The sequence below is a fragment of the Haloarcula terrestris genome (assembly GCF_031624315.1).
Lineage (GTDB): Archaea > Halobacteriota > Halobacteria > Halobacteriales > Haloarculaceae > Haloarcula > Haloarcula terrestris.
Genome location: NZ_JAMQOM010000007.1, coordinates 1 through 173,999, shown reverse-complemented (window position 1 = coordinate 173,999; position 173,999 = coordinate 1). Strand labels below are relative to the sequence as shown.

General features: G+C 59.5%; 152 protein-coding genes and 1 pseudogene. 73 read left to right on the top strand and 80 right to left on the bottom strand.

Annotated features, from left to right (window positions below):
* Positions 1 to 169: 169 nt before the first annotated feature.
* From NDI54_RS16090 to NDI54_RS16070, 5 genes are all read right to left on the bottom strand, one after another.
* Positions 170 to 1,468 carry a DUF6498-containing protein gene (locus NDI54_RS16090; RefSeq protein ID WP_310897456.1) on the bottom strand — a complete coding sequence of 433 codons (1,299 nt, stop codon included), beginning with the start codon at positions 1,466 to 1,468 and terminating at the stop codon, positions 170 to 172.
* Between the two features lie 673 nt (positions 1,469 to 2,141).
* Positions 2,142 to 3,374 carry an ABC transporter substrate-binding protein gene (locus tag NDI54_RS16085; protein ID WP_310897455.1) on the bottom strand — a complete coding sequence of 411 codons (1,233 nt, stop codon included), beginning with the start codon at positions 3,372 to 3,374 and terminating at the stop codon, positions 2,142 to 2,144.
* Between the two features lie 51 nt (positions 3,375 to 3,425).
* Positions 3,426 to 3,740, bottom strand: a complete 315-nt coding sequence (locus NDI54_RS16080) for an AzlD family protein (RefSeq protein WP_310897454.1) — start codon at positions 3,738 to 3,740, stop codon at positions 3,426 to 3,428.
* The gene (locus NDI54_RS16075) at positions 3,733 to 4,506 is read right to left on the bottom strand and encodes an AzlC family ABC transporter permease (RefSeq protein ID WP_310897453.1); all 774 of its coding nucleotides are present in this window, start codon (positions 4,504 to 4,506) and stop codon (positions 3,733 to 3,735) included. Before NDI54_RS16075 ends, NDI54_RS16080 begins: the two co-directional genes overlap by 8 nt.
* Before the next feature lie 107 nt (positions 4,507 to 4,613).
* Entirely contained in the window at positions 4,614 to 5,252 is a 639-nt protein-coding gene (locus NDI54_RS16070) for an NAD(P)-dependent oxidoreductase (RefSeq protein WP_406600195.1), read from the bottom strand.
* 136 nt (positions 5,253 to 5,388) lie between these two features.
* On the opposite strand from NDI54_RS16070, the gene NDI54_RS16065 reads away from it, so the two are divergent.
* Positions 5,389 to 5,724, top strand: coding sequence for a winged helix-turn-helix transcriptional regulator (locus tag NDI54_RS16065; protein ID WP_310897451.1), 336 nt, complete (start codon positions 5,389 to 5,391; stop codon positions 5,722 to 5,724).
* Between the two features lie 940 nt (positions 5,725 to 6,664).
* Here the strand turns inward: NDI54_RS16065 and gfo6 are convergent.
* The gene (gene gfo6, locus NDI54_RS16060; RefSeq protein WP_310897450.1) at positions 6,665 to 7,735 is read right to left on the bottom strand and encodes a D-xylose 1-dehydrogenase Gfo6; all 1,071 of its coding nucleotides are present in this window, start codon (positions 7,733 to 7,735) and stop codon (positions 6,665 to 6,667) included.
* Positions 7,736 to 8,776: 1,041 nt separating this feature from the next.
* Positions 8,777 to 9,409: a DUF7344 domain-containing protein gene (locus NDI54_RS16055; RefSeq protein ID WP_310897449.1), complete on the bottom strand. Its 633-nt coding sequence runs from the start codon at positions 9,407 to 9,409 to the stop codon at positions 8,777 to 8,779.
* Positions 9,410 to 10,199: 790 nt separating this feature from the next.
* Between NDI54_RS16055 and NDI54_RS16050 the strand changes: the two genes are divergently transcribed.
* The 4 genes from NDI54_RS16050 (at position 10,200) to NDI54_RS16035 (ending at position 13,439) form a co-directional block, all read left to right on the top strand.
* On the top strand, positions 10,200 to 10,481 hold the full coding sequence (locus tag NDI54_RS16050; RefSeq protein WP_053968835.1) for a winged helix-turn-helix domain-containing protein: 282 nt from the start codon (positions 10,200 to 10,202) through the stop codon (positions 10,479 to 10,481).
* A 319-nt stretch (positions 10,482 to 10,800) separates the two neighbouring features.
* Positions 10,801 to 11,016: a hypothetical protein gene (locus NDI54_RS16045; protein ID WP_310897448.1), complete on the top strand. Its 216-nt coding sequence runs from the start codon at positions 10,801 to 10,803 to the stop codon at positions 11,014 to 11,016.
* Between the two features lie 501 nt (positions 11,017 to 11,517).
* Entirely contained in the window at positions 11,518 to 12,351 is an 834-nt protein-coding gene (locus tag NDI54_RS16040; protein ID WP_310897447.1) for a glycosyltransferase family 2 protein, read from the top strand.
* Positions 12,352 to 12,503: 152 nt separating this feature from the next.
* Positions 12,504 to 13,439 carry a DUF1616 domain-containing protein gene (locus NDI54_RS16035; protein WP_310897446.1) on the top strand — a complete coding sequence of 312 codons (936 nt, stop codon included), beginning with the start codon at positions 12,504 to 12,506 and terminating at the stop codon, positions 13,437 to 13,439.
* A 25-nt stretch (positions 13,440 to 13,464) separates the two neighbouring features.
* Here the strand turns inward: NDI54_RS16035 and NDI54_RS16030 are convergent, their stop codons facing one another.
* Positions 13,465 to 14,634 carry a glycosyltransferase gene (locus NDI54_RS16030; protein WP_310897445.1) on the bottom strand — a complete coding sequence of 390 codons (1,170 nt, stop codon included), beginning with the start codon at positions 14,632 to 14,634 and terminating at the stop codon, positions 13,465 to 13,467.
* Positions 14,635 to 14,982: 348 nt separating this feature from the next.
* On the opposite strand from NDI54_RS16030, the gene NDI54_RS16025 reads away from it, so the two are divergent.
* The 6 genes from NDI54_RS16025 to NDI54_RS16000 all read left to right on the top strand — a co-directional run bounded on the left by NDI54_RS16025 (position 14,983) and on the right by NDI54_RS16000 (position 22,932).
* The gene (locus NDI54_RS16025) at positions 14,983 to 16,182 is read left to right on the top strand and encodes a glycosyltransferase family 4 protein (RefSeq protein ID WP_310897444.1); all 1,200 of its coding nucleotides are present in this window, start codon (positions 14,983 to 14,985) and stop codon (positions 16,180 to 16,182) included.
* A gap of 194 nt (positions 16,183 to 16,376) precedes the next feature.
* Positions 16,377 to 18,167: a hypothetical protein gene (locus tag NDI54_RS16020; RefSeq protein ID WP_310897443.1), complete on the top strand. Its 1,791-nt coding sequence runs from the start codon at positions 16,377 to 16,379 to the stop codon at positions 18,165 to 18,167.
* A gap of 73 nt (positions 18,168 to 18,240) precedes the next feature.
* Positions 18,241 to 19,197, top strand: coding sequence for a glycosyltransferase family 2 protein (locus NDI54_RS16015; protein ID WP_310897442.1), 957 nt, complete (start codon positions 18,241 to 18,243; stop codon positions 19,195 to 19,197).
* Positions 19,198 to 19,317: 120 nt separating this feature from the next.
* On the top strand, positions 19,318 to 20,559 hold the full coding sequence (locus NDI54_RS16010; RefSeq protein ID WP_310897441.1) for a glycosyltransferase: 1,242 nt from the start codon (positions 19,318 to 19,320) through the stop codon (positions 20,557 to 20,559).
* Positions 20,560 to 20,627: 68 nt separating this feature from the next.
* Positions 20,628 to 21,920, top strand: a complete 1,293-nt coding sequence (locus NDI54_RS16005; RefSeq protein WP_310897440.1) for a hypothetical protein — start codon at positions 20,628 to 20,630, stop codon at positions 21,918 to 21,920.
* 379 nt (positions 21,921 to 22,299) lie between these two features.
* A complete protein-coding gene (locus NDI54_RS16000) occupies positions 22,300 to 22,932 on the top strand; it encodes a class I SAM-dependent methyltransferase (protein ID WP_310897439.1) in 633 nt (210 codons plus the stop codon).
* Positions 22,933 to 23,026: 94 nt separating this feature from the next.
* Here the strand turns inward: NDI54_RS16000 and NDI54_RS15995 are convergent, their stop codons facing one another.
* The 5 genes from NDI54_RS15995 to NDI54_RS15975 all read right to left on the bottom strand — a co-directional run bounded on the left by NDI54_RS15995 (position 23,027) and on the right by NDI54_RS15975 (position 30,380).
* Positions 23,027 to 24,286, bottom strand: a complete 1,260-nt coding sequence (locus NDI54_RS15995) for a hypothetical protein (RefSeq protein WP_310897438.1) — start codon at positions 24,284 to 24,286, stop codon at positions 23,027 to 23,029.
* Between the two features lie 9 nt (positions 24,287 to 24,295).
* Positions 24,296 to 26,497 carry a carbohydrate-binding domain-containing protein gene (locus NDI54_RS15990; RefSeq protein ID WP_310897437.1) on the bottom strand — a complete coding sequence of 734 codons (2,202 nt, stop codon included), beginning with the start codon at positions 26,495 to 26,497 and terminating at the stop codon, positions 24,296 to 24,298.
* Between the two features lie 474 nt (positions 26,498 to 26,971).
* On the bottom strand, positions 26,972 to 27,532 hold the full coding sequence (locus NDI54_RS15985; protein ID WP_310897436.1) for a hypothetical protein: 561 nt from the start codon (positions 27,530 to 27,532) through the stop codon (positions 26,972 to 26,974).
* Positions 27,519 to 29,024 (bottom strand): lipopolysaccharide biosynthesis protein, encoded by a 1,506-nt coding sequence (locus NDI54_RS15980; RefSeq protein WP_310897435.1) that lies wholly within the window; start codon positions 29,022 to 29,024, stop codon positions 27,519 to 27,521. Before NDI54_RS15980 ends, NDI54_RS15985 begins: the two co-directional genes overlap by 14 nt.
* A gap of 219 nt (positions 29,025 to 29,243) precedes the next feature.
* Positions 29,244 to 30,380 (bottom strand): Gfo/Idh/MocA family protein, encoded by a 1,137-nt coding sequence (locus NDI54_RS15975; protein WP_310897434.1) that lies wholly within the window; start codon positions 30,378 to 30,380, stop codon positions 29,244 to 29,246.
* A gap of 511 nt (positions 30,381 to 30,891) precedes the next feature.
* Here NDI54_RS15975 and NDI54_RS15970 point away from each other — a divergent pair.
* Positions 30,892 to 31,065: a hypothetical protein gene (locus NDI54_RS15970; protein WP_310897433.1), complete on the top strand. Its 174-nt coding sequence runs from the start codon at positions 30,892 to 30,894 to the stop codon at positions 31,063 to 31,065.
* A 94-nt stretch (positions 31,066 to 31,159) separates the two neighbouring features.
* Here the strand turns inward: NDI54_RS15970 and NDI54_RS15965 are convergent, their stop codons facing one another.
* The 6 genes from NDI54_RS15965 to NDI54_RS15940 all read right to left on the bottom strand — a co-directional run bounded on the left by NDI54_RS15965 (position 31,160) and on the right by NDI54_RS15940 (position 39,885).
* Positions 31,160 to 31,969 carry a glycosyltransferase family 2 protein gene (locus NDI54_RS15965; RefSeq protein ID WP_310897432.1) on the bottom strand — a complete coding sequence of 270 codons (810 nt, stop codon included), beginning with the start codon at positions 31,967 to 31,969 and terminating at the stop codon, positions 31,160 to 31,162.
* A gap of 631 nt (positions 31,970 to 32,600) precedes the next feature.
* Positions 32,601 to 33,380, bottom strand: a complete 780-nt coding sequence (aglF, locus tag NDI54_RS15960; protein WP_310897459.1) for a UTP--glucose-1-phosphate uridylyltransferase AglF — start codon at positions 33,378 to 33,380, stop codon at positions 32,601 to 32,603.
* 112 nt (positions 33,381 to 33,492) lie between these two features.
* Positions 33,493 to 33,693 (bottom strand): hypothetical protein, encoded by a 201-nt coding sequence (locus tag NDI54_RS15955; RefSeq protein ID WP_137684618.1) that lies wholly within the window; start codon positions 33,691 to 33,693, stop codon positions 33,493 to 33,495.
* A gap of 1,365 nt (positions 33,694 to 35,058) precedes the next feature.
* Positions 35,059 to 35,601: a DUF7344 domain-containing protein gene (locus NDI54_RS15950; protein WP_310897431.1), complete on the bottom strand. Its 543-nt coding sequence runs from the start codon at positions 35,599 to 35,601 to the stop codon at positions 35,059 to 35,061.
* A gap of 785 nt (positions 35,602 to 36,386) precedes the next feature.
* Entirely contained in the window at positions 36,387 to 36,650 is a 264-nt protein-coding gene (locus NDI54_RS15945) for a HalOD1 output domain-containing protein (protein ID WP_310897430.1), read from the bottom strand.
* A gap of 70 nt (positions 36,651 to 36,720) precedes the next feature.
* Positions 36,721 to 39,885, bottom strand: a complete 3,165-nt coding sequence (locus tag NDI54_RS15940; RefSeq protein WP_310897429.1) for a GAF domain-containing protein — start codon at positions 39,883 to 39,885, stop codon at positions 36,721 to 36,723.
* Positions 39,886 to 40,532: 647 nt separating this feature from the next.
* On the opposite strand from NDI54_RS15940, the gene rdfA (NDI54_RS15935) reads away from it, so the two are divergent.
* The 6 genes from rdfA (NDI54_RS15935) to NDI54_RS15910 all read left to right on the top strand — a co-directional run bounded on the left by rdfA (NDI54_RS15935) (position 40,533) and on the right by NDI54_RS15910 (position 46,857).
* Positions 40,533 to 41,180 (top strand): rod-determining factor RdfA, encoded by a 648-nt coding sequence (gene rdfA, locus NDI54_RS15935; RefSeq protein WP_310897428.1) that lies wholly within the window; start codon positions 40,533 to 40,535, stop codon positions 41,178 to 41,180.
* Positions 41,177 to 42,967, top strand: a complete 1,791-nt coding sequence (locus NDI54_RS15930) for an archaea-specific SMC-related protein (protein ID WP_310897427.1) — start codon at positions 41,177 to 41,179, stop codon at positions 42,965 to 42,967. Before rdfA (NDI54_RS15935) ends, NDI54_RS15930 begins: the two co-directional genes overlap by 4 nt.
* 104 nt (positions 42,968 to 43,071) lie before the next feature.
* Positions 43,072 to 43,896: a hypothetical protein gene (locus NDI54_RS15925; protein ID WP_310897426.1), complete on the top strand. Its 825-nt coding sequence runs from the start codon at positions 43,072 to 43,074 to the stop codon at positions 43,894 to 43,896.
* Positions 43,897 to 44,306: 410 nt separating this feature from the next.
* Entirely contained in the window at positions 44,307 to 45,155 is an 849-nt protein-coding gene (nadE, locus tag NDI54_RS15920; RefSeq protein WP_310897425.1) for an NAD(+) synthase, read from the top strand.
* Between the two features lie 53 nt (positions 45,156 to 45,208).
* On the top strand, positions 45,209 to 45,406 hold the full coding sequence (locus NDI54_RS15915; RefSeq protein ID WP_310897424.1) for a 30S ribosomal protein S17: 198 nt from the start codon (positions 45,209 to 45,211) through the stop codon (positions 45,404 to 45,406).
* A gap of 116 nt (positions 45,407 to 45,522) precedes the next feature.
* A complete protein-coding gene (locus NDI54_RS15910; protein ID WP_310897423.1) occupies positions 45,523 to 46,857 on the top strand; it encodes a 5'-deoxyadenosine deaminase in 1,335 nt (444 codons plus the stop codon).
* Between the two features lie 44 nt (positions 46,858 to 46,901).
* On the opposite strand, the gene phnE is transcribed toward NDI54_RS15910, so the two are convergent.
* The 6 genes and pseudogenes from phnE to yqeC form a co-directional block, all read right to left on the bottom strand.
* A complete protein-coding gene (gene phnE, locus NDI54_RS15905; RefSeq protein ID WP_310897422.1) occupies positions 46,902 to 47,777 on the bottom strand; it encodes a phosphonate ABC transporter, permease protein PhnE in 876 nt (291 codons plus the stop codon).
* A complete protein-coding gene (locus tag NDI54_RS15900; RefSeq protein ID WP_310897421.1) occupies positions 47,770 to 48,591 on the bottom strand; it encodes a phosphonate ABC transporter ATP-binding protein in 822 nt (273 codons plus the stop codon). The genes phnE and NDI54_RS15900 overlap by 8 nt, the downstream gene beginning before the upstream one ends.
* Complete coding sequence (gene phnD / locus NDI54_RS15895; RefSeq protein ID WP_310897420.1) at positions 48,588 to 49,463, bottom strand: phosphate/phosphite/phosphonate ABC transporter substrate-binding protein; 876 nt, start codon at positions 49,461 to 49,463, stop codon at positions 48,588 to 48,590. The genes NDI54_RS15900 and phnD overlap by 4 nt, the downstream gene beginning before the upstream one ends.
* A 90-nt stretch (positions 49,464 to 49,553) precedes the next feature.
* A pseudogene (locus tag NDI54_RS15890) lies at positions 49,554 to 49,655 on the bottom strand (RidA family protein); the annotation flags it as partial.
* A gap of 74 nt (positions 49,656 to 49,729) precedes the next feature.
* Positions 49,730 to 50,347 carry a nucleotidyltransferase family protein gene (locus tag NDI54_RS15885; RefSeq protein ID WP_310897419.1) on the bottom strand — a complete coding sequence of 206 codons (618 nt, stop codon included), beginning with the start codon at positions 50,345 to 50,347 and terminating at the stop codon, positions 49,730 to 49,732.
* Positions 50,348 to 50,393: 46 nt separating this feature from the next.
* Positions 50,394 to 51,173, bottom strand: a complete 780-nt coding sequence (yqeC, locus tag NDI54_RS15880; protein WP_310897418.1) for a selenium cofactor biosynthesis protein YqeC — start codon at positions 51,171 to 51,173, stop codon at positions 50,394 to 50,396.
* Positions 51,174 to 51,266: 93 nt separating this feature from the next.
* Here yqeC and NDI54_RS15875 point away from each other — a divergent pair, with 93 nt between their 5' ends.
* On the top strand, positions 51,267 to 51,515 hold the full coding sequence (locus NDI54_RS15875) for a sulfurtransferase TusA family protein (RefSeq protein WP_310897417.1): 249 nt from the start codon (positions 51,267 to 51,269) through the stop codon (positions 51,513 to 51,515).
* 2 nt (positions 51,516 to 51,517) lie between these two features.
* The gene (gene selD, locus NDI54_RS15870) at positions 51,518 to 52,552 is read left to right on the top strand and encodes a selenide, water dikinase SelD (RefSeq protein ID WP_310897416.1); all 1,035 of its coding nucleotides are present in this window, start codon (positions 51,518 to 51,520) and stop codon (positions 52,550 to 52,552) included.
* 17 nt (positions 52,553 to 52,569) lie between these two features.
* Here selD and yqeB read toward each other — a convergent pair whose 3' ends face one another.
* The 9 genes from yqeB to NDI54_RS15825 all read right to left on the bottom strand — a co-directional run bounded on the left by yqeB (position 52,570) and on the right by NDI54_RS15825 (position 62,937).
* The gene (gene yqeB, locus NDI54_RS15865; RefSeq protein ID WP_310897415.1) at positions 52,570 to 54,150 is read right to left on the bottom strand and encodes a selenium-dependent molybdenum cofactor biosynthesis protein YqeB; all 1,581 of its coding nucleotides are present in this window, start codon (positions 54,148 to 54,150) and stop codon (positions 52,570 to 52,572) included.
* Positions 54,147 to 54,392 carry a DsrH/TusB family sulfur metabolism protein gene (locus NDI54_RS15860; RefSeq protein ID WP_310897414.1) on the bottom strand — a complete coding sequence of 82 codons (246 nt, stop codon included), beginning with the start codon at positions 54,390 to 54,392 and terminating at the stop codon, positions 54,147 to 54,149. Before NDI54_RS15860 ends, yqeB begins: the two co-directional genes overlap by 4 nt.
* A gap of 2 nt (positions 54,393 to 54,394) precedes the next feature.
* Positions 54,395 to 54,748 carry a DsrE family protein gene (locus NDI54_RS15855; protein ID WP_310897413.1) on the bottom strand — a complete coding sequence of 118 codons (354 nt, stop codon included), beginning with the start codon at positions 54,746 to 54,748 and terminating at the stop codon, positions 54,395 to 54,397.
* Positions 54,745 to 55,116: a DsrE/DsrF/TusD sulfur relay family protein gene (locus NDI54_RS15850; RefSeq protein ID WP_310897412.1), complete on the bottom strand. Its 372-nt coding sequence runs from the start codon at positions 55,114 to 55,116 to the stop codon at positions 54,745 to 54,747. The genes NDI54_RS15855 and NDI54_RS15850 overlap by 4 nt, the downstream gene beginning before the upstream one ends.
* A 101-nt stretch (positions 55,117 to 55,217) precedes the next feature.
* Positions 55,218 to 57,692: a xanthine dehydrogenase family protein molybdopterin-binding subunit gene (locus NDI54_RS15845; RefSeq protein ID WP_310897411.1), complete on the bottom strand. Its 2,475-nt coding sequence runs from the start codon at positions 57,690 to 57,692 to the stop codon at positions 55,218 to 55,220.
* Positions 57,689 to 58,258, bottom strand: coding sequence for a (2Fe-2S)-binding protein (locus NDI54_RS15840; RefSeq protein ID WP_310897410.1), 570 nt, complete (start codon positions 58,256 to 58,258; stop codon positions 57,689 to 57,691). Before NDI54_RS15840 ends, NDI54_RS15845 begins: the two co-directional genes overlap by 4 nt.
* A gap of 126 nt (positions 58,259 to 58,384) precedes the next feature.
* Positions 58,385 to 60,835 (bottom strand): xanthine dehydrogenase family protein molybdopterin-binding subunit, encoded by a 2,451-nt coding sequence (locus NDI54_RS15835; RefSeq protein ID WP_310897409.1) that lies wholly within the window; start codon positions 60,833 to 60,835, stop codon positions 58,385 to 58,387.
* Positions 60,828 to 61,406, bottom strand: a complete 579-nt coding sequence (locus NDI54_RS15830; protein ID WP_310897408.1) for a (2Fe-2S)-binding protein — start codon at positions 61,404 to 61,406, stop codon at positions 60,828 to 60,830. The genes NDI54_RS15835 and NDI54_RS15830 overlap by 8 nt, the downstream gene beginning before the upstream one ends.
* Before the next feature lie 298 nt (positions 61,407 to 61,704).
* Positions 61,705 to 62,937, bottom strand: a complete 1,233-nt coding sequence (locus NDI54_RS15825; RefSeq protein ID WP_310897407.1) for a Zn-dependent hydrolase — start codon at positions 62,935 to 62,937, stop codon at positions 61,705 to 61,707.
* A 145-nt stretch (positions 62,938 to 63,082) separates the two neighbouring features.
* Here NDI54_RS15825 and NDI54_RS15820 point away from each other — a divergent pair, with 145 nt between their 5' ends.
* Positions 63,083 to 64,798, top strand: coding sequence for an N-acyl-D-amino-acid deacylase family protein (locus NDI54_RS15820; protein ID WP_310897406.1), 1,716 nt, complete (start codon positions 63,083 to 63,085; stop codon positions 64,796 to 64,798).
* Positions 64,799 to 64,897: 99 nt separating this feature from the next.
* On the opposite strand, the gene NDI54_RS15815 is transcribed toward NDI54_RS15820, so the two are convergent.
* Both NDI54_RS15815 and NDI54_RS15810 read right to left on the bottom strand, forming a co-directional pair.
* Positions 64,898 to 66,025 (bottom strand): BMP family ABC transporter substrate-binding protein, encoded by a 1,128-nt coding sequence (locus NDI54_RS15815; protein ID WP_310897405.1) that lies wholly within the window; start codon positions 66,023 to 66,025, stop codon positions 64,898 to 64,900.
* Positions 66,026 to 66,219: 194 nt separating this feature from the next.
* The gene (locus NDI54_RS15810) at positions 66,220 to 67,368 is read right to left on the bottom strand and encodes a BMP family ABC transporter substrate-binding protein (protein ID WP_310897404.1); all 1,149 of its coding nucleotides are present in this window, start codon (positions 67,366 to 67,368) and stop codon (positions 66,220 to 66,222) included.
* 307 nt (positions 67,369 to 67,675) lie between these two features.
* On the opposite strand from NDI54_RS15810, the gene NDI54_RS15805 reads away from it, so the two are divergent.
* From NDI54_RS15805 to NDI54_RS15790, 4 genes are all read left to right on the top strand, one after another.
* Positions 67,676 to 69,340, top strand: a complete 1,665-nt coding sequence (locus NDI54_RS15805; RefSeq protein WP_310897403.1) for an ABC transporter ATP-binding protein — start codon at positions 67,676 to 67,678, stop codon at positions 69,338 to 69,340.
* The gene (locus NDI54_RS15800; RefSeq protein ID WP_310897402.1) at positions 69,340 to 70,440 is read left to right on the top strand and encodes an ABC transporter permease; all 1,101 of its coding nucleotides are present in this window, start codon (positions 69,340 to 69,342) and stop codon (positions 70,438 to 70,440) included. Before NDI54_RS15805 ends, NDI54_RS15800 begins: the two co-directional genes overlap by 1 nt.
* Entirely contained in the window at positions 70,440 to 71,432 is a 993-nt protein-coding gene (locus tag NDI54_RS15795; RefSeq protein WP_310897401.1) for an ABC transporter permease, read from the top strand. Before NDI54_RS15800 ends, NDI54_RS15795 begins: the two co-directional genes overlap by 1 nt.
* Positions 71,433 to 71,525: 93 nt before the next feature.
* Positions 71,526 to 72,560 (top strand): LLM class flavin-dependent oxidoreductase, encoded by a 1,035-nt coding sequence (locus NDI54_RS15790; protein WP_310897400.1) that lies wholly within the window; start codon positions 71,526 to 71,528, stop codon positions 72,558 to 72,560.
* Positions 72,561 to 72,598: 38 nt separating this feature from the next.
* Here NDI54_RS15790 and NDI54_RS15785 read toward each other — a convergent pair whose 3' ends face one another.
* The 3 genes from NDI54_RS15785 to NDI54_RS15775 all read right to left on the bottom strand — a co-directional run bounded on the left by NDI54_RS15785 (position 72,599) and on the right by NDI54_RS15775 (position 77,007).
* Positions 72,599 to 74,014, bottom strand: a complete 1,416-nt coding sequence (locus NDI54_RS15785) for a uracil-xanthine permease family protein (RefSeq protein ID WP_310897399.1) — start codon at positions 74,012 to 74,014, stop codon at positions 72,599 to 72,601.
* 225 nt (positions 74,015 to 74,239) lie between these two features.
* A complete protein-coding gene (gene thrC, locus NDI54_RS15780) occupies positions 74,240 to 75,499 on the bottom strand; it encodes a threonine synthase (RefSeq protein ID WP_310897398.1) in 1,260 nt (419 codons plus the stop codon).
* 164 nt (positions 75,500 to 75,663) lie between these two features.
* Complete coding sequence (locus NDI54_RS15775; protein WP_310897397.1) at positions 75,664 to 77,007, bottom strand: dihydroorotase; 1,344 nt, start codon at positions 77,005 to 77,007, stop codon at positions 75,664 to 75,666.
* Between the two features lie 142 nt (positions 77,008 to 77,149).
* Here NDI54_RS15775 and NDI54_RS15770 point away from each other — a divergent pair, with 142 nt between their 5' ends.
* From NDI54_RS15770 to NDI54_RS15760, 3 genes are all read left to right on the top strand, one after another.
* Positions 77,150 to 78,448, top strand: coding sequence for an amidohydrolase family protein (locus NDI54_RS15770; protein WP_310897396.1), 1,299 nt, complete (start codon positions 77,150 to 77,152; stop codon positions 78,446 to 78,448).
* Positions 78,449 to 78,765: 317 nt separating this feature from the next.
* Entirely contained in the window at positions 78,766 to 79,692 is a 927-nt protein-coding gene (locus NDI54_RS15765; protein WP_310897395.1) for a hypothetical protein, read from the top strand.
* 90 nt (positions 79,693 to 79,782) lie between these two features.
* Positions 79,783 to 80,631 carry a hypothetical protein gene (locus tag NDI54_RS15760; protein ID WP_310897394.1) on the top strand — a complete coding sequence of 283 codons (849 nt, stop codon included), beginning with the start codon at positions 79,783 to 79,785 and terminating at the stop codon, positions 80,629 to 80,631.
* Between the two features lie 211 nt (positions 80,632 to 80,842).
* Here NDI54_RS15760 and NDI54_RS15755 read toward each other — a convergent pair whose 3' ends face one another.
* Positions 80,843 to 81,613 carry a hypothetical protein gene (locus tag NDI54_RS15755; protein WP_310897393.1) on the bottom strand — a complete coding sequence of 257 codons (771 nt, stop codon included), beginning with the start codon at positions 81,611 to 81,613 and terminating at the stop codon, positions 80,843 to 80,845.
* A gap of 106 nt (positions 81,614 to 81,719) precedes the next feature.
* Here NDI54_RS15755 and NDI54_RS15750 point away from each other — a divergent pair, with 106 nt between their 5' ends.
* Positions 81,720 to 82,193, top strand: a complete 474-nt coding sequence (locus tag NDI54_RS15750; protein ID WP_310897392.1) for a hypothetical protein — start codon at positions 81,720 to 81,722, stop codon at positions 82,191 to 82,193.
* Positions 82,194 to 82,258: 65 nt separating this feature from the next.
* Here the strand turns inward: NDI54_RS15750 and NDI54_RS15745 are convergent, their stop codons facing one another.
* Complete coding sequence (locus NDI54_RS15745) at positions 82,259 to 84,094, bottom strand: bacteriohemerythrin (RefSeq protein WP_310897391.1); 1,836 nt, start codon at positions 84,092 to 84,094, stop codon at positions 82,259 to 82,261.
* A 102-nt stretch (positions 84,095 to 84,196) separates the two neighbouring features.
* Between NDI54_RS15745 and NDI54_RS15740 the strand changes: the two genes are divergently transcribed.
* The 10 genes from NDI54_RS15740 (at position 84,197) to NDI54_RS15695 (ending at position 94,015) form a co-directional block, all read left to right on the top strand.
* Entirely contained in the window at positions 84,197 to 84,631 is a 435-nt protein-coding gene (locus NDI54_RS15740; RefSeq protein ID WP_310897390.1) for a pyridoxamine 5'-phosphate oxidase family protein, read from the top strand.
* 229 nt (positions 84,632 to 84,860) lie between these two features.
* Entirely contained in the window at positions 84,861 to 85,073 is a 213-nt protein-coding gene (locus NDI54_RS15735; protein WP_310897389.1) for an SHOCT domain-containing protein, read from the top strand.
* A gap of 58 nt (positions 85,074 to 85,131) precedes the next feature.
* The gene (locus NDI54_RS15730; RefSeq protein WP_310897388.1) at positions 85,132 to 85,749 is read left to right on the top strand and encodes a class I SAM-dependent methyltransferase; all 618 of its coding nucleotides are present in this window, start codon (positions 85,132 to 85,134) and stop codon (positions 85,747 to 85,749) included.
* Between the two features lie 124 nt (positions 85,750 to 85,873).
* Positions 85,874 to 86,143, top strand: a complete 270-nt coding sequence (locus tag NDI54_RS15725; protein ID WP_137684660.1) for a DUF7571 family protein — start codon at positions 85,874 to 85,876, stop codon at positions 86,141 to 86,143.
* A 301-nt stretch (positions 86,144 to 86,444) separates the two neighbouring features.
* Positions 86,445 to 87,434, top strand: a complete 990-nt coding sequence (locus NDI54_RS15720; RefSeq protein WP_310897387.1) for a DMT family transporter — start codon at positions 86,445 to 86,447, stop codon at positions 87,432 to 87,434.
* Between the two features lie 258 nt (positions 87,435 to 87,692).
* Entirely contained in the window at positions 87,693 to 88,676 is a 984-nt protein-coding gene (locus NDI54_RS15715; protein ID WP_310897386.1) for a thioredoxin reductase, read from the top strand.
* Positions 88,677 to 88,678: 2 nt separating this feature from the next.
* A complete protein-coding gene (locus NDI54_RS15710; RefSeq protein WP_310897385.1) occupies positions 88,679 to 89,854 on the top strand; it encodes a FecCD family ABC transporter permease in 1,176 nt (391 codons plus the stop codon).
* Positions 89,854 to 90,792: an ABC transporter ATP-binding protein gene (locus tag NDI54_RS15705; protein ID WP_310897384.1), complete on the top strand. Its 939-nt coding sequence runs from the start codon at positions 89,854 to 89,856 to the stop codon at positions 90,790 to 90,792. Before NDI54_RS15710 ends, NDI54_RS15705 begins: the two co-directional genes overlap by 1 nt.
* A complete protein-coding gene (locus NDI54_RS15700) occupies positions 90,792 to 92,741 on the top strand; it encodes an ABC transporter ATP-binding protein (protein WP_310897383.1) in 1,950 nt (649 codons plus the stop codon). Before NDI54_RS15705 ends, NDI54_RS15700 begins: the two co-directional genes overlap by 1 nt.
* Before the next feature lie 56 nt (positions 92,742 to 92,797).
* Positions 92,798 to 94,015 (top strand): ABC transporter substrate-binding protein, encoded by a 1,218-nt coding sequence (locus NDI54_RS15695; RefSeq protein ID WP_310897382.1) that lies wholly within the window; start codon positions 92,798 to 92,800, stop codon positions 94,013 to 94,015.
* A 473-nt stretch (positions 94,016 to 94,488) separates the two neighbouring features.
* On the opposite strand, the gene NDI54_RS15690 is transcribed toward NDI54_RS15695, so the two are convergent.
* Entirely contained in the window at positions 94,489 to 95,529 is a 1,041-nt protein-coding gene (locus NDI54_RS15690; protein WP_310897381.1) for a zinc-dependent alcohol dehydrogenase family protein, read from the bottom strand.
* Between the two features lie 108 nt (positions 95,530 to 95,637).
* Between NDI54_RS15690 and NDI54_RS15685 the strand changes: the two genes are divergently transcribed.
* A complete protein-coding gene (locus tag NDI54_RS15685; RefSeq protein WP_310897380.1) occupies positions 95,638 to 96,216 on the top strand; it encodes an NAD(P)/FAD-dependent oxidoreductase in 579 nt (192 codons plus the stop codon).
* A gap of 166 nt (positions 96,217 to 96,382) precedes the next feature.
* Positions 96,383 to 96,925 (top strand): hypothetical protein, encoded by a 543-nt coding sequence (locus NDI54_RS15680; RefSeq protein WP_310897379.1) that lies wholly within the window; start codon positions 96,383 to 96,385, stop codon positions 96,923 to 96,925.
* Between the two features lie 141 nt (positions 96,926 to 97,066).
* On the opposite strand, the gene NDI54_RS15675 is transcribed toward NDI54_RS15680, so the two are convergent.
* Positions 97,067 to 97,876 carry an aldo/keto reductase gene (locus NDI54_RS15675; protein ID WP_310897378.1) on the bottom strand — a complete coding sequence of 270 codons (810 nt, stop codon included), beginning with the start codon at positions 97,874 to 97,876 and terminating at the stop codon, positions 97,067 to 97,069.
* A gap of 67 nt (positions 97,877 to 97,943) precedes the next feature.
* Positions 97,944 to 98,684: a ThuA domain-containing protein gene (locus NDI54_RS15670; RefSeq protein ID WP_310897377.1), complete on the bottom strand. Its 741-nt coding sequence runs from the start codon at positions 98,682 to 98,684 to the stop codon at positions 97,944 to 97,946.
* A 668-nt stretch (positions 98,685 to 99,352) separates the two neighbouring features.
* Here NDI54_RS15670 and NDI54_RS15665 point away from each other — a divergent pair.
* A complete protein-coding gene (locus NDI54_RS15665; RefSeq protein ID WP_310897376.1) occupies positions 99,353 to 101,131 on the top strand; it encodes an L-lactate permease in 1,779 nt (592 codons plus the stop codon).
* Positions 101,132 to 101,155: 24 nt separating this feature from the next.
* Entirely contained in the window at positions 101,156 to 104,200 is a 3,045-nt protein-coding gene (locus NDI54_RS15660; protein ID WP_310897375.1) for an FAD-binding and (Fe-S)-binding domain-containing protein, read from the top strand.
* A gap of 37 nt (positions 104,201 to 104,237) precedes the next feature.
* On the opposite strand, the gene NDI54_RS15655 is transcribed toward NDI54_RS15660, so the two are convergent.
* The 8 genes from NDI54_RS15655 to NDI54_RS15620 form a co-directional block, all read right to left on the bottom strand.
* Complete coding sequence (locus NDI54_RS15655) at positions 104,238 to 104,684, bottom strand: hypothetical protein (RefSeq protein WP_310897374.1); 447 nt, start codon at positions 104,682 to 104,684, stop codon at positions 104,238 to 104,240.
* Positions 104,672 to 106,432: an Nramp family divalent metal transporter gene (locus NDI54_RS15650; protein ID WP_310897373.1), complete on the bottom strand. Its 1,761-nt coding sequence runs from the start codon at positions 106,430 to 106,432 to the stop codon at positions 104,672 to 104,674. The genes NDI54_RS15655 and NDI54_RS15650 overlap by 13 nt, the downstream gene beginning before the upstream one ends.
* Positions 106,433 to 106,440: 8 nt before the next feature.
* Complete coding sequence (locus NDI54_RS15645; protein ID WP_310897372.1) at positions 106,441 to 107,013, bottom strand: ArsR family transcriptional regulator; 573 nt, start codon at positions 107,011 to 107,013, stop codon at positions 106,441 to 106,443.
* A gap of 120 nt (positions 107,014 to 107,133) precedes the next feature.
* On the bottom strand, positions 107,134 to 108,468 hold the full coding sequence (locus tag NDI54_RS15640) for a metallophosphoesterase (protein ID WP_310897371.1): 1,335 nt from the start codon (positions 108,466 to 108,468) through the stop codon (positions 107,134 to 107,136).
* A 122-nt stretch (positions 108,469 to 108,590) separates the two neighbouring features.
* Entirely contained in the window at positions 108,591 to 109,595 is a 1,005-nt protein-coding gene (locus tag NDI54_RS15635) for an alcohol dehydrogenase (RefSeq protein ID WP_310897370.1), read from the bottom strand.
* Positions 109,596 to 109,712: 117 nt separating this feature from the next.
* A complete protein-coding gene (locus NDI54_RS15630; protein WP_310897369.1) occupies positions 109,713 to 110,576 on the bottom strand; it encodes an SMP-30/gluconolactonase/LRE family protein in 864 nt (287 codons plus the stop codon).
* 75 nt (positions 110,577 to 110,651) lie between these two features.
* Positions 110,652 to 111,476 (bottom strand): M48 family metallopeptidase, encoded by an 825-nt coding sequence (locus NDI54_RS15625; RefSeq protein ID WP_310897368.1) that lies wholly within the window; start codon positions 111,474 to 111,476, stop codon positions 110,652 to 110,654.
* 124 nt (positions 111,477 to 111,600) lie between these two features.
* Positions 111,601 to 112,275 carry a class I SAM-dependent methyltransferase gene (locus NDI54_RS15620; RefSeq protein WP_310897367.1) on the bottom strand — a complete coding sequence of 225 codons (675 nt, stop codon included), beginning with the start codon at positions 112,273 to 112,275 and terminating at the stop codon, positions 111,601 to 111,603.
* 98 nt (positions 112,276 to 112,373) lie between these two features.
* Between NDI54_RS15620 and NDI54_RS15615 the strand changes: the two genes are divergently transcribed.
* The 7 genes from NDI54_RS15615 (at position 112,374) to NDI54_RS15585 (ending at position 119,500) form a co-directional block, all read left to right on the top strand.
* On the top strand, positions 112,374 to 112,970 hold the full coding sequence (locus tag NDI54_RS15615) for a hypothetical protein (protein ID WP_310897366.1): 597 nt from the start codon (positions 112,374 to 112,376) through the stop codon (positions 112,968 to 112,970).
* A 146-nt stretch (positions 112,971 to 113,116) separates the two neighbouring features.
* A complete protein-coding gene (locus NDI54_RS15610) occupies positions 113,117 to 113,908 on the top strand; it encodes an aldo/keto reductase (protein ID WP_310897458.1) in 792 nt (263 codons plus the stop codon).
* Between the two features lie 147 nt (positions 113,909 to 114,055).
* Positions 114,056 to 116,158 carry a PAS domain S-box protein gene (locus tag NDI54_RS15605; protein WP_310897365.1) on the top strand — a complete coding sequence of 701 codons (2,103 nt, stop codon included), beginning with the start codon at positions 114,056 to 114,058 and terminating at the stop codon, positions 116,156 to 116,158.
* A 57-nt stretch (positions 116,159 to 116,215) separates the two neighbouring features.
* Complete coding sequence (locus NDI54_RS15600; RefSeq protein WP_310897364.1) at positions 116,216 to 116,977, top strand: response regulator receiver protein; 762 nt, start codon at positions 116,216 to 116,218, stop codon at positions 116,975 to 116,977.
* A 142-nt stretch (positions 116,978 to 117,119) separates the two neighbouring features.
* Complete coding sequence (locus NDI54_RS15595; RefSeq protein ID WP_310897363.1) at positions 117,120 to 118,118, top strand: DMT family transporter; 999 nt, start codon at positions 117,120 to 117,122, stop codon at positions 118,116 to 118,118.
* Between the two features lie 94 nt (positions 118,119 to 118,212).
* Positions 118,213 to 119,136 (top strand): LLM class oxidoreductase, encoded by a 924-nt coding sequence (locus tag NDI54_RS15590; RefSeq protein WP_310897362.1) that lies wholly within the window; start codon positions 118,213 to 118,215, stop codon positions 119,134 to 119,136.
* 58 nt (positions 119,137 to 119,194) lie between these two features.
* Positions 119,195 to 119,500: a hypothetical protein gene (locus tag NDI54_RS15585; RefSeq protein WP_310897361.1), complete on the top strand. Its 306-nt coding sequence runs from the start codon at positions 119,195 to 119,197 to the stop codon at positions 119,498 to 119,500.
* A 20-nt stretch (positions 119,501 to 119,520) separates the two neighbouring features.
* Here the strand turns inward: NDI54_RS15585 and NDI54_RS15580 are convergent, their stop codons facing one another.
* Entirely contained in the window at positions 119,521 to 119,892 is a 372-nt protein-coding gene (locus tag NDI54_RS15580; protein ID WP_310897360.1) for a cupin domain-containing protein, read from the bottom strand.
* A 313-nt stretch (positions 119,893 to 120,205) separates the two neighbouring features.
* On the opposite strand from NDI54_RS15580, the gene NDI54_RS15575 reads away from it, so the two are divergent.
* Positions 120,206 to 121,912, top strand: coding sequence for a cbb3-type cytochrome c oxidase subunit I (locus NDI54_RS15575; protein WP_310897359.1), 1,707 nt, complete (start codon positions 120,206 to 120,208; stop codon positions 121,910 to 121,912).
* Positions 121,913 to 122,031: 119 nt separating this feature from the next.
* On the opposite strand, the gene NDI54_RS15570 is transcribed toward NDI54_RS15575, so the two are convergent.
* The 3 genes from NDI54_RS15570 to NDI54_RS15560 form a co-directional block, all read right to left on the bottom strand.
* Entirely contained in the window at positions 122,032 to 122,370 is a 339-nt protein-coding gene (locus NDI54_RS15570; protein ID WP_310897358.1) for a hypothetical protein, read from the bottom strand.
* Positions 122,367 to 122,690 (bottom strand): MarR family transcriptional regulator, encoded by a 324-nt coding sequence (locus tag NDI54_RS15565; RefSeq protein ID WP_310897357.1) that lies wholly within the window; start codon positions 122,688 to 122,690, stop codon positions 122,367 to 122,369. The genes NDI54_RS15570 and NDI54_RS15565 overlap by 4 nt, the downstream gene beginning before the upstream one ends.
* Before the next feature lie 139 nt (positions 122,691 to 122,829).
* The gene (locus NDI54_RS15560) at positions 122,830 to 123,432 is read right to left on the bottom strand and encodes a class I SAM-dependent methyltransferase (protein ID WP_310897356.1); all 603 of its coding nucleotides are present in this window, start codon (positions 123,430 to 123,432) and stop codon (positions 122,830 to 122,832) included.
* Between the two features lie 178 nt (positions 123,433 to 123,610).
* Here NDI54_RS15560 and NDI54_RS15555 point away from each other — a divergent pair, with 178 nt between their 5' ends.
* The 3 genes from NDI54_RS15555 to NDI54_RS15545 all read left to right on the top strand — a co-directional run bounded on the left by NDI54_RS15555 (position 123,611) and on the right by NDI54_RS15545 (position 125,321).
* Positions 123,611 to 123,994, top strand: coding sequence for a gamma-glutamylcyclotransferase family protein (locus NDI54_RS15555; RefSeq protein WP_310897355.1), 384 nt, complete (start codon positions 123,611 to 123,613; stop codon positions 123,992 to 123,994).
* 138 nt (positions 123,995 to 124,132) lie between these two features.
* Positions 124,133 to 124,978: a DUF726 domain-containing protein gene (locus tag NDI54_RS15550; RefSeq protein ID WP_310897354.1), complete on the top strand. Its 846-nt coding sequence runs from the start codon at positions 124,133 to 124,135 to the stop codon at positions 124,976 to 124,978.
* A 97-nt stretch (positions 124,979 to 125,075) separates the two neighbouring features.
* Positions 125,076 to 125,321 carry a hypothetical protein gene (locus NDI54_RS15545; protein WP_310897353.1) on the top strand — a complete coding sequence of 82 codons (246 nt, stop codon included), beginning with the start codon at positions 125,076 to 125,078 and terminating at the stop codon, positions 125,319 to 125,321.
* An 87-nt stretch (positions 125,322 to 125,408) separates the two neighbouring features.
* Here NDI54_RS15545 and NDI54_RS15540 read toward each other — a convergent pair whose 3' ends face one another.
* On the bottom strand, positions 125,409 to 126,047 hold the full coding sequence (locus tag NDI54_RS15540; RefSeq protein WP_310897352.1) for a DUF3267 domain-containing protein: 639 nt from the start codon (positions 126,045 to 126,047) through the stop codon (positions 125,409 to 125,411).
* 353 nt (positions 126,048 to 126,400) lie between these two features.
* On the opposite strand from NDI54_RS15540, the gene NDI54_RS15535 reads away from it, so the two are divergent.
* A complete protein-coding gene (locus NDI54_RS15535; protein ID WP_310897351.1) occupies positions 126,401 to 127,072 on the top strand; it encodes an AIM24 family protein in 672 nt (223 codons plus the stop codon).
* Here NDI54_RS15535 and NDI54_RS15530 read toward each other — a convergent pair.
* The 3 genes from NDI54_RS15530 to NDI54_RS15520 all read right to left on the bottom strand — a co-directional run bounded on the left by NDI54_RS15530 (position 127,069) and on the right by NDI54_RS15520 (position 129,983).
* Positions 127,069 to 127,749 (bottom strand): class I SAM-dependent methyltransferase, encoded by a 681-nt coding sequence (locus tag NDI54_RS15530; protein ID WP_310897350.1) that lies wholly within the window; start codon positions 127,747 to 127,749, stop codon positions 127,069 to 127,071. The genes NDI54_RS15535 and NDI54_RS15530 overlap by 4 nt on opposite strands.
* Positions 127,750 to 127,914: 165 nt before the next feature.
* Positions 127,915 to 129,384 carry an MATE family efflux transporter gene (locus NDI54_RS15525; RefSeq protein WP_310897349.1) on the bottom strand — a complete coding sequence of 490 codons (1,470 nt, stop codon included), beginning with the start codon at positions 129,382 to 129,384 and terminating at the stop codon, positions 127,915 to 127,917.
* Positions 129,384 to 129,983, bottom strand: a complete 600-nt coding sequence (locus tag NDI54_RS15520) for a TetR/AcrR family transcriptional regulator (RefSeq protein ID WP_310897348.1) — start codon at positions 129,981 to 129,983, stop codon at positions 129,384 to 129,386. Before NDI54_RS15520 ends, NDI54_RS15525 begins: the two co-directional genes overlap by 1 nt.
* A 177-nt stretch (positions 129,984 to 130,160) precedes the next feature.
* Here NDI54_RS15520 and NDI54_RS15515 point away from each other — a divergent pair, with 177 nt between their 5' ends.
* Positions 130,161 to 130,751 (top strand): TetR/AcrR family transcriptional regulator, encoded by a 591-nt coding sequence (locus tag NDI54_RS15515; RefSeq protein WP_310897347.1) that lies wholly within the window; start codon positions 130,161 to 130,163, stop codon positions 130,749 to 130,751.
* Between the two features lie 296 nt (positions 130,752 to 131,047).
* A complete protein-coding gene (locus NDI54_RS15510) occupies positions 131,048 to 132,538 on the top strand; it encodes an aldehyde dehydrogenase family protein (RefSeq protein ID WP_310897346.1) in 1,491 nt (496 codons plus the stop codon).
* Between the two features lie 63 nt (positions 132,539 to 132,601).
* On the opposite strand, the gene NDI54_RS15505 is transcribed toward NDI54_RS15510, so the two are convergent.
* On the bottom strand, positions 132,602 to 132,994 hold the full coding sequence (locus tag NDI54_RS15505; protein WP_310897345.1) for a DUF5684 domain-containing protein: 393 nt from the start codon (positions 132,992 to 132,994) through the stop codon (positions 132,602 to 132,604).
* Between the two features lie 169 nt (positions 132,995 to 133,163).
* The gene (locus NDI54_RS15500) at positions 133,164 to 133,442 is read right to left on the bottom strand and encodes a PRC-barrel domain-containing protein (RefSeq protein WP_310897344.1); all 279 of its coding nucleotides are present in this window, start codon (positions 133,440 to 133,442) and stop codon (positions 133,164 to 133,166) included.
* 362 nt (positions 133,443 to 133,804) lie between these two features.
* On the opposite strand from NDI54_RS15500, the gene NDI54_RS15495 reads away from it, so the two are divergent.
* Positions 133,805 to 135,160: a DUF7827 domain-containing protein gene (locus NDI54_RS15495; protein ID WP_310897343.1), complete on the top strand. Its 1,356-nt coding sequence runs from the start codon at positions 133,805 to 133,807 to the stop codon at positions 135,158 to 135,160.
* Between the two features lie 97 nt (positions 135,161 to 135,257).
* On the opposite strand, the gene NDI54_RS15490 is transcribed toward NDI54_RS15495, so the two are convergent.
* Positions 135,258 to 135,869: an ArsR/SmtB family transcription factor gene (locus NDI54_RS15490; protein ID WP_310897342.1), complete on the bottom strand. Its 612-nt coding sequence runs from the start codon at positions 135,867 to 135,869 to the stop codon at positions 135,258 to 135,260.
* Between the two features lie 64 nt (positions 135,870 to 135,933).
* Positions 135,934 to 137,235: a S8 family serine peptidase gene (locus NDI54_RS15485; protein ID WP_310897341.1), complete on the bottom strand. Its 1,302-nt coding sequence runs from the start codon at positions 137,233 to 137,235 to the stop codon at positions 135,934 to 135,936.
* Positions 137,236 to 137,742: 507 nt separating this feature from the next.
* Here NDI54_RS15485 and NDI54_RS15480 point away from each other — a divergent pair.
* On the top strand, positions 137,743 to 138,900 hold the full coding sequence (locus NDI54_RS15480; protein ID WP_310897457.1) for a glutathione-independent formaldehyde dehydrogenase: 1,158 nt from the start codon (positions 137,743 to 137,745) through the stop codon (positions 138,898 to 138,900).
* Between the two features lie 69 nt (positions 138,901 to 138,969).
* Entirely contained in the window at positions 138,970 to 139,131 is a 162-nt protein-coding gene (locus NDI54_RS15475; RefSeq protein WP_310897340.1) for a hypothetical protein, read from the top strand.
* Between the two features lie 16 nt (positions 139,132 to 139,147).
* Here the strand turns inward: NDI54_RS15475 and NDI54_RS15470 are convergent, their stop codons facing one another.
* Positions 139,148 to 140,281, bottom strand: a complete 1,134-nt coding sequence (locus NDI54_RS15470) for a CobW family GTP-binding protein (protein WP_310897339.1) — start codon at positions 140,279 to 140,281, stop codon at positions 139,148 to 139,150.
* A 133-nt stretch (positions 140,282 to 140,414) separates the two neighbouring features.
* On the opposite strand from NDI54_RS15470, the gene NDI54_RS15465 reads away from it, so the two are divergent.
* The gene (locus NDI54_RS15465) at positions 140,415 to 141,155 is read left to right on the top strand and encodes a creatininase family protein (RefSeq protein ID WP_310897338.1); all 741 of its coding nucleotides are present in this window, start codon (positions 140,415 to 140,417) and stop codon (positions 141,153 to 141,155) included.
* A gap of 519 nt (positions 141,156 to 141,674) precedes the next feature.
* Here NDI54_RS15465 and NDI54_RS15460 read toward each other — a convergent pair.
* The 3 genes from NDI54_RS15460 to NDI54_RS15450 all read right to left on the bottom strand — a co-directional run bounded on the left by NDI54_RS15460 (position 141,675) and on the right by NDI54_RS15450 (position 145,491).
* Positions 141,675 to 142,976, bottom strand: coding sequence for a dicarboxylate/amino acid:cation symporter (locus NDI54_RS15460; RefSeq protein WP_310897337.1), 1,302 nt, complete (start codon positions 142,974 to 142,976; stop codon positions 141,675 to 141,677).
* Positions 142,977 to 143,473: 497 nt separating this feature from the next.
* Positions 143,474 to 144,784, bottom strand: coding sequence for a hypothetical protein (locus NDI54_RS15455; RefSeq protein WP_310897336.1), 1,311 nt, complete (start codon positions 144,782 to 144,784; stop codon positions 143,474 to 143,476).
* Positions 144,781 to 145,491 (bottom strand): hypothetical protein, encoded by a 711-nt coding sequence (locus NDI54_RS15450; protein WP_310897335.1) that lies wholly within the window; start codon positions 145,489 to 145,491, stop codon positions 144,781 to 144,783. The genes NDI54_RS15455 and NDI54_RS15450 overlap by 4 nt, the downstream gene beginning before the upstream one ends.
* Positions 145,492 to 145,610: 119 nt before the next feature.
* Here NDI54_RS15450 and rdfA (NDI54_RS15445) point away from each other — a divergent pair, with 119 nt between their 5' ends.
* Positions 145,611 to 146,207 (top strand): rod-determining factor RdfA, encoded by a 597-nt coding sequence (gene rdfA, locus NDI54_RS15445; RefSeq protein WP_310897334.1) that lies wholly within the window; start codon positions 145,611 to 145,613, stop codon positions 146,205 to 146,207.
* 50 nt (positions 146,208 to 146,257) lie between these two features.
* Here rdfA (NDI54_RS15445) and NDI54_RS15440 read toward each other — a convergent pair whose 3' ends face one another.
* Positions 146,258 to 148,216 carry an archaea-specific SMC-related protein gene (locus NDI54_RS15440; protein WP_310897333.1) on the bottom strand — a complete coding sequence of 653 codons (1,959 nt, stop codon included), beginning with the start codon at positions 148,214 to 148,216 and terminating at the stop codon, positions 146,258 to 146,260.
* Positions 148,217 to 148,460: 244 nt separating this feature from the next.
* Here NDI54_RS15440 and NDI54_RS15435 point away from each other — a divergent pair, with 244 nt between their 5' ends.
* Genes NDI54_RS15435 through NDI54_RS15415 form a run of 5 tightly spaced genes read left to right on the top strand, consistent with a single transcriptional unit; the run spans position 148,461 to position 152,484 of the window.
* A complete protein-coding gene (locus NDI54_RS15435) occupies positions 148,461 to 149,600 on the top strand; it encodes a PTS fructose transporter subunit IIC (protein ID WP_310897332.1) in 1,140 nt (379 codons plus the stop codon).
* A gap of 14 nt (positions 149,601 to 149,614) precedes the next feature.
* The gene (locus tag NDI54_RS15430) at positions 149,615 to 150,091 is read left to right on the top strand and encodes a PTS sugar transporter subunit IIA (RefSeq protein WP_310897331.1); all 477 of its coding nucleotides are present in this window, start codon (positions 149,615 to 149,617) and stop codon (positions 150,089 to 150,091) included.
* A complete protein-coding gene (locus NDI54_RS15425; RefSeq protein ID WP_310897330.1) occupies positions 150,088 to 150,375 on the top strand; it encodes an HPr family phosphocarrier protein in 288 nt (95 codons plus the stop codon). The genes NDI54_RS15430 and NDI54_RS15425 overlap by 4 nt, the downstream gene beginning before the upstream one ends.
* Positions 150,368 to 152,053 (top strand): phosphoenolpyruvate--protein phosphotransferase, encoded by a 1,686-nt coding sequence (gene ptsP, locus NDI54_RS15420; RefSeq protein ID WP_310897329.1) that lies wholly within the window; start codon positions 150,368 to 150,370, stop codon positions 152,051 to 152,053. Before NDI54_RS15425 ends, ptsP begins: the two co-directional genes overlap by 8 nt.
* Positions 152,050 to 152,484: a PTS fructose transporter subunit IIB gene (locus NDI54_RS15415; RefSeq protein ID WP_310897328.1), complete on the top strand. Its 435-nt coding sequence runs from the start codon at positions 152,050 to 152,052 to the stop codon at positions 152,482 to 152,484. The genes ptsP and NDI54_RS15415 overlap by 4 nt, the downstream gene beginning before the upstream one ends.
* 238 nt (positions 152,485 to 152,722) lie before the next feature.
* Here NDI54_RS15415 and NDI54_RS15410 read toward each other — a convergent pair whose 3' ends face one another.
* The 8 genes from NDI54_RS15410 to NDI54_RS15375 form a co-directional block, all read right to left on the bottom strand.
* On the bottom strand, positions 152,723 to 153,940 hold the full coding sequence (locus NDI54_RS15410) for a glycosyltransferase family 2 protein (RefSeq protein ID WP_310897327.1): 1,218 nt from the start codon (positions 153,938 to 153,940) through the stop codon (positions 152,723 to 152,725).
* 8 nt (positions 153,941 to 153,948) lie between these two features.
* Positions 153,949 to 155,301, bottom strand: a complete 1,353-nt coding sequence (locus NDI54_RS15405; protein ID WP_310897326.1) for a sulfatase — start codon at positions 155,299 to 155,301, stop codon at positions 153,949 to 153,951.
* Positions 155,301 to 156,566, bottom strand: a complete 1,266-nt coding sequence (locus NDI54_RS15400; RefSeq protein ID WP_310897325.1) for a glycosyltransferase family 4 protein — start codon at positions 156,564 to 156,566, stop codon at positions 155,301 to 155,303. The genes NDI54_RS15405 and NDI54_RS15400 overlap by 1 nt, the downstream gene beginning before the upstream one ends.
* Positions 156,566 to 157,585, bottom strand: coding sequence for an NAD-dependent epimerase/dehydratase family protein (locus NDI54_RS15395; protein WP_310897324.1), 1,020 nt, complete (start codon positions 157,583 to 157,585; stop codon positions 156,566 to 156,568). The genes NDI54_RS15400 and NDI54_RS15395 overlap by 1 nt, the downstream gene beginning before the upstream one ends.
* Positions 157,582 to 158,601, bottom strand: coding sequence for an NAD-dependent epimerase/dehydratase family protein (locus NDI54_RS15390; protein WP_310897323.1), 1,020 nt, complete (start codon positions 158,599 to 158,601; stop codon positions 157,582 to 157,584). Before NDI54_RS15390 ends, NDI54_RS15395 begins: the two co-directional genes overlap by 4 nt.
* A gap of 375 nt (positions 158,602 to 158,976) precedes the next feature.
* Positions 158,977 to 159,759, bottom strand: coding sequence for an alkaline phosphatase family protein (locus NDI54_RS15385; RefSeq protein ID WP_310897322.1), 783 nt, complete (start codon positions 159,757 to 159,759; stop codon positions 158,977 to 158,979).
* Between the two features lie 262 nt (positions 159,760 to 160,021).
* Positions 160,022 to 161,173 (bottom strand): hypothetical protein, encoded by a 1,152-nt coding sequence (locus NDI54_RS15380; protein WP_310897321.1) that lies wholly within the window; start codon positions 161,171 to 161,173, stop codon positions 160,022 to 160,024.
* A 295-nt stretch (positions 161,174 to 161,468) separates the two neighbouring features.
* Positions 161,469 to 162,455 carry a DUF1616 domain-containing protein gene (locus NDI54_RS15375; protein WP_310897320.1) on the bottom strand — a complete coding sequence of 329 codons (987 nt, stop codon included), beginning with the start codon at positions 162,453 to 162,455 and terminating at the stop codon, positions 161,469 to 161,471.
* A 324-nt stretch (positions 162,456 to 162,779) separates the two neighbouring features.
* Between NDI54_RS15375 and NDI54_RS15370 the strand changes: the two genes are divergently transcribed.
* Entirely contained in the window at positions 162,780 to 164,237 is a 1,458-nt protein-coding gene (locus NDI54_RS15370; RefSeq protein WP_310897319.1) for an oligosaccharide flippase family protein, read from the top strand.
* Here the strand turns inward: NDI54_RS15370 and NDI54_RS21460 are convergent.
* Positions 164,212 to 164,820, bottom strand: a complete 609-nt coding sequence (locus NDI54_RS21460; protein ID WP_406600194.1) for a metal-dependent hydrolase — start codon at positions 164,818 to 164,820, stop codon at positions 164,212 to 164,214. The genes NDI54_RS15370 and NDI54_RS21460 overlap by 26 nt on opposite strands.
* 232 nt (positions 164,821 to 165,052) lie before the next feature.
* Here NDI54_RS21460 and NDI54_RS15365 point away from each other — a divergent pair, with 232 nt between their 5' ends.
* A complete protein-coding gene (locus NDI54_RS15365) occupies positions 165,053 to 165,595 on the top strand; it encodes an NUDIX hydrolase (RefSeq protein ID WP_310897318.1) in 543 nt (180 codons plus the stop codon).
* Positions 165,596 to 165,609: 14 nt separating this feature from the next.
* Here the strand turns inward: NDI54_RS15365 and NDI54_RS15360 are convergent, their stop codons facing one another.
* Entirely contained in the window at positions 165,610 to 166,749 is a 1,140-nt protein-coding gene (locus tag NDI54_RS15360) for a glycosyl hydrolase (protein WP_310897317.1), read from the bottom strand.
* A gap of 163 nt (positions 166,750 to 166,912) precedes the next feature.
* Here NDI54_RS15360 and NDI54_RS15355 point away from each other — a divergent pair, with 163 nt between their 5' ends.
* From NDI54_RS15355 to NDI54_RS15345, 3 genes are all read left to right on the top strand, one after another.
* Entirely contained in the window at positions 166,913 to 167,884 is a 972-nt protein-coding gene (locus NDI54_RS15355) for a glycosyltransferase family 2 protein (RefSeq protein ID WP_310897316.1), read from the top strand.
* A gap of 379 nt (positions 167,885 to 168,263) precedes the next feature.
* Positions 168,264 to 168,845 (top strand): acyltransferase, encoded by a 582-nt coding sequence (locus tag NDI54_RS15350; RefSeq protein WP_310897315.1) that lies wholly within the window; start codon positions 168,264 to 168,266, stop codon positions 168,843 to 168,845.
* 92 nt (positions 168,846 to 168,937) lie between these two features.
* Positions 168,938 to 170,914 carry a hypothetical protein gene (locus NDI54_RS15345; RefSeq protein ID WP_310897314.1) on the top strand — a complete coding sequence of 659 codons (1,977 nt, stop codon included), beginning with the start codon at positions 168,938 to 168,940 and terminating at the stop codon, positions 170,912 to 170,914.
* On the opposite strand, the gene NDI54_RS15340 is transcribed toward NDI54_RS15345, so the two are convergent.
* Complete coding sequence (locus tag NDI54_RS15340; protein ID WP_310897313.1) at positions 170,892 to 172,040, bottom strand: glycosyltransferase family 4 protein; 1,149 nt, start codon at positions 172,038 to 172,040, stop codon at positions 170,892 to 170,894. The genes NDI54_RS15345 and NDI54_RS15340 overlap by 23 nt on opposite strands.
* A gap of 323 nt (positions 172,041 to 172,363) precedes the next feature.
* Here NDI54_RS15340 and NDI54_RS15335 point away from each other — a divergent pair, with 323 nt between their 5' ends.
* Positions 172,364 to 173,827 carry a lipopolysaccharide biosynthesis protein gene (locus NDI54_RS15335; protein WP_310897312.1) on the top strand — a complete coding sequence of 488 codons (1,464 nt, stop codon included), beginning with the start codon at positions 172,364 to 172,366 and terminating at the stop codon, positions 173,825 to 173,827.
* Positions 173,828 to 173,999 lie beyond the last annotated feature (172 nt).

Here is a 173,999-nt window from a genome sequence, read left to right as displayed (position 1 = left end):
AGACTGCGACCGCACCGCCTGAAGATATCGACCGCCTGCCGGACGGGAGAACAGCAGAGTACAGGACGGCGCAACTATTTTGTCGAAAACGGTGGTTTGTGTAAGTAGCAGCGTTTCCATAGGTGAAATAGTGGTTTCACCGGGGGCCGTACTGAAATACCCGGCTCACTCAGTCCAACAGCCCGTCCCCGCCAGGCCTGACTTGCTTTGCCCGCTCGGGCTGTCGGTCAAACACGGCGACAACTGGGCTGGGATCGGGCACGTGTGGCAGTGTGTATTCCCCCTCAGCGTGTTCAATAGTCACTGTCTCGGTACCGAGAAGCGAGTCAACCGACGTTCGCTCAACACGAAGACCATTTTCGTCCCACGGTTCAATGCGCCATAGAGCTTTGCCGAAGAGGCGGTCGTACGCGACAATAGCACGCTCATCCGGATCAACTCGGTATTCGACTGTCCCGTAGCGGAGGAACTGATCGAGACACAGCAGGAGGACTGGGATACCGACACTCCCGACCAGAATTGCGGTAACGATACCCCACGCTCCGCCAATTGCGAACAGCGCTGCACCGAGCAATCCGAAACCGCCGACATACAGCAGTCCCGTGTGTTGGCAGAGGCGAACTGGGCCACCGATGATCCGGCCCCAGCGAACCGGCCGGACCCGCTCGGGCGCACTGGTGAGCGTCCCGTCAATCGATTTGGCCTGTGATGGCGGCTCTTGCCAGCCGTACTTCTCGTTGTATGACTTGAAATAGACGGCCAGGCGGTCACTGTAGACGCCCAGGTAGTCCGATGTGAATTTGAAACAGATGACCATGAGCAACAGCGGCAGCCCAACGGCAGTCGGATCGAGAGCCCCGAGTTCCGCCTCAGGCCCTTCTGTGGCCGCCGTAATCAATACTAGCGTGATTATGCCACCAAACACGACAGTAACCATTCTGAATAACAGCCCTCGAAAGGCCGTCCGAGAACTGTGTTTCCGATACTCTCCGTTATAAAAGTACTTCCGGATATTCGTCGCTCCCGTCGAAATAAAAATCCCAGTGGCAGCCGCTGTCACGCCGGCTATCGTGTCCGGACTGGGCTCTGGCAGTGGGCCGACAAGCAGTGCGCCGGCGAAAAGCCAGGCCATGCCGACGATGAGCACAGTAACTGGGAGGACAACCACCGATGTGAGGTATACTCGCAGGCCGGTTCGCGGGACTGTGAGGCTATATTGTCGTGCCGCCAGCGCACCCACGAGTAAACTGTCGGTTTCAATTTCCGGTGGCCGACCAGCGAACAGTGACCGGACGAGCGCCCACACCGAGTCGATACCGAGTTCGAGCCAGTAGAGGAGCAACAGGCGGGCCGCACTCCAGTCGAGTAGAACGACACCGATAACGGGGAGCGAATTCGCAACGCTGATGCTGAGTAGCTCTGTCCGACGGTCGTTCTCTGTACTGAGAACCCGTCTGGCCAGGGGCATTACTACGTGGTGGTTGCCAGTGATACATGAATGAACTGATCGCAAAGCCAGGTGGTTACGGACAGGGGGTGTAACGCCCTCGAAACAGTCTACTGGCCGACACCGCACCCGGACCGCTCCTGTGTTTCGAGTGCCCACACGTTGGGATTTTCCTGGAGTTCGTACTCAGAGAGGAGGCAGTACCTGTAGGCGATGTCAAGCGATTGCAGAACGTGATCGGTGTGGTCTCACATCGATGAAGTATCCGTCTACTAATACTCAGAGAAATTCTATGCTCGGCCAATTAATTAGGACACAACCCATCAATAACCCTCTGAAAACTCAAAAAGGGGAAATATTTAAAATACTTCGGTGACACACACAGACTATGAACGAACGGCTGCGAAAAGCACTGGAGTCGCTCCCCGTCTCGCGTGATAATCGCAGTACGGCTCCCGATACGTGTACTGAATGTGGTGGTCCGTCATTACCGGGGGCCGGTCGTTGTACTGACTGTTTAGAAGCATGAGGGCCCCGTGGCGGCGAATATCCTGAAATACCTACAGCCGACAGTACGGGCTTGCTAGTAGCCATTGCAAATCAATGCATACCTGATCGCACAATCGCAGTGCGACCAGTGTGTCACTCGTTTCAATTGTTATTATAGCTGTTTTACACGCCGAACGTGGTCGAACTAGCTGCCCGCTTCAGGATTATTGCCTTCGGTAATTATCCCGGCAACACGGTCGCGATCGAAGAGGTGCTCATCGGACGGAATCTCCGGATAGTGATCGCCGTTTCGGTAGGTCGGCCACTCGCCGAAGATATCCGGATACAGCTGTTTGGCAGTCATTTCGAGCTGGAAGAGGTTCATGATCGGGCCGTGGTATCGCATTCCGTGTGCGTACACACGGTCGTTTTTGACCGCAGAGAGTTCGCTCCCGACGTTGTGCTCGGTGAGTTGGTCGCGGACGTTTGCCATGTCATACCGGGGTGTCATTCCCCAGAGGTGGAGGATCACGTCGGGATCGGCCTCCGCCATCGTTTCGTAGCCGACAGAGCCCCAGAGGCCGTCCCACGTTTCGTCCCCGAAGGCGTCGTTGGCCGCGAGCGGTCGCGTGTCGGCGAGCCAGAACCCGGGTCGGTTCAGGTGGTACGTCCAGAACTGACCGTCTCCCAGTGTGACTCGAACGGCGGTCGGTCGCTCTTCTTCCGGCGGAAGCTTTGTCTGGATAGTACTGATGAGGTCTTCGTGGACAGCCCTGAGCTGTTCGTGCCGCTCTCGCTCCTGGAAGACTGTGGCAACACGGCCGAAGAGGTCCCACAGCGTGTAATACTGGTAGCTCTCGGCGTAGGGTGCCTGTGGCTCACTGTGGGTTCCGCTGTAGAAATTACCGAAGAACGGACCGACGTTGTCAGCGATCTCCTCGATATCGGTCACGTCCCAGTTGTCCTGGGTAATCGCCCAGGCGGGGTCGAGGAGGTGAACGTCGCTGTCGAGACTGTAGAAGAACTCCTTGCTGAAGTTGTTGTAGGGATTCGGAAGTTCCGCCCATTCGAAGGAGACGCCATCGAGTCGCTCGTAGTAATGGTTCATCGACGGGCCGGCCATGTCCGGCACGAACATCGAGTTGACCGCATCACCGTGGTTAAGCGCAACCAGCATGTCCGCGTACTGATTGTACATCGTGAAGACGTTCTGTGGGACCGAGTCAAACTCAACATCCCCCACAGGTGCAATCGACGCGGTGTAGGAGCCGTTGTCTGTCGGTGTCGATGTATCTGTTTCGCCGGTGTTCCCTGTCCCGGCCGCGGTGCTGGTCGGTTCGCTACTGTCACCGGAGCAGCCGGCAATGAGAGACGAACCGAGTACCGTACTCCCGGCGGTGAGGTAGTGCCGTCGCGTGAGATCCTCCGTCTCGTCCATGCTTTTAGGTTTGCCTAATATACTGTATATGACTTTCGGATCGCCTGAGACTCACAAGACAGCACGGAATGCGACGACCGCCCCGACGCCCGTGACGAGTGCGAGAAAAATATTTCCGGTCCGCCAGGCGACAGCGGCAACAACGCTGCCGGCGAGCCACTCTGGGGGGCCACCGCCGGCCAGTTCCGGTCCGAGAACGGCAACGACAATTGCGCCCGGAAGCACTTCCAATGCTGCTTCGACCCGGTCGCTGACACCAACGCGGGTCAGAAGCCACAGACCACCTGATTTCGTGAGATACGTGGCTACAGCCATCGCAGCGATAATAGCGACGACCGTCGGATCGAGCGCAAGCGGATCAGCCACGCCGGACCACCTCGGCGACAGCAGCCGCCACCCCGCCGGCGATGACGTGCCACTGACCGGCCAGTACCTCTGCGGTGAGCAGCGCCGTGACCAGTGCGACTGCCCACGGGATGGCTGTCGACGCACCGTCCCAGAGTTCGACCGCGAGCGCGACGAAGGTCGCAACGAGGACGAAATCCAGTCCGAACGTGGTCGGATCGTCGATCACGCCGCCGAATGCGACGCCGACGACCGACGAAGCGACCCAGAACACCCAGATGGCGAGCCCGCTCCCGAGCAGGAACGCACCCCGGTTACTGCCGGACGTGAGGTCACGCATCGTCAGCGCCCAGTTCTCGTCGGCCATGAAAAACAGGCTGCCGTAGGTCTGTGGTGCCGACAGGTGCTTGAACCACGGCCGGAGAGCTGCGCCCATCAGTGAGTACCGGAGATTTACCGCGAAGACCGCGAGCACGACCGCTGCTGCTGGAATCGGGTCGGCCCACAACTCGACGGCGATAATCTGGGACGCACCGGCCAGGACGGTGGCGCTCATTACCGCGACTTCTGCGGCGCTCAGACCGGCCTGGTCGGCGAGCACACCGAACGCAATCCCGTAGCCGGCGACGCCGAGTGCCACCGGGACGCAGGTCACGAACCCGGCACGTATCCCGGCCCAGTCGAACGTCACCGCATCCGGTGTGGGGTTGTCTGTCGATACCCCCGCCTCGTCGGGCGTGCTATCCGTCGACTGCTCCGTTTCGGGAGGCGCATCGGTGGTGGGCATTTCGCTACTGACACTCCAAGTATACCGGCGGTGTGACACCGTCGTCCCGGGACCGTTGTCCGAGCCGAAGCGAGTCTTGGACTAAACGGTGTTGAAAACGAGCCTTGTCAGTAACCGGTTCCGAGATACGTGTGGACGGCGTTTTCCGCTTCGAGTTCGTCGACGAGGGCGATTGCGAAGTCTTCCATCGAGATGTAGCTGTCTCCCTCTTCGTCGGCCACGAGTTCGTGCTCGGCGGTCCGGTACTCTCCGGTCCGCTCTCCAGGTTCGATAAGCGCTGCCGGCGCGACGTACGACCACCTCAGATCGTCGGTCTCGCCGAGGATGTCGTACGCATCGATGGCCGCACGGGCGACTGGCTCCCACTCTTCGGGGAAGTCCTCCGTTTCGATGAGCATCGTGTCCGGACCGACCTTGAGTCCGCCAGCCCCGCCGGTCCAGACGAGTCGGTCGACAGCAGCACGGCTGAGGCCGTCGATAACGGCCTCTATCATTTCCACAAGTACTTCCGGCGACTCGTCATCGCTGGGTCCCAGCGCCGATACTACGGCATCGTGGCCTGTCGCCAGTTTCGTGATGTCGTCGGCGTTGGTTGCATCCCCTGCCACGGCGACGAACTCGTCAGCTTCGACCCCGTCTCCTGTCCCACCGCGGGAGACGCCTGTCACGCTGTGACCGCGGTCTGTGAGTTCTGTCGCTGTTCGCTGCCCGATTCGTCCGCTCGCACCGAGTAGTAGTACGTCCATGTATTGTGTATAGCCGCTGATAGTTGCGATACGGTACAGAGCCATGTGTCCGATATTGCGGTCACATGATCTCACTTGGTTTTAGAGCATGACCTTAATATAGTTCAGCAAACGTACGCTTGACCAGGTCACACCGATGTCATCTCATGACTCCCTGGAAGCAAAATACAGGGACTGCCCGGTTATCCAAACCCTCGAAGAGATCGGCTCGCGTTGGCGAATGACGGTGATTCACGTTCTTCGAGAGGGCGAACTCCGATTCAACGAACTCAAACGGGCGACGAACGCGAACTCGCAAACGCTGTCCCGCGTACTCGATGACCTAGAGGAAACCGGATACGTGCAACGCCGTGTCGAGGAGGGAAGCCCGGTTGCGGTCTACTACTCGTTGACGCCGAAGGGCAACGAACTGCTTTCGGCGTTCGATGAGATCTACGAATGGGGGGAGAAGTGGATCTCCGATAGTGACTGAATACCTGTTCCTTGCTACCGATTTCGAACGACTGCGAGCGCAAATACATAGATAGAATAGCCAATTTCACATAAAGAACGTCGGTTCTACGAACAGAAAACAGATATAGCATTATATATGTCGTGGTATATCTGATAAATACCCGGAGATAGAGATAACTGTCTCGCGGCCAAGTAAAGTGGGCTACAGAAATAAATATCTTATCAATAGATACAATATCAAAACATATAGTATCTGTATATTATTCTGACTTCTGCAGGCTACATCATGTTTGTGCTGTAGCGTCCATCTGTCCCGCTTACATAACATCAGTACAGATGTTATTGTATTTGATCGTTTAGTCTCAACTCACAATTCACGTGCCTGATACTTGATGCGATGTACCGAGCGCCCCGTCATAGACCGAACGCTATAGTAACAATTGAAACGATGTACACACTGATTACACTGCTATCGTGCGATCAGGTGTGCATTGATTTTCAATGGCTACTATAACACCCGACCGGACTTCCCATTCCGTATGAGTGAATAGCACCGGATACTCTATTCGGGACCCATTTGAGACCTTCTGGACCCACCTGAGCCCTTCTAGTGCTCGTTCTGTGGCTTCGACCGGTGGGTCACAGGGGAGCATGTATATCGACCAATGCGGCTCCGCAGTCATGTCTCACCGACTCAGCTTTCGCGCTCACCTGAGTGTAAGTACCGACAGCAGGCTGCCAGTGCCGAACTGACGATTCAGGCATAAACATAGCACCGACATTGCACGCCCGATTCTATGAGGTGGAAAGAGAACCCAGCGGCACCACCGATTTCGTTCGATTATTTTGAACACACCTCGGCACTGGCGAACGTATCGCTTTGAATAACATGGACAAGCCATTGTCTGTACGGTAGCGACCTCAAAACATCAAACAAACGAGAGTCTCACGAACCCGAGTTATAATTCGACGATATCGTTGCTCTCAGCGGCTTCGTGAATGGCCCGGATGATCCGCATGTCTTGGAGCCCATGGCGACCGTCCGGGAATATCTCTCCGTCAGTCAATACGCGATCAGCGAAGTAGTCGAACTCCTCCCGCATCTCGGCTTGCGCGTCAAACTCCTCGTGTTCAACGGTGATGGTGGTCTCGTTTCGGGAGAGGTGGAGCTTTGCCTTGCCGTGGAACGCCGGATTGAGTTCGATCTGTCCGTCTGTCCCGGTTATCTTCAGTTGTGTGTCCTCGTGCGCGTTCTGGCTGTCGGTCGTAACCATCTTCACACCGTCTTCCAGCGCGAGCAGTGCCCCGGACCGTTCGTCGGGCACGTCTTCGAAGGCGTCCGCATGGGAACTCATCTGCGATTGAACCGCCTGTGGTTCCCGGTCAAGTAGGAACCGGGTCGTGTTAATCGAGTAGATCCCCAGGTCCATCACTGACGTACCATAGCCTGACAGGTCGGGATTGAGCCGCCACTGGTCAGTGTTGGGATTCATTTCGAGTAACGGCTGGCTGTTGTTGCCGTGTACGGACACCGGTTCACCGATGAATCCGTCCTCGATGAGTTCCTTGGCGCGCCTGACGGCTGGATCAGTCTGCATTCGATACGCGATCATAAGCGGCACGTCGGCGTCGTCACACACCTCAACCATCTCCCGAGCGCGCTCGACTGTCGACTCCATTGGTTTCTCACAGAGGATGGCCTTGTCCAGATCCGCAGCTGTCTCGGCATACTCTAGATGGAAGGTGTTCGGTGTCCCGATGTAGATCGCATCGTATGCGCCGGCCGCTTCGCCCTCGTGGAACTCATCGTAGCTAATCCCGTGATCGACGCCGTTCTCGTCGGCGAGTCGTTCGGCCTTCTCCGAGGAACTGCTGACGAACGTCGTGACTTCGCCGAGATCGGAGTCCCGAATGGCGGGGAGCGCCAGGTCGATTGTCCACCAGCCAAGGCCTAACAGTGCGTACCGAACCGTTCCGTCAGTGGTTGTTTGCCAGTCGCGCTCCTCATACGCCTCAATCCATTCTTTCATAGGATTCAGATTCAACCGCTGGCGCTAAAAACTTCGGATTCCGGACACGCACCCCACGTGTCGGTTGTAGTGGCCGAGAGTGTTTTGCTACTGTCATCAACCGACTAGCGCAGTCTTGACAATAGGTCTCGATAAACATGAAATAATAAAAAACTCACAAAAACGATCTGGTAATGCACTACTACTATCCTGCTCACATTTGACCGGTTGACGGCAGCAATACTATTCCGAGGACAGAACAAATAATTGGTTTTTCGATAATCAGCCAATTATAACCAGGACTGAGATGGAGAAATTATCCCGGAATTTCTATCGGGTATTTGTTTTTAGCCTGTTAACACATGATTATACGGGTAAGTTAATCCTTATAGACATGAATCTGGCACAACCATTCATAAAAATGTCTATCATATGGAGATACTATCCCAGGCTCAACTTGGAGTACGTAATAATTGCCACTACTCACGATCTCCTGAGTCCGCCATCAAAACCATCAAGAAACCTGTATAACATGATCTCTCCCCCGATGTAAGTTGAGAGTAGACGGTTCATACCTTTGATTCAAAAGAACTGACTGGGGTCCTTCGGTAAATTATATCATTAGTTGAAGCCTCATACAATAGAATAATCACGCAGTGAGCCGGTAGCAACCGATGTGCCGCGTGCTGCAGAAATCTGGGCTTAACGTATATGTTCCCCGACCATTGAGGTCTTCTATGTGTAGACTCGAATAACGTGATCCGATAAGACAGTGAAGTCATCTATACTCTATCCGATATTACACTGTCAGTCTGTTTTAGCAAAATTGTCAACGGTCGATAGTCCTTCTGATGCATGGGGATACCCAGCCTACTATATGAATGTCTCTACGACAGCACGCGATTAGAACAGACTATATTGCTGTTGTATGATTGTCAGCTCGGACCTGATTCGACCGATATCATAGACGGTCTATCTTTTGTCGAAGTCTCCCCGTACGTTCGTGTATCTGTTCGGACAGCGGCATAAAAAACGCAAATGGAATCGAACAGTTCTTACCGGCTACTCGTCGTTCGTCTCTTCCCGCTCGACTGACCACTGAAACACGGAACACGCGGCTGCTACTCCCACTACAAGCGAGAATAGAGCCAGTACCGTGCCCCCGGAAAGGGAGAGAACAATAGAAGCAGCAAGGACGAGTGCACCCAGTCCGGAAATGGACGCGTAGTACCGGTACCACTGTCGATCCTGTTTCTGGTTGGGCCGGTCGAGATACTTCTCGAAGTCGCCGGCTTTCTCGGTGAGCGTGATACGGCCCCGGTCTTGATTGAAATCAACGACACCGATGTCGTCCATTTTCGGAAGATGGCACTGGTAGAGGCCTACGTACACGCGCTTGCGCTCACTAGATGTCAATGCGTCAGTCGTGGTGTCATTTTCGATGGCTGCAACGTGTTCCGCGAGCTCTCCGAGAGAGACCTGTTCGTCTCGCTCCCGGAGAAAGTGGAGGACCTCCCTTCGACGGCTGTTTTTCAGTATTTCAAAGATAACGTCCAGGGACGCACTGGCATCGTCGTCTTCCTGTGACGCTACTTGACTAGCATTGCTCTCGGGCCCGCTTGGCTCTGATACGGACTCATCGCTCAGTTCAGTACTCGGTTCTGCTTTCGTTTGTGCGGTGTCTTTGACTCCCATATTTACCCACTTCCTGTGTGCTGCGACATCGTTTACCCGTCTGGAATCGCGCTCACACAGCCCCCCGGCTGTATCGACGGAACGTTACGCTGTCAGCCAGCATTTCAATTCAACATCACCTTGCTACTTAATACTTTGTTATGTAATGAATTGGATAATTTTGATCTGGTTACCATCAGGGGTAGTCAGTGATTGTTTCGGTATTCTGGGTGTAATCGCGCTCTTCCCACGGATATTGGCTAGTTCACACTACGGGGTCTGGATTAATTCGTATGCTGACTGATACCCTTGCAGAGGCCGATTACAACCGTTGAGATGTGTGTCCGTCCAGTTAGTACGCGATTTCTCGACAGGCCTCCCAGCAGGGTACATCCTACCGGCACATCATGCCACCCCCTACCATGTAAGTAACGTGATCTTACAGGTAACTGTCGAATGCCTCTCGGCTTACACAGACCAATTTAAGTGCATTGGCATTCCGTGATAGTGGATAGGCTTCGATAGCCGTCAGGAATCGGAGCAGTACAATCATCCACGGCAGCACCGACGAATTGGCTGTCGTCTGGAGTGACTCATCGATAACACGCCTGGAAGTGTAATTCTAGCGGCAGAGTGGTGTTACTCACCATATACTCATTATGCGGAGTAATCAACTAAATCCATGTATGGCTACGAAACGAGACCAAACGACACGAGCGAAACAATTAACCACAGGCACATGGAATAACATTGTACACGAGTCTCTGTCCAATGAAGGTAGCTGGTACACTCGTGCATACGAATAGATACGATGGCAGACTTTGATCAGTGGGACGAAGTGAGCTACGTTATCAGTTCACGGTATCGAGTCGAGACTCTCCGTAGATTGTCTGAAGGCCCGGCGACACCGTCCTTAATCGCGGATGACAGGGACATGAGTATCGCTCACGTTTCTCGCGCGTTGCAAGAGCTTCGGGAATCGGAGCTTGTTGACCTACTCGTTTCGGAAGACCGGAAAAAAGGGCGCGTGTATGATATCACCGAGAAAGGTGTCGACATCTGGGAAACGATCGAACGGAAGAACATGGCGTAACTATCACGACTCGGTGCCGCTCTGATCGACGCTTGCTTGCCGCTAGGCGTATCGATCTAGAATCATCTCTTTCTCTGTCACCCATTTGAAACTCGCGTACGTCTCTGCAGGCAGGTCAATCTCCCGTAGACCGTCTTACTGCGTCAATTTTGTGTACCTAAGCGTCGCGCGCGCGACAACGGTCATGTCGGTCAAACCACCCTAGATTAAATACGACGATAGCGGCTCCAGTGGGGTCGGGAGAACCAACGTCTCCAACGGTGATCGCGCGTCGCTTGCTGAGCTGACCCAGGACAGGTACGGCCGCTACTACGATGAGGTGAGCAGCGAGACGAAGGGGCAGATCAAAGCGATTCACGAGCGTCAACCGTTTGCTGATGGGCTTGTCGCTGCCGACGTGCGGACCTGTGAGGAGATTGCCCGCCAAGACTACGGAGCCGACATCCTGCCCGACGGAGACTTGAATTTCACTGGCCTTGCCATTGCGGTCAAACAGCAGGTTGAAGCGGACTTCGATACACAGTTCCAGAGCTAAGCCGGTGACCAGATCGAGTCCTGGGATGAACTTACACAGGACACGTACGGAACTTCCTGCGCGAACTCACCTCTAGTCGCCAGCGGCGATCAGAACGACGTATCAGGCCCAATTCGAATAGCTCTCTGCATAATGCGGGTAACCGCATTACGTCGGCGTTTCTCAGACTCCGTCTAACGCGATATTTATTGATCGGCTGATCCGCTGTATACGACTGCTAACTCTGGAAAGTAAGGAATAACAATAGCTCGATTTGTCCAACATGGGGATAGAGAGGGCCGTGTACTGATGACCGGAGAGCGGTCCTACGACCTACCATGACTATCACTGAACAGGAGGTTGCTATTGACGAATGGGTCTGGCACGGGAGCCGGCCCGAGACGAGTAGTTGCCAGTTCGGTAACGCTATCTGCACTGTTGTAGCGCCGCCTCAACGATGGACCCGCACTGCGCAACTCACAGAAACGAAACAGCGCTGCCCAGTTTCCAGGGGGGTATAACGTGTACAAAAGTTCGACGGTCGGCGTCGTTATCCCCGCGTACAACGAAGAGGGGTTCATCGGCGATGTCATCGATTCACTCCCGGAGTTCGTCGACCAGGTGTTCGTTATCGACGACTGCTCGACGGACAACACGTGGGCCGAAATCAAGGAGTACGTCGACGCAGAAGCACAACAAGCCAGTGGAACCGTTGCTGCCACAGATCAGATGATGATTGCCGATGGGGCTGGAGAGACGGTTCCCAAAAGCCAGCGGTTCCTCGATAGGCGAATCGTTCCGGTACGTCATCAGACCAACGGGGGCCGCGGGGCCGCTGTCCAAACTGGATACGAACTGGCACTGATGAGTGATATGGACGTGGTTGCGGTCCTCGACGGTGACGGACAGATGGACCCAGGCATTCTGGAGCGGATACTTGACCCAGTCGTTGACGGAAACGCGGATTACGCGAAAGGCAACCGCCTGATATCTCGAAGCCACTGTAGACAGATGTCCAACTGGCGGCTGTTCGGCAACCTCCTCCTCACGATGCTGACGAAAATAGCCAGTGGGCACTGGAACATGCGCGATCCACAGAACGGGTACACTGCTATTTCCACGACGGCGCTCGAACAGCTCTCGTTGAACGATCTGTTCGATGACTACGGCTTCCTGAACGATCTCCTGATTCACCTGGACGCACACGGGATGACCATCCAGGACGTACCGATGGAAGCACTCTACGGCGACGAGTCAAGCGGTATCCGGTATGGTTCGTTCATTCCACAGCTCTCCATGCTACTACTTACTGGATTTCTCTGGCGTCTTCAGCGGAAATATTTCCGGCTTGAGTAATTTCGATCCCCCAGGTCCGGAAAAGAGCGACCTGATATTCCCTTGTCAATAAAGGTTCGTGAACTGTTCAGTTCGTGTGGATCGGGACACGGGCGGAGGGGAGTCAGATTATGCTGTTGCTACTTATGCGTCTGGAGTAGTGAGTACCGGTCATGGGTCGGTGGTCAGATACGTTGACAGCGGTTTCGGATTTAGTTGGTGTCGTTGCACTCACAGTGATTGCGCTTGCTGCGACTATCTCACCGCTTGACGGACTGTTGCTTGCTGGCGTTGCGATCCCGTTTCTCCTGTTCGTGCCGGGCTATGCGCTCATTGCTGCCCTGTTCCCGGACCGGGAGTCGACGCACCAGCAGCATCGGCTCATCGGTTTAGAACGGCTCTTGTACGCTGTGGTCGCGAGTATCTGTCTGGCAGTTGTCGTCGGGGTAAATCTGGATTTCACTGGGTGGCCAATCCGACCGGTTCCAGTCGTATCGATCCTCGCTGCGGTGACGCTTTTGTCGACGCTCGTTGCCCTGTATCGCCGGACCGTGTCGGAGTCGGATTCGACTAAGACAGCGGTGCAGTTCAATACGGGTCCGAACAGTCGGACACAGTCAAGTGGCGGCATGCAGCTCGGCTCAATCGTTGTCGGAGTGGCTCTCATGATTACCTTGGCCAGTGTTACCTTCGTCGCGGCACAGCCCCAGCGTGGGGAAGCATACACCGAATTTGGACTGTTGACCGAGAACAATGGGACGTTGCAAGCGGACGGATATCCCGCCGAGATGTCGCTTGGCGAGTCGAGTGACCTGTACTTTACTGTCACGAATCGTGAACAGCAACAGACGAACTACATCGTCGTCGTCCAACTCACCCGAACAGCGCCTACGGGAGATGTGATCGAAAAAGCGCGCCTCGATACGTACACCGAGACGACCGCTCCAGGTGAAACGTGGCGACAGAGTCACACTGTCACGCCAGTTCTCGAAGGTGAACGGCTTCGGTTGACGTATCTCCTGTACCGGGATGGAGTCCCGGCGCAACCGACGGTCGACAATGCCTACCGGGAGACGCACATCTGGGTCGATGTCGTCCAAAGCGAATAATACTGTGGCGTTGTGCTTTTCGGCCTCACAACGTGGTCGGTGAGTCGGGCGTCGACTCGACTGGCTCACTGGTGGCAGGCTCGGCGTACTGGTGAACGAACGCCTCGTACTCGTCTATCACGGCATCGGGTGCGAAATCGGTTGCCCGTTCGATGAGGCGATCCGCAGGTAGCGGGGAGTCCAGCGTTGCCTCGATTGCCTCCGCGAGTGCCCTATCGTCTCCAACGGGTGTGAGACGACCATACTTGCCGTTCTCGAGTATCTCTGCGGGACCGCTCGGACAATCCGTTGACACGACTTGACAGCCACAGGCGAGCGCTTCGATGAGCACCGTCGGAAGCCCCTCGTGGATCGATGACATCGCGAGTACGGACGCGCCGCCCATGTAGCCGTATGGGTTCTCGACGAATCCGGCGAAGGACACGACATCGTCGATACCCAACTCAGTCGCTAACGCTTCGAGTTCCGTTCGTTTCGATCCCTTTCCGACAAGTATCGCTCTCGTCTGTGGCCGGCTCTCGTGGAGGTGCGCGAAGGACCGGAGGAACGAACTGAAGTTCTTTGCCCGCTCAAGCCGTCCGACGCCCAAGATAACCTCGTGCTCCGGGGAGTCGAGCCACCGGTGGTCGACAGACTCACGAGCCTGTTGCTGGACTTCACGCACCGGAACAGGGTTGTGCAAGACGGAGACTTTTTCGCGGTCGACGCCGACGTTTTCGACCACGCTCTCTGCGACCCCCTCCGAGACAGCGACGAACTGATCGGCCTGGCCTGCCAGCCGCCGCTGCAGCAACTGCACGAACTTCTCCTTTGTCTCTTCCTGCATGCCGAGTGTATTGTGGATCGTCCCGATCGAGACGGTCTCGGACCTCGCCACCAGCTGTGAGACCAGATAGATCCCGTTGGCGTAGGTCATCTGTGAGAACAGGATGGCCGGTGACCGTATGGAGAGATATCGCGAGAGACACGGGACGCTCGCTCCGATTCCGAGAACCGGTATCTTCGGCGTGTCCAGGTCGACGACGGTTACCCGGTCGTCGACTTCCGCTCGAAACGCCCCATCGTTGAACGATACCACCAGATCAACCTCGTAGCCCCGTTTGGCAAGTCCGTTCGCGACGGAAACCGTCACACGTTCTGCCCCGCCGACCGTCAGTGACGGTACATAGAAGGCTATCGGCCCAGTCTTTCCCATTACCGGAATACAGTGTACGGGGGTGTTTGTTTATGCTGTCCCTACGACAGTCCAGAGAAAACGCTGCAATAGGGCTCTGAAACAGCATCTCGTGTCAATGATCGCGATAGATCTGGGAGAGTCCTCCAGTCAGTACAGGTGGCGTAACCGCTGTAAGCCGGTCGGATATTCTGTCATACATTCAGTAGCTTGACAACGGCACAGCCACGTCCAGCCCACCTGAAAACACCTGGAATTAGCGTTTGGCTGAAATCAATCAAGTTGGAATATTTTGTGGCGTAGAAAACCGTTACTCGGAAAATATGACTATTAACTAAACCTGTCTCTGCATAAGGTTGGGGTGAACAAATGCGTATTCTTCGGGTGGCCCAGGATATCTTCCCTGAAACGGTCGGTGGTGCACCGTACCATATACACGCTCTCAGTCGTGACCAGGCCGCACGCGGTCACGACGTAACTGTGTTGACCGTTTCGGGCGAGGTGGACCAGCGCGAGACCGTCGAACGTGACGGATACACGCTCATCCGCCAACCGCCGAAAGCTGAGATCCTGGGCAATCAACTCTTCACGAACACGATCGGGACTCTCCGAAACAATGCGGACTACGATGTCGTTCACGCACACTCCCACTTGTTCTTCTCATCGAACGTGGCCGCGGCCTACTGTCGGCTGGGGGACGTTCCCCTTGCTGTGACCTGTCACGGTTTAAACTCCCAACGCGGGCCGTTCTGGTTCTCGCGTGCGCACCTGCGGACACTGGGGAAATGGACGTACGACTCGGCCGACGTGACGTTCTGTTACACGGACATCGAGCGGTCGAAACTCCGAGACCTGGGAGTTGATGCGGACATCGCAGTCGTAAACAACGGTATCGATACTGACCGGTTCTCCCCATCGGGGCCGAAACACGAGAGGATCGATGCAGCTCCCGGTCCCGCAATCACCTTCGTCGGTCGGCTCGTGGACGGCAAACGCCCTCAGGACGTGTTGGCGGCGTTTGCGGAAATCCGAGACAGATGCCCGGACGCACAGCTCTTCTTCTGTGGCGACGGGCCGATGCGTGACAGTCTGGAGAACACTGTCACCGAAAGGGGGCTGCACGATGCCGTCACCTTCCTCGGACGTGTCCCTTACAGTGAGATGCCGACAGTCTTCAGAGCGGCTGACCTGTTCGTTTTGCCCAGTCGGACCGAGGGCTTCCCGCGAACCGTCTTGGAAGCCCTGTCATGTGAGACACCGGTCGTTGCCAGTAACCTCGAACAGACTGCGACAATCGTCGAGCAGACCGGTGCAACCGTCGAGGTCGGTGACATCGAGGGGCTTGCAACGGCCGTCGCCGATCTGGTTGAAGACGAGCAACTTCTGTCCGATCTCGGAAGTCACGGACGCCGGATCGTCACGACACGCTACGATTGGGCAGACACCGTTCGGGAAACGACGAACGTACTGGGACAGGTCGCTGAGATCAGCGAACCAGCGACGACAGAACGCAAGGGGCCGTCCAGTCCTCAGATTCCAGTGGCACGAGACGAGATGGGGTCCAAATAAAAAGAGTCTCGTGGTTGGTCTGTTCCACGTGGGTGCCGCTATCAGTACGCCGGCCGGAACTGCTCGGATTCTTCGTGGCAACCGACCGTGCAGTTCCCTGGGATTGGACCGTTAGTTTCTGATTACTTAAGAATGGGACGGTGTAAGAGAGGTGCAGGAATGGGTCGACAACGGAGCGACGGTAACTAAAACACATGGGCTACGAGACAGATATCGATAGGGGAATCTTCGACACCTATCAGTTTGCAAACCGGGATCTACAGGAGTACCTGGTAATTATACTGGCAGGGTTCCTCGTTCTGGAAAGCGCCGTTTTCCTCACGATACAGCCGGCAACAGGGTACGAAACATCTCTTATTGATGCAGTCCCACAATCGTTCTGGTACCTGTTCTACATCGTCCTCGGGGGCGGGATACTGACGTTGATCGCCGCTGCGGCGACTGGGTCAGGATACTGGCGGCACGGTCTCGCTCTCATCATCGCCAACTACGCGATGTACTTTTTCCTGCCGAAGGCACGCGGCTACCGGTTCTACGGACAGGGGACTGCGGACGCACTCCGGCACTTCGGTGATGTGAAGGGGATACTGGCAACGGGGTCACTTCCGGGCGTCTGGTACCCGGGTGAACACGTCCTGATGGCCCAGATGACGATGCTCGGGGTTCCACTGGACGCGATCCCGTATCTGACAGCGTTGCTGTTTACAACGATACAGATCGTCGGTATCGGCGTTCTCGTCAGGACCATTTCCGGACAGTCCGGGAGCCTGGCGGCAGGGCTGGCAGCCGGGACGCCGCTTATCTACACGACGTTCCATCTCTCGAATCACCCGGCCATGAACTCGTTCATGATCGTGCCGGTACTGCTGACGCTGACGGAACTGTACCGTCGGAGCAACGACAAGGAGTACTTCGTACTGTTCCTGCTTATCGGCGTGTTCGTCATCTACTCGCACCCGATGACGACCCTGTTCATGGTCGGGTTGTTACTGCTGACTGCGGTGTACTCCGGCGTGTTCAGCCGGCTCTCACTGACCCGTATCCGGACGCTCAGCCCGAGACTCGGCGTCGCGTTTCTGCCACTCCTGTTTGCGTGGCTAACGAAGTTCGGTCAGACAGAACAAGCGATCATCCAAGTCGTCAATTCACAGGACGACGCGACCCCCGCAGCGAGAGAGCTTCAGCAGGCCGGTTCTGTGGAGTTCTCGACGGCGCAACTGGCTGAGAAATTCATCACACTGTATGGCTCCACGGCGATATACTTCACTATCGCGGGGCTGTTCACCCTGGTGACTATCTACTGGTTCCTGTGGCGCAGCCAGCGATATGACTGGGGGCTCGGAACCACGCATTTCACCGCCGGTCTCGCTATCGCTGGGACGTTCCTGCTGGGCAATCTCATCGTCAAAGGGATTATCCGAGCGAACCGCTACTCGCTGCTGTTCGCCGCTGTCGTTCTTGCACTCGCCCTCATACACAGTGCGAGCGAGCAATACTCGGGCATGACCGTTGTGCTGGCGATCCTTCTGGTAACGAGTGGCGTGTTAGCCGCGGGTGCAGCGTACGAACCGAACAACCACATGACCTACGCCGAATACGACGGGACCCACTACATGGCGACCCACTACGACCAGGGAGTTCCGATCCACGCCATGGACACCTCCCACAAGATGCAGGCGTTCGTCCTCGGCAAAGACAGCCCGAGATACTACCCGGCGGATATCAACCTCAACAACAACATCCCACGGAACCTCGGGTACTTCAGTGCAGATGTCACGGCGTCGGATACGTTCGGTCGAAGCTACGTCATGACGAAAACACACGACACGGAGCAGCACACGGCATCGTACTATACGGACCAGCAACAGGAGTATCTGTTCAGATACGGCGAGGACAGCCTCGCACGGTTCCACAACGACCCGACCGCCAACAAGGTGTACACCAACGGTGGTTTCAGTGGCTGGTCGGTCTCACCCGATAACTGATCCCCACTGTGTATGGCGGCGCATAGTGAGGCACTAACTTTACTCCGGTATCGCTAATCCCGATGACAACCCCATGTCGCAACCGCTGGTAAGTGTCGTCATTCCGACGTACAAACGACCGGACAAGCTCAGGCGCGCCACACGGAGCGTCGCCGAACAGACCTATCCGAACATCGAACTCATCGTCGTCGACGACCACTCACCACAACCAGCCAGCGACACGCTGTCGGGTGATTCTTTCGATGGCCTCAATCTCGTCTGTATTCGCCACGAGGAAAACCGTGGCGCGAACGAGGCCCGAAACACCGGAATCAGCGAGGCCGACGGGGAGTACATTGCCCTCCTCGATGACGATGACGACTGGCAGCCGAAAAAGATCAGCAAACAGGTTGACGTGTTCCAGCGGTCCGACGACAGCGTCGGTGTCGTATATACTGGCTGTGAGTACGATTACGGCTCCTACACGCGCGAAGTCATATTCACCTGTGAGGGGACCGTGGCTGAAGACCTCTTCGTGGGGAAATCCTTCGGCGAGTTCTCGACGCTGATGGTTCGACGTGATGTCATCGAGGCAGCAGGGTTGCCCGACGAGCGATTCCCGAGCTGGCAGGACCGCGAGTGGCTCATTCGCCTCTCCCAACACACGGAGTTTCGGGTCATACAGGAGCTGCTGACGCGACGGCATTGCCCGGAAGACGAGGAGCGGATCAGCAACAACTACACCGAAAAGCGGGACGTTTCCTTTCCGCTACTGGTCGAGAAACATCGAGATCTCGCCAGAAGCTACGGCCGCAAATACGAGCGGCTGTTTCTGGCATCGCTCCTGTTCATTCTCGGACAGGACGCCCTCCGGAATCGGTTCTACAGCGATGCCAGGAAACAACTGTTGAAGTCCGTCTACTACTATCCATTTGACGCTGACCGGGTGATCTACGCGCTCGTTGCCTTTGGTGGCCGACTGAGCTACGAACCAGCGCGATATCTCGCCCGAACGATGCACGGTCGCTCCGATGGGACGATAACCGAATGACTGATTCGTACTGGCATGTACAGAGTGATAGACCATATCATACAGTAGAAGTTGACTTACAATGGGATCCGATACCCAGCTATCTGGCAGCATGGTGAGTACTGAATCGCAAGTCTCTGAGTGTCCTCGGGACGATATTTCCAGGGCATCGTGTACTACCGCTTCGACACCGTGGACGGTGATGTCGCCGTGACCACGCTCTGGTACTTCATCGGTGCGCTGGTCATCGGAGGTGCTGAGCGTACTCTCGTCGATCTGGTGAATGGCCTCGATCACGACGAGTATGACGTGACTATCTGGACAATTTTCTCGACGAATCCGCTCGAATCGGAGCTCGATTCGGCGGTGACGGTACGCTGTTTGACCGACGCCGGCCAGTTCGAAAACGGAACGATAGGGGGCGTCGAGACACCACTGGCGTACGTCATCGCGCCGCTTCGGTTCTGCTTCGCTGCCTGGCGCGAAGACCCGGATATCATCCAGTCGTTTCTCTTCTATGGCAACGTTATCTCTCGCATAGCTGGTCTCACCTGTTCGGCGAGGGTTATCACCGGGGTCCGATCTGTTCCAGACTCGGAACCACTCGTTCGTCGTCTCATCGATAAGGTGACACTGCCGTTATCGGATGCAATCGTCTCGAACTCGACGGCTGGACGGGAGTTCGTTATCGAGCGTGGAGCTTCGCAGGACGACGTTGCAGTGGTGTACAACGGCCGAAACGTAGACACGTACCGCTCTGCAACGCCAGCGGCCTTACACGAGGAACTGGATATTCCCGCGGATGCGACTGTTATTGGAACGGTCGGTCGCCTTCTCGAACGGAAGGGCCACTTCGACTTACTGGAGGCCTGGGTCACGATTGCAACAGCGGTCCCGGATGCACATCTGGTGTTCGTTGGCGATGGCCCCGCACGTCAGGACCTCGAACGGCGTATCGAAGAGCTGGACTGTTCGGATTCGGTCCATTTCCTCGGGACCCGGGACGATGTTCCGTCGCTGCTCAACGCCATGGACCTCTTTGTCTTCCCGTCGCACTTCGAAGGGCTTCCCGGGGCAGTCATCGAAGCGATGGCAGCCGGTCTGCCCATTGTCGCGACGCCGGTCGACGGCAACAGCGATCTCATAGAGAACTATCAATCCGGTCTGTTCGTCGATGTTCGGTCGCCACAGCAACTCGCCTGGGCAACGATCCGGCTAGCGAATCACCCCGATTTCGCGGCGGATCTCGGTGCGACAGCAACCGACCGGGCAGCGGATCAGTTTACTGTTGACGCCATGGTCGACGGCTTCGAGGCCGTGTACCGACGCATGTCCACGAACTCAAAAGAAAAGAGCGTTTACCTAAACGAAGGACCCGGGTAATCTCCGAGACGGCCCCACTGAGTCAGTAGCGACAGTATATTTTACTAGGCTGATGGGAACTACTGTACATGGCCGAGGACACCGCGAATCATAATTATCAACGCCCGGACCGCGGGGCACAAGATTGGCACGTCCCGCTCAACGAGAACTTCGCCCGTATCGATACCGATGTCGAAATCAAAGACGCTGCCGAGAACATGGGGGAGTACGAACCGAAAGCCGGCGCGAGGTTTCTCGCAACCGATACGCGTCGTATTTTCATGGGTGACGGCGAGCAGTGGCAGGAGTTCGGCAGTGTAGCGGGCAGCGCGTCGGCAGTCGCGCTCGATGAAGCCGAGGGGACAGCCACGCGGATGAGCGACGGGACGTTCGTCGCGGAACCCGGGCAGCTCCAGTCGGTTATTGACGCTGCCGCTACGGGGTCGGAGTTTGGAGAGCGTCCAGTACAGACGGTACGGATGGTTTCGGGGGAGCAATACGACATTGAGGACACGATACGCCTCCAACGCGGCGTGCGACTCGAATGCAACGGGGCGAGAGTCGTGCCGACCGGCGACTTCAACGTTTTTGAACTCGACCGGGACACGCAGCTCGTCGACCCGTTCGTCGACACCCGCGACATGGACTGGAGTTCGGTGCAAGTCGTTCTCGGTCCGGAGGACGTAAACAAGCTAGATACCAGAAACCGCGCGTGGGTCAAAAACGCCTATCTCCACGGTGATCCCGGGAGCGGTATCGGCCTGCAATTCCGCGGCGGCTCTGCTCCCTGCTCGATCCAGGTCGCCAGCGGGACGCTCAACGGGTTCGACCGAGCACTGGATTTCTACGCAACTGGGAACAATACGGATGGCCAGGGCGACTGGTCCAACGGGAACCAGTTCTGGGGCAGAATGCAGGACTTCCGCATCGGTGTCAGCATGCGTTCGGAGGGGGCGGAAGTCAGCGGCAACTCAGTCCGGGTGCAGGCACAGACCGGGGATGTGAGTGAGTGGCTCTGGAAGATGGACCGGGATCCGCGGGAGTCCCGCGATGACAACAACTACGTGATGAACGGGAACACTGTCATTGTACATCCCTGGGACACCGCTGCCTATGAGGCTACCAACGAGTACTACTCCGATGGTGATCGTGGTGCCCCATTCTGGTTTATGGGTCGTGGGAAGCGGTACGGGAATTCGCTGTATGATCTCAGCGGCATCTACGGAAATCAGTACCTGGTAAACAATTCGGATACGCCCGACCGGAATGGTATCTTCACAGCTCACGGGAGTTTCGTTTCGGGAACGACGGACTTCGAAACTGACCCAGCATATCAGCGAAACGAGAGTCGAAACTGGCATTACAGGTCACGAAACTCCTGAGAAGTCGCTCACTACGGACACCGTCCGGACCAGTGACGCTGCTTCGGATACGGTATTTGACGCACCCAGCCCCTATTAATTACAGAGATAGAGTACTATTTATTAGCATAAATAATAAATTTACAGACCGTTGATTAGTTCTTCTATTACTTTGTATTTACCATCTGATTAAGCACATATACAGATGCGGAAACTACTGAAACGGATGGTCTCCCCGCGTATGATTGCCACCGGAGTCCGAGACCCGAGTGAGGTCTTTCATTACCTCCGCTCAGTCAGACACAGGTATCCCGACCCGGATACGCGGGTGCAGCGTTTGCATCGAGAGTTCAACGATATAACCAGTTTAGAAACGCTGGCTGCCGTTCTGGGGACTCCCGTGCAGTCACTCCGTACGTACGTCGACGAATTCTCAGCAGACATTAAACCGCATGTCGATGACTGCCGGACCGAGTTCGAGAACAAGCCCTTCGAGATCGGTGGCATCGAAGTCGAGGCACCGATTCTGTACGCTGCGCTCCGTATTTTTCAACCGGAACGCGTCGTCGAGGTCGGGGTCGCAAACGGTGTTTCGTCGTACTATATCCTCTCCGCGTTAGAGGCAAACGACAATACCGGGACGCTGACCAGTATCGACCTCCCGAAGTACGAGGACGACCACACGGGCGAGTGGGATGCAAACGCCGGGGCGTGGATCCCGTCGGGACGCGAGGTCGGCTGGATCGTCCCGGACGAGTATCGGGACCGGTGGGACGTTCAGATCGGGAACATGAGCGACCTGCTCCCGAACGAACTGTACTCCGGCGATGTAGACGCGTTTGTCTATGACGGCCCCAAGCGGTATTCCGAGCGGAAGCGAACCTTCGACATGGTCGCGAATAGCGTCGGAGACTGCCTGTACTTTTGCGACGACATCGCGTGGAATCCGTCCTTCGAGCGGTGGGCGGACCAGAACCGGCTGCGGTGGGACACGTTCGGTAACGCCGGACTCGCAGTGGATGGCGAACTCTGAGATAGTGAACGTGCTGACCTGTGCCTGTGGCGTGTACTAACTCAGAACAGCAGAGTTTTCGACACAGTAAAGCGGAAAGTGAGCGGAATAGCCCTTAGTTGATCGACCCGTCGTGCCACATGCGGCTGTCGCTGTTTGGCTGATAGGACGGTGGGTGGAAGAACTGGCTCGTTCCGGTCACCTGGCCGCCGTGATAGGTGAAGATGCCGTTCCGGTCGGGGTAATCGGAGTTGTTGACGATGAACTGGTTCCCCAGTGTCCCGGACTGATCGACCAGCGAGTTCGCGTAGTTTTTCCCCTTTCCGAGATACCAGATCGGGGCGCGGCGGTCTCCACCCTCGTGGTAGGAATTATTCTCCTTGAACAGGGCGGTGTCCCACGGATAGACGACCATCGTGTTGCTGCCCTTGACGTAGGAGTTGTCACCGCGCTCGCTTTCCGAGCGCGGGTCGTCTTCCATGTACCAGAGCCATTCGCTCACGTCGCTCGACGGCTGGACCATGAGGTTGAACACGTTGCCGGACACCTCGGCTCCTTCGGAACGGTGGTTGACACCGATGCGGAAGTCGGTGATGGTGCCGGAGAAGCGGTTCCCGTTGGACCAGTCGCCCTGGCCGGAAGTGTCGCTGCCGCTGGCGTAACAGTCGATCGCGATATCGAACCCGGAGATATTGCCGCTCGCGACCTGCATCGAGCACGGTCGCGACCCGCCGCGGAACTGCAGGCCGATCCCTTCGCCTTTGTCACCCATGAGGTACGCGTCCTCGACGGTGGCGCGGTTGGCCGGTTCGATCTTGTCTGCGTCCGGCGCACCAACGACGACTTGCGTCGAACTCCAGCCGACCGGTCGTGTGTCGATGAACGGGTCGACGAGCTCCGTCCCGCGGTACATCTCGATAACGTCGAAGTCACCGTCGGGAACGATTCGAGCCCCGTTGCATTCGAGTCGGACGTTCCGCCGTAGCTTGATCGTGTCTGACGGGAAGTAGTTCTCTCCGGAAACGAGCCTCACAGTTCGGCTCGGGCCCTGTGCCCAGGTGTGGGATTTCGACGCCTGATCGATTACGGACTGCACGTCTCCTGGCGGTGCAATGAGCGTCCCGTCGTCGGCCTCGGAAACCGAATCGTCGGACGCACTGAGGCTCCCGACGCGGTTCCAGTTGCTGCCGTCGCCGATGTACACCGTTCCGGTGTCGGTTGCGAGGAATTTCGATCCCGTTTTCGGGTCGTACTGGCTGAGGTTGGATTCAGCGTCCCGGAGCTCGACGTGACTGTCGAGCTTCTCGAAGTTCTCGTTAAGCGGTACGTGCCAATCGAGCGTGCCCTCCGCGGGCGTGTTGTATCGTTCTGCCATTGGTCTGTATTACTGGGTACCTCCGTACCCACCCATGCCGTAGCCTTCGCTGCCGAAGTCGTCAGTTCCCGTCTCGGTCGGTGTCGCAGTTTCGGTCGGTGTCGCCGTTTCCGTTGGCGTCTCTGTCTCAGTCGGTGTCGCAGTTTCTGTCGGCGTCTCGGTTTCGGTCGGTGTCTCGGTTTCAGTCGGCGTCTGCGTCCCGTCAGATTCCCGGAACTCGAACCAGTTGAAGTCGATTCCGGAGCCGACCGCTTTGACCTGTATGATATGTTCGCCACCGGATTCGACCGTTACGTCCGGGAGCGTTGCTGTCTCCCAGGTGGTCCAGCCACCGGTGTTCGGGACATCGACGGTCCCGATTGCTTGGCCGTCGAGAAACACCTGTAGCTGTCTGTTGTCTCTGGTTGTCGCGACGCGAACGTCGATATCGTAGGTGCCGGCCGAGATATCGGCGGTGTATTCGAGCCATTCGCCGTCATCGAAGTAGCCGATGTTGTACTCTCCGGAGGCGTCTTGCGTCTCTCGGATATCGACATCGGAGTCACGATAGTCCAGACCGTACTCACTTCCGCCGGTAGTGTCGTGGTACGACACTCCCTCACCACCGAGATCGTAATCCTGGGCCTGAACCCGGCCCGGGAGCGTCGGTATCTCGTTGAACGGCTGGTTCCCGGTGTTGGTGGCAGTGAACTCGGCCCAGTTGAAGTCGATTCCGGAACCGAGGGCTTCAATTCGGAGGACCCGCTGTCCGTCTGCATCGATGCTCACGTCCTCCAGCGTTGCTGTCTCCCAGGTGGCCCAACCACCGGTATTGGGAACGTCGAGCGTGCCTAGCTCTCGGTCACCGAGTGAGATCCGGAGTTGTCTATTGTCTCGAGTCGTCGCGACACGGACCTTGAGGTCGTACTGGCCCGGCGAGACATCGGCTGTGTATTCGAGCCATTCGCCGTCATCGAAGTAGCCGATGTTGTACTCCCCGGAGGCGTCCTGGGTCTTTCGGATATCGACATCGGAGTCACGGTAACTGGTGTCGTACTCGTTGCCGGCGGTTGTATCGGAGTACGAGATTCCCTCGCCACCTTTGTCGTAGTTCTGTGCCTCGATGCGCCCGGGAATCTTCGCGGGAGTCCCATTGTACGGCTGCTGCTGTGTATCGACTCGCTCGAATTCGAGCCAGTTGAATTCCACGCCGGAATCCAGCGCTTCGACACGAAGCGTCGATTGTTCCTCGGTTTCGATTTCAATATCCGCGATCCTGACCGTCTCCCAGGAGGTCCAGTCGCCGGTGTTGGGGATGTCGACGGTTGCGAGCGTGCGGTCTCCGAGTGACAGTTCGAGTTGTCCGTTCGAGAGTGCTGACGCGACTCGAACCCTGATATCGTAGGTCCCGGGTGAGACAGTCGCCGTGTATTCAAGCCATTCTCCTGCCTGGAAGTAGCCGACATTGTACTTCCCGGACTTGTCTTCAGTTGGTCGGATGTCGACATCCGTATCTCGGGCTTGGGAGCCGTAGATGTTCCCGCTGGACGTGTCGTGGTAGGCCTCACCTTCGCCACCGATATCGAAATTCTGCGCCTGAATCCGGCCGGGGATTGATTTGACTGTCCCTTCATACGGTGACTGGGATTGGGTTGTGCTGTCCGTCGAAACGCTCAGTGCGTAATCGCCACCGGTTCGACTGACATCCATGACCTGTAGGTAGTGTGTGCTACCAGCGTCGACGGATTCGGGGAGAAACACCGGGGCAGTCGAACTCGCGTACGCCTGCGATAGTAGCTCACCGTCGGGGTTGAATAACCCCAGTGCAGTGGCACCTGTCTCAGAGTCAGGCGTAAACTTGACCGTCACGTCTTCGCCATCGGGCTTGAACGCGAAGAGATCAGACGAACCTGCGGATAGTGTCGTCGAGAGCGAGGAGTCGATACTGAGACTGCTGACCGAATTCAACAAGCTCGTGTCCTCGGCCACCTTCGACACATCGACTGCAGTGAGCTGTGCCGTCACTGGCGGCTCACCACCGTATCCGAATTTTGCTGCCGATCCACCTGTAGTAGGACCGCCTTTACCGGTGCAACCTGCGAGGGAAGCAGCGGCGACACCTGCCAGTTTCATGCATGTGCGGCGGTCTACGACGGTCGTTCCCGTCGCGTTACTATCATCCCGCGACACCTCATTACTGTCGTGCGAGCGATTCTGTTCTTTGTTGGTCACACTGCGTTAATCCCTATTTACTATTTTATCCGTTGTTACGAATTGGCTCTTTTTCAGCTGGCTTGCTTCCCAAGAGCTGTTTTTTGCATACCAGAGATACTCTGAAACTCACTTTTAAAAATGACAATCATCTAATTTGACCTGCGATAAGTATGGACGTATTACTACATTCAACTGCTGGTAGGTAACAATTATTGAGAAAAGCAACCGTCCCATTCCGGTCTATACTGTCCTTCTAGAAGGGATTTACCGTATTTCGATACAACTAGCCGTTGACCAGTCATTCCCGGAGCCAAGGTATTAAGGCCGTTCGTTGGCGGTTTCTGTGCCCGATAAATCGGTTCATATTCGGCTGTATTCTCGGCACTGATTCCTGGGGAACGTTATCAATCATCTCAGTAATCGGCTACGCCGTGCTGCTTCTGGGCTGTCTCATTGCAACGTGTCGAACGACCCATACTGTTCGACTGGCCGCTATCGCTCCGCAGTCGGGTCTTCGACTCCGACCGGGCACCGGCGTTGGAGGGACTCTCTCTCGCTTGTGATACACGATAGTGATATGATTGTGTCCCTCTCCAGAAGAGATGTCTGGAACGACATGTGATCTCCGACAGCCATCCCACTGTAGAGTGCTCTCGATGTTTGGTATTCTATCGTCCCAGTCCGGCCAAAGATGTTGAGACTAGTGCCGTGATGGCTGACCGTCGTGTGAAAGCGGAGATCGTCGTACGTTTCACGCAGAGAGTTTGCAGTCTCTGTTGTGATCTCTCCTGGTGCCTGACCGAGCAGTTCCTCGTGTTCGTTCGAGACGGTCGGTCCGTCGCTGTCGAGTACGGCGATTTCAGTCGTCCCCTCGTCAGTGATACCGAGCAACCGCTTCTCGATCACTTCACCCTGATTGACCAGCAGCAATCGATCTAACCACTGCCCGCTCTGTAACAACGGGAGGATGCCGGCAAGCACTGTTCGCCGTTTCATTGCTGTCTTCTCCTCTGTCTGGACGTTCGCTGTCTCATTTTGATCACGCGAGTGCATCGAATATCGACTCCAGGTTCTGCTTTACTTCCCAATCGAAACTGAACATGAGGGCCAGTGCGAGCGCTACGTAGACCCCGATGCCCACGAGTATCAGCAGGATAAACTCCAGTATCGGTGCATTGAGAGCTACTGTCTGATACACGTAGGTTACGGCTGCTGCCATCCCGAGACTTGCGATGAACGGATACGAGACTTCTCTGAGGACTCGAATCGGGGATGATTCGACGGTCCGAGCGATGAGATAGGTGTCTATCGGCATCATCGGGAATATGTAGATACCGGTAATGAGCGCTGAGGTCCCTTCGATTCCGTACATCATCGTGACCGGGTAGATGAATATCGCGATGAGGATCACTCGTAGCGTTGAGAGCTTCGCAATATAGTCAGGCCGCCCGACTGCTTTCCAGACGGGCCCCATTGTCGCCCCCATCGAGCGCAATAGCCCGTAGATAGCCAACAGTTGCATCACTGGTATCATCGGCTGCCATGCGGGGGTGAAAAACGCCTCAACGAACGCGGGCGCGATTGCTGCGATGCCCATTGCCGCTGGGAACGAAGCCAGCGTCGTCATCCTGAGCGTCTGGAAGTACCCGGAGCGGAGCTTCTCCACGTCGTTCTGTACCTTCGAATACGCCGAAAACGTCACACTGGAAATCGTCTGGGTGATTTCGGTTGCCGGCGCGTTCGAGAGCCGATAGGCAAGCTGGTAGAACCCCAGTGCGCTTGCCATGAGTGCCCAGCCGACGAACCAGTCGTCCCCTCTACTGTACAGGAAATACAGGATCGAGTTCGCCGTGACCCACTTTCCGAAACTGAATCGCTTTTTCGCGATATCGAGATCGAACGAGGGCCACGGCCGGTAGCCGTCCGCTATGTATGAGACGATGAACCGGGCTGCGTCACCGGCGATATACCCAATTGCCAGGGCATAGACCGTTGGATCATACAGGGCCACACCCAGAGTGACGACGAAGTACGCAACTGCGCCACTCACTCTGTACACGAACTCTTTGTGGAAGTCCAGACTCTTCTGGAAATAGACGACAGCGGGGTTCCGTAACCCGACAATGAACGGCGAGAGTGCAATGACCCGAAACAGGTCAGTCGCGGCCGGTTGATTGAAGGCTGAGGCAATAAACGGGGCTCCGAGGAACAGGATCAGGCCGATCACGGTCCCTCTGGCCGTTTCAATCGTCCAGGCAGTGTTGAGTTCCTCGTCGACGTTATCCTCCTCTGCCTGTATCAGGGCGGCTTTGATTCCAAGTTCGGAGAGCTTCTTGAGCGACGAGAGCATCAGTAGTGCGATCCCCATCAATCCGAAGGCACGTGGGGACAACAGGGAGGCAACGATGACGAGCAACAACAGCTCTAGCCCCCGCTCCGTGACGTTCATCACACCGACCCACACGCCACTCTTGACGGCCTGCTCCATGACATTATCACTGGCCGGGAGGAGTCGCTTTATCAGCTCCTTCAGCTTGTCTAACATCGTCGCCCGTCCTCCGGTGCGTGTGGATAGAGAGTCACAGCATCGTGCCGGTTAGTCCACCTCAGGACGGTGTTCCGACTTCGTATTCGATATCGCTGTTTCTGCATAGACTGGCCGTTGCTACATACTTTGGATACCATCTGTTTGTTATGGGCGGTGTAACCTGTGGACAATCGGACCATTCGGCTGGGACCATCTCTGACAGGGCTGAACTGGGCCTTATTGATTTTTAGAACTGAGCAGTTGGCCGTTTTCGACCATCGACTCTAGCGGATTGTCCTCGATCTCCAGTGGGAAATCGACCCGACCACACCGCCGGGCTGACTCCCAGCACCCGAAGATAAGCTCGGTGGCCTGCAGCGCATTGGCAGCAGAGAGTTCCGGTTCACGCTCCGTCGAAAGTGCGTCGACGGTGTCCGCTATGGCCCGGTCGATATAGGTCTCGGGTCTGGCATTTTCGACAGAGGATCCCGGTATTCGAGCACTGATCTTTTGTTTTGCCGCGTCGATGATGGTCTCTCCCGGCCCGTGTACGTCTTCTCCGTCCGTGTCGATTGTCTTCCATTTTTTGCCGGTCCGGATCCGCAGCGGCACTTCTCCGCCGATTTCGATTATCCCATCTGTACCGAGCAGCCGCATATGGCAATCGACAATTCCGCCGTCTCCCGTTGAGGCGAGCCCATTGACACCGTTCGTGTACCGCCATTGTGCGATGGCCTGGTTTTCGTTATGGGCGCCGAACTGGACGTTCTCCTGGCTGTACTCGATCCCAGCCATCACCCATTTCGACATCGCCTGGTCAGTGAAGTATCCACAGAGATCAAACAGATGCGAACCATAATCGAACAGATTCTTCCCGCCGAGTTCGATACGCTCTAGGGACCCAATTTTCCCCTTTTCAAGCATCGACTTGGCCTTCCGGAACGGCTTTCCAAACCGTCGCTGGTGGTTGAACGTGAGTTGGATACCGGCCCGCTTACAGGCCGATGCCATCTGCTGGCAGTCCTCCCATCTCGTCGCCATCGGTTTCTCGCAGTGGATCGCGTCCATGACACCGCTCTCAGCACACGTCATAACCACGGGCGCGTGAATATGTGGGGGCACACAGATGCTGACAATATCAGGTTCGATGGCCGACAGCATTTTTTCCGTGTCTGTAAAGACGTTCCCTTCCGGGAGATCCCACCGTTCACCGAAGTTTTTCGCGTTCTCCGGAACGACATCGGCACAGGCAGTGAGTTCACACGAATCCAATCGCCTGTACGCGCCGGCGTGTCTGTATGCCATTGCGAACCCGTCAGTATCCGGGTCGTCCGGATCTGCACCGGTCCCAATGACTGCGACAGTGTAAGTCATCGATGGATGGGTGGAGTAGTAGCCTCAATAGTAGTAACCTCGTACTGATTCACTTCGGCTGTCACCACTGACCAGTTGGAGTGTTGTCACTATCGAGGCGGGACAATTGACAGTTTCGTTCTCTCGATAACAGAGGCTGCAAGCAGCTATCTACTGCGGTTTTAGGGCGTCAACAGTGTATTATATAACTCTTAATGACTTCTACTGTAATCCGATATCGGCTTGGCTTGTCTTAAGAGGAGTCAGGATTTCGTTTTCAGGAGCCACGCACAATCCCTTCCCTGATCGACAAATATCGGTTGTGATCCGACTAGTGTTTCCTTTTGGGGCGATCCCAAGTAGCTAGCTGTATTTAGCCACCTACAGACTGATGGGACCAATGTCGGCACAGGTGCCGGTATGAACTGTCTACTAAAACGCTCTCCGTCTTTGGATTCCTGACAAGCATGGCCCGAGACAGTCGTCGTCGAAGTGGCGATACAGTATCGCGGGGGAACGGCACACTGTACTGATGTCTTCAGCCGAAGAACCCACGTCGTCGGTATCGAAACAGCCCACGCGACGAACAGTGTTAGCCCTGCTCGGTACTGCACTCTCCTTTGGAGTTGCAGTCATCTTCGAACGGGAACTGTTCTACCGAGGCTACGGCGAGGACGGCTACGGTGAGCAAGGTTTTGGCGGCTAACTGTCCCGTATTGTCGCCGAACTCCGGATGAAAGCCATTCTGAAGCCAGAGAAGAACCCTGGGTTAGGTGGACCGTGTGATACTTCAATCCACGTCAATCTGAAAACTCCGATGTTGTTTCAGGGGCCCCTCTTATATCGGGAATATCGCTGGGATGCGTTCCGTGGGTAGCGTCGTGCAAGAGCCCTCTCATACGCCCCGCAGTTTTTGCAACGGTACTGCCCGCCTCTGTGACAGCAGCTAGTGGGGTTTTCCTGACGTAATTCAACGGGTCAATCCCATCACAGAAGATCTTCTTGAGTTGCTCCGCCCGCGAGATGTTGCACTCAGACCAGTAGTACGGGCTCTTGGTTTCGAGCTTATACTGCTTTTTCCAATATTCCGCAATCGACGACGCGTACGGATGCTTGACGACGAGCTCGGGTTCGTATCGGATATCAAACGATCCTCTGACCCGTCTCGCAAGCTCTTTTTCTTCGTGGCCCCACCCCATTTGCTCGTCCCAGCCACCGACGGTCTCGAAAACACTTCTGTGAATGCCCATATTGCAGCCCCAGAAGTGGTTGACGTAGCAGGGCTCAGTGCCCCAGTCGTAGTGGTTGGTGAAGTGGCGTGCGAACATATCATCGGGCGGATGGACAGTTCGACCTGCGTAGGCCGCCTCCGTTTCGAGGACTTTGTTAGCTCTCCGGAGATAGCCCTGCTGGGGTCGAGAATCATCGTCGAGAAATACGATCTTGTTTGATTTCGCTCGCCGTATTCCCTCATTTCGAGCTTTCGTAACCGGACTGTCGTCACACACGATGACCTCGAAGTCGTCGAACGAGTCGTCTTCGAGGCATTGTATCGCCTCAATTCTATCGCGTGATTTCAGTGTTGCAATAACAACGCTGACAGATACCATGAGATTCTTTCTATGAAGAAGCAGTTTCTTTCAAGATATTAGTATAAGGATCCTGCATGAGTAAGCAGTGTATTCATTTGTCTGACTCACGCAGCCCCGGTTGATATGACTGCCTGTACCCACGAAACGACTCCGTATACGAACACAACAAACCCGCTCATAGAAATCCAGCGCAGTCGCTTGTGATTCTTCGGTCTAACACCGTCTGGATTACTCAACTCGACTGCAAACAGGAAGCCAGCGTAACTGAGCAAGTAATACAACAACGGGTTCCAGAGATCAATATACACCATCCCCCCGTACGATACGGAGAGCCACCCGAGGAAAACTCCGATGAATTGCCGAACCCATGCAGCACACATAATCGACCCTACGGAAGCCTTCCGGCTTTGTTATGCTGCTACTAGCGCTTGCATCTTTGAATACTGAGCATAGTGGAAACCACTGTGTCTGTACCTGTCGGCGCACGATGTTCCAGTCTTGGGCATCGTAGATGATCCACCGGAGTACCGCCGAAAGGAGCAGTCGCTCGAAATGATAAACCCACATCGTATATCTGCTTCAATCGCCTGTTGTCCGTGTCGCTATGAAGTACGGTTATAATCCATGCCGAACACTCTCACGGTCAACCTCAGTCGTCGTCCATCGAAGGTGGTTCGATTTCCTGGGTTATTCCACCATCAGACGTAGGCATGGGGTTTTCCGCTGTAAGCCGCTGTTCTGCGGTATCCCGGTCCTCGGGATATCCCACGTCGATACGCCAGCCATCGAGACCAACAGCGTCGATTGTCCTCCCGCTCTCCATCAGTAAGTCAATGGCGTCACTGAGTTCGTACTCGCCGCGGTCGGATGGTTGGACCAGCCTACAGGCTTTGAATATGGCGGGTGAAAACGTGTAAAAACCGGTCATGACCAGATTCGAGGGCGGGTCATCCGGTTTTTCGACTACGTCGATGATTTCGCCGTAGTTGTTCGTCACGCAGACGCCGTATCTGGAGGCCTCATCTTCCGGAACCGTTTCAACCAGGAACGCAGAGTCTACCCGTTGTTCCTGTTGTCGCTGGACAACCGTATCAAGATTCCCTCGGAAGACGTTGTCTCCCAGCATCACCATGAAATCGTCCTCGATTTCGGGTTCGGCCTGTAACAGCGCGTCTGCGAGTCCAGCGGGATCTTCTTGGTGGACATATGTTATCGGTACCCCGTTGTAGGAGTCGCCGTAGTAGTCGATAATCTGCTCCTTTCGGTAGCCGACCACGATAACGAACTCGCTTGCATCAAGCGAAACGAGTTCGTCAAGACAATGCGTCAGAAGCGGTTTTCCGTCAATCGTCACCAGTGCCTTGGGGAGCTCATCGGTTAGCGGGCGAAGTCGTGTTCCCTTTCCAGCCGCAAGAACTACTGCTTTCATCACTCACACTAATCTCCAGATGCGACATTGTAATGCTGCTACTAACGGGTACTGGCCTTTTGTTGGTCTCAGTATCTCTATAAGTACCCGGAAGAGTACCAGTTTGACCCACCTATCGCCGAAGGTCACGAAGTGAGTCTGAGTGGATGACGATGAACTCTTCGTCACCGAGTTGTGACTCATGCTCCGGCAAAAATATCAACTGCGAATCGGTTGATGACTTCACCACGGTTAGTTCTTCCATCTCGTAGCCGAGGTCCGATTCCGGGTCTGGATCTGTCGGTACCTCTTTCCACTCCTCTGAAGTCATCATTCGGCTGTCACTCCGTGTAACGGCCAAAGTATTGACAAACTCGACTGAACATCCGAAAACTGCACCTCGTTACTCTCTATTCGTCGTTCTAATCCTGGATTATTTTCGGCTTTCGACTTCCTTACCATCTCGCTAATAGCATGCATGTTCCGGAAAGGTGTAATTACTATATTAATAATTGTGTCCTCGTACATGCTTCTAACATACCGTTTCATAACCAGTTACTTACCAAAATTCTCTGCCCGTCTCTACCCAATGACCCGCGAAAATGGAAAAATCACTGTTAGTAAGGTTGTATTACCATCTAAATAGGCGGTTTGCGGAACACAACACTTCTTATGATACAGTGTTGCTGTTCGGATAGCTGTCGAGTGCAGCCACGGAATCCGCTGTTGGTCTTGTACTAAGGTCTCCCGGGTTGGAGTCAAGCGATACAAACCAAGGACCCGCACCCTGGGAACTCGGCATATTGTCCCTGAGTAAGCTGCTCCGGATTTGCTTGTCCTGTTTGAGAAGACTTTCGGGCCCATTCAGTACCTGAGTGATAGACTGGATACCGCAGCTCACACGGTAAACCAGGGAAAGTAGGCTGTGCTGTGTTGAAATAACACGATTATAACAATACATCCTTGCGTGGTACAGTTTGTTGGAGAGGGCAGTTACCCGACACCCACAACACCGGCCCAATCCTTACCACCCACCCCCCTCAGGGACGCTCGTGCCCTGTTTAGTCGCTGTCGACTCGGATCGCTCTCTCCACCTTTATTATGAGCCGGGACGGTTTCGGTTACACCGTCTTTCCGGCCTGTTTTGAGCGATGCACCACCCACCGGTGACAGCTCGTAGTCTTCGATTCGGGTTTCGTTGTCCCCCAAAATAAATGATAGCTACATAATCAGACACCGTTCAATCAAGGTAATTCATCAGGCCGTCGCTACGTTACAATAGATCTGACTGCCCCTGTGTGGCAATTTTTTCTCACAGAGATAGACTACCGCGCGTGGGTGGCATAGGTCCTGGATGCTTGGGAATCATGCTTTGATTAACCCTCAGTCGAACTTCGAAAGTCGGACGAAACCACTCTCCGGGACTCGGATGTATGGCACCGGTTCGTCCCGAGATATCGAACACCGACAAGCGTATGGAAGAATACGACTACCTCAAATATGAACTCAATTACTAAATTATAACAGCTACACGTAGCGGTGTATGCCGGAACATATCTCCGACAGCGAAATGGAACGGATTTCGGAATTTGCGAGTACACCGATGTACAAGCGGTCCCCCGACCAGTTGCTGCCAGAAGGGGCAGCCGAAGACGAAGAGTAACACATTTTCGGGGGGTGTTTTTTGTGGAGTTTCAGATTAAGGCTCGCCGATATCGAAGGATTTGTCGTCATTATTTCGCCGTTTAGCGACTGCATGAGCAACGGATAGGACGAGGAACGAACTAATGACGATCAATCCGATAACTATTGGGCTGACCGAGCTGAGCAGTGGTACGCCGATAACCGTTCCAAGTAGTAACAGTGCATTCAACAGGGCGACAGCCGCATAATACCGGTACCAGTTAGACTCGCCATCGCTGTTGCTGATAAACGGCTCGACTTTCGGTGCGTCCTCCCGAATTGCGATCTCTCCTGTATCAGCGTTGTATGTTATCAGTCCTGCTTCTTGGAGTTTCGGAGCATGGGTCTGATACAGTGAGACGTACACCCGCTTTCGTGCCTGCGAGGAGAGTTCTTCGACGGTTGTCTCGTTTTCCCACGCAGCCAGTTCCTCAGCCAGATCGGTCAATTGGACCGGTTCCTGTTGCTGGCGCAGATAGTAAAGCGTATATCGACGCCTCGAACTGCTGAGGATATCGAACATCCGGTCGCGTGAGAGCTCTGGTTCTTCCTCTACCATCGGTTCGCTCATGACCTCGATTGCTGCATTGGTTTGTGTTCAGGCCGCGAGAGCGACATATATACACGAAACCCGGGGTAACCTTTTGTTACACCCCCGTTACCCTCTGGCTCCTGAGTAAGAAATAGCTACTTGTCGGGATCATTAGACCGCCGTTCTTCGCCGACTGGCCACAGTCACCCTATAATTTGTGGCTCCACGGCCACCGGAAATATTCGCTGTCTTAGAGACTGTAATCACTATCCAACAAAACAAATAAAATAGATTTACATATGAAAACGCTGTACGGTAGGCCATTAATTGGCTTGGGACGAACTACATCTTCCTCCAGGCCAAGCCCTGAAATCGCTTATATTCACGGGTCTATATTTATTAATATGACGCTATCTCTGCTATGTGGGCGTACCATAGCATCTTATTAATAATATATTACGAACCGGGCAGCGTAAACAGCACTGATTGATGGCGCGGGTGGAGCGAATTCCGTCTGGAAGCAAATCTCGTAGTATATCTGGTCTCCGAACAGCGTGGCTGCTCGACACCGATGTGATATAGGGAGGCCATCTATCGCTGCTCTCTATGCTGGGCTCTTTGCTGCTTCGAAGCTACGACCCTCGCCAACCGATCCGTCCGAGAACTGCTTCCCTCGTTGCTCGCCCTGCAAACTACTGGTTCGCTCCCGGAATCCGCTGTTTGACGTTGTCGTGCAGCAGTCGAAAGAAGACGCTCCTGGTGGCGTTTTTTAGACCCGTTTACGGAAGAACTAGTAGGTGGCTACCAGTGGATTACGTCGATGTTATCTCGATAGTTTCGCTGTCCCGAATCCGGACAGTGTACCCGTTGTAAGTAAAGCTGATCTGAATATCGTCGGCTGATTGCCCTGCCACAAGTGTGTCGAGGGCGTCCGGATCGACCTGATTGTACAACGGGGGAAGACTTGTTTCCGTTACGCGTTCTTTGGCCGCGACGGTGGTTACGATCGCTTCGCTCGGTGATTCGTGCTGGTCTGCCCAAAAGACAGTTTCTGTCTTATTCCACTCCAGACTCATTACCTATTGTATGACCACACACCCGTATCAGCCTATACGCTATCAGGCTAGCAAACTCAGATTGACTATGCTAACTATCTAGACGTTGTGTCGTTCCACCTTCGCTAAACAACTGTTCGAGGAGCTTCCGGACCGCGACCCGGAGGTGGTGGCTGAACGTCGGCTGGGAGATATCGAGTGTATCGGCGATTTCTTGGCCGGTTTTGTCCCGGGGTGATTGATAGAACCCACTGTAGAAGGCTGCGAGCAGGACCTCGAACTGCCGGGGTGTCAACTGTGAAGTCAATTCCGAATAGAACGACTCCCGTGTCTGGACACCGCGTTCCTGCTTGTGCCGACTCACGAGCTCGATATCCGGACACGAGCGCTGTAATTCCGATATGAGTTGGCGAATATCGACAGTCTGCGGGACCTCAAGCTGGATCTCCAGCGTCTCACCGTCAGACCTGAGTAGTTGCGGAGCCCCCCCTTGTTCGGCGACAGTCAGTGCGAGTTGCGGGCCTGAAACCTTCGCCTCAAACAGACTCGTGTCCTCCGTGTCGGTTAAACACTCTAATCGTTGAATCCGGGGGAGAACATCCGAACACGCTTCCAGCTCATCGGGTAGAGCATCAGTACTGAAAAACACGATACAGCTGCTATCTCCCTGTGGGACGATCCCTTCAAACGTGACCTCTGCATCAACGATAGCCGCGATCCGGTGGAGGATGTCGTCAGATTCCGTCGCTTCCAGCTGAATCTCGACGGCACGATCCGCGACCAGGCCTTGCTTCGTTTCAATGCTGTTGATCGCATACCCGACCGTGTCACTCACTTCTTCGAGTACTGACTGGGTCGGCAGATCGAAGACATCGGGCCTTTCCGCGTACACAGTCAGGATGCCATAGGAGAGTTGTTGATAGCTGAGCGGGATGCTTACAACTGACTGGAAGCCCCGCTCCAACAGCCGGCGCTGCCACCCCTTCCCGCTGAGCCCGTCTGCGATGTTGTTGTCCAGCGTCTGTTCGTTCGTTCGGGCCGTCTGGACCGCTGGCGGCGGCGGTGTTTCATTTGATGGTGTCCGGGACTCTTCCAGGAAGCCACGGTCGGTCCCTGCCCACGTTCGCGGCGTGACGCGTGCGGTGTCGGACTCGTACTCGCCGATCCAGGCGAACGAACAGATATCGGATGCGACCAACTGGTCACACACCGCCTGCTCTATTTCGGACCGACTGTCGGCTCTGAGGACCTGCTCGTGGATTTTCTGACTCAGCTCCGTCAGTCGGTTCATCTGCTCCAGCTGAACCGTCTGCTGTTCCAAGTCTCGCTGCCTGTCTTCGAGTTCCGTTTCGTAATTCAGCCTGTCGAACGCTGTCCGAATCGTCGCACCGAGGAGTTCAGTGATCCGTCGGGACTGCGTATCGAACACCCCGCCGACCGTGTCACCCGCCCGGAGCACCCCGTGATCACCCAGCGGAACAAAGACGGCTTTCCCGTCGATCATCGCATCCGCCTCGCCCTCCGAGCTCGTGCTGTCGTCGCACACGACGGTTTCTTCGGTGAAAAAGGCCGAACTAACGAGACTATCGTCGTCCGCAGGGATGGCTTCACGATCCGCTGTCCCCGACGTTGCAAGCGGGCGAAAGGCGTTTGTCTCGCTGTCAAACGCGTACAGCACAACCTCCGGGAGTCCGATGATATCTCGTGTCCGCGAGACGACGATCTGGGCGGCTTCCTCCTCAGAAGTTACACCGAGCAGATCCGTCGCCGTTTCGTATAACTGCGTGAAGCCCTTCTCAGCCCGCTGTGTCTGGAGCTCGTTTCCGATCCACTTGCTCAGCAGGTCTACCAGTGTCACGTCCCAGTCTGAAAACCCGGTATCGCTGTGCCCAGATCCGTAGAAACAGAGCGTTCCGTAGGTACTCCCACCGACAGTGAGTGGCGTTCCGAGATATCGAGCAATCCCGTCATCCCACATGCGATTTCGGTCGGTATCGCTTCTTCCGGCGTCGATGTCTGTCAGTACGACCGTTTCCCCGTTCACAACGACTTTCGAGCAGGGGGTCTCCGGCAGTGGGATGGTTCCCCCCGAAAAGATCGTTTCCTCGGGCGTTTGGAGTACCTCGAATTCGTATTCCGAACCGGTGATACGAGACAGTGTCGCGTACTCGGTCCCCAGCACGTTGCGGCCGACCTGCATGAGATCTGCGATCTGTTCCTGTAGTGACCCCTCCCGGGTCGTGAACACTTCGGTAATAGTTCGCAGGACTTCTTCCCGCATTTCGAGTTCGGCACGCGTGGCGGTCGAATGGAGACCATCGGCGACGATCTCAGCGAGTTCCATCAATATTGTTTGCTCTGCCTCGTCGAACGCGAACGGCGTATCAGCGTATATCGATATCACACTCCGGACTGATCCTGTGTACTGGATCGGGAGGACGATCATCGACCGAAAGCCGTACTCTGTAGCGAGTTGTTGCCACGGCTGGTCCGATGACTCAGTACGGATATCCGACGCTACTTGCTGCGTACCGGTTTCAGAGGCACGCCCAAACGGTCCATCATCAAACACTGAACGGCCGTAGCGGGAGCGTAACTCGTCGACGTACTCCAGTGCGTCGCCACCGCCTGCCGTGGGGACGATTTCACCCGACTCGTTTTTTTCTCCGATCCAGGCGAACTGATAGGCGTCCGAACTGGTTAGAATCTCGCAGACGGCTTCCTTGATTTCCTCGGCTGTTGACGCCCGCAGGACTTGGCGATTGATTTCCCGAAACAGGGAGTTGATCCGTGACAGTCGGGCCGTTTCCCGACGGAACCGGTGTGACTCGACTGCGTTTTCGATTCTGTTTGCGAGCACCGCATACTGCTCTGGGCCCCCACCTTTGACGAAGTAGTCAGTGACGCCCGCCGACACGGCTTCGCTTGCGAGCGTCTCACTCCCCTGTCCTGTCAACAAAATAAACGGGAGGTCCCCGTTGGACTGGCGCACCGTTTCGACGAATTCAATCCCGTCCGCTTCTGGCATCTCGTAGTCACTGACGATACAGTCGATTGACTCGCTATCGAAGTAACTGAGTGCATCCTCGACGCTTGCGGCTTCGATGACCTCGATACGGTCGTTTTCGTGTTCTAGCAGTTCCGCTGTCGTCTGTCGGAACTCGCCGTAGTCGTCGACTAATAATACTCGTATCCTTGAGGTAACCGTTTCACTACCCGTTGGTGCCGGCCCGGTCTCACCGGCCAACTTCCGCATATTAGCCTACTTATGCGACAGGCGGTATAAACGTTTGACTTGCAATCTGCCGTGGGCATCTGCACCGAGAGCCGTACAACTCTGTGGTGGCGACGCTTGGCGTCCTCCCAGACCGGCACAGAACCGTTGACAGTCCATGGACTCCTACTGCGACGACCGGCGCGTTATTCGCGTGTGACTGGCACAACTGTATTTTCGGTCGGCTTCGATATTCACTCTAACGAGAACATATATGGATGGATATTATACTAATATATATTATATAACTGTTCGAGATGCCCGAGATGCCCGAGATCCATTTTCCGACGTTGCGACAGACACCGATATTTGAGCTATCTATAACGGGTGGTAGCGTGGATAATCTACCATCTAATAGAACTCAACACTGGCGTTCAGCCGAGGAACCCACTTCGGTATTTTGTTGTCATCCCAGTCGAATAAACGGTAAAATAGCCGTAAATAGCACTATAGTATCAAATAAGCATAGTAACGTGTAGTGGAGCGATAGGCAATTCTAAAACCGTATGAGGCTCGTTCTATATTTACGTACTCAGGGTGTAAATTATTTCTTCAGCTCCCGAGATCTGCAGACTGTCTGTATACAATCCGTCAAAAACTATTACTGAGCGGGTCGAAACTGTCCGATAATGGCTGCTGACTCTGGTTGTAAAGTAGACACGGTCATCGACAAGTACGGGCTGGCGTCGTTGGATCCGGTGTACGGGTCTCTCGACAAAGGCTTGCTTGCCCGTTGGACCGGTGGTGACGACCGAACCGAAATGGGATATCGGTCATTGACAGCGTGGTTCAACAAACGACTCCTCAAACGAGTCTACACCGAACACGGCCGTGAATCCCTCGATACCCGTATAGACAGCGACTACGAAACGTTGCGAGGCGATGACGACCTACGACGGGACGAACTCATCGAGCGACTACAGGCCGTGGGAATTCCCGGCGAGACACTCCTGAATGACATGGTTTCGTGGGGCACAATGCGAACCCACCTCAACGACTGTCTGGACGGTCGAAAGGAGCCACAGAAGGCGGCGACTAACTGGGAGCAAGAGAGCGTTGCAACGGCCAAAACCGTCGTCGAACGGAAGGCCGAAACAGCACTGTCCTCGCTGGCGAAGAAAGGCGATATCGACGGCGGCGACGCCGCGGAGATCGACGCCCAGATACAGCTCGGGTGCCCTGAGTGCCCCACTCGTGTCCCGTTTGACGTAGCGCTGCAACGTGGGTACGTCTGCAAGCGACATCGGAGCCCGAAACCCTCGTCACACAACTCATGACCTGGACCATCGAAATCGAACGGATCGCTGGGATTCTGGATGGCTCGTCGACACTGAAGCCGGGCGTGAACGTCGTCCGCGGTTCGAACTGGCAAGGGAAATCGAGCTTCATCGAAGCCATCAAAGCGGCGCTTGGTACCTCTACTGAACTGACTGAAGGGGCTGACAGCGGGACAGTCCATCTCGAAACTCCGACCGGGGAGTACGACGTGACGCTTACACGTGAGAACGGCACCGTCTCCCAGCAGGGCCACCCATACCTCACTGACGAGTATGACGTTATCCGTGCTGCGTTGTTTGCGTGTCTGGACGAGCGGAATGCCGTCCGTCGCGCTGTTCGGGCAGGGGAAAACCTCGAAGACGTACTGTTGCGTCCGCTTGACTTCCAGAATATCGACGAACAGATCGAGACGTTACAGCGGGAGCGCGAACAGATCGAAACAGAACTCTCGCAGGCCCGTGAGGCAAAAAAGCGGCTCCCGACCGTACAAGAGAAAGTGACACGGCTGGAAACCGAAATCGAGGAACTGCAGGCCAAACGCGAGACAATCGACAGCGAGACGAGTACTGACGACAGTTCCGAGTCGGTCCGTCGCCAGCTCAGCCAGGCACGGTCCGAGCAGAACCAGGCCAGGAACCGAATCGAGCGACTCGAACAGAGCATCGAGCGGACGGAACAGCGACTCTCGGAACGGCACAATGATCTAGAGGCTCTCGAAATCCCGGCGTACAACGAGATTGAGGACAAACTCGATGACGCGCGGGAGGCCCTCTCCCAAGTCGAGCGGGACGCCGAGGTGCTTCAGTCCCTGTACTCCGCCACCGAGATGGTCCTCAGTGAGGGCCGATTGGACCTGCTTACTGACGTGGAGCGTGATATCGACGGGGATACTATCGACTGCTGGACATGTGGCCATGAGACAACACGGGCGGATGTTGCGGACCACCTGGACGCGCTGGGGGAGAAACTCACGGCCCTTCGCGCACAGAAGGAGACCTATCGCGATACCGTTGAGGAACTGGAAACACAGCGCGAGGAAATAAGTCAGGCTCGCCGCCGCAAATCGGATCTGGAAGCGGAGATCGCTGATCTGGAGGCGACGCTAGCAGACCGCGAGCAGAGCCTCGAAACCGCCAGAAACAGGCTCGAACAGGCCAAATCGGAGGTCGATCAGCTTGCAGAACACGTCGATGAAACGGTGGCGGAACTGTCGGATGTCGAAAGCGAAATCAAGTACCGCGAGGCCGAACTCGAAGAGACAACCGACGAACTGACGCAACTGGAAACGAGAGCGGCCCGTGTCGAGGCTCTCGAAAGCGACCTCGAATCGGTTCGTGACGATCTCGCGGAACTCCGGAGCCGGAAAGACCGAATCAAACGCGAGGCACGGGAGGCGTTCGATGCGGCGATGCAGGACATCCTCGCCCGGTTCGGGACTGGGTTTGAAACAGCCCGGCTCACTGCGGACTTCGATATCGTCGTAGCTCGGGACGGCCAGGAAGCGAGCCTAGACGCGCTTAGCGAGGGTGAACTCGAACTCATCGGCTTCGTGGCAGCGTTGGCCGGCCGACAGTCCTTCGACGTTGACGAGACGATCCCGCTCATGCTGGTTGATGGCTTGGGAGGACTCGACGACGACAATCTCCACACCCTAATCGAGTATCTACAGCAAGAAACCGAGTACCTGGTGTTTACGGCGTATCCGGAATACACGGCCTTCGATGGGCACGAAATCGACCCAACTGAGTGGACCGTTGCAAACGAGAAACAGGCTTCAGCCGACTGATTTATTACTGCTGTCTGAGAGAACAGATATTGTGAGAAGTGTATTTTCACTTCTAGGGCCATTATACAAAAATTCTATTAGTATCAATGCTCTATCTAGCCCAAATGGCGACTATACGGGTAAAAGATTGGACGAAAAGAGAATTAGAGAAAATACGGAATGCGGAATCGCACTCGTCACACGATTCGGTCATCAAATCGCTGTTGAAAGACCGCAAGCTCGCGAAGTACGCGGACGGTTCTCCCGAGGCTGTGCCGGACGAGACCGGCCAGTCACAGGGCTCCGAACTCGACAAAGCGTTTGACGACCTGACTGTGCTGGCGGAGGTGACTGACGTAGACAACGACGTGTTGTTCCTGTGGTGTCCGAACTGCGGGAACGAACTCGTCCACCTCACTGTCGAGCGCCCGCTTGGCCTCTCCGTGTTCGAAATGGAATGTCAACGGTGTCTCACCCACCTCGACCGCCACGCTATCGTCGCCATCGAACTGCGGTATCCCATCGAGCAGAAGATGGTCGAGGGACGCCTGCAAGCGGACCTCAAAGACTGTGTTATCGACTACTGGGACCGAACGCTGGCGGCGGCCGCAGATGGCACGCTCGAAACGGAAACCGCTGTCGACCGGCTCGTGTGGCAGTTCGACCAATATCAAAAGCAGTTCACCTGGGACTGGCCCTCTGACGTGCCGGCTGTCAGCGTCGCGCCCGGTGTCACGTACCGCAACACCGTTACTGACGAACGAATCGAAGTCGTCGAACCTGTCACCGAGAACCGGAACGCTCTGGATTCGTATGCAATCAAACGCTGTACTGCGGACGGTGATGTGGTCTCGGATCAGATGGACAGCAGTACGATTGTCGACCGGATCGTCAACCGCGAACTGGTCGTCACTGAGCAGTCCGTAGACACGACTACCCCCGCGAAGTGACGAAATTCGTGCTGTTCCTCCTGACTTGTTACCGACCAAATCACTCGCTGCTCTCGGATACGACCCGAGCGGAGTTCGTTGTGCGCAACCGGAGAATTCCCCAGTCCGTAGCACACTGAGTGCATAGATGTGAAATTTACAACTCTGCAATTATGACGCGAAACCCATTCTATCTAGAATCTATCTCTTTGAAATTCTCGTGATACTGGGAGATACAGCGAGTAAAACTTTATATAACTAATAGTAATATATAAGGTGTATCGAGGCTACCAAAGACACTCATGACGTTTGTCGACAACAGTTATACGACACCAGTGGACTACTTCCTACCATGACTAGGCTGGTTGGATGCATGCGTTTCGGTAGTCGCATCTCCAAGGTACGTCGCGGTTGGTGCGGGAGGGACTGCTGTGAGTAAAGCAACGCATCCGCACACGCTCAAACTCCCCCGAGAGGACAACGGATTAGCCACGTCGAAAGCAGCGACCAGGCGGATCCAGGGGATCCTGCCGGTGTTTTTAGAGAACAAGATCATCGAGGCGGAGGCAAACGGGCTGGTCGTCCCGCTCGATGGCAGTGTCGAATCGACGGTGGCGGCGGCGTTAGCCGTCGATGGGATCGGAGCCGACTACGTGACTGGACTGGTGATGCCGGTCCAGCTGAACGACGAAGCGCCTGCGCGGACGGCTGAAACCGTCGCGTCGCTGCTTGATATCGAATGTCACCGCCTCCAGCTACAGCCGGTGCTGACGGCGTTCCAACGCGTCGTCGGTGACACCGGTGAACCGACTGACGACCTCGTGGCGATGCAAAACGCCAGCGAACGCTTCCGGATGGCGTGTAAATACTACGTCGCAAACACGAGAAACGAACTGGTTGTGGGGACCGTCCCCCGGACCGACCGACTGCTCGGCTCCGTTGCGAAATACGGCGAAAACGGGACCGACCTCTCGCTGTTCGGTGACCTCTACAGGACCGAGATCGCGGCGCTGGCCGATGCACTCGCTGTCCCGTCGGAGATACTCGATCACTCGTCCCAGCCACTCGATCACACGAGCGCCACTGATGCGGCGGAACTCGGTATCGATCAGACTGAGTTAGACAGTATCCTCCACTTTGCGATTGACAAAGACTGTTCTGCACCAGTGGTCGCCGACCGAGTCGGCGTTGCACAGTCCGTCGTCGAGCGGGCGATCCAGTGGTGTGCCCGCACGCGCCACAAACGACACACGCCGCCGAAACCCTCCATGGATCACTGAGCCCGCTCTGTGAGCAAAGCAGTTAACAGCTTTACTCCGAGAGACTCACACCCATGGACGCCGACCCCCGGGAGATAATCGACACCGGCGACAGGCTGCTGGCGGAGTATCCAGAGTTGTTTACCGAGCAGTACGAGACCAACACTCGCTTGATGCAGCAACTCGCTGGCGTTGACTCGTTTCGTATTCAAATCAGGCTCACCGGCTACATCACACGGAAAAAGCGGACAGAGAACAGCTTCGACCGGTGACGCCGCCCTGACACAGACGCACACCACAGCGTGGCACATGTGTGTGGAGTCACATGCCGTCGGCGGATGTCCCAGTATGGGGACCTTCTTTATACTGAGACCGTTTTGCAGGACGTATGTTACTCACTGGGACTGTCGTTGCGGATTCAGAGACCGTCCTGCAAGACGGGGCGGTCGTCGTTGCCGGGGACCGCATCGAGGCTGTGGGTTCCCGTGCCGATCTCGAAGCACAGTACGCCGATCACGAACACCAGTCCTACGACGTGTTGCTGCCGGGACTCGTCGGCGGCCACATCCACTCGGTGCAAAGTCTCGGCCGCGGCATCGCCGACGACACGGAACTGCTCGACTGGCTGTTCGACTATATCCTCCCGATGGAAGCCTCCCTGACGGCCGAGGAGATGGAGGTCGCGGCGAAACTGGGCTATCTGGAGATGATCGAAAGCGGAACCACGACCTGTATCGATCACCTCTCGGTCGCCCACGCGGAGCGTGCCTTCGAGGCGGCGGGCGAAATCGGCATCCGCGGCGTGCTTGGTAAGGTGCTGATGGATCAGCGCTCGCCCGACGGCCTCTTGGAGGACACGCAAGCCGCACTCGACGAATCCGAGCGGCTCATTCAGGAGTACCATGGCTCGTTCGACGACCGAATTCGGTACGCCGTCACGCCCAGATTCGCCGTCTCCTGTAGCGAGACCTGTCTCCGCGGGGCGCGCGACCTTGCAGACAAATACGACGGTGTCCGCATCCACACTCACGCCAGTGAGAACCAGAGCGAAATCGAGACCGTCAAAGAAGACACCGGGATGCGCAACATCCACTGGCTCGACGAGGTTGGTCTCACCGGCGAGGACGTGGTGCTGGCCCACTGTGTCTGGACCGACGAGAGCGAGCGCGAAGTTCTCGCGGAGACGGGAACCCACGTCACCCACTGCCCGTCCTCGAATATGAAACTCGCCAGCGGCATCGCGCCGGTCTGGGACTACCGCGACCGCGGCATCAACGTCGCTATCGGCAACGACGGGCCGCCCTGTAACAACACGCTCGATGCCTTCACCGAGATGCGACAGGCGAGTCTCCTCCAGAAGGTCGACCAGTTGGACCCGACGGTGACTCCGGCCCGCGAGATATTCGAGATGGCGACGCGCAACGGCGCGAAAGCCGCTGGCTTCGACAAGCTCGGGGCGATTCGGGAAGGGTGGCGCGCTGACATCGTCGGCCTCGATACGGACCTCACGCGGGCGACGCCGCTGCACGACGTGCTCTCGCATCTGGTGTTTGCGGCCCACGGCGACGACGTTCGCTTTACGATGGTCGACGGCAACGTCCTCATGGACCACGGCGAGGTCACCGCTATCGACGCCAACGCTGTCCGTGCCCAAGCTTCGACGATGGGATTGGAGATGGACCTCGAAGACGAACGCGCATCCGCGCAAGAACAGAAGCCCTGACGCGGTTCGGTCGGTTCGTGAGCAGCGTCCACGAGCCGGCAGTCTCAGCCGAGTCGCGTCCGCACCCGCGACGCGAGCCAGTCGCTCGTGACGACCAGTCCGAACACGGCGAGGATAGCGGTCAGGAGCTTTCCGTACTGCAACCGTTGGATGGTGATGACGAGGTAGTATCCGACGCCGCCTGCGCCGACGAACCCGAGGATAGCGGCCGACCGAATGGTACACTCCCAGCGGTACAGCGTGTACGAGGCAATCGTCGGCGTCACCTGCGGGATCATCCCGTGACAGACCGCCTGGAGCCGCGTCGCGCCGCTCCCGGCGACCGCCTCGGTCGTCATCGGATCCGTGTCTTCGAGGAAATCGGCGTACAGCTTCCCGAGGACGCCGGCGTTGTGGACCGCCAGCGCGAGGACGCCAGCAAAGGGGCCGAGACCGATGGCGGTAACGAACAGGAATCCCCAGACGATTCCGGGGACGGACCGAAGGAAGCTCAGTACACCCCTGCTGGCGTGATAGATGCCACGTCCGACGGTGACACGCCCGGCCGAGGCGGTGGTGTACAGCGGCCCGCGATGCGTGACGGTGGCAGCACTGGTCAGCGCAAGCGGGATGGCGACAACGACCGCGAGCGTGGTTCCGACAACACTGATAGCCAGGGTTTCGACGACAGCCCACAGGAGGCCGTCCCGCAGGCTCCGTCCCACCAGGTACTCACGGCTCATCTCCGGCGGGACCCCTTCGGCGATGAAAGCCATCATTTGGTCACGAGCGCCGGCAGAGAATAGGGCCATCGGGTCTACTTCGGCGATCCACGCCGCGACGGCGAAGATGAGACAGCCGGCCAGAACTGTCGTGAGCTGGCGCTTCGGGTGTCCGCTATCGGTGTACTCCGCCGCCGCGTCACTGTATTTCTCAGACATACCACGGAACAGGGGACGGGCTATCGGTTTCTGTTCGTGGTCGCCCGGTCGCTGCGTCAGGCGTGGAGGCTCCTGCTGCGAACAAGGCGTCGAGTTGGTCGTCACTAACCGTCTCTGGGGCTGTATCGAATCGGAGACGGCCGTCGGCGATGCCGAGGATCCGATCAAAGTGTTCCAGCGCCAGCTCAACCTCGTGGAGGGCAGTAACGAGCAGTTCGTCATCGAGGACAGCGTCGAGTACGTCGATGACGTTCCGGCGCGAACTGGGGTCGAGATTCGCCGTCGGTTCGTCGGCGAGGACGACTTCGGCATCTTGCATGAGCGCTCGGGCGAAGGCGACGCGTTGGCGCTCGCCGGCGCTCAGGGAGTGTACGGGAACATCGGTCCGGTCCGCCAGCCCGACCGCAGCCAACCGTTCGAGGGCAGGTTCGGGAGTTCGCGGCACAATCGGTTCGAGAAACCCACGGAGCCAGGACAGCGCGCCGACACGCCCGCTCAGGACGTTCGACAACGCCGTCCGGCGGTCGACGAGCGTCTCTCCCTGATAGGCAAGCGTCACGGCCGACCCTGTGATCGTGGTCCCGCCGAGCGTCACCGTGCCTGTCTCGGGTCGCAACGCGCCGGCTGCCAGTCTGAGCAGCGTGGTCTTGCCGGCACCCGACGGGCCGATAACGGCGACCCGCTCACCGGCTTCCAAACTGAGCGACACCTCTCGAAGCGCGACCTCTTCACCGAACCGCTTGGTCACGCCGTCGAAGACGAGCCGTCGGCGCGGCTGTGGGTCCTTTGACTGCGCTGTGGGCGTGCCCGTCATCCGTCCCCCTCCTGTTCGATGCCAGCCATTTCGACGGCCGTCTCCAGTGAAGTGAACGCATCGTGGCTCACCTCGACGTACCTGTCGACGGCCTGCTGGTCGAGAATGTCCGTTCGCCCCTTCGAATCGAGGCTCGTGAACGCCGCCTGGACGGCGTCCGCTGTCGTCGCTTCCAGCGATGGGGCGACGGCCCACGGGTAGTCAGGGAAGCCGGGTGTTCGCCAGAGTTCTTGCACCCCTTCAATCGCGCCGTCCGCGAGTAATCTGTCGTAGATACGGGCGTTTAGCGCACCGACAACGCCGTCCGTTCGGCTGACTGTTTTCGCCGTCGCGTCGTGAGCGCCGACGTGGGTGACCGCTGAAAACGCCTCGGTGTGGAGATCGTATTCCGTCCGAAGATGATAGGTCGGCATCACCGTCCCGCTGGTCGAGAGCGGGTCACCGAACACCAGCTCAGTCTCGCTTGCGGTCTCAACCACATCCTCCATCCCCGCCAGGTCACCGTCCGCCGGAGCGATGAACACGGAGTGCCACTCCGTCTGTCCGTCCTGTGACCCGACGACCACCGGCGTCGCACCGGCCCGATGGTGTGCGAGAATGTACGACACGCCCCCGTAGTAGGCAATCTCGACCTGGCCTGCCACCATCGCCTGGACCATCCCGGCGTAGTCAGCCGCTGTGCGGAGTTCGATCTCGACATCGAGTTCGTCCGATAGATATGCCGCAAGCTCCGTGTTCTGTTCGATGGCTGTATCCGGGTCGACATCGGGCACGATACCGACGGTCACCGTCGGCGTCTCCACACCTCCGAGACAGCCGGCCATCGAGAGTGCTGCCGCTGTGCCCAGGAACCCGCGCCTCGTGGGTTGCATGTACTGTTCGGTGGTGATGCACCGGGCTTGAAGCTTGGGTGCGCCACATCTTGGGTGACCCAGACAGAATATTTGTGTTTGGCTGGCCCACTCGCTCGTCGCGATAGCTTCGATCTCGCCGCTGACGCCCTTTGGCAGATTTGCGACCTCGACGCCGCTGCAGGCCGGCGGTTCTTCGCCGAAGAAGCCGGCTTACGTGTCGTTTATCGGCGTCGGTCGTGCTGAGAGGCCGTTTCATCGCCGGGTGTCACTAAAGCGTCTTCAATTCACAGGCCGCTGTGGCGGTCCATGAACGCGGCGAGGTCGGATTCAGTATCGATATCGCGATGGATGCCGGGGTCCTCCACTTCGATGGACGCCGTCCCGTCGTGGGTTTCGATGAGTTTCCGACCCCCGCGGTCGCCGGAGACCGAGGCCAGCGTCCTGAAGTGGCGGCTGTCGAATAGCACTGGGTTACCCCGCTGGCCATCGTGTCTGGGAACGATGATGCTCCCACTCCCTGAGTGGTAGGCATCGATCAGTTGTTCGATGGTTTCAGCCCGAACAAACGGCATATCACCAAGCAGAAACAGGGCGGCGTCCCAGCCGGATTCTTGTGCGTACTCGACGCCGTGGCGCACGGATGTACTCTGCCCTGCCGCGTACTCGTCGTTGGGTCGGACCGAGAGCGATAGCCCGTCCAGCGTCTCCGCGACAGCCACGCTCTCGTAGCCGAGGACGGCGACACTCGCAGATAGCGACGACTCGCATGCGGTCTCGCCGACGTGCTGGACGACTGCTTTCCCGTCGATGGTCGCCAGTAGTTTGTTGCCAGACTCGTACCGTGAACTTTCGCCAGCGGCGAGGATGACGCCGCCGACCGTTGCCCGGTCCTGCTCGCTCATGGCTCACCTCCTCCTGTGGTTATACTGGCTATTTGCCAGACACTAGTCATTGCGTGCCCTCCCGCTCAGTCGTCGCAGTGACGACTTCACAGATGCCCGACTCGAACGACGTGAGAACGCCCCGAGAACACCGCGTGGTGTCGGATAACGCATGGGTGAGTACGGTCCTGGCGATACGGCGCTGCGATTCAGTGTCGGCCTTGTTGACAATCGGTATCACAGCCGCCTCTGGTGGGGAATTTCGGAGGCCACCGTCGGGATGCGTGAGTACCGTCCCGACCGCCCTCGCCGTTATCGTATCGCCCACATCGAGTGCAGTGATGGCTGCAACCCGCTCCGGTCGGTGGACCACGTCAGTCGTCAGTGCCTCGCCGACGGCGGCAACAGAGGCGACCGGGACGACGTGAGTCGCCGTGCTCGGGACGACTGGCTCCCCGGCACCGGGGGCTTTGAACTCTCGCTGCCGTGCGCCGTCAGCCTTGACGAGTAGCCAGTCGAACCGCTCGCTGTCAGATATTCGGTCCACCACGTCCGGCTCGAAGCCGCGAACTTTTTGTTCCACTCGCTCGGGGTCAACGACCCTCTTGCGGGCAAACGCAATCGGTGGCTCCTGGGCTGTGAGGTCGGAGCGCCACTCCTCCGGGCCAGTGAGTCGCATCGGCAGGTCGGACGGGGGCGGCATCGCCGTCGTCGTCGTGTACCCGATAGCGTAGTCCTTACTGGTCCCTTCGGCGATCAGGTGTCCCATCGCGGTTTTCTTCCCGCCAGCCCCGACCAGAGCGACAACGGCGCTGGCACCCAGCCCCAGCGCGTAAGCTAGCTGCATACGGCAGCTCCATACAGCACACAAAAGTAGCTACTGGAGCAACAGGATGTGGCGCCGACAGGATTTTTATGACACCCACTAACACAGTGCGGTATGCATCGCGTCGACGTTCGCGGTGAAATCTGCCCCCGGCCGGCGCTTATCGTGCGGCAGGCGCTTTCGGACCTCGACACCGGCGAAACACTCGTCGTTCGAGGTGACTACCCACCGGCAGCGGAGAACCTCCGTCGGATGTGTACGACCCACGGGATCGACGTGACGACGACCGAGACCTCTTCAGAGACCGATGAGTTCGAACTCGAACTCCGGGTAACCGAGATGGCGTCGCTCTCGGAGGCCTGAGCGTGGGCCGTGACGCTGCGACTGACGGCGGTCCGACTCGTCTGACAGAGTACACGGAACTCCACGGGTGTTCCTGCAAGGTGGGGCAGAGCGATCTTGATTCGCTGCTCGCCGACGCCGGCCTCACCGGCGACAGCGACCAACTGCTGTTCGGTATCGGCGAGGACGCCGCTGCACGGCGACTTACCGACGACCTCGCGCTGGTCTCGACCGTGGACTTCTTTACGCCTATCGTCGACGATCCGTACGATTTCGGCCGTATCGCCGCCTGTAACGCCGCCAGCGACGCGTTCGCCACGGGCGCGGTCGAGAATCTCGACTGCCTGGTCGTCCTCGGGCTACCGCGAGAACTGACCGACAGCGCGGCTGGCATTCTCGCCGGTATGGCCGACACGTTGGGCGCGATGGGCGGCGTCATCGCCGGGGGCCACACCATCATGAGCCCGTGGCCCTTCGCAGGTGGCGCTCTCTCGGCGACGGCCGATCCCGACGCCTTGCTCACGTCTCAGGGAGCCGATCCCGGCGACCACCTTTACTTGACCAAACCGCTCGGGACCCAGCCGGCTATGGGGGCCACCCGCGTGACCGACGAGCAGTTCGTCGGGACTGTTACCGACGCCACCGACCGCCCGCTCGACCGAATCGCCTCGGAGGCCGTTGCATGGATGACGACCTCGAACCGCGACGCGGCACTCGCCTGCCGTGACTATGCCACTGCCGCGACTGACATCACCGGCTTCGGCCTCGCCGGACAGAGCCGTGTGGTGGCTGCCCGTTCGAACGTCGGTATCGAACTGACACACCTCCCGGTCATCGCGGGCACGTCCGCCCTCTCGTCGCTTTTCGGATATGGACTGCTTGACGGCGAGAGCGCGGAGACCAGCGGCGGACTGCTCGTCTCTGTCCCGCCGGCCGCGACCGACGGCGTGGAATCGAAACTCGACGACGCTGACGTGTTCTATCGGGCCGTCGGGCGGGTCACAGCCGGACGCGGTGTCACGCTCGATGATCCGACCATCGAGGAAGTTAGTCGCTAACGTCGATTAGGTGCTTTCTACCGCAATCGCAGCGCCGCTTCCAGCACACCGCCGCCCAGACAGAGCGCTTTATCGGAGATTTTGGTCGGGTCGACCGACTCGCCGCGGGGGTCGACATCGCCGAGTTTGGTTCCCTTGCTGACGCTGAGGCCGCCGTGAACCAGGCCGCGAACGAGGCCGTCGATTTCGGTTTCGACGGACTGGTCGCCGACAGTACCGACCACGTCGCCGGCTGTGACAGTATCGCCGATGGCGACCGTTGGGGTCCACTCCCCGTCGGCTGGTGCACGAAGCACCCGCTCGTGAGTGTAGCCACGGCGTTCGCCGGGCTCGCCGTCGTACTCGCTTGCCGTTCCCTCGTAGAATACGCGGCCGAGTTCGTGCCCGCGGTCCGTCTCGACAACGGCGTCTACGTCCTCGCCTGCCTCGAAACCGGGTCCCAGCCCGATAACTACATCGGCGTCCGAACGGCGCGTGCCGGTGTCGAACGCCCCTTTCGCCATGATAGCGTCGACAAGAACCGCGGCGTCGAGTTCGTTGGCGACAGCCCCGTCGGGGTCAACGAGCACCGGGACGACATCGTCCGCGAGTAGATCGAGCGCCGTATCGACATCTGAGGCTGCCCGGCCGGTGACCCCTTCGACCGTCACCTCGTCCTCGTACAGCGCAGTCCCGAAGGCGACTGCCCGACGGACGACCGTCGGCTGATCGACCTCGGTGACGATGACCGGGAAGCCGGCCTGCTGGAGGCGGTAGACCACACCGCTCCCGAGGTCGCCGCCGCCCCGGACGACGACCACGTCGTCGAGATTCAGGCGCGTGGCCCGCTCGCCGGTGGCGTCGTGGCGGTCCATAGAGACCTCGGCGAGAATCGAGAGCGCGACCGCGGCTGGCCCGCTCCCGCCGAGGTCGAGCCCCACCGGTGTCCGGACCCGACTGAGGTCTCGACGCGCGTACCCCGCCTCGGCGAGCGAGCCGAGGACGTGTCCGGCCTTTGTCTCGCTGGCGACGAGGCCGACGTAGCCAGCCTCGCCGTCCAGCGCCGCGGCGACGGCGTCTTGGTCGAACGTCCCGCTCCGCGTCGCGACGGCCACGGCTGTCTCCGGCCCCATCGGTAGATCGCCGAGCGCTTCGCCGTAGCCGCCGTGAACAACGTCTGTGTCGTCAGGGAACTGCCTCGGGTCGGCGTAGGCCTCGCGGTCGTCGATTACGGTGACAGCGTAGCCCAGTCGCTCTGCCATCGGGGCCAGTTCGACGCCGATGTGGCCACCGCCGGCGATGTAGAGCCGTGCCTGCCCGCGAACCTGATCGATGAACACGTCCATCTCGCCGCCACAGACCATGCCCGTGTTACCGCCACGTTCGAGTTCGTACGTCCGTACGCCGGGGGCAGCGGCTCCCGAGAGCACCGACCTGGCGTCCTGTATCGCAAGGTACTCGACCGTGCCGCCGCCGATAGTCCCGTACTCATCGTCACCGGTGACGACCATCTTATCTCCTACGTCCCGCGGTGCGCTGCCGTCCTTGCGGACGATGGTCAGGAGGGCCGCCGGCTCTCCCTGTGTGGCCAGCTCGTCGAGCCGTTCGAACAGGCTCATACGAAACTCTTGACCTCCTGTTCGACGAGGCTCTCGACCACGTCGTCGTAGGAGATCCGGTCGATACCCGGCGGCAGCGAGACGCCACGCACGTCGACATCTCTCTCAACTGCTGCGACGGGCGCGTCGACATCAGGTGCGAGGTAGACGCCGTCCTGAATCAGGACGATACGCGCCTCGGGGTCCCCGGCGGCGGTTCGTAATCCGATCTCGGCCATCGGCTTGTCGATGAGATACAACATGTTTAGAAGTCCAGTGTGCGGTCGGCGTCGCGGATACGGGCGGTGACGCGGTCGTCCGACCAGACCGCGATGTCGGCAGCGATTTCGCCGGCGTCGACGCCGCGCTCGGCCATCGCCGCGCCGTCCACGACCAGCTGTCCGTCCTGTTCGTCCAGATCAGCGACGTGCCCGCTCATGTTGAGTGCGTCGCGGTCAACAGCTGCCCGAGCGCCGTACACGCCGTCCTGGGTGAATATGACGGTCACGTCGTGCCTGTCGAAGCCGGCAGCGACGCCGCGGGCGGCGCGCAGCCCCTCCGGGACGTGAACTCGGCCACAGGGCGCACGCGTGAGCATGACGACGACATCTCGTTTCATAGCGACACCACCCGGTCGGCCTCGCCGATGATGTCCGCGAGGTCCGGCAGCAGTCCGACTTCGACGCCCTCGGGGTAGTCAGCTGGCGCGTCGATTCCACGTGCGTCGACACAGAGCCCACAGCAGATGACTTCCGCGCCGTCCGCGATGAGTTCCTGGAACTTCTCGGTCGGCATCTCGTCGTACAGGCCGCTGTCCGAACAGCCGGGCAACGTCTGGTCCGCGACGGGGACCAGCGCGCCGTCGAGGTAGTGGAAGTAGCTCACCTCGTGGCCCTTGTCCAGCGCTGCCCGCCCCAACTCGTAGGCGGTGCGCCAGCGCTCGCTGTCGAAGGGGCCACCTGTCAGCAGAAACCCGATATACGCCATACTGTCGAGATTTCGGTGAATCGTTCTTAATAGTTTGCCCGACACACGGTTCGGTGTGTCGAATGTGCTATTATTCGGTTGCAAACCGTCCGGAAGACAACTTACCGCTCGCCACCAGATTGCTCATCCAGCGCCGCCTTCACGTCCTCTGCGGTGAACGGCAGGTCGGTCAGCCGGATGCCGACGGCGTCCCGGATGGCGTTCGAGAGCGCCGGCGGGACGCCGTTCGTCGGGAGTTCTGCGATGGACTTCGCACCGAATGGCCCCGTCGGTTCGTGGGTTTCGACGAGGATCGTCTCCATCTCGGGATGGTCCGTCGTCCGCGGCATCCCGTACTGGCGGAACCCAAGCACGTCGGGGTTCCCGTCGTCGTCAAAGGTCAGGCCGCCGCTGGTGGCGTATTCGAGGCTCATATGCTCGCCTCCCTCGATCTGGCCTTCGACCAGTGCGGGGTTGATCGCGACGCCACAATCGGCCACAAACGCTAGTTTGTTGAGTTCGTACTCGCCGGTTTCCGTATCGACAGTCACGTCGACGAACTGCGCGCCGTAGGGCGGGGGGCTCTCGTCGGTCGAGTGGGTGCCGTCCCCGAGGATGTGTTCGCGCTCGTCGTCGCCATAAGTCGCTTCGTAGCCGATCTCCGCCAGCGACACGCGGTTTCCGGTCCGCTTGCTGTACACCCCGCCATCGCCTGTGTCGAGCACGGCCGGCGGCTCATCGAGCAGTTTTGACCCCCAGTCCAGCAACCGGGCTTTGGCCTCCTCGGCCGCGTTTTTGACCGCACGACCGCTGATGTAGGTCGTCGATGAAGCGTACGCACCGTAATCGAAGGGCGTCAGGTCGGTGTCGGCGGCGATGACGACGACATCCTCGGGAGTGCAGCCCAGCACCTCGGCAGCAATCTGGGCGAACATCGTGTCCGCGCCTGTCCCGGTGTCGACGCCGCCGACCTGCAGATGGAAGCTCCCATCCTCGTTCAGTTGCACCTGTGCCGCGCCGAGTTCCTTGCCCGCGACGCCACTGCCCTGTGCCAGGAGTGCCATCCCGATACCGCGGTGCAGGTGATCTTCGTCTGGTTGGTCGAGGTCGTCGTAGCCCATTGCGTCCGTGCCGCGTTGGACACACTCGCGGATGCCACACGAGCGAATCCGTCGCGTGAACCGGTCGCCGTCTTTCAGGATAGCGACGCTCCGGTCGAGGTCGCCCTCCCGAACCGCGTTCTGCAGGCGGAACTCGATGGGGTCGAAGTCGAGCTGCCGGGCCACCTCGTCCATATGCGCCTCGACCGCGAAGTGGCCCTGTGGCGCGCCGTAGCCCCGCATCGCCGCCCCCATCGGGAGGTTCGTGTGTACTACATCCCCAGAAAAGCGGACGTTCGAAACCCGAGGATAGAGCGGAAGCGGCTTGGTCCCGACGTTGTTCGCAACAGTCATGCCGTGAGTGCCGTAGGCCCCCGAGTTCGAGAGCGTGTAGAGGTCCATCGCCTCGATGTCGCCGTCGTCTGTCACTGCGGTCCGCATCCGCATCTGCATCGGATGTCGAAAGCGCAGCGCGGTGAACTCCTCTTGGCGGCTCATCTCCAGTTTGACCGGGCGGTCGGCCGCCAGGTGGAGCGCGAACGTGATCGGTTCTATCGCCATCTCCTGTTTCGATCCGAACCCCGCGCCGATACGCGGTTTCTTCACCCGTACGTCGCGGATAGGCACGTCGAACAGGTGAGCTATCTGGCGGCGGGTGTGAAAGGGAACCTGCGTTGCGGTAATGAACACGTGCCGGTCGTCCTCGTCCGTGTAGGCGATGGTCGTGTGTGGCTCCGGGACGCAGTGGGACTGGTACGGTGTCTCCCACTCCGTCTCGATGACGTATCGGTCGGCCTCGCTCTCTGCCCGTTCGAACGCCGCGTCCACGTCACCGAGTTCGCCTTCGAAGTGTGATTCAAGGTTTCGGCTGTAGTCCGCACCCGATTGCTTGTTCTCCACGTCACCGGCCTCGAACAGTTGCGGGGCGTCCTCGTCAAAGGCCTCCTCGGGGTCGAATACGGCGTCCAGCTCCCGGTACTCGATCTCGATTTTCCGTGCGGCGCGGTCGGCCGTCTCGGGGTCGTCGGCTGCCACGGCTGCGACCGGGTCGCCGACGAAGCGGACGTGTTCACGGAGCACTGTCAGATCCCACGGACTCGGCTCGGGATATGACTGGCCCGAACTGGAGTACAGCTTGTCCGGGACCACGTCGTCAAAGGGCGTGATAACAGCGTCGACGCCAGCCATTGCCTCGGCGGCGCTCGTGTCGACGGATTCGACGTAGCCGTGGGCGATGTCGCTGCGAACCACTGCCCCGTGAGCGAGGTCCGGGAACCGGTCGCGGTAGTCCGCTGTGTAGCGGGCCGCCCCCGTGACGATTTTCCGTGCGTCGTCTTTCTCCTCGTCCGTCGTGATATTCTCGCGCTCGGATTCGGGCTTCCGGTCGGGTTCGCGTGCCACGTCCACCTCGGTATCGGCGTCAGTGGACTCTGCTCGCTCCATTCCTGTCCTGTCGGGCTGTTCGCTCACCTTCTCCGACCGGTCGGAATCGCTCACTGATCGCCCTCCGTGGGGCCGCAATCGCTGACCGAACACTCGGTGTCTGGGGCTGTCTCACTGTCGCTATCCATTGCTGTCCCACCGTCGGCGGCGACGGCTGTCCCGCTGTCCGTCCGGTCGGCGGCGTCCAGCACCGCTTCGACGATTTTCTTGTAGCCGGTACACCGACAGAGATTGTCCGACAGCGCCTCCCGGACCTCCTGTTCGGTCGGGTCCGGGTTCGCTTCCAGTAACGCCGTCGCGCGCATGATCATCCCTGGGATGCAGAAGCCACACTGTAGCGCGGTGTTGTCGACGAACGCCTGCTGGATCGGGTGTAGATCGTCCTGCTCGCCCAGACCTTCGATTGTCTCGACCGATGCGTCCTGTACCTTCGTCACCGGCTCGACACAGGATTTCACCGGTTCGCCGTCGACGTGGACCGTACAGAACCCACAGGCCCCGGTGTCACACCCCCGTTTCGCGCCGGTGTATCCGTTCCGTCGGAGGACATCGAGAAGCGAATCGGCCTTTGATGCTTCGACCGTCCGTTCCACACCGTTTATTTCCAGTTCGATTTCCATATGGCGCATCAGCTCGCTGGCTATGTCAGGTACGTGACGAACAGAACGGTAAATAGCTATCGCGGATTTGTGATATGGCACGCCGACACACCGGCGTTGTAGCCGTGACTGTCCCCGCGCTCCGGGTCAGTCTTCGCGCTCGTCCAGTTTCGCCGTGATTTTCTCGGCGGTAATGGGCATCTCCGTGATACGCACGCCGACAGCATCCCGGACGGCGTTTGACAGCGCCGGTGGGACCGTGTTCGTCGGGACCTCTGCGACCGATTTCGCACCGAATGGACCGGTCGGCTCGTGGGTCTCGACTAGAATCGACTCGATGGGCGGCGTCTCCGTCGCCGAAGGCAGTCCATACTCGTCGAAGTCAGTCACTTCCGCCCGCCCCTCGTCGTCGAGCGTGATGCCCTCGCTAACGGCCATCTCGTAGCTCATGTGGTTCGCGCCCTCGATCTGGCCCTCGGCCATGCCGGGGTTGATGGCGACGCCGCAGTCGACCGCGACGACCAGTTTGTGGACCTCGAACTCGCCGGTGGTCTCGTCGACGGTCACGTCGGCGAACTGCGCGGCAAAGGGCGGGGGGCTCTCCTCGGTGCAGTGGGTCCCCTTCCCCAGGATGTGTTCGCGCTCCGTGTCGCCGTACGCGGCCTCGTAGCCGATGTCTTCGAGCGTGACCGAATCGCCGCTGGTCTCGCTGTACACCGTCCCGTCGCCGGTTTCCAGATCCTCGACTGGTTCGTCGAGCAGTCTTGCCCCCCAGTCCAGAATTCGAGCTTTTGCGTCTTCTGCGGCCTTTTTCACGGCCATACCGCTGATGTAGGTCGTCGAGGAGGCGTACGCGCCATAATCGAAGGGCGTCACGTCGGTATCGGAGGACGTGACGATGATATCGTCCTCGTCACAGCCCAGCACCTCGGCGGCGATCTGGAGGAATGCCGTGTCAGCCCCTGTCCCGATGTCGACGCCGCCGACCTGCAGGTGGAAGCTCCCGTCCTCGTTCATCATTATCTGTGCGGCCCCGAGTTCGTCGCCGGCGACGCCGGTCCCCTGCGCTGAGAGTGCCATCCCGATACCGCGGTGCAGGTGGCCGTCTTCGGGCTGTTCGAGATTGTCGTAGCCGATAGCGTCTATCCCTCGCTCGATGCACTCGCTGAGGCCACACGAGCGGATACGGCGGTTCGCCCCCTCGCCGCCCATCATCCCCGCGATCTCGTCGAGGTCGCCGACTTCCATGTGGTGTCGCCGCCGGAATTCGATAGGGTCGAGACCGAGGTCGCGGGCCACCTCGTCAAGATGGCCTTCCAGCGCGAGCGTGCCCTGTGGCGCGCCGTAGCCCCGCATCGCGCCGGTCTGTGGCGTGTTCGTGTGCACGATATCGGCCTCGAAGCGGGCGTTGGGGACCTTCGAGTACAGTGGCATCGGCTTGCTGCCGACGTTGCCAGCGACGGTCATGCCGTGACTGCCGTACGCGCCGGTGTTCGACAGCGCATAGATGTCAATTGCTTCGATGTCGCCGTCGTCAGTCACGGCCGTTCTGGCCCGGACTTTCATCGGATGCCGCGACCGCATCGCGTAGAACTCCTCTTCGCGGCTGGCTTCGTACAGTACCGGGCGGTCGGTGGCCAGTGACAGCGCGAGGGGAATCGGCTCAACGACCATCGCCTGTTTGCCGCCGAAGCCGCCGCCGACCCGGGGCTTCCGCACCCGGATATCACGGATTGGGATGTCGAACAGGTGGGCGAGCTGGCGGCGCGTGTGGTTCGGGACCTGCGTGCTGGTGATGAGGACATGGCGGTCGTCCTCGTTCGTGTACGCCAGCGCGGTGTGTTTCTCGACGTTGGCATGGGACTGGCGGATCGTCTCCCACTCGGTCTCGTGGACGTGGGCGTCCCCGTCCAGCGCAGCGTCCACGTCCCCGAGTTCCCCCTCGATGTGAGCCATTCGGTTGCGGTCGTAGTCGTGGCCGACGATTTCGTTCTCGACCTCGCCGTCATCGAACAACTGCGGCGCGTCCTCGCCGAAGGCGTCCTCGGGGTCGGTGACGTAGTCGTACTCCTCGTAGGACACCTCGATAGCCTCGACGGCGGCAGCCGCGGTCGTTCGGTCTTCGGCTGCGACAGCGGCAACCGGATCACCGATGTAGCGGACGTGCTCGCTCAGGACGTGCATGTCCCACGGGCTCGGTTCGGGGTAAGACTGCCCGGCGCTGGTGTACTTTGCATCGGGAACCGCGTCGGAGTCCGGTGTCAGGACCGCTTCGACACCGTCCATCGCTTCGGCCGCAGCCGTGTCGATATCGGTCACGCGGCCGTGGGGGATTTCGCTTCGGACGACCGCCGCGTACGCGAGGTCGGGATACCGCTCCTCGTAGTCGGCGGTGTACTTCGCCTGTCCGGTGACGAGCTTGCGGTCGTCGTACTTCTCCGTCCGGTGGGAGACGCTGTCGCGCTCGTCGGGGGCCTTGTTGTTGTTCTCGGGTTCGTCCCATTCGAGCGGATGCTCCTCGAATCCTTTGTCTTCGACGGCATCCGACTGTGAGGCCGTGCCGCCGTCGGCTTTGGCCGGCTCGTCGTCCTCACTCATCGCGGCCACCTCCACTACAGCCGGCTGACTCGGCTCCACGCACCGGTGTACTGACCGGGTGGCCGCCGTCCGCAGAGACCGACTGCTCGCCCTCCATTCGTTCTGCCGCATCCAGAACGGCTTCGACCGGCTTTTGATAGCCGGTACAGCGACAGACGTTGTCGTCCAGCGCTTCTCGGACCTTTCGCTCGGTCGGGTCAGGGTTGGACTCCAGCAGCGAAACCGCCTGGATCACCATCCCGGGAATACAGAACCCACACTGGACGGCGAAGTTATCGACGAACGCCTGCTGAACCGGGTGCAAAACGTCCTGTGTCCCGAGCGCTCCGACAGTCCTGATGTCGCTGCCGTCGGCATCTGTCGCGGCCATCCCACAGGCCATGTGCACCTCGCCGTCGACGAACACTTTCGATGCGCCGCAGGTCCCGCCGTCGCAGCCACATTTCACGCCGATATAGCCGTGCTGTCTCAGTACCGTCGCCAGGTCCGCCGCGGAACTGGCTTCGACTGTCGTCCGTTCGCCGTTGATTGTAAGTTCGATGTCCACAGAGATCCCTCCTGTGTTCGGCATGCGTTACGGGCACACGCCTGTTAGTGAACAACTGTGGAACAGGGTCGCATATATGTATGGTTCACAGGTATTCGACGACGGTATTGCCACACGGCATCACTGACGCGGGGACACTCGGCTCTGAGGCGACAGACGGCCACAGCGGTGACAAACGGCGCGACCGGTGTGTGGCGTGTGCCACATCTGTGTCCAGGCCACCTATCGATTATACTGTTGGCTGTAACTATTTTAAGATATTCGCCACCCGGGGTGGCGAATTTCTTTACAGACTTACAGCCGACAGTATTAGTCCGGTCGATCACTCGCTGGCCTTCTGCTGGACTGCGTTCAGCAGTACCTCGGTTCCGGTGACGATGTCCTCCCACTCGGTGAACTCGCTTTCGCGGTGGCTGATCCCGTCGACGCTCGGGACAAAAATCATACTCGTCGGGGCTATCTTGTTGAGGTAGTTCGCGTCGTGGCCCGCGCCGCTGACCAGCCGCGTGTACTCACAGCCGACCGTCTCGGCAGCCGCGACGACCGTGTCGATGCAGTCCTGGTCGAACGGGTCCGCGTCGACCCGCATTATCTCCTCGATTTCGTACTCCAGCCCTTCGCGTTCGGCCGCGTGGGCGACCTCTCGTCGGATTTGTTCGACGGCTGCGTCGACCACGGCGTCGTCGTACGAGCGGAAATCGAGCGTGAATTCCACTGTCTCGGGGATGACGTTGATGGCGTTGGGCCATACGTCGACGCTCCCGACCGTGCCGACGAGGTCCGTTCCTTCGGTCGCCGTGATTCGCCGAACCGCGCGGGTTACGTCTGCCGTTGCCACAAATGCGTCGTGGCGCATGTCCATCGGCGTCGGCCCGGCGTGGTTGGCCTGCCCCTCGAAGGTGACGTTCAGCCAGGCAAAGCCGAACACGCCCTCGACGGCAGCGACGGGGGTGTCCTGTTGTTCGAGAAACGGCCCCTGCTCGACGTGCATCTCGAAGTAGCAGTGGATGGCGTCGGCTTCACAGGGGGTCTCGCCCTTGTAGCCGATGCGGTCGAGTTCCTCGCCGAACCGCTTGCCGTCCTTGTCCTCGCGCTCGTACGCGTAGTCGCGGTCGAAGATATCACAGTAGACGCCGCTGCCAAGCATATCCGGCTGAAAACGCACGCCCTCCTCGTTGCTCCAGGCGACGACCTCCAGCGGGCGCTCGGTCGTCACGTCGGCGTCGTTGAACGCCTCGACGACCTCCAAGCCGCCGAGGACGCCGACAACGCCGTCGTATCGCCCGCCGTTGTACTGACTGTCGATATGTGACCCGAACAGGACCGGTGCGGCGTCGTTTTTGATCCCGTCTCGCCGACCGAAGATGTTGCCCATCGTGTCGATGCGGACTTCCAATCCGGCCTCGCGGAACCACTCGACGAGCGTGTCACGGGCCGCCTTGTTCTCGTCGGAGAGGCTCGGTCTGTTCACGCCGCCTCGCTCTGTCGCGCCGATCTCGTTGAACGTATCGAAGCGCCGTCTGAACCGCTCGCTGTCGAGACTGACGGATGGCATTGGGTAGCTGTTCCGGGGCGTCGTCTTGAATATTGTGTCGGGGTGGTCTCACACAGGTCGACAGACGATGTGGCACGCGCTCGCCGCTTCACACACGGTTGAGACCACCGAAAAAACCAAACGACCGTTCCGCGAGTCAGCAGACATGACCGAGCCGAGTGCCGCGTCTATCGCGTTCCGAGACGCGCGGGTGCTGGATGGGAGCGGTCGCCCTCCGTTCACTGCGAGCGTGCGTGTCGCCGACGGCCGAATCGACACGATCAGCGAGACCTCGCTCGATGCCGACCGCGTTATCGATCTCGACGGGTCGTATCTCGCGCCGGGGTTCATCGACATGCACGCACATTCGGAGCTCAGACTGTTCGAACAGCCTGGAGCCGAGGAGAAACTGACCCAGGGGATCACGACGGAGGTCCTCGGACAGGACGGGGTAAGCGTCGCGCCGGTGCCGCCGACCCTCACGGATGAGTGGGAACAGCGGGTCAAATCACTCGACGGCACGCTCGGCGAACCGTGGCCGTGGCACACGGTCGATGGGTATCTCTCGGCGCTTGAAGTCGCTGAACCGGCCGTCAACTGCGCGTACTACGCCCCTCATGGCAACATCAGGTCGATGCTGGCCGGGTTCGAGGACCGCCCGCTCAGCGAGGAACACGTCGTCGCCGCCGGCCCGGTCCACAGTCAGCGGCTGGACCGGCCAACGCCTGACCGGGACGCGGCCCCCGGTGAACTGGAGGCGATCCGACAGGAACTCGAAGTAGCGCTGGAAGAAGGTGCCTTTGGCATGTCAAAGGGGATGATCTACCCGCCGAGTTCGTACGCCCGTGACGACGAACTGGTGGCGCTCGCGGACGCCCTCGCCAAGCGCGACTCGTTCATGATCTCGCACGTCTGGAACGAGACGGACCGCGTGGTCGACTCTATCGACCGGTACCTCGATATCTGCCGGCGCGGCGGCTGTCACGCCCACGTCTCCCATCTCAAGGTCGGTGGCCAGCAGAACTGGGGTGCGTCCGAAGACGTGCTCGCACTGTTCGACGACGCCGCCGACCGGGGCCAGCGGGTCACCTTCGACCAGTACCCGTACACGGCGGGGTCGACGATGCTCACCGCGCTGTTGCCGCCGTGGGCACGCCAGGGCGAGGCGGCAGATATCCGTCACCGTCTCAACTCCGCGGCCGTTCGGGACCGCATCGCCGCCGACATCTCCCAGCCGGGCGACTGGGAGAACCTCGCGTACGCCGCCGGCTCGTGGGATAACATCCTGGTGACACGGACGGGGAGCGGGCGCCACCAGGGCGACACCATCGAGGAGATTGCCGCTGAGATGGGCCGCGAGCCGGTCGACGCGATGTGTGAACTCCTCGTCACGGAGGACCTGGACGTGACGATGGCAGACTTCGTAATGTCCGAGGCCGATATCGAGCGGTTCCTCGCCGACGACCGCGGGACGTTCTGTACGGACGGTATTTTCGGAGGGAAACCGCACCCCCGGGCCATCGGGGCATTCAGCCGCATCCTCGAACGCTACGTCCGGGAGCGGGACGTGCTCTCGCCGGAACGCATGGCGTACAAGGCCGCAGGCAACCCCGCTGATATTCTCGGGCTCAGGAACCGTGGATACGTCCGGGAGGGATACATCGCGGATCTCGTCGCGTTCGACCTCGATTCGGTGTCGGCGAACGCGACCTACGAGGACCCGTTCCAGTACACTGATGGGATGGCGTACGTGCTTGTCGGCGGTGACATCGCTGTTCGGGACGGCGAACCAACCGGCGCTCGGAACGGTGCGGTGCTTCGCTCCTACGAGGAGTGGGGTGGTGCGGCCCGTCCCGAACTCGACCGCGCTGGCGACGGGTGAGCCGATGGCCGAACCGCTGCGTGAGTGACTGCCAACCTCGGTCGCTAGCCGTCGGTTCGGTGGTGTCGAGGCAAAAAACGAACGCGAAGCCGGACTGCCTTACTCCGGCACTTCGGCGTCGACTGCGTCGACGAAACTGTTCATCTCCTGGAAGAGGAACTCGTCGCTTTCGCCCTCGAACTCGGAGCCGGCCCAGACATCGAGTTCGCCGCTGACGATCTCTTCTTCCGTCTCGGCGACGGTGTCTTTGACTTCCTGTGGGACCTCTGGCCCCCACTCGTCGAGCGCGGGGAGGTTCGTCTCCATGCCGCCCCAGAACGCATCGGATTCCCAGGTTCCGTCCCGGACCGCGGAGATGGTTGGGTCGTAGACCTCTTCCCAGTTCCACACCGGAGAAATGAGGTAGTTGTCGCCACCGAACTCGCCCATCGGCGCGTTGTAGCCGGAGGCCCACACGTCCGCCTCGTTGGCGGCTCTGACGGGCGCTGGCGAGTCCTGTTCCTGGGAAATAACGTCACAGCCTTCGTCAATGAGCGAGTTGGCCGCTTGCCGGGAGGTCTGTGGGTCGAACCACGCGTTGACCCACCGGATCTTGAACGTCGCGTCCGGGTTCACCGACCGTGCGCCAAGCGCCATCGCGTTGATAGAGCGAATGACTTCGGGGATCGGGAACGCGGCGACGTAGCCAATCGTATCGTTCTCGGTCACCATCCCGGTCGCCTGCCCGGCGAGATACCGGGGCTGATAGATCCGGCCCATGTACCGCCCCATGTTCTCCCGGGTCCGGTAGCCAGTCGCGTGTTCGAAGTAGGTGTCGGGGTACTGCTCGGCGACGGTGTACATCGGGTCCTGATAGCCGAACGTCGTCCCGAAGACGATATCGGCGTCACCCTGTGCGTACTGCTCGAAGACGCGTTCCGAGTCTCCCGGCGCGACCGCTTCCGTGTACTCGGTCTCCAGCCAGTCGTACTTCTCGTCGACCGTCTTTCGCCCCTCGTCGTGCGCCCAGGACCACCCGAGGTCACCCACCTCCGAGATGTACACCCAGGCAGCAGTGACCGAGTCCGTTCCGGACCCACCATCACCGCTCGTCGCGGTGCCGTCAGTCGTGTCGCTGTCACCACTTCCACCGTCGCCACCACTACAGCCGGCTAGCGCAGTTACCCCCGACGCCCCGAGGGCACCCAGCATCGCCCGCCGTGATATCGTTCGGTTCGTATCCACCATTACTGAACTACGTAAGCGTAGCGGCAACTCCTACTTAAGAGATCCTATCTTTGACCTTGCAGCGAGCAAATATATTCGGTTGGAACTGGTCGAACAGCTGGTTTTGAGTTCGAGAATTCCACGAAAACCACCGAATAGTTCGAAGGAACCAGCAATACCAAACCGACGACTGAAGGTAGATCCCGCCGGCAGGATCAGTTCGGGACCTCCCCTTCGACGGCGTCGACGTAGCTACTCATCTCCTGGAAGAGGAACTCGTCGCTTTCGCCTTCGAACGCTGACCCGGCCCAGACATCTAGCTCCCCGTCCAGTATCCCCGACCGCGACTCCGAAACGGTGTCTTTCGCTTCCTGGGGCACTTCTGGTCCCCAGTCGTCTATGCTACAGATGCCGGATTCGAGTCCTTCCCAGTACGCGTCGGACTCCCAGGTCCCGTCTTTAACCGATTCGATAGTCGGCCCGTAGAACTCCTCCCAGTGCCAGATCGGCGAGGTGAGATAGTTCTCTCCGGCGATATCACCCATGGGGGCGTCGTAGCCGGTCGCCCAGATACCCGCATCGGAGGCAGCACGGAGCGCAGCGGGGGAGTCCTGGTGCTGGGCCATCACGTCCACGTCCTCGTCCAAGAGGGCGTTGGCCGCTTCGCTCTCAGTCGGCGGGTCGAACCAGGAGTTCGTCCATCTGACCTTCAGCGTCGCACTGTCGTTGACAGACGCGGCCCCCAGCGCGTAGGCGTTGATACCCCGAATGACTTCCGGGATCGGGAACGCCGCCACGTAGCCCAGCGTATCTGTCTCCGTTACGGTTCCGGCGGCCTGTCCAGCTAGATACCGGGCCTGGTAAATCCGACCCATGTACCGCCCCATGTTCTCCATCGTCAGGTACCCGGTGTTGTGTTCGAAGTAAGTGTCGGGGTACTGCTCCGCCACGGACGCCATCGGGTCCTGATACTCGAACGTACAGCCGAAGATGATGTCGGCATCACCCTGGGCGTACTGTTCGAACACCCGCTCGGAATCGGTCGGGGCCACGGCCTCGGTGTACTCTGTCTCCAGCCAATCGTACTCCGCTGCGACCGCCTCCCGCCCCTCGTTGTGCGCCCAGGACCAGCCGAGATCGCCGACTTCCGAGTTGTACACCCAGGCAGCGGTGACCGAGTCCATCCCGGATCCGCCGTCGCTACTGGTCGCAGTGCCATCGGTCATTGTGTCGGCGCTCGTGTCGGTTTCGGCGTCGCCGCCACTCCCGTCACCACCGCTACAACCGGCCAGCCCGGTGATCCCCGCCGCCCCAAGCGCCGTCAGTAACTGCCGTCTCGACGTACTGCAATTCTTGTCAACCATTGACTAACCGAGTAGCCATTGCGGAAACACTCACTTAAAGTGTTCCGTTCACGCAGCTTTCACTGTCTTTTTGTCCAAATATATGCCACAAAAGAAGCCCTATTCAACGCTATCTGCACAGTGCCCGAATCATATGTTTATACTACTGGTGGCCACGACAGACGGCGTCTCGCACGACGACGACCACTGGCACACAACGACTGACATTTGGCAAATGTCCGGTATTTCCCGTCTGGACGGCGAATATCACTGCCTTTGGAAACAATTATGCCACTACATTGTTGATACCCGGCCAAGACCAGACAGCATGTCCGAACACACCACGCTCAGGATGGAGGGGATTTTGAAGGAGTTCCCTGGGGTCGTCGCGAACGACCATGTCGACCTCTCCGTCCAGCGCGGGGAAATCCACGGCCTTCTTGGCGAAAACGGCGCGGGAAAAAGTACGCTGATGAAGATTCTGTACGGGCTCTACTCACAGGACGCTGGCGATATCTACCTCGACGGCGAACGTCTCGATCTGGAGTCCCCACAGGACGCCATCGAGGCCGGTATCGGGATGGTCCACCAGCACTTCATGCTGATACCACGTCTCACTGTCGCCGAGAACGTCGTGCTCGGCGAGCGTGAGCCGGCCACAGTGTTCCGCCGGGATGCGGCGGACAGTTGGCTCCCGGCAGCAGTCCGGAACAACAGTCTCGTCCAGTCACTCGCCGGGCAGTTCTCGTTAGGTCTCGATGTCCCAGAGCAGCGGATTCAGGACCTGGCCGACGAGTACGGGTTCGACATCGACGTGAGCGCGAAGATCTGGGAACTCGATGTCGGCCAGCAACAGCGTGTCGAGATACTCAAGGCGCTGTACCGGGATGTCGACCTCCTGATTCTGGACGAACCGACGGCGGTTCTCACGCCGACCGAGGCCGAGCGGCTCTTTGACTCGCTCGAACGGCTGACCGACGAGGGACTCTCGATAATCTTCATCACTCACAAGCTCACCGAGGTCGACGCCATCGTCGACCGCGTCACGGTTCTCCGGGAGGGGAAAAACGTCGGTACTACCGAGGTATCGTCGGTCTCCCGGGCGGACCTCGCGGAGATGATGGTCGGCCGCGAAGTCCTGTTCGAGATCGACAGAGAGTCGGTCGACTTGGGCGATCCCGTTCTGCGCGCACGCGGGATCGAGGCCACCGACAATCGAGATATCGAAGCGCTCTCCGGTGTCGACCTGACGGTTCGGCAGGGCGAAATCGTCGGTATTGCGGGCGTCAGCGGCAACGGGCAGAAAGAACTCGCCGAGGTTATGGCCGGCATCCGAGACGTGACGGCCGGCACGGTCGTGGTCAACGACGAGGATATCACGGGCGCAAACCCGAGGACGTTCGTCGATACCGGCGTCTCGTTCGTCCCCGAGGACCGACTCCAGTACGGCTGTGCCGAGGACCTTTCGGTGATGCACAACGCCACGATGAAGGACTTCCGGGACGGTCGGTTCGGCGACCGACCGTTCCTGGACTACGGAGAACTGCGCGACTACGCCGAAACGTTGGTCGAGGAGTTCGATGTCCGCGGCGTCAGCGAAGTGACCGAAACCAAAGCAGGCGACCTCTCGGGGGGGAACCTCCAGAAGCTCATCCTGGCGCGGGAAATCTACCGCGACCCGGACCTGCTCATTGCGAACCAACCGACCCGTGGCGTCGATGTCGGCGCAATCGAGTTTATCAGAGAGACGCTGCTCGAACAGCGGAAAGCGGGGACTGGTATCATTCTCATCTCGGAGGACCTCGACGAGATATTCGATCTGAGCGACAGAATTCTCGTCGTCTACGAGGGCGAGTTCGTCTACGAGACGACACCGGCCGAGGCCGACCGGGAACGGATCGGTTTGGAGATGACCGGCGGTGGTGGCGACGACGGAGAAGAGACGGTTGTGTCGCCGCCCCGGTCCGAGATCACACAGGGGAGTGAGAGCTGATGAACGTAGCTGTAGATGTGAACGCACGCGAGGACATTCCCATCTGGCTGGCTTACGGGACGCCCGTGTTCACCGTGCTGGCCGCGCTGGCGGTGAGCGCCATCGCACTGATCGTCCTCGACGTAAATCCCGTCGCGGCGTACGCGACGATGTTCGTCGAGACCCTCTTTACCGAGTTCGGTCTTACCGAGACACTGACGAAGGCAGTACCGTTGATTCTCACGGGGCTGGCAGTGTATCTCCCGCTGAAGGCGGGGCTGTTCAACATCGGTGCCGAGGGACAGCTCGTCGCCGGCGCGCTCGCCGGCACCTGGATCGGGCTGAACGTCTCGCTGCCGGGACTCGCACTGGTCCCCTTGATGTTTGTCGCCGCAGCCGTGGCCGGCGGCATCTGGGCGGGCATCCCGGCCTACTTACGCGCGAGATGGGATGTCAACGAGATCATCACGTCGCTGCTGCTGACGTTCGTCGCGCTCGAAATCCAGAGCTACCTGCTCCGTGGACCGATGCAGGGCGGGACCGGGAACTTCCCGCAGTCGGAGCGGTTCTCCGAGGCCGCGACGATCCCCGAACTGGTCAGTGGTGTCCACGCCGGCCTGCTCGTCGCTGTCTGTATGGTCGTGGTGACGTACGTCCTGATGACGAGAACGCGACTCGGCTTCGAGATTACATTCGTCGGTTCGAACGACGAAGCCGCCCAGCAGGCGGGGATGAGCAAGTTCTACGTGTACCTCCTGGTGTTTGTCGTCGGGGGCGCGTTCGCGGCTATGGGCGGTATCAGCGAGATCGCCGGTGCCCAGGGCCGATACCGTGCCGGGTTCGAACCCGGATACGGATTCACCGCCATCCCAATCGCGTTGCTCGGCCGCAACAGCGCGTTCAAGGTACTGCTCGCGGGCCTGTTTTTCGCCGTGCTGTTCGTCGGCGGGTCGAGCATGGAGGTGGCCTTCGGCGTGCCCGCGGCGCTGGTCGAGATCATCCAGGCGCTGGTCATCCTCTTCCTGATAACCGCCGAGTTCTTCAAGAACTACCGCGTCGGTATCGATATCGACCGCGGGCCGACGGAGACCCCAGCCCAGCCACAGGGGGGTGATGACTGATGGTGACCTTCATCGCCGGCCTGCTCGATGCGACCGTCCAGGCGGCGACGGTGTTGCTGCTAGCCGGGATGGGGGAACTCATCAGCGAGCGGGCGGGCGTGCTCAACCTCGGCGTCGAGGGGATGATGCTCGTCGGCGCACTCGGCGGGTTCATCACCACCGTCCTCACGGGGAGTCACTGGCTCGGGTTCGGCGTCGGCATCCTCCTCGGGATGGTGTTGGCGCTGGTGCATGCGTTCCTCTGTATCACACTGAAATCGAACCAGGTCATCAGCGGCGTCATGCTGACGCTGCTGGGGACCGGTCTCACGACGTTTTTCGGCTCCGGCTGGGTCGAGGAATCCATCGACGGCTTCCCGCAGATGACGCTTCCGCTCGTCGGGCAGTACCTCGTGGATATCCCGGTCATCGGTGAGGCTTTCTTCCGGAGCACGGCGACGGACTACCTCGCGCTCGGTCTGCTGATCGTGGTCTGGTACTTCCTGTACCACTCGAACCTCGGGCTGGAGATGATCGCTGTGGGTGAGGACCCCGAGATGGCGGACACGATGGGCGTGTCCGTGTTCCGGCTTCGCTATCTCGCGGTGCTTATCGGCGGCGGGTTCGCCGGCGCGGCCGGGGCACACCTCTCGCTTGCGTTCTCCCAGCTCTGGGTCCCCGGTATGACCGCGGGTCGCGGCTGGATCGCCGTCGCGCTGGTCATCTTCGCGCAGTGGCGGCCCCGCCGGATGCTGGTCGGGGCGTACCTGTTCGGCCTGCTCGACGCGCTCCAGATCCGCTCGCAGTCCATCTCGCTGACGCTGGGTCCCGACGCACCGCTCGCGAACGTTATCAACCCCGTTGTGGAGTTCCTCATGACGCCACAGATCATGGGCACCTATCCGTATCTGGCGACGATCATCGTGCTGGCCTACGCCGTCATCCGGACCAAAAGCGACCAGCTCGCGGTCCCTTCGGCGCTGTTGCAGTCCTACAGCCGCGAGACAGACTGACCGGTCTGCTGTCCCAAAAGTCCGCCATACCTCCCACAGACCGTGTGTCTGGCCAAATCTATTTATCGGTATTCGCTGAATCGCGCATGTCTCATGAGTGGCAATCAGGTCTTCGAGCGAGGCGACCGTGTCGGTATCTACTTGCAGGACAAACACTCGCTGGAAGCGAACGTCGAACTCGTACAGTACGCGGAGGCGCAGGGCATCGATGAGGTCTGGCAGGCTGAATCACGGCTCGCACGTGACGCCGTGTCCCCGCTCGGCGCGTACGCCGCGGTCACCGAGGACATCAAGCTCGGGACCGGCGTTATCAACAACTGGACGCGCAATGCGGCGCTGATCGCCCAGTCGATGAGCACGCTGGAGGAACTCGCCGGTCCGGACCGGATCATGTGTGGTATCGGGGCCTGGTGGGACCCGCTGGCCGAGAAGGTCGGCATCGACCGTAGTGGCGCACTGCGGGCGATGCGGGAATGCGTCGAGGTGACGCAAGACCTGCTTGACATGGAAAACGTCACCTACGACGGGGAGTTCGTCCAGATGCGCGATGTGGAACTGGACGTGGTCCATGGCGACGACGGGCCGCGAACCGTCCCAGTGTATGTCGGCGGGACCGGGTTCAAGATGCTGGAACTCACCGGACATTTCGCCGACGGGGCGCTGCTGAACTACCTCGTCAGCCCGGCGTACAACGAAAAGGCCCTCGATGCACTGGAGACCGGGGCGGAACGCGGCGGCCGCTCGCTCGATGACATCGACCGGCCCCAGCTGGTCGTCTGCTCGATGGACCACGACGAGGAGCAGGCGCTGGACAACGCCCGCGAACTCATCACGCAGTACCTCGGGCAACAGCCCCACATCATGAAAGCCAGCGGCGTCAGCCAGGACCTCATCGACGAGGTGGGCGAGACCATCGGCGGGTGGCCGGCCGACAAGGACGACATCAAGGAGGGCATGCACCTCATTCCGGACGATGTGGTTCACAAACTCACCGCCAGCGGCACGCCCGAACAGTGCCGTGAGAAGGTCCGTGAGTACGCAGAAACCGGCTGTCAGTGTCCGATCCTCTATCCGCTTGGGGATGACCGACGGTTGATGATCGACGAGTTCGCGGACGGCTATCTGTAGTCGAGGTTGCGCCCGGCAACGGGGCACAGGGTTGCTTTTTAATCGTCGTCGACCGGTGGTGCGCCCGCCCCTGCCTCGGTCACCTCTGGTTCCAGGCCTGCGGTGTACTCAGTCGGTCCGGTTCCGACACTTCCACCGGGGAACACGACGTTGAGGACGAGAGCGGCCATCCCACCGGTGACGAGTGCGGACCCGAACAGCGTCTGGACCTCCGACGGGAAGTTCTGGAGAATTTCGGGCCGGAACGCGACGCCGAGGCCCAGCGCCATCGACATTGCGAGGATGGTCGAGTTGCGGTGATCCAGCTCGACGTTCTGCGTGATGAGGCGTGCGCCGGAGGAGAAGATCATGGCGAAGAGGATGAGCGCGCCCCCGCCAAGCACGGCGTCGGGCATCGCCGAGACGACCGCACCCACCTTCGGAACGAGCCCGAGTGCAAGCAGGACGACGCCCCCAATACCGGCGACGTACCGGCTGGCGACGCCGGTGAAGTTCACGAGCCCGACGTTCTGGGAGAACGACGTGTTCGGGAGCGCGTTCAACACCGCACCGAAGACGCTCATCACCCCATCGGCGACGAGGCCGCCCCGGATTTCCTCACGGGTGGCGTCCCGGCCCGTTGCGGACACCGTCCCCGAGATGTCCCCGATGGTCTCCATCCCGGTGATGATATAGAGGAAGGCTACAGTGACGATGGCGCTGGGCTCGAACGCGAGGCCGTATTTGAGCGGGACCGGGACCGTCACCCACCCGGCAGCGGCGACGGCCGAGAGGTCGACCACGCCCAGCGCGAGCGCGGCAAGGTAGCCGACGATGATGCCCACGAACACGCTGATGACGCGGAGAAACCCCTCGAAGAACTGGTTCAGCCCTACCGTGACGATGAGGACGAGCCCCGCGAGACCGAGATTTACGAAGGAGCCGTACCCCGCCGCCGACGGGCCGGCGGACGCGCCCGCCGCGTAGTTCATCCCTGTGGGGATGAGCGTCAGTCCGATGAGCATCACGACGATGCCGGTGACCAGCGGCGGGAAGAACTGGCGAAACCGGTCGAACGAGACGCCCATGATGACCTCGACCGGCGCGGCCACCAGTGAGGCCCCGAAGACAGCGGCGATCCCGAACTGGTTACCGATCCCGATGAGCGGGCCGAGAAACGCGAAACTGGTGCCCATGACCACCGGGAGCCGCGCGCCGACGGGACCGACCGGGTACGCCTGGACGATAGTTGCGACACCGGCGACGATGAGTGCCATCTGGACGAGAAACGTGGTTTCCCCTGTGACAGAGCCGACGGCTCCAGCGAGGATCAGCGGGGGCGCGACGTTACCCAGAAACATCGCGAGTACGTGCTGGATGCCGAGGGGGATCACCTTCCCCAGTGGCGGCTTGTCTTCGATATCGTACAATACGACTGATTTCTGCTCCGAACTGGTCGATTCTGGACCGCTCATGTGACGCCATCCAATCGCCTGTCTTTTCAATCCACCTACTGGAAACCTAATACCAACATATGTGTTTAATTTTGTCGGCGAGACACAGCCACATGTCCCATTATTTTCGGGTGTCTATGGTCAATCGACCCGCGGCCGTTTCGGACCGGTGAGTCCACGGCTCGACAGGACGCCGACGCTGGAAACTGGACAGCGGGACGACCCGTGCCACGTCGGTTGCTGTCGTCAGTCGTCGGCCGCGGCTTCCTCGGCCGTGCCGTACAGACCTTCGACCTCCGAGATCTCGGGATCGATCCGGTCGACCCCACCGGTCGCCTTCTCGGCGCTTTTCGTGTCTTTCAGCCCGAAGCCGGTCGAGACTACGACGACGGTTTCGTCCTGTTCGATGATCCCACGGTCGAGCGCAGTCTGGACGCCGGCCACTGGGGTCGCACCCGCCGGTTCGGAGTAGATGCCCTCGGTGCTGCCCAACAGCGCCTCGGCCGCCAGAATCTGGTCGTCGGAGACCAGCAGCGCGGTGCCGCCGCTCTGTTCCAGCGCCCGACAGGCCTTGATCGTGTTCCGTGGCCGACCGACCGCGATTGAGTCTGCCAGCGTTTCGGCGATCTCGTCGATGTCCTCGTGGTCGTGGAAGGCGTCGTGGATGGCCGACGCCCCCTCGGCCTGAACACCGAGCATCTTGGGGCGGTCGTCGACGTAACCGAGTTCGTAGAACTCTTTGAACCCTTTCCAGGCCCCGGCTATCGTACAGCCGTCCCCCATCGAGAACACGACCCAGTCCGGGACGTGCCCCCGAGCGATGGACTGGTCGGCGAGTTCGTGACCGACCGTCCGCTTGCCCTCGACCTGGAACGGATTGATGGCCGCGTTGCGGTTGTACCAGCCGTATTTCTCGGTCACGTCGACGCTAAGGTCGTAGGCTTCGTCGTAGCTGCCGTTGACAGCGAGTACATCCGCACCGTAGACGAGTGGCTGTGCGAGTTTGCCTGTGGGTGCGTCACCGGGGACGAAGATTCGACAGTCCATCCCGCCGCGGGCGGCATAGCCCGACAGCGACGCGGCGGCGTTGCCCGTCGAGGCACAGGTGATGATGTCGCGGCCGGCGTGTTTGGCCTTCGTGACAGCAATAGCGCTGGCGCGGTCCTTGAAACAGCCGGTCGGGTTCCGTCCGTCGTCTTTGACGAGCGTCTCGACGCCCAGCGCGTCGCTGAGGTTCGGCGCGTCGAAGAGGTCCGTTCCCCCTTCGTTGAGCGTCACGATGTCAGCGTCCGCCGCAACCGGCAGGAACGCCTCGTATTTCCACTGGCTTGCAATCGGCCCGCCGAGGTCGCCGTCGAACGCGTCGTCGATAGCGTCGTAGTCGTATGTCACTTCGAGAATCCCCTTCACACCCTCGTGTTCGGGACAGGTGTAGATGACCTGGTTCGGGTCGTACTCCGCCCCACAGAGTGTACACTCGAGGGTTGTGACTTGCGTCATGCCCATACTAGCTCCTGAGTACAACCGGATATAAAACCGTACTGTGGCTGCACTCCGATTGTGAGCGGTACCGCCTCTGTCGTGGCCGCCACACGTCACACACCTGCCCCACACGACACACATCTATGTGCGGCCCGGTTTCAGGTCGGCGGCCACAGAACGACAATCCGCTACAACGGGCGGTGCAGGAACTGTCCCCGGCCCGCCGTTGACCGGACCTCGTGGTCCTTCGCGACGATCTCACCGCCAGCGATGACCGTGTCCACGCGCGCGTTCCAGTGCCGCCCTTCGTATGGCGTCCAGCCACCGACGAACGTGTGGTCTTCGGCGGAAACCTCGTACTCCTCGGTTCGGATGAGCATCACGTCCGCGTCCGTTCCGACCTGCAGCGACCCTTTCCGCGGGTAGATGCCGGCCTTCCGGGCAGGAGCCGCACACACGAGTTCGTGGAGTCGCGGCCACGAAATCCGGTCCTCGTGGACGCCCTCGCTGGCGAGGAATTCGACCATCGTTTCGACGCCCGGGAGGCCGGCGTACGGCTCCCAGATGTCTTCCCAGCCGGCTGCACGAGAGTCGCGGTACGTCGGAAAGTGGTCCGTGGCGACGAGATCAATCGTCCCATCCTGAACGGCGTCCCAGAGTCGTTCCCGCTCGGTGTCGGATTTGAGGCTTGGGTTGACCTTCAGGAACGGTCCCTTTTCAGCAACGTCGGCTTTCGAGAAGGCCAGATACTGCGGACAGGTTTCCAGCGTGACTGGCACGTTCGCTCGTGATTTGAAGCGGTCGGCCTCGCGTGTGCCGCTCCCGCTTGAGATGTGGACGACGTGCAGCGGACAGTCGGCGTACTCCGCGAAATATCCGGCCCGAGAAATCGCGTCCAACTCGGCTTCGAGCGGGCGTGAGTCCATATACGCCTCGGGCTCGTCGCTGGCGATAGTCGACCGGGCGTCGTCGAGCAGTCCCTGCGTCTCGCAGTGAACGCGAACTGTTCCCCCGGCATCGCCCACGCGCCGCATGAGCCGGGCGATAGATTCGTCACTCGCCAGATACGGATCGGCGGTGAACGTCTTGAAATCGGCTGTTCCGGCGTCCATAATGCCGGCAACGTTGATTTCCGGGTCCTGTATGTTACCCGCAACAAGGCCGAAATCAACGTATGCGAGGGCCGCACACGTCTCTGCTTTCTTCCGCACTGCATCGGGCGTTGTGACCGGTTTCTGCGTCGGTAACTCGATGACTGTCGTCACTCCGCCGGCGACCGCACTCGCCGTCTGTGACGCGAAGTCGATCCCGTCCGGAAACAGTTCGTCGTCGTGCATATGCGTGTGTCCGTCGATAGCCCCCGGAAGCGCGACCATGCCGTCCGCGTCGATGACGGTATCCGGCTCACTGGGGGTGGGAACCGACGACGCCGGCCCAACGGCGTCAATCGCCCCATCCGAAATCACGATCTCACCCCGCTGGACGCCGTCCGGGGTCACCACCCGTGCGTCTCTGATGTGAACGTCTGTCATGACAGTACGACCCGAGCGAACGACGAAAACAGTTGGTGTGTGAAACGCCACATCCGGCACAACATTAGTTGTGGGAGAGTGTCTAATACGGCCGTTCTGGGGCGGAGATAGCTTTTAGTCGGCTGCCGGTATCACCCGATCTGTGATACTGAACGCAGGCACGCTCATCACGATGGACGACGCGCGTACGGTCCGGTCGGAGGTCCACGTCGTTGTCGAGGACGGTGAGATCGTCGCTATCGAGGACGGCTACGCGTCGGGCGCTGACGTGATCGATGCCACCGACGAAGTCGTCATCCCTGGGCTGGTGAACTGCCACACCCACATGTATGCGCTGCCGATTCGTGGCGCGCCGTTGGACACGTCCCCCGAGAGCTTCTACGAATCGCTCGTCGACATCTGGTGGAACGTCGACGAGGCGTTCACGGAGCGTGACGCTCGCCTGTCCGCGCTGGGGTCCTGTGCCGAGATGCTTCAAAGCGGCGTCACCACGTTCTGTGATAACTATTCGGGACCGAACACGCTGCCGGGCGGTCTCGACGCCGTCGCCGAGGGAGTTGCACAGACACCGATCCGGGGGATGATTTCCTTCGAGGCGACGGCCCGGAACTCCGAGGCTCAAGCTAGAGCAGGAATCGAAGAAAATCAACGATTCATCCAGAGCGGTGAAAGTGAGTACGACACCGTCTCGGGCCACTACTGCCTCCACACGCTGTTTACCAACACCGAAGACATCGTCGGGGAGTGTGTCGACCGGGCTCTTGACGACGACCGACCGATACAGATCCACCTCGAAGAAGGGCTGGTCGACGTTCACGAGTCCATCGCTGACTACGGGAAACGGCCGGTTCCGGCGCTCGAAGAGATGGGCTTTTTCGACGCCGAGGTCATCGCCGCCCACTGCGTCCATTCGACCGAGTCCGAGATTGAAATCCTGGCTGACAACGATGTCCGGGTCGCCCACAATCCCTATTCCAACATCAACAACGCCGTCGGAATCGCTGATGTGGAGACCATGCAAGCCCACGAGATGACAATCGGCCTCGGTGATGACGGCTGGGATCCCGACATGTTCGAGACGATGCGTTCAGCCGCTGGTATCCACAAACTCAAACAACACAACCCGAGCGGCTTCGATATGGCGACGGCCCTCGAATGGGCAACTATCGGCAGCGCCGCGGTACTGGGGATGGACGATACTATCGGCAGTATCGAAGTCGGCAAACGCGGTGATTTCGTCACGCTGGATCTGGGACCCAACCCGGTGTTGGCCGGGAGCGCCCCGTATTACGTCGTCAGCGCCGCCAGTAGTGCCGACGTAACCCGGACAATTATCGACGGGGTGCCTGTGTATGACCAGCAGTCAGGCGTCACCGGGGTTGACGATGCGGCTCTGGCCACTGTCGGGGATACGAGTGCCGAACTCTGGGACCGGTTGTAGACTATCTGTTGGAAGGCCAGTGTTCTCAGTTTTTGTGTGTAGCCGAGTAGGCCGGCCACGCCAATTCACACACTCAGGGTGTGAATTTCTGAACACAAGTATTGTCGACGAGGTCGTTTCTAGCCGCCAGAATATTAACACCATAAGTGTGTAAAATTTTGCTAACGATACCGGGGTGTCCGGTCAGCGTGCACAGTTTGTATACGCAGTAATTCGGCTGTAGGGTCGGTGAAGAGCCACACAGACGAGTCGATAGGACCTTGGCAAATATTTCCCGTTCCAGTATGTAATAGTGGTACTGTGTGCGTGAGTGACATATGGTAGTTAGTGACGCCTTTGAGACGTTCACGCAGGTACTCCAATGTGTTGAGTCAACCGATACGGAGGTCAAGACGGTTTCAGTACGGGGGCAGACGACCGCGGAAAACGAGGAAATCAGCGCGGACCTGACGCTCGCCACGCCAGTGTTTGGCGGGGTATCGCTCCACGATGACGTGTCCGTCGATGCCGAGGAGTTCGATCTGACCGACGAGCGTATCGAGATCGACGTGACGGTCACTGTTCCAGTCGGAACGGACATATCCACGCCAGCGACGGAGCAGGGAGACCCTTCCGGCGAACTGGTACAAACCCTCTCCGAGTCGGATTCTGTGCCGGCGTACAAAGACCCCGAGGCACTCCAGGCTGCCTACGACGCATGTGACACGTTCCCAGAGATGACCGAAGCGTTAGACGCTGACGTGACCTCCGAAACTGTGCGCCGATACATGGTGGAGTACGACATCCATGACCCGACCGAGACGACGCCACAGGCGGGTGGACTCAGCCTTTCTGCTGTGTCGACCGATTCCGAGACCGACACTGATGCGTCCGCATCGACTGACTCGAACCCGCCAGACGACCCGGCGGACGAGGACGGAGCACCCGAGGATCCCGATGGACTGGGGGCTCGGTCCGTCGCAGCCCTCCTCGCCGAATCGGATTCCCAGGACAGCGAGGATAATCTGGTCGCAGACGGTCTGGGTCTCTCACAGGAGCTGACTGTCTCCGAACTCGCACGGACAGTTAACGGATCGAACTCCCTGCATGAAGTAACCCAGCGTCTGGACTTGAGCCAGAGTCACGCCCGACGATTGCTGTCCGAACTGGACCTCCTCGACCTCGTGACTCATCGGCTGGCTGCCGATCAGATACGCGTCTCGAATACAGAAATCAAGCGCCGCATCACCGCTTCGAACCATTGATCCGATCTCGTGAGGGAAACCGTGGACCGGAAGCGATGCCTTACTGATAAATAGAAAACATTAATGGGGCGTGGTTTAAACGCATGGCAAATGGGAACTATTCGCGTACGTGACTGGACGAAAGAACAGATAGAGCAGATACGGGACGCGGAGTCCCATTCCTCACATGACTCCGTTATCAAGTCACTACTAAAAGACCGAAAGATCGCCGAATACGCCGACGATGTCGTCGGGGACGCCCCTGAGACGATCACTGACTCTCGTGTGAACAGCGCCGACACGGCATTCGATGACCTGACTGTGCTTGGGGAACTGTCCGGTGTGGACAGCGGGGTGTTGTTTCTCTGGTGTCCCAACTGTGGAACCGAGCTGGCACACCTGACTGTCGATACCCCACTCGGACTCTCGGTGTTCGAAACCGAATGCCAACGGTGTCTCACGCATCTCGACCGTCATGTTATCGTGGCTATCGAAATCGGGTATCCGCTCGAGCAGAAACTGGTCGATGACTCTCTCCAGGACGAACTCAGGGAGTGTGTCGTCGACTACTGGGATCGGACACTCGACTCGGTTGCTGTCGGAGCGGTTGACGACGATCCCGACCCAGAACGCCTCGTCTGGCAGTTTGACCAGTACCGTCGGGAGTTGTCGTGGGAGTGGCCAGTCGATGTTCCCGTCGTCGGCTGCACCGCAGGGGCAACCTATCGCAACACCGCCACCGACGAGTACCTCGAAATTATCGAACCAGTCTCGGAGCACCGAAACGCGATGGATTCGTTCAAGATACGGCGGTACTCCGGCGACCCCGACACCGCTGCCAGTGAAACGGAAATTCTCGACGGCGCAACTATCACCGAACACATTGTTAATCGGCGACTTCTGATCGAATCCCGTCCCGATTCGGCCTCACTCTCCGAGTCCGCAGAACCGACACCGTGACTGTTTCGGGAGACCATCATAGCTTTCTCTCGTCCCCGATTCTCAATTCGTACCGACCTATAGCGGCGTACACTCTCAAAATAGGCAATAATATGCCGATATAAATAAAAATACACTTTAATAGGCCCACATATTTGAATCTACTACCATACGTACAAATATAGAAGAATATATTTACGGACTAACTCTATCTGAATGCGGAAATTGCGTATTAATCTATATCTTCCGTTGGACGAGAACACCGAAGGCAGACAACGCTTTCTGCGACCCAGTTCACATCTGTCGAGCCACAGTGTGGGCATTGGTGGTGGTCGGTGTCGTACTCTGTCGTCCCGCGAGGGGTCGCAAGGAACCCGTCCGCAATTGCTTGCTGCACAAGGCTGGGGAATCGTTGGCGTTTGACGACGGCTCGCTGGGCGAGAAACTGACCGGGATCATCTGGGTTCGTCCCGTGGAGGTCTTCCCAGGGAATCGCGATTTCACCGTTGGCGGGGCCACGGGCGACCTGCTGGAGGAGCGTCGCAGCGGCCTCGAACAGCGGCGTCGTTCCCCACGCCTGTGGATTGTCGACAGCACTTGCGGCGTCTTCGTAGGCCGTTTCCGCTTCCCGGTACGCCGCTTCGCCCCCGTCGAGTCCCGCGGCGGTCCGGAAGTCCCCGACGAACTCCGTGAGACAGGCGTGCTGTACAGGGTGTTCGAGCGCGTTGGTCAAGTCTTTGGCCACGGCGACGCCCTCGACGCCACGACGGGTGGCGCGTGTGTCCTGGCCGGCGACGCGGTAACAGACCGCGCTCGTTGCGAGGTACTGGAGGCCGTCGCCGACCCATCCTTTCTCGTCGGCACCGAACGGGTCGATACGTTCCCGCGGGTCCGCAAGGACACGCCACCCGGCTCGTGTGTACTCGTCGCCAGCGCGACGGTAGTCACGATCAGCGATGGCTGTGACTGCTGCCGCCCGGTGGCCGCCGTCTTGTGTACGCATGGGATCGCTACGGGGTCCGGCCGCACAGGCTTTCGCACCCAACAAATCGGTATCAGTGTCGGCCTGCATCGTCAGACAGAATACCGTCCCGTCCTGTCAGTAACACATGGCATCAGTGCCGCTCGTCACGACGCTTACGGTACCACTCCGGTTTGTTGTGGGAGTGGCTGCCGGTGTCGTCGCGACGGTTGCGATGGACCTGGTGATGGCCAGATTGCCCGAAGGTGAGACGCCGCCGTTTGTCGCCGCCGGTGTATTGACTGATACCGTCCCGGCGGACGCGCCGAATCGACTCGCAAGCGTGGTACACTACGTCGCCGGGTGGCTGACCGGGCCGCTGTTCGTCTGGATGCTTCTGACCAGCGAGGGACTCCTGGGCGGACAGTCGATCATCGCGACTGCTCTCGCTGCGACAGTGCTGTACGTGCTGATGGTCGGCTTCTTCGTCTTTGTCGTCCTCCCGCGATCCCGGCTTGCGTCGGCTCGGGTGGCGGCTATCCGACGCGACTGGGCGATCTCGGCGGCCGCGTATCTGCTCGTTCTCGTCCCACTTGTCGCACTCGGGTCGCGGTTCGTCTGACCCGCCGTGACCGCGACTTCTGGCGGCTGGACGACAAACGGCGCTGTTCACCGCTCACCCAGCACTCACTCAACGAGGGACAGCTCGCCGTCCGGCCCGACCTCGCCGACTTCGCCGGTGTGGTACCAGTCGTCGCGGAGCGTTTGTGCGCCAGTCTGGTCGTCGTCGAGGAACCCACCGAGGACGGTCGGGCCACGGACCAGTAGCTCCCTGTTCTGGGAGACAGCGATTGCAACGCCCGGCATCGGGTCGCCGATTGCCCCCTCGACATAGGAATCCGCCGGATTCAGCGCGCTGACACCGGTTGTTCCGACGGAGCCGTATAGCTCGGCTATCGGCACGCCCAGCCCCCGGAAGAAGTACAGCAGGTGGTCGTCGAGCTGGCCCGTACCCGAGAGAGCGTAGGTGAGATTCGACAGTCCGGTCTCTCGCCGCAGCGGCTTGTACACGAGTCGATTCGCGGCTCTGTATTTGAGCGGCGTCCCCCGTCCGTCGACAATACCTTGCCCGTAGGACGCAACCCGGCCGCCGACCTTCCGCTTCATCCAGCCCATGTCGCCGAGACGGTCCTGTATCGTCCCGTAGAGCTGCTGATACATCTTCGGGACACCGACGAGCACGTCGGGCTCGATGGCCGACAGGTGGTCGACGAACGCCTCGGCTCCGAGGTAGGCGACGGCACTCCCAGTCGCCCAGAGATAGTACGTCGAGACGCGCTGATAGATGTGTGCCAGTGGGAGCGAACAGGTCCCGGTCGCCCCGGGTCCGACGGGAAGCGCCTCTCGGAGGCTCTCTGCTGCTGCCACGAGGTTCCGGTGTGTCAGCGCGCAGCCGGCCTGCTCTGCGGGGGCGGCCACATCGAACGCGACTGTCGCAACCTCGTCACCGTCCGCCTGGAGGCCAGGGAGCACTCGCGCCTCGTCGGTCGGTAAGGCATCGAAATCGAGCACGGTTTCGACGGCCATCTCCAGGCCCCCGGCCACGTCTCCCGCTGCAACAAGTCCGGTTGCGCCGGTCCGTTCGATAACCTGGGCCGCTCGGTCGTCGCTCGCAGACGGGTAGAGTGCGACCGGGACCAGCCCGGCGAAGTGACAGGCCAGGTCGAGCACGGACCACTCGTACTGGGACTGCGCTCTGATTGCCACTCGATCCCCGGGGCGCAGTTCCGTCGAGAGGAGGCCGCCCGCGACTGCCTTCGCCTGCTCAGCCATCTCTTCGAAACTCCGTTCGACGAAACCGCCGTCATCCGGAACCAGCGCCGCAGTCCGGTCCCCGTGGTCCGACGCGATCTCTTCGAACCAGGCCGCTACTGACCCCGCCGGGACTGACAGCGAGCCACCGTCGTAGATATCACTGTCGAGGCGCACACCGTCGTCTGCGCTCTGCCGGTCAACTGGAACGGGGTCTGCTGCTGCCGTGCGGTCCTGATAGAGCTGTCCAGGTTCATACTCGTAGTCGTCGCTGACCTCCGTCTGGAAGTAGTCGGCGTAGTTCTGGTCCTCGTCGCCAGCGGCGATGTGCGCATCCAGCCAGTCCCGGGCGACTGTCAGGACCTCCATCGTGACGTACTCCCCGTTCTCGTGCTTTTCGCGGAGCTCTTGCACCTTGTCGGCGAACCCCTCGTGCATTTCACGGTGATTGTAGAAACAGTCGCTGCAGTCCATAGCGTAGCCACAGTTCTGCATGAACTCCTCCTCATCACCGAAGTGATACTCGGTGTAGCGTTCGAGTTCGCGGAGGATATCGCCGACCTCCTCCTCGGAGTGGCCTTCGTTCATCGCCGTGTGAAGGTCGTTCAGGAGTCCGAACAGGCGCTTGTGCTGTTCATCGAACCGTTCGATATTGGTGCTGTACCGCTCCTCGTCCCATTCGGCAAACTCCCCCGACGAGTTCGTTCCCATACCTGGTCTGTTCACCCGTATTTGAAAAGCGACTCTCATGTTCTCACCGAATGAAAATGCGGTATACTTCCCAAGTAGTTTCCAGTAATCACTGGAGCCGGGATGCGAGAACTAAGTGACGAGGCGGTTGTCGAAATCCTCACCGAGAACGGAATCGGCGTCCTGGCACTGTCCAGTCCGACGGGGACGAGCCCGTATCCGATCCCGGTCGCGTTCGGGTACGACCCGGCGACGGATAGCCTCGCGTTTCACCTGTCAGAGAGCGACGGGAGTCGCAAGCACCAGGCTCTGACAGCGGACGCCAACGTCGGATTCACCGTGTACGAGGAGACTGAGCCCCAATCGGTGTGGCGAAGCGTGGTCGTTACTGGGACGATGGTCGAGACGACCTATAGCGATGTGGAGCCGGCCCTTGCCTCTCTGGCCAGCAACACGCAGTTCGCCCCCAACCCAGTCAGTTGGGACGATACATCGACGACGACACCGTACGAACTTCGGATCGATGACTGGAGTGGCCGAGAATTCCGAGTTGGGTGACGACTGGCGGTAATTCGGGACACCCTATTGGCCGCTGAAGCGGTTCTCAGGACAGTTTCGCTGCCGACCCCCCTCGTTCGAACAGGTGTATATTCTCAGCCCGTGGGAACCGGCGAGTGTGGTTATGCCCTGAGACCCGTACACACAACTAGAGGTGTCCCGGATGCTACCACCGACAACTGCGCTTCTCCAGCACGGACCGATGGGGCCCCACGGCGGGGCAACAGGTATGGGTATGTCCCCAGGCGGCTGGTGGCTCCTGATCGCGGCGTTTCTCGTCGCCGCTGTGGCGATAGGGGTCCTGCTGTACCTGCTGCTACAGCGCGAGGCGACCGCGGAACCGGAGTCACTGGAGACGCTCAAACAGCAGTATGCGAGGGGTGAAATAGACGAGACAGAACTGGAAACGCGGGCCGACCGACTGCTCGGACACGAGTATTAGGCGCTCCTGCTGAGACGCACTTCGTGGTACATTTATTCCGTACCGGTGAACGGTGGGTATGGACCCGGACGACGTTCGAGACGACTGGGCCTCCCGCTCCGGGAAGTTCTCGCCATCGTACTACGCCGAGATCGGGCCGAACGAGGTGAGTGAGACGCTGGTCAACGTGCTCGACCACTACGTCCACGACGACGCCCGGATCATCGAACTGGGCTGTGGCTCGGGCCGCCATCTGGCACACTTACAGAGCAACGGCTACGGGAACCTCACCGGTATCGACATCAACGACGAATCCTTCGACGTGATGGCCGACCACTACCCGCGGCTCGCGGACTCGGGAACGTTCCACACGGGTGCCCTGGAAGACATCGTCCCCGAGTTCGAGGACGACGCGTTCGATGTCGTCTACTCGGTCGAGACGCTCCAGCATATCCACCCGGACGACGAGTGGGTGTTCGAGGAGATTGCCCGTATCGCTGGCGACCTGCTCATCATCGCGGAAAACGAAGGGAACAGTCCCGAGCGCGGACGGGCTGATACGGAAGTGAGCTACGTCGAGGACGACTTCCCGCTGTATCACCGCAACTGGAAGCAGGTGTTCTCCGAACTCGGGTTCGCACAGCTAATCCGGGAACCCACGTCTCGGGACACCATACGCGTGCTCCGTTCGCCGTAACCGTCCAGTTTTCCGCTGTCTCACATCGCTCCCGTCGCTGTGTAGCCACCAGCCGCATCTATCATAATCGATAACCATACAGCAACTATTTGTGTCATGGTACCATGGGTCGAGTTGGATCGCTATGCAACTGTGCCAAAACTGTCAGGCGGCTATCGACGAGTACCTCTTGGACAAACAACTCGAACCCCTGCGGGAGCTCACAGTCGACGACTTCAACCTCTGTGCCGACTGTGTCACAGTCGTTGCGGACGCCTGCGTGAAGTGCGACGGCGCGGTGTACGTTCCACGCTCGAAATCTGCCGTCCCTGACTGCTGTCCGGCGTGCCGGTCCGAGCACATAGACGAGACCGGGACCGATCCCGGCTGGCATCTCGACGCGATGTCGACCTGATCTGGGTCATCCCCTCGGTGACCCTGCGCATTCGCTCGCATGTGTCACCGTGAGTAACGGCCTCGATTTTACCGTTGAAGGTAGCTTATCTGGTAGCAGTTCGATGAGTAAATGGAACTCCGTTTGGAGAACGCGAGTAAAACGCTACGTCTCGCTACAACTGTCTTCGATAGCGTTGTGGCTACCCACTGATTCGCTCAATTTCTAAACAGTGAGAATCATGAAAGAAACCGTGTGTGTGCGTCACAGTGGCGATAGAAGCTTCATACTCCTCCAGCACATACAGTTGTTCTCTACTGGAATGACACGCTCGACACGACATATTGGCTTGCTGTTTACTGCGCTCGCACTCATCTGGGGACTTTCCTTTGTGGCGATCAAGACCGGTCTCGAAAGTGTTCCGCCGGTGTTGCTGGCAGCAGTTCGACACGATATCGCTGCAGTCGTCCTGCTTGGCTATGCCCTCTGGCAGGGCCGGGCGCTGCGCCCACGGACCCGTGATGACTGGTCGCTGATCTTCATTGGCGGCACTGTTCTCATCGGCGCACACTTCGCGCTGCTGTTTCTCGGCCAGCAGTACGTCCCGAGTTCCTTCGGCGCAATCCTGCTCAGTCTCACGCCGGTGGTGACGCCGGCGTTTGCATCGACGCTGCTGCCGAGATACAGGGTCCGCCCGCACGAACTCATCGGCACCGTCTGTGGCTTCATCGGCGTGGTTATCATCGCAAACCCCACACCGGGGGCGGTCGGGGGTCGACTGCTCGGCGTCGTCCTGCTCATCAGTTCGGCGGTGGCGTTCGCCGTCGGCGCAGTCCTGACCGAACGCTACACCAGTTCGCTTTCGCTCGTGAGCATCCAGACCTGGATGACGCTGCTCGGTGCCGCCATCCTGCACCTCATCAGCGCAGGCCTGCCATCGGAGCGACTCGGAACTGTCTCGGTCGGTCTCGAACAGATCGCAGCGATCGCGTACCTCGGCATCGTCGCCAGCGCCGTCGGGTTCCTCCTCTACTTCCGCCTGGTCAGCACTGTTGGGGCGGCTGAAACCAGCCTGGTTTCGTACGTGGTTCCGGCCGTGACGGCCATCAGCGGTTGGCTCCTGCTCGGTGAGACACTCAGTCCGGTAACTGTCGCCGGCTTTGCCGTCATCGTGGTCGGCTTCGCGTGGGTGAAAGCCGACGTGCTCCGGTCGCTCCGCCGCCGTCACACCGGCTCTCCGTCGTACCGTCCCTGCGGTCCACAGGACGACTGCGTCGTCGTCAGCGGGAACACGTACTGGACCCAGGACTGAGATACCGACGACAGCACTGATCGGTATCCGTAATCCTCTGGCTGCTGCTCCGTGTTCATGCTAGCGGTGCCCTGCTAACCCGGTTCCGGACACCTCAGTATATCATGAACGTTGGGGTCCTTTGCTTTTGGGCCGCCTAATTTCCGAAAACGCTTTACCCATTTAGGCTGCCCTAAACAGTATGATGGAAGAAGCGGTCGACACTCTGGAACCGATACGCTGGCTGCCTCTGTCCAGACCAAACGGAGTGTTGTGAACATGGCAACGGATGTGGGGGCCAACTCGGAGACCGCGTTCGACCACGATGTCGGTATCGTCGGTGGCGGCCCGGCTGGCTGTGCGGCGGGGGTTTTCACAGCGCGGGCGGGTCTCGATACTGTCATCTACGACCGCGGCCGGTCGTCGCTCAAGCGCTGTGCCTACCTCGAAAACTACCTGGGCTTTCCGGCCGGGATCGACATCGAGACGCTATACCGTCGTTTTCAGGACCACGCCGAAGCCGCCGGCTGTACCGTCGTCCCCGATCTGGTCGAATCGATCGATAGAACTGCGGACGGGGAGGGGTTCGTCGTCGAGACCCAGGAGCAAAGCGCCGTCACGACCCGTCGCGTCATCGCAGCGACCCGTTACGACGGCGAGTACATGCGGGGGCTGGGCGACGACGCGGCGATGTTCGAGACCTATGAACACGACGGCGAGGAACGCGAAACCTTCGACCGCGAGTACGCCGACGCCGACGGCACGACACCGGTTTCTGGTCTCTACGTCGCGTCACCGTCCGATGCGGCGGACATGCAAGCCATCGTTGCCGCCGGGCGGGGCGCACGGGTCGCACGCCGGGTAATCACGGATGCGAGAACCGACGACGGCTGGTGGGAGTCCGCGACCGATGGCGTCGACTGGGTCCGCCGCGAGGCCGAACTCGACGACGAATGGACCGAACGGGAGACATGGGTCGAACGGTTCGACGACCGGTACGCGGAAGACGCCCCCGTCGAACCGGACTCGGACCGCTTCCAGCGGGTCCGCAACGCTGCCATCGACGAGCGGCGGTCGTCGTACATCACGGCCGAGGAGATAGTCGACCGGACCGACACGGGACAGGAAGTACTGGCTGAGTACCTGGACCCCGCGGCAATCGTGTCGGGCCTCGATGCGTCCGACATTCTGGATGCGATGGACGACGAGAGGATCCACGACTACGTCAACACAACTGACGGCACAGCGGAGGGTGGTGAGTAGCGATGGCGAGCAAGACATCGGGGGCCACTGGTGCGTGGTCGCGAGCCCGTACTTGGCTCGGGCATATTGACGGTTCGCTGCTCGGGCTCTGTCTCGGGAGTCTCCTTGTCGTCTTCGCCGGTGGGCTCATTCAGGTGAGCTTTGGCGCGTTCTCGATGACGATCGTCGAAGCGTGGCAGGCCGTCTTCGACCCGGATATCCTGTTCGACCTCCAGGTCTGGCAGGTGTTCTTGCTCGGCGGACAGATCAACCCGAACGTGCTGTTGAACCCGCTCGCGTGGGATTCGCTCATCGTCGATGCGTCGCTTCCGGAGATGAACAAACGGAGCCTCATCGTCTGGAACATCCGGCTGCCGCGAGTCCTTGTCGGCGTGCTCGTCGGAATGAACCTGGCTGTGTCCGGGGCGATCTTCCAGGCGGTCACCCGGAACGAACTCGCCAGCCCGTTCATCCTCGGCGTCTCGTCGGGTGCGGGCCTGATGATTCTGCTCACGCTGGTCGTGTTCTCGGGGCTTTCGACGCTGCTGCCGTTGATCGCCTCCGCCGGGGGCGCAGCGGCGTTTCTGGTCGTCTACGCGATTGCCTGGAAGAACGGCACCTCGCCGGTCAGGCTGGTGTTGGCTGGCGTCATCGTCAGCACCGTCTTTGGCTCCCTACAGACGGCGATGTTCTTTTTCGCCGACGATATCGGCATCGTCCAGTCCGCCATCGCCTGGACGACCGGATCGCTGACCGGGACCGACTGGGAGCAGGTGCGGATGGCGCTCCCCTGGACTATTGTGGCGATGGGGCTGTCGCTGTTTAGCTCCCGACAGCTGAACGTCCTCCTGCTCGGGGAGAACACTGCCAAGTCACTCGGAATGTCCGTTGAGAAGGTCCGGTTCGCGCTGTCGGGCGTGGCTGTACTCGCGGCGTCTGCGAGTATCGCCGTGGCCGGGATCGTCGGCTTCATCGGTCTCATCGTCCCCCACATGGTCCGCAACATCGTCGGGAGCGACTATCGGAAACTCGTCGTCGGCTGTGTCTTCGCTGGCCCCGCGCTCATGGTCGGGGCGGATGTCGGCGCACGCCTGGCGATGAATCCGACACAGATCCCGGTGGGTATCGTCACCGGACTGGTCGGTGGGCCGTACTTCCTCTATCTGATGCGGAAACAGCAAGAAATGGGTGAAATATAATGTCACAGAACCACGCGAAGACGAACGGTACAGGTGCTGAGAATACTGACGGTGTCGTTGCGGAATCCCCGTCGAACCATTCCGAGGCGTCGCTGACGGGTGAGGACCTGGTCCTGACGTACCCGTCCAGTGACGGCCCGATTATTCACGGCGAAACGATCACCGCCGAACCGGGTGCTGTGACCGCTCTGGTCGGCCCGAACGGTTCGGGCAAGAGCACGTTGCTGAAAGGGCTCGCTAACCAGCTCACGCCGGAATCGGGATCCGTGCTGCTGGACGGGCAGGACATCCAGACGCTCGATACCAAAGCGATCGCCCGGAAACTCGGCCTGCTCTCACAGGAGAGCACGTCGCCGAACAGTATCTCGGTCGAGGATCTGGTGTACCACGGCCGCTATCCACACCGCGGGTTCTTCGAGAGCGTCACCGAGGAGGACGAAGCCGCCGTCGACCGGGCGATCGACCTGGCGGGCTGTGGACACCTCCGGGACCGCGAAGTCGGCAGTCTCAGCGGCGGCCAGAAACAGCTCGCCTGGATCGCGATGGTCCTCGCACAGGACACCGACGTACTCCTGCTCGACGAACCGACGACGTTCCTGGATCTCCACCACCAGCTAGAGGTGATGGAAATCATCGAAACGCTCCGTGACGGGAGCGATATCACCATCGTGGTCGTCCTCCATGACATCGAACAGGCGGCCCGCCTCGCCGACCAGATGGTCGCACTCAAAGACGGCACGATCCAGGCACACGGCCCACCCGAGGAAGTCGTGACGGAGCGACTCCTCGCGGATGTCTTCGAAATCGAGGCCGAGGTTTCGGCCACGCCACACGGACCGCGAATAAACCCTATCCGCGCTCGCCACGAGGGAGACGAACATGTAGCCGACGATGACGGAACTGAAACCGACCGTGCCGAGGAGGTCGTGGCCGAGTAGTGGCTGCACACGACGACCACGAAACAGCGCTAGACGCCCACCGGGAACAGGTCTCTCGTCCGTTGCTCCGTCTCTTTCGAACCTACGGGACAGGCGAGGCCCGCTGGCTCGCCCTCGGGCTGGTGGCGAGCGTCCTCGCCTACGGAACGGTGCTTGTCACACCTCTCGTCCTGGGGACTACTATCGACGCCGTGTTCACAAGCGAGAGCGCGTACACGCTCCCGCTGGTCCCCGATGGCTGGCTCCCCGACAAACAGTCCGGACAGTTCTGGCTTTCGGCGGTGATCGTCGGGACCGCGCTGGGCGGCGGTGCGATACTCCAGTGGATTCGGGGCGTCTCGATGAACTACTTCGCCCACGGGGTGATGTACACGATTCGGACTGACGCCTACGAGAAGATGCAGCGGCTGGACATGACCTTCTTCGACAACAAGGAGACCGGCGAGGTGATGTCTATCCTCAACAACGACACTTCGAATCTGGAGGTGCTGTTCGACAACGCGCTGGGCGACAGCGTCCGTATCGGCGTCATCGTCCTCGGGATTACCGGGGCGTTGCTGTACACGAACTGGCAACTCGCGCTCGTCACCCTCGGTGTCGTCCCGTTGCTCGTCGGCTTCACCTGGTGGTTCATCAGCGTCATCGAACCCAAGTACACGCGCCATCGCTCGACGATCGGCGATCTCAACACGCGTATCGAGAACGGCCTGAGCGGTATCGAACTCGTCAAGACCACCAGTACGGAGGCGTACGAGAACGAGCGGGTTCGCGGCGTCTCCCGCGATGTCTTCAACGCACAGATGGCCGTGTTGCGACTGAGCTACTTCTACCGGCCGGGGATGGAGTTCATCACCGGGGCCGCGTTGCTGGCAACGTTCGTCATCGGTGGCCTGTGGGTATTTTCGGGACCGCCGCTGTTCTTTTCGGGCCGGCTCACCACCGGTGACTTCGTCGTGTTCATGCTGTTGACTCAGCGGTTGACCGGCCCGATGGCGCAACTGTCGGACATCGTCGACTGGTACGAGAACGCGAAGGCCTCGGGCAAGCGGATCTGTGGCCTCATGGACGTGCCCGTTCGGATCTCGGACGCGCCCAATTCCGTTTCACTCGACACCGTCACGGGCCGCGTCGAGTACGACGACGTAACGTTCGCCTATGAGACAGCTCAGACCGAAAATAACGGACCGAGCGACCGCGACCCGATGGCCGGTGAACCGGTACTCGACGGCGTGGATATTACCGTTGCTCCGGGCGAGACGACCGCAATCGTCGGCCCGACAGGAGCAGGGAAGTCGACGGTTGCGAAGTTACTGCTCCGCCTCTACGACGTAACTGGTGGTGCCGTTCGCGTCGACGGCCACGACGTGCGGGACATTCGCCTGACGGACCTCCGCTCGTCAATCGGCTACGTCAGTCAGGACACGTTCCTGTTCGACGGGACGATTGCGGAAAACATCCGGTACGGGCGGTTCGACGCACCGCGGGAGGACGTAGTAGCGGCGGCGAAAGCCGCGGAGGCCCACGAGTTCATCGAGGGCCTGTCCGACGGGTACGATACCCGCGTCGGCGAGCGCGGCGTGATGCTTTCGGGCGGCCAACGCCAGCGAATCGCCATCGCTCGGACAGTGCTGCAGGATCCCGAAATCCTGTTGCTGGACGAGGCGACCTCCGCGGTGGACACGGAGACCGAATACCTGATCCAGCGGTCACTTAATGGCCTTGCGGCCGACCGCACGACGCTGGTCATCGCCCATCGCCTGTCGACGGTGAAAGACGCCGATCAGATCGTCGTCCTCGACGACGGCCGCGTCACCGAGCGCGGCACGCACGAGGACCTGCTCTCGACCGACGGGCTGTACGCGAACCTCTGGGGCGTTCAGGCCGGCGAGATCGACTCCCTCCCCGACGAATTCCTGGCGCGGACATCGGATTCGGCGTCTGGTGCCTGATCTCTCGGCGTCTCGGAACCGGAACATCTATATAATTTTTAGGCTTGCCTAAAAATATGACGACCGACGAAACTGAATCCGAGACATCGACGCGGAGAGAGTATATGAAATACGGCGGCGCAGTTCTCAGTGCCGGACTGCTCGCTGGCTGTGCGAGCGATGCGGAGCGAGGGGATGGGGCCACGCCGACGGAGTCCGCGACGGAGACGGACACGAACACGCCGACTGCCGACGAGTCGTACTCCGTGTCCATGTCGCCGATGGGAGAGGTGACGTTCGATTCGCCGCCGGAGACCGTCTTCACACGGCTGACACACCACGCCGACATGGCGTTCGCCCTGGGTCGCGGGGACACCGTCAACGCGATGCACGCCCCGGACTACTACAGCGGACTGTGGAATCAGTTCGTCGAACGACTGCCGGGCGTATCGCTGGACTGGACCGGGCTGTACTCCTCGTGGGAACCGAGCAAGGAGAAACTGTACGAACTCGATAGCGATATCCATCTCGCGGACCCGGCCTGGATCGCCAAACAGGACAACTGGGACCGACCGGACTTCGAGGAGATCGCCACCAACGTCTCGCCGTGGTTCGGGAACTCCCTGAGCGACCGGCATGCCGAACCCGCGCCCGGCTGGGAAGACTACAGGTACTACACCCTCTGGGAGCAGTTCGAACTCGTGGCCGAGGCGTTCCAGGAGCAGGCCCGGTACGAGGCGCTGGCAGCGATCCACGACGAGATGCGCTCGACTATCGAGTCGAATCTCCCACCCGAGTCGGAGCGCCCGTCGGCGGTGATGATCGCCGCGGCTGATATCGAGGAGATCTACGCGTACACGCTGGACAACCCTGGATTCCTGACTGCTCACACCCGTCCGTTCGGTGCCCGCGATGCGTTTGGCGGGTCGGTCGAGACGAACTCCGTGGTCGATCTCGAAGCGTTGCTTGCAGCAGACCCCGACGTAATCCTGCACCTCGGCGGATTTGAGCCGAACACGAGTCTTCCGAAGCGCCGGGAGGTGTTCAACTCCGATCCGGTCGGCTCGAAGATCACGGCCGTACAGAATGACCGCATCTACCCGCAGGGGGCGCGCTATCAGGGGCCGATCCTGCATCTCTTCCAGCTGGAGATGACCGCAAAGCAGCTGTATCCGGAGCAGTTCGGCGAGTGGCCGACCTACACCGAGGGACCGTATCCGGAGATTCCGGCCGAGGAACAACTGTTCGACCGTCAGCGAGTGGCTGATATTATCAACGGGGAGTTTGAAGCATGAGCGACGATTTCTAATTCAGGACTTGCGCCGCTCACCCTATGCAATAGTGTTATAAATCAAAGAAAGCCGAATATTTTCTAGAGACATAGATGTACAGTCTACTTCTATCATAATCGTTGTCGGTATATGTGGAATATAAGGATATACTGAGTTGTTTGTCCAGAAGAATTTTATAGTACCATGTCATCAATTCGCATATGTTAGTACACGAAGGGAACGCGCACTCACACGCTGCTGGCTCCGATAGGTACTGCCGTCACTGCAACGATGTCGCGTTGGCGTACGACCCGACTGCTGAACGACCCCGCTGTCGCTCGTGTGGAAAGTTAGGATAGCATATTTTGGCCCCTCACAGCGGTTCCGGTCCAGTCTGTCGAGGCCGATCAGTCCACAAGGTTATGCGTTGGATCTGAGCGTAGACTTGGGCAGTGAGTTCGGTTGGGATCTGCGTGGCCGCGAATCGGTTTCGTTGATTACAGTTTGACGAGGACCTTGATCGCTTCACGTTCGTCCATCGCCTGATACCCCTCGGGGACGCCGTCGAGGTCGACAGTTTTCGTGAAGATTGGAGAGGGGTCTAGCGTGCCCTGTAACACGTCGGCCAGCAGTTCGTCGGCGTAGGCGCGGACCGGTGCGATGCCGCCGCTGAGCGTGATGTTGTCGCCGAACAGCGAGAACATGTCGAGGCCCTGGTCGTTGACGCCGTGGGGGACGCCGACGTAGCCGACGGTCCCGCCGGGCCGGCACACGTCGGTCGCCATGTCCATCGCCGAGGCCGCGCCGACACATTCGAGGACGTGATTCGCACCGCCGTCGGTCAGGTCGAGCGCGGCGTCGACTGCCTCCTGCCCGCGAGCCGAGACGGTTTCAGTCGCGCCGAACGACTCCGCGAGTTCGAGGCGGTCGTCGTGGTGGCCCATCGCGATAATCCGTTCCGCCCCCAGGCGACGGGCCGCGAGGACGCCACACAGTCCGACGGCCCCGTCGCCGATGACGATGCAGGTATCGCCTTCGTCGACGCCGGCGCTGACCGCCGCGTGGTGACCGGTCCCCATCACGTCCGTCAGCGGGAGAATCGCTTCGAGCGTGTCCTCGTCGTCGGCGTGGCGGTCGGGGACGCGGACGAGGGTTCCGTCGGCCTCCGTCGCCCGGACGTACTCGCCCTGACCGCCGCCGTTGTCGCCACCCCAGGAATCGCCGTTCACACAGGACGTGTGCAGGCCCTTGCGACAGAACTCACACCGGCCACAGCCGATGACAAAGGGGGCGAACACCCGGTCGCCGGGTTCGACTGAGCGAACGTCGTCGCCGACTTCCTCGACGATACCCATCGGTTCGTGGCCGACGCGGGATCCCACCTCTCGGTCGCTCTGGCCGCGATAGAACCACAGATCGGAGCCACAGACGGCCGTGTGGGTCACGCGAACGATCGCGTCTGTGGGCGATTCGATCTCCGGCCGCGGGACCTCGTCGACCGTGATCTCGCCGGGACCGCGGTAAATGGCAGCGCGCATGGGATTGCTTCGGTGTGATGGTGGAAAACCGTTCTCATGCCGCCCCGTTCAGCGCTGGTGTATTATTAAATGACAACAATTACCAGTAGGGAGACAGAAACCGACGCTATGACGGACGTTATTGTCGTCGGCGGCGGTCCCGCCGGCCTGAGTGCCGCACTGTTCGCACAAAAAAACGGGTTGGAAACGACGGTGTTTGACACCGACGGAACCTGGATGCACAAAGCGCACCTCTTCAACTACCTCGGGATCGGGTCTCAGGACGGGTCCGCGTTCATGGAGACGGCCCGGACACAGGTCGATAGCTTCGATGTCGACCGGAAGCAGGGGACGAAAGTGACCGACGTGGGACAGACCGATGCCGGATTCGAGGTCACCACCGACGACGGAACGCACGAGGCCGACTACCTCGTCCTCGCGACGGGGGCCAACCGCGACCTCGCCGCGTCGCTGGGCTGTTCGATGACAGACGAGGATGTCGTCGATGTCGACGTGACGATGGAGACGAGCGTCGAGGATGCCTACGCGACGGGTGGGATGGTTCGAGCGGAGGAGTGGCAGGCTGTCATCTCGGCCGGCGACGGCGCGGCGGCGGCCCTGAATATTCTCACGAAAGAGAAAGGGGAGCACTTCCACGACTTCGATACGCCCGCCGACGCGGATGCGCTGTTCGGTCCTGAAGCGTAGCGCCCAGCCTGGCTCCCGGCCGACGGCTGGCGCGTACGGACGTAAGCAAGTACGTAAACGGCGGTAAGAGTGTACTCGCCGCGTCGATTTGCCGGCTTCGATCCCTGGCACCGGGGGCTGGCTTATCGACCGATTCACTATAGGGATACCGGTCCACCCGTTCCCTGTGAAGGGGTTCGAGTTCACTATCAGGTTCGATCCGGGGGCCGACCCCCTGATGGACCTGTTCCGGGAGTATCCCGCGTTACTGCTCCGGAACGCGACCTGTACCGTCGCCGGAGACGCCATGTGGCGCGTGGATCGCGTGGACGGGCCCGCCGACGCCGTGTCGGCGTTCGGCGACGTGTTCCTCAACGACGGCCGCTGTAACGAGTGCCTCGACGGCCACCGCTGTCCCGGGACTCGAGAGTACCAGGTCCTTGACCGGGGACCGACAGCACGGACTGTGTACACTTATCACACCGAAATCGACCGGTGTCGGTCGGTCGCTCCGATTGTCACCGAACGGATTGACGACGGGGTCGTCTTCGCGTCGGAGCGCACCGGCGGGGCGTATCGCTGGCGCGTCCTGTCGCCGGCGGCGATATCGCTTGACGGGGTATTTGGCCGACTCGAATCGGCACTCGGTGACGGCCTGGCGCTGGATGTCGACCGCATCGGAGGGGCGGACTTGTGGCAGGCCACGGCAGGTCCGGCCTTCCCACAGTGACCCGCTTGGGGGCCTATACCGACTGTATTCGATGTAATGCAAAGAATACAGTGGTTCGTGTCGCCCGCAATCGGCGTCACGCGCCCTGCGTGGTATCCGTCGTCTCTCCCTGCCGGACCGGCTCTGGCGGCGCGTGTCTCCTCACTCCTCTTGCCAGGGCGCGCCGTCGCGCTCGACGAACCGCTCGGTGCGCTCGATACCCCGAATCCGGTCGATGTCCGCCGTGTCGATGTCCAAATCGAGTGCACCGAGGTTGTCCCGGATGTGGGCCTCGCCCGTCGCCTTCGGAACGACGCGCACGCGGTCCCGCGAGAGCAACCAGGCGAGGCTGACCTGTGCCGGGCTGACGCCGTGTTTCGCCGCGATTGCCTCGATCTCCGGGATATCGAACACGCGTCCGCGAGCCAACGGCGAGTACGCGACGTGGTGGTACTCGTGTGCCTGTGCGTGGGCGACGAGCTCGTCCTGCTGTAACAACGGGTGCGTCTCCACCTGGTGCGCGAACAACGGCGCATCAAGCGTGTCGATAGCCTCATCCAGTAACTCGACGCTGAAGTTCGAGACGCCGACGTGTCGTATCCGTCCCCGATCCACCAGTTCGTCGAACGCCGCCAGCGTCTCCGTCGCCTCGTAGCCGTCAACCGGCCAGTGGACGTAGAGCAGGTCGAGCGTTTCGAGCCCGAGCCGGTCAAGCGTCGCGTCGAGACCCTCGATGACCTCGTCGTATCCCAGTCCGAACCGCTTTGGATGCACCTTGGAAGCGACGAACACCTCGTCTCGCGGGATGTCGGCGGCGGCGATGCCCGTTCCGACGGCCCGCTCGTTCTCGTAGTGCTGTGCGGTGTCGATGTGCCGATACCCGGCTTCGAGCGCTGTTCGGACGCTGTCCGCACAGGTGTCCGGGTCCGTGTTCTCCCAGGTTCCGAGTCCTATCGCTGGCAGGTCTGTCATGGGAGATAGCACCAGCGAAACGCTCATATCTCTTGGGTTCGGTGCAGTCCCGATCCGTTCTCCGGAATCAGTGGACCGACCGGTCGTCGCTCTCGTCGATTGCTTCGATCGGATCAGCGTTGCCGAACGCCGGCTCGGGACCGTCTCCGGCCGCGGCCCACTCGCAGGCGTTGGCGAGGACCTGCTGGATGTCCTCGTTGTGGTAGATCGGATAGGTCTCGTGGCCCGGTCGGAAATAGAAGATCCGGCCTGCGCCGCGGCGGTAGCAACAGCCCGACCGGAACACCTCGCCGCCCTCGAACCAGGAGTTGAACACGAGCGTGTCCGGCGCGGGAATGTCGAAGCGTTCGCCATACATTTCGGTTTCCGGCAGCTCAATATACTCGTCGACACCGTCAGCGATGGGATGGCCGGGTTCGACAACCCACAGCCGCTCGGTCTCGGCGGCTTCACGCCATTTCAGACTGCATGTCGTCCCCATCAGTTCTCGGAAGATTTTCGAATAGTGGCCGGAGTGGAGGACGATGAGGCCCATCCCGTCGAGGACCCGCTCTTTCACTCGGGCGACCACCTCGTCGTCGACCTGGTCGTGGGCGGCGTGGCCCCACCAGGTCAAAACGTCCGTCTTTGCCAGGACCTCCTCGGTGAGTCCGTGTTCTGGCTCCTGTAGCGTCGCGGTTTCCGTGTCGAACCCGCGGTTGTCGAGCGCCGCGGCGATAGCGCCGTGAATCCCGTCGGGGTACAGATCCGCGACCGCTTCGTGTTCCTGCTCGTGGACGTTCTCGTTCCAAACCGTGACGTGTGTCATGGCACGTGGTTTCCCTGTCACCCGTAACGACGTTCGCCAAGCGGCAATCCGTGCGACCGGTGGCTGCCGTTCGCCCTGGAAGCCGTGGACCTGCACTGATAGGCCTCTGCAATGTCCTCGCGTAGACTGTGCCCTCCAACTCAGTGCCGGCTGTCCGGTTCGTGAGTCACCGCGCGCCAGTGGTGTCCCAGCGAGGGCATGACTGGGCTGAGTCTGGCTGCCTATCCGGCCTGGTTTCGGGCCGTGTCAACAGGACCGTGAATGCGGTTCTTACACCGCCAAATGCAGACGACTGTATGGGCTTCCTGTGGGGGTACAGTCGAGTGAAATCGCGGCGTAACGTCCCGCTATACCGAATACACACGACTGTATCCCGTCGTATTCGGTCGCGCAGAAAAACTCCAGATTTTCACGCTCGCAGGGCTTCTCGCTCCCGTTCCAGAGATATTATGGGCAGATAATAATGTAAACAGTAGATAAGTATAAATACTGCCTGCCAAACGAGGTGACTGATGCACCCTACCAGAAACCGCTGTATCGGAGGGTTTCGAGCGATAGCGCCTCGTACCGAGGTGGTTCCGAAATGAGATATCGTTACCGCCCCCCGGCGTCCGCCGCCGGTGAACGTGGGACCTGTCCGGACGAACGGACTTCGGAGGTGACACCACATGTCTGAACACACGTTGATCCTCCTGGCGCTGCTGCCGCTGGCGACCATTGCGGTTCTGATGGTCGGACTGTACCAGCCCGCGACACGGACAATGCCCATCGCATGGGCGGTTGCGGCTATCGCGGCCTTCGTGGGCTGGCAGATGACGCCCCAGCTGATCGCCGCCGCGTCGATCCGCGGCGCGCTGACAGCGACCAGAATCCTGGTCATCGTCTTCGGCGCGATACTCCTGCTGTACACGCTGAAACAGTCCGGCGCGTTCGAGGTGATTAATGCGGGATTCTCCTCGATCAGCGACGACCGGCGCGTGCAGGTCATCTTGCTCGTGTTCCTCATGGGGTCGTTCATCGAGGGCGCGGCCGGCTTCGGGACGCCCGCGGCAATCGTCGGCCCGCTACTGGTCGGCCTGGGCTTCCCGCCGCTGGCCGCGGTGGTCGTCGCGCTCACGGGGAACATCCTCGCAATCACCTTCGGTGCTGTCGGAACGCCGCTGATTATCGGGCTCCGTGACGTGGTCTTCGCGGAGGGGACCGGCGCGGCACAGCAGGTCCTCCAGCAGGGCGGCTATGAGAGCGTCGGCGCGTACGTCGCCCAGATTGGCGTGTGGGCGGCGCTCATCCACGCCATCGTCGGTATCGCCATTCCCTTCATCGGGGTGGCCATGATGACTCGCTTCTTCGGCGAAGAGCGGTCGATCAAGCCGGCGCTCGAAGTCCTGCCGCTGTGCCTGTTTGCATGGGCGGCCTTCGCGATCCCCTACGTTGCGACCGCGTACTTCCTCGGCCCGACGTTCCCGGGCCTGCTGGGTGCAATGGTCGGGCTGCTCGTCGTGACGGCTACGCTCCGGGCCGGCTACTTCCTTCCCGAGGAGGAGTGGGACTTCGGCCCACAGGAACAGTGGCCCGACCACTGGGTCGGCAGCATCGAACCCGGTGAAGGCGTCGGAACCACGACCGGGGGTAGCCGAGAGGGGACTGTCGCGGCCGACGGCGGCACGGCATCGTTCGCGGAGTCACATTCGCAGGACATGTCGCTGGGTATGGCCTGGCTGCCGTACCTCCTCGTCGCCGCTTTGCTCGTCGTGACCCGCGTTGTCAGTCCGATTCAGGAGTTCCTGTCGACGAACGGTGTTTTGCTCTGGAGTAACATCCTCGGCACGCCGTTCTCGGAGGGTGTCGAGCTGTTTTATCTCCCGGGGTCTCTCTTCGTTCTCGTCGCCGTAATCACGTACGCACTGCACGGGATGAACACCGACGAAATCAAAGCCTCGTGGAGTGAGGCGCTTCGAAACATCGCGCCGGCTGTCGTCGCGCTGTGGTTCGCGGTCGCGACGGTTATGATAATGCAACGGACCGGGAGTGCCATCGTGCTGGAGGCTGCGCCGATCAACTCCGGAATGCTCGGCCTGCTGTCGGAGATCACGGCGAGCGGGACCGGACAGATGTTCCCGTTCTTCTCTGGGTTCATCGGCGCGTTCGGCGCGTTCATTGCCGGCTCGAACACGGTCAGCGACATCCTGTTCGGACTGTTCCAGTTCCAGGCCGCCCAGCAGATCGGTGCGCCGACCCAGATCGTCGTCGCCGCACAGGCGGTCGGCGGCGCGATCGGCAACCTCATCGCAATCCACAACGTGGTCGCCGCCCTCACGGTGGTCGGCCTCATCGGTGAGGAAGGTCGCGTCATCCGTCTCGAACTGATACCGGTGCTGTACTACGGCGTGTTCACAGGTATACTGACGCTCATTCTGGCCTACGTCGTGGCACCGGGCGCGTTCTAACCCGCTTTTCTCCACTTCCAATTTATGGCATACGACTCCAGACCCATTGAGCGGCGTGACCCGGCAGCAGACCCGAGCGCGAACTACGATTATCAGGGCGGTAGCGTCCACCGGCCAGACCTCGTAGCGGCCCTGGAGCGCCGCGTCGACGGCGACGTGCGCTTCGATACGTACACCCGCGAGCTGTTCGCGACCGACGCGAGCGCCTACGAACAGCTCCCCATCGGTGTCGTCTCGCCGGTTTCAACCGAGGACGTGGTCGCGGTGATGGAGTACTGTGCCGACGAGGGCATCCCTGTCCTTCCGCGGGGCGGCGGGACGAGTCTCGCCGGGCAGGCCGTCAACGAGGCGGTCGTTCTCGATTTCAAGCGCCACATGGACGAGGCGCTGTCGGTCGACCCCGAGGCCCAACAGGCCCGGGCGCAGGCCGGTATCACCATCGCCCGTCTCAACGACCACCTGGAACCACACGGGCTCAAGTTCGCACCGGACCCGGCCTGGGGCGACAAGAGCGTCCTCGGCGGTGCAATCGGGAACAACACGACCGGCGCACACTCGCTGAAATACGGAAAAACTGACGCCTACATCGAGGAGTGCGAAGTGGTCCTTTCCGACGGGACCCGGACGACCTTCGGCTGGGTCGATGTCGACGCCCTCGAAGCGCGGGCGGCCGAAGCCGACCCGGACGCCGACCTCGAAACGCGGATCTACGCCGAAGTCGCCCGAATCCTTTCGGAGGACGCCGCGGAAATCGACGACAGGTATCCGGACCTCAAACGTAACGTCTCCGGCTACAACCTCGATGAGCTGGTCGACAACGCCCGGGAACGCGGCGAGGTCAACCTCGCCCGACTGCTCGCCGGGAGTGAGGGGACGCTGGCTGTCGTCACCGAGGCGACGGTTTCGCTCGAACCCGTTCCCGACGCCACGGCCGTCGCCATGCTGACCTACGACGACATCATCTCGGCGATGGAGGACGTGGCCCCGATTCTCGACCACGACCCCTCGGCCGTCGAGGTGATGGACGACGTGCTTCTGGACCTCGCCGCAGAGACGCCGGAGTTCGCCGATGTCGTCGGGCTGCTCCCTGAAGACACGGATTCGACGCTGCTGGTCGAGTTCTACGCCGAGTCGCCCGACGACGGCGCACAGAAGGTCGCCGACCTGCTCGCCGACCGGCTGCCGGACTACGACGCCAGAGAGTCGCCCAGCGACGGGGCAACCGCGGTCACCGACGCCCCGGTCCACGCCGTCGACGCGCTGGAGGCCTACGACGCGGACCGACAGGCGAAGTTCTGGAAGATGCGCAAGGCCGGGCTTCCGATTCTCCTGTCACGCACGGGCGACGACAAGCACTGGCCGTTCGTCGAGGACACCGCGGTCCCGGCCGAGAACCTCCCGGAGTACGTCGCCGATATCCGGGAGCTGTTCGACGAGCACGACACCTTCGCGTCCTACTACGCCCACGCCGGTCCCGGCGTCCTGCATATCAGACCGCTGTTGAACCTGAAATCCGGGGACGGCATCGAGACGATGGAAGCGATCTCCGACGCTATCACGGACCTCGTCGTCCAGTACGACGGCTCCGTCTCGGGCGAGCACGGCGACGGTCGCGCCCGCACCCAGTGGAACCGCAAACTGTACGGCGACGACCTCTGGGAGACGTTCCGCGATCTGAAGACGGCCTTCGACCCCGATTGGCGATTGAATCCGGGGAACATCTGTGGCGACCACGACCCGTCGGAAAACCTCCGGTACGACCCCGACTACGAGTTCGACGCGAGCTTCGAACCCACGCTCGACTGGGACAACGAAAACGGGTTCCAGGGGATGGTCGAACTCTGTCACGGCTGTGCGGGCTGTACCGGCCACCAGGAGACCACTGGCGGCGTCATGTGCCCGACCTACCGCGCGGCCGAGGAGGAGATCACCAGCACGCGCGGCCGGGCCAACATGCTCCGGTCGGCGATGGACGGTGACCTCCCCGAGGACCCCACCGACGAGGAGTTCGTCACGGAAGTACTGGACCTCTGTATCGGCTGTAAGGGCTGCAAGAAGGACTGCCCGAGCGGCGTCGACATGGCGAAACTCAAAGCCGAGGTGGTCCACGAACACCACCAGCGCGAGGGCATCTCGTTGCGTGACCGACTGTTTGCCAACGTCGAGACGGTGCTCGCAGTCGGCAGCGCCTTCGCCCCGGTGTCGAACTGGCTGATGGACCTGCCGGGGTCGGGGCTCCTCATGGAGAAAACGGTCGGCATCACGAGTGAGCGGACCCTGCCCGCCTTCCACCGGAGAACGTTCCGGGACTGGTGGGCGGACCGGGGCGGGGCACAGGTCCCGGCGAGTGAGGCCGACAGGAACGCGCTCGTACTCGCTGATCCGTACACGAACTACAGCCACCCCGATGTCGGGAAAGCGGCCGTGCAAGTGCTGGAAGCGGGGGGCGTCCACGTGGCGGTGCCCGACGACGTGACCGACAGCGGCCGGCCCGCGTACTCCAAGAGTATGCTAGATCACGCTGGCGAGACGGCCCGAGCGAACGTCGACGCGCTGGCCCCCCGTATCCGCGACGGTTGGGACGTGGTCACCATTGAACCATCCGATGCAGTCATGTATCAGGTCGACTACCGGGACCTGCTGTCGGGCGACGCTGTCGACACTGTCGCGGCGAATACGTACGGTGTCTGCGAGTACCTTGACACCTACCGGCTGGGGGAGGACATTGACTTCGACGGAGCAGGCGACTCACTGGCCTACCATGGCCACTGTCACCAGAAGGCGACGAAGAAGGACCACCACGCCGTCGGCGTCCTCAGGCGGGCCGGCTACGATGTCGATCCGTTGGATTCGGGCTGTTGTGGCATGGCCGGTAGTTTCGGCTACGAGGCCGAACACTACTCGATGAGTGAGGGCATCGCGGACCTCCTCTTTGGACAGATCGACGACTCGCCCGCCGAACAGGTCGTCGCACCGGGTGCATCCTGCCGATCTCAGCTTGACGACCTCGGTGACGAACAGACGGAGCCACCACATCCCATTGAGATGGTCGCGGCGGCACTCGATTAGGACGGCGTGTCGGGGACCGGCGACCGTCGGCCTGTGGTCAGAACCCGATACCGTCCCGCTGTCGGACTGTCACGTCGTGCCCGTCCACCGTTGACCGAAGCGCCTGCGTGAAGGGTTCAGTGTCGAACTGACCGTGGACTCTAACCGTCGTCGCATCGCCTGTCCGAGGGCGGGCCGTTATTTTCGGCCGCCCGATTCGGCCGCCGGAGTGGATATGGACGCTGTCGAGGGCGTCGTATGGCTGTGTCTCGACCGCTTCGGCGGTTTCGAGGGCCGCGGGCACGCCCTCCTCGACTACTTGTGACGCGAACGCAGCGGCTCGCTGATCGGGGGACCCGAACATCAGGTCGACGGGCGTCAGGTAGTCGTACTCCACAAAGTAGGCCCGCTCTGTACAGAAAAACACGTCGATCAGCCGGAGCGGGTACGACCCTCGCATCGTGTAATGCAAGTGGACGCGGAGTTCGTCGGTCACGAGAACCACCCTTTCGCGGTGGCGGTCTCAGCGACTGTGCCCTCCGCCGCGACCTTCGCCCGTCCCACCCGATACATCGTATACGCCTGTACGAGCAGATAGATGGTCCAGAGACCGTACCCGCCGGGTGCGCTCCCGAACACGGCCGGCCGGACGGCAAACGTCTGCAATCCCAGCTGTGTCGCCAGCCCGGTTCCGATCAGGAGGACGCTGAAATAGCCGAAAAACGCCGCGGCGACCCACATCGCGGCCACGCGACCCCAGCCCGGCATCGTGTGCTCGGGGAGCCGGACCGCGTTGACGAGCTGGACGATGACGATATACGGCCACATCAGCAGGCCGGACATCGCTGCGCCGACAACCAGGAGCCCGAAGGGGTCGTCTATGGATATTGGGAGAATGAGAATGAGAATGCCCCAGCCACAGAAGACGGTCAGCAGGCCCCAGAACAGCCGCGGCAGGCTCCAGCCCGCGTCCCGACCGTACAGTTCGTAAATGATGTCGGAGCTGTTCCGGACGAACGACTCGATGATCGCGTATTCGGTCGTGAACAGAGCGAGAAACAGCGTGACGTAGATGACGCTCGTCGCCAGCCCGCCGACCGACGGTACGATTTCGGTCAGCCACATGTCGACCGCATCACTCGTCGCCCCCGGTGCTTGCGACACCGCGATGACGACCAGCATCGTCGTGACGAGGAGGAGGCCCAGAAGGAACGTCAACAGGTGTTCGAGCTGTGTCACGCGCCACCAGCCCCGCCATCGCTTGAGATTCTGCGTGTCCGGCGTGAACGCGAACCCGTCCTCGTGGACCGTTTCGGGATCATCCCCGGCGAAGGGGTTCTTGATTCGGCCCTGGTACCGCCCCATTCCGTAGCCTTTCTCACGTATCCAGAGGCTCTGTGAGAGGTTGAGGTAGCCGCCCGCGCCGGCGTAGGCCAGCGCCCCGACCAGCACGGCGATGGTCCCGACCGGCGAGTAGTCGCCGACCTCCGTCAGACTCCCCGGGACGCTGACCAGCACGTCGACGGAGCCGATGAGAACGAACAGCAGTAGCGTGAACGCGATAGACAGCGCCACAAGGACGAGCTGGAGGCTCTCGACGACGTTGTACATCAGCGGCGTCACCTGGTAGGTAACCCAGATGAACACCATGAGCGCGATGCCGAACAGTCGCCAGCCCACGATCTCGACGCCGACGAGATCGTACGTGCCGAGCGCGAGTCCCTCGGCACCGATTCGGGCAGCGCTTGCGGCCCAGCCCGGCCAGCCGAGGCTGACGAACCCGCCGAGTAACATGGCGAGTGGAATGACTGGATGGACCCGCTCGAACGCGCGAAAGACGCTCTCGCCGGTGGCCAGCGTCCACCGCTGTATCTCCGTGTTGACGACGAAATGGAGACAGACGGCCACGAGGAACAGCCAGTATAGCCCCCAGCCGTAGCTGGCGACCAGGTGCGGCCAGAACAGTGTCTCACCGCTGCCAAGCGACGCCCCCAGCATGATCGCGCTGGGGCCGACGACGTGGCGGAGCTTCGGCACTTTCGGGAGCGTCAGCTCCCTAAATCGTCCGCCTGATCCCGTGTCCGGATAGTCCTCGGTCTCCGGTGCCGCTTCCAGATTGTCGTATGCGACCGGCGTGTAGGAGGAAATCGGATAGCGTTGCTCCGCGAGGGAGGCGTACACCTCCGACGTTTCCGCCCCTGTGTCTTCCGCGACATCTGTCTCCGCTTCCGCCTCCTGCTGTTCCTCTGGCATCGACGGATTCACCCACCGACGTAGTGCCAGACGTGTTCGTGGTCGGCAGCCAGGTCGACCTGCGGGAGGTCCTCGAGCGCGGAGCCGATAGCGTCCCACCACTCGTCGGCGGTCTTGTAGCCCGCCGGATGCTCCTGAAACACTTCAGTGATGAGCTCCCCGGCATCGGTGTCAGGGTTTTCACGAAGGTAGTTGTAGGCGGCCTTCAGCGCCGCACGCCGGTCGTCGAGCACCGCCCCCGTCCCCGGCAGGTCCGCGTCGGCGATACTGTGTTCGACAGGGGGGTCTCGCTGCTGCTTCGCTCGCGTATCAGAGCCGATAAGCTTGGCGAACGGAATCCACCAGACTCGACTCCGTGCCCCGACTTTCCGCGTTTTGAGGTCCCCCCGATCCACCAGGATTTCGAGCTTGTTGTGCGCCGTTTTCCGGGAACAGCCGAGTGCGTCCATCACATCGGTTGCCGTCAACGGCTTCGCCTGATCTGTGCGGTTTCGAAACACCGAGAGCACTCGCTCCGGTGTGAACTCTGCCGTGGACGGTGGCGAACTGTCAGCCCGACCATCGTCCGCGGTGTTGCTCATACGTACCCCATTACAGTCGTATGTAATAGATTTTTCTGGAATTTCCTACGTCGGGGAACGGCGATCAGCGCTCGAAGCGCGACATCACGTGGGGACAATTCCCCCGCTTGCCCGGACTCTTCATTCGGCCGGCTCGGGGGGAGTTACCGGCTGTTCGGGTTCGACGACTGTCCGGTCGGGCAACTCCGTATCGGGCGTTCGCCCGAGCGTCAGGAGGCGCTCGGTAAGCGTGAGTTCTTCCGGGCTGGGGCTGGGTTTTTGTGCCTCCTCGTAGTCGACGACGACCTGTCCGTCCTCGGCGGTGATCCGCACCGCACAGAGCTGGTAGGACGGATAGAACACCGGTGGGAGGAGCCCGATGATCCCGTCCCGGCGGTGGAGACGTTTGAGCCAGGTCCCGCTGTTGACGATCAACCCGCCGTTCACCCGCCTGACGTTCGGCCGGTGCGTGTGGCCATAACAGAAGACGACCGCATCCTCGTTCTCCTCGAATACCTCCCGAGCCGCGTCTCTGTACGGCGTATCGGTGTCGACCGTGAGGTCCGTCTCGAAGACGCCAAAGCGGTTGATCGTCTTCTTGATGTCACGCCGCAGGAGATACAGCGGAATACCGACGAGCAACAGGAGCCCGGCCAGAGACGCGTTCACGACGAGCAGGAACCAGATCGCGGCCCCAACCGTGCCGAACTGACCCAGAAACGACGATGTCGTTTCGACCGGTGCGGACCAAACGCCGAGCAGGTTCAGCGCCGCCAGAATCGCCAGGATGGCGCTGATATTAAACAGCAACAGGAACGGGACCAGCGCGTACCGCAGCAGCGGGTTCATCTCCCGATAGAAGTACTTCGAGAGCATCCACACCGGCACCCGCTCGGTCGGCGTGACTGCCTGCACGTCTTTGAGCCAGTTGTACCGGCCACGGTCCGAGAGCTGCCCCGCCCGACTCGTCACGAGCGTGTTGTAGTAGTAGCCAAGCGGCGTCACGTTGGTGTCGCCCCAGTCCTCGATTCGGTTGTTGGGGTCCTGCTGATTGCCGTGTTCGAAGTGGATCGCATTCTCGCCGACCGGTCGGGTGATCGACTTCGACTGGACGAGGTCCACGTTGTAGGCCGCGAACCGCTCGACGTACTCGTCGTAGGCCGCGAGTTCGTGGTCGTGGTTGCCCGGCACCAGCGTAATCGGGATGTTCTCGCCGGTCCGCTCCAACTGCTCGAACAGTGAGGGGTAGGTCTCTTCCAGCACGTCGAACTTCTCCAGTCCGGACACGCCGGTGAACTCCCAGAGGCCGAACGCGTCCCCGTTGATGACGAGTTCGGCGTCCTCGTCGGTGGTTTCCAATCGCGCTAAAAAATCAAGCAGTTCGTCGAGGAACTCCACCTCCTCCAGCTGCTCGTCACCGCCGATATGGAGGTCGCTTATGACGTAGTAGACGCGGTCGTCGGCGGTGCCGTCCATTGAATACGGGTTCTCCATCCACGGACAAAGGCGTTGCTCTCCGGAGATTCACGGCAGAAATTCGCTGCGTCGGTCGGGAGTCTGGCGGACCGTTCCCCTCCGGCCGGTATCGTACTGCTCGACTACAGTTCAAGTACGGCCCGGAATCGGGCTTCGTTGTCGATCATCCGTCCGTAGGCCGTCTCGACCTCTTCGAGCGGATAGGTCTCAATTTCCGGCGTGATGTCGCGGAGCGAACTGAACTCCAGGGTGTCCTGTGAGTCGCGTGCGTGTCCGGAGGCCCAGCCCTCGACAGCGCCCCGGGTCTGGACGAGGTCCATGGCAGAGACTTCGACCGGTTCGCCGGGGACGCCGACGACCACGACGGAGCCGTCGACACCGATCCCGCTGACGATGGAACTGATGGCGTCACTCGACGGTGCTGTCGCCAGCACCACGTCGGCCCCACCGAGTTCCTGCAAGCGCTGGCCGGCATCGACTTCCGTCGCGTTGATGAAGTGGTCCGCCCCCAGTTCTTTCGCCAGCGACTCTTTTTCGGGTGTGCGAGAAAGGGCGGCTGTCTCGAAGCCGGCCGCGTGAGCGTACTGGATGCCGAGGTGGCCGAGTCCGCCGACGCCCTGAACGGCGACCAGGTCACCCGCGCTGGCATCGCTGTTCCGGAGCGCGTTGAACGTCGTCACACCCGCACAGAGCAGCGGTGCCGCGGCCGCCGCGTCCAGCGACTCCGGAATCCTTGCGAGCGCTTCCGACGGCGCGGTCATGTACTCGGCGTACCCGCCGTCGTAGGTGAGTCCGGTGACTTCGCCGTTTTCACACTGCAGGAAGTTCCCCTGCCGACACTGGTCACACGTCGAACAGTGGCCGCCGTGCCAGCCGACGCCGACCCTGTCACCGACCTCCCAGGCGTCGACGCCGTCGCCGACGGCGTCCACGTGTCCCGCTACCTCGTGGCCTGGAACTCGTGGATACGAGATGGCCGGGTTGGTCCCCTCTTTCGTGAACACGTCGCTGTGGCAGATACCGCAGGCGTCGACCGAGACGCGGACCTCGCCGTGGTCCGGTTCGGGCACGTCGCGTTCGACGACTTCGAAGTCGGCACCTGGCTCAGGTACGACTGCTGCTTGCATTGTGTTCGACATAAGTACACATTCGGCTCGACGCTGATAAGCGGCCAGTTAGCAGCCATCTGTACGAACCGGAAACCCCACTGAGTCGAGGCGATTCGCCCCGCAATCGACCGCGAATTACGCAATATCAGACCGGAACTCCGGGACGCCGCTGACACCCACGTCGGAAATCCGGAAGAGCGCCCCGGCTCCGTCGCCTTCCGTCGCTCTGTCGCCGTCGGTGAGCGCTGTCGTCAGATACAGATCGGTGTACTCCGGGCCGCCGAAGGTGACCGACGAGACCTTCCGCGCCGGCAGATCGAGTTCGGTTACGGCTTCTCCGGTCGGCGCGTACCGAACGACCTTGCCGCCGTTCCAGCGGGCCGACCAGATATGGTCGTCCGCGTCGACGGTCATGCCGTCGGGGACACCGTCTTCACCGGCGAGATCGAGGAAGGTACGCTTGTTCGACACCCCGCCGGTCGCGCGGTCGTAGTCGAACGCGTATATTCGGTGGGCCTCGGACTCGGTGAAATAGAACGTCGCCAGATCGCTGGAAAAGCCCATGCCGTTCGGGATATCCACATCTTCGATGACGAGGGAGACGGAGCCGTCGGTGTCGAGCCTGTACAGGTCACCGAGGTGGTCTTCGCCCGGCATGGTGCCACAGAACACCCGTCCCTCTGGGTCGGCGAAGACATCGTTGAACCGCGTGTCGGCGTCGATCTCCGCGACGAGGCTTGCCTCGTCGTCTCCGGGCACGAATCGTTCGACCCGCCGCTGGGTGAACAGCAGGAGCGCCCCGTCAGACTCGATGGTGTACCCGCCGATTGGAGCACCGTCCGTCTCGTAGGCGACCGTGTACTCGTCGGCCACGGGGTCGTATTCGAATAGCCGGCCGGCGGGGATGTCGACCCAGTAAAGGCGTTCCTCGTCGGGATGCCAGAGCGGTCCTTCACCTGTGTGGGCGTGCGTGTCGGCGACGCGTTCCGGGTGGGCCATGGGCGATGTTCTGCACTCAGTTCCTTGAGCCTACTGCTCCGAACTGTAGCGAAACGTCCCGGGCGTCGGTGCTATTCAGGACCGGAGCCGCTGGATTCGCTTCTCTGTCGGCGGATGGGTGGAAAACAGTTTCTCGAACAGACCCTTGTCCGCGTTGAAGATACAGAGGGCGTTCATGCTGTCCTCGACGTTCGATTCTCGCCCCTCGGCACCGCGAGAGATCTTTTCGAGTGCGCGGGCCAGCGGTTCTCCCGTCCCGATGGCGCGGCGAGCGTCGGCGTCGGCGACGTATTCTCGATACCGTGAGATCGCCAGCACGAACACCATGACTAGCGCGTTGGCAACTGAGGAGGCGACCATCGCCATGATCCACGAGCCAATGTTTCGCTCGCCGCCGAACAGCACCGCGAAGTAGGCGACGTAGCCCACGAGCATCCCGATGGACTGGCCGACGACCATCGTGATGACATCCCGGTTCTTGATGTGCGCCAGCTCGTGCGCGATGACGCCTTCCAGTTCGTCGTCGTCGAGTAGTTGCATCAGTTCGCTCGACACGACGACGACACCAGCACCCTTCCGCCCGACGGCGAACGCGTTGGGAACGCCCATGTCCATCACCATCAGTCGCGGCTCCTCGATCCCCATATCTCTGCAGAGCCGCCGGACCATCTGGTGGACGTAGCCGAACCGATTGTCATCCGGCATGTCCTCTGCGCCCCGCAGCGCTAGCCATTTCCCGAGTTTGTACTGGATCGCCGGGACGACGAGAATCCCGACGAGGAGTACCGGGACGATCGGCAGACCTAACAGCACCGACAGTGCCGTGCCGGCGAACACGTAGAACGCGAACAGAATCGCACCGACGACGAGCATCCGCACCTGTAAACCGAAGTCTGTCATACCGGGGAAAAGTCCGCCTGGCCGTATAAACCGTCTGGCCGACGATTCGGCTCGTGTCACTGGATTTATCGGGGCCTGTGGTGGGTCCGCCGGGGGAATTCACCGCAATCCGACAGCGGACGCCCTACTGTTTGCGGAGCGCGTAGCTTCGCCGGCCGTGCGTTTCGAGCGTGAGATACGCCAGTTGCCAGTCGGTCTCCGCACAGAACTGGTGGATGGCGGGAATGACGCCGTTTATCATCTTGTAGTCGTCGCCCGCGATATAGCCGTCATCTGCCACCGCTCGGCCACTCTCTCTAAGCTCGGCCAGCGTGGCCCCGTACTCGTGGGAGCTGTTGATGTACACCCAGTCGAGCGAGTCAGTATCGGCATCGCGGAGGACGGAAATCGGTTCAGCGTCCCGCAAGTGGACAGTGTCCCGGTGGTCTCTGAACCGCCGCTCGACAGCACGGCGCTCCTCGTCGCTGTCCCACTGATCGACGAGAAAGAGCGTTTCGGGTGCCGTAGTCTGGCTTATTGACTCGGCGAAGGACCCGTCTCCGGTACCGAACTCGGCGACGGTCCCGCCGGTCGGCATGTGTTCGAGGAGATCCGTCCGATGCGGGAGCGCCCTCGTGTCTTCAATAACCGCCGCCGGGAGCGACTCCGGGACGGCCGCCTCCTGGTCGAGTACGGTTGATGCGTCGCCCCCCTCTCCGCTTGCAGGCGGGAACACGGTCTGGTAGAGCCCAGCGATCAAGGGATAGAACCGGTCCGGACAGGACTCCGTGATCGCGCGTTTCGCCTGCGAGAGTGACATTATGATGTCACGATATCAGTACACGGAACAAAAGCATGCCGACTACGATTCCCGCGGGAGCCGAAAGCCTATGCACCTGGCTTGGAAAGGGCTCTCGCATGTCCCTCCAGAGTTTTGTCGGGCGGTTCCGGCCGTATTCTGTGCCGATCTGTCTGTTCGTCGTGGTGGCGGCTGCCGTCTTCCTCGTGCCGCCACTGGTTCTGGGGGAGGCCAGCGGACGCACGTACGCCCTGACTGCGGCTGTCCTCATCGTCGCGATCTCGTCGGTCCTCCCGTACGCCGTCGCTGTCGGCGTGCTGACCGTTCCGTTTCTCTACACCGGGATCGGTAGCTACGCGGCACCGGGAGTCATCCCGGCCCCTGCGGAGTCCCTCTCGGCGGTTGCGGCCCTGCGACACGTTGTCGCCGGGGTTTCGTACGTCGTCGCGGCCGCTGCAGTCGGTGCTGTCGGCATCGGTATCGATTTCGCAGCCTCGAGCGGCTCCACACCGCTTCCGAGGGTCGGTTTTCCCCCGTTTCTGGCCCTCGGGGGTGCGGTCGTCGCCGGTGTCTTCGTCGCGGTCCAGCTCTGGCGGTACGACGGCGAAATCGCTGATCTGGGCCGGAAAACGGTCCTCGGAACAGTCGTCCTCGGGGCACTCCTCGCCGTGTCGCCCCTCGTTGCACTCTGGGTGTTCGGGTCGTTCGGGTTCTAAGCGGCCCTGTACTATGCCAACGAACTATCGCTCTCCGACAGGCGGTCCTTCCCACCGGCTTCCAAACGGCTTAAAGGCGCAAGCACTGGGATTGGATAATGACACAGCAACAGTCCACGACAGCGGGTGGCCCGCGAGCGAACGGCATGCCGATGCTCGGTCTCGGGACCTGGCAGAACGACGACGCGGACCAGTGCGCCGAAAGCGTCCGGACGGCGCTTGAGGCCGGCTACCGACACATCGACACCGCACAGGCCTACGACAACGAAAGTGCCGTCGGTGACGGCATCGCCGCGGCCGACGTGGCCCGCGACGATATCTTCCTGGCGACGAAGGTGTGGATTTCGAACCTCTCGCACGACGATGTGATCGAGACGACCGAGGAAAGCCTCGACAAACTCGGCGTCGAGTCGCTCGACCTGCTGTACGTCCACTGGGCGGCGGGCGAGTACGACCCCGAGGAGACGCTTCCGGCGTTCGACGAACTCGTCGACCGCGGGCTGATCGACAACGTCGGCGTCTCGAACTTCGAACCGCACCACGTCGAAACGGCGATGGACGTGCTCGACGCACCGGTGTTCGCAAACCAGGTCGAGACGCATCCGTTCCTCCAGCAGTCGGAACTCCGCGAGCACGCGGCGGAACAGGACTACGAACTGGTCGCGTACTCACCACTGGCACGCGGTGAAGTGTTCGGTCACGATGTCATCGAAGCCATCGCCGACGACCACGACGCCAGCGAAGCACAGGTCAGCCTCGCGTGGCTCCGCGAAAAGGGCGTGACGGCCATCCCGAAGGCCACGAGCGAAGCCCACATCACGGACAACCTTGGGAGCCTCGATCTGTCGCTGACGGATGCCGAAATCGACCGTATCGACGGGATCGAGACGGTTGACCGCCGGATCAACCCGGACTGGTCGCCAGCAGCCTGGGACTGAGACGGCCGTTCGATTACCCACCGGAATCTGGCTTGGCGTTATGGTCTTTTCAATAATATAGTGCTGGATATTATATCCAATAGTCCTATTCAATACTGATAACTCGGAGTATAGGTTTTTACTCACACAGGCTTTCTCGGCGAGATAGTGCCAGTGAGAGATTCGGAGTTAGCGGTTGTCCACATCGGCTCTGCGACGGACCTCGTTCGCCAGGCAGTCACGGCAGCACCGGAGATCGGTGGTCCGGACTGCTTGGTCTCTGTCGATACAGAACGGATGGAAATCCCCTCTCTGGACCGCGCTGATATACGCGTCATCGTCTTCGAAGTCGATCCCGCGTCTGAACTCGACCGGCTCACCGACCTTCAGGCGGCGTATCCTGGGATCCCGTGTCTCGCAATCGTTCCGGACGCTGCTGCGGTGGAAACTGTGATTGCCACTGGTGTGACCGACGTGTTCGTCCGGCGGGACAGTATCAACGAGGCGACACTTCTGGCCCGGCGTCTTGCGGCAGTGTCGGCCACGCGGACACGAGACTCGATCGTTGATGAGTCAGCTGAGCGGCTCATCGACACTATCGATGACTTGTTTTACGTGATCGACATGGATGGGAATCTCGTCCGCTGGAACGACACCTTCCGTGACATCGCCGGGTACGACGACAGCGAACTTGGGGAGATGCATGCGCTTGATTTCTTCACTGGGTTTGACGAAGCGCGTATCACGGAGGCCATCGAGAAGATTTCTGAAACCGGCTCCGGATCTGTCGAAGCAGCGTTCGTCTCAAAGGACGGTACGTCGACACCGATTGAGTACACCGGAACCCTGATCCGCGACGAGGAGGGGGACCCACAGGGTATTGTCGGAATCGGACGGGACGTGACTGCGCGTCGAGAACGCGAAGATCAACTGTTGCGGCTCCGCCAGTCTGTCGAAACGATCACCGACAACGCCCCCTTGGCATTGTTCGAGATTGCCTCCGATGGGACTGTTTCGGGTGTCCGCGGCGACGCACTCGCCCGCTGTCTGGACCAGCCGACCGTTCAGGGGATGTCTATCGACGAATGTTTTCCAGACCAGTCCGAGTTGCGGTCCGCTACCGAAGCCGCCCTCAACGGTGAGCCAAACCACAGGCTCGTCGACATCGGCGCGTCGACGCTGGAGCTTTGGCTCCAGCCGCTGTTGGAAGAAACAGGCACCGTCAACCGGGTTATCGGCCTGGTCTTGGACGTAACTGCGCGGGAAGAGCGCGCAAAGATGCTCGACCAGATCCAGGCCAACGCGGGCGAGGTGATCTGGATGTCCACTCCCGGCAAGGGATCGATGGACTTCATCACCGACTCTTACGCGGATGTCTGGGGCCGACCACCGGAAACGCTCCGTGAAGACCCCATGTCGTTCGTCGAAGCTATCCACCACGATGACCGCGACAGAGTTGAGGCGGCACTCGCCGAACAGCACACCGACCCGGACGCCTACGAGGAAACGTACCGCGTCGTCCACCCGGACGGGACGGTCCGATGGGTCCACGACCAGGCTGCCGGCGTTTACGAGGACGGCGAACTCACGCGCATCGTTGGAATTGCGACCGACATTACCGTTCGAAAGCGACGCGAGCAGGAACTCGAACTGAAGAACCGCGCCATCGAGACTGCCCCGGTCGGCATCGCGATCCATTCCACGGACGAACCTACACGTCCAATCACGTACGTCAACGAGGAGTTCGAGTCGATAACTGGCTACGACCGAGACGCGCTCGAACAGTCCTCCGTCGCGACGCTTGCCGGTGAGGACACCGACGCCGGGCGTATCGAGGCGATTGAGGCCGCGCTCGAAACGGGCGCACATTCCTCGGAGGTCGCTATTCTCTACCGCGCAAATGGCGTCCCTTTCTGGGCACGCGTCGACATCGCCCCGGTTGTTGGCACCGACGGCGACGTGACGCATGTCGTCAGCTTCCTGCAGAACGTAACCGAGTCGAAGGAGCACGAACAGGAAATCGAACGTCATCTGGCGGAGTTCAGCGAGGTGCTGGCCGAGGATCTCGGCATTCCGCTTGAGGAAGCACAGACACATCTGGACACCGCTCTCGAAAGTGGATCGCACGAGGACATACAGCGGGCGGCACAGTCGGTCGAGCGTGTGCTGTCGCTGGTCGATGATCTCACCACCGTCCACTCGTTCTCCGTCAAATCCCGGCGTGTCTCGGAAGCGATACGTGACAAACCAACCACCGAGCAAAATGAGTAATTCAGCGGGCTGTCCGCCCCGATCCGCTGTCCGGCCGGTGAGCGAGGCATAACTCCGATGGGCCTACCCGCATCAACAATCGTCATATGCGAGGAAAACAAAACCCGGTCCGACCTCTATACGCTCTGGTTAGATTCATACGAGGTCCAACAGGCACTGACGGAAAAACAGGCCGTTGAGGCGTTCGGCGGGGACACAGCTGTTCTCATTATCGGTCACTCGTTCGGCGACGGTGCAACCGATACGGTAATCGAACAGTGCGAGTCTCAGGCACCACGATGCCGTGTTCTCGGGATTCGAGAGCAATCGGAGGCGCTACCGGTGTCGATGTACGACACCGAGATGTCGCGGCCAGTCTTCGAAGGGGATCTCATCGAGTGTGTCAAGGGGTTAGCCTGTCGTGCCAATTATCAGCTCTTACTCGAACACTACTATCGGACCACGGTCGCGATGTCATCGTTCGAGTGGCAAGCGGACGATGAGCCAGTGGACGATGATCGGTACAACCGGCTTCGGCAGCGTGCTACGCGTCTGCAAAACGGACTGAGTCAACTCCGGACACGTATGGCTGACGAGGATGTCCGGGCTGTCGTTCGTGACATCACAGTCGACGAAATCACAGGGGTCGATAGCAAAGAGTCGTTCGAGAACAAGTACCGGCCCGACGGCTGTTCACGCTGTGGCCAGGACTGGAGTGAACCGACAGACGGCGACGCGTCCGCCACGCAACTGGGCGCATACGTCTGGCGATGCGTCAATTGTGGACACGTACAGATGCATACGGATCCCAGTCATCGACACATCGGATCATATCGGTGAGATGTATCGTCGTGTCACTGTTTTAGCGCTACTGAGTCCCGGCCTGTGACACCACCTCTCCCACAGCCCTCTTCACATTTCGACCCCTTGAACGGGTAATGAGATATCTCCGCTTTCGAGGATGGTCACATTGACCTGGCCGATGCTACGGTCCACGGTTCGTGATCGTCCCTCAATCCCGGCCCGCTACCGCGACAGCGCGCTGTTCGTACTGCTCGCAATCCTGTTCGGTGGCTCGTTCGTCGCGATCAAGACCGGGCTCCGTGAGCTCCCGCCAGTGCTGTTTGCCGGCCTCCGGTTCGATCTGGCCGCGGTGACGCTGCTTGGCTACATCGCCTTCACCCGGCCCCGGTCGACGTGGCTGCCGCGGACGCCCGGGGACTTCGTGGGCATCGGAATGGCGGCGCTGTTTCTCATCGCTCTCAACAACGGGCTGTTGTTCCTGGGCCAGGGCGCGACGACGCCCGCAGCGGCGTCCGTGATGTACGGTCTGAACCCGATACTCGCACCGGTGTTCGCCTGGTGGCTGCTCGGCGAGCGACTTTCCTGGCTCGGTGCGCTGGGTATCGGTGTCGCTCTGAGTGGCGTTATCCTCATCGTCCAGCCGTCGCCATCGACGTTTACTGACGCGAGCGCTATCGGACAGCTCCTCGTTCTCGGCGCAGCAGCCGCTGTGGCACTGGGCAGTGTGCTCCTCCAGCGTGTCAGTCCCGGGATGGACAGCACCCCGCTCACCGCCTGGGCGATGGCCGTCGGCGCGGTGTTGCTCCACACTGCGAGCCTCCTGATCGGGGAGCCACCGACAGCCGTGATCGGTATCGGCCCCGAAACGATTGCAAGCATCTTGGCCGTCGGGATTCCCTCCACTGCGGTCGCGTACGCCATCTACTTCGGTCTCATCAAGCGCATCGGCCCGGTCCGGGCGAATCTGGTGGCCTACGTCGTGCCGATCTTCGCCGCGCTCATGGGCTGGGTCCTGCTCGGCTCGGCGGTGTCGCTGTGGACGTTCGTCGGCTTCCTCGTCGTCGTCGCGGGCTTCGTGCTCATCGAGCGGGAAACGCTCCGCGCGGAACTGCGCCGCCTCTACCGCCGTCTCGATGGGACAGCGTTGTCGTCTCAGACGCCGCCCTGTGACGACTGAGCTCCGTTGAACGCTGCCCGCTGACTTCGCCGCTGGCCTTTCGAAATGGTCCCCTACCCGAGTGCAAATACGCGTCCAGCGAAAAGGGAAACCAATGACTGATGGGGACCACGCAAACGCCGGCTACCGGCGGCTGTTTGAGGGGGACGGGATCTCGTTCGGACTCGGCTTTCCGCTCACGGGAGAAAAGGAATCGACGCCCGATGTCGACGCGGAACTGCGCCTCGCAAGTCACGCCGAGTCGGTCGGCTTCGACGCGCTGTGGGCGCGAGACGTGCCGACGTACTGGCCGCGGTTCGGGGATGCCGGTGGGGCCTTCGACCCGTGGTCGCTCCTCTCTCATGTCGCCGCCCGTACCGAGTCGGTCGCGCTCGGGACCGCGAGCGTCGTTCTCCCGCTGCGCCATCCCATCCACGTGGCGAAGTCGGCCGCGTCCGTCGACCGGCTTTCTGACGGTCGTCTCGTGCTGGGCATCGCCTCCGGTGACCGCGATCCTGAGTATCCGGCTTTCGGCGTCGACCCGGACAATCGGGGCCAGCTCGTCCGCGAAAGCGTCGACGCGCTTCGCACGCTCTGGCGCGAGGACTACCCGACTATCGAGGGATCGTGGGGCCGTCTGGACGGCGAACTCGACGTGCTCCCCAAACCGACGACCGAAACACTGCCGCTCTTTCCCACTGGGAACGCCAGACAGTCCACGGAGTGGATCGCCGAGAACGGCGACGGCTGGATCTTCTATCACCTCCCCGAGTCGACGCTGCAATCGTACCTCGACACGTGGCGGAGTCACACGTCCGGAAAACCGTTCACGATTGCCGTTCAGGTCGAATTCGCCGACGACCCGACGGCGGACCCCGAACCGCTCCATCTCGGCTATCGCGCCGGCGTCGAGTGGTTCCGAGAGTATTTCGGCCGGCTGGAAGAGTACGGCTTGGATCACGTCATCGTCGGCCTCCGGGCCGCCGAGCCACAGGCGGCGATGACGACGTTCGCCAACGAAATCATCGACGAACTGTGACGGCGAGGGAAGATGTTCGCGGGCACGGATTTCGGTGAGAGGGACGTATCCAGCAGTAATGACCGACCGGAAGGCGGATCTCCGAACGTTGGCTGCGGAGCTTACGGAGTCTGACCCGATTACCGACGCGTTTCTCGCCAAGAGCTTCACTGATCAGTTGCTCATCGTCGATGTCCGCGACGGCGAACCGCTTCCCGCCGAAGTCCCAGACCGCCTCGCTGATCGGGACCTACGTCCGGCCGACAGTGTGTACGGCGAAGACGCCGCCAATCAGTCCGCTATCGGTGACGTAGGCACTGCAACGCGCCATCACTTCGTCGACGTGCAAACCCGCGGGTCACATCGGTCCTACGTCGTCGAGTGAGACCGCACACAAGCCGACCGTCACGGGTCGAACTCGTCCCGCTTGAGCCCTTTTCGGACCGGTTCGTGTTCGGCGTCGGTCGGCGGCGGCGCGGTCACCAAGAGTGCCTCCAGCCGACTGTCCGCGTTCGCTTTGACACCGCGATCAGTGTCGGCCTCGACGACTACCAAGTCGCCCGGCTCCACCGCCCGCTCGGTGTCCCCGTCGCGGACGACGCCGGTCCCGGACTGGACGTGTATCGCCACGTCGCTGGCGGGTGCGTGTACCGGGATGAACTGTCCGGGTTCGAAGTACCCACAGACGACTTTCATCCGGTCGCTACGGAACACTTCGACAGCGGAAAAATTGTCGTCGTCGTACTCCCGAGCGGCGTCGAAGTCGGTCGCAGTCATTGCGCTCCCCCCTCGCCACCCCAGGCACAGACGTTCGTGGCTGTGGCCTCGAGGCCGGCCGAAACAGTCCGAACCGATCCCCGGCGGTCGGGCGAACGTGCTTCCCGTCGGTTTCGCTGCTGTCGGATCATACGTAGCTCCTCCCACGCAGGACGGAAAGTATCGGTCCCGAACCGCTTCGCCAACAGTCGTCACCTTTCGCATACGGGTCTATATAAACCAGCTCCGAACATCTTCCCGATAAGAACCAGGGATAGTGCGTATAAAGGCCCTCCAAATGGTGTCTGTCGGTGCATTGACGACGACAGTACTGATGGCGGTACTGCTCGTCGGCATCACGGGGGCAATCGCACGTATCGAAGACTGGCGGTCGTACACGACAGCGATGGGTGGCGGCCACGCGACCCACGAACGGACGCACGCGGAGAAACCGAGCGGGATTCTCCGGTGGCTGACGACGGTCGACCACAAGGACATCGGGATTCTCTACGGCGTGTTCGCCGTCGTCGCGTTCGCCTGGGGTGGTATCGCCGTGGTCCTGATGCGGTTCGAACTGCTGTTTCCCGCCGAAGACTTTCTCAGCGCCAACGCCTACAACGGGCTCCTGACGACCCACGGCATCACGATGCTGTTCCTGTTCGGAACGCCCATCCTGGCGGCGTTCTCGAACTACCTGATTCCGTTGCTCATCGGGGCCGACGACATGGCGTTTCCCCGGATCAACGCCATCGCGTTCTGGCTGTTGCCGCCAGCGGCCCTGCTCATCTGGGGCGGCGTCCTCGGCGGGCCGTTCCTCGAAAACATCGAACCGGCCCGGACCGCCTGGACGATGTACACACCGCTGTCGATCGAACAGCAGAACCCTGGCGTGGATCTCATGCTGCTTGGCCTCCACCTCTCGGGCATCGCGGCGACGATGGGGGCGATCAATTTTATCGCGACGATCTTCACCGAACGGGGCGAGGACGTGACCTGGGCGACCCTCGACATCTTCTCTTGGACCGTACTGGTCCAGTCCGCACAGATCCTGTTTGCCTTCCCGCTGCTGGGCAGTGCCATCGTCATGCTCTTGCTTGACCGCAACCTCGGAACGACGTTTTTCACGCTCGACGGCGGCGGCCCGCTGCTGTGGCAGCACCTGTTCTGGTTCTTCGGCCACCCCGAGGTGTACATCCTCGTCCTGCCTCCGATGGGGCTTATCAGCTACATCCTGCCGAAGTTCTGCGGTCGGAAGCTGTTCGGCTTCAAGTTCGTGGTATACTCGACGCTGGCGCTCGGCGTCCTCTCCTTTGGCGTCTGGGCGCACCACATGTTCGCAACGGGGATGGACCCCCGACTGCGGGCCTCGTTCATGGCGATATCTATCGCTATCGCAATCCCCAGCGCAGTGAAGACGTTCAACTGGATGGCGACGATGTGGAACGGCGCGTTGCGCACGACCGCGCCGTTCCTCTTCTGTGTCGGATTCGTCGGGAACTTCATCATCGGCGGCGTGACCGGCGTTTTCGAGGCCGCTATCCCCGTCGACCTCATCCTGCATGACACCTACCACGTCGTCGCCCACTTCCACTACGTCATCATGGGCGGAATCGCCTTCGCGGTCTTTGCGGGCATTTACTACTGGTTCCCGCTGTACTCCGGTCGGTGGTACCAGCGGTCGCTGGCGAAATGGCACTTCTGGCTAACACTGATCGGGACCAACGTTACGTTCTTCCCGATGGTGCTGCTCGGCTACGCCGGGATGCCCCGGCGCTACGCCACATACGACCTGACTGCCGGTCCGATTGACCTGTTTACCCTCCTGCACCAGCTAGCGACAGTCGGCGTCGTACTGCTGGTCATCGGCCAGCTCATCTTCGTCTGGAACCTCGTAATCTCGTGGCTGGAGGGACCGCTGGTCACGGATGGCGACCCCTGGGACCTGGCGGCAACGGAGCAGTTCTCGCGGGAGTTCGCGTGGTTCGAGCGCGAGCGGCTGCCGGCGCTGGCCGACGGCGGCGAAGACCCGTCCGAGGACTGATCTCCGAGTCGATTCAGGTTTCCATTGACGGTTCCACGGTCTCATCTAAGGTGGTATAGAACCGTTTTCGCACCCAATTTGAAACGGTCAGTACAGGAAATAAACTGCCCGAGCGAGTCTCAATCTAGTCCTCCGATGAGCGTTGCTGCCTCTCGGGCGATATTATCAACGGTGTCTACTCTCAGTTGCCCTTCAATTTCAGCAACGTCGGCATGTTTAATCGTGACCAGAACCCACGGATTGACGTAACTTTCACGAGTGAGTCCGCCACTTGTGAAGTCTGTTTCGGCAAGCGGGATTGCAGCGGAACGACGTGTCGTCGTGATGACCGCATAGACAGCTTCTTCATCACGAAATGGTGGATCCTCTGTGCTCAGACAGACGTATGGGCGATATTCGTGGGGTCCCAAAAGGTCCGGTCCTTTCACGACGGTGCCCCGGGCATATTGCTCGGTCATGTGTCTGTGTCTGCGTAATAGTCGTCGGTTGTTGATGCCGAGCTTGCAGCCTGCTGTGCTGCGAACGCGGCGAGCCGGTCGTCGTCTGCAATAGCCCAGTAGCGGCCACGATGGCGGACGAGCCCTCGATTTTCCAACCGTGACAGCACGACACCGACGCTCCCGCGAGGAATGTCGGTCGCCTCGTAGATTTCAGTCTGTGTGAACGCCTGATCGTCATTGGCTGTTAAAAAAGTGAGAATCCTGTGGGGCTGTGTCCCCTCCGTAATGTCGAGGGTATCTTCGGACTCATCTTCGAACCGGTCAATGTTGATTGGCATGTGTAGTAATATGTTATAGAATGTAATAAACTGTCTGGTCGGTCAATCCACAGACTGACTGTGTGGCTTGTTCAGTCTACACTGCCTGAAATCAATAGCCTGTGACGAATTATATGACACCTCGTCTCAAACTGCTACCCTACTCCGAAATGTCCGGATACGACTGCCGACCGCCCTGTGACTTTCTGGCGACCAACTGGGCGGTGGCTGCGGTCGTCCCGTCCGTCGTCGTGGTTCGTTCGTCGTAGTGTAACACCGTTAGCCCGAGTCCGGCCCTGAGAAGTTCGTTCGAGGCGAACCGGTAGCGGTCCCCGGAGGGGCCGCCGTCCACGCCGTCAGTTGTCCGGAGGTGGTGCTGGATAAACAGACAGCCGCCGTCGGTCAGCGCCTCGATGATGTCGGGCAGGCGGTCCACGGCGCGATAGAAGCTAATTGTAATAACGTCGTACGTCGACGCCGGGTACGCGAACGTTTCGAGGTCCGCCTGTATCCACTCGATGTCGTCTTCGACGCCCGCTTCCCGTGCGTTTTCGCGAGCGATGCGAAGCCCCTCACGCGACTGGTCGACCGCGTCGACGCGATACCCAGCCGCCGCGACGGGCAGGGCGTTCCGGCCGGTCCCGGTTGCGATATCGAGCGCCCGCCCCGGTGGAAAGGTCGGCAGGTATCGCTCCAACACCGGATGTGGGTCCGGGTGCTGCGGGTACGTACCCGTTCGGTAGCGCTCGTCCCAGGTCGTCATGGTTCGGATGACTGGCGGCCGGGGCAAGAACCCTGTGCTGCCGGCGATGCGCTATCCGCGCCCTGCTTCCGAGACTACCGCACACTCATCGAGGCGGTGCTTCAGCTTGACACCCTTGTCGGCTACGGCACGGTGTCGGGTAGAGAGGTTTGAAAAGCGTTGGGCTGCAACACCGGGTATGGACGTGTTCGTGTACGGGACGCTGACCGAACACACTACGGCTAACGCGGTACTCGACGAGTACGAGTACCGGCGGCCGGCGGAACTCGTGGGGCTGCATCGCATCGACGGACGGTATCCCACGCTCGCTCCCGGCGGTACCACCGCGGGTCGGATACTGGCAACGCCGGACGTGGCGGAACTTGACGAATACGAGGGCGTCGACCGTGGCCTGTACTGCCGGCAGCCGATTCCACGAGCTGACGGCAGTGACACAGTCGCCTGCTATGTCGGAGATCCGAAGGCGGTGAGCGCACCCGTCGACTGGCCCGGCGATGGCTCGTTCCAGCGACGAGTCGAGCGCTACTGCTCGCAGAACGATGTCGTCGTTCGGACGGCATAGCGGGCCGGGAGGCGGGTCCCCCGAGACTCCGGAAACCGGTTCTTGCAGCAACGAATTCGGAGTTGTGTCCCGTTTTCGTCCGCGTGGATCTCAACTGACTTATCGGTGCACCCGTGACCTACCCACGAACGACTTGCAATGGCTAGGCAATACGGTGTGACCAGGCGGCGGCTACTGATCGGCCTCGGAAGCGGTCTCGGTCTGCTCGGGGGTGGTGGGCTTTACCTGTACTGGTCGCTGCAGGGGGACTCCGGCGGGTACACAGCCCCGGCGTCACAGCCTGTCGTTACCACGCGGGGACGCCTCGACACAGCCGAGGGACCTGCCTTCGAGACCGAGGGCACGTGGTCCTTCGACGATGCATCGGACGTGTTCCTGTTCGTCCACGGATTCAGTACCGACGCAGAGACGGCACGCGACAACGCCTATACGGCCCAGGTAGCGCTCGAAGGGACACGGCCCGTGCCGGTTATTGGGTACAGCTGGGATTCAAACGTCGGGTGGGAACAAGCGAAAGATAACGCCGAGGCCAACAGTACCCACCTCGCTCAGTGGCTGACCGAATGGGCCGAAACCGACGGTCGGTCCGTCCATCTGCTCGCACACTCGCTTGGCGCGCGGGTGACTGGCGAGACGCTCCGGGTGCTTGCCGATAGAGGGGCGACGGACGTTCTCGCCTCGGTGTCACTACTCGGTGGGGCCATCCCCTACGATAGCGTAACTGCGGGCGGCCGATACGGCGACGCCATCGGGACTGTAGACGCCCCGGTGTCGAATTTCTACAGTCACAACGACAAGGTCCTCTCGTGGGTGTACCGCGCGTCGGACCGGACCCACGCCGTAGGTCACGCTGGGACCCGTGATGCAGCGCCACTGCCCGACGGCTACCGGGACGTGGATGTCACGGCTCTGGTCGCCGATCACTACTCGTACTTCGAACCGGATGAGGGCTGTCTGCCCCGGGTTGTTGCCGAACTCGGCTGACTTCCCGCTCTGCTGGTAGTACTAAATACGATGGAATCGGTAGTCCTGCTATGAGACCTCCGAGTGAATCGCTGGCTGCCACACGCTGGAGCGTGAGATGAGCCTTTTTACTGCCGTTGTCGTCTTCGTGGTGGGGCTGCTCTCGGGTATCGTCGTTCGGTGGGTTGCCGGACTCGCTGCCGTTCTGGCACTCGTCCTGGTGCTTTTGGGTGCAACCACGCCGGATATCGGCCTGGTCAACTTCGTCATCGAACAGTATTATCAGGGCAACGAACTGCTGTTTCTCGCCGGACTGCTGTTCGGATTAGATGCCGAACGGACCCGAGATGTCGTTGCGGGGTGACTCGTCGGTCGATGTCGGCGCTGCTTTCCGGATGATTGATCCGCTTGATTCCTTCGTTACAGCGCCGTCGTTCCGGGTTCGCCGTAACTACACGTCGGGATAGAACAGATACGAATGCCGGATGTCGCTGTCGTACATGAGCGATCCGGCGGGTGTTCTGAGTAACGTTGCGACCAGATAGAGGTCACCGGCTGCCCCGGCGGTGTTGAACAGCAGGGCGACGAAGGCCGCGAACGCGAGCAGCGGAACCGGAACGAACAACAGCGGAAGAAGCAACAGATCAAGCACGACGAGCGGTGCGATGCCGACGATTATGTTGTGCTTCCGCTCCTGGAACTGGTGAAACGTCGCTGCGTAGAACGCGCCCAGTTGCGGTGCCACGCCGTAGGAGACGCGATACCCGAACCATCGATAGACAAGTCCGTGTACTAGCTCGTGGAGCACGGTCACGGCGACGATAGCACCGACGCATGCGACCGCGACCAGCCCGGACGCGAGTGTAAACGTGATGCTCGTCGTGGTTTCCTCGACGGAAAACAGGGCATCCAGCGCAGTCCCCTGCGCGTACCAGAGGAGCCACCCGAACACCACAGCGGCGACCGGTACCAGGACGACCACCAGACCGAGTAGTACCGCCAGCGAGTATCGAAACGGCTGTGGTGACTGATAGCCCGCTGGCGTCGCCGGATGCAACGTATCGGCTGGGTCATGGTCACTCGTTGGCATATCTCCGCTTCAGATGCACCACACAAAAAGCAGGAGGCCACGCCGGTCCTCCCACAGCCTGTGACAGTCGACGCATGGCCTGCCACCGTCGCTAGATTCGACGGCAGTTGGTGCGCTACGTTCGCTCTCGTACAGCTATATAGCACTCATATAAAACGCCTATACCGGAATCACCAACGTGTCAGTAACGGCCCCCTATAGATGGTCTCACACACAGAATAGCGTCGCCATCCGAAGTGGTTTGTTCTGCCCTGTCGGACTCCTCACCTCGGATTGCGAAATATTCGCACAAAATCTGTTTTCATCTTTCAGGGGCACTATGTGTCCGGCCTCCAGAACATTCTGCTGTACCCATGGACTTAGACGAATTCGTTCGCTCTAATGCCCCAGCAGACAGCGGTGATGGTTTCCAGAAGGAGAACAACCGACTCCTGGACATCTCGCTCGACGGCACGGTGATGGTCAAGGCCGGATCGATGGTCGCCTACACCGGTGAGGTCACGTTCACCGGCAAGTCCTCAGCGGAGGGCGGCATCACCGGCTTCGTCAAGGAGGCCGTAAGCGGTGAGGGGACGCCGGTCATGGAGGCCGAAGGGAGCGGCCATCTCTACGTGGCCGAGAACGGCAAGAAAGTACAGGTGCTCACCCTCGATGATGGGGAGTCGATATCGGTCAACGGGACCGACGTGCTCGCATTCGAATCCAGCGTCGACTACGAGATCAACACGGTCGGTAGCCTCTCGGGTATGGCGGCCGGCGGCCTGACGAACGTCTATCTCACCGGCCCCGGCGAGATCGCGCTGACAACGCACGGCGATCCGCTGGTGATGACGCCGCCGGTTTTCACCGACCCGGACGCGACCGTCGCCTGGAGTTCGAACCTCTCACCAGATATCGAGATGAACAAGACCTTCGAGATCGGCCAGACCTCCGGGGAGTCGATCCAGATGGAGTTCACCGGCGACGACGGGTTCGTCGTCATCCAACCCAACGAAGAGGGGTCCGTGACCCAGAGCAACGGCTAATCGCCGAATGATCCCGTCGTTGGGATGGCTCGCTTCCGGAGCGTTCCCCGGACAAACGGACGGACTGGCGTGAGCCCGAGATTGAAGCGCTCGATTTCGACGACATCGAACGACCGATTGGTGACGAGCCGCGAGCCCGTTTGTCGGGTCAGGTGACACCCGCCGGCGAGTCGTTTCCAGAGCGGTGCCAGCACTGACTGCACACGAGCGCGCCAGCCGTCGTCGATAACGTGCTCGAAGAAGCGGAGTTCACCGCCGGGCTTGAGTACCCGCGCGACCTCAGCCATCGCCGACTCGACATCCGGAATCGTACAGAACACCATCGAGGCGATGACGACATCGAACGTGGCGTCGTCGTACGGGAGGGCTTCGGCTGGTGCCCCGTCGATACGAATGGGAACAGACTGGGCCTTCGCTTTCTCTACCGCTTGTTTCCGCATGTGCGGATCGGGCTCTATGGCGTGAAATTCAGTCGACGGAGCCCCTGCGCGTTTGAAATACGGAACCATCGCCCCGGTCCCAGCGCCGAGATCCAGAACCGTGCCGTCCAGATCTGCGACCAAGTATTCTCGATGTGGTCGGAGGAGCGTCCGCTCAAGCAGCGCTGTTGCGGGGTCGTAGATGGCTGCAAAGAGCGGCGACGACGGCTCCGGATCGACGGTTGGTTCCGAGGGCATAGCTGTAAAAACGGCCTGCGAACTGAAAGCCTTGGACCCCTCGAAGTGTCCGGCTGTATCTGTGCAGTTCGAGACTTGAAGCGCCTTTTTCGCGTCGATACTTGATGTCGTTTGCCGAGTACGTCTTCCGCCAGTATGGAGTACGGGGGTCGATACCCGGCACTATCAGTCCCCGTCCGCCGGCATCTCGACTCCCGTCTCGTCGAGGTCGATCTGGGTTTCGGTGAGGTCGCTGTCTCGCCACGTCCCCCGCCGATACCACCCGTAGGCGATGATCGCCCCGGCCACGTTCGAGACCGCGAACGACAGCCAGATGCCGGATTCACCCAGCGGGCCAGCGGCGAACCATGCAATCGGGAAACGAATGACCCCGAGCATCAACACGGAGATTGCCGCGGCGGTCAGCGTCTTCCCGGCCCCGCGTAAGCTCCCGGTGTAGGCCCGCATGATGCCGATGAACCCGAACGACAGCGCGACGTAGCGCAGGAATTGCGTCGTTATTTCGACGACTTCGGGGTCGGTCGTGAACAGGTCGGCGATGGGGGCGGCGGTGAACCAGACGAGGACGCCCGCCACGGTGAGCACGCCGAACAGTACCTTGGCCGCGAGGCCGGCTGCCTTTGCGGCCCGCTCCGGTTTGTCCGCCCCAATGTTCTGGCCGGTCATCGTCTCGACGCCGCGGGCAACTGCGATGGCCGGCAGGAAGACGACCGAGAACACGCGCGTCCCGATACCGTAGGCAGCGACCACCGTGTCCGGGAACATCGCGACGATGACCAACAGCAGGTTCATCGACAGTGCGCGACCCGTCCCCTCGATGGATGCGGGTAGACCGATGCGAACGAGGCGGCGGAGATACGAGAGGTCCGGGGCCATATCGCGGAGGTGAATCTGGACACCACGGGTCCCCCGGAACATGATCGCCAGCCCGACGACCAGTGCCAGCGCCCGCGAGAACACGGTTGCGATGGCGGCCCCCTCGATCCCGAGTTCGGGGAACGCGACCGTCCCGACGAGCGGCGCGTTCTCGACGACCGTCCAGCCGAATATCAGGAACGGGTCGATGATGATGTTGAGGACCACCGAGCCGAACATCACGAGCATCGGCGTTATCGTGTCGCCGTACCCTCGCATGAGCGCGACGAAGACGAAGAAGCCGAACATGAACAGCAGGCCAAGCGAAATGACCTCCATATAGCTGGTCGCCATCGGAAGCACGTCTTCGGAGGCCCCCATCAGGCTGAGGAACGTATCGACGCCGAGATAGCCCGCGATGCCGAGGACGAACGAGACGATCACGGCGAAGGTGACCGTCTGTGAGGCGGCGTACTCGGCTTCGCGCTCCTCGCCAGCGCCGGTGAACTGGGCGACGAGCACGCTGCCGGCGACGGATATCCCCATCCCCAGCGAGATCAGCAGAAACACCATCGGGAAGGCGAAGCTGATCGCCGCCAGGGCGTCCGTGCTGTACTGACCGAGCCAGAACGTGTCCGCGAGGTTGTATGCAGTTTGAAAGAGGTTCGTGATGACGATCGGCATCGAGAGGAAGAACAGCGGCTTGGCGATGCCACCCGACGTGAGGTCGAACTCCTCGGGGCCTTTGAACAGGGCATCGACACGACTTCGCAGTCCCATCAGTGGGTCGCCTCCGATGGCACGTCTGCCAAGAGATGAGTCTCGGCGTACCGGGTTATCCTCTCGTTGAACCGGGCCGTTGACCGATCAGTGACGACGTGCCGGGTATGGGCACCAGTAATGGCCGTCACGAGGAACTCCGCAGCGACGGCCGGATCGACAGCATCGTTGAACTCACCGGTTTCGACGCCGCTGGCGATGATCTCCCGGATCCGCTCGAAGAGCACGGTATCGAACTCGGCGAGTCGGGCCTGGAACCCGTCGTTGTACGGTGCCTGTGCCTTTACTTCGAGCATCGCCGTTCTGAACTTCTGGCCGGGGGTCGCTCTCTCGTCAGTGAGGACCGTGTCAAACAGCGCTTCAAGTTCCTCCCGGGATGTACTGCCTGCAACCGACGATAGCTCCGCAGTGAATTGGTCATACAAGAAATCGAGGAACTCCGCGAAGAGGTTCTCCTTGCTGTCGTAGTAGTAGTGAATGGACGCTTTACTCCGGTCTGCCTCGGTAGCGATGTCTTTGAGCGTGAGCGAGGCGTACCCGTGCTGGCAGAGGGCGCGGTACGTCGCCTCGAGGATTTCAGTAGCTGTATCGTCATCCATGGCGGCTGTGACTAAACTTACTAACCGGTTAGTCAAAAACGCTTTGACTCCCGATATGGGTAGTATATACGGTAGAAAGGGGCTATAAGATACGATATCTGCTAACTGTATCGTATTCTTTTCGGGGATAGTCCGCAGGTCACAACGGTTATCCAATCATGGGGCAATCAGTACACAATGGCTGGACCATCGGAACGGACTTTCTCTGCGGAGACTCAGGAGATCATGGAGGCGACGTATCGGGCGCTCCGTGAGTACGGCTACGCTGACCTCACGATCAAGCGGATCGCGGCGGAGTACGGCAAATCGACAGCCGCGGTCCACTACTACTACGATACGAAAGACGACCTCCTCGCGGCTTTTCTCGATTACCTCCTGGAACAGTTCGTCGATTCGATACACGATGTCGAGACGACGAATCCGGAGGAGCGGCTCGAGCTCTTGCTCGATGAACTCCTCGTCAAACCACAGGAAAACCCCGATCTCTCGGTCGCCCTGCTAGAGATGCGGAGTCAGGCCCCCTACAAGGAGACGTTCAGTGAGCGATTCCGAGAAAACGACGAGTACATCCGGTACATGCTCAAGGCCGTCATCAACCACGGAATCGACGAGGGGGTGTTCAACGATGTCGACGCCGACCACGTAACCCGTTCGCTGCTGACGATCATCGACGGCGCCCGGACCCGTGCTGTGATGTTAGACGATACTGACGAACTCGAAACGGCTCGACAGACCGCGAGTGAATACGCTGAGGCGATGTTACGGTAGCCTCTGCAGGCGAGAGCGCGCCCAGCTGGGTCCGATTGAAGGGGTTCCGCACCGTCCGTTAACATATAAATACTTGCTCGATTGGGCGACCACATTGAGATGCTTTTGCGCGGCCCGAAATACCCTCCGAGCATTCTACTCCGTGCGACTGACGGGCAGATACCTTCCGGCGGAAATTAGAACACTGTCAAACGGATTTTCGGGTCCCGACCACGGCCGTATTAACACCCAGTAACCGGTGTTTTTGACCACATTTCGGCCCCTTTTCCCCGTTCTACCATTTGGTAAAAATACAGATGTCGAACGACCTGTCGATAGACGCCGACTGGAGTAAACAGTACATCAACGGCGACTGGGTGTCCGCTGACGGCGGGCAAACCATCCCCGTCGAGGACCCCTCGACCCGCGAAGTCGTCGCGGCAGTCCCCGCTGCGACCGAGAGCGACGTGGACGCCGCCTACGAGGCCGCGAGCGAGGCACAGGACGAGTGGGGAGCGGTCCCGCCGGCCCAGCGCGCGGCGGTCATCCAGCAGTTCCTGCGGGCGCTCCAGGACCACGATGATGCCGTCGCCGACCTGCTGGCACACGAGGTCGCCGGCTCAGCGATCATGGGCGAAACGTCTATCCAGATCGCCTCCGACCACGCGGGCGAGGCGGCGACGCTCCCCCGCCGGATGAAAGGCGAACACGCCGAGTCGAACATTCCGGGCAAGGAGAACACCGTCGAGCGCGGGCCGAAGGGGGTCGTGACGGTTATCTCCCCGTGGAACTTCCCGCTGAACCTGAGCGCGCGGGCGGTCCTCCCCGCCATCGCCGCCGGAAACAGTGTCGTTCTCAAACCCTCGACGAACTCGCCGATCACCGGCGGGCTGCTGTTCGCGAAGCTCTTCGAGGAAACCGACCTGCCCTCGGGCGTGCTGAACGTCGTGACCGGCCGCGGCTCGGAGATCGGCGACCGCGTCGCCAGCCACCCCGAGAGCGACGTGGTCTCCTTTACTGGCTCGACGGCGGTCGGACAGCACGTCGCCGGCCTCGCGGGGGAGAATCTCGCCGTGCCCGCGATGGAACTCGGCGGAAACAACCCGTTCGTCGTCACGAGCGACGCCGATATCGACCGCGCGGTCGACGCGGCCACGTTCGGTTCGTTCGTCCACCAGGGGCAGGTGTGCATCTCCATCAATCGCCACATCGTCCACGAGGACATCTACGACGAGTACGTCCGGAAGCTGACCGAGCGCGCGGGTTCGCTCACGGTCGGTAGCGCGCATGACCCCGAGACCGAAGTCGGCCCCATCATCGACGAATCCCAGCGGGACGAGATGCTCGATTACGTCCACCAGACCATCGACGCCGGGGCCACGCTCGAAACGGGGGGCGAGACGGCAGCTATCGACGGTGTCGAGGACTCGCTCGTGGTGAAGCCGACGGTGCTCTCGGGCGTGACCAACGACATGACGGCCGCCGCCAACGAGCATTTCGGCCCGATCGCGCCGGTCATCCCCTTCACGGACGTTGACGAGGCCGTCGAAATCGCCAACGACACCGAGTACGGGCTCTCCGGGGCCGTCCACGCCGGTGATCTCTCGGTCGCCAGGGACATCGCCGGCCGGATGGAGACCGGCAACGTCCACATCAACGACCAGCCGATCAACGACGAAGCCCACGTGCCCTTCAGCGGCATCGGGGCCTCCGGTGTGGGCGAGTACAACAGCGACGCCTTCCTCCGGGAGATCACCGAGACGAAGTGGATTTCCGTCCAGCACGAACCCCGCGACTACCCGCTCTGATCACGCTCCACGAACGAACCTGACAGCAACGCGGATTCCGCCGCGAGATCGGGACGGCGGATTTTAGGCGAGTCCGCTGGACCGGCGGTACTGGTAATCACCAAAGCCCAGCAACGGGAAAAAGAGGATTCTCAGGAACGCGAGGCCCAATCCGAAGCCGATGCCTCGCCCGAAGGCTCTGGCGACGCCGGCGTGAATCTTGTACCACGCGTAAATGTTCAGAATTGGCACGAGGAGTAGCACTAACCACCACCACGGGTTCTCACCGATCTTGAGCATGATGTAGAGGTCGTATATCGGAATGATTGCCTTCCAGCCCGCGTAATCGGCCTTCTCGAACACCATCCACATCCCAGCAATCTGGATAGCGGCAATCAATAGTTGGAACAGGACGAGTACGATGCTACCGGCATCGCTGCTCTGGAGGGGGGCAGCTAACACCTCAAGCGGGACCATATCGGCACTGACTCGTGGGCCATCAAAAAAATGACGAATACATATCACGACGTTGCTGACGATTGCTTGTTCTCATCTGTGCAACGACCGAACGGAACGAGTTGTACGCTCGAAATGATCGGTGGACTCCTCGAGTCGCTGGCACACGGAACCCGAATCGAGATGCTAGCTACAGGTCGACAGCATCACGGCTTGACGCATCGAGTTCCGAGGGTGGGTGGACAGTCAGATGATCCCGAACCGACTCGATGAGTACCGCCGGTAACCGAATGCAGCCGTCGGCATCCTGTTCGACATTGAATATCTCCGGCTGGTCGCTGTCGACGACGACCGTCTCAAGTTCACCCGTCGCCGTGTCGAGCATTATGTTGCTCAATGTGCCGATCTCCCGGCCATCGGTACTCGTTACTTGGATGTTGGAGAGTTCGTATGCGAGGACCGTTCGCATACTAGTCATGTATCTCAAAACTAGTATAAAAATACTGCCCCACTCTCAGTTTACTGCGCCCTGTTTCACTAATTGTATGAATCTCTGACTTCTGACGCAGCAAACTACGGGTATGTCGCCGTCGAACGCCGGGAGCAAAACCACACGTGGGACAACACTGCCATCGACCCTGCCGAGACGGCTACCCAAGTCGATTGGTAGCCAGCGTTCAACGTGGTTTTAAGCTACCGCAGGCGGTTTTTCACACCCACTGTAACTACAAGTCGTATGCCAGCGAATTGCCCTCCGCTTGCGATACGGTACTGTTGGCAGCTACAGGTAAAGTTACGACCACGTAGGCCCGCATCACGGGCGGTGATCCCATGAGCCTCCGCTCGATGGCGCTTGCCGCCGTACTCATCGCCGCCGCGGCGACAGGTCCGGGGCTGGCCGCCGCAGAACAGCAGGCCACGGTCTCAGAGGACAGCTTCCCGCTGTATCCATATTCCCAACAAGTTATCACTGGAGAGACGACGCTGGAACCCGGAACTGAGATGACTGTCAGACTTGTGTCTGAAGACGCGTCGTCCCCCTTCCTGTACCAAAGACAGGTCAGCGTGCAACCCGATGGGACATTCGTCGCCCAGTTCGACCTGGCGAAGGTGTCAGCGAACACGTCCTACAGACTGTCTGCTCATGTCGACGGTGACACGCTGTTTGAACGGACTGGAACCGTCGCTCAGTGCGACAGCAACTGTACCGACCCGGTGCCGGATATCCAGACTCCGACAGAGACTGACGACGACGAGAACGTCGTCACGGTCTCTCAGGGAGAGACCGCCGAGATTCCGATCTCGATGACTGACGGCGGGAACAAAACGCTCTCCGTCGGCAGCGAGGCGGTCAATTACCGGATCAACGCGACTGTCAGTGACGACGATAATGATGGCGAAGTGCTGGTTCTCTTCGACACTGCGGCTGCCGGCACGGACGCGGAGACCCTCAGCGTTGCGGACGATGGTGACTCACTCACCGTTACCGCGCCAGAGCCGGACCTCCAGTCGACGCTCGACCCTGCCCCGTACACCTACCGCGTGTTCGACGGACAGACGCCCGATGGCACGCCGACCGTCGGGACACTCATCATCGAGGCGAACGGAACAGCGGCCGAGCAGTTTGAGGTCGAGGAGTCGGCCGAATTCGGGTTCGAGGAGTCGATAACCCGGGTGAAACAGGGTGACACCGGTCGGATTCCGATTGTGCTCACGACCGCTGACGCGGCGACGGTGTCTATCGGAAGCCCGGCCTCAAACTACGAGATCAATGCGACCGTCCGAGACGGAAACGGTGATTCCCGCGTCGTGCTCCTGTTTGACACCACGGCGGCTGGACACGACGAACCGACGCTCGAAACTGCGGCGGATGCCGATGCCGTTGCGGTCGAATCCGGATCGGAAGTCGCCCTCGATTCGCCACTGGCTGCGGGCAACTACGACCTGTCGCTGTTCCGCGGGACCGACGCGGCCGACCAGCCCGACGACATCGGAACGCTCGTCATCACAGACGGCGACACTACCGCGGATGCGTCCGCTGACAGCGTCGACTCGGTTTCCGGTGAGACGCCGGCAACACGCCAGCCACAGAACAGCGGTTTCGGAGTCGGTGCCGGCGCTCTCGCTGTCGGCGGGATACTCGCCGTCGTCGGTGTCGGAATCTGCCTTCGATCCCTGCTGAGCTGAGGCCGCATCGCTTGGCCAGTTGAATTACTTTTGACGCGCTCGCACTCGACGCTTGCCATAGCAGGCGTCGGAGTCTACTGCCGGAGTTTGTTTCGGCTCACTTGCGGGTCAAGAACGCGGCTCCCCCGAGAATAGCGAGACAGAGACAGAAAAACAGCAGGCCCGGCTCGACGACTTCGAACACGAACCTGGCGAGCGCGTCAGTCCCGTGGATCGGACCCGCGTCCGGGCTCGCCGGAGCCAGGACCCCGTTCCCCGGTGTCGAGTCCGCCAGTCGCTCTGCACCCCACTGGACGAACAGGCTGGCGAAGCCGATCAGCCCGAGGCCGGTGACCACGTCGGTCATCGACTGCTGGATGCGCGGTTCCAGGTCGCGGTCGCCGACCAGCACGATGGGATCGCTCGCGGGACCGTACACCGTCATCTCGTTGCCTTTCGAGGAATAGGCCGTTTCCACAGGCTCGATGAGTTCCGCATCTTCGAGATTCGAGACGTGGTAGTGGACGTTCTGGACCGACGTGTCACACCGGTCCGCGATCTCCGACGGCGTTCCGGGCTCGTCGTACAGCGTACGGAACAGCGACCGACTGGTGTCCGACGCGAGGGCGTCGAGCACGTCGTCGGTTTCGTTCTCCGCGACGCCGAGCACCCGCGGAGATTCGTCGGCGGTCCCGGTTCGCTCCTGTATGTTTTCGATGAGACTCGACATAGCGTCACTGTCGGATGTATGATAGGCCAATCTTCAAAGTTCTGTGGCTGGGTTAAAACGAGATTTAACCGTCGGAGCGGTTCCGTGCCGTTCGGACCGCACGGACCGGCTCCACCGTCCCGTGCCCGGTCCCGTTGTCCAGTCCCGGTCTTCCCACGTCGCTGGCAGTCCGTTCGAGCAACCGTTCGGTCTCCCGGGGCGACAGCGACCCGTCTGCCTCCAGCAGCAACGCCGCCGTGCCACCGACGTAGGGGACTGCGGCTGACGAGCCGATGAAGCCGTCGGGTGCGGCAGTGGCGAACTCCCTGTCCGGTGCCACAACGTCGACGCCGGTCCGCCCATCGACTGTCGGACCGCGCGAGCTGAACGGTTCGAGCGTTTCGACGCGGCTGTTGTACGCCCCGACAGTGATGGTTTCGCGCGCCGTCCCTGGGGCGACGATGCTGCTTCGGGTTGTCGTGTGTTGGAGGTCGTGGGTCGGTGACACGAGCCGTAGCCGCGTATCAGTCGGTGCGGCCGGCCCCCGAACAACGAGGTAGTAGTCGCCGGGCCGAACATCGGCGACGATACGCTCGTTTGGCACGTCGTCGCCGGGATACGGCTGTGAGCGGGCCACGAGGCGGGAAACCGTGCCGTTCGTTCGATACAGTTCCACCGTGTAGTCCTCGTCCGCGTGGCCTCGCTCCCAGGAGAGCCAGACCGTTATTTCAGTCCCGCCCCGAACGTAATTCCGCCGGCTCTCGTTCGTAAACGTGACCGTTCGGTTCTCGACAGCATCGGCGGTGTAGCGGCCGGTCCAATGCGATTGTGCGGTGTTGCCGGCCGGAGCGATGAACACTGATCCGGCGTCCGTCGCGCGGGTCGCGCTCCGAGCGACCGGCCCGCTGCCATCGCCCGGCTGCCCGTAGAACGAAACCGGTGCGACGATCACATCGGTATCCGCGCGAACGAGCCAGTCCACGGCCCGTCGATAACTGTTGACGCTGTCGATCCGAGCGAGGTACAGGTCGGCGTCCGGTGCGGTGCGTGTCACGACGGCCGCCGTCGCGGTCCCGTGTGTCTCACCACTATCGTGGGCGGTCCCACCGCCGAAATTCCGCGTTTCGATGACCTGTTCTGTGATCGCCGCTGCGTCCGTGTCGAACCCTGTCGGATCGATGACACCGACCGAGACGTTCGACCCTGTGAGGCCGGCCGCGTGGAGCCGAGCGAACTGGTCGGCTGTTCCGGCTGCCATCGGCGCAGAACCGCTGTCGGCCGTATTCGGGCGGGCCGGTGCCGGAGCCGACACCGCGATCATCGCAATGCTGCCGGTGAGCGAAACGACAGCCACCACGGCAAACAGGCCGACAGTGCGATCACGCACTGTCGACCACCTGCCGCAGAATTGCAGCCGTCTCACGGGCCGACCGTTTGTAACCGAGCAACGTCCGTACAGTGCCTATCATATCAGTACCTGTGAAAATAACGCGTTTCCGGCAAACCGTCAGTGGGCCTTGTTCAAACAGAGATTATTTGTTCCTATCGGTTCAGCGGGGCTTCGTCTGCTGTGACAGTATTCATCGGTGTGCGTACTCAGCCACGGGAAGGTGGAGGGCTTGACCGCTGTGTGGACAGCCGGGGGTGAGACTGAGTCCAATTTGTGGCGAAAGGTGTGGCGCTCGGGGAGGGCGGTGGCAGCCGGGAACCGTCTCAGGCGGTCACCGGCGTTTGCACCGATGGGCGGGGACGCCGTAAAGCTACCAGAGACTAAAAACTAGTTTTAAACTTACTCGGGCCGAGTATCGTAACTCGCTGCTGATACATCACAATCATTGACTAGTTATAAGTGACAGCTATCCTAGCATGCATATGGTTGTATTAACCAATGTCAATGAACGCTGTAGTGTATAAAGGGCCGAAGGACGTAGCCGTCGAGGAGGTAGACGAACCGGAGATCGAACACCCGAACGACGTACTGATCGATATCACGACGACGTGTATCTGCGGGTCCGACCTCCACATGTACGAGGGGCGGACAGCAGCCGAACCCGGTATCGTGTTCGGACACGAAAACATGGGGATCGTGACCGAGGTCGGTGACGCCGTCTCGTCACTGGAGGAGGGCGACCGCGTCGTCGCCCCGTTCAACGTCGCCTGTGGCTTCTGTGAGAACTGCGAGAGCGGGTACACGGGCTTCTGTACGAACGTCAATCCTGGCTTCGCCGGTGGGGCCTACGGCTATGTCGCCATGGGGCCGTACAAGGGCGGTCAGGCCGAGAAACTCCGCATCCCCTACGCGGATTTCAACGCGCTCAAACTTCCTGAGGGCGACGAGCACGAGGATGCGTTCTCGCTGCTCGCGGACATCTTCCCGACAGGCTGGCACGGGACAGAACTCGCCAACCTCGAACCGGGCGACTCCGTCGCCATCTACGGAGCCGGTCCGGTCGGGCTGATGGCAGCCTACAGCGCGAAAATCAAGGGTGCGGCCGAAATTTACACCGTTGACCGTGTTCCGAGCCGGCTCGATCTGGCCGAGGAACACTGTGACGCGACGCCGATCAACTTCGAGGACGGCGACCCGGTCGAACAGATCAAAGAGCAACACGGCGGCGGTGTCGACAAGGGCGTCGATGCTGTCGGCTATCAGGCCATCGACCCGGACAAACAGGGCGACGGCGCGTACGACCCGGCGCGAGAGAACCCGGCCGTCGTCATCAACAACCTGATCCGGACGGTGAAACCGACCGGTGAACTCGGGATTCCGGGGCTCTACGTCCCCGAGGACCCGGGTGCCCCTGACGACATGGCCGCGCAGGGCCGCCTCGGCATCGACTTCGGGCTGCTCTTCGAGAAGGGCCAAGCCCTCGGTACCGGCCAGTGTAACGTCAAGTCCTACAACCGGGAACTCCGTGACCTGATCATCGAAGGTCGCGCCGACCCCAGTTGGGTGGTGTCCCACCGCGTCGGCCTCGAGGAGGCCCCCGAGATGTACGAGGCCTTCGACAACCGGGAAGAAGGCGTTACGAAGGTGCTGCTGGAGCCCTGAGAGCGACCTCACTGAGATACCCTATTTTTTGGCGATAGCTATACGTTCTACTGTCGAGTATACCCGGCTATGTGCCAGTACTGTAGCTATCGGTTCCACGACGGCTGGACGCAGTTACTGTCCTATGACGATGTCTACCAGACTGCGATGGGTGACGAGTCCGAGTCGACGTACGGGTTCCACGAGTCGTGGGACGAACTCCGCGAGGAGGTCGGCTACGGCGCGACCTGATCGCCACTGCTGCAGGTCAGCGGTCCCGCGGAAACGGGTCGTTCTCGAACGTCTGGCTTCGCTCGTCGTCCGTGGCCAGACAGCCATCGAGTTCGGCGACGATGGCGTCTTCGTCCATCTCCTGTCCGATGAAGACAAGGCGGGTGGAGGGCTCGTCGTCGCCCCACTCGCCGATGGGGCCGGCCTGTACTGCCGGGCCGGCCTGACTCACGCCAAGCACTGTCTCGGGCCTGCTGGCAACCCACGCAAACCCCTTGGCGCGGACGATAGCGCCGTCCCAGTCGTCGAGCCAGTCGTCGAACCGGCCGGGGTGAAACGGCATGTCTCGCCGGTAAATAAACGACTCCACGCCGTGGGCCGCTGCGGCCGATGTCTCGCCGTCGTGGTCATGGTCGTGGCTACCGTGGTCGTCGCCCGCTTCTGCTCCGGCTAAGGCCTGTTTCCACCCTTGCTGTCGTCGGGCGGCCTCGAAATCGAACCGCCCGGTCCCGAGTACGTCGCCAGGGTCGACTTCGCTGTAGGTCGTTCGATGGATGGTCGCCCGGGGCTGGAGCCGTCTGACCGAGGCCTCCACAGAGTCGAGGGCATCGTCGGGGACCATATCACACTTGTTCAGCAGAAGGACATCGCAGAACTCGATCTGATCGACCAGTACCTCGGTGAGCGGCCGCTCTGGATCGGGCGCAGCGTCCGGGAGAGACTCCTCGGGATCGAACGCTTTCCAGAACCCATACGCGTCGACGACCGAGACCGTCGTATCCAGATGGAACCCTTCGGGCGGGTCGCCTCCGTCCGGACCGACTGTCAACGTCCGGGCGATGGGGATCGGTTCGCTGATTCCGGAGGCTTCGACGACGAGGTAATCGAACGTCCGTTCCTCGGCGAGTCGGGTTACCTCGGTGACGAGGTCGTCCTGAAGCCGACAACAGATACACCCGTTCGAGAGGTCTACGACGCCTTCTTCTCCCGAATCCGCCTCCTCCGAGATGAGTTCGGCGTCGACGTTTATCTCCCCCATGTCGTTGACGACGACAGCGATTCGCCGATCTCCGGGATCGCTCAACAATCGGTTGACCAGCGTTGTCTTCCCTGCACCGAGTGGCCCGCTGATGACCGTCATCGGAATCGACTCCGCGCCATCTGTTACCATTCTATCACAAGGCACGTATTGCCGAATATTAAAAGCGCGTCCGGCTGCCGACTGGGTACGCTTGCCGACAACTCGCCTGTGGAACCCGATGAGAAAATGGGGCTTTATTTCGGCCACGTACAGAAATTGCAATATGGAGCTACAAACGGAGACCTGGACCGATATGGCGGATGTCGAGACGAACTTGGCGCTTCTTCCCGTGGGGAGTACGGAGCAACACGGGCCACATGCACCGCTCGGGACGGACACCCTCGACGCCGAGGCGGTCGCCGAACACGGTGCCGACCGGTACGACGATCCCGTCGTTGTCGCACCGGCGGTCCCAGTTGGCGTCGCCGAGGAGCATCGAGCGTTCACCGGGACGCTGTGGACCTCCGAATCGACGTTCCGGTCCTACGTCCGGGACATCGTTCAGAGTCTCGCCAGCCACGGGTGGGATCACGTGGTGCTGGTCAACGGCCACGGCGGAAACATCGACGCGTTGCGTGAAGTGGCTGGCACGATAACCCGACACGACGACGCCTTCGCGGTCCCGTTTACGTGGTTCAATGCGGTCAGCGACCACGGTTCTGACATGGGACACGGTGGGCCACTGGAAACGTCGTTGCTCCAGCACACGAATCCCGAGACAGTCCACGAGGACCGATTAGACGAGGCAGCAGCCGGTGGCAGCGACGGCTGGGGGGAGTGGCAAAGCGGTGTCAATCTCGCGTTCGATTCGGATGAGTTCACGGAAAACGGCGTCGTCGGCGACCCGCGTGGAGGGAGCGCTGAACGCGGGGAAGAACTGCTGGAACTGGCGACAGAGTCGCTTGTGGACCTGCTCGACGCTATCGAAGACCGCACAACCGGACCGCCTATCGAAGGTAACTGACGCTAAACTGACAGTATCTGGTTCTAAAATCAGCTATTTCTATTTCTTTGACCGCTATATTATATCAAAGCTATAATATAATACTATAAATTGTGATATAGTGTTATTATCGAGATATTTCCCATCTAAAATTCGAGAAATATAGCGATATCTTGGATACTTTGGTCCCAGATGTATCAGATTAGTTGTCGTCTGCGCCTCGCTTCGGGATCTATTTCGGACCGGCGTCCGGGGTCCGAAGCACTGTTTCGTCTGTCTCCGGCCGGCCGTAGTGCTGTGCCGGCGCAGGGCACGAACCCCATCGTCCGCTCTGGCATTTACAATAATAACTGTCCCAGTATTCCCACCGACAACCTGCGTGTGGTTTTCCCAGGTGGTATCGCTGGCGTTCGGGTATCACAGCCATATATGATTATAGGTTGTCATATTGTCACCACAGCCCCACTCAAAGACAAAGCCTCACTTCGATAGACGGCGGTGTTGTGGCCGGCGTCGCCTGTGCGGATGTAGCCGACCTCCTTAGTCGTCTCCTGGAACAACGTCACCGGCTCCGGGAGTGTTCCGCGACCAGACACCTCCGTTGAGGTCGAGCCCGTCGTTCCACTTCCCGACGACGGTCGAGACGGCGAGGTCGCCGGTGACGTTGTTCATCGTTGCGATCCGCCCGAGGATGGGATCGACGCCGGCAACGAAGCCAACCACTTCCAGCGGGAGCCCCACCTGCGTGAGAATCACGGTGAGCATGACGATCCCGGCCCCCGGAACGCCTGCGGTACCGATACTGATGAGGACGGCCACGATCAACACGAAGACCTGTTCGGTGAACACGAGGGGCTGGCCGACGACGTTCGCAGCGAACATGACGGTGATCGCCTGGCGGATCGCGGCCCCGTCCATGTTCGCCGTTGCACCGACCGGGAGCGTGAACGAATACACCCGCTCGGCGATCTGCAGGTCCTCGTCCGCGTTGCGCATCGTGACGGGGAGAGTCCCGCTGGACGAGCGAGTGGCGAACGCGGTCACCATCGCATCCTTCGCGCCGCTGAGGAACGCAATCGGCGACACGTCGACGACAACTCCCATCAAGAGAATGAGATAGGTAACGACAATGTGGATCCCGATTGCGACAGTGACCGCCAGCACGAGTTCGCCCAGCGACGAGAACAGCCCGATGCCTTCGGTCCCGATTCCCGACGCCATCAGCGCGAATACGCCGAGGACTCCGAATTCGAGGACGCCACGAACGATGACGAACATCGCCTCAGCGCCGACTTCGAAGGCCGCAAACACTGAATCGACGGTCTCAGCGAGCGCTTCCTGCTGGGAGCGGACGTAGGTGAGCGCGATTCCGAACACGATGACGAAAAAGACCGTCGCCAGCAGGTTCCCCTCCGCCAGCGCCGCGACGGGATTGTTCGGGACGATCCCGAGCACGACCTCCAGTAACGACGGCGGGGCCTGCGATTGCGCTTCACCGCCGTCGAACTCGAGCCCTCGGCCCGGCTGGAGCACGTTCGCAACTGCGAGGCCGATAATCCCCGCGATGGTGGTCGTCAGGGCGTACAGACCGACTGTGGCGCCACCGATCTTTCCGAGCTTCGCCGGGGAGAGCTGCCGAATCCCGGTAAGCAGCGTGAAGACGATGATCGGGATGACCAGCATGTTGAGCAGGCGAAGGAAGAGATCGCCCACCGGTCTGACCACTGCCATCTGGTCGCCGAACGCGATCCCGGCACCTGCTCCCAGGAGGAAGGCGACGAAGATGCGCCAGATCAGCGGGACGGATCGATAGCGGTGCCACAGCTTGCGCACGAGATTCATATTACACGGTAGCGGGTGGGTTCGTTTAAACCCGCTACCCCCGCCAGTATGTGCACGCGGCTACGATAGCCTCATCCTTTAAAAAGCTCTGTTTACCTACAAGATTATTGCCAGGTGGGACTAAATATGTCTGATTTCCTGAAGAAGTAACGATATATTTGACGGAATACGATTTCTTTCAGAAGTCAGAACTCATTGTTTATCCTCTCTATCGGGTATTATTGCCGAATCTGCCTGACTGATACTCCGGCCTTGCCCCCGTTCTGCCAGCAGACAGTCGTCGGCGCTCTCAGTCTACCGTCGCATAAATAACAATAGTACCAACATTAGTCGCACAGAACCTTTCAGGGCCGGTGAACAGTGGGGACGGATTCAATACGGGGCAGTGCGGCGCTCGCTCGAACGTACTTTAAGACAAGACAGTGCCACCGTTGCTATGATTGCTGTCAGCCACAGCGGCCCGCCAGGAAGTCGCTGTCCGCGAGACGAGGGGCAGGTCAATCCGGTTGCAGCGTCGAAACGGTTTGTTCTGCCGCTGCCGGTGCTGCGCGGGCGAGTGCTGTCGCATGCCAGTATCCCGCGATGCTGCTGTCGAGATTTGCGGCCGGAATCTCTCCCCGGTGACGGGTGAGCTCACGGTCGGCGGCCATGACCTGGTAGCCGGCGTCGACGAGAACGGTTCGGACCAGCTCCGGATGCGGACTCGATTCGAGCGTCCCCGTGAGTGCATCGTAGGCAGTCTGTCGGCTGTTACGAACCGATCTTGCGTCCGCTGGACGAATGAGTTCCCCCGCTTTTCGGCGCTCTTGGATGCGATCCAGCGCTCGGAACCGGGCGAGTCGGTTGTGCGCATCGACAACGGCACTCGCCGGCCCGATAGCGTCTGAAATTCGGCTGACACCATCTTCGGCCTCCCGACGAAGGTCCGCAAAAACAATCCGCGCCGGCGTCCGGTCGTCGGCAGTCGATTCCGGCGGCAGCTTCGCCTGCCTGTCGCGGACATCCGCGAGTAGCGTCTCCGCGGCGTCGGTCAACACCGGTGCGACTGTCCCGGCGTCGGCTGGAAGCGATGCTGCGAACTGCGATTGGATGTGCTGGGCGTCGCTGAGATGCGCCTGTGCGGACTCGGCCGTCTCACCCCATTCGGCGACTGACAGCAGCTCCGACTCTTCTCTGGGCGTGACCTCCGTCTCACCGGCCCGTTCCAATTCCGCCTCGATACGGGCGTGGACCAGTGCCGCGCGAACCGGGTCCGAACCGAGGTATTCGTGTTCCTTCCGTGCTGACCGGGCAGCCGACACTGTCCGGGCGTGTTCATCTCGAAGTTCCGCAGCCGAAAGTCCGCGGTCGACGACGCCCCATCCCGCAGCGGCATACCGGGCACGTTCGCGTGCCCTTCGCAGCGACCGGAGCGCCACTAGTCCGGTTCGGGCCGTCCGTGCATTGTCGAGGCCGCCCGATGCATCGCTGGCGGCGTCTGTCAGGCGCTGGCGAATGTGACCGTTCGGAATCTCGTCGGCTCCCAGGGGTGTCGGAAGTGTCGCCAGCAGCGAGCGAACCCGTTCCCGTGTGGTATCGAAGTGACTCGCTGCGATATCAACCGGGACTGTCGGGGGTACCGGAGGTTCTCGCTCGTCTTCGTTCTCAATATCGGGCAGATTGTAGGTATCGATGGTTGCCTCATCAGAGCTACCCAGGCTGTCCAGGCCACTACAGCCGGCGATGGCACCGGTCCCGGCTACCGCGAGCACGCCACGCCGGGTCATCCGAACGCCGCTGTTTCCGGTTTCGGACTGCTTGTCCGTCACTCTCCCTCACCGCCTGTTTCAGGCACCGCTGTGTCTGTCTTCGTCTGATTCTCTTCGGCCGACGCCGACATGCTCCCACCCTCGCTGTCGGCGCGGGCGACTCTACTATCACAGGCGCTCCCACTAATGGAGGAGGAGTAGCTGGAGATCTCATCGGCGTTGATCGGCTCGGGAATACGGATGAACCACACGGCATACACGGTGTTCCCGTCCGTACAGAGGTCGGTGTAGGGACGGGTCACCCGGCCGTAGTCGGTCGAGATCTGATCCGTCGTCCAGCTGATCTGACAGAGCGTCAGTCGAAAACACTCTTCGACCAGCACACGCTGGAGATAGACTGTTTCCGTTTCGAAATCGGTCTCGTTCAGGAACGCATCGATTGGCGACCGGTCCACGTCATCGGTGACCGTGATCCGATCAGCTTTCGACGCCGAGTCGATGACTTCAGACTCCAGGCGATCCGAGTAGTGGCTTTCGGTCGGACGGCCGTCGTCTTCGACCCAGACTGGCTGCCGGTCGGTGTCAGCGCGTGTGACGATCGCAGCCGGATCGGTTTCCGTGCCAGTCACCGGAGCGGTCGAGCCGTCGTCTCCGGCTGCGGTGCGCGTCGATTCGGTGCTACTTTCGAAGAGCCCACTACAGCCGGCTATTGTTGTGGCTAGCCCGCAAGCGCCGTAGAGGAGGGCACGTCGTGTGGAGGGGACCATCGTGCAATGACACGCTTCCAATGTCAGGCATAAAATCTTCGTGGTTGATCTGAGCAGTATCGGCGTCCTGCCGATACCCCAGCACAACGGCTAAAGCATTTCAACACGTTCTGGCGGTAATGAGGTCCGAGCAGTCGAAAGTCGCACAGTTAATCGAAACGTACGAACTGGAATCGATGGGTGCGGAACTGGAACAGGCCTGGCTCGGAGAAAACCGGGAACGACAGAGCCTCCGTGACCTCGCCGACCGGTTCAACCGGGCGCTGCTCGTCGCTGCAATCCGTGACGCGGGGATGGACGTGATCGATGGCGAACCGGCGAACTTCTATCGGCTGTTGACGGCTGAGGACGTGAGCGCGGGCAAACGAATCGAAGCCCGAAACCGACTCGAACGAGCCGGTATCGATGTCGACGGGCTCGAACAGGAGTTCGTCACGTATCAGGCGATTCGCTACTACCTGCGGGAGGTTCGCGGTGTGCGCTACGAGTCTGAACCCGACACCGAACAGGTCGAGCGGGAACAGGACACTATCGACCGACTGCGCAGTCGCGTCGAGACAGTCGTCCGAGATACGGTTGATCGACTGAACTCCGGTGACAAACTCACGGTCGGCGAGTACCGTGTGTTCGTGAGCATCGATATTCGCTGTCAGGACTGTGGGACCCGCTACAGTATCAGCGATCTCCTCAGCCGCGGCGGCTGCAACTGCCAGTAAGCGAGAGGGTGTATCTGACAGTTGGAGGGTGAAGAACACACACTGATCGGTCAGATGTCGGTAATTCGGTTGTAGCTGTCAGGAAGCGTCTGCGCGTCCTCGGGGAGCAACGCGACGACGAGATAGGTGGGGTACTCCGCAAAGTACTCAATGAGTGAGGCGATCCGCTCCGAGTCAATCGCTTCGAGTGAGTCAAGCAGCATGAACGGCACTTCGTCGTACACGTCGTGGACGAGGTAGCCGGCGAGGGCAAACACCAGTCCGGTCACTTCGCGTTCGCTCTCGCTCAGATGGGTGACCGTGTCCTCGTACACGGTTCCGCCCTCGGTGCTCCTGACGACGTGGAGGGTGAACGTCGACCCTGTGATCCCGCCGTCGTCGTCACGGGCCTGACCGTCAGGCGTGTCTGTCCGCTCGAGCCAGATCCGTTCGATGTTGCCATAGCCGAGAATCTCGAGGAGATCGTCCATCTTCTCGTTGAACTGGTCGGTCGCTTCGGCTTCGAGCCGGTCGATACGCGACCGGAGCTCTATCAGCTCGTCGACCACCTCCTCCCGCTGGGATGCCAGTTCGTCGTCTCGGCGGATCTCGGACTCGAGATCGGTGATCTCCTCAGTTATTTCGTCCCGCTCCGATTCGAGCCGGTCCAGTTGCAGTTCTAGCTCGTTCGCTTCAGTATGGAGGTCGAGCACTTCGTCGAACTCCGCAGTCCGGAGTTCAGACACCCGCGCTTCCAGCTCTTCGACCCGGGCAGAGAGGTTGTCCCGTCGCTCACGAAGGTCGATGACAGACGACTGTCGGCGCTCGATCTCGGCGTCGACTTCGTCGATCGTTTCCGTGAGTTCCTGCTTTCGCGTGACCGTCTCCTGAATATCCTCCCGCTGGTCTGTCAACTCCGTGAGCTCGTCCTCGATGTCGTCGATCTCCGAAATCGTCTCCTGGAGGTGGTCACGCATGCTCTGGAGTGTCGATTCGATGCGCTCCGCCTTTACCCGCGAGCCACAGGTCCAGCAGGTCGTTTTGGAGCCCTGATAGAGCTGGTCGGTGATGTCGCCGACGCTTTCGGGCTTTGCGTCGACGGCCTCAGTTATCTCCCGGTGTTCTCCGGACAGCAGTTCTTCGTTGAAGCCGATGACGTTCTCCAGTCGCGTCGTGTACTCCGTCCGTTCTCGCTTCCGCTCGCGGAGGCGCTCGATATCCGATTCGAGTGTTCTGAGTCGTTCGCTGGGCGATTCCGGGAGACCAGACCGTTCGACTGCGAGGCTCCCGCGCTCGTCACGTAGCGCTGTGATGCTTTCCTGTTCCGACTGGATGTCGTTGCGGACGCGTTTGAGTTCGGCCCGAGTGGCCTGGAGTTCGTCGAGGGCGGTTTCAAGCTCGTCCCGGTTTGCCTGTGTCGTCTCGATATCGATATTCCGGTCGTCGATGCGCTGTTCGACCTCCTGCAGATCAGCTCGTATCTCAGTTATCTCTTCGCGGAGGTCCGCTCGCTGACGTTCGAGGTCGGGGAGCTCTCGCTTGAGCGATGCGATGCGGTCGAGTTCCGTGTCGATCTCCTGTTTGCGCTGTTCGGCCGTCCGTATCTGGCGCTGGATCGACGCCACGTCGACCGGCCGCATGATTAGCTCCCGGAGGTCGTCACCCCGTTCGACGGCCCGCCGGGCTTCGTTGTCTTCGAGCAGGAACGCGAACAGATCCGCAACTGTTGGGTCAGCGAGGAGTCCGGGACCCGACCCGACGACACCGTCACCTGTTCTCGTCATCGTTCGTGTGTACGTTTCGCCATCCAGCGAGAGTTTGACCCGGCCCTGGTCGGCGTCACCCTTGACACTCGCCCACTCACTCCCGTGTGCTGCCATCACCGCCTGGAGAAACGATGTCCGATTGGTCGCGTTTCGGCCCCGAAGCACAGTCACCCCTGGCGGGATATCGACTGTCGTTTCGTCGATCCCCCCGATCTTCTCGACGGCGAACGTGGCCGCCTCCCCGGGTACCGATAGAGAACCCATAACCGGATATGAGCGAGTCACGGGGATAAATACTGTGGCGCGTGCGGCCTCGTCCAATCGGAGCAGCACTACATTAGCTATCGGTAACTAACAAACCTATGTCTGTTATTTCAGGGAACGCACGGAGCTAGTTCCGTGCAAAAACAATCGGCCAAATCCATATACCACTCAATATCGATAAATAACATGCTCAAACGTGTATCTTTATATAAATCCATGAGCGTAGCTGACACTGTCGTTGACCATGGCAGATCAAAACCGAGCCGAGAGCATGCTTCGCTCTCACGTGACCTCCGTCAAGGAGGACCTGATGACGGGCGTATCGTTCATGATCCCCTTCGTGACTATCGGCGGGATTTTCCTCGCCGTCGCGTACGCGGTCGGGGACACGCAGACGGTGTTCGACAACACCGGGTCGGCAGGCTGGTTCCTCGCACAGATCGGCACCGCTGGGCTAACGATCATGGTGCCTATCCTCGGCGGGTACATCGCGTACGCCATCGCTGACCGTCCGGGACTCGCTCCGGGATTCCTGCTGGCGTACATCCTGCAGCAGGGCACCGTCGTCGCCGAAGCGGCGACGGTGATCGGCATCTCCGGCGGCCAGGCTGGTGCCGGCTACCTCGGCGCAATCGTAGCTGGGCTGCTTGCGGGGTACGTCGCGCGCTTCTTCAAGGGGCTGGACGTGCCGGAGTTCATCCAGCCGATGATGCCGGTGTTGCTCATCCCCGTCGCGACGATGGCCGTCTTGACCCCCATCATGCTGTTCGTGCTGGGCGTCCCAGTCGCACTCGCTAACGAGGGGCTGACCTCGTTCCTGCAGTCGATGCAGGGCGGTCAGGCTATCGTCGTCGGCCTCATCCTCGGTGGGATGATGGCCTTCGACATGGGCGGTCCGGTCAACAAGGTCGCCTACGTGTTCGCGACCGGGCTGATCACGGAGGAGATCTACGCACCCATGGCCGCGGTGATGATCGGCGGTATGATCCCGCCAATCGGCCTCGCACTCTCGAACTTCATCGCCCCGCACAAGTACGCCGCCGAGATGTACGAGAACGGGAAAAGCGGCGTCGTACTCGGCCTGTCGTTCATCACCGAGGGTGCGATTCCGTACGCGGCCGCGGACCCGCTCCGTGTGATTCCAGCTATCGTCGCCGGTAGCGCCGTCGGCGGTGCGACCTCGATGGCCCTCGGCGTCACGATGCCCGCACCCCACGGCGGTATCTTCGTCGTCCCGCTGTCGAATCAGCCGCTTGGATTCCTGGGCAGCATCCTGCTCGGTTCCCTTGTGACAGCTGTCATCGCGACGGTCATCAAGCCGGACTTCGAAGACCGCGTCGACACTGGCGCAGAGACGAGCGGCGCGCAACCGACCAACGACTAACCACAGTTACACCAATGACAGACGCAATCTCTGAGGACGATATCGACGAACTGATCCCGGCGAACCACATCTCGCTGTCTGAACCACCCGCCGAGAAGGAAGCCTGTATCGAGTATTTGCTGGACCTGCTGGTCGAGGGCGACAGGGTTGAGGACCGCGAGCAAGCACTCGACGCACTGCTGGAACGCGAATCCGAGACCACGACGGGCGTCGGGATGGGCATCGGCATCCCGCACGCGAAGACCGACGCCGTGAGCCGCCCGTCGCTCGCGTTCGTCCGTTCCGAAGCGGGCGTCGACTTCGGTTCGATGGACGGCGAGCCGGCGACGCTCATCTTCATGATTCTCGTCCCGGAAGCCGGTGGCGAGGAGCATCTCAACATCCTCAGTTCCCTCTCACGGGCACTGATGCACGACGACGTTCGAGACCGACTCCATGAGGCCGAGGACGAAGCGACTGTTCAGAACGTGCTTCGGGAGGCCATCGCATGACGGTCGAGCGCACGGTGACGATTGTTCCGGAGGCGGGCCTGCACGCCCGGCCGGCCTCAGCGTTCGTCCAGGCCGTCAACGACCACGACGCCGAGGTCTCGGCCGGGCATCCGGACGAAGAACTGGTCCAGGCGGCGAGTATGATCGCCGTGACCAGCCTGGGTGTCGGACAGGGCGACGACATCAAGCTGGTCGCCGACGGTCCGGACGCAGAGGCAGTGCTTGATGAACTGGAGCGAATACTAACGACCCCGGAGGAGGAACTAGACACTGACGATGGCTGAACGCACGCTCCACGGTACCGGCGCAACGCCACGCTCCGGTGTCGGCTCTGTCGTCTGGTACGGCCGAGACATCACGCTTCCGGACCCAGATGACGTGGCAGTCGATTCCGAGACGGAGACCCAGCGGTTTGCCGACGCCGTCGACACCGCCCGTGCCGAACTGGAGTCCGAGCGCGAGGCGACTGCCGAACGCGTCGGGGAAGACGAGGCCGCGGTGTTCGATGCACACATCCAGTTCCTCGAAGACCCGACCATCGAGGACGCCGTCGAGACGATGATCGGAGAGGGTCTTCCCGCACCGAACGCCGTCGACGCCGCCTTCGGCGAACACATCGAGCAGTTCGAGGGGATGGACGGCCGAATGGCCGAGCGCGCGGACGACCTCCGTGACGTGCGTGACCGACTCCTCCGTCTGCTGACCGACGGTGAGCGTGTTGACCTCAGCGACCTCCCCGAGGGCAGTGTCGTCCTCGCCGAGCGGTTGACACCAAGCGACACGGCGCAACTCGATCCAGAGCGGGTGGCCGGGTTCGCCACGGTCACCGGTGGACGAACATCCCATGCGGCGATCTTCGCCCGCTCGCTGGCCCTGCCGGCTGTCGTCGGCGTCGGCGACGCGCTCGAATCTGTTGAGGGCGGTCAAGCGGTCGTGATCGACGGCGACAATGGAACCCTGCTGGTCGGTCCCGACGAGGCCGAGCGGGCGGCCGCAGCGAGCGACTCGGGAGCAGCCATCGTCGACGAATCCGTTGAGACCACGGACGGACGACACGTCGAGGTGGCGGCGAACGTCGGCCGGCAGGCAGAACTGGAGCCCGCAGCGGACCGGGGAGCCGATGGCGTTGGCCTCTACCGGACGGAGTTCCTCTTTCTCGACCGTGAGGCACCACCCTCGGAAGACGAGCAGTACGAGGCCGTCCGTGAGGCGCTCGATACCTTCCCAGATGGACGCGTCGTCGTCCGGACGCTGGATATCGGCGGTGACAAACGCATCCCCTACCTGGATCTGCCCGAAGAAGAAAACCCTTTCCTCGGGGAGCGCGGCATCCGTCGCTCGCTCGACCCCGATTCGGACCTGTTTGCCACACAGCTCCGTGCACTCCTGCGTGCTGCAGCGGATGGGGCCGGGGACCTCGCCATCATGTTCCCGCTGGTCGCCACAGTCGAGGAACTCGATGCCGCACTTGCGGCGCTGGACGCAGCGGCGGCAGACCTCGAAGGCCGTGAAGATGAGGCTGCTGACCCCGAAGTCGGCGTCATGATAGAGACGCCAAGCGCGGCGTTCATGGCCGAAGAACTCGCCGCACGCGTCGACTTTCTCTCCATCGGAACGAACGACCTCACGCAGTACGTCATGGCCGCTGACCGCGAGAACGAGCGCGTCGGCGACCTACACGACCCGACGCATCCGGGTGTCCTTCGTGCAATCCATCGGACGGTCACAGCGGCGCATGCTGAAGACGCCTGGGTCGGGATGTGCGGTGAGATGGCCGGCGACCCCGACCTGACGGAACTGCTCGTCGGGCTCGGCCTGGATGAACTCAGCATGAGCGCCGTGACGATTCCGGAAGTCAAGACGGCCATCAGCGAAACCGAGTACAGCGCCGCGAGCGAGCGCGCCGACCGCGCCCGACTCGCCGCAACGCGCAGTGACGTTCACACCACACTAGACACATGAAACTCGTCGCAGTCACCTCCTGCCCGACTGGGATCGCACACAGTCAGATGGCAGCCGAGAACCTCGAACAGACAGCCGAAGAACTGGGCCACGACATCAAGGTGGAAGTCCAGGGCGCGATGGGCGCGGAGAACGAACTCTCCGAAGCGGACATCGAGTCCGCCGACGCCGCCATCATCGCCTCGGATACGTCGGTCAGCCAGGACCGGTTCAGCAACATTCCGCTAATCAAGGGCACCGTCAAGGACGCCGTGAACGACGCCGAAGGGATGATCGAAGACGCCATCGAAGCCGCTGACGGTGACGCGTCAGATACCGAAGATGCATCCGGTGGGTCCGATTCCACCGATACCGGGGCTGACCAGCAACGTCGTCGCGGCGGTGACCGCTCAAAGAGCCTCGTCGCTCGACTGAAGCGCCTGTTCAGTTGAGACAGACGATTCTCTAGTAAGATCTATCTCGGCAGCACAATGCGGCCTAATTGATATCCGCTGTCTTATAGCGTCTGTTCGTCGATCCGAACCTGCCAGTGCATACATCAGAGAGGCTAAATCATCCCGATGTTGGTCACGACCTGTCCGACTGTACTGATACTCGATTCCACAGATATCGTACCGCCTCAATGAATCTAGTTGGCTATTCGCATCTTTCACCAGCCCGTATTGAGTTTTAATTACCACTGGAACGCTCAGCCAGCATACTCATAAAGAAGGACCCGAATATGGTTTGAATCCCCAGGACGATCCCAGTCGAGGCTAGCAATGTCGCCATAGCGCTTGGTAGTGCTGCTTCACCAGCGATGAGCCACTGGATGAAGACACCAGCGACGTATAGCATCCCGATTCCAGTTATCACAACTCCGATTGAGGCGGCAGTCTCTAGCTGGAACCGAGCTCTAACAGTCCCGATAAGTGCGCTTTTGGGTTCTCTTATCGGGTCTGCAGCAATTGAGGTGAACAGTGCCAAGGTCCAAATCTGATAGCCTACAATCGACAACAGTGATCCACCGACCATTGTTTGGAGCCCAAAATTCACGCCACCCGCTGTGATCCCACCGAGTGAGAGGGCCATCACAAGGACACCGAGTGAGACCAGTGCCACAGCCGGATACGAGAACAGATAATCCGGTGCATTCACGAGCATAAACCGAACGTGTCGCCAGCCGTCCCTGAAGCTATTTAGCGTTTCCTCACCTTCCCGCTCGTGATAGATTATCGGGACTTCTGTAATTGTGAGGTCGTTCGCTCCAGCCTTCATCACCATCTCACTTGCAAACTCCATGCCGGTTGTGGTTAAGTCTAAAGTCTCTAGCGCATCCTTTGTGAATACCCGGAAACCACTATGAGCATCGCTCACGCCCGCGCCATAGAACGTGTTCAGAAACCGCGTCAGTAATGGATTCCCGACGTACTGGTGCAGTTTGGGCATCGAACCGTCTCTGATTTCCCCGTTTAACCGACTGCCCATGCAGATGTCAGCCTCACCGTTCTGGACCGGTTTGAGTAACCGCGGAAGTTGCTCAAAATCGTATGTTGTATCCGCATCACCCATCGCAATGTACTCGCCGCGGGCCTGACTGAATGCATAGCGATACGCGTATCCGTATCCCTCTCGATCAGGTGTCACTACGATTGCGCCACGTTCACGAGCTAATTCCGGTGTCGAATCCGTCGAACTGTCGCTTATAATGATCTCCGTCGGAATGCAAAGCTCGTCAATAGCTGTTTTGATCCGGTCGATACACTCTACAATCCCCTCTTCTTCGTTGAGCGTCGGCATCACAACGCTTAGAACCGGGTCAACGTCTTTGTCCGGTGTGACAAGGAACTTGTCCTGTGTCTCCGAGTAGGTGCTCCGTTGGTTTGCTTGATCTGATTTAATGGTCATCGATCTGGCTAGCGATACCCGAGGTCTTCGAGTCTGGCTTCCACGTCGTGATCCAGTTGTGGCTCACCGATTGATTCGGCACTCGACCCGATATGGTTGATCCGCTGTTCCGCAATCCGCTTGATGTCGGCAATCGCCTCTTCTTCAGTCCGTGTCAGAGACGCCACCTGGCGATTCGACGGTATATCGGTGACACGCGTTTCATCACGGAGTTCGTCTATCTCGTAGAGCCAGTCCTGTGACCGAACGCCCACAATCGAGTTCCCTCGAACCTCGTGTTCGGCGACTACGTGTTCCCGAGATTCTGCCGCGAGTGACTGCCCTTCGTACTCACTGGGTACCGCTACTCCGGTCGCTTCATGGAACAATGGCGGGAGATCAAGGAGACTCACCAGTTCGCTTGACGCGCTTTCGGTTGCGGCGGGGCCGTTCACGACGACGAGTGGGACCTGCACTAGTTCGTCGTACATCCGCTCCGGCTTTCCGTACTCCCCGTATTCACCGAACAACTCGCCGTGGTCGGAAGTGAGTACCACGAGCGTGTTCTCGAACTTCCCGGTAGATTTGAGTGTCTGGACAAGCCGGTCAATCTGGCTGTCGACGTAGACGATAGCTGCTCTGTACAGCGCACGCATCTCGTCAATCTGCTCGTCCGAGAGAGTTGTGGAGTCGTCAAGCAACATCGAGTACAGATCCGAGACTGTTTCCACGTCGACGTGTTCGACGCCGAAACGTTCCCTGTATTCCCTCGGTGGGTAACAGGGGTGGTGAACGTCCATGTAGTGGGCCCAACAGAAGAACGGACTATCTGTGTCTTCGAGCCAGGCAACGGCATCATCCGTTATTACGTCGGCACCGACGTATGGTCGCGCTTTCCCACTGACACGACGATACGCGGATTTCAGTAACCCAGTCAGATTGATCGCGTCGTCGATCCGCTCGAGTTTCGGGTTGTTTATTTCGATACCGCGGGGGAATATCTTCGTTGCGACCCCCATCATCGGGTTCTGGTAATCTTTGAACTCGTCGAACCCGACATCGTAATTGAAATGTGTCGACAGGAAGGGATTACTATGGAACCCCGCCGTTGTGAACCCTCGTTTCCGGAGTTCCATTGCGACACGTGGTCTACTGTCGGTCAGCGGACCGAGTCCATCGTACGACAACGGTAGTGTCCCGGACAACATCCCCGGGAACGACGGCGTCGTCCCCGGGCCGGTTGCGAACGCTTGCTCGAAGCTCACGCCAGCCCGTTCCAGTTTCGGGCCCGAAACGAGTGACGGTTGCATCTGTTTCCAGGTGTCGTAGCGGAGCGAGTCGTACGTGATGAGGAGGACGTTATCGACAGTATCTCCTGTCATTAATTAGCCTCCATCTGGATCTGTTCTATCCCCGAAAGCATCTGATAGTATTCGTCGATAGCGATTTCTTTGACAAAATTCGCCTCGAACGCCTCTCTGGCGTTTTGTCCCTGTCTCTCAACGAGGTCGGGGTTCTGTTGCCAGCGTTCGAGCGCGGTTGCAGCGTCCTCTACGGCCCCCTGTTTGACGTTGGTGCCCGCGTCGAACCGCTCGATGAGTTGCGCCTCGTCGTCGTTAGGCTGGGAAATCACGAACACTGGCTGCCCGGCAGCCATCGCTGTGTATAGCTTGCTTGAGACGACGATACCTTCGAACCCCTCTTTCACCGCGACAACCGAAACGTCGGCGGCAGTGAGGCTGTACGGCAGGTCCTCCCAGGGCTGATACGGGAGGAAGCGGACAGTATCACCGCGGACGCCCAGTTCTTCGGCGAGATCGATTATTCGTTCTTTGTTATCTCCTTCACCGATGATGAGGAACTGAATATCGGCGTCGTCAAGTTCTGCAGCTGCTTTGACCAGCGTCTCCAGGTCGTGGAACGTCGCGATATTGCCTGAATAGAGAACGGTGAACGTGTCGTCTAATCCGTGTTCCTTACTGAACCAGTTGTCGGACTTCGCCATTGGAGTGATAAATTCCTCGTCCTCCCAGTTGTGTATGATTTTGACCTTGTCAGTGTCGAACGAGTGGCCCCCTTTCGCACTGATACGCGATTTCATCACCGGACCCAGCGCAACGACGTGCTTTGCGTTTTGGAATGCGTTCCTATCGAACACTTCCCATAGCTGATGGACGACACCACTTTTTTCCAGATAGCCCAGCTCAACCGGTTCGTCCGGATACAAGTCGTAGGCGATGTAGGTGTATTCCCAGCCTCTAACGGTGCAGACGAACCACATCGCGGCGGACATGAACGGTGGGCAAGTGACGAAAATCAGTTCTCGCTCACGGTCGACTCGTTCAAAGAGTAACAGGACTGTCATCCAGGTGGTAAACAGCGCCCAGTTCATGAGTCGACGCAGTATCGACGACTGCCGGACCTGCGGGGCTCTGATACGGCGGACCGGGACGCCCTCGTGCGTCGAATGGGTCGGCTGTCGTTCGTTCGTTCCGCTGTGGTAGTTCGGCTGCCCGGTGTACACCGACAGATCCAGACCGCGTTCGTGGAGGCCAACGGCAAGGTCTGTCATCAGTTGGCCAGTCGACGCGGTGTCCGGATGGAAGTACTCAGTGACCAGCAGGTACTCTTTGTGCTCTCCAGACATTATCTCTCGTGAAGCAGAGTCTCTAGGTTTTCCCGTACGTATTCCCGGTCTCGGTTCGTTGTGTACCAGTCGAGGGTGTTCTCTAGTCCCGCTTCGAGCGTATACTCGGGCTCCCAGCCGAGGAGAGTCTCGGCACGCGTCGTGTCCGCAGCTCGGTGACGAACGCCGACGGGCTTGTCTGTCATGTACTCTCTTTCACTCGGTTCCCAGTCAAGGTGATTGAAGATTGCAGCAACGACCTCGTTGATCGAGACGTAGCGGCTGATACCCGCATTGACCGGTGTCGCATCTGTAATGTTCTCGGCGGCTAAACGAAGTGCTCGCGTGATGTCTTTCACGTAGGTGAAATTACGTGTCTGTTCCCCGTCCCCCCAAATCCGGAACGGGTCTTGTCTGGCGTACGCTTTCGCCATGAGCGCGACTATCGCGTGTGTCTCGTTTTCGCGCGGGCCATACGCGGTGAATATCCGAACGATACTCGCATCAATATCGTACTGTTCGTGATACGCCTGCAAGGAACGTTCACCCATGAGCTTGGCCCAGCCATACACCTCGTCGGCGTACGCGCCACCCCGTTCATCGAAACTGACCATGTCTTCCTGCAATCGCTCACGATTCTGCTGGATATCGGTGGGGTACGTGCATGCGCTGGAGGCAAACGTTATTCGCTCAACTCCGTTCTCCGCTGCGGACTCGTAGACGATATTGTCAAGGGCCATGTTCGTCGCACAGTTGGCCGGATAGTTCGAAATGTACCCTCGACCACCGTGATCTGCAGCGAGATGGAATACAGTATCGATGTCCTGTGTGGCTCTGTCCGCGAATTCAGCGTTTTTCAGGTTTCCTTCTGCCACTTCAATCTGGTCTCTGACTGCGCCGAGATTCGCTCTCTCGCCACTCGAAAAGTCGTCTGCCACGCGGACGGTTGCCCCTTCCTCAACGAGGTCTTCCACCAAGTGGCTCCCAATAAATGACGCACCGCCAGTGACCAGTACGCGTTCCTTACTCCAATCAATCATAGCTTGCCTCGGTTGGGTGCGATCTCCGGCTGGCGGGCTTCCAGTTCCACTTCTGCCCATCTGTACACCCGTTGCAGTCCATCTTTGAGTTGTACCGTGGGCTCCCAGTCAAGTTCCGTCTCCATTTTTGTCATATCACAGGCGTACTTGTCGGTCCCTGTCGGTTTCGAGCGGTCGTACTCCAGCGAGAGGTCTTTCCCACTGATCTCGATAATCATTTCGGCGAGCTCTCTGATCGTCACGACTTCAGTAGAGTTGCCGAGGTTAATCGGATCCCCGTCGGCCTTTTTTCTAAACGCTTCAAGCATCCCGTCAACGAGATCAGTTACGTAGATGAATCCCCGCTGCTGTGAGCCGTCTCCGAAGAGCTCGATCTTATCGCCATCTGAGGCTTCGATAACTTTTCGGCAGAGTGACGGAATCACGTGACTGCTTTCCGGGTCTAAACTCTCCCGCGGGCCAAAGCAATTGAATATCCTGACACTGCTGGTCGCGATATCTGTATCCGTCTGATATGCTTCACAGGCAATCTCACCCAGTAGTTTTGCCCACCCATAGGTGCTGTGTGGATCCGCGGGAATCGCCTGATCCTCGGAGAAGAGATTCAGGTCGTCGTGCTGTTGTTTGTACACACAGGCACTTGAGGCAAACAGAAACCGATCAACATCGTTGATACGCGCCGCCTCAAGCATATGCTGATTCATCAGAACACTGGGCGTAAGCCCCCCTACGTTCTCATTCTTGATGTAGTGGATGCCGCCGACACTCGCGGCCAGATGGAACACGTAGTCAATCCCATCAGTTGCTTCGATACATCCTTTTTGAGTCGTTAGATCGACGGGCAGTACTTCGATGCTGTCTCGAACTGACTCTAGCTTCGATAGATCGCCGCGTGAAAAATTATCAGCGACTCGGACATCGGCACCGAGCGAAACCAATCGTTCAGTGAGGAAGGATCCTATAAACCCGGCTCCACCCGTCACGAGGATGTTACCATCTGATAGGTTGACACACATGGCTTGAGTCAGAAGAAATTCTGTGAGTACATTGTTATGTGACGTTTACTACAACTATTGACCACGCAAGATACTACTACAGTTGAATAGCGTTCAACTAACTCGATTTTTTAGAGCCGTAATTGACTACACTAATAGTATATTGGCAAATAGACCTGCGTATTTATTTAAAAATAACAATCTTGGGTGTTATAATTCGTCTACTAGCTAGAACGGGTCTGATCATGGACCAGGGTTAGTCACATTCAATACGGGCACAATGGGTGCACCAGCGAGATGCTTTGTGTCTCGACCGTGTCCCGTTAACTCCGGTTTTCTCGTGATACTGATGTAAACCACTAGTGTCGGATGATGCGGATTCTACTTTTTGAAGAATCAGCGATACCCAAGCATCTCGAGTTGCTCCTCGACTTGCTCTTCAAGATTGTCGTCGACAGTATCCGGTTCCAGATGAATCGTGTGCTCGTTGCGACCCTGACCGGATGTTTCCACCCATGGAACTTTTCGAAGCGGTGGGATGGGTAGCATCGGGTGTGCGTAAACGCCGAACTCGCCAAACGATTCTCCGTGGTCGGAGGTAATAACAATCTTCTCTGCGTCGATGTCTTCGATCAACGTTTCGACGCTCTCCAGCCCGAACGCCAGTTCTTCTAAATAGCTGTCCCAAACTCTTTCTCTGGCGGTCCCGTTTTTTAACGCACTCCACGGGTCTTTTTCTACTTCGTTCAGTGGTCGGTTTTCCGCAAGCGCTCGTGCACCGTAGGGGATGTGCGGTGGAAGATAGTGTACGATCATCCGATCAGCAACTGTCTCCCGCCAGGTCGCTATCGCACGGTCTGTCACGGCATACGGCATTACGGTACCGCTGAACGGATTTGTTGGACCGTATCTCCACACCTCGTCAAATTCGCAAAAATCGCTCGGTTCAACAGTATCCCACCGAGTAAACCGTTCCAAGAACTCGGGCCAGTTCGGTTCAGCCTCGTGGCCCAGTCCCCATCTGCTTGTCGGATTAGCCGTTACCAGTGCCGTGTTCCTGATCTGGTCGATGTTCTCGTTGGTAAACGTATGTGCGACCCACTCACGCGTTGCGCTCCCTCGGGACCAAATCGACGTTCCGGAGTCAAGAAACGAATACTCCGAGGCGATCTGATCCATTGCGTCAGCTCTGCATGTATCTAAGATAACGAGTACGTCCCACTCTCGATCGAATATATCAACACCGTGGGGGACCCACGACGATGAGACTTTCAACAACGCGTCCGCTAACTGTGTTACCTGTGACCTCCCTGGAATACGATTACGAACGGCATTCTGCACGGATCGGGAGCTAGGCATTACCACCTCATTTATATTCTCTGTTCAAAATGTTTTTCACTAGAATAGTTGCCGCGCCCCAGGAGTTTAAAAGGGATTGCGGTTATTCAAGCTGCTCCAGCCGTTCGTTCAGTGACTTGATATCCTCTTCGATACTGGCGAAGTTCTCGTTAAGCGGGATATGCCAATCTAGAGACCCCTGTGCTGGCAGGGTATAATTGCCGAGGTTCGTCGGTTGTGAACTGTCCTCGGTGTTGGATCCGTCGTCAGTAGGTGTCTCAGTGCTGGTCTCGGTTTCACTCCCGATATCGACGAGGACTTCGTTCTGCCAGGCATTTCCGGAGTCGATCAGATTCGTCTCGCTTTCCGGCCAGATACGGTGGCTACCGCCACCGGCCGATTCCGCGTTCCAGTAGCCCTGGAACTCGACGTTATTGTTCCGCATATAATCGAACATCCGGTGAATAAATTCGGGGTTATCCCCGCCAGCTGGGTTGTAGTAGGCATCGTTTCCGACACCCCACTCACGGAATCCCAGCGTCGTGTTTCTCGCTGTGGCGAAATCGTTCCACATGTCCAGCAGTGGCTTGTGTTTGTTCTGCCAGATCTCGTCTCGGAGTTTTTCTAGTTCCGATTGGCTGATCGAAGACAGGTCATCGGGATATGTTTGTCCAGCATCGTAGAACGATGGCATCACGACTGGCGGCGACTCGCCGCTTGGCCAGTACTTGGATTGAACTGGCCATGCTTCAGGTGCGACGCCAAGTCTGTTGCGTGCTGGCGCATAACAGAACGTGAAATTCGCTCCGTCGACAGACTGCATTTCCCGGACACATCGAGCGTAGCCGTCCCGGTAATTCTCGGGTTCATCCATCGCCGATTTCGACCCCCAGTCCAGGTTGAACTCGTGGTTCGGCGCGATAAGTGAATCACCCATCCCGAGATCGACCAGACTGCGAGCGAATTTCCGGTATTTTCCATCGAAGTCCCCGCGTGCGGGCGGTCCGTAATTACCGCGGTTTTCGCCTGCGAACTCGTATGCGATGATCATTTGACGGTCGGTCTGACCGAACGTCCGTTGGAGTGATTTGGCCTTCGTGTCCGTACCTGCACCGGGTTCCCACGTAATTCCGACGAAATCGTGGAAGCCTTCAGTGAAGGTCGTCGTAATAAGGTCGATCTTCTCGCCGTCCAACCACTCCTCTTCGAACTGCTTCACTCGGCTTTCGGAGAGGATGTACGCTCCGTGTTTCATCGCTTGTCACCCGTTCGCGTCCGTTCGGAAATCGGCAGGTTTGTTGCTGGCGCGGATCGGTTTCTGGCATTTCTCTGCATGTACACAGTGCTCTATGATATCCTTAATTAAGCGTAGTTATACCTTACCGAGAATCTCATGCAAAGTGGAGCCTCGTTACAGACGGATGTGGTGCATTTACTTACGATGTACTGTATTATATGAGAATTTACTGACTTCTTCTCCTTCGATAGGACCATCCTACTTGGAGATATGGCCTACTATCGTGGTTCAAGTGAATGCTAACCCGCTGTCGCTACTGGGATTCGATATCAACCCAGATATGAACTTCTCGATATGCGTTATCGGTAGACGGATACGACGGTGGTTGCTCGGTGTAGAGGAGATACGTCAGTCGATGGTTTTGTCCAGCAGTAGGCGGGGTAACTGAGACGTTTAGCTCCGCAGTTTCGTTGTTTTCGACAGTCCGTTCAATTGTCTGTAGTTCGACCTCCGAGACAAGCGTTTCTGAGCCGTCAACCGTCTCGAACTGTTGGAAAAGGATGACAACAGTGTACTCAATCGACTCTCCCTCTTGATTGTCAATCCCGAGAACGAATGGCTCGGAACTACCACGAGTCATCGTGCTGGGGTAGTCTGTCGCCACGAATTCCCCATCTTCGTTCTCTGAGAGGACATAAAACTCGGTAAGGTCGGCTTCGTTGTTCCCGTTGAAGCCAGCGCCAACGGAGACGACAGCGATGATAATCGTGACTACGACTGCGAGATTGAGAACTAGCACGTGCGTCGGTTGCTCGGTAGAGAATTCCGAACGACTTCGGCGAATCACCGGTAAGAGCCGTGGGTGGAACCGATCTTCGGGCGGAACTGCGAGCCGACGGAACGCTGCAATTGGTAGACAGACCACTGTAAGGAGTGCGAGTGTACTGTATAGCCGGGCCGAAGTGATACCCACGGTGGTGATTCCAAGTGCAAGGCCTCCCAGAATCGAAAGTGAAACGCTAACCCCGAACGAAAAAACAAGGTATTCAAGTATCGTCTCGCTCGTGTCCGTGGTCTGGTTCTCAGTCCCGCGTCGTCTGCCCCGAGGGAGCAGTGCCACAGTGAAGACGTATCCAGGGACAAAGAGAAGAAAGCCTAGCGCCAGTGCTGGCCGCAGTAGAGTCTGGTTCAGCGGCTGAACCAACACGAACACGCCCGTCAGAGCGGTGAGAATGGCGACAACAACGAGGTCAGCGAGGACGACCGATAGCCGATCCTCCTGCTCGACTGATTCTGTCATGTATTGACCATTTATCCCCTTGTTGAATAATAGTATGCTCTCGATTCGTGCCTGTTGAGTTATCGGTAACATTCTTTATGGGACGCCACATCTGTCTAGAGAGAGACTTATGACTGGGAAACAGGACCTTTCTTAACACACCGGGTAACATGTCGTTTCATATGCTTTTAGGACTTGTCCTCGGCAAGGTGACCGAGGCAAACACCCACGCCGAAAAATGGGTCTATATCGGCACTGATCGGAGAGATCGAACTCACGGAGGGATTCGGACACACCCCTTACATAGATATTGAAAGCAGTTATTTTCGGGTTTGTTTGCAATAAATGTACAACCTAGGTGATGTCTCCGAAACTGTCCAACAGTTTGTCCGGGACGTTGGTGCGTATTCGATAGCAGGCATTGCCCCGGCCATCTTTAGCGTTATTGCACTGACGATTTTTACGCGTCTGTTTTCACCGTCGGCGTTTGGCCGCTACTCGATTGCGATTTCGGTTGGCGGAATTGGGAGTACACTCCTGTTCGGTTGGCTCAATAAATCAATAATCAGATTCGGTTCGAAAGTCGACGAGAGAAAGCTGATTGGGACTGCGTTCGCTGTCGTCATCGGTATTAGTCTCTGTCTCATCACGGTCGCAGGCGGCGTGTATGCACTCATCGGGAACACACTCGGCCCGTATCAACCGTTCTACGCCGCTGCTCTGGCGTTTCTCCTGATGCAAGGGGCATTCCAGCCAATAATCGCATTGTTCAGGGCCACGCTGAACTCGAAGCTCGTGACGGTGTTTATGTGTATAAAAGCCGTTGCGATGCTTGCGTTTTCAGTTCTTATCGTTCTGTTCGTGTACGATCACATTTCGGGCTGGATTTGGGGGAACGTTATCGCTATTGTGATTAGTATTCTCGCTGTCGCTGCGCTGTCGGATCTCCTTCGGACCGTCCCACAGATCAACCGCGACATGCTCGTCCGCATGTCGGGGTACGGACTGCCATTGATCGGCTGGATAATGGGTGACCCACTGTTGAACCAGGCAGATCGCTTTCTGATCGAGTTCCTTCGTGGGAGTGCGACAGTGGGCATCTACACCTCGAACTATAGCCTGGCCGACCGTGGGTTACGACTGGCGATGATCCCGCTACTCGACGCGATTCAGCCAATCGTCATTGATCGATGGAACGGAGACAATCAAGAACGGATCGAAGAACTCCTCAGTCTGTTCACCAAGTACTTTTTCGTCCTCGCAGTTCCCGCACTGGTCCTCCTGGGCGCACTCAGTAGACCGCTGAGTACACTTTTGCTTGGGGAGGCATATCACGAAGGATACGTCGTTATCCCGATAGTTGGCGCTGGAGTATTCATGTGGTCGCTTGGCAATCTCGGTCAAATCGGTCTGGAAATCAGAGAGCGAACGGCGCTGATGTCGCGTGGGCTCATCGCTGCGGTTGTGTTCAATATTCTCGTCAACATCCCACTGATCATGAGCTTCGGATACGTGGGAGCGGCATTCGGAACACTGCTCAGCTATTCGGCCTACGCCGCATTCGTCTTCTGGTATTCCCGGGATCGGATCGTTTGGCACCTACCAACGGAGACAATCGGCAATGTCATGCTGGCTGGCACTGTTATGGCAGCGTTTCCGGCACTGCTGTACGTGTCTGATTGGTACACACACGGGCTGGTAGTAGTGGCAGGGGTTGTGTCGACCGTCGTGTACGTCTCTATTCTCTATGTTTCGGGAGAAATAACGGACGAGAATATCACACGGATTCGAGAATTGACCTAATACGCGCCACGCCCGGTACCCCATCGTGATACCATTTGAACCCAGCTACAACCGTTAACGAGAGCTCGGAGACCCGTATCCAGAACCGAAGGTCCTCACTCTTCGGGAGTGTGCGAGCGGTCCATACCGGTTTCTTTCGTATGACTTGCTCTACGTACGGAATATTTGATATCGAACTAATAATACCATCTGCAGGGAGGGTAGCCGGCCACACGAGGAACGATATCTCGATCAGATCCCGCGCAACTGTCCCCTGTAGAAGGAATAGCGAGGCATCAGCGAATGGTTGTACGGCCCAGCTTAGACCGAAAGCAACGACGGTGCTCTGAGTTCCAGCATCGGTTCGGCTGACAAACAATAAACACAGAAAAGCCGGTAGCACAACTAGCATCGAGTGAGCAACGGTCCGACCGCTAACGAACGGTTCCCCAAGTAGTATCAACGGTTTATCGATGAGATCTGCAAACTGGGACCCGAGCAAGACCGCGCCGAGGTCACGCTGGCCAGGTGCACGACGGAGGGCTCTGTCAGTGTACGTTGATACGGTGAGGTACCCAAGCGCGAGATGTGCGTGCGGGAACATTTCTCACTGATCGGAATTCGCCAGAGGGATCCATCAATGATGGGGATAGTGTCATGCGCATGTGACTGACTGGGAACCGTATCGTCGTACTCAGTTCGAAGGCCGCTCGTTCGGCAGACGGTTGTTGCCTCCTCGGCATGAACGAGCAGGTGACTCACCGCTTCTACATGGGTTTTAATCGACCACGCATGAGCCCGACTTATTAGTACACTCTGGTAATTCGTCTATCATAGTGGCGACTGACCCAGCGTACTGTTCGACTTGTGGGACCGAACTAGACGACCGGAAAATCGAGGGCCGGACGAGACGCTACTGTCACAACTGCGCGAAGCCGATTTACAGGAATCCGAAACCGTGTGCTGGCGTCCTCGTAGTTGACGATCAGAAGCGCGTATTGCTAGTCAAACGGACAGAGCCACCCGCGGCTGGTTCCTGGAGTCTCCCCGCAGGGTATCTAGAAGCCGATGAACCCCCGCAGGAAGCTGCGAGTCGAGAATTGCACGAAGAGACTGGGCTCTCCGTTTCGACGGGCGACATCACACTGTTCGATACTAATTTCGTTCAACACCCTAACGGTCAGCACATTCTTGTCGTCATCTATAGCACGACACGAGCATCAACGACGGGCTCGCCGACTCCCGGATCCGATGCCGGCGCAGCACGGTTCTGGGATCTCGAAGAGATGAGTTCGAGTGCTCACCGGATCGAGCCGGGGTATGACGAGATTTTCAAGGCGGCAGTACGCGTTACAAATGACACGCCGTCGGAATCATAACGTAACGCTTTCACTCAGTTAAACCGCGATTTGAACTCGCTAGAGGCGGTCGGGTGGGGGGGATACTGTTCGGAGACGTGGAGCGATGTTGGCCCTATGAAATGGGGGCCGGCGGTGAAACTCCAGACGTTGTGCCACTTCACGATATCGCTGTTCTCTGCGAGCCACTGTGCAAAGTTATCAATGAATAGGGGATTATCACCTCCCCCGGCATCGTTCCGGTTTCGAGCGACCACTCCATACTCAGGGAATGCGAGTGGTTTCCCGTGTTGTCTTGCGAACTCCGCCCAATCGTTCAGCCCAAAGTCCTGGCTAATGATCCGGTTCCAGGTCCGCTTTCGACGCTCACGGACACATGAGTCGTCGCACTGGTCCGGGTAGTATAATTCCCCTTTGTCGTAAACGGTCAATCCGATGATGTCTACCCACTGATCTCCTGGGTATGCAGTTGTTGGGTCCATATGGACTCGTCCGATATGTGGTGCCCACATGTAGCTGAAGTCCGCGTCATCAACCGAATTTATCGCCGTAACTACCTGTTTCCACGCCTTGATGAATAGTTCGGGTCTATCCACCGCCCCGTCTGAAGACCATCGGCCGTTCAGTTCGTGTCCGATTCGCAGCGTCGCATCTGCCATTCCGTTCTGAATCAAACTGCGGGCAAATTGCTGATGTTGAGTAGTGTGTTCCCCCTCGGCTACGGCGGACAAAGTAGATTCCGCCGGCGGAAACATTTTCGCTGTGACCGCTATCTGACGCTCTGATGCGATTGGCTCAATGGGGACTTCGAACGGCATATTGCCGACACGATACTTGTCCCAGCCGCTGTGTGGGACGTTGAATGAGTAGTAATCAACAGTTCGTCCGAACCACTCCTCCCAGGGCTCTAACGCGGAGTCGTCGCCCAGATAAACCCCCACGCCAATGCCCGTCTCTTGTTCCGTCGTTTCCTCGGTCAAGGGACGGTCTGTAGAAGGATCCACCGAAGTATCAGCCCACGTATTACAGCCAGCGAGCAAGCTCAAACTGATTGCCGTGCTAGTAGAGAGTGATTTGATAAAGCCACGCCGACTCTTCTCAAATACTTGTGAGGGGTCACGGTTCCCAGTCTCCGAGTCTTTTTCAGGAGGGATTTCTGACTCAGACTTGTGCATTCACACCGTGTTTTAGTTGAACAAATTTAGTTAGAAGTACATTATTATCGGAAATGTCGGTCTGATAATTACTGTCGGTATGAACAGATCTGCGATGCATCGTAGATTCGGAGTTTGGATACACCTTACTATTAACACACATCTAGCATACTGCGGACGTAGGATGAATGATGTTCCCACGACTAATTCATCGGCAGAGGACGCTTCGAGTGTCCGGAACGGTACTGTCTCGGGCCCCGATACCGCTCCGTCAGTGGCTATCGTAATCCTCACCTGGGAAAACTACGATGAGATCGTCGAATGTTTAGACTCGATACAATCGATTACGTATCCCAACTATCGTGTTATTGTCGTCGACAACGGCTCGGAAGACGGTTCGATAGAGCGACTGCAGTCGGAGTACGACTGGTGTGAGTTCGTCCTCAACGAAGAGAACGAGGGGTTTGCCAGGGGAAACAACGCCGGAATTTCGTATGCTCTTGAGAGCGGTGCGGAGTACGTACTTCTCCTCAACGATGACACTATCGTCTCGGAAACGTTCCTTGAGCCACTGGTCGAGACGATGGAAACGTACGATTCCGTGGCGGCTGTCGGCGGTGTCAACCTCCATGCCGATTCGGGGAAAATTCACAATGCAGGGTATATTTTCCATCCCTGGATTGCAGCGAAAGGGGAACTATATCGCGAGCCGAAAGCGAGTGAACCGTACCCGGTTGATTACGTTCAATCCTGCCTTGTTCTCTTGAATCCCGAGTTTCTTGATGAGATCGGGTTGTTGAACGAAAGCTATTTTCTGGGGATGGAAGACGTTGATTTGGCGTGGAAGGCAAAAAAGAACGGTTGGAAGGTTTTGACTGCGCCTGATTCGCGGATCCGACATCGTGTCGGTGAAACTGCAACACGGTCACCGTTCAGTTCGTATCACAAGATAAGAAATAAGTTGCAGTTCGGGGCTGAGAACCTCTCACTGCCGTGTCGAATCCCACTCTATCTGTCACTCATAGCTGAGACACTGTCTCTGTTTCTATGGTGGTCTGTAACCGGCGGGTTCAATAAAATACGAACGACAGTACTCGGCGCATATGACCATTTCAGAGACGCCGAGTTCAGAGATTACGATAGACTCACTAACTGACACTCCCCCTGTTTGAAGCAGAGAGGTTCACAAACGATCGGCAGTATGTCGCTCCGATAGTACCAATTGAAACAAGTCCCTAGTCTACTTTGTAAGCACCACACATTCCCGTGAAAGACAGTGTACATCAAGATTGGATATCCCAGCTCCCAGCCCCCTCTTGTTATTCGAACGGAACAACGGCAAAAATCGGCCCATGGCTGTACCGACCGTGATCTGTGATACTAATACGGGCACTGTCGATAGTGTTGCGGGAGTACCTGGGTAATCGTCGAGACAGCCCGGGAAGTAACCCGGAGTTACTTGAGTTGCGATTAGTACTCAGTGCAAATATTTAATTGGAAAACAACCATATCAATAGTCAATATTGTGAGACAACATGAAAAAGAGTCCGTTTAGCCTTTTGTCCGAGAAGGGGCTGCTCACCTTTGCTGTCATCTGCAAATCGTATCTCACCAGTGAACTGTACAAACGGTATCTCAACAGCCGTCGTAACGTTTCAATCGACAACTCAGCCGAAATCGACATGGCGACTGACTTCGGAACGTCGGGCAAGATCACCATCCACGACAACTGTCGGATCCGGAAATACACCGTCATCTCTCCGTCCGGAGGGGAAATCGAAATCGGATCAAACTCCTTGGTCAACGTGTTTGGGTCCCTCCTTGGTCATGGGTCGATCCAGATTGGTCAGGACGTATTGATCGGTCCACATACGACCATTGTCGCTGCGAATCACACATTTAGCGATCAGACTGTCCCGATAGTTCAACAGGAGGTTACCAAGGAAGGCATAGCAATTCACGACGACGTATGGATTGGCGCTAATTGTACAGTGTTGGATGGCGTCACTATCGGCGAGGGTGCCGTTGTTGCAGCCGGAAGCGTCGTCACTGAGTCTGTTCCCGAGTCTACCGTCGTTGCCGGCACTCCTGCGGAGCAGATCGATACACGAAACTAGTTCAATTGGCATTCAGTCGGCGATTTAGACGATCTATACCGAGACAGTAATACATAAATACTCATCATCGGAGACTTTGAGTTGTAAAATTGATGTCAGCTGCTACCTGGCAAGACGTGACGCGCCTGCTTCTCCCGACATCGCTCATTATCGCATTACTTGCCTCCCTTACAGCGTTTCAGATCCTGGGCCCAGTGGCCGGTATCAAGAGCGGATACGTGTTCCTGGGCTTGCTGTTTGCAATCGTAATCTATCGGTACTCACAACCAAAGAGAGAGGAAGTAGGACGCAGTAGCCATACAGTACAGAGCTCGGAGTTAGGAAAGGTTGTTTTCGGCATCGTTCTGCTCTCTATGGCAGCGGTGGCTCAGGCAGACGCATTTCTACCGTTTGGAGCGTCGACCATGCGGACTGTGAGCCTTCTTGTCGTTCTGCCCATCGGGTATATATTACTCACAGTACAAATCCGGCGGCGAGCGCCGACAGGATGGCTCATCAGCCAGCTCGTCGCGTTATTTGCACTCGATCCGATAACGAAATACCTGTCAACAAATTTTTATTTCGGCCGGGGAGATATCCCAAAACACGTTTATTACACTGATCTCATCACCGCAAATGGAACGTGGCAGTCACTTCCGGAAACGACGATGTATCAGTACTTCCCGGGACACCAAACACTTCTCGGAGCGGTGAGCTTTCTTACCGGGTTTTCGTCGTATGATTCACTCGTTATTACCGGAATAATCACGTATCTCGTCGTCATTTGCGCCGCGTATTTACTTGCCCGTCTCTTCTTTTCGGATCGAATACTCGCAATCTGTATCCTGTTTGGTGTTACCGTACTTGGCCCGATCCATCGATACAGCGTCTACTTTTACCCACAAGCGCTCGCAGTTGTGCTGGGGCTTATCGTTATTCTGGGAGCCTATCGATACAGTACGTTCAAACCGACGAGCTATCTCGTGCACACGTTACTTACCGTCCCCATCGTCATCGCGCTTTGGTTCACTCATCATTTCACTGTTGTCCTGTTTGCTCCGATACTGGCCGGACTGCTCACGATTCCTATTCTCGCTGACCGCGCTTTCGGATTCGAAGGTGTCATCAGACCACAACTACTACCAATTGTCGCGTGGGTCGGCGGCAGCGTTGCATACTGGTCAGTCGGCAGTGTGTTTATCAGTACGCTGATCTCTGCCCTATCCAGAGTAGTCAGTTACATGCAAGTGACGAGCAGTTCGAGCGGCGGTGATCCAGTTCAAACGCTTGGAAGTTCGCTCCCTGAACCGTCCATTACTGAGGCCGTGATTAGTCTAGTCAGCGTTAGTGGGATATACAATGTATTTCTCGTCTGTATGCTCTCTCTCGGGGTGGTGATGCTCTTTCGAAACCTCAACTTGTACCGACGCACCGCTGGAATCGTCACTATCGGCGTGCTCGGGTCGATCTTTATGATCAGAATCCCGCTTGATATACACGGCATCCAGCGGATACAACTCCCACTTAGCCTCTTTGTCGCGTTTATCATTGGATCGAGCCTGTACCGGTTCGTCTCTATCCCGAGTACATCTCTCAAGCGAATCGCTCCGGCGATTCTCGTGGTCGCAGTACTGGCGACTGCCGGCCCGGCTGTGGCAGCAGACGATCTGTACGGCCTCCACTCGGGTCCAGATCTCTGGGAGAAACAATCACTGCCCGAAACCCAAAAAGAGTTCAGTGCTGCTGAAATGGAGAGTTTCCAGCAATCAGCGGCGTATATCGAGGAGCAAGAGACATCGGTCGCTACTGACTGGAATTCGGCTATCGGCCTCAGTCGATACGGTGCAGCTTCCGGTCCGTTCGTCGTAGCGGATGATCGTATCAGCACAGAGCAAGACCTGCTCCTGTACCGACAGCGGTGGACGGACCACAGTGTACGGTACGTTCCATCGCGGATTGATTTCAGGACGCTCCTCGTTTCGGAGGACTGGATGAGAGACTCTGTCCGTAGTGAAAACAAGGTGTACACGACCGGCGAAATAGGAATGCTCGCAGACAGGGAGAACGCTACGTACCTTGATCGCCAGTAATCAATTCGAATACGCTGTCGTATTGGTCCATTAGGGAATCCCAGGAATGATTTGACGCGATCTCTGGCCCTGCAGCCGCGAGTCGATGCCGGAGTTCGTTCGAAGAGCGAAGCTGTTCGATGCCGCGAACAAAGCCGTCAGCGTCCTCATGGATAAGCACATCTTTGCCGTCTTCAACAGTGAGTCCCTGAGCACCGACAGAGGTCGTAATTGTGGGTAATCCGGCCGCGAGATAATCTAACATCTTTAATTTAGTCCCGGAGCCACTGAACAGCGGACATAGCGCGATATCCGCTAACTGCAAGGCACCAGGGAGTTCGTCAACATAGCCGGGTGTATATACATTGCTCACCGATATTGAGGGGGGATTCCGTCCGATGAGGAGAAAGGTTACGTCGTCGAATTCTGGGGCAATCTCTTCGCTGATTACCGCTGCTGCGCGTCTGTTCGGTGCGTAGTCGTATGAGCCGAGGAACACACACGTGAAGATATCCTCGTCTATGCCACATTCTCGCGCCGCCTGTGCCGGATTGTTCCCATCGCGTATCCACTGGAAGTCACACCCGTTCGGGATGACGAATGTTTCGGTTCCGGGTGTCTCCTCGAACCGGGCTTGATCGTCTTTGGATTGGAACACCGTTATGTCGGCTGCACTAATCGCCTGCTTTTCAAAAGAGTAGAAGTTCTCTACTGCCCGGCGGCGAAGGAAATCGGGAACACCTCTCTCCTGAAGATAGCCGTCCAATATCGTGTGTTCGGCGTTGTGCTTGTTCAGGAGCATCATTGCATCGTGTTCCGCCGAGAGCTGAACTGCTGCATCCGTTACTTGCGGGAACTCACAAACGATAACATCGAATGAGATATCCACCGAATTAACTGTCCTGACGAGAGTCCGTGTGAGCAGTTTTCGAAGCAGGTGTCGCTCGCTGAACAAAAACAGGCCAGTCCAAAGTTCGTTCCAGATTGGTTGCCGAGTGAACAGTGGGCTGGTCAGATCGATCCATTCGATATCATTTGATGGCTGTTCACTGCTGGGAGGTGCAGCTACCCATAAATCTCCAAACTCAGTCAATTTCTGGGCGGTTTTCCATAGACGCACTTCCGCTCCGTTCTGTGGCGGGTACATTGCTGTCCGAGTGAGCTGTAAAATATTCATTTGTCAAGAAGGGGCGTTCGATGACTCTCAAGCGTGTTGTCGAGATATCAGTCACCACACTGTTAGTTATGTTGTCTTAATTTCTCGGATATCTCTTGTGCTATGATCTCTGTAGCATTACTGAGAGTAGTGACAGCATTATTCGACCATTGTCGGCACATATATTTAAACAAGACCCGAGAATAGCAAAGAGAAATCCGATATGTGCTGTACGGGTGTCGATCCGATGAGGGTCATATACTATAGTACGGGTGAATGACTGGTATGTATAATATAACTACCTCCTGACATCGATGGCTAAGTCAGTTGATGGGTTCAGTGACCGAATCCGACAGTTCGTCCACGATCTGAGCTTTTACTCTATTGCACATCTCGTCCCTGCACTACTCTCTCTTGGTGCACTAATGTTATTCACTCGGGTGTTTTCTCCCGAGATGTTCGGGCGATATTCGCTTGCGCTAGCGGTTGCAGGAATCACCAGTACCCTCTTGTACGGTTGGCTTGACTACTCGGTTCTCCGGTATGCGCCGCAACTTGATGATGAAATTGTTCTGAGGAATATCTACTCGCTGTATGTTGGAATCTCTGTGTTGTTGTTATTTTTCGCAACGGTCGGATTCCTGTTAGGAGGCCACTGGCTCGGGCCGTACACGATATTTTTCTTCCCCGCGCTGGCACTGGCTATCGCTCGGGGCGGAATACAAGTATTACTGGCTTTCTTTCGTTCTGTTTTAAATTCCCCAAAAGTCACCCTCTTTCGAGTGATGCGGGCCGTCATTTCCGTGACGGTTTCGGTTGTCTTAGCAGTCGTCGTGCTAGAACATATTGTCGGCTGGATCTTGGGTGCAACTATCGGCATTGTCGTTACCTGTGCGTATATTTTTGTGTCTTCGGAGACTGTCCGAGGAACTCCATTATTCGACCAAGAGTTAATGAACCGGCTCTTCCGGTACGGGGTCCCGATGGTCGGATTTATTATCGGGGATGCGTTTCTCGTTCAAGCTGATCGAGTATTGCTCGAACTCTTGGGAAGTAGTATCGCAGTCGGGATCTACTCCGCGAACTACATGCTGGTCGATCGGGGTCTCCGACTGGCGTATACACCCATTATCCAGGCGATTACACCGATTATTATCGATGCCTGGGACGGGGGGAACGAACAAGAAATCGGAACGATGCTACACAACTTTTCCAGGTATTTCATTCTCTTAGGTATCCCTGCGCTGGTTCTCGTCGCTGTCCTCAGTAGAACAGTGAGCACGCTGCTGGTCGGTGATGAGTTTACCAGCGGGTTCGTAATCATCCCCGTCGTCGCCATCGGGCTGTTTTTCTGGTCACTCGCGAATCTAATACAGGTCATCTTCGAAATCAGGGAAGAAACTGCCATGCTGTCGTATGGTATCATTGGTGTTATCGCGGTGAATCTCGTGCTTAATGTCCCACTGATAACTACGCTGGGCTATTTTGGTGCCGCCGTAGCTACAACCGTCAGCTACACGCTGTACCTGCTGTTCGTCATGAAACTATCTTCTCGGTACCTTTCGTGGGAGTTTCCCGTTGTTTGTCTTCGAAACGCAGTCTTTGGGGCGATACTGATGTTGCTCCCGACTGTGATACTCTATGTGTTCGACAGCTACACAATGGTCAACTCACTCAGTACTGCGGCCGTCGGCACACTGTTGTACCTCATGAGTATCTATCTGCTTGATGAGGTCGGACAGGCTGAAATTGAGCAGATTCGGCAGTTTCTGGAGTGACATGGAAGACGATCCCCTGGTGCTATCGGAACAGTTCGAATGGAGGTATGTGTTTAGCCTCGATGAATTTCGCCACTGTCTCGTAGCAGGAGACCAATCGAGGGGATATGCATCCTCAGCAAGGTCTAATTGAGTTTCTCCAGGGATGGTCTCCGGGCGGAGACCATCCCGG

Excerpts from the sequence above, each read along its gene's own strand:
- NDI54_RS16090 (WP_310897456.1), bottom strand. The coding sequence starts at position 1,468 with ATGCCCCTGGCCAGACGGGTTCTCAGTACAGAGAACGACCGTCGGACA.
- NDI54_RS16085 (WP_310897455.1), bottom strand. The coding sequence starts at position 3,374 with ATGGACGAGACGGAGGATCTCACGCGACGGCACTACCTCACCGCCGGG.
- NDI54_RS16075 (WP_310897453.1), bottom strand. The coding sequence starts at position 4,506 with ATGCCCACCACCGATGCGCCTCCCGAAACGGAGCAGTCGACGGATAGC.
- NDI54_RS16070 (WP_406600195.1), bottom strand. The coding sequence starts at position 5,252 with ATGGACGTACTACTACTCGGTGCGAGCGGACGAATCGGGCAGCGAACA.
- NDI54_RS16065 (WP_310897451.1), top strand. The coding sequence starts at position 5,389 with ATGTCATCTCATGACTCCCTGGAAGCAAAATACAGGGACTGCCCGGTT.
- gfo6 (WP_310897450.1), bottom strand. The coding sequence starts at position 7,735 with ATGAAAGAATGGATTGAGGCGTATGAGGAGCGCGACTGGCAAACAACC.
- NDI54_RS16055 (WP_310897449.1), bottom strand. The coding sequence starts at position 9,409 with ATGGGAGTCAAAGACACCGCACAAACGAAAGCAGAACCGAGTACTGAA.
- NDI54_RS16050 (WP_053968835.1), top strand. The coding sequence starts at position 10,200 with ATGGCAGACTTTGATCAGTGGGACGAAGTGAGCTACGTTATCAGTTCA.
- NDI54_RS16035 (WP_310897446.1), top strand. The coding sequence starts at position 12,504 with ATGGGTCGGTGGTCAGATACGTTGACAGCGGTTTCGGATTTAGTTGGT.
- NDI54_RS16030 (WP_310897445.1), bottom strand. The coding sequence starts at position 14,634 with ATGGGAAAGACTGGGCCGATAGCCTTCTATGTACCGTCACTGACGGTC.
- NDI54_RS16025 (WP_310897444.1), top strand. The coding sequence starts at position 14,983 with ATGCGTATTCTTCGGGTGGCCCAGGATATCTTCCCTGAAACGGTCGGT.
- NDI54_RS16020 (WP_310897443.1), top strand. The coding sequence starts at position 16,377 with ATGGGCTACGAGACAGATATCGATAGGGGAATCTTCGACACCTATCAG.
- NDI54_RS16015 (WP_310897442.1), top strand. The coding sequence starts at position 18,241 with ATGTCGCAACCGCTGGTAAGTGTCGTCATTCCGACGTACAAACGACCG.
- NDI54_RS16005 (WP_310897440.1), top strand. The coding sequence starts at position 20,628 with ATGGCCGAGGACACCGCGAATCATAATTATCAACGCCCGGACCGCGGG.
- NDI54_RS15995 (WP_310897438.1), bottom strand. The coding sequence starts at position 24,286 with ATGGCAGAACGATACAACACGCCCGCGGAGGGCACGCTCGATTGGCAC.
- NDI54_RS15985 (WP_310897436.1), bottom strand. The coding sequence starts at position 27,532 with ATGCACTCGCGTGATCAAAATGAGACAGCGAACGTCCAGACAGAGGAG.
- NDI54_RS15980 (WP_310897435.1), bottom strand. The coding sequence starts at position 29,024 with ATGTTAGACAAGCTGAAGGAGCTGATAAAGCGACTCCTCCCGGCCAGT.
- NDI54_RS15975 (WP_310897434.1), bottom strand. The coding sequence starts at position 30,380 with ATGACTTACACTGTCGCAGTCATTGGGACCGGTGCAGATCCGGACGAC.
- NDI54_RS15970 (WP_310897433.1), top strand. The coding sequence starts at position 30,892 with ATGTCTTCAGCCGAAGAACCCACGTCGTCGGTATCGAAACAGCCCACG.
- NDI54_RS15965 (WP_310897432.1), bottom strand. The coding sequence starts at position 31,969 with ATGGTATCTGTCAGCGTTGTTATTGCAACACTGAAATCACGCGATAGA.
- aglF (WP_310897459.1), bottom strand. The coding sequence starts at position 33,380 with ATGAAAGCAGTAGTTCTTGCGGCTGGAAAGGGAACACGACTTCGCCCG.
- NDI54_RS15955 (WP_137684618.1), bottom strand. The coding sequence starts at position 33,693 with ATGATGACTTCAGAGGAGTGGAAAGAGGTACCGACAGATCCAGACCCG.
- NDI54_RS15950 (WP_310897431.1), bottom strand. The coding sequence starts at position 35,601 with ATGGTAGAGGAAGAACCAGAGCTCTCACGCGACCGGATGTTCGATATC.
- NDI54_RS15945 (WP_310897430.1), bottom strand. The coding sequence starts at position 36,650 with ATGAGTCTGGAGTGGAATAAGACAGAAACTGTCTTTTGGGCAGACCAG.
- NDI54_RS15940 (WP_310897429.1), bottom strand. The coding sequence starts at position 39,885 with ATGCGGAAGTTGGCCGGTGAGACCGGGCCGGCACCAACGGGTAGTGAA.
- rdfA (WP_310897428.1), top strand. The coding sequence starts at position 40,533 with ATGGCTGCTGACTCTGGTTGTAAAGTAGACACGGTCATCGACAAGTAC.
- NDI54_RS15930 (WP_310897427.1), top strand. The coding sequence starts at position 41,177 with ATGACCTGGACCATCGAAATCGAACGGATCGCTGGGATTCTGGATGGC.
- NDI54_RS15925 (WP_310897426.1), top strand. The coding sequence starts at position 43,072 with ATGGCGACTATACGGGTAAAAGATTGGACGAAAAGAGAATTAGAGAAA.
- NDI54_RS15915 (WP_310897424.1), top strand. The coding sequence starts at position 45,209 with ATGGACGCCGACCCCCGGGAGATAATCGACACCGGCGACAGGCTGCTG.
- NDI54_RS15910 (WP_310897423.1), top strand. The coding sequence starts at position 45,523 with ATGTTACTCACTGGGACTGTCGTTGCGGATTCAGAGACCGTCCTGCAA.
- phnE (WP_310897422.1), bottom strand. The coding sequence starts at position 47,777 with ATGTCTGAGAAATACAGTGACGCGGCGGCGGAGTACACCGATAGCGGA.
- NDI54_RS15900 (WP_310897421.1), bottom strand. The coding sequence starts at position 48,591 with ATGACGGGCACGCCCACAGCGCAGTCAAAGGACCCACAGCCGCGCCGA.
- phnD (WP_310897420.1), bottom strand. The coding sequence starts at position 49,463 with ATGCAACCCACGAGGCGCGGGTTCCTGGGCACAGCGGCAGCACTCTCG.
- NDI54_RS15885 (WP_310897419.1), bottom strand. The coding sequence starts at position 50,347 with ATGAGCGAGCAGGACCGGGCAACGGTCGGCGGCGTCATCCTCGCCGCT.
- yqeC (WP_310897418.1), bottom strand. The coding sequence starts at position 51,173 with ATGCAGCTAGCTTACGCGCTGGGGCTGGGTGCCAGCGCCGTTGTCGCT.
- NDI54_RS15875 (WP_310897417.1), top strand. The coding sequence starts at position 51,267 with ATGCATCGCGTCGACGTTCGCGGTGAAATCTGCCCCCGGCCGGCGCTT.
- yqeB (WP_310897415.1), bottom strand. The coding sequence starts at position 54,150 with ATGAGCCTGTTCGAACGGCTCGACGAGCTGGCCACACAGGGAGAGCCG.
- NDI54_RS15860 (WP_310897414.1), bottom strand. The coding sequence starts at position 54,392 with ATGTTGTATCTCATCGACAAGCCGATGGCCGAGATCGGATTACGAACC.
- NDI54_RS15855 (WP_310897413.1), bottom strand. The coding sequence starts at position 54,748 with ATGAAACGAGATGTCGTCGTCATGCTCACGCGTGCGCCCTGTGGCCGA.
- NDI54_RS15850 (WP_310897412.1), bottom strand. The coding sequence starts at position 55,116 with ATGGCGTATATCGGGTTTCTGCTGACAGGTGGCCCCTTCGACAGCGAG.
- NDI54_RS15840 (WP_310897410.1), bottom strand. The coding sequence starts at position 58,258 with ATGGAAATCGAACTGGAAATAAACGGTGTGGAACGGACGGTCGAAGCA.
- NDI54_RS15835 (WP_310897409.1), bottom strand. The coding sequence starts at position 60,835 with ATGAGTGAGGACGACGAGCCGGCCAAAGCCGACGGCGGCACGGCCTCA.
- NDI54_RS15830 (WP_310897408.1), bottom strand. The coding sequence starts at position 61,406 with ATGCCGAACACAGGAGGGATCTCTGTGGACATCGAACTTACAATCAAC.
- NDI54_RS15825 (WP_310897407.1), bottom strand. The coding sequence starts at position 62,937 with ATGCCATCCGTCAGTCTCGACAGCGAGCGGTTCAGACGGCGCTTCGAT.
- NDI54_RS15820 (WP_310897406.1), top strand. The coding sequence starts at position 63,083 with ATGACCGAGCCGAGTGCCGCGTCTATCGCGTTCCGAGACGCGCGGGTG.
- NDI54_RS15815 (WP_310897405.1), bottom strand. The coding sequence starts at position 66,025 with ATGGTGGATACGAACCGAACGATATCACGGCGGGCGATGCTGGGTGCC.
- NDI54_RS15810 (WP_310897404.1), bottom strand. The coding sequence starts at position 67,368 with ATGGTTGACAAGAATTGCAGTACGTCGAGACGGCAGTTACTGACGGCG.
- NDI54_RS15805 (WP_310897403.1), top strand. The coding sequence starts at position 67,676 with ATGTCCGAACACACCACGCTCAGGATGGAGGGGATTTTGAAGGAGTTC.
- NDI54_RS15800 (WP_310897402.1), top strand. The coding sequence starts at position 69,340 with ATGAACGTAGCTGTAGATGTGAACGCACGCGAGGACATTCCCATCTGG.
- NDI54_RS15795 (WP_310897401.1), top strand. The coding sequence starts at position 70,440 with ATGGTGACCTTCATCGCCGGCCTGCTCGATGCGACCGTCCAGGCGGCG.
- NDI54_RS15790 (WP_310897400.1), top strand. The coding sequence starts at position 71,526 with ATGAGTGGCAATCAGGTCTTCGAGCGAGGCGACCGTGTCGGTATCTAC.
- NDI54_RS15785 (WP_310897399.1), bottom strand. The coding sequence starts at position 74,014 with ATGAGCGGTCCAGAATCGACCAGTTCGGAGCAGAAATCAGTCGTATTG.
- thrC (WP_310897398.1), bottom strand. The coding sequence starts at position 75,499 with ATGGGCATGACGCAAGTCACAACCCTCGAGTGTACACTCTGTGGGGCG.
- NDI54_RS15775 (WP_310897397.1), bottom strand. The coding sequence starts at position 77,007 with ATGACAGACGTTCACATCAGAGACGCACGGGTGGTGACCCCGGACGGC.
- NDI54_RS15765 (WP_310897395.1), top strand. The coding sequence starts at position 78,766 with ATGGTAGTTAGTGACGCCTTTGAGACGTTCACGCAGGTACTCCAATGT.
- NDI54_RS15760 (WP_310897394.1), top strand. The coding sequence starts at position 79,783 with ATGGGAACTATTCGCGTACGTGACTGGACGAAAGAACAGATAGAGCAG.
- NDI54_RS15755 (WP_310897393.1), bottom strand. The coding sequence starts at position 81,613 with ATGCGTACACAAGACGGCGGCCACCGGGCGGCAGCAGTCACAGCCATC.
- NDI54_RS15750 (WP_310897392.1), top strand. The coding sequence starts at position 81,720 with ATGGCATCAGTGCCGCTCGTCACGACGCTTACGGTACCACTCCGGTTT.
- NDI54_RS15745 (WP_310897391.1), bottom strand. The coding sequence starts at position 84,094 with ATGGGAACGAACTCGTCGGGGGAGTTTGCCGAATGGGACGAGGAGCGG.
- NDI54_RS15740 (WP_310897390.1), top strand. The coding sequence starts at position 84,197 with ATGCGAGAACTAAGTGACGAGGCGGTTGTCGAAATCCTCACCGAGAAC.
- NDI54_RS15735 (WP_310897389.1), top strand. The coding sequence starts at position 84,861 with ATGGGTATGTCCCCAGGCGGCTGGTGGCTCCTGATCGCGGCGTTTCTC.
- NDI54_RS15730 (WP_310897388.1), top strand. The coding sequence starts at position 85,132 with ATGGACCCGGACGACGTTCGAGACGACTGGGCCTCCCGCTCCGGGAAG.
- NDI54_RS15725 (WP_137684660.1), top strand. The coding sequence starts at position 85,874 with ATGCAACTGTGCCAAAACTGTCAGGCGGCTATCGACGAGTACCTCTTG.
- NDI54_RS15720 (WP_310897387.1), top strand. The coding sequence starts at position 86,445 with ATGACACGCTCGACACGACATATTGGCTTGCTGTTTACTGCGCTCGCA.
- NDI54_RS15715 (WP_310897386.1), top strand. The coding sequence starts at position 87,693 with ATGGCAACGGATGTGGGGGCCAACTCGGAGACCGCGTTCGACCACGAT.
- NDI54_RS15710 (WP_310897385.1), top strand. The coding sequence starts at position 88,679 with ATGGCGAGCAAGACATCGGGGGCCACTGGTGCGTGGTCGCGAGCCCGT.
- NDI54_RS15705 (WP_310897384.1), top strand. The coding sequence starts at position 89,854 with ATGTCACAGAACCACGCGAAGACGAACGGTACAGGTGCTGAGAATACT.
- NDI54_RS15695 (WP_310897382.1), top strand. The coding sequence starts at position 92,798 with ATGACGACCGACGAAACTGAATCCGAGACATCGACGCGGAGAGAGTAT.
- NDI54_RS15690 (WP_310897381.1), bottom strand. The coding sequence starts at position 95,529 with ATGCGCGCTGCCATTTACCGCGGTCCCGGCGAGATCACGGTCGACGAG.
- NDI54_RS15685 (WP_310897380.1), top strand. The coding sequence starts at position 95,638 with ATGACGGACGTTATTGTCGTCGGCGGCGGTCCCGCCGGCCTGAGTGCC.
- NDI54_RS15675 (WP_310897378.1), bottom strand. The coding sequence starts at position 97,876 with ATGACAGACCTGCCAGCGATAGGACTCGGAACCTGGGAGAACACGGAC.
- NDI54_RS15670 (WP_310897377.1), bottom strand. The coding sequence starts at position 98,684 with ATGACACACGTCACGGTTTGGAACGAGAACGTCCACGAGCAGGAACAC.
- NDI54_RS15665 (WP_310897376.1), top strand. The coding sequence starts at position 99,353 with ATGTCTGAACACACGTTGATCCTCCTGGCGCTGCTGCCGCTGGCGACC.
- NDI54_RS15660 (WP_310897375.1), top strand. The coding sequence starts at position 101,156 with ATGGCATACGACTCCAGACCCATTGAGCGGCGTGACCCGGCAGCAGAC.
- NDI54_RS15650 (WP_310897373.1), bottom strand. The coding sequence starts at position 106,432 with ATGCCAGAGGAACAGCAGGAGGCGGAAGCGGAGACAGATGTCGCGGAA.
- NDI54_RS15645 (WP_310897372.1), bottom strand. The coding sequence starts at position 107,013 with ATGAGCAACACCGCGGACGATGGTCGGGCTGACAGTTCGCCACCGTCC.
- NDI54_RS15640 (WP_310897371.1), bottom strand. The coding sequence starts at position 108,468 with ATGGACGGCACCGCCGACGACCGCGTCTACTACGTCATAAGCGACCTC.
- NDI54_RS15635 (WP_310897370.1), bottom strand. The coding sequence starts at position 109,595 with ATGCAAGCAGCAGTCGTACCTGAGCCAGGTGCCGACTTCGAAGTCGTC.
- NDI54_RS15630 (WP_310897369.1), bottom strand. The coding sequence starts at position 110,576 with ATGGCCCACCCGGAACGCGTCGCCGACACGCACGCCCACACAGGTGAA.
- NDI54_RS15625 (WP_310897368.1), bottom strand. The coding sequence starts at position 111,476 with ATGACAGACTTCGGTTTACAGGTGCGGATGCTCGTCGTCGGTGCGATT.
- NDI54_RS15620 (WP_310897367.1), bottom strand. The coding sequence starts at position 112,275 with ATGTCACTCTCGCAGGCGAAACGCGCGATCACGGAGTCCTGTCCGGAC.
- NDI54_RS15615 (WP_310897366.1), top strand. The coding sequence starts at position 112,374 with ATGTCCCTCCAGAGTTTTGTCGGGCGGTTCCGGCCGTATTCTGTGCCG.
- NDI54_RS15610 (WP_310897458.1), top strand. The coding sequence starts at position 113,117 with ATGCCGATGCTCGGTCTCGGGACCTGGCAGAACGACGACGCGGACCAG.
- NDI54_RS15600 (WP_310897364.1), top strand. The coding sequence starts at position 116,216 with ATGGGCCTACCCGCATCAACAATCGTCATATGCGAGGAAAACAAAACC.
- NDI54_RS15595 (WP_310897363.1), top strand. The coding sequence starts at position 117,120 with ATGCTACGGTCCACGGTTCGTGATCGTCCCTCAATCCCGGCCCGCTAC.
- NDI54_RS15590 (WP_310897362.1), top strand. The coding sequence starts at position 118,213 with ATGACTGATGGGGACCACGCAAACGCCGGCTACCGGCGGCTGTTTGAG.
- NDI54_RS15585 (WP_310897361.1), top strand. The coding sequence starts at position 119,195 with ATGACCGACCGGAAGGCGGATCTCCGAACGTTGGCTGCGGAGCTTACG.
- NDI54_RS15580 (WP_310897360.1), bottom strand. The coding sequence starts at position 119,892 with ATGACTGCGACCGACTTCGACGCCGCTCGGGAGTACGACGACGACAAT.
- NDI54_RS15575 (WP_310897359.1), top strand. The coding sequence starts at position 120,206 with ATGGCGGTACTGCTCGTCGGCATCACGGGGGCAATCGCACGTATCGAA.
- NDI54_RS15570 (WP_310897358.1), bottom strand. The coding sequence starts at position 122,370 with ATGACCGAGCAATATGCCCGGGGCACCGTCGTGAAAGGACCGGACCTT.
- NDI54_RS15565 (WP_310897357.1), bottom strand. The coding sequence starts at position 122,690 with ATGCCAATCAACATTGACCGGTTCGAAGATGAGTCCGAAGATACCCTC.
- NDI54_RS15560 (WP_310897356.1), bottom strand. The coding sequence starts at position 123,432 with ATGACGACCTGGGACGAGCGCTACCGAACGGGTACGTACCCGCAGCAC.
- NDI54_RS15555 (WP_310897355.1), top strand. The coding sequence starts at position 123,611 with ATGGACGTGTTCGTGTACGGGACGCTGACCGAACACACTACGGCTAAC.
- NDI54_RS15550 (WP_310897354.1), top strand. The coding sequence starts at position 124,133 with ATGGCTAGGCAATACGGTGTGACCAGGCGGCGGCTACTGATCGGCCTC.
- NDI54_RS15545 (WP_310897353.1), top strand. The coding sequence starts at position 125,076 with ATGAGCCTTTTTACTGCCGTTGTCGTCTTCGTGGTGGGGCTGCTCTCG.
- NDI54_RS15540 (WP_310897352.1), bottom strand. The coding sequence starts at position 126,047 with ATGCCAACGAGTGACCATGACCCAGCCGATACGTTGCATCCGGCGACG.
- NDI54_RS15535 (WP_310897351.1), top strand. The coding sequence starts at position 126,401 with ATGGACTTAGACGAATTCGTTCGCTCTAATGCCCCAGCAGACAGCGGT.
- NDI54_RS15530 (WP_310897350.1), bottom strand. The coding sequence starts at position 127,749 with ATGCCCTCGGAACCAACCGTCGATCCGGAGCCGTCGTCGCCGCTCTTT.
- NDI54_RS15525 (WP_310897349.1), bottom strand. The coding sequence starts at position 129,384 with ATGGGACTGCGAAGTCGTGTCGATGCCCTGTTCAAAGGCCCCGAGGAG.
- NDI54_RS15520 (WP_310897348.1), bottom strand. The coding sequence starts at position 129,983 with ATGGATGACGATACAGCTACTGAAATCCTCGAGGCGACGTACCGCGCC.
- NDI54_RS15515 (WP_310897347.1), top strand. The coding sequence starts at position 130,161 with ATGGCTGGACCATCGGAACGGACTTTCTCTGCGGAGACTCAGGAGATC.
- NDI54_RS15510 (WP_310897346.1), top strand. The coding sequence starts at position 131,048 with ATGTCGAACGACCTGTCGATAGACGCCGACTGGAGTAAACAGTACATC.
- NDI54_RS15505 (WP_310897345.1), bottom strand. The coding sequence starts at position 132,994 with ATGGTCCCGCTTGAGGTGTTAGCTGCCCCCCTCCAGAGCAGCGATGCC.
- NDI54_RS15500 (WP_310897344.1), bottom strand. The coding sequence starts at position 133,442 with ATGCGAACGGTCCTCGCATACGAACTCTCCAACATCCAAGTAACGAGT.
- NDI54_RS15495 (WP_310897343.1), top strand. The coding sequence starts at position 133,805 with ATGAGCCTCCGCTCGATGGCGCTTGCCGCCGTACTCATCGCCGCCGCG.
- NDI54_RS15490 (WP_310897342.1), bottom strand. The coding sequence starts at position 135,869 with ATGTCGAGTCTCATCGAAAACATACAGGAGCGAACCGGGACCGCCGAC.
- NDI54_RS15480 (WP_310897457.1), top strand. The coding sequence starts at position 137,743 with ATGAACGCTGTAGTGTATAAAGGGCCGAAGGACGTAGCCGTCGAGGAG.
- NDI54_RS15475 (WP_310897340.1), top strand. The coding sequence starts at position 138,970 with ATGTGCCAGTACTGTAGCTATCGGTTCCACGACGGCTGGACGCAGTTA.
- NDI54_RS15470 (WP_310897339.1), bottom strand. The coding sequence starts at position 140,281 with ATGGTAACAGATGGCGCGGAGTCGATTCCGATGACGGTCATCAGCGGG.
- NDI54_RS15465 (WP_310897338.1), top strand. The coding sequence starts at position 140,415 with ATGGAGCTACAAACGGAGACCTGGACCGATATGGCGGATGTCGAGACG.
- NDI54_RS15460 (WP_310897337.1), bottom strand. The coding sequence starts at position 142,976 with ATGAATCTCGTGCGCAAGCTGTGGCACCGCTATCGATCCGTCCCGCTG.
- NDI54_RS15450 (WP_310897335.1), bottom strand. The coding sequence starts at position 145,491 with ATGGTCCCCTCCACACGACGTGCCCTCCTCTACGGCGCTTGCGGGCTA.
- rdfA (WP_310897334.1), top strand. The coding sequence starts at position 145,611 with ATGAGGTCCGAGCAGTCGAAAGTCGCACAGTTAATCGAAACGTACGAA.
- NDI54_RS15440 (WP_310897333.1), bottom strand. The coding sequence starts at position 148,216 with ATGGGTTCTCTATCGGTACCCGGGGAGGCGGCCACGTTCGCCGTCGAG.
- NDI54_RS15435 (WP_310897332.1), top strand. The coding sequence starts at position 148,461 with ATGGCAGATCAAAACCGAGCCGAGAGCATGCTTCGCTCTCACGTGACC.
- NDI54_RS15430 (WP_310897331.1), top strand. The coding sequence starts at position 149,615 with ATGACAGACGCAATCTCTGAGGACGATATCGACGAACTGATCCCGGCG.
- NDI54_RS15425 (WP_310897330.1), top strand. The coding sequence starts at position 150,088 with ATGACGGTCGAGCGCACGGTGACGATTGTTCCGGAGGCGGGCCTGCAC.
- ptsP (WP_310897329.1), top strand. The coding sequence starts at position 150,368 with ATGGCTGAACGCACGCTCCACGGTACCGGCGCAACGCCACGCTCCGGT.
- NDI54_RS15415 (WP_310897328.1), top strand. The coding sequence starts at position 152,050 with ATGAAACTCGTCGCAGTCACCTCCTGCCCGACTGGGATCGCACACAGT.
- NDI54_RS15410 (WP_310897327.1), bottom strand. The coding sequence starts at position 153,940 with ATGACCATTAAATCAGATCAAGCAAACCAACGGAGCACCTACTCGGAG.
- NDI54_RS15405 (WP_310897326.1), bottom strand. The coding sequence starts at position 155,301 with ATGACAGGAGATACTGTCGATAACGTCCTCCTCATCACGTACGACTCG.
- NDI54_RS15400 (WP_310897325.1), bottom strand. The coding sequence starts at position 156,566 with ATGTCTGGAGAGCACAAAGAGTACCTGCTGGTCACTGAGTACTTCCAT.
- NDI54_RS15395 (WP_310897324.1), bottom strand. The coding sequence starts at position 157,585 with ATGATTGATTGGAGTAAGGAACGCGTACTGGTCACTGGCGGTGCGTCA.
- NDI54_RS15390 (WP_310897323.1), bottom strand. The coding sequence starts at position 158,601 with ATGTGTGTCAACCTATCAGATGGTAACATCCTCGTGACGGGTGGAGCC.
- NDI54_RS15385 (WP_310897322.1), bottom strand. The coding sequence starts at position 159,759 with ATGGATCAGATCGCCTCGGAGTATTCGTTTCTTGACTCCGGAACGTCG.
- NDI54_RS15380 (WP_310897321.1), bottom strand. The coding sequence starts at position 161,173 with ATGAAACACGGAGCGTACATCCTCTCCGAAAGCCGAGTGAAGCAGTTC.
- NDI54_RS15375 (WP_310897320.1), bottom strand. The coding sequence starts at position 162,455 with ATGACAGAATCAGTCGAGCAGGAGGATCGGCTATCGGTCGTCCTCGCT.
- NDI54_RS15370 (WP_310897319.1), top strand. The coding sequence starts at position 162,780 with ATGTACAACCTAGGTGATGTCTCCGAAACTGTCCAACAGTTTGTCCGG.
- NDI54_RS21460 (WP_406600194.1), bottom strand. The coding sequence starts at position 164,820 with ATGTTCCCGCACGCACATCTCGCGCTTGGGTACCTCACCGTATCAACG.
- NDI54_RS15360 (WP_310897317.1), bottom strand. The coding sequence starts at position 166,749 with ATGCACAAGTCTGAGTCAGAAATCCCTCCTGAAAAAGACTCGGAGACT.
- NDI54_RS15355 (WP_310897316.1), top strand. The coding sequence starts at position 166,913 with ATGAATGATGTTCCCACGACTAATTCATCGGCAGAGGACGCTTCGAGT.
- NDI54_RS15350 (WP_310897315.1), top strand. The coding sequence starts at position 168,264 with ATGAAAAAGAGTCCGTTTAGCCTTTTGTCCGAGAAGGGGCTGCTCACC.
- NDI54_RS15345 (WP_310897314.1), top strand. The coding sequence starts at position 168,938 with ATGTCAGCTGCTACCTGGCAAGACGTGACGCGCCTGCTTCTCCCGACA.
- NDI54_RS15340 (WP_310897313.1), bottom strand. The coding sequence starts at position 172,040 with ATGTACCCGCCACAGAACGGAGCGGAAGTGCGTCTATGGAAAACCGCC.
- NDI54_RS15335 (WP_310897312.1), top strand. The coding sequence starts at position 172,364 with ATGGCTAAGTCAGTTGATGGGTTCAGTGACCGAATCCGACAGTTCGTC.